Here is a 226079-nt window from a genome sequence, read left to right as displayed (position 1 = left end):
GCGGGCCGCTCCCGGCCCCGAGCAGCCGGTTCGGGACCGGACGGGTATCTCTTGCGGACCCGGTCGAAACCCCGTTTCGGACTCTGCCGAAACTCTTCGCTCCAAGCCGGTCCGGGTCGGTCCGGGTCGGTCGGGGTCGGTCACGCGGTTCGGCGTGGTGGTGGGGATCCCGGCGGGCTGTCCGTCCCGGCAGGCTCACCTCACTCCGGCACGGCCAGTTCGAACCAGACGGTCTTGCCGTCGTCCCCGGGCCAGGTGCCCCAGCTTCTGCACGAGCCGGCCACCAGCTGGAGTCCCCGGCCGCTCTCGTCCTCGGCGGCGGCGGACCGTTCGCGCGGCGGGTCCGGCAGGGGATCGGAGACCTCGACGCGAAGGGCGCGCTGCCCGTCCACGGGACGCACCAGACGGACCCCGATCGGGCCCGTCGCGTGGCGCAGCGAATTCGTCACCAGCTCGCTGACCAGCAGCACGGCGATGTCACCGACGGAGTCCAGCTCCCACGCGCGCAGTTGTCCCCGGACGGCGGCGCGGGCGGTGCGGACGGCACCCGGCTCCGCCGGAAAGGTCCACTCGGCGCAGTCGCCTTCGGTGTCGATCAAGTCGATCACTTCCCAGACCAGGAACTCACCCATGTCCGGTTTCGTGGGATTAGTGGTCACATACCCGATATCGACGCCGGTTTACCGTGCTGGGCCACCCGCTGTGGGGCGAACGGCGTACGCGCCGCGCACGAGACGTGTCACCCCCTCGGGCCGGGCCGCACTCCCCGCGCGGGCGGAGCCCCGCTCCGGCCCGCACCGCGCCCCGGCATTCCGCGGGCGGAGTCCAGCCACCCCTTCGAGGGGCCGGCCGGCCCTCCGGGCGACACCCCGTCACGTCCTACGGGTGGAGCCACGGCAGCGGTCCCGTCACCGTCCGACGGACGGAGCCACGGCAGCGGTCCCGTCACCCTCGCTCGGTACGGAGCCACGGCAGCACGTCCTTGACCGCCGGTACGTCCTGGTCCAGCCAGTCCACGTCCCAGATCTGCTCGGGGGTGAGCCAGCGCAGTTCGTCGTGGTCCTCCAGCGGACGGGGGGCGGCGGAGCCGGGCAGCAGCCCGGCGGCCCACACCACGAGGACATAGCCCGGCTTCAGCGGCCACTCCCCTGGGACGCGCTCCAGCGGTTCCGTTTCGACGCCGAGTTCCTCGCGCAGCTCGCGTACGAGGGCCAGCTCGGGGGTCTCCCCCGGCTCGACCTTGCCGCCCGGCAGTTCCCATCGCCCGGCCAGTTCGGGGGGTGCGCTGCGGCGGGCGGCGAGCAGGCGCCCTTCGTGCACCAGGGCGCCACCGACCACCACGATCCGTTCCGTCATGCGCCGGAGCCTACGGGAGCGGAGCTGGGGTGCCGGCGCGGCGGATCACCGGCTGCCGTTCTGTCCGATCCGCTCGACCCAGTAGAGCTGTTTGTGGCCGCGGGCGTCGAGGCTGTCCGCGGTCTTCTGCGCCTCCGCGCGGGTCGCGTACCTGCCGACGCGGTAGCGATTGCCGTTGTCGTCCTGCCGTATGACGAGCCAGGGAAGAGTGATCGTGCCGTCGTTCATCCAGCTCCTCCGCTTCCCGCCCCGGGCCCCCGTCCTGCCCCGCCCTCTGACGAAACCGCACTCCGCATATGCCCGAGCCTACGCCTAACCTTCACGCAGCGAATACGGCTTTTCACAAAGAGGTACGCAACCAGCCAGGAGGGGACGCCGCCCCGGGGGGCGCACGCAGCCGAACACGCCGTCACCCGCCCCCCACGTGCCCGCGAACAGGGCGAAGGTCCTTTCGCACCCGGCAGTTGAGAACGGCCAGATTCCAACCGGGGCATTCACCCGTCCACTTGGGACCGGCGGGGGTCGCGGCGGACGCCTGATCACCCGACGGCGGGGCGAAGGCATCCCCCGGCGTCCCGGGTGTCCCGAACGGAGCCTCCGGCTCACTTCACCGGCCGCCGGGGACAACCCGGGTCAAGGGCAGGTCACTTCACCGGCAGGTGGTAGGCGATGCGGTACCGGTCCGCCGGGACCACCACGTCGGCCGTCTCGATCGGACGGCCCGAGGCGTAGAAGGTCCGCTGGATGACGACGACGACATGGCCGGGGACACCGCCCAGCGCCAGGAGTTCCTCGGCGAGGCCCGGGCGGGCGCCGACCTCCTCGGTGACGTTGTCCACGATCACGTCGATGGCGGCCATGCGCTCGACGACGCCCATGCCGCCGAGCGGGCCCTCCTCGGGGAGCATCACCGGCGTACGCCCGGTGACGGCGAGCGGTTCCCAGGAGGTGGAGAGCATCATCGCCTCGCCGCCGTCCCGGTAGACGTAGTTCGTGCACATCACGCGGTCGCCGGGCCGGATGGCGAGCCGCTCGGCGATCGCGCCGCTCGTCTCGACCTGTCGGCTGTGGGACTCCCAGGTGCCGCGCGCGGCCATGTCGGCCTGCTCCTGGCGGAACGGGGTCGCGCCACTGTCCGGCCGGTATCCCGACCGGGCCACCCGGCGCGGCACCGGGCGCTCGCGCACATAGGTGCCGGAACCGGAACGGCCCTCCACGAGCCCCTCCGCCATCAGGACCTTCCTCGCCTCCAGGGCGACGGTGTCCGACACCCTGTACTCCTCGCGGATCCTGGCCTGCGAGGGGAGGCGGGTGTGCGGTGGCAGTGAACCGTCGACGATCTTCTTACGGAGATCCCCCGCGACGCGCAGGTAGGCCGGCTGTTCACCGAAAGTCACTTGGCCGCTCCCATCAGGTTGTACAGACAGCAACAGCGTGGCAACCGTGGGTTGTCCTGTGCAAGCAAAGGCCAAAGAATCACTCGATGTGATGACGTGAGCCCCCCGAGGGCTTTACGCAGGCACTTTCTCCCCGCTATAGGCGTCGTCACACCTCCATTCCGCTGCCGCCTTCACCATCGCCGCCGCGGTCGCCGCCACTGCCGCCGGGGCCGCCGCCCGCCGGCGGGGTGGTGGCGAGACCCAGAGCCTCGCGGGTGGTGACCGTCGCTTTGGCGTCGATGAGCTTCAGGCCCTTCTCGTAGTGGGCGTAGAAGGTGTCCGCGTCCGGCGCCCCGGCGGCCTTCTCCCACTCCTTCTGGGACCGGTCGAGGTTCTTCAGCAGGGCGTCGACCTTGTCGCTCGCGACCGGGTCGAAGGTGTGGCGGCGCAGCTGCCCGGTCTGCTCGACGATCGCGTCGGAGACCCTGTCCGCCCACTTCTTGTGGCCCGGCAGGTCGTCCTCGACGTACTCCTCGTCGGGTGCCGATCCCATCGCCGTGTTGAGGAGGCGTGCCGCGCTCAGGTAGGCGAACTGGTCGCCGTCGAGCGTCGTCACGTCCTTGCGCAGCGAGCCGGTCAGGGTGCCCTGTCCGTCGGTGTTCCCGAACATGCAGGTGATCTCGCGGTCCCCGACACGCCAGCTCTGCAGGGTCGGCGTGAAGTGGTAGACGTCGACGTCGTCCGGGACGGCCCAGACGTCCATCGCGTACGTGTCCGTGAGCGCGTAGCACTTGTCGTCGGCCTGGTCGGTGACCGCGGAGTCGCCGGGGAAGGAGTCGCCGGCCACGGTGACCGAGGCGAACACCTCGGCGTCGTGCTTCCCGGCGCAGGGCACCTTGTCGACGTCGTAGGCGAGGCCCTCCAGGGTGTCGCCCGGCGCGTCGAAGCACTCGCCCTTCGTCAGCGAGAAGGTGCTTCCGGCCGCCCCTTCGCTGAAGCCCTCCCAGAAGTCGTCCGCTCCCCCGGTGGCGAACATGAGCGCGACCAGCAGGGCGCCGATCGACGACATCACGATGCCGCCGATCGCCATGCCCTTGCCACGTTCCCCGCGCTTCCTGATCTGGACGAGCGACACGATCCCGAGCACCAGCCCGACGCCGGGCAGGAAGCAGAGGATGCCGAGGACGAGCGCGGCGATCGCGAGCCCGTTGACGGGCGCGGGCCGGTTGTACGGGGAGTATCCCTGGCCCCAGGTCTGGTACGGAGTCCCGTACGGAGACTGCTGGTACGGGCCCTGCTGGTAGGGACCTTGCTGGTACGGGCCCTGATAGGCGCCCTGCTGGTACGGGTCCTGGGGGTGCGGGATGTGCGGATTCGGGGGCGGACAGGGCCCGGGCGCCCCCGGCGGTGTCCCTTGCGGCGGGTGCTGACCCTCTGGTTGCTGCGGCCCGGGCGGCGGGGGTATGGCCACGAGTTCCCTTGCTCCTAGTCCACGCGCGGTGGAACCTGCGTACGGCTGCCGGATGGCTGCGCGCATCGTAAAGGGGGCGCGGGTGGGGGCGGGACGGAGGGCGGGAGTACCGACGGGGAGGGGCCGGGGGCGCGGATCGGGGAGACCGGCCGGGGGGCGCGGGGCCGGGTGGGGCGGAGACGTAACACGCCTTCGGGCGACCGACGGTGACACACCATCACCCGTCGACCGCGTCTAACCTGCGCGTATGACTGCACTGCCGGACTGCTTCTGCCCGACGGACGGCACCCGCGTCCCCTCCGGTTCGCTCGCCTGGTGCTGCCCGGTGTGCCGTGGGCCGCTCGATCTGGACTTCGCCCCGACCCCGGCCCCGCTCTCGTCGCTGACCGGCCGGGTGAACTCGCTGTGGCGGTACGCGGAGTGCCTGCCGCTGGCCTCACCCACCGTGAGCCTCGGCGAGGGCCGCACCCCGCTGGTCTCCCTCCGGGAGGGGGTCTCCGCGAAGCTCGACTTCCTGATGCCGACGTTGTCGTTCAAGGACCGCGGGGCCGTGCTGCTGGCCGAGCTGGCGCTGCGGCTGGGACCCCGGCAGGTGCTCGCGGACAGCAGTGGCAACGCGGGCACGGCGGTCGCCGCGTACTGCGCCCGGGCCGGCCTGCCCTGCACCGTGTACGTGCCCGAGGGCACCTCCCCGAAGAAGCTGGAGCAGATCGAGGCGCACGGGGCACGGCTGCGGGTGGTCGAGGGCGACCGCGAGGCGACAGCACGGGCGGCACGCGAGGCGGCCGACGAGGAGGGCGTGTTCTACGCCTCGCACGTCTTCAACCCGTACTTCCTGCACGGCACGAAGACGTACGTCCACGAACTCTGGGAGGACCTCGGCGGGCGGCTGCCGGAGGTCGTCGTGGTGCCCGTGGGCAACGGCACGCTGCTGCTCGGCGCCGCGCTCGCCGTCGCCGAACTGCACGGGGCGGGGCTGATCGACCGCAGGCCCGCCCTGTACGCCGTGCAGTCGGCGGCCGTCGCCCCGCTCGCCCACGCCTGGTCCGAGGGCGCCGAGGACCTTGTCGGCGTCACCGCGACGGCACCCACGTTCGCCGAGGGCATCGCGATCCCGAACCCGCCCAGGGCCCGCCAGATCCTGCGCGCGGTCCGTGCCTCCGGAGGTGCCTTCCTGACCGTGACGGAGGACCAGATCCGGCACGCCCAGTCGGACCTGGCGGGCCGCGGCCTGTACGTGGAGTCGACCGGGGTGGCCTGCTGGGCGGCGGTGCGGGAGGGCGCGCTCGGCGGGCGCGAGGCGGTGGTCCCGCTGTGCGGCGCGGGGGTGAAGACGGGGATGGCGCGGGAGTGAGGGCGGGGACGGGGCGCGCACGGGGGTGAGGGCGGGGCGCGCAGGCGGGGGTGGCGGCCCGGCGGTGAAGGCGGGGGCCCCGGTGAGTGCAGAGCCCGCTTGGGCCCCGGGTTCAGCCCTCGGCTTCTCCTTCGGCCCCGGGTTCGGGTTCGACTTCGGCCTCGGGTTCGGCCTCGGTCGCGAGTCTCAGCTGCTCCTCCTCGACGATCCGGCGGGCCAGCCCGCTGTCCGAGACGTCGACGGCGTCCGGGGTCGCCTCCGCCATGTCGCTGCGGCGGGCGTAGGCGTCGAAGAGCAGGGCCTTGTTCCGCAGGATGCCCAACAGCCGGTCGTCCACGCTGTCCGCGACGAGCAGCCGGTGGACCTGGACGGGACGGACCTGCCCCATGCGGTGGGCGCGGGCCACGGCCTGGTGCTCCAGGGTCGGCTTGACCTGTGGTTCGCACAGGATGACCACGGAGGCCGCCTGCAGGTTGAGGCCGATGCCGCCGGCCTCGATCTGGCAGAGCAGTACGGCGTGCCCGTCCGCCTCGGTGAACGCGTCGACCAGGCGCTGCCGGTCGGCCGCGGGCACGCTCCCCGATATCGGCCCGAACAGCCTTCTCCCCGGCGTCTCCCGGTCCAAGGGCCGCAGCGCCTGCTGGACGGTGGCGAGCACGTCACGGAAGTACGAGAACACCACCACCTTGAGATCGTTCGCGGCGGCTTCCGCGGTCAGTTCGCGCAGCCGCTGGAGCTTCGCGGACTTCTCGGGGTCGGCGTAGGCGGCCCGGCGCATCGCCATGAAGTTCCCCGCCGCGACGGCTCTGCGGTAGGCCTTCCGGTCGGCCCGGCCGAACTCCTCCCACTCGTCGACCTGGACGAGCGCGGGCAGTTCGGTCAGCACATCACGCTGGTTGCGCCGCAGGTAGGCGGGGGCGACGGCCGTACGGAAGGCGTGCGGGCCCGCGGCCGCACTGCTGTTGTGGATCGCGGGGAGCAGGTCGGGGCGCAGGTGGCGGACGAGGCTGCGGAACTCCTCGACGCGGTTCTCCATCGGCGTACCGGTGAGGAAGAGCACCCGGTCGCAGCGCGCGGTCCAGGCCGCGACCGCCTTGGTGCGGCGGGCGTCCGGGTTCTTCACGTAGTGGGCCTCGTCGACGACGAGCATGCCGGGCGGTGCCCCGCCGACGGCCGCGGGCCCGGTGCCGTCCGGTACGGGCAGGGTGCGCAGCACGTCGTACGTGGTGATCGCGACGCCCCCGCGCTCGCGCCACTCGGTGTACGCGTCCTGCCGGTGGGCTCCGTGAACGGGAAAGGCGCGCAGGGTGCTGCGGGTGCCGATCTCCCGGGTCCAGTTGATCAGGACGCTGGCCGGGCACACGACGAGGAAGTGGGTGTGCCCGTCGGCGGCGAGGTGGGCGAGCGCGGCGATGGCCTGGACGGTCTTGCCGAGGCCCATCTCGTCGCCGAGCACGACGCGACGCTGGGCGAGGGCGAACCGGGCGCCGAAGGACTGGTAGCCGCGCAGCGAGACCCTGCGGTGGGTGTCGTCCAGGCGCTGTGCGTGCACGCGCTCGGCGACCTCGGACGGCAGGAACCCCTCGGCCGCCTCGACATCCGCGGCGCCCGCGGGGTGGTCGGCGATCTCGGCGAGCTGGCTGTAGTACTCCGGGGAGCGCAGCTCGAAGTCGACCCACGCCTCGATCTCGGAGGCCGGTTCGCGCAGCAGGTCGGTGGAGGCCTGCGCGAGCAGCAGGCGTACGTCTCGGGCGGCGGCGTCGGCCGTGAGGTCGCGCAGGGCGACGATCGCGGCGAACGCGCTCTGCCGGCGGCGCCTTCCGGTGACCGCGAGCCGCAGCCAGCCGGCGGCGGGGGCCGCTTCGGGGAGCAGGGCGGCGATCCGCTCGTCGAGCCGCCGGGAGGCGTCCACGGCCCGCCGCAGTTCGGGCCCGGCCTCGACGAGCCGGCGCAGCGCGACGACGAGGGCGGTGGTCCTGGGCTCGGGGTGGTCCACGTCGATCCGTACGGAGACGGTCTCCTCGACGGCGCGGGCGATCTGCCGGGCTGCGGCGAGCGCCTGGTCGGCGGTCTGGGCGCCGACGCCCGGGATCTGCCGCAGGTCGTAGCGGCTCGCCTCGTACACGGCGCGCACCGAGGCGAGTCCGGCCGCCTCGACGGCCGCGAGCCGCAGCCGGCCCTCGGTGACGTCCTTCAGCCGGGAGACGGGGATGGACTCCAGCTCCCGGGCGACGAGTTCGTCCCTGAGCGGGGTGAGGGCGGCACGGACCGCTTCGACGGCGCGGGTGTGGTCGGCGAGCACGGCGCGCGCGGCCTCGTGCAGCCGCGCGGCCTCAGCGAGCAGAACCCGCGCCTGCCGCCCGACGGGCGGCTGCGCGACGGGCACCTGCCCGTCGGCACCCCGGCCGTTCACCGCCTCCGTACCCGCCATGACACCCCTCACGTGCCGCCCGATGCGCGCATCCTTCCACGCACCGCTGACACCGGACCCGGCCGAGCCACCGTGCCCCGCCGACCCGCCCACAGCGGTGGGACGGTCGAAGCCGTGCCCTCCGTCTGCCCGCCGCCCGAGCCGGAACACCGGCACCGGCGCCCGGCCCCGATCTCCTCGCCGTAGCACCACACCCGACCGACCCGGAGCTGACGGGAAGGTGGCAACGGTCGGACGGTCGGGGGCGTCTTCTGCCGTGGTCGTCTCTTTCTCGCCAGGTCCGAACCGGCGGAAGATCCGGTTCCGTCCTGGTCCGTTCCGGTTCGGGTGTCAACTCGCCCCGTTTCGGGCACATTTCAGGAATGGCTGCATCATGCAGACGTCTCCGCGGGTGGCAGGGGCATCCTGATCGCACCCCCACGCATCACCACTCGTACGACGTCCCCCCACTCCTGTCCGGCACCACCCGCGCGACCGCCTCCACGGTCGGCCCGACTGCGAGGAGTTCACGGTGAGCGCCTCTTTCGCCTCCACGATCGCCCGTCGCCTCGGCCGCCTCCTGTGCCTGCACCTCGCCCTCGCCATGGCGTCCACGGCCGCCTTCACCGTCCTCGGCGTGCACACCCGTCGCACGGCGCTCTGGGCACTGTGGGCGGCCCTGCCCCTCACCGGCGTCGCGTGGGCGCTCGCGCGGGCCGGCGAGAAGCGGCAGTCGCGGCGCGAGCGGGACACCAGCACCGCCGACCCCACCGACTGGACGTCCGCCGCCTGATTCCCGCCGTACGGCCGCGCGGGGTTCAGGCTCCTCGACGTGCGGCCCAGACGGTGCGTTCGGTGCGCACCTCCAGGTCGTCGCGGCGCAGGATGCCGTTCGGGCCGTCGGTGTCGAGCAGCCGGTCCAGCGCGGCGAGGTCCTCGGCCGCCAGCCCGTCCGCGACCGTGCCGCGCAGGCGCCGCAGACTCCCCAGGGCGTAGGCGCCGACCGCCGCGTCACGGGAGCCGTCGATGTTCACGGTGAGGGCGCGTTCGGCTTCGACGGCGAATCCGGCGGCGGCGAGCTTCGGACCCCAGTCGGCGCCACGGTGGGGTACGTGCTCGACGTGGTACCGCTCGCTCGCGGCGTGGCAGCGTTCCTCCAGGCCGGGCCGCTCCTCGGGGGCGTTCTCGGGCAGGAAGCGGGGGAAGCCGGCCAGTTCCAGGACCGCGAACAGCGCGCCGGGCGGCAGGGCGTCGTGGACCGCGCGCAACGCCCGGTCCGGGTCGGCCATGTGGTGCATGGAGGCCGACGCCCACACCAGGTCCGGCGCGCCGAGGTCGGGCCAGACGGCGTCGTCGAGGTCGGCCTGCACGGTGCGGACCCGCTCGTCCACTCCCCGGGCGATCGCCTTGTCCCGCAGGCGCTGGAGGTGGGCGGCGGAGGAGTCGACGGCGGTCACGTCCGCCTCGGGGAACCGGTCGAGGAGGGCGAAGGTGCCCGCCCCCGTCCCGCAGCCCAGATCCACGATCCGGCGCGGGGGCGTCGCGGTCGGCAGCCAGCGCGTGACGGCGGCGAGGTGCTCGGCGAGGACTTCGGCGTCGAGGTCGAGGATCTCCGCCTGCCCCTCGGCGGAGTCGTCGGAGTGGGCGTGGGAGTGACCGCCGTGGGGGCGATGACCGTCGGGGCTGCCGGGGCCGTCTTGTCCGGACGGGTGGGGGTGCGGGTGTGCGTGAGCCATGCCCCCACGCTAGAGAGGTCATGCGCACATGGCACGAACCCTTGCCGTTTCCGCAACAAGATGGCCGATCCGAAGGCCGCACGCGCAAGGGACCGGAAAGCGCGCTCCGCCTCAGGTGCGGGAGCTGTCACCGGGGCTGTCGTCGACGTCGGAACGCTGGTGGCCGCGGCGGGCGTCACGGTCGAAGATCCCGAGGATCTCGCAGGGGCCACCCTCGGCCCCGATGGCGTGGGGCAGCATCGTGGGGAACTCCGCGGCCTGGTTGGTCTCGACGCGCAAGCGCCGGTGGCCCAGCATCAGGATCGCCGTGCCGGACAGCACGACGAGCCATTCCCGCCCGGGATGCGCACGCATGCGGGCGGGGTTGTCCGGCGGCGGCTCGGTCATGCGCTGCCGGACGACGCTCATGCCGGGGTCACCCTTGACGGGCCAGCGCATCAGGCTGTGGGCAGCGTCGATCATCGGGCTGACGACCACGTCGTCGGAGGCCGTCTCGACCAGTTGGTCCAAGGTGGTGTCGAGCGCGCGGGCGAGCGTGACCAGGCTGTCCAGCGCCAGGCGCCGCTGACCGTTCTCGATACGGCTGAGCGTGGACTGACTGAGCCGGGCCCGTGAGGCCAGCTCCTCCAGCGACCAGCCCTGCGCCACCCGCAGAGCCCGGATCCGCTTGCGCACGAGGCTGTCCAGCTCGCCATCATTTTGCGTCATACGCAACATCGTATGCCTGTGATGCAAAGGCCGGTTAGCGTCGCCGACGGATCCCCTGAACGTCCGCCGGCCCCGCGGCGCCGGGCCCGCCCGCCCACGTCAGCCCCCGCGCCCGCACTCCCCCATTCCCCGTTTCAAGAGGAACCCGAGGCACCTATGCAGAACGAGAAGGGCATGAGGCCGCATCAGCCCGCTCGGCCGGGCACGGCAGCCGCCGGAGAGGACGGCACCCGGCCCGGCCGCGCCACCACGAAGGCCACGATCCCCGGTCGCGCTCCCACGGGCGCGAGCGCCCCATCCGCTCCGGACGCGCGCCGCCTTCGTACGATCCTGGTCACCGTCTGCGTGGCCCTGATGGCCGTCATCGCCTCCGTGTCCGGCCTGAACGTCGCCCAGTCCGACCTGGCCGTCGCGTTCGGCGCCTCGCAGACGACGATCCTGTGGATCATCAACATCTACACGCTGACCCTGGCCGCGCTGCTGCTGCCGCTCGGCGCGATCGGCGACCGGCTGGGCCGCAAGCCCATGCTGATCACCGGTCTGGCGGTCTTCGGGATCGCGAGCGCGGTCGCGGGCCTGGCCCCGTCGGCGGGGGTCATGCTCGCCGCACGCCTGCTCAGCGGCGTGGGCGCGGCGATGATCATGCCCATCACCCTCGCCGTGATCACCTCCACGTTCCCGGAGGAGGAGCGCGGCAGGGCGATCGGCGTGTGGACCGGTGTCGCCGGGGGCGGCGGCATCCTCGGCATGTTCCTCTCGGCCGCGCTCGTGGACGTGGCGAGCTGGCGGTGGCTGTTCGTCCTGCCGGTCGCGCTCGTCGTCGTGGCGCTCGTCATGGCCGTACGGTCGGTCCCCAACTCCCGTGAAGGCGCCGCGCGTTCCTTCGACACGGTCGGCGCGCTCACCTCGGTCGTGGCCGTGGTCGGGCTCATCTTCACGCTTCAGGAAGGCCCGGAGCGGGGCTGGACCACCCCCGCCACGCTGACCGCCCTGGTCGTGGGCCTCGTCTCCGCCGCCGCGTTCGTGACGTGGGAACTGCGCCGCCGGGACGCCGCGCTGCTGGACGTGCGTCTCTTCCGCGAGCGTGGCCTGGCCGGCGGCTCGATCACCTTGCTGGTGGTCTTCGGCGTGCAGGCCGGGATCTTCCTGGTCCTCTTCCCGTTCCTGCAGAGCGTGTTGGGCTGGTCGGGCCTGTTGTCGACGCTCGCGCTGATGCCGATGGCGGTCCTGATGATGGCGGCCTCGGGTCTCGCGCCCCGGCTGGCCACGCGGGTCGGGGCCCGTTCGACCATGGCCGTGGGTGTCGCCCTGGCGGGCGGCGGCCTCGCCCTCATGGCGGTCATGGTCTCCGTCGACGGCGGCTACCTCTCCGTCCTGCCCGGCATGCTCGCCATGGGCACCGGCATGGGCCTGTCGATGACGCCGTCCACCGAGGTGATCACGGGCGCGCTCCCCAGCGGCCGGCAGGGCGTGGCCTCGGCACTCAACGACGTCACCCGCGAGTTCGGCACCGCGCTCGGCGTCGCCCTGCTCGGGGCCCTGCTGTCGGCCGGCTACCGCGACGCCGTCCAGGACCGGCTCGGCGGCTTCCCCGACGACGCGGCCGACGCGGCCCGCGAGGGCGTCGCCACCGCCGTCCGGGCCGCCGACGGCGCCGGCCCGGACGGCCCGGCCCTCGCGCACGCCGCACAGCAGTCCTTCGTCGACGGCTGGCAACAGGCCATGTGGGCGGGCGTCGCGGTCATGGCCGCCCTGTTCCTCTACGTGGTGACGCGGGGCCCGAAGAAGGAACAGCCTCCTACGCGGCCGAACGCGACGGACGCCCCCGCGGACGGCGAGGCGCCCGCGGACCCCGACGGACGCCTCGCCGGACCCATGGCCACGCAGGTGGGAGACCGCACCGCCCGGTGACGTCCCGCCGCCGGCACCTGTCTCCGCCGCGCCCGGCGCCGGTACGCGAACCGGGGCTCCGTGCCCGAGTTGATCCATCCGCCGGACGGCAGGCCGCCCCGGTCGCGGCGGGTCCGCGGCGCGCCCCTGACAGGCAAGGGGTCGGCGGAGGCCGACCCCTTCACACTCACCGGCACGCCGGACGCATCACGCAGCGCCCGTCACCGAATCCGCTCACAGGTTGGGCGAACATGCAGTAAGAGTGCGACCTGCGGAAACAGGCTTCGAGAGGGTCGCGGCCGGCCACCGATCCAGCACGGCGGCCGTTCGTCCAGAGCGCCCAGCACCCGCGACCGTGACGAGGGGTCCTCCCACCGCAGCGATCAGTAGTGGTACCTGGCTGCGAGGATGACGACCTCCTTGTCCGTCACCAGGTAGACCAGGCGATGTTCGTCGTCGATCCGTCGCGACCACGCCCCCGGCAAGTGGTACTTCAGCGGCTCAGGCTTGCCGATTCCCGAGTAGGGATCACACCTGACGTCTTCGATGAGCTTGTTGATCCGAGCGAGCATCTTGCGGTCGTTCTTGAGCCAGGACGTGTAGTCCTCCCAGCCCTGATCCTCAAGGACGAGCCTCACACAGCACCCGCTCCAGCGTCTGACGGATCCGGATCGATCAGCTCACGCTCGGACACGTTGACATGGGACAGGGCATTCTCGTACGCCTTGAGCAGCCGCCGGGCGTTCGCCGGCGAGCGCAGCAGGTACGAGCCCTCGCGCAGCGCCGCATAGTCATCGGCCGAGACAAGCACGGCGTTGCCGTGCTTCGAGACGATCTCGATGGCCTCGTGGTTCTCGTTGACCTTCTTGATCAGCGGAAACAGTTCCTTGCGGGCTTCACTCGCGGTTATGGACATGCCCTGATCCTCCCATCAAGTGGTACGCAATAACGTACTACTCCTGGCATCAGCCAGGAGAAGAAACGACTGACGCGCGATCAGCCACCCAGCACCGAGCCGGCACGGGAAACGGGTGAGGGCCCACCTCCGGAGGAGTGGACCCTTTCCGACCTGCGCGTTTGACGATTTATCCAACAGGTGGCGACGAAGCGGCTACACGTTGAAGCGGAACTCCACCACATCGCCGTCCTGCATCACATACTCCTTGCCCTCCATGCGGGCCTTGCCCTTGGAGCGGGCCTCGGCGACCGAGCCCATTTCGACCAGGTCGGCGAAGGAGATGACCTCGGCCTTGATGAAGCCCTTCTGGAAGTCGGTGTGGATGACTCCGGCGGCCTCGGGGGCGGTGGCGCCCTTCTTGATGGTCCAGGCGCGGGATTCCTTGGGACCGGCCGTCAGGTAGGTCTGCAGGCCGAGGGTGTTGAAGCCGACGCGGGCCAGCGTGGCGAGGCCGGGCTCCTCGGCGCCCACCGACTCCAGGAGCTCCATGGCGTCCTCCTCGTCGAGCTCGGCGAGGTCCTGCTCCAGCTTGGCGTTGAGGAAGATCGCCTCGCCGGGGGCGACCAGGGCGCGCTGCGCGGCCTTGAAGTCCTCGTCGACCAGCTCGTCCTCGTCCACGTTGAAGACGTACAGGAACGGCTTGGTGGTGAGCAGATGCAGGTCGTGCAGCAGCTCCTCCTTGCCGGAACCCTGGACGATGCCCGCGGAGAAGAGGGTGTCGCCCTTCTCCAGGATCTCCTGGGCCGCCTCGATCGCCGCGACCTTGGGCCCGACGTCCTTCTTGATGCGCGACTCCTTCTGGAGGCGCGGCAGGACCTTCTCGATCGTCTGGAGGTCGGCGAGGATCAGCTCGGTGTTGATCGTCTCGATGTCGTCCTTGGGCGAGACCTTGCCGTCGACGTGCACGACGTTCTCGTCCTTGAAGGCACGGATGACCTGGCAGATCGCGTCCGACTCGCGGATGTTCGCGAGGAACTTGTTGCCCAGGCCCTCACCCTCGCTGGCGCCGCGCACGATGCCGGCGATGTCGACGAAGTCGACGGTCGCCGGAAGGACCCGCTGCGAGGAGAAGATCTCGGCCAACTTTGTCAGTCGGGGGTCGGGGACGCCGACCACGCCGACGTTCGGCTCGATCGTGGCGAACGGGTAGTTGGCCGCGAGCACGTCGTTCTTGGTCAGGGCGTTGAACAGGGTCGATTTGCCGACATTGGGCAGACCGACGATTCCGATCGTGAGCGACACGTTGCGACTTCCCGTACGAGAGGATGGGCGAAGGGCCCTCGGAGAGCGCGGGCCGATCCACCAGTCTACGGCGTGCCCCGGCGCCTCCCGGCGAGGTATCGAACGCATGGCCAAGGTCTTTCCATGGCCTCGCCTTCGGCCACTCTCCGGCGTGTCCGAAGAACGGTTCCACACATAAAACGACCTAAGTTGGTCCGGTGGAGCAACACAGGACGCGTCCCCCTCAGTACAGGCCGCGACGCGGCACGCCCGTTCCGGCGCAGGCCGGGAGGGCCACGGCCGACGGTGTCCGGCGGAGCGCCCCGGCGGTGCGGAGGCCCGCGGCGGCGGGTGCGCGGACGGCACGGCGGCTGCCGAACCCCCGGCTCACCGGGCTCGGCAGCGGACTGTTCTGCGGTGCCGCGATGTTCGCCCTCGCCTGCCTGGACCAGCTCCTCCTCGGAGGGTCCCAGACGGTCTACGGGGTGCTGTTCCTGCCGGTGTGCGTGCTGACCGCGCTGTGGGTGCGGCCCGGCGACCTGGTGACCGCCCCCGTGGTCGTGCCGATCGCCTTCACGTTCGGGCTGCTGCCCCTGGCAGGGGAGAGCGACGGCGGGATCAGCGGCCGCTTCATGAGCCTGGTCACCGCGCTCGCCCTCCAGGCCGGCTGGCTGTACGGCGGCACGCTGATCGCGGGCCTCGTCGTGATCGTCCGCCGGATCCGCCTCATGGCCCGCCGCGCCGCCCGGCGCAGGGCACAGGCGGCGCAGGCGGGGCAGACGGCTCCGGCAAGCGGACCGCAGGTCGGCCGACAGGCCCGCTGAGTTACTGCGCGAGCTTCGCGGCCCGCATGGCGGCGCCCACGATCCCCGCGTTGTTCTGGAGCTGCGCCGGGACGATCTCCGCGGTGATGCCCTCGATCAGCGGCAGGAACTTGTCGGCCTTGCGGCTCACGCCGCCGCCGATGATGAACAGCTCCGGGGAGAACAGCATCTCGACGTGCGCCAGGTACTTGGTCACGCGGCGCGCCCAGTGCTCCCAGGTCAGTTCGTTGTCGTCCTTGGCCTTGGTGGAGGCCCGCTTCTCGGCGTCGTGGCCGTTCAGCTCCAGGTGGCCCAACTCGGTGTTCGGGACCAGCTCGCCGTCGATGAACAGGGCGCTGCCGATACCGGTGCCGAAGGTGAGCAGGATGACCGTGCCGCTGCGGTCCTTGCCGGCGCCGAACTGCATCTCGGCGACGCCCGCCGCGTCCGCGTCGTTCAGCACGGTCACCGGCAGGCCGCCGATCCGCTCGCCGAGCAGGGCGCCCGCGTCGGTGTCGATCCAGGACTTGTCGACATTGGCGGCCGTACGGATCGTGGAGCCGCCGGTGACCACGCCCGGGAACGTGATGCCCACCGGCCCCGACCAGCCGAAGTGGTCGATGACGTCCTTGACCCCGTCGGCCACCGCGTCGGGCGTCGCCGGATGCGGGGTGAGCACCTTGAAGCGCTCCTCCGCGAGGTCTCCGCGGTCAAGGTCCACGGGGGCACCCTTGATCCCGGATCCGCCAATGTCCACACCGAAGATCTGCATGGCCCTACGTTACGTCGTAGGACTGACGGTCACTTCCCGGGCGTACCACCGGTGCGCTCCGCCACCAGGGCGGCCGCCTCGGCGCGCAGGTCGCGGCGCAGTTCCTTGGGCAGCGAGAAGGTGATGGACTCCTCGGCGGCCTTGACGATCTCCACGTCCTCGAAGCCGTGCCCGGTGAGCCGCTCCAGGACCTGCTCGACGAGGACGTCCGGGACGGAGGCGCCCGAGGTGACGCCGACCGTGGTCACGCCCTCCAGCCACGCCTCGTCGATCTCGTCGGCGAAGTCCACCAGGTAGGCCTCGCGGGCGCCGGCGAGCTTGGCGACCTCGACGAGCCGCACCGAGTTGGAGGAGTTGCGCGAGCCGACCACGATCACCAGGTCGGCCTCGGCGCCCATCTGCTTCACGGCGAGCTGACGGTTCTGCGTGGCGTAGCAGATGTCGTCGCTCGGCGGGGAGATGAGCAGCGGGAACTTCTCCTTGAGGGCGTCCACCGTCTCCATGGTCTCGTCGACCGACAGCGTGGTCTGGGAGAGCCAGACGACCTTGGAGGGGTCGCGGACCTCGACCTTGGCGACGTCCTCGGGGCCGTCGACGAGGGTGATGTGGTCGGGGGCCTCGCCGGAGGTGCCGATGACCTCCTCGTGGCCCTCGTGGCCGATGAGGAGGATGTCGAAGTCGTCGTCGGCGAAGCGGACGGCTTCCTTGTGGACCTTGGTGACCAGCGGGCAGGTCGCGTCGATGGTGGCGAGTTTGCCGGCGGCGGCCTCGTCGTGGACGGCGGGGGCGACGCCGTGCGCCGAGAACATGACGATGGAGCCCTCGGGGACCTCCGCCGTGCGCTCGACGAAGATCGCGCCCTTCTTCTCCAGGGTCTGCACGACGTACTTGTTGTGGACGATCTCGTGGCGGACATAGATCGGGGCCCCGTACTGCTCAAGGGCCTTCTCGACGGCGATCACGGCACGGTCCACGCCCGCGCAGTAGCCCCGGGGGGCGGCGAGCAGGACACGGCGGCCAGTCGAAGCAGTCATGGACCCATCGTAAGGCCGCACCCGGCGGGTCAAAGATCGCCTCCTTGGAGAGACTGGGGAAGCCGGGAGGGGTGGGGCCCTGCACGACCCTCGGGAGGCACCATGTCCGACACGCGGACCACCGACGGCGCCGGAGCCGCGGAGCACGAACTGCGGCGCAGCCTCGGCTTCCGCGACCTGGTCGTCTACGGACTGCTGTTCATCGCCCCGATGGCGCCGGTCGGCGTCTTCGGGACGCTGGACGCGAAGTCGCACGGGGCGGTCGCGCTGGTCTACGTCGTCGCGACGGTCGCGATGGCGTTCACCGCTTTCAGCTACGCGCAGATGGTGCGCGTGGTCCCCCAGGCGGGTTCGGTGTTCGCCTACGCGCGCGCGGGTCTGGGCAAGGAGGCGGGGTTCATCGCCGGGTGGATGGTGATGCTGGACTATCTGCTGATCCCGGCGGTGGCCTACCTGTTCTCCGGCATCGCGATGAACTCCCTGGTGCCGGAGGTCTCCCGGTGGGTGTGGACCGCCCTCGCCGTCGTGATCACGACGTTCCTGAACCTGTGGGGGGTGCGCACCGCGGCCCGGGTCGGCTTCCTGGTGCTCGCGCTGGAGATCGTGGTGCTTCTCGTCTTCGTCGTGTCGGCGGTCGTGATGCTCTCGCGCGACGGCGCCCACCGGGACTGGCTGTCCCCGCTGGCGGGTGACGGCACGCAGGGCGCGTTCGCGCTGTCGGCGGTCATCGGGGCCGTGTCGGTGGCCGTCCTGTCGTTCCTCGGCTTCGACGCGATCGCCAGTTTCGCGGAGGAGGTGACGGGCGGTTCGGAGAAGGTGGCCCGGGCGGTCCTGTTCTGCCTGGCGCTGGCGGGCGTGCTGTTCGTGGCGCAGACGTATCTGGTGGCGTTGCTGGAGCCGCTGTCGTCCGCTCAGCTCGCGGCGGACCCCGGCAAGCAGGGTTCGGCCTTCTACGACGCCGTGGACGCCTCCGTCGGCGCGTGGCTGCACAACCTGGTGGCGGTCAGCAAGGCGATCGGTGCGGCCTTCGCGGCGCTCGCCGGGCAGGCGGCCGCCGGGCGGCTGCTCTACGCGATGGCCCGTGACCGGCGGCTGCCGCGGGCGCTGGCCCGGACCGACTCCGGGGTGCCGCGGACCGCCCTGCTGTGCGCGGCGGTGATCACGCTGGTCGCGGCGGTGTGGGCGGCGCGCCGCGACGACGGCCTCGACAAGCTGGTCTCGGTGGTCGACGTCGGCGCGCTGACCGCGTTCACGCTGCTGCACGCGTCGGTGGTGGGCTGGTTCGCCGTACGCCGCATGAGCGGGCCGCCCGTCTGGTGGCGGCATGTCGTCGTCCCCGTCCTCGGCGCGGTGATCACCATCGCCGTGATCGTCGAGGCCTCGGGAACGGCCCAGGTGGTGGGCGCGATCTGGCTGGCGGTCGGTCTGACGGTCCTGTTCGCCCAGCACGGCCGAGCCGGCCGGGAGAGGGACGCGGACGCAGGGAACGGAGCGGGCTGAGGGCTGAGCCTGCGGGCCGTCGACCCGGTCCGCCGCGGCCACTTGAGTGACCGGACACGACCGGCCCCCCGGCGCCCGTGAGGTGCGGAACCGTGCGGGCGCCGGAGGTGCGGGGATGTCGGTGGGGGCCACTACGCTCGGGCGCATGGCTCTCAACACGTCCGCGGACGCTCCGCTGCCCGTCGGCGAGGTGTCACGGCTCATCGGGGGATGGATCGACCGGCTCGGCGCGGTCTGGGTCGAGGGGCAGATCACCCAGTTGTCGCGGCGCCCCGGCGCGGGTGTCGTCTTCCTGACGCTGCGCGACCCGTCGTTCGACATCTCGGTGAGCGTGACCTGCTACCGGCAGGTGTTCGACGCGGTCGCCGACGTGGTGAGCGAGGGCGCCCGCGTGGTGGTCCAGGCGAAGCCGGAGTGGTACGCGCCGCGGGGGCAGCTGTCCCTGCGGGCGACCGAGATCAAGCCGGTCGGCGTGGGCGAGCTGCTCGCCCGCCTGGAGCAGCTGAAGAAGTCGCTGGCCGCCGAGGGGCTGTTCGCGGCCGACCGCAAGAAGCCGCTGCCGTTCCTGCCGCAGCTGATCGGGCTGGTCTGCGGGCGTGCGTCGGCGGCCGAGCGGGACGTCCTGGAGAACGCGCGGCACCGCTGGCCCGCCGTCCGCTTCGAGGTGCGCAACGTCGCCGTGCAGGGCGTCCACGCCGTGCCGCAGGTCGTGCAGGCCGTGAAGGACCTGGACGCGCGCGACGACGTCGACGTGATCGTCGTGGCGCGCGGCGGCGGCAGTGTGGAGGACCTGTTGCCGTTCTCCGACGAGCAGCTCGTCCGGGCGGTGGCGGCCTGCCGTACGCCGGTGGTGTCGGCCATCGGCCACGAGCCGGACAACCCGCTGCTGGACCACGTGGCCGACCTGCGGGCGTCCACCCCGACCGACGCCGCCAAGAAGGTCGTTCCGGACGTGGGCGAGGAGTACGAGCGGGTGCGGTTCCTGCGGGACCGGGCGCGCCGCAGCGTGCAGTCGTTCGTCGACCGCGAGGAGCGAGGCCTCGCGCACACGCTGGCCAGGCCCTCGATAGAGGACCCGCACCGGATGATCGACGAGCGCGCCGACCAGGTGGCGGCGCTGCTCGACCGGGGCCGGCGCACGCTCGGGCATCTCCTGGACCGGGCGGACTCGGAGCTGACGCACACGCACGCGCGCGTGGTGGCCCTCTCCCCCGCGGCGACCCTCCGGCGCGGATACGCGGTGCTGCAGAAGGCCGACGGGCACGTGGTCCGCGACCCGGCGGAGGTCACGGCGGACGAGACCCTGCGGGCGCGGGTCGCCGAGGGTGAATTCACGGTTCGAGTCGATGCATAGGGTGGGCGCATGACCAGCAAGGTGGACGAGGCGCTCGGGTACGAGCAGGCACGGGACGAGCTGATCGAGGTCGTACGCCGCCTGGAGGCGGGCGGCACGACCCTGGAGGAGTCCCTGGCGCTCTGGGAGCGCGGCGAGGAGCTGGCCAAGGTGTGCCGGCGCTGGCTGGAGGGCGCGCGGGCCAGGCTGGACGCGGCCCTGGCCGAGGAGGAGTCCCAGGAGGGCGAGGACGCCGCCGGCGAGCCCGGGGACGCGGGCTCCCGGTAGGCAGGCGATCGTCCACGGCGGGGCGGCCCCAACAGGAGCCGCCCCGCCGTGGCGCCGCGCACCGCCGCCCGGTCGTGGGTGCGCGGCCGCGCCGTACGCAGCCGGTCGCGAGTCCGCCGCCGCGCCTCACCCACCCTGTTCCGAGTCCGCCGCCGCGTCCGGCACCCGCTGCCGCCGCCCCCGCGCGGCGCCAGGCCCACCGTCGGACCCCGCGACTGCCTCGCGCCGTTCATCCCGCGCCCCGCGCTGTGCGGCATCGGCGCGCCGCAGTCGCCGCCCCGCTGTGAAGCGGATCACCCCGCTCCACCTTTGGTTGAAGTTTCAACCTATTCGCCGTACTGTCTGTGGTGCCAACAGATCCCCCACGGATCCACCGCACGCACCGAGAAGGTTTCTTTCATGTCTCTCGTCCTTGACCCCACCGCCCAGGACCTGCTGTTCCGCGAGGCCCGCACCGCGAACACCTTCACCGACGAGCCGGTGACCGACGCGCAGGTCCAGGCGATCTACGACCTGGTCAAGTTCGGCCCGACCGCCTTCAACCAGTCGCCGCTGCGCATCACGCTGGTCCGCTCCCCCGAGGCCCGCGAGCGCCTCGTGCGGCACCTCGCCGAGGGCAACCAGGCGAAGACCGCCGCCGCCCCGCTGGTCGCGGTCCTCTCCGCGGACAACGAGTTCCACGAGGAGCTGCCGGCCCTGCTGCCGCACTTCCCCGCCGCCAAGGACATGTTCTTCTCCGAGCGCCCGGCCCGTGAGAGCGCCGCCCTGCTGAACGCCGCCCTCCAGGCCGCGTACTTCATCATCGGCGTCCGTGCCGCGGGCCTCGCCGCCGGACCGATGACCGGTGCCGACTTCGCCGGCATCCAGAAGGAGTTCCTGGACGACGACCACACCCCGCTGATGGTCGTCAACATCGGCAAGCCGGGCGAGGACGCCTGGTTCCCGCGCTCCCCGCGTCTGAGCCTCGACGAGGTCATCACGACCGTCTGACGGACGACGCCGCCGGCCGGTCCCGGCAACACCCGTACGAGAAGGGCCCCCAGCACACCGCCGGGGGCCCTTCTCGTGCGTACGCGCGCGTGGCCGGGACGCCGTGCGGCGTCCGCGAGGGCTAGGAGGTCTTGAGGGACTGCGCCATCTTCGTCAGCGCGCCGAACGACGCGGTGCCGGTCACCACGGTCGTGGCGCCGTCTCCCTTGAGGACGAGGGCGTCGTAGTGGTCGCCCTCGTAGCGCTGCCATGTCCGGTCGCCGATGCGCTGGGTCACCTTGGTCGCCCGCGCGCCCTGACTGGCCGAGTCGATGAACACGGGCGCACGCTGAGTGGACTGCTCGACCGCCACGTACTGACCGTCGGGGTCCTGGAAGCCGAGGTGCCAGACATCGAACTCGCTGCCGTCGTACCGCACCGAGGTCGGCTTCCACGCCGTCGGCAGCCCGTCGGGCGCCGCCACGGGGTAGCTCGCCGCACGGCGCGCGGTCAGCAGCTCGACCCGGTAGTCGACCCGCTTGAGATCGGGTGCGGAGTCGTCATGCGGGATGAAGATGTAGATGACGCCTGCCATGAGCCCGATGAGGCCCAGGGAGAGCATCATGCCCCGGACCGACTGCTTGCCTTTCGTACCTGCCACGCACCTATCGTCGCAGGTGCCCAGGCCTGCTCATCCGTGGGCCCCCCTGCTCATTTTGTCAGCCTGGCGATAGAGTCGGGGGTACCACCCTCATCCGGCCGTCGTCGTATCAGAAAGGTGCGTCTCGATGACCGAGCATCATCTGCCGTCCGAACTCGAAGTACCGTCGGAAGCCCCCGATCGCAACCTCGCCCTCGAACTCGTCCGCGTCACCGAGGCCGCCGCAATGGCCGCGGGCCGCTGGGTGGGCCGGGGCGACAAGAACGGCGCCGACGGCGCCGCCGTGCGCGCCATGCGGACCCTCGTCTCCACCGTCTCGATGAACGGCGTCGTCGTCATCGGTGAAGGGGAGAAGGACGAGGCCCCGATGCTCTTCAACGGGGAGCGCGTGGGCGACGGGTCCGGCCCCGAGTGCGACATCGCCGTCGACCCGATCGACGGGACGACGCTCACCGCCAAGGGCATGACCAACGCGATCGCCGTCCTGGCCGCCGCCGACCGCGGCACCATGTTCGACCCGTCCGCGGTCTTCTACATGGACAAGCTGGTCACCGGCCCGGAGGCCGCCGACTTCGTCGACATCAACGCGCCGGTGTCGGTCAACATCCGCCGTGTCGCGAAGGCCAAGCGCGTCACCCCCGAGGACGTCACCGTCGTGATCCTCGACCGGCCGCGCCACGACGGGATCATCAAGGAGATCCGGGAGACCGGCGCGCGCATCAAGCTGATCTCCGACGGCGACGTCGCGGGCTCGATCCTGGCGCTGCGCGAGGGCACCGGCATCGACCTGCTGCTCGGCATCGGCGGCACGCCCGAGGGCATCATCTCGGCCTGTGCGGTCAAGTGCCTCGGCGGCACCATCCAGGGCAAGCTGTGGCCCAAGGACGACGAGGAGCGGCAGCGGGCGGTCGACGCCGGTCACGACCTCGACCGCGTCCTCGGCACGAGCGACCTGGTGTCCGGCGAGAACGTCTTCTTCGTCGCCACCGGCATCACCGACGGCGAGCTGCTGCGCGGGGTGCGCTACCGCCCCGAGACCGCGACGACCGAGTCGATCGTGATGCGGTCCAAGTCCGGGACGGTCCGCCAGATCACCTCGGAGCACCGGCTGAGCAAGCTGCGTGCGTACAGCGCGATCGACTTCGACCGCGCCAAGTAGCACCACCGGCCGGCGACACCGGCCGGGCGCCGTGAAGGCGCGGAAGGGGCGCCCCTTGTGCGGAGGGGCGCCCCTTTTCCGTGCGTGGTCCCGGTGGGAGGCGGTACGGGATTCCCGTACGCGGCCGTCCCGGGCCGAACGGTCAGCCGGCCGCGGCTATCGGCCCGCGCGCGGTCTTCTGGAGCTCCACGTCGCGGCGGCGGCGCCGGGCGAGCACGACCCGGCGCTCGGCGGCGGTCAGGCCGCCCCAGACTCCGTACGGCTCGGGTTGCAGGAGCGCGTGTTCGCGGCACTCGACCATCACCGGACAGCGGGCGCAGACGCGCTTGGCGGCCTCCTCACGGGAGAGGCGGGCCGCGGTGGGCTCCTTGGAGGGGGCGAAGAACAGGCCGGCTTCGTCGCGACGGCACACCGCCTCCGTGTGCCATGGCGCTTCCTGATCCCTGTCCCGCACTGGCGCCCGCTGGGCCGGAACGGCAGCTACCTGCAGGGACTGATGCGGCGGTTGCAGCACGGTCTACTCCTGACGACGGCTTCGCGAGCGTGCCGGGCACCGGGGGAGGTTCCACAGCGCCCTCCAAGGGACGATGCAGCAAGGCCTACCCGCTGTGCGCGCGCCTATGCACTGCGTTCCCAAGCCCGGGCGTTCTCCCGCGTGATCGATCGTCCGTCGCTGAACCAACTACCCGTGCGCCGCCCGCGCGTTCACGAGCGTCAACGGTCCAGGTGCTTGCGCAGACCCCGGTCCACGCGGTCGGCGACCCGGTCGTTCAGCCGGCCCGTGACCCGGTCGAGGATGTCCGCGACGAGCTTGCCGCGCTTGGGCCGCGCCTCCACGTTGCCGAGGACGGCGAGGCCGTCGACGTACACCACGGGGGCGTCCGGGTCGCCCGAATCCATCGTGTGCACCTCGAAGTTGCCCAGCACGCCACCGCCGTTGCCGCGCAGCGAGACGTTCTCCGGGACGCGGATCTCGATGTTGCCGAACACGGAGACCGTCTTGATCACGACCTGCTGGTACTCGAAGATCGCCTCGCTCAGGTCGATGTCGACGCTGCCGAACACCGCGTACGCGTGGATGCGGCGGCCCGCGCGCCAGCGGCCCTTGCGGACGGCGGCACTGAATACCGCCACCACGCTCTCGTCGGCGTCGACCGGGATGGCGCCCGCCGTGGGGCGGTTGGGTGCCGAGGCGTACGCGGGTGCGGCGCGGCCGGTGTGCGCGGCGGGCAGGTCCCGCACGAAGCGGTCGAGCTCACCCACCGTCTTGGTGGCCAGCACCCCCTCCACGCGCTCGGAGTGCTCCTCCGGCGTGAGGCGGCCCTCGGCGAGGGCGTCACGCAGGATGTCGGTGATCCGGTCGCGGTCGGCGTCGGAGGCGCGCAGCTCGACCGGGGGCGCAGCCGGGGCCGGGGTCGCGTCGGAGCTCTTCTGAAGGTCCACGACAGCAGCGTACCCAAACGCGATAGATCGCGACTACCCCTTCCGGGCCCCCTGTGGAGAACCGGGTGTCCGTCCGGTGTCCGAACTGAGCCTTACCTCACAGAGTCGGCACCCTCGCCAGGTCCTACGCTGGTGGACGCTGCCAATGGAGGCACGCCGCTGTCTGTCGAGTGAGGAATGGGCGAGATGCCTGAGTTCGCGTACACCGATCTGCTCCCCCAGGGAGAGGACACCACCCCCTACCGGCTGGTGACCTCCGAGGGTGTCTCCACCTTCGAGGCCGACGGGCGGACGTTCCTCAAGGTGCAGCCGGAGGCGCTGCGCAAGCTCGCCGAGGAGGCCATCCACGACATCCAGCACTACCTGCGGCCCGCGCACCTCGCCCAGCTGCGCCGCATCATCGACGACCCCGAGGCGTCGGGCAACGACAAGTTCGTCGCGCTGGACCTGCTGAAGAACGCGAACATCGCGGCCGCGGGCGTCCTGCCGATGTGCCAGGACACGGGCACCGCGATCGTCATGGGCAAGCGCGGGCAGAACGTGCTCACGGAGGGCGGCGACGAGGCGGCCCTCTCGCGCGGCATTTACGAGGCGTACAAGAACCTGAACCTGCGCTACTCGCAGATGGCCCCGCTGACCATGTGGGACGAGAAGAACACCGGCTCGAACCTTCCGGCGCAGATCGAGCTGTACGCGACCGACGGCGGCGCCTACAAGTTCCTGTTCATGGCCAAGGGCGGCGGCTCCGCCAACAAGTCGTTCCTCTACCAGGAGACGAAGGCGGTCCTCAACGAGGGCTCCATGATGAAGTTCCTGGAGGAGAAGATCCGCTCCCTGGGGACGGCCGCCTGCCCGCCGTACCACCTGGCGATCGTCGTCGGCGGCACCAGCGCCGAGTACGCCCTGAAGACGGCCAAGTACGCCTCCGCGCACTACCTGGACGAGATCCCGGCCGAGGGCTCCGAGCTGGGCCACGGCTTCCGGGACAAGGACCTGGAGCAGAAGGTCTTCGAGCTGACGCAGAAGATCGGCATCGGCGCGCAGTTCGGCGGCAAGTACTTCTGCCACGACGTGCGCGTGGTGCGACTGCCCCGGCACGGCGCGTCCTGCCCGGTGGCGATCGCCGTCTCCTGCTCGGCCGACCGCCAGGCCGTCGCGAAGATCACCGCCGAAGGCGTCTTCCTGGAGCAGCTGGAGACCGACCCCGCGCACTTCCTGCCGGAGACGACGGACGAGCATCTCGACGAGGCCGGCGACGTCGTGAAGATCGACCTGAACCAGCCGATGGACGACATCCTCGCCGCGCTGACCAAGCACCCGGTCAAGACCCGGCTCTCGCTCACCGGCCCGCTCGTCGTGGCGCGCGACATCGCGCACGCCAAGATCAAGGAGCGGCTGGACGCGGGCGAGGAGATGCCGCAGTACCTGAAGGACCACCCGGTGTACTACGCGGGCCCGGCCAAGACGCCCGAGGGGTACGCGTCCGGCTCGTTCGGCCCGACGACGGCCGGCCGCATGGACTCCTACGTCGAGCAGTTCCAGGCGGCGGGCGGCTCCAAGGTGATGCTGGCCAAGGGCAACCGCAGCAAGCAGGTCACCGACGCCTGCGACACGCACGGCGGCTTCTACCTCGGCTCCATCGGCGGCCCGGCCGCCCGTCTCGCCCAGGACTGCATCAAGAAGGTCGAGGTCGTCGAGTACGAGGAACTCGGCATGGAGGCCGTCTGGAGGATCGAGGTCGAGGACTTCCCGGCGTTCGTCGTCGTCGACGACAAGGGCAACGACTTCTTCCAGGACCCGGCTCCCGCGCCCACGTTCACGTCCATCCCGGTGCGGGGCCCCGGCCTCGGCTAGGGCGGTGCGCGCGGCGTCACGGATGACGCCGTGGACGCCCGCCCCGGGGACGTCCTACGAGCCGTACGAACGGCCGCCGAGCAGGCGGCCGTTCGTCGTGTCCGGGGCAGGCGCCGGGGCGGGGGTTCCGCGGGCCTGCGCGTGCCCGGGCGGGAACACCCGTCGCCTCCTGGATGCTGTCCCTCATGGAGGTGTCACCAATGGCAGATGGCCAGGGCGAAGGCGCGTATCGGATCGAGCACGACTCCATGGGTGAGGTGCGGGTGCCCGTGGACGCGAAATGGCGGGCGCAGACCCAGCGTGCCGTGGAGAACTTCCCGATCTCGGGGCAGCACATCGAGCGCGCGCACATCGAGGCCCTCGCACGGATCAAGGCCGCCGCCGCGAAGGTGAACGGCGAGCTCGGCGTGATCGACAAGGACGTCGCCGAGGCGATCCAGGAGGCGGCGGCGGAGGTCGCCGAGGGACGCTGGGACACGCAGTTCCCGGTGGACGTGTTCCAGACGGGGTCCGGGACGTCCTCCAACATGAACACCAACGAGGTCATCGCCACGCTCGCGACCGAGCGCCTGGGCCGGGACGTGCACCCGAACGACCACGTGAACGCCTCCCAGTCGAGCAACGACGTGTTCCCGTCCTCGATCCACATCGCCGCGACCGCCGCGGTGACCCGCGACCTGGTACCGGCGTTGGAGCACCTCGCCGCCGCCCTCGGCCGCAAGGCGGAGGAGTTCGCCGACGTGGTGAAGTCGGGGCGCACCCACCTGATGGACGCCACGCCCGTGACGCTCGGCCAGGAGTTCGGCGGCTACGCGGCGCAGGTGCGCTACGGGGTCGAGCGGCTGCTGGCCTCGCTGCCGCGGCTGGCGGAACTGCCGCTGGGCGGGACGGCCGTGGGCACCGGCATCAACACGCCGCCCGGGTTCTCCGCCGCGGTGATCGCGGAGGTGGCCGGGGCGACCGGGCTGCCGCTGACGGAGGCCCGCGACCACTTCGAGGCGCAGGGCGCGCGCGACGGGATCGTGGAGACGAGCGGGCAGCTGCGGACCATCGCCGTCGGCCTGACCAAGATCGCGAATGATCTGCGGTGGATGGCGTCGGGGCCGCGCACCGGACTGTCCGAGATCAGCCTGCCGGATCTCCAGCCGGGGTCGTCGATCATGCCGGGCAAGGTGAACCCGGTGATTCCCGAGGCGGTGCTGATGGTCGCCGCGCAGGTGACGGGCAACGACGCGACGGTGGCCGTCGCGGGCGCGGCCGGGAACTTCGAGCTGAACGTCATGCTGCCGGTGATCGGCAAGAACGTCCTGGAGTCGGTGCGGCTCCTCGCGAACGTCTCGCGGCTGCTCGCCGACCGGACGGTGGACGGGATCGTCGCGCACCGGGAACGGGCCCGGGAGTACGCGGAGTCCTCGCCGTCCGTGGTGACGCCGCTGAACAAGTACATCGGGTACGAGGAGGCCGCGAAGGTGGCGAAGAAGTCGCTGGCGGACCGGAAGACCATCCGCGAGGTGGTGCTGGAGTCGGGCTACGTGGAGCGCGGTGACCTGACGGAGCGGCAGCTGGACGAGGCGCTGGATGTCCTGCGGATGACGCGTCCGTAACGGCCCGCCGCCGGGGAGAAACACCTGATGACGCCTCCGTAACAGGTCCCCGGCGACGGCGGGAACCGTGATGCGTCCCGCAGCGTCGCATGCCCGGGGCACCTAATATCTGTTCATGGCAGACGGTGGAGCGGTGAGACGAGCGGAAGCGGGCGGGGCGGCGGCGTTCTGGGAGCCCGGGCACCAGATCCTGTGGCGGTACCGGGAGAACGCCGGTGAGGGCGTCCACATCTGCCGTCCCGTGACGGTGGTACGGGACGACGCGGAGCTGCTCGCGGTGTGGATGGCGCCGGGCACCGAGTGTGTGAAACCGGTGCTCGCCGACGGGTCGCCGGTGCACGGGGAGCCGCTGGATTCGCGCTACACCAAGCCGCGGACGGTGCGGCGCGACCGGTGGTTCGGGACCGGGGTGCTGAAGCTGGCGCGGCCGGGCGATCCCTGGTCGGTGTGGCTTTTCTGGGAGCCGGGCTGGCGTTTCAAGAACTGGTACGTGAATCTGGAGGCTCCGCTCGCGCGTTGGGCGGGCGGGGTGGACTCCGAGGATCACTTCCTCGACATCTCGGTGCACCCGGACCGGAGTTGGCACTGGCTGGACGAGGACGAGTTCGCGATGGCGCAGCGGGCCGGTCTGATGGATGCTCAACTGGCCGCGCGGGTAAGGGAGGCCGGGTGGTCGGCGGTGGAGGTGATCCGCGCGTGGGGGTCACCTTTCTCGGACGGATGGCAGCTCTGGAGGCCCGATCCGGCCTGGCCGGTTCCCGTCCTGCCGGATGACTGGGACCGTACGCCCGCGCACGTGTCCTCATGAGACCCTTGATGCGCCCCCGTGGTACAACCGTAGGATCGTCTTCCGCAAGGGCGCACGGCAGCAACAACTCCCGCATGATGAGCCGGGCTTGACCACATGTCACCGAGGGGCGGCAGGACGTGAGCGAGGGGTACGAGGGGTACGGCGACGTGGCCGGCCGAGGTCCGGACGCCCCGCGCGGTGGCGCCACGACGGTCAAAAGTGCGGGGGCTCCGGTCCCGACGCCACGATCGGCGTGGCCCGTTTCCGGCCGTCCGCGGGCCGTTCCGGGCCCTGCGCCGACGGTCCCCGCCACCGGTTCCGCACCTGACGACACGCAGAATCCGTTCCTGGGGCACACATTCCGGGTATCGGGGCTGCGGGACGAACTGCGCGCACGGCGCGCAGCCCCGGACGGATGGACTCGACACGCGTGACGGAGCACCCCACCTCGCACGAGCGCCGGCAGAGCGCCGCCGGCCGGCCGGCCGCCCCCGCGGACCCTCGCGGGGCACTCCTGCGTACCTCGGACCAGCCGTCCCCGCAGCCGGGGTCCGGCGCCTTACCTGTTCAGGCCCGCGCGGGTGACGCGTCGCGCGGCCCCGGCACCGCCACGCCCTGCGGCAAGCAGGGTGCGGCCGGCGGGCAGGCGCCCGCCGGCGCCGGCCTGTCCGGGTCCTCCTCCGGCACGGGCTCCGGGACGGACGCGCCGTCGCCCGCCGCGCCCGGTGCGGGCGCGGAGCACTCCCAGCCCTCGGCCGCCGAGCCGGATCCGCACCGGCCGCGTCCCGCGCCGGAGAGCATCCCGGTGCAGCCGGACGCGGAGCAGGACCGTCCCGCGCGTACCCAGAGCGGCAAGGAGCGCCGTACCGGGCAGAGCCGGCCGCAGGGCGGCCCGATGCCGATGCGGCGGGACGGGGACCGGCTGCGGTTCGTGGGCGCCGCGACCCGGCGGATCGCCCGGGGCATCGACCTCGACGAGATCGTGATGGGGCTGTGCCGGGCGACCGTGCCGACGTTCTCGGACGCGATCCTCGTCTACCTGCGGGATCCCCTGCCGGTCGGCGACGAGCGGCCGACGGGACCTCTGGTGCTGCGGCTGCGCCGGACCGACCGGATTCCCGAGGAGCGGGACACCGAGGGCGGCTTCCTGCCCCTGGCGCGTCCCGAGCCCGATGAGCTGTCGGCGATGACGGCCGAGCTGTGCGAGGTGCGCCAGGGCGGCGCCCTGGCCGAGGTGCTGCGCGGGGTGCGGCCGGTGTTCGCCGACGCCCCCGCCGCCCGCGCCGCGCTGCCGGAGCTGCTCGGCGACGATCTGGCGGTCCCGAGCGGGCAGCGCGCGATCCTCGCGCCGCTGCGCGGCCGGCGCCGGGTGATCGGCGCGGCCCTGTTCCTGCGACGGCCGGAACGGATCGCGTTCGAGGCGGACGATCTGCTGGTCGCCGCCCAGCTGGCGACGCACAGCGCCCTGGGGATCGACAAGGCGGTGCTGTACGGCCGCGAGGCGTACATCGCCGACGAGCTGCAGCGCACGATGCTGCCGGAGACGCTGCCGCGGCCCACGGGCGTGCGGCTGGCGTCCCGCTACCTGCCGGCCGCGGAGACCGCGCGGGTCGGCGGCGACTGGTACGACGCGATCCCGCTGCCGGGCAGCCGGGTCGCCCTGGTCGTCGGTGACGTCATGGGTCACTCGATGACGTCGGCGGCGATCATGGGCCAGCTGCGGACCACGGCGCAGACCCTCGCGGGGCTCGATCTGCCGCCGCAGGAGGTCCTGCACCACCTGGACGAGCAGGCGCAGCGGCTCGGCACCGACCGCATGGCGACCTGCCTGTACGCCGTGTATGACCCGGTGTCGCACCGGATCACCATCGCCAACGCGGGCCACCCGCCGCCGGTGCTGCTGCACCTGGGCGGGCGGGCCGAGGTGCTGCGGGTGCCGCCGGGTGCCCCGATCGGGGTCGGCGGGGTCGATTTCGAGGCCGTGGAGCTGGACGCGCCCGCGGGGGCGACGCTGCTGCTGTACACGGACGGTCTGGTGGAGTCGCGGCTGCGGGACGTCTGGACCGGGATAGAGCAGCTGCGCGAGAAGCTCGCCGCCACGGCCGCGCTGACCGGGCCGGATCATCCGCCGCCGCTGGAGGCGCTCTGCGACGAGGTGCTCGACATGCTCGGCCCGGGCGACCGGGACGACGACATCGCCCTGCTCGCGGCACGCTTCGACGGGATCGCGCCGAGCGACGTCGCGTACTGGTTCCTGGAGCCGGAGGACGAGGCGCCCGGCCGGGCCCGGCGCCTGGCCCGCCGGGCGCTCGCCCGGTGGGGCATGGAGGACATGACCGACTCGGTGGAGCTGCTGGTCAGCGAGGTCGTGACGAACGCGGTGCGCTACGCGTCGCGGCCCGTGACGCTGCGGCTGCTGCGGACGGACGTGCTGCGCTGCGAGGTCGGCGACGACGTGCCGCAGCTCCCGCGGCTGCGGCAGGCGCGGGCCACGGACGAGGGCGGCCGCGGGCTGTACCTGGTGAACAAGCTGGCCCGGCGGTGGGGTGCGACCCGGCTGAGCACGGGGAAGGTCGTCTGGTTCGAGTTGGGCCGGGGCTGAAGTCCGGGTTCGGTCGGACCCGGACCTGAGGGGTACGCGGCCGGCCTCGCCTCCAGGGAGGTCCGAGGGGCGTGGGCGCGCGGCAGCGCGGGAGATGTTGCCGACATGCTGTCGGCAGCGTTGACTGCTGGGTGGGCGAAGCGACCCGACGGCCCTCATCCCCGACGGGAGGACGCGCTCGTGACGCAACCCTCGGAGAAGGTCCCGTACACGACGAACAGCGCCGGGATTCCGGTGGTGAGCGACGAACACTCGCTCACCGTCGGGCCCGACGGACCGATCCTGCTCCAGGACCACTACCTCATCGAGAAGATGGCGCAGTTCAACCGGGAGCGGGTCCCCGAGCGGGTGGTGCACGCCAAGGGAAGCGGCGCGTACGGGTTCTTCGAAGTGATCAACGACGTCAGCCAGTTCACCAGGGCCGACCTCTTCCAGCCGGGCAGGCGGACCGAGATGCTGGCGCGCTTCTCCACCGTCGCCGGTGAGCAGGGCTCGCCCGACACCTGGCGCGACCCGCGCGGTTTCGCCCTGAAGTTCTACACCGAGCACGGCAATTACGACATGGTGGGCAACAACACCCCGGTCTTCTTCGTCCGGGACACGATCAAGTTCCAGGACTTCATCCGCTCGCAGAAGCGTCACCCGGCGACGGGGCTGCGGGACAACGACATGCAGTGGGACTTCTGGACGCTCTCGCCGGAGTCGGCACACCAGGTGACCTGGCTGATGGGCGACCGGGGCATCCCGAAGACGTACCGCCACATGAACGGCTACAGCTCCCACACCTACATGTGGGTCAGCGGCGCGGGTGAGCGGTTCTGGGTGAAGTACCACTTCACGACCGACCAGGGCATCGAGTTCCTGGAGCAGGCCGAGGCCGACGAGCTGGCCGGGTCGGACGCCGACAGGCACCGCAGGGACCTGTACGAGTCGATCGAGTCCGGGAACGCGCCCAGCTGGACCCTGAAGGTCCAGATCATGCCGTTCGAGGACGCGGCGGACTACCGGTTCAACCCGTTCGACCTGACGAAGGTCTGGCCGCACGCCGACTACCCGCTGATCGACGTCGGCCGGATGACGCTGAACCGGAACCCCGAGGACTACTTCATCCACATCGAGCAGGCCGCCTTCGAGCCCTCGAACCTGGTCCCGGGCATCGGCCCGTCGCCGGACAAGATGCTGCTGGGCCGGCTGTTCTCCTATCCGGACACCCACCGGTACCGGATCGGCCCGAACTACACCCAGCTGCCGCCCAACCGGCCGCGCTCCCCCGTGAACTCGTACGCCAAGGACGGCCCGATGCGGTACGAGGCGTCGAAGGCCGCCCGCCCGTACGCGCCGAACTCCTACGGCGGACCCGTGGCGGACTACGAGGCCCGGTTCGGTGACCCGGCGAGCTGGCAGGCCGCCGGTGAGCTGGTGCGTGAGGCGTACAGGCTGCACCGCGAGGACGACGACTGGGGTCAGGCGGGCACGATGGTCCGCCGGGTCCTCGACGACGCGGCCCGCGACCGGCTGGTGACGAACGTCAGCGGTCACCTGAAGGCCGGCGTGACCCGTCCGGTCCTGGACCGCGCCATCCAGTACTGGCGCAATGTCGACAAGGCGATCGGCGACCGGATCGCGCGGAGCGTGAACGGCGGCTGACCTCCCCGGAGCGGCCGGCCTCCCGCGGATCGGCGGGGCCTCCCGTGGAGGGGGCGGCCGCCGTGACGGAGGCGGAGACGCGGAAGAGGGGCACCCGGAGATCCGGGTGCCCCTCTCGCGTACCGCGTGCCGTCGGCGGTTACTGCCCCTGGCTCTGGTCGTCCTGGCCGAACGGGTTGTCCGGGAGCTGGCCGGTCGGCGTCTGCGTCGGTGTGGACGGGGGCGGCGACGACGGCGGGGTCGTCGACGGCTTGTCCGAGGGCGTCGGCGGACTGCTGCTGGAGGGCGGCTCCGACGACGGTTCCTCGGTCGTCGGCGTCGACGACGGCGTGTCGGACGGCGACTGGCTGATGGTCGGCGTGTCGGTCGGCTCGACCGCCGCACCCGAGGTGGTGTTCAGGTCGAACTTGCTGACCTTGCCGTTCATCGCGCCGAAGGTGTACGCCGCCCATATCTGGGCCGGGTAACCACCGCCGTTGACGCGGCCGCCCTCGACGAAGAGGCCGGTGGCGCCCTTCATGGAGACCTGGTGGTGGTTCTTCGCGTCCTCGCCGAACAGGCCGACCGAGGTGACGAGGTTCGGCGTGTAGCCGGTGAACCAGGCCGACTTGTTGTTGTCGGACGTACCGGTCTTGCCGGCGACCTGCTGGCCGTCACGGGACGGGTTGTCCCGCACCGAGACGCGGGCCGTACCGTCGTCGACCACGCCGGTCAGCACCGAGGTGACCGTGTCGGCGGCCTCCTCGCTGATGACCTGCTCGCCGATGGGGTCGGGCATGTCGACCGAGAGGTCCTTGTGCTCGGCCGAGGCGAGGATCGAGGGGGTGACCTTCTTGCCGTGGTTGTCGAGCGTCGCGTACACGCCCGCCATCTCCAGCGGGCTCGCGCCCATGGAGCCGAGGGTCTGGGCGGGCACCGCCTGGAGCCCCTTGGTGTTCATGCCGAGCTTGCCCGCGACCTTCAGCACCTCGTCCATGCCGACGTCCACGCCCATCTGGGCGAAGACGGCGTTGATGGACTTGTTCATCGCGGTCTGCACGGTGACGTCGCCGTAGCTGTGCTCGTCCTCGTTCGGCGGCGCGAAGGCGATGTCGCTGCCCACGACCGGACGGCGGTTGGTGCCGTCGTAGACCGTGTCCGCCGTGATCGGCCTGCCGGAGCGGGTCTTGGCCTCCTCGGCAAGGGCCGCGGCGAAGATCAGCGGCTTGAACGTGGAGGCCGCCTGGTAGTCCCGACGCGTCGCGTTGTTGATGTAGTGCTTGAAGTAGTCCTGGCCGCCGTACATCGCGAGGACCTTGCCGGTCTTGGGATCGACCGACGCGGCACCGGCCTGGAGGTTGGCGTCGACCTTGCGCTTCTTCGGGTCCAGCTTGCCGGTGAGCTGCTTCTTGACCGTCGTCTCGAGCAGCGCCTGCTTCTTCTTGTCGATGTTCAGCTTGATCGTCCAGCCGCCCGCATCGACCAGAGCCTTGGCGTCGTCGAGGTCGGCCGCCTTGCCCTGGGCGACGAGTTGCTGGGCCAGCTCGTTCTGCGCCTCGGTCACCAGGTAGCCGGTCTGACCCTGCATGCCCGCCGCGCCCTGGGGGTCCTTGGGTTTGGGGAACTTCATGCCCTGCCGCTCGCCCGAGTCGAGCCAGCCCTGCTCGACCATGTTGTCGAGGGTGTAGTTCCAGCGGGCCTGCACCAGCCGCTTGCCGGTGTCCGTGGCGACGGCCCAGTCGTACTGGCTGGGCGCCTGGAGCAGCGAGGCGAGGTACGCGCCCTGCCGGACGTTGAGCTCGCTCGCGTCGACGCGGTAGTAGGCCTGCGCGGCGGCCTGGATGCCGTACGCGTTGCGGCCGTAGTAGCTGGTGTTGATGTAGCCCGCGAGGATGTCGTCCTTGGACTTCTTGCGGTCCACCTTCAGCGAGATGACCATTTCCTTCAGCTTGCGCGAAACGGTCTGGTCCTGGCTGAGGTAGTAGTTCTTGACGTACTGCTGGGTGATCGTCGAGCCACCCTGCTTGCCCTTGCCGGAGAGGGTGTTGAGCAGACCGCGGGCCGTGCCCTTCAGGTCGACGCCGGAGTCCTTGTAGAAGGACTTGTTCTCGGCGGCGACGAACGTCTTCTGCACGGCCTTGGGCACCTTGGACAGGTCGACGATCTCGCGGTTCACCTTGCCGGTGCGCGCGAGGGTCTTGCCGTCGCCGTACTCGTAGACGTTGCTCTGCAGCCGCGCGGCCGCGTTGCCCTCGGGCACGGAGACGACCATGTAGAGCACGAGGAAGGCGCCCATACCGAGCAGGCAGACGCCGAGGAACGTGCCGAGGATCGTCTTCCAGTTCACGAACCTGCGTATGCCGGTGCGGCGGGGCTTCCCGCCCGCCTTCTCTCCGGTACCGGGGCCCGCCGACTCGTGTCCGGACGAGCGCTTGGGCGCCGCGCGGCGGCCCTGCGCCTGCCGCGCTCGTCTCTCTTCCGCTCGTCCCATGGGTCGATCCGCTCCGCTTCACTCTCGTGTGGCACACACGTTCGTCGCTCAGGTCAGCTCAGCAAGCTAACACCGCGCGCTATGACAAAGGGCCGCCGATCCGGTCTTTTCCGGACGTGACAATCAGCACGCCCTCCGCAGGCGCCCCAACAAAACCGACGACCGGGAGGCACGGAAGGTTGCGATACGGGGTAAAGTGATATCACTTAGCTAGACCGAAGCTATGCCGTACGAGACGGGGGACCCACCATGTCGTCACACGCTTCCCACGAGTCCTCGCCCACCCCGGGCGCACCGGACCCCGCGACACCGGCCGACCTACCAGAGATGCCGGCGCCGCACGTGCGGGAGTTCACCGCGCGCAGCATCGGCGGGGGGCTCGCGCTGCTCCTCGGCCTGCTCGGCCTGCTTCTCGGCGCCGCCCTGTGCGCCGTCGGCGGCGGGGTCGTCCGGTCCGGCGGCGCGCAGGCGGCACTGATCATCCTGGGCGTCGCGGTCGCCGTCGCAGCGTTCTTCGCGATGTGCGGGCTGAACACCGTCGCGCCGGGCGAGGCCCGCGTGGTCCAGCTCTTCGGGCGCTACCGCGGCACGATCCGCCAGGACGGACTGCGCTGGGTGAACCCGCTCACGTCCCGGACCAAGATCTCGACCCGCGTCCGCAACCACGAGACCGCCGTCCTCAAGGTCAACGACGCCTACGGCAACCCGATCGAGCTCGCCGCGGTCGTCGTCTGGAACGTGCAGGACACCGCCCAGGCCACCTTCGAGGTGGACGACTTCCTGGAGTTCGTGTCCACGCAGACCGAGGCGGCGGTCCGGCACATCGCCATCGAGTACCCCTACGACGCCCACGACGAGGACGGCCTGTCGCTGCGCGGCAACGCCGAGGAGATCACCGAGAAGCTCGCCATCGAACTGCACGCGCGCGTGGCCGCCGCCGGCGTGCGGATCATCGAGTCGCGCTTCACGCATCTCGCGTACGCTCCCGAGATCGCCTCCGCGATGCTCCAGCGCCAGCAGGCCGGAGCGGTCGTCGCGGCGCGGCGGCAGATCGTGGACGGCGCGGTCGGCATGGTCGAGGCGGCGATCGCCCGGATCACCGAGCGCGACATCGTGGAGCTGGACTCCGAGCGGAAGGCGGCGATGGTGTCGAACCTGATGGTGGTGCTGTGCGGTGACCGCGCGGCGCAGCCCGTCCTGAACACGGGGTCCCTCTACCAGTGACGTCTCCCACGGAGGGATCTCCGCCGCGTCGGCCGCAGCAGCAGCGCAAGCAGGTGCTGCTGCGGCTCGATCCGCTGGTGTACGAGGCGCTGGCCCGCTGGGCCGGCGACGAACTGCGGTCCGCCAACGCCCAGATCGAGTTCCTGCTGCGCCGCGCTCTCGGCGAGGCCGGGCGCCTGCCCGGCGGCGCGGGTCCGATCCCACGCCGGGGGCGGCCACCGGTCTCCGGGGAGCCGGAGAGCTGAGAGGGCCTCGGCCCGCCAGGGCACCGGCGGACCGGGGGATCACCTCGCCCCTTGGTCTCGTGCGGGCCGGGAGCCCGGCGATCCGGGGGCGCCGCGGCCTGATTCGAAACCGTGACAATCGCTCCTGACCAGGAGACCTGTCCCCCGCCTTACCCCGCCGTCGGCACTCCGTCAGGGAGTGTGCACAGCGGGTATACACGGCATGTATACGCACTGTGTAGAGTGCTCCGCATGTCCATCGGTCACACCCTCCTGGGGCTCCTGGAGTCCGGCCCGCGCCACGGTTACGACCTGAAGCGGGCCTTCGACGAGAAGTTCGGTCACGACCGGCCGCTGCACTACGGCCAGGTCTACTCGACGATGTCGCGGCTGCTGAAGAACGGCCTCGTCGAGGTCGACGGCATAGAGGCGGGCGGCGGTCCCGAGCGCAAGCGGTACGCCATCACCGACGCCGGGATCACCGACGTCCAGCAGTGGCTCGCCACGCCCGAGAAGCCCGAGCCCTACCTCCAGTCGACCCTCTACACGAAGATCGTCCTCGCCCTGCTGACACACCGCGACGCGAGCGAGATCCTCGACACCCAGCGCTCGGAACACCTGCGCATGATGCGCATGCTGACCGAACGCAAGCGCAAGGGCGACCTGGCCGACCAGCTGATCTGCGACCACGCCCTCTTCCACCTCGAAGCCGATCTGCGCTGGCTGGAACTGACCGCCGCGCGGCTCGACAAGCTCGCCGAGGCGGTGACGACCCGATGACCTCGGCCACCCCTCCCCCGGGCTCCCTGCTGACCGCGTCGGAGCTGCGCAAGGCCTACGGCCCGACCCCCGCTCTGGACGGGGCCGAGTTCTCCATCCACCCGGGCGAGGTCGTCGCCGTGATGGGCCCCTCCGGTTCCGGCAAGTCGACCCTGCTGCACTGCCTCGCCGGCATCGTCACCCCGGACTCGGGATCGATCACGTACAACGGCCGCGAGATGGCGACGATGAACGACGCCCAGCGCAGTGCGCTGCGGCGCTCCGAGTTCGGCTTCGTCTTCCAGTTCGGCCAGCTCGTCCCGGAGCTGAGCTGTGTCGAGAACGTGGCGCTGCCGCTGCGGCTGAACGGCAGCGGCCGCAAGGAGGCCGAGCGCGCCGCCCTCACGTGGATGGAGCGTCTGGAGGTCGACGACGTCAAGGGCAAGCGGCCCGGTGAGGTCTCCGGCGGCCAGGGACAGCGCGTCGCCGTGGCCCGTTCCCTGGTCACCAGCCCGCGGGTGCTGTTCGCCGACGAGCCGACCGGCGCTCTCGACTCCCTCAACGGCGAGCGCGTGATGCAGCTGCTGACCGAGGCCGCCCGCTCGACCAACGCCGCCGTCGTCCTCGTCACGCACGAGGCACGCGTGGCCGCCTACTCCGACCGCGAGATCGTCGTACGCGACGGGAAGTCCCGGGACATGGAGCGGATCGTATGAGTGACCGCCCGTCCCCCGCCGCCGCCCCGACCGGGGTGGCCCGCACCGCCCCGAGGCTTCCGCAGTGGTCCCGCGACCTCGGGATGGGCGCCAGGTTCGCGCTGACCGGCGGCCGTGAGGCCTGGGTGCGCGTGCTGCTCACGGCCGTCGGGGTCGGCCTCGGGGTGGCGCTGCTGCTGCTCACGACGGCGATCCCGAGCGCGCTGTCCACCCGGCACGGCCGGGAGCGCGACCGCAACGACATGACCTTCAGCTCGACGGTCATGAAGAAGTCGGACCGCACCCTCCTCGTCGGCACCACCGAGACCACGTACCGGTCCGCCGACGTACGCGGGCGGCTGCTCCAGCGCGAGGGGGCGCGTGCCCCGCTGCCGCCGGGCCTGCGGGCGTTCCCCCACACCGGGGAGATGGTCGTCTCGCCCGCCCTCGACCGGCTGCTGAAGTCCGCCGACGGAGCGCTGCTGCGCGACCGCCTGCCCTATCGCGTCAGCGGGACGATCGCGAACTCCGGGCTGATCGGACCGCACGAACTCGCCTACTACGCGGGCAGCGACCGCCTGTCCGTGGGGGGCAAGCCGGACCTGCGGGTCACGCGCATCGACTCGTTCGGCTCGAAGGACCGCTCCGAGTCGCTGGACCCGGTCCTGCTCCTGCTCGTCCTGATCGTCTTCGTCGTGCTGCTCATGCCCGTCGGGGTCTTCATCGCCGCGGCCGTACGGTTCGGCGGCGAGCGGCGCGACCGCAGACTGGCGGCGCTGCGGCTGGTCGGCGCGGACGGGCGGATGACCCGCCGGGTCGCGGCGGGCGAGGCCATGGCCGGAGCCCTGTTCGGCCTCGTCCTCGGCGCCGGGTTCTTCCTGCTCGGCCGACAACTCGCGGGGCTGATCGACCTGTTCGAGATCAGCGTCTTCCCGAGCGACCTCAGTCCCACACCGGCCCTGGTCGCCCTGATCGCTGTCTCGGTCCCGGCGGCGGCCGTCGGCGTGACCCTCTTCGCACTGCGCGGGGTCGTCATCGAACCGCTCGGCGTGGTGCGCACCGCACGGCCGCCTCGGCGTCGCCTGTGGTGGCGGTTGCTGCTGCCGCTGGGCGGACTGGGCCTGCTCTACCCGATGATCGGGCAGGGGCGGAGCAACGGGAACTTCAACGAGTCCATGGTGATCGGCGGTGTCATCCTGCTGCTGGTCGGCGTGACGGCCCTGCTGCCCTGGGTCGTCGAGGCGGTCGTCTCCCGGCTGAACGCGGGCGGGGTGGCCTGGCAACTGGCGATCCGCAGGCTCCAGTTGAGCAGCGGCAGCGCGGCCCGCATGGTCAACGGCATCGCCGTGGCGGTGGCCGGCGCGATCGCCCTGCAGATGCTGTTCGCAGGTGTGGAGGGCGACTACACGAAGCCCTCGCCCCAGGACCTGTCACGCGCCCAGATGTCGGTCGCCGTGCCGGGCCAGGTGCCGCTCGACGAGGCCGCGGGAAAGCTCGCGCGCACCGAGGGCGTCCGGAAGATCATCCCGTTGTCGTTCTCCTACGCGGGCGAACGGGCCGAGGAGGCCCAGCTCTCGGGAGCCGTGACGGTCGGCGACTGCACCGCCCTGCGCGAGGTGGCCGAGCTGCCGTCCTGCAAGGACGGTGACGTGTTCGCGGTCCAGGAGGCGAAGTACGACAAGGACACCCCGAAGCTGGCGCGGCCGGGCCGGACGATCTACATCGACCCGAGCTACAACGGCGGCGTGGCGCACAAGGCCCCGTTCACCATGCCGAGCAACGTCCTCAAGGCGGAAGGCCGCGACGGCCCGACCGGTTACGACCGCGGGGGCATCCTGATCACCCGGGGCGCGCTGCCGGCCGTCGCCGCGCACGCCCTGAACGGGGAGGTCTACCTCAAGCTGGACATGTCGGTGCCCGACGTGCGCGACCGCGTACGGAACACCGCCGCTGCGATCGACCCGCTCGCGGAGGCGATGACCTGGACGGCCAGCGAGCAGTCCCGGCGCTTCACCTCGATCCGCACCGGACTGTTCGTCGGCGCGACCTGTGTGCTCTTCCTGATCGGCGCGAGCCTGCTCGTCTCGCAGTTGGAGCAGTTGCGGGAGCGCAGGAAGCTGCTGTCGTCGCTGGTCGCCTTCGGCACCCGGCGCCGCACGCTGAGCCTGTCGGTGCTGTGGCAGACCGCGATCCCGATCGCTCTCGGGCTCGCCCTCGCGTCGGTGGTGGGGCTCACCCTCGGCACGGTGCTGCTGAAGATGACGAGCACGCCGGTGCGCGTGGACTGGCCGAGCATGCTGGCGATGACGGGGATCGGCGCGGGAGTCGTGCTGCTGGTGACGTTGCTCAGCATGCCGCCGCTGATCCGCCTGATGCGGCCGGACGGTCTGCGTACGGAGTAGCCGCACCCCCTCGCACGTGCGGGTGGCCCTCCCGATCGGGAGGGCCACCCGCACGTGGTTCAGATGCTGTACTCCCGCACCACGCGGCGGACCTGGGCGAAGAGCATGCCCACGTTCACCGCCTTGCGGCAGACGACCACGGCGACCACGTCCTGCTGATCGTTCATGCGCACGAACAGATGGGTGAGGTTGTCGCTGTTGACGAGGATCTCCTGGAAGAAGTGCTGGTCGCTCTCGACGCCGCGGCGTTCCTTGAAGACGTCCTCGATCATCTGGACGGTGCGCCCCTGGAACAGGTCGAGGGTCGCGCCCGCGAGCAGGTCCAGCACCTCCGGCGGGTGGTTGTCGACGGTCTCGTAGGAGAGCAGCATGCCCGTCGACATGTCGACGGCACCCGAGGCGAGGCAGTCCGGGGCGTCGGTGCGCAGTGCTTTGACCAGGCCCATGATCTGGTCGGAGAACCCCGGTCGCATTTGCTTGGTGGCCATGTCGTCATACCCCTTCTGTTGCGGTCGCGGTCGCGGTCGCGGTTGCGGTTGCGGTCTCGGTCACGGCTCCGGCGAACGGGCCGGAGGTGTACGGGGTTCCGGCGGCCGGCTCCGGGTCGTCGCCCGCGAGGATCGACCCGATGCGTCCGAGGACGGGGCGGGTCTGCTCGTGGAGCCGTTCGAGGTCGATGCCCTCGTCGCCGAGGACGATCATCAGTGCGGTGTCGCCGACCGCGTAGAAGGCGGCGCAGCCCTGACTGCCGTAGGTCACGGTCTGCCGGAAGGTGCCCCGGCCGGTCGCGGCGGCCGCGCGGCGCGCGATGCCGAGTCCGGCGGCGGCGATCGCGGCCAGGCTCTCGGCCTCGATGGTGTCGGCGGTGTCCGCCGCGATGAGCATTCCGTCGGCGGCGGCCACCGCCGTGTCGGTGATTCCGGTCACCCGTTCCCGGAGGCCTCTCATCTCGTTGGCCAGTGCCTCGTGATTCATGAGTGAACTCCCTGGTATTGGGCTGCGTTTGGTCAAGAAAAGGCGGTGCGGGTCAGGTGCCGGAATCCGGCGTCCAGATCCGGTGCCGCAGACGGAAGAACCCTTTCCAGCTCACCGCGGCCCTTTCGGGGGCGAGCGTCTCGGTGATTCCGCTCGCTCCGGGTTCACGCCGGGGCAGGGAGGGGGCGTCCGGACCGGGAAGTACGAAGGCGGCCGACCGAAGCGCGGGGGCGGGGCCCAAGGCGTCGGGCTGGGCGGGCCCTTGACCGTCGGGGACGTCCGCGGGGCCGCCGTCGCCGGCCGCTTCGGGGGTGTCCGTGCGGGCCGTCCCGTCGCCCTCGGTGACGGCCGCCCCGGCACCCTGCCCCGCGGGGGACGTGTCGGCGGGCTCCGCGCCGGAATCCGTGTCGTCCGTTCCGGCGGTCAGCGCCGCGGCCAGTGCGGAGAGCAGCTCCGGATCGGGGCCCGGCACGGTGGACGGCGAACGCTTCCTGAGGGACTCGGTGGGCGGGATGCGTACGGTGACCGGGGACGCTGACGCGGGCACTTCGGGCAGTTCCAGCAGGCCATCGCCGAGCAGGCGGGCCATCCCGACGGTGGCGGTGTAGACGCCGAGTCCGGTCACGAAGGCGATGTCACGGGCGGTCCGCCGGCCGTCCGCTTGAAGGAACAATTCGCGCTGCTGAGGCGGCAGTCGGTCCCGTAACTCGTCCGCCACGGCTCCCTGTACGGGACGTTCGCGATCCGGGCGTACGGGACGGGGCAGCGCGGCGACGGCCGCCAGCTTGCGCGCCGCGTCCTGCAACAGACGCCCCGGCATCTCCCCCTGGTCGACGGGCGCGTACGGCTCGAAGGCGGCGTCCAGCGGGTCGCACGCCTCGACGTCCCCCGCGACGACGGCGAACGCCGCGTCCTGCATGGCCATCATGCAGACCACCCTGAGCTGTGCGGCGCCCGCGTAACCGTGCGCGATCAGCCCGGCCTGCGGCCACCGGGTGCCGCCTGCCTCCCGGAGCAGTTCGGCCCACTGCTCGCCGCTGACACGGCCGGAGCGCAGCAGGCGCGCCTCGGGTCCAGGAGCGCCCGGGCTCTCGACGGCGACGACGCAGCCGTCGTGCAGGTGGAAGACGCCACCGGGCCTTCCGGACACCCGTAGCTTTCCTGTCGCCCGCGCCTGTCGGCATTCGCTCAGCGCGCTCGACAGCAGGTCGAATCCGACCCGGGCGAGGGAATCCCGAATGCCCGACATCACTCCCCTTGGACCTTCCGGCATTTCGCACAGACGCCTGACGCGTCACACTGAGGGGGTATGTGTATCAGCCGGGGCGCAAGGATTCGCGGGAGTCGCATCACCTGACGGAAGTTGAGAATTCCCGCCTTTCGAAAGCCTTCATAGGTCGCACAAATGACCGCCTGTGCACGGCAGTTCAGTCCGTGGGGCCCAACACCCGGACGGGCAGCGGGCGCAGCGCGTCGCGCAGGGCCGCCGCCAGTTCCTGGTACTCGGTGCCGCGGGCGGCGCCCGCGCGCATGGCGAGTGCGATGCGCCGGGTGGGTGCCGGATCCGCGAAGTACCCGGTGAGGAGTTGGTTGCTGCGGGTCGTCTCCACCTTGACGGCGGTGCGCGGCAGAAGGGTCACGCCGAGGCCGCCGGCGACCAGTTGGACGAGGGTGGACAGTCCCGCGGCCGTGGTGGTGACGGGGGCGTCGGCGCGCCCGGCCTCGCGGCAGATGTCCAGCGCCTGGTCGCGCAGGCAGTGCCCCTCGTCGAGCAGCAGGAGACGCAGCTCGCGCAGCGCCTCGCGCGGGATGCCCTCCCGGCCGCCGAGCCAGTGGTCGAGGGGGGTCACCAGCACGAAGTCCTCGTCGAACAGCGGGAGTTCGGTGACGCCGGGCACTCCGAGCGGCACGGCGAGGAGCAGCAGGTCGAGCCGTCCGACCGCGAGCCCCTCCAGCAGACTGGCCGTCTGCTCCTCGTGCACCTGGAGGTCGAGGTCGGGGTAACGCTCGTGGACGAGCCGCAGGACGGTGGGCAGGAGGTAGGGCGCGACGGTCGGGATGACGCCGAGGCGCAGGGCTCCGGTGAACGGCGCGCGGACGGCCTCCGCCTCCTCCATCAGCGCGCCGACCTCCTCCAGCACCGCCTTGGCCCGTACGGCGAGACGCTCGCCGGCCGGCGACAGGAGCACCTTGCGGGTCGTACGCTCCAGCAGGGTCACGCCGAGGGTGTCCTCCAGGGCGGAGACGGCTCCGGACAGCGCGGGCTGGCTCATGCCGATCGCGGCGGCGGCGTCGCGGAAGTGCAGATGCTCGGCGACGGCGGCGAAGGCGCGGAGCTGGGCGAGACTGGGCTGACGACGCCTGTTGGCCTTGGCGCCGGTGCGGCCGATGTTCGCACCCCGGCTGAGGGGGATCGCCCGGCCGGCGGGGAGGCTCCCGCCCACGGCCGCCATGCCGCCCACGGGATCGGCCTCGCGGCTGGGGCTCGTCACGGCCGCACCTCTCTCCGGATCGCTTCACCGACGGTCACTGATAGACGCAACCGATCAACTCGACCGAGTGTAGCTATTTCCCGAATCAATGCAGCCTGTGCCAACATCACGTTCGTCCAACCCAAGGGAAACGCCCTCAAAAGGGACGGCTCCCCGCTGCAAGGAGAATGCGTGCTCACTGTCGGTGACAAGTTCCCCGAGTTCGACCTGACCGCCTGCGTCTCGCTGGAGACGGGCCAGGAGTTCGAGGAGATCAACCACAAGACCTACGAAGGCAAGTGGAAGATCGTCTTCGCGTGGCCCAAGGACTTCACCTTCGTGTGCCCGACCGAGATCGCCGCCTTCGGCAAGCTGAACGACGAGTTCGCCGACCGCGACGCCCAGGTCCTCGGCTTCTCCGGCGACTCCGAGTTCGTGCACCACGCCTGGCGCAAGGACCACGCCGACCTGCGTGACCTGCCCTTCCCGATGATGGCCGACTCGAAGCACGAGCTCATGCGTGACCTCGGCATCGAGGGCGAGGACGGTTTCGCCAAGCGTGCCGTCTTCATCGTCGACCAGAACAACGAGATCCAGTTCTCCATGGTGACCGCCGGCTCCGTCGGCCGTAACCCCAAGGAGGTCCTGCGGGTCCTGGACGCGCTGCAGACGGACGAGCTCTGCCCGTGCAACTGGACCAAGGGCGAGACGACCCTTGACCCGGTCGCGCTGCTGGCCGGTGAGTGATCTTCCATGGCCCTCGACGAACTGAAGTCCGCCGTACCGGACTACGCCAAGGACCTGCGCCTGAACCTCGGTTCGGTGATCGGCAACAGCGACCTCCCGCAGCAGCGACTGTGGGGCACGGTGCTGGCCTGCGCGATCGCTTCGCGTTCACCGCGCGTACTGCGTGAGCTGGAGCCCGAGGCGAAGGCCCAGTTGTCGCCCGAGGCGTACACGGCCGCCAAGTCGGCCGCCGCGATCATGGCGATGAACAACGTCTTCTACCGCACGCGCCACCTGCTCTCCGACCCCGAGTACGGGACGCTGCGCGCCGGTCTGCGGATGAACGTCATCGGCAACCCGGGCGTGGACAAGGTCGACTTCGAGCTGTGGTCGCTCGCCGTCTCCGCCGTCAACGGCTGCGGACAGTGCCTCGACTCGCACGAGCAGATGCTCCGCAAGGCGGGCGTCGACCGGGAGACGATCCAGGAGGCGTTCAAGATCGCAGCCGTCCTCCAGGCCGTCGGCGCCACGTTGGACGCCGAGGCCGTACTCGCCGAGTAGTCCTCGCTTCGCACGACACTCAGGGCCCCGCTCACCGTCGTGGTGAGCGGGGCCCTGAGTGTCGTGCGGTCCGCCTCCCGGTCGTCGGGGCGGCACGGGTCCGTCTACGGCGTGAGGCGGTTCACCGACGACGCGTCGAGCGCCGTGGCGCCCCGGGGCTCGGGAGCGTGCCGCAGACCCGCCTCATGGGCGTACGAACGCAGGTACGTGACAACGGTGTTGGTGACCGCGACCAGCGGGACCGCGACGACGGCTCCGCCGATGCCGGCGACCATGCCGCCCGCCGCGACGGACAGGACCACCGCGAGCGGATGGACGCGCACCGCGCGGCCGAGGATGAACGGCTGCAGGACATGGCCCTCGATCTGCTGGACCGCGAGGACCACCGCGAGGGTCATGAGGGCGGTGAACACGCCCTGGGTGACGAGGGCGACGACGATCGCCAGGGCTCCGGAGATCACCGCGCCCACGAGCGGGATGAACGCGCCGAGGAAGATGAAGACGGCGAGCGGGACGGCCATGGGGACGTCGAGGAAGTAGATGCCCAGGCCGATGAAGATGGCGTCGATCATGGCGACTATCACCGTGCCGCGCACGTACGCCGTCAGGGTGCGCCAGGCGCGCGGGCCGGCGCCCGCGACTCCGGGGCGGGCGGCCGCCGGGACGAGCTTGAGCGACCACTCCCAGATCCGCTTGCCGTCGTAGAGCAGGAAGAGCGTCGAGAACATCGTCAGGAGGATGCCGGTGAGCGCCTCGACGATCACGGTGACGCCCTGCAGTCCCGCCGAGGTGATCTGGTCGGTGTTCGCGCCGACCGCCTCGCGGAGGTTCTTCGCTATCTCGTTGATCTGCTTGTCCGTCACGTGGAACGGGCCCTTGAGGAGCCACTTGCGCAGCTCGTCGATGCCGTCCTGGATCTGGCCGGAGAGGTTGTCGATGTTCTCCTGGACCTGCCAGACCACGAACCAGCCGACCAGCCCCATGATGACGAAGCCGAGGATCGCGGTGAGCGCGGTGGCAAGGCCGCGCGGCACCCGGTGATGCGTGAGCCGGGCCACCGTCGGCTGGAGCAGCGCGGTGATGAGGAGCGCGGCCACGAAGGCCAGCACCACCAGTTGCACGGCACTGATGACGCGCATCAGCACCCAGACGGTGCCGGCCAGGATGAGCAGCCGCCAGCCGGCCTCGGCGGCGACGCGCACTCCCCACGGCACCGCGAGCGCGGGGTCGGGACGGGGCGTCAGCACGTACGCGGTCGGCGCGGACGTCTTCTCCGCGGCGGGGCGGCGGGCCGGCAGCGCGGACGGTTCGGTTTCCGCCGACGGGAGTTCGGGGGTGTCGCGGTCGTCCGGGGTCTCAGGCGTTTCCGGCGTTTCGACGACGGCGTCGTCCTGCTCCTCGACGGGATCACGCCCCACGGACGTGTCCTTCCTGTCGAGGGAGCCCTGCGACTCCTTCTCCACCTCGGCCCGGCGTTCGTCCAACCGCTCTCCCAGCTCGGTGAGTCCTGCGCCGAGCCTGCCGAGCCACCCTGGTACTCGCGACATGATGCGTCCTTTTCCCCCGTTGCTCCCCACCACTCCCCCCTGGAGTCGTCGGGATCCGACCGTACATGGCTGAAGCCCCTCCCCTGAGGACGGGGAGAGGCTTCGAAAGGTTGAGCGCCCGACGTGCGGGCTGCGGCTCAGTACCAGCTGTTCGCCTGCCAGAACGACCACGCCTCACAGGGGCTGCCGTACCGGCCGTTCATGTAGTTGAGGCCCCACTTGATCTGTGTGGCCGGGTTCGTCTGCCAGTCGGAACCGACGGACGACATCTTGGAACCGGGCAGAGCCTGGAAGAGACCGTAGGCACCGGAGGAGGCGTTGACCGCCTTGTAGTTCCAGCTTGACTCGTGGTTCACGATGTTGCTGAAGCACTGGAACTGCCCGCTCGGCACCATCTGGCGAGCCATCGCCTGGATCTGCGCGGTGGAGTACGAGGACTGGACGCTGAAGGTGGTCGCCTCACGCGTCGCGGAACGGCTGGCCGCTTCCGCGGCTTCCTTGCGCTCCTTGGCCTCCTTCTCGGCCTTCTCCGCAGCCTTCTGCTTCGCCACCGCGTCGTCGGCCGCCTGCTTGCGGGCGGCTTCCTCCGCGTCCTTCTTGGCGCTCACGTCCGCGGCGATGGCCTGCGCGTCGGCCTGCTGCGTCAGGGACGCGGTCTGCACCTGGGCCTGCTGACCCGTGGGGATGTCCGCGAGGAGGGTCGAGTCGCTAGCCGTCGCCTCGGCGTCGATCGAGGGCTGAGCGGTGCTGCCCGAGGCAACTCCGACGACGCTTCCAACGGCGGTGACCGCGGTGGCCGAAGCCACTGCGAATCCCCGGACCGAAATCCGGCTCACACGGTTTCCTTCCAGCATCGCCCGCTTAGGTGACCCTCGCGGACGCAATCGTGCCCCTCGGCGCTGGCCTCCCAACTGCGGGGTCACGGGAGGCGCGGGCCCGGTGGGCAACTCCCGCTCGGGGAGCGCCGCGTGGTACACGGGCGGCATACGACGGCTTTATGGAGTTCTGAGGTTCCGGTGGTGCCATACCGCTGGGGGTACAGATGTGTCGTATGCGGGGCCTGACAGGAGTGAGACTCTAGCCGTATCCAGACGCCGCAAGGCAATTCCCCGTTGCGTGTGAAAGCTCACACCTCGTTTGCGGCCGATGTTTTCAGGAAACGGGCGCGCAGCAGGACGCCGCCCGGCTAGGCTCCTTCGCCTTTGCCGGACGGCGCCAACCAGCGTGTATCCACCACCCTTTGACCAGGTGGGGACAGTCGGGATCAGATCTGCCCGTCCTCCAGCATTTCGGTCACGAGTGCCGCAATCTGGGACCTCTCCGAACGATTCAGCGTGACGTGCGCGAAGAGCGGATGACCCTTCAACTTCTCGACGACGGCGACCACTCCGTCGTACCGCCCGACCCGCAGATTGTCCCTTTGCGCCACATCATGGGTCAGAATGACCCGGGAGTTGGCGCCGATCCGGGACAGCACCGTCAGCAGGACGTTGCGTTCCAGGGACTGGGCCTCGTCCACGATCACGAACGCGTCGTGCAGGGAGCGTCCGCGGATGTGCGTGAGCGGCAGGACCTCCAGCATGCCGCGCGCCGTGACCTCCTCGATGACCTCGCGGCTGGTGACCGCCGAGAGCGTGTCGAACACCGCCTGGGCCCAGGGGCCCATCTTCTCGGACTCGGAGCCGGGCAGATAGCCGAGCTCCTGCCCGCCCACCGCGTACAGCGGCCGGAAGACCATCACCTTCTGGTGCTGGCGGCGTTCGAGGACGGCCTCCAGGCCCGCGCAGAGCGCGAGCGCGGACTTGCCGGTGCCGGCCCGGCCGCCCATCGACAGGATCCCGATGTCCGGGTCGAGCAGCAGATCCAGCGCGATGCGCTGCTCCGCGCTGCGGCCCTTGATGCCGAACGCCTCGCGGTCGCCGCGCACCAGCCGGACGTTGCCGTCGGGGGTGACGCGGCCGAGGGCCTTGCCCCGCTCCGACTGGATCGTCAGGCCCGTGTGCACGGGCAGGTCGGCCGCTTCGGGGACGTAGACGTGCCCCTCCTCGAAGAGGATGTCCACCTGCTCGCCCGGCAGGGTCAGTTCGGACATTCCGGTCCAGCCGGAGGAGCCCGTGATGGCCAGCTCCGCGCGGTACTCCTCGGCGAGGAGACCCACGGAGGAGGCCTTGATCCTGAGCGGCAGGTCCTTCGAGACGACGGTGACGTCGAATCCCTCGGCCTGGAGATTGCGGGCGACGGCGAGGATGCGGGAGTCGTTGTCCCCCAGGCGATACCCGCTGGGCAGGACGCTGGGGTCCGAGTGGTTGAGCTCGACGCGTACGGTCCCGCCGAGCTCCCCGACCGGAATCGGGGAGTCGAGGCGGCCGTGCCGGACCCGGAACTCGTCGAGCAGGCGCAGTGCCTGCCGGGCGAAGTAGCCCAGTTCGGGATGGTGCCGCTTGGCCTCCAACTCCGTGACCACGACGATCGGGAGCACCACTTCATGCTCGTCGAATCGGCTCAGGGCGTTGGGATCGGCCAGCAGGACGCTGGTGTCGAGAACATAGGTGCGCCGGTCAGGCGTGCGGCGCTTTGTGCTGGTCACCACGGAAGGACGTACCCCCTCGGATGAGGTCGGGGAGCGACGGAGGAGATCTGGACCGGTCTCGGGCACCGATGCACGGGCCGAAAACCGGCCCTCCGCTTCGTCCGTACTGACCGCACGGTCGGGCTGGTGCAAAGGGCCTCCCGGGCGGACGGCCCCGTGCCGTCCGCTGAGATACGACACCCGTGGTTCGGGCGTCGACCTGCAAGCGTTATGCCCTCGAACGCGCCAAGCCATGCAGCCGGGCCGGACGGCGCGTGCGTTAACTCCTGATGACGTACGCCCCCCGGGGCCCCCACGACCTCATCGCGGGACCCCGGTGATCAGCCGCCGTAGCGGCGGTGTCGCGCCGCGTAGTCGCGCAGCGCGCGCAGGAAGTCGACCTTGCGGAAGGCCGGCCAGAAGACTTCACAGAAGTAGTACTCGGAGTGGGCCGTCTGCCAGAGCATGAATCCGGACAGGCGCTGCTCCCCGCTGGTGCGGATCACCAGGTCGGGGTCGGGCTGGGCACCGGTGTAGAGGTGCTTGCCGATCAGGTCGACATCGACCGCCTCGGCCAGTTCCTCCATCGAGGTGCCCTTGTCGTCGGCGTCGAGGATCATCGCGCGGACGGCGTCCGCGATCTCCTGACGTCCGCCGTAGCCGATGGCGACGTTGACGACTATTCCGTCGACGTGAGCAGTGGTCTCCTCGGCCTCCTTGAGGGCCGACTGCATCTGCGAGGGCAGGATGTCCGGCGTGCCGACGTGGTGCACCCGCCAGCGGCCGTCGGCCGCGAGGGTGCGCACGACGCCCTCGATGATGCCGAGCAGCGGAACGAGTTCCTCCTGCGGGCGGTCGAAGTTGTCGGTGGACAGCAGCCACAGGGTGACGACCTCGACGTCCGTCTCGGAGCACCAGCCGAGGAACTCCTCGATCTTGTCGGCTCCGGCACGGTGGCCCTGGGCGGTGGTGGAACCCGCCGCCTTCGCCCAGCGCCGGTTGCCGTCCATGATGAGCCCGATGTGCTTGGGCACCTGGTCGTGGTCGAGGTGGCCTTCCACCCTGCGTGCATAGAACCTGACCAGCAGACGGCGCAGGTTGTCGCGCAAGGTCACGTGTTGTCAGCCCCTCCGTGCGGATGGGACAGGCGCGCCCGAGCACAGTCCCTGTCCAAATGGCGGTCCCCCGGGGCGAAGCCTACCCCCGTGAAACACGGGGTCCACCAAGGGGTGTCAGAGACCTGACAGTGCGGCGAGGGAGCGGACCGGTGCGCTCCGGTTGCCGCACCGGGGGCCTCGGGGGGAGTTCGGGCGCCACCCCGGGGCCGTGCCGGGAGGTTCGGGGCGTCGGCTGCCGGGACCGGATTCCACCGACCGGGGGACGCCGGACCGAGCGAGGGGACGGTCGTCCGCGCAGGGGGGGCAGGTCGGGGACGGGACCTCCGCACAGGGCGGCGCTGCGTCACCGGATTCCCCGGCTTCCACCGGCGCCCCGCCCCGGGGGCGCACGGGGGCGCCCGCGGGGCGGGCCGTCGTGGGCACAAAAAACGGGCCGGTCCGTGGGGGGGAGACGGACCGGCCCGAGGGGGGGTTTCCACCATAACCCTTCGTAAGTGATGCTGCGTGCATCCGCGTGCCACAACTACTCTCCGGAGTCGCCCGGCGACGCCACGATGAGCGTGGAACCATCGATTCCGGGCGTGATCATGGCTGGATCCCAGCTGATTCAAAGGGAATCGCGGAGGATCGGTGGAGATCCAATGGGTTTGGAGCCGGTTGAGGGGGAGCACCCCGATGCGCGGCGGCGTACTCCGGGCGGGTGACGGGTGTGGCGTACCTCCCTTGACGCCATCACTACCTTCGCAGCCATGACGACCTTCACGACGGAGCGAACCTCCGAGCCGGTGCCGCTGGAACGGGCCGCGACGGCGCGTGCCCGGCGGCGCGGACTGCTCGGGCGCGACGGGATCGAGGGTGCGCTGCTGCTGACTCCGGCGAACTCGGTGCACACACTGGGGATGCGGTTCCCGATCGATGTCGCCTATCTGGACCGCACGTCACGCGTCCTGGCGGTGCGCACGATGCGTCCGGGACGGGTGGGGCTGCCGCGACCGCGGGCCCGGGCGGTCCTGGAGGCGGAGGCCGGGGCGATGGAGCGGTGGGGCGTGCGGCGCGGCGAGCGGGTCGTGGTCCAGGACGGCTGACGTCACGTCACTCCACGAAGGCAGCACCGCGCAACCCCCTCCGCTGCGCGGTGCCACACGCGCAGCTTTGCTCACGCGAATTACCTTGGTCTGAACTTACGTCAGGTGAACAGCCCAGACGAGCCACTCTCGATAACGATGTGGAAACCCTGTGCAGATCCGCCGGCCGACGCCCGGCGCCCACCCCGTGCCTCGTCCGTCATCCGGACGGGCATCTCATGCCGAGTACCCCTCATTGGGGTGTTTTCGGTCAATCCTCGCGTGCGGGCCGCGATCCCCCCTTCTCACGCGGGCGCGGGGAGATCGCTCGGCTAGGACGTGCCCGCGTCCACCGGTCCGGCGGCCTCGTCCGGCTTGCGTGCCTCGATCAGGAAACGGCTGCTGTGGGCGACGAACGGACCCTGCGTCTCGATCTGTTCGTGCAGGGCGCGCAGCCGGGGCCGGTAGGCCCCGACCGTGAACCCGGGGACCATCCAGATCACCTTGCGCAGGAAGTGGACGACGGCGCCGATGTCGCGGAACTCGATGCGCAGCCGCTCCGAGCGCAGGTCGACGACATCGAGCCCGGCGGCTTCGGCGGCGAGGCGGGCCGCCTCCGGGTCCCGGCTGCCGCGGACCTCCTCCGGCAGCGGGCCGAGGAAGTACTCGACGAGTTCGAAGACACTGGCCGGTCCGACCTGCTGGGAGAAGTAGGTGCCGCCGGGGCACAGCACACGGGCGACCTCGTCCCAGTAGGCCGCCACCGGGTGCCGGCTCGTCACGAGATCGAACGCATCGTCCGCGAACGGCAGCGGCGCCTCCTCGGGGGACGCGACGACCACCACACCGCGAGGGCGGAGCAGCGCGGTCGCCTTGCTGACGTTGGGCGGCCAGCCCTCGGTCGCGGCGGTGAGCGGAGGCAGCTTCGGGGCGGAGTTCAGCACCTCGCCGCCACCCGTCTGGATGTCGAGGGCGGCCCGGGCACGGCCCAGCCGCTCCCCCATCGCCCGCGCGTACCCCCACGAGGGCCGCTCCTCGGTGGCCCGCCCCTCGAACCAGGAGAAGTCCCAGCCGTCGACGGAGACGGCCTCGGCCTCGGCGACGAGGTCCTCGAAGGTGCGTGTGGTGCTCATGGGCGCATTGTCGCAACGGGCGGGACGCGCGGCGACGGGTTTTCGCTGCCCGCTCAGGGGACCAGGGGGCGTACCTGCTCGGCGGCGAAGCGGACGAAGCCCTCGGGGTCCGGTTCGTCGGCGGTGGGCTGGAGAACCACGGTGTCGGCGCCGGCGTCCACGACCCGCCGTACGGCCTCGGCCATGGCGTCCGCGTCACCCGCGACGCCGTGCCCCGGCACGGGGTTCTCGCCGTTGGCGGCCATCTCGACGCGCAGGCGGGCGGTCGCGTCGGGCCCGGTCGCGGCGTGGAGGTAGACGATCACCCGATGCCGTCCGGCCGTCCGTCCGGCCGCCTTCCGTCCCTCCTCGATGAGACCTCGTGCCCGCCGTACCCCGTCGAGGGTGGTCGAGGCGGTGAGGACGGTGCCGTCGGCGGCCTCCCCGGCGAGCCGGAGGGTCCGGGGGCCGGTGGCGCCGGTGAGGACCTCGGGTGCCGAGACGGGCGGCCAGTCGAGGGCGACCTCGTCCAGCTTCACGTAGCGCCCGTCCCTGGACACGCGTTCGCCGCGCAGCAGGGCGCGGAGCGCGTCGAGATGTTCGCGCAGCAGGGTCAGGGGCGACTCTGCGCGGGCTCCGACCTGTTCCATCCAGTCCTGGACGCCGTGGCCGACGGCGACCGCCGCGCGTCCCGGGAACAGCCGGTGCAGGGTGGCGGCTTCCATCGCGGTCACGGCGACGTTCCGCAGCGGGACCGGGAGCAGGCCGACGCCGACCTTCAGGCGCTCGGTCCAGGCGAGGGCGGCCGCCGCGGAGGAGACGCCCCCTTCGAGGAAGCAGTCCTCCCACAGCCACAGTTCGTCGAGCCCCACTTCATCCGCCGCACGCGCCACGGCACGCAGCCGCTCGGGGGGCAGTTGCGGCCGGAAGACAACACCGAGTGACGTCATCCCGCCTTCCTACCGACCCCGCGCTCCACCCACAAGCGTTTCAGGACTTGTCGCCGGCCGAGCCCCTCGGGAAGGACACCTCGACGCGCCGGTTCTTGCGGCGGCCCTGTTCCGAGGTGTTGTCGGCGATCGGATAGTCCTCGCTGTAGCCCCGCACCTCGAACGTGATGTCCGTGTCCGACGAGCCGAGCGCGGCGGCCAGCCGGTCGTGGACCTGCTCCGCGCGGTTCTTGGACAGCGTCAGGCCGTGCGCGTACGAGCCGAGGCTGTCGGTGAAGCCGAAGACGCGGACGGTTGTGGCGTTCTGGGCCTTGATCTCGTCCGCGATCGCCTGGATACGGGACTGGGCGTCCGGGTTCAGCTTCGAGCTGTCCTTCGGGAAGAGGACCTCTGCCTGGAGCGCGAACGTCACGTCCGCGTTGGTGTCCTCCCGGCGCTCCTCGCCTCCCAGATCCTCCACGACCGACTTGATGTCCAGCACCTTGGCGCCCGCGAGCGTGGCACCGTCGGCGAGCTTGAGCCCGGGGCTGTTGGCATCGACGTCGGGGGGTGGGGAGGTGGTGACGCTGCCGGGTGGGGCGCTGGGGTCGTCGTCGGCGTACGCGGGACCCGGAAGGCCGAGGGTGATCAGTACGGCGAGGGCCGTGAACGTCGTCGCGGCGGCACGGGGCGCGAGGGCCATGGCTCAGCCCTCGGAGATCTCGATGGAGGCGGGAGGCATGGAGCCCACCTGGAAGTCGACGGCGGTGGTGTCGGCGGGGGGTGCGGGGAACTGGGCGAACCAGTCCGCCGACTTCCCGACGTCCACGCCGCCGCCGTCGAACTTGGTGCAAAGGCAACGGCCTTGGGTGTCTCGCAGGACCAGGTACTTCTTCTTGCCCTTGCTGTCGACCAGCGCCGCCCCGGCAAGGGAGGCGCCGTTCCTACTCAACTCACGTTCGTCACCGCGCCAGTTCGAGGCGATCCAGAACTGGGTCCCGTTGTTGGTCACCTTGCCGCTCACCGTCACGAATCCGCCCTCGTCCCGCACGGCCGAGGCGATCGTGAGCGTCACATCGTCGCCCTTGACCTCGGCCAGTACCTGGTCAGGGCTCGCAGACGGCGACTCCTGCTTCCCGTCGTCGCCTCCCCCCTGATCCGATGAGGAGGAGGACGCGGTCGCCGTCGGCTTGTCGTCGCCGTCTCCCCCGCCGCACCCGGACACCGTGAGGAGCAGCCCAGTAGTGATCGCCACCGCGGCCATAGTCCTGCGGCCCTTCATGGTGTGCCGGAGATCCATCGGTACGGCTTCCTCTCACTCGGCCAGATGCACAGAGAACAGCACGGACGCGTCGGGAAGGTCGTCCGAATCGAAGTCTTCGGGATCGATGTCCACGAGATCGCCGTCGCAGTCCAACTGCACGAGCTTCGTGGGATCCGCGTCTGCGGCGAAGGTGCAGCGCGGTTCGATGATCGCCGTCGCCTGGGCTTTCGCGTGGCGGTTCTCCGTGCCCGGGATGATCGAGTCTCCGACCGTGTAACGGGTCTCTATGGCCACGTGATAGCCGGGGAATCCGTTGACGACCGTGCGCTGGGCACCGCCTTGCACCGTCGAGTCGTTCTCGGCGGCGAGGCGGGCCGCCGCAGCTGAGGCTCCCGCCCCCTCGAACTGGTCGCCGTCGAGCCAGTCCAGCCAGTGATCGTCCGTGCCGACGGCAGCGGTGAGCCCGTCGACCAACTCGTCCCGGGCGGCCTGGGCGGCCGCCAACGCCGCAGCATCCGCCGCGGATTGTGCTCCATTGCGGGCGGACGCTGCTTGAGCGAAGGCGAAGAAGGCGAACGCGGCGAAGAGAAGGATTCCCGTCAGCCAGATGTAGATGGGGAGGGTTTGCCCCCTGTCACCGCGAAGTGACCGGCTCAGCCGCCGGTGACCGAGGTGACCGCCGTCCTGATCGCACCCGAGATCAGCCCGTCCAGGCCGATCTGGTCGATCAACGTGAAGATCCCCGCGATGATGATCATCAACCCCGCGTACTCCACGAACCCCGCTCCCGCGTCCCGGTTCGTGTCCCGCATGCGGGAGATCACGGTTCGTGTCCACATGGCGAACCTGCTCATCAGCACTGCCCTCCCACCCGACGCCACTAACGACCCGTGCACCGTACGTGAGAAGGCCCTTACTCCGGGTGGGCCCAGGGGCCCAACTTCCGGGCCGGGGCGTCATCGGCCCCACCCCTCGTGGGCCGTGCCCAGCCAGCGGGCGATCGCTTCGCTGCGCGAAGAACTGTGCAGCTTCGCGAAGATGCGGTTGATGTGATTCTTGACGGTCTTCTCGGTGATGAAGCAGGTGGCGGCGATCTGGCGGTTGTTCATGCCGGCGGCGATGAGGTCCATCACCTCCACCTCCCTTGAACTCAGGCCGAAATCCGGATGGTTGGGAGCACGACGGTGAAGTCCCGCCGCCATTGCGGGCCGAGCTTCCGACGACTGTGCCACAAATGGTTGCAGGTGCGAAGGGAATGGCTCTGGTTGGTAGGAAACTCCGAGTGAATCCGGGACAGCGGAGCGGCCGTTGCGGACATCCCGTACGGCGGAGATCAGTTCGGCCGCCGTGAACTCGCCATGAACGAGGTAACCGGCCGCGCCCTTGCGCAGGGCCTCCGCCACCACCTCGGGTTCACGGCTGTAGGTGAGCATCATGACCGGCGCGATCCTGGTCAGTTCGGGCAGGGCGGTGAGGCCGTCGGTGCCCGGCATGCGGACGTCGAGGAGGACCACGTCGGGGGTGAGGCGGACGGCGCAGGCCAGCGCCTCCTCGCCGTCACGGGCCGCCGCGACGACCACCGTGTCGGGGTGCGCCTCCAGCAGCGCGGTCAGTCCGGCCCGTACGACCGGATTGTCGTCGGCCACGAGGACGCGCAGCGGCGGGCCGGGAAGTGCCTGGTCAGGCATGTGCGGCCTCCTCTTGGGTGGTGGGGGGAGCGAGGCGTGCGGCCTCGCGGAGAGGGACGGTGAGACGGATCTCGGCGCCGCCCTGCGGGGCCCGGTCCAGCGCGAGCCGGCCCCCGACGCAGGCGGCCCGTTCCGTCATGCCGAGCAGGCCGAAATGGCCGGATCTCGTCCAGGTGGCGAGCAGGGCCGGGGTGGCGGCCTCCGGGAGGCCCGCTCCGTCGTCCTGGACACGCACCGAGAACTCGCGGTCGGCGACGGCCAGTTCGACGGCGGCCCGGGTCGCGCCGGCGTGGCGGTGGGTGTTCTCCAGGGCCTCGGACACGATCGCGAGGACGTGGTGGGCCGCAGCGCAGGGCAGGACCGGGGTCCCACCCCGGTGGCGTACGGGCGTGGGGATACGGGTCCGGGTCTGGAAGTCGGCTGCCAGGGCGCGGAGTTCGGGCAGGAGGTCGGTGTCCGGGGCCGTGAGGTCGGTGTGGCGGCGAAGGTCCGACAGGAGGGTGCGGGACTCGGTGGCGGCGCGGCGCGCGGCTCCGGCCACGACGGTCGCCTGACGTCGCAGCGTCTCAGGGTCGGCGGCGTCCGCGGAGGTGGCGAGGGCGTCCGCGGCGAGGGCGAGCCCGTGCAGGGTCTTGGCCACCGAGTCGTGCATCTCGCGTGCCAACCTGGCCCGTTCGGACTCGACGGCCTCGGCGACGGCGAGCCTGCTGGTCGCCTCCGACAGTGCCTGACTGGCGGTGCCGAAGCGGAACATCAGGTTGCGCAGGGTGACGCCGATGATGCCGGCGCCGACGCAGAAGCCCGCGATGAGCAGGGTGTTGGCGCCGGCTCCGGGCCGGTGTTCCCAGGCCCGGAACACCGTGAGGAGCACGATGAACTGGAGGCCGGTGAAGACGCCCGCGCCGCGCCAGCCGTAGAGGAGGCCGGAGAGGAGCGGGGTGCAGACCGTGGCGTAGGCGAGGGGGGAGGCCGGGGACGCGGTGAGGAGCAGGATCGCCCCGAAACTGAGGTCCAGGGCCATCAGGCTCGGGTGGGCGAGGAGGCGGGGGCCGAAGCGGTCCCAGTCCCGGAGCATGGCGTAGGAGCCCATGACGCCGAGGACGGCCGCGGCGAGGACGGCATAGCGGGCGAGGCCGTCCGTCGCGTTCGTCATCGCGAAGGGCGCGCCGACGGCGATGGCGGCGAGGCGGACGCCGAAGGCCTGGCGGCACAGTGCCTGGAGCGCGTTGAGCTGGAGGCGGATGCCGCCGGGCGCGGGGACGTCGTCGGCGAGGTAGCCGGTGCCCCCCGCGCGGTTCCGTCCGGTGCGGGAGAACGAGCGGAGCCCGAGCGGGCCGGCGGTGTTCGCGAGGCGGCGCAGGATGCCGTCCATCAGCGCCCCAGGATCGAGCCGAAGTTCGTTCCCGAGCCCAGGAACATGCCGGTGGCGATGAGGATCATCGTCGCGGGGAGCATGAAGACGAGGGTGACCATCGTCGCCTTGGGGATGGTCTTGGCCGCCCGGCGGCGGGCGTTCTGGGCGTCGGTGCGGCGCATGTCGGTGGCGAGCTGGATGAGGGTCTCGGCGATCGGCGAGCCGAGTTCCTCGCCCTGCTGGAGGGCCGAGACGAACTGGGCGACCTGCTCGGAGGAGTTGCGCCTGCGGAGCTCGTCGAAGGCCTGGCGGCGGCTGACGCCCATGTCCATCTGGCGCAGGGTGATGCGCAGTTCGTCGGCCCAGGGTCCCTCGTACTTCTCGGCGACCCGGTCGAGGGCCTGGCGGAAGCCGAGGCCCGCGGAGACGACGACGGCGAGGACGTCCAGGAAGTCCGGCAGGGTGCGGTCGATGACGTCCTTGCGTTCGCGGACCGCCTGCCAGATCAGGGCGTCGGCGGCGACCAGGCCGAAGGCCAGGGTGAGCACGGCGAACAGGAGCTGGCCGTTGGAGAGGAAGACCAGCCCGAGGACGACGCCGAAGATGCCGTACACGGCGCGGCGGGCCGCGTAGCGGTTGAGCGTGAGGCCGCCGGGGTTGCCCGCCATGTCGATGCGGCGGCGCTTGGCGTCCACACGGCGCGGGCCCATCAGGCGCAGCACGGTCGGCGCGAAGCGCATGCCGAGGCGGTCGACGGCCGAGTCCGCGGTGGAGACGCGGGTGCCCCCGACCTCCAGGGCGAGCTGGAGGTCGCTGGGGAGCTTGGCGTCGGCGCGGATCATCCGGACGCCCAGGAGGACGCCGGCGACGGCCGCGCCCATCACGACGGCGAGCAGCAGCGGCAGCATGCTGACCCCTCCCTCACACTTCGATCTTGCCGAGCCGACGGATGACGAAGAAGCCCACGGTGTAGAGGCCGAGGGCCAGCAGGACGAGACCCTGGCCGAGCGGGGAGCCGGTGACGCGGGCGAGAGCCCCCTCGTTCGAGGAGTTGATCAGGACCAGGGAGCCGATGCCGAGGAACGGGACGGTGAAGGCGGTCGCGTTGACCTCGGAGAGCATGGTGCGGACCTCGCGCCGGGTCTCCTTGCGGTCCTCCAGGGTCTGGGTGAGGTTGCGCAGGGAGTTGACCACGGAACCGCCCGCCTTGTTGGCGAGGACGAGTGTGGTGACGAGGACGATCAGCTCGCGGGACGGCAGCCGCTCGGACAGCTCACCGAGCGCGTCGTCGATGGTCCGGCCCAGCATCAATTGGTCTGCCACGTGGGCGAGTTCCTCACCGGCGGGTGCTTCCAGCTCCTCGGCCGCCATGGCGAGCGCCGTGCGCAGGGCGAGGCCGGCCGCCGTGGCGTTCGCCAGCAGGCGTGCCACGTCGGGGAGTTGGTTGATGAAGGCCTCGATGCGTTTCTGTCGCTGCCAGTTGAGGAAGATGGCCGCGCTCCACACGCCGAGGACGGCGGCGATCGGGCCGAAGAAGGGGGCGAGGGTGGCGGCGGCGATCAGCCAGAGGCCGACGACGACGACGGCGACGTAGGTGAAGAACTCCCCCGCCGTGATGTCGAGTCCGGTGGCCGAGAGGCGGAGGTGGATCGTCCGGCCGAGCCGGGTGCGGCGCAGTCTGCGGTCGACGCCCGCGAAGCGGCGCACCCGCCCGCCGGCGGTGCGCAGCGGGCTGCCGGAGAGGCGGTCGACGAGCGCCTGGCGCTGGGCTCGGCCCGAGGCGTACGTGTGCACGCCCGCGACGGCGAGGGTGCCACCGAGGAGGGTCCCGCCGAGGGCGAGGAGGGCGGGGTCGTTCATGGCAGCCTCCCTTCGGAGGTGGGCGGGGTCATCCGATGGCCTGCCGGGTCGTGAGGACGTCGATGGCCTCGGTGACGCCGAAGGCGGGCGGCAGCGGCTCGTTGGCGACGTACAGCTTCTCGGCGACCGAGCGCGGCAGCGGGAGGTGCTCGAAGTGGCCCCGGACGACGCGGTCGGGTCCGACGGGGCGGGGCACGAACCGGGTGACGGGGCTGACGCGGAACTGTTCGCGGCCGTGCGAGACGAGCAGGGCGATCTCGGTGACCTTGCGGGAGCCGTCGGCGTGCCGGGAGAGCTGGACGACCACCTCGACGGCGGAGTTGATCTGGTCCTTCAGCGCCTCGAAGGGGATCTGGACCTCGGACATGGAGCCGAGGGTCTGCAGGCGCATGAGGGCGTCCTCGGCGGAGTTCGCGTGGACGGTGGCGAGCGAGCCGTCGTGGCCGGTCGACATGGCCTGGAGCATGTCGAGGGTCTCGCCGCCGCGGACCTCGCCGACGATGATGCGGTCGGGGCGCATGCGCAGGGAGTTGCGGACGAGGTCGCGGATGGTGATCTGGCCCTTGCCCTCCACGTTCGGGGGCCGCGATTCGAGGCGGATGACGTGCTCCTGCTGGAGCTGGAGCTCGGCGGAGTCCTCGATGGTGATGATGCGCTCGTGGGACGGGATCAGTCCGGAGAGAGCGTTCAGCAGGGTGGTCTTGCCGCTGCCGGTGCCGCCGCTGACGATGACGTTGAAGCGGGCCCGGACGAAGGCCGCGAGGAGCATGAGCATCTGCTCGTCGAGGGAGCCGAGGCCGATCAGTTCGGGGAGGGTGTAGGCGCGGGGGAAGCGGCGGATGGTGAGGGTGGGGCCGGTCAGGGCGAGCGGCGGGATGATGACGTTGACGCGCTCGCCGGTGGGCAGACGGGCGTCCACCATCGGGTTGGACTCGTCGACGCGGCGGTTGACCGTCGAGACGATGCGTTCGATGGTCTGCATGAGCTGCTCGTTGGACGCGAAGCGCAGCGGCAGCTGTTCGACGCGGCCGGCCCGCTCGACGAAGATCGAGTCGGGGCCGTTGACCATGATCTCGGTGATCGAGGCGTCGGCGAGGAGCGGTTCGAGGACGCCGAGTCCGAGGGCCTCGTCGACGACCCGGCGGATCAGCTGGGAGCGTTCGGCGGTGGAGAGGACCGGGCCCTCGCGGCTGATGATGTGGCCGAGGACGCGTTCGAGGCGCACGCGGCGTTCGGCCGCGGCCAGGCTGGACATCTCCGCGAGGTCGATCTCCTCCAGGAGTTTCGCGCGGTAGACGGCGACGAGGTGTCCGTCCTCACGGGCGGGTCCCCCCTCGTCGGGGGTCGCGATGCGGGAACGCAGGCTCATGGTGTCGGCTCCTCCCGGTCAGTCGTCGGTGGGCATGGTGGCCGTGCGGGACAGGTCGTAGCCGCCGAACAGCGGGATGACGCCGGGGACGTGGACCGTGACCGTCGCGGTGGTGAGGTCGGCCCCCTGGGCGGGCGCCACCTGCGGGTCGAGCCAGCCGCTGACGGCGGCCTGTCCGGCCGCGCCGCCGTCGCCGCCCTGGGAGGCGACGCGCGCGGCGGCCCGCGCCCCGGAGCCGGCCTGGTTGGCGCCGTACCCGATGAGACCGAGCTGGATCGTCGCCATCCCGATGAGCAGCAGGATGGGCAGGAATCCGGTGAACTCCAGGATGGAGACGCCCCGGTCGTCACGCAGGCGGCGGGTGCGACGGTCACAGTCCGGGGCCGGGGGCGTGTTCACGGCCGGGGTCCGGCGGGTGGCGCGGGACGCCGGGGCGGCGTTCCCGTCCGGGCACGCTCCGGCGCCACGGGGGCCTCGCGCGGAGCGACGGTCGCCCGCGGGGCGGCCGCTCCCGGCCCGGCGTCGGCCGGTACCGCACGGCGCGCAGGTCGTGCCGTGAGCGCCCGGCGCGCGCTGTCCGAACCGGAGGTCTCGGAGGTAGAGCCGGAGCCGTGGTCGTCGTCGCTGGAACGTCCTCATCCGTCGTCCCCTTCCAGTGCCGCGCCCGCCGTGCCCTTCACGTGGAAGCCCGCGTCGAAGCCGGGGAAGAACAGCGGCACGTCGACGTCGACGGTGGCCTTCATGACCGAACCGGCCGGGGCGCAGCCGATGCCCGCGTCCTTCCAGGAGCCCGGGAGGTGCTTGCTGCCCGCCGCCGCGCAGGCGCCGCCGACGTCGCCGTTCACCGCGTACGCGGCGGTCGCGGCCCGTGCCGCCTCGTCGGCGGCGTTCCCGGCGAGGGAGTACGAGTAGCCGTACAGCACGCACTGCCACAGGATCGTCATGACGACGAGCAGCAGCGGGAACATCCCGGCGAACTCCAGGGTGACGGCTCCCCGGTCGCCGCCCCGGCGGCGCAGGCTGAGCGCGCCCCGGTCGGACACCGGTGCCTTGCGCCGTCGGCCGCCGGCCCCGCCCTCCTGGGGGACCACGAGGCCCAGTTCGCCGGCCAGCGTCCACAGGGCCTGCTTGACGGTCGAGCGGGCGTCCAGGTCCTGGAGCCGGCCCGCGTCGACGACGGCCTGGAGTTCCTTGAAGGCGGCGGGGACGGAGGCGCGGGCGACCTTGGTGCCGGTGACGCGTTCGACGAGGGACGGCTGGATCTCCGTACCGCGGGCGAAACGGTTGACGACCGTGGTGGTCTCCTCCGCCTTGCGGATCTGGAGGCGGTCCCACATGCGGACCATGCGCTTGGCGGCACGGACGGCGACGACGTCGGGGGTGACCAGGAGCAGCGCGATGTCGGCCAGTTCGACGGCGGCCGCGGTGGCCGAGTTCATCTGGGAGCCGCAGTCGACGACGACCACGTCGTGGCGGGAGCGGAGCGCGCCGAGGACCTGGCGGGTCACCCGGTCGGTCACCTCCTCGCCGCGTTCGCCCTCGGCGGGGGCGAGCAGCAGGGCCACGCCGCTGTCGTGGGTGTAGACGGCGTCCTGGAGGACGCGCGGGTTGATGTCGGTGATGGCGGCGAGGTCGGCCACGGAGCGGCGGAACTGCACGTCGAGGTAGGAGGCCACGTCGCCGGACTGCAGGTCCAGGTCGAGCAGCGCGACGTTGCGGCCGGACGCCTGTGCCGCGAGGGCGAGTTGGACGGCGGTGACGGTCGCGCCGACGCCGCCCTTGGCGCCGGTCACGGTCACGACGGTGCCGCCGGGGCCCGTGTACAGGGCGGGTGCGCCGCTGTGCAGGTGGCGGCGCATGCCCGCGGACCAGGAGGCGGCGGCCTGGACGCGTTCGGCGAGGGCGTCGTAGCCGAGGGGCAGGCCGATGATGCCGCGGGCGCCGGAGTCCATGGCGGCGGTCAGGACGCCGGTGCTGGTGTCGGCGGTGATGAGGACGACGCCGACGGCGGGGAAGCGCATCACCAGGTCGCGGATCAGGTCCAACGCCGGTACGGGTCCGATGCGTTCGTGGACGAGGACGACTTCGGGCAGTTCGTCCAGGGACTCGGCGGCCAGGCGCGCCAGCGTGTCGAGCAGGGCCGTGGAGTCGGGTACGGGCGGGGCGGGTTCGGCGTCGGCGAGCTGGCTCAGCAGGGTGGTGAGGGCGCGGGCCGAGTCGATGTCGCCGACGGCGGAGAGGATGCGGACGGTCATCGGCCCAGCTCCTCGTCGACGCGCGGCACTCCGGGCCGCCGGGCGTTTGCGGCGCGCGTCCGCGGCGCCGGCCTCGGGTCCCGGAACGTACGCGTGGGCCTCGGGCGGGGACTCGGGCAGCGCCCCGTGGGCATGGACCTCATGCGCGGCCTCCTACTTGTCCTCGTCGAGGGTGTACGTACGGTCCCCGGGCGCGACGGCCGCGTCGGAGCCTCCCGCGACCAGGGCGAGCCGGACGTGTTCGGCGAACGACTCGGCGTAGGCGACGCGTTGGGCGTCCGCGGTGCCGAGCGCGAAGGTGATGGGGACGGCCTGGTTGGCGTTGTTGCGCCGGTCGGAGCTGGACTGGCCGGGGTCGAGCGCGGTGAGTTTGCCGACGTCGATGACGCGCGCGTTCTCGACGATCACCTTGGACTGGTCGACGCCCTTGTCGTTCTCGGCCTTGAAGGTGGCGTAGATGTTGACCCGCGAGCCGGGGTTGATCTTGCCCGCGACGCCGGTCGCGGCGTCGATCAGGATGGCGATCTCCTGCTGTCCGGCGGCCAGTCGGGGCCGTTCGACGATCATGTCGGCCTGGAGCAGGGAGCCCTTCTCCAGCTGGGTGACGGCGATCTTGCCGCGGATCTGGGAGAGGCTGGTGACGGCGGTGGACGACAGCCACCGCTCCGGCATCGAGATCTTCTCGAACTGGTCGGCCGACAGCTCCTTGTAGGGCGCGATGTCGTCCTTCAGGCGGTACGCCGTGACCTCCGGGCCGACCTTGGAGTTCACGTCGCGGATCACCGAGAGGACTCCGGCGAAGGCGCCGAGGGCGCACAGGACCGAGAGGACCAGCAGGATGACGCCGCGGCGCTGGCGCGAGTTCACTGAATCTCACCTCGTGGAGCGGGGCCGGGGACGGGACCGAGCTGTCTGTTCTGCCAAGGTGCCGGGGGGTGTGCCCCGGGGTGGTACAGCATGCTCCGGACAACCTCGATCTGCGGGGGACGGCGGGGTCGTGCGCTGGTGCCTGGTGCTGTTCGGATGTGCCCGGTGGTACGGAGGGGCCTAGGTGGCGCCCCGGGGCAGGGCGCGTACCGAGGAGGATGCCCGGACGACGGTGGCCGGAAGCTCCTGCGCGGAGGGAGGTGGCAGGGGCGCGGCGCAGAACCCGCAGCGGTCACCGATGAGTTCGAGGCCGCACCAGTGGCACTGCTCGCGCCGGACGGACGAGACGAGTTGGTAGAGCACGGAGACGTCGTGCAGTCCGGCGGCGAACTCGACGAGGCGTGACGTCCCCCACCAGCGGGCGGATTCGGCGGGCAGCGGGACGGTCGCGGCGCCCTGGACGCGCCAGGCGGGGGCCAAGGTCTCGGTGACCCAGTCGGAGGGCGCCTGCCCCGCCGCCGAGAGCAGCCGGGTTCCGAACTCCGGTCCGGGCAACTCTTGTTGGCCGACCCTGACGATCTCGGGGCGCGGGTTGGCGAGGACCGCGAACTGGGCGCCCGGTACCCACGACTTGGCGTGCGAGCCGAGCGTGACGGGCACGCGGTCGAGCTTGGCGACCGACCCGAGCAGGGCGCCCGCGTAGATGTAGTGCGCGAGCAGCCGGGCGGCGGAGGCCAGGACGCCGGGACTGAAGTCGCAGACGGACAGCTGACGCAACTGCTGGGCGAGCAGGGCGATTCCGAGCGGCGGGAGGTCGAGTCCGAGAAGCGCGATGCGGTCGCTCTCCAGGACGGAGCGGACCGTGCGCAGCCGCTGGGTGACGGCGCCCTCGGCGGAGGACGGGTACAGGGCGATGACGTATCCGTGCTGCTCGATGAGGGCGTGCATCCCGGTGAGGGAGTCCTCCAGGGTGTCCAGGGGCTGGACGACCGCGGGCGGGGTCTGCCGGTCGTGCGGTGGGAGCACCAGGTCGGGACTGGTGACGGCTATCGCGGTCGGCACGCTGCACACACCCCGTTCGCTGGGGCGGGGTGGTCAACCACCGCCTCAGATCGCCCCTTTATCGCCATGGAGCATCACGGACGACCTCGAACGGCCTCAGATCGTCACGGTGACGTCCTCTTGCATCAGCACCATATCCACGGCATGGCCCGCTCAACACCGAATCAACGAGATCATCTCACCGAAGGTGCGGGAGTGATCAACGGAGAGTAAGACGCGCGTGGGACAACTCAAGCCCCTGACTGGGGTGTTGGGCGCTCCAGAGGTCTTGACAACCGGATTGGTCTGGACCAACTTGTATCCACCGGCGGTGGCCACCGTTCCGATCCCCCTCCCCCACCTCTCCCCCGGAGGACCCAGTGGACCGCGTCACCAGAATGCCCAGGCGGAGATGGGCGGGAATCCTCGCCGCCGCCGTCACCGCATCCGTCCTCTCCCTCACCGGTCTGGCCGGCCAGGCCCAGGCCGCGGACGTCAACAACGCCAAGAACGGCGGCTACGAGTCCGGCCTCGGCAACTGGACCTGTTCGGCGGGCAGCGGCACGACCGTCTCCTCGCCCGTGCACGGCGGCTCGGCCGCGCTGAAGGCCACGCCCGCGGGCCAGGACAACGCGCAGTGCACCCAGTCCGTCGCCGTCAAGCCCAACTCGACCTACACGCTGAGCGCGTGGGTGCAGGGCGGCTACTCCTACCTGGGCGCCACGGGCACGGGCACCACGGACGTCTCGACGTGGACGCCGGACTCCTCGTCCTGGACGCAGCTGAAGACCACCTTCACCACGGGTGCCTCGACGACGTCGGTGACCGTCTACACGCACGGCTGGTACGGGCAGGCCGCCTACTTCGCGGACGACCTCTCGGTACTCGGCCCCGACGGCGGCGGTGGCGGTGACCCGGCACCGACGGTTCCGGCGGCCCCCGGCGGTCTCGGCGTGTCCTCCACCACCTCCTCGTCCGTCTCCCTCGCCTGGAGCACGGTGTCGGGCGCGACCGGCTACAACGTCTACCGGGCCGGCTCCAAGGTCCAGTCGGTGACGGGGACCTCCGCGACCGTCTCCGGGCTCGCCGCGTCGACGGCGTACTCGTTCCAGGTCACGGCCACCAACGCGGCCGGTGAGTCGGCGAAGTCGTCGGCGGTCACCGGGACGACCACCGCGTCCTCGGGTGGCGGTGGCGGCGGGGGCAGCGTGCCCGCGCACGCCGTGACCGGCTACTGGCAGAACTTCAACAACGGCGCGACCGTCCAGAAGATCTCCGCCGTGCAGTCGCAGTACGACATCATCGCGGTCGCCTTCGCCGACGCCACCTCGACGCCCGGCGCGGTGAGCTTCACCCTCGACTCGGCCGGCCTCGGCGGTTACACCGTCGACCAGTTCAAGGCCGACATCAAGGCGAAGCAGGCCGCGGGCAAGAAGGTCATCATCTCCATCGGCGGCCAGAACGGCACGATCTCGGTGAGCGACTCCGCGTCGGCCACCAACTTCGCCAACTCGGTCTACTCGCTGATGCAGACGTACGGCTTCGACGGCGTCGACATCGACCTGGAGAACGGCCTCAACGCGACCTACATGTCGCAGGCGCTGCGGTCGCTGTCCGCGAAGGCCGGCTCGTCCCTGGTCATCACCATGGCGCCGCAGACCATCGACATGCAGTCCACGTCGAACGGCTACTTCCAGACCGCCCTGAACATCAAGGACATCCTGACCGTCGTCAACATGCAGTACTACAACAGCGGTTCGATGCTCGGCTGCGACGGCAAGGTCTACTCGCAGGGTTCGGTCGACTTCCTGACGGCGCTCGCCTGCATCCAGCTCGAAGGCGGCCTCGCCCCCTCGCAGGTGGGCCTCGGCCTCCCCGCCTCCACCAGCGGCGCCGGCAGCGGCTACGTGTCCCCGACCATCGTGAACAACGCCCTCGACTGCCTGGCCAAGGGCACCAACTGCGGTTCGTTCAAGCCCTCCAAGACCTACCCGGGGCTGCGCGGCGCGATGACCTGGTCCACCAACTGGGACGCGTCGGCGGGCAGCGCCTGGTCCAACGCGGTCGGCCCCCACGTCCACGCGATGTAACTCCACCCCCACCGCCCGACACCCCTGACGCACCACCCCTTCCCCTTCACCCCGCTCCCCGCTTCCGTGGGGAGCGGGGTGAAACATTTCCGGGGCCCGGCGCATCGAGTAAGTGACGGCGTCGAGTTCACAGTCACCCGGGGGAGTCGGATGAGGAAGGTTCAGGTGGACGGGTACGCGGAGTTCGCCGGCGCTCAGGCCGGGCATCTGTACCGGTCCGCCTGTCTGCTGACCGGTGGGGACGTCCACCTGGCCGAGGATCTCGTACAGGAGGCGCTCGGACGGATGTACGTCAGCTGGGGGCGGGTGTCCCGCAGCGACAACCCGGCGGCGTACGCGCAGACCGTGCTGACCCGTACGTTCCTCGCGCACCGGCGGTTACGCAGCAGTTCGGAACGCGCGACGGACGTGTTCCCCGACCTTCCCGACCCGGCCGGCGACGGCGGCGACACACCACTGCGGCTCACCCTCGTCGAGGCGTTGCACCGGCTGCCGCCGAAGGACCGGGCGGTGGTCGTCCTGCGCTACTGGGAGGACCGCAGCGTCGCGGAGACGGCCGAGGTGATGCGCACCAGCTCGGCAGCCGTCCGCACCCGCAGCGTCCGGGCGCTGGCCCGGCTCCGCACGGTCCTGGGCGGCAGTCTCAGCGAACACGTGGCTCCCTGAGCGGGCCGTCCCCCACCCCTCCGCCCTCCCCACCTCCTCAGGTCCTCAGGTCCTCACCTCCTCACCTCCTCACCTCCTCACCTTCACCAGAAAGGGTGGTTCCCCATGCCCATCGACGACTCTGCCGCCGGCGACCTCTTCGAGGAACGGCTCGGTGATGCCCTGCACCGGGCCGGCAACGGGTTCGACGCCGACCGGCGGGCGCTGGCCGCGGGGGGCGAGGCGCGGGGGCGACGGTCGCGGTCGCGGCGCCGCATCGCGGTGACCGGGAGTGTGGCCGGGCTCGCGCTCGTCGGGGTCGGCGGGGCGCTGCTGGTGCCCCGTACGGACCTCGGGCGGGCACCGGCGGACACGGGCACCTCGAAGGTGCGCACGGAGAAGCACGGTCACGTGATGTCGGCCGCCGACATGATCGAGGCTCTCGAAAAGACGCTCCCCGCAGGCCGGTTCAGCGGCGAGACGGGCCGCCCGGGCGATCATCCGCTGGGCCCTTCCGCCCTCGTCGTCCATGACGACGGGCACGGCAAGGCGGCCGTCTCCGTCGGGGTGAACCTGGTGGATCCCGCGAGCCCGGCGGCCGGGGAGGGCGTCACCTGCCCGGACAGGAGCCTGACGACGTACGACACCTGCGGCACGAGCACGCTGCCGGACGGCTCACGCCTGATGATCTTCCAGGGCTACGAGTACCCGGACCGGCGCGCCGACACGAAGTACTGGTACGCCCAGCTCCTCACCCCGACGGGCCGACAGGTCAACGTCTCCGAGTGGAACGCCGCCGCCGAGAAGGGGAGCCCCGTGACCCGGCCCGAACCGCCCCTGTCCCCGGCCGGGTTGAAGCGTGTCGCGACGGCCGCCGTGTGGCGCAGGGCGGCCGACGGGTTGCCGAAGCCGCGCGAGACGAGCGACCCGACGACGACGTGGCGCACCCCGGCCGACGGGAAGGCCGTCCTGGACACACTGGTCTCGCTGCTGCCCGAGGACGTCACCGTGGCGTCGCGGGGAGCCGACGACCAGGAGTACGCGTGGGTGATCGTCGACGACGGCGAGGGCCGCAGCCTCGTGCAGATCAACGTGCAGGCGGGCATGGGCGACGTGGAGGGCCAGTTGTTCGGCGGCGCAGAGACCCTGCCCGACGGCACGAAGGTCGTCACGAAGAAGGCCCCCGCCGAGAAGGGCGGCTCCGGCGCCTCGATGTGGACCGCCGACACGATCCGCCCGGACGGGCTGCGCGTGGTGGTCTCCGCGTTCAACGCCGACCGGCAGGGCGCGGCGGCCACCCGCCCGGCCCCCGCCCTGACCATGTCCGAGCTCAGGGCGATCGCGACCAGCGCGAAGTGGCGGAGCCTCTCCTAGCGGTTCCTCTGGATGAACTCCGCCCAGGGCTGGTCCCAGACCTGCTTGACGCACAGCACCAGGAACAGGACGCCCGCGATCACGAGCATGGAGTTGCTCAGCGGCCCGTTGCGCCATTCACGCGGCGTGCGGGAGGAGTTGAGGAGGCGGAGCAGGGTCAGCGCGAGGAAGGGCAGGAAGGCCGCGCCCAGCACCCCGTACAGGATGACCAGGCGGAACGGCTGGCCCTGGAACAGGAGGACGATCGGCGGGAAGGTCAGCCACAGGAGGTACCCGCGGAACGCCCAGGACCGGTCGTGCCGGCCCGCCGCGACCTCCTCGCCCCCTTCCCTGCCGCCGGCGCGGTAGTGCGCGACGAAGTCCGCGAACATCAGGCTCACGCCGTGCCACACCCCGATCAGCGAGGTGAACGAGGTGGCGAAGAACCCGATGAGGAAGAACTTCGCGGTCGCCGTGCCGTATTCGGCCGCCAGGATGTCGCCGAGCTGGATCAGCCCCTTGTCGCCGCTCGCGATGGCCACATGGGAGGAGTGGAGCATCTCCGCGCCGACGAAGAGCATCGCGATCACGAAGATGCCGGTGGTGGCGTAGGCCACCCGGTTGTCGAGCCGCATGACCTTCATCCAGCCGCTGTCGGTCCAGCCCTTGGCGTTGACCCAGTAGCCGTAGGCGGCCAACGTGATGGTGCCGCCCACACCTCCGATCAGGCCGAGGGTGTTGAGGACGGAGTCCTTCTCGTCGGGCAGGACGGGGAGCAGGCCCGCGAAGGCGTCCGGCAGGTTCGGCGTGACCCGGACCGCCAGGTACACCGTCACCACGAACATGACGCCCACCAGGACGGTCATGACCTTCTCGAAGACCGCGTACTTGTTGAACCAGACGAAGACGAGGCCGACCAGCCCACAGGCGACGCCCCACCACTGGAGGTCCATGACGTGGGGGAACAGGGCCTGGAGGGGCAGCGCGCTCGACGACATCGCTGCGGCACCGTAGACGAAGCCCCAGACGACCACGTAGACGACGAAGAAGTACGTGGTCCAGCGGCCGAGGCTCGCCCAGCCGTCGAAGAGGGTGCGGCCGGTGGACAGGTGCCAGCGGCCCGCCGCCTCCGCCAGCGAGATCTTGACCAGGCAGCCGATGACGGCGGCCCACAGCAGGGTGTAGCCGAAGCTGCTGCCCGCGATCAGCGTCGCGACGAGGTCGCCCGCCCCGACGCCCGTCGCCGCGACGACGATGCCGGGCCCGATGTACCTCCAACTGGACCTGCGAGGGCGGGAGACGGCCGTGCCGGTCTCCCCTGGCGCTGACGTGCCGGTGGTCTCCGTCATGCGGTTCAAGAAAGCGCAAAGGCGGGGGCGGGCACAAGGGCGCGTAGGCCGATCGCCACGCGATGTGCACAGCGCGGTACCAGAGCCCGCACCTCGGTCGGGGCGCCCGGATCACCCTCCGGCCGGTCCGCGCCCGCGGCCGGTTCCGGTCACGCACCCACGGGCAGCTCTTGACCTGCTCATGCCACAGCCGCACGATGAGCCCCACATCCGCACCGGCACGTCGCCATGGACCACCCCCCGCTCCACTCCACCATTCCGGAGAGACACCGGAATTCCAGGAGAATCCAGGAGATTTCATGCGACTTCGCACACGCGGCCGCGGCAGCCCCCACGGCACGCGAAGAGGCGGGCGGCGCACTGCCGCACTCGCCGTCCTCGCGGCCCTCGCCCTCGCGGCCCCCCTCACCGCCACCGCCACCGACGCCACCGCGGGCGGCGCGCGGACCCCCGCGTCCTCACCCGACGACATCCGCCAGTACGAGATCCACCAGGCCTCGACCCCGGTGTCCCGTACGGCGATCCAGCGTTCCGGCGTCACCGTGGACGAGTCCGACGAGGAGACCGTCGTCGTCTCGGGCCGCGCCGACCAGATCACCGCGCTGCGCCGCCAGGGATACACCGTCTCCCCGCTCGGCGCGGCACCCGACCGCGCCGCCGGAACCGGTGGCACCCGGCTCTTCGACTTCCCGACGGCCGACGCGAAGTACCACAACTACGCCGAGGCGAACGCCGAGATCGACCAGCGGCTGGCGGCCTACCCGAACATCATGAGCAAGCGGGTGATCGGCAAGTCCTACCAGGGCCGCGACATCATCGCCGTCAAGGTCAGCGACAACGTCGGCACGGACGAGAACGAGCCCGAGGTCCTCCTCACCTTCCACCAGCACGCCCGTGAGCACCTCACGGTGGAGATGGCCCTGTATCTGCTGCGCGAACTCGGAGCCGGCTACGGCGGCGACACGCGCGTGACGAACATGGTGAACAACCGCGAGATCTGGATCGTCCCGGACCTCAACCCGGACGGCGGCGAGTACGACATCGCGTCCGGCTCCTACCGCTCGTGGCGCAAGAACCGCCAGCCCAACGCCGGTTCCTCGTACGTCGGTACGGACCTGAACCGCAACTGGAACTACAAGTGGGGCTGCTGCGGCGGCTCTTCGGGCACCAAGTCCTCCGAGACCTACCGGGGCGCGTCCGCCGAGTCGGCGCCCGAGGTGAAGGTCGTCGCCGACTTCGTCCGCGGCCGGGTCGTCGGCGGCAAGCAGCAGATCACCGCCGGGATCGACTTCCACACGTACAGCGAACTGGTGCTGTGGCCGTTCGGGTACACCTACTCGGACACCGCGACAGGCATGACGGCTGACGATCAGAACGCCTTCAGGACCGTCGGACAGAAGATGGCCGCGAGCAATGGCTACACGGCCGAGCAGTCCAGTGACCTGTACATCACGGACGGCTCGATCGACGACTACCTGTGGGGCACCCAGAAGATCTTCGACTTCACCTTCGAGATGTACCCCACGTCCAGCTCGGGCGGCGGCTTCTACCCGCCCGACGAGGTCATCGAGCGCGAGACCTCCCGCAACCGGGACGCGGTGCTCCAACTCCTGGAGAACGCGGACTGCATGTACCGGTCGATCGGCAAGGCGGCGCAGTACTGCGCCTAGGGCACGGACCGGCCGGTGGCCGGGGATCCGCGCGGCCGGACGGGCCGGGCGCGCGGATTCCCGTACCGGCTAACGGTTTTCGGCCTCGTCCGCGGGCTTCCGGTCCGCGGACTTCTCGGCCGTGGCGGCGGCCGCGGACGGCTCGTCCGCCGACTCCTCGGACTCCTCGGACTCCCCGGGCTCCTCGGACACCCCCGTCGCGTCGGCCGCCTCGGTCTCGGAGTCCGGCAACTCCTCGTCGGACGACTCCGGTTCGGCTTCGGCGCCGTCCTCGAAGTACGTGTCCAGGACGGCGTCGAGCTGCTCCTCCCACTCCGTGAAGCGGGAACGGGCCGCGGCCTCGATCTCGATGGGGTACCAGCGGGCGTCCGGCGTGTGCACCGTGACCGTGAACCGCTTGCCGAAGCGGGGCGACTCCGTCTCGACGGCGCCGATCTCGTCCCAGCGGAACTCCGCCTCCTGATCGTCCAGACGCAGGCGGACCCCGTCGTGGTCGGCCCTGATCGAGGCCCGCCGGTCGGAGGCCTCGAAGACGGGGCCGTCAGGATCGGCGTCCCCCTCCTCGTCGGCCGCGGCGTCGGGCTCCGCTCCGGAGCCGGACTCCACTTCGGACCGGGCGTCCTCGGGGCCCGCGTCGGCGGGCGCCTCGTCGGACACCGCGTCGCCGGAGGTCACCGGGTCGGTGGCGGCCGCGGAGGGGGTCTCCTCCGCGGCCGCCTCCCCGGTCTCCTCGACCGCGTCCTTCGGTTCCGCGGGCACGGGTGACGTAAGCCCGGGGATGTACGCCGGGTTCACCGCGGCGGCGTCCAGGGGCTGGCTCTTCGAACCTATGCGCTGCTCCACAGCGCGAAGTATGGTCGAAGATCCTGTGCCAGACACAGCCAGCCCCCACTTAGCTATGCCTCTGTTACACGGGAACGCCCGTCCCCGCTACACGAACAGGCTGACCACGGCGGCCACCGCGAACCCCGCGACGGACAGCACCGACTCCAGAACGGTCCAGGTCCTGAGGGTGTCGCGCTCGCTGATGCCGAAGTACTTGGCGACCATCCAGAAGCCGCCGTCGTTGACGTGCGAGGCGAAGATGGAGCCCGCCGAGATCGCCATGATGACGAGCGCGACGAAGGCCTGGGAGTGGTCCCCTTCGGTGAGCAGCGGCGCCACGATGCCGGCCGTGGTGACGATAGCGACCGTCGCCGAGCCCTGTGCGACCCGCAGCACCAGCGAGATCAGATAGGCCAGGACGATGATCGGCAGGCCGACGTCGTGGAAGGTGTCCGAGAGGGCCTGGGCGACTCCGCTCGCCTTCAGCACGGCGCCGAAGATGCCGCCCGCGCCGACCACCAGCACGATGTTGCCGACCGGCTTGAGGGACGAAGTCGACACGGTCTCCAGGGACTTGCGCGACCAGCCGCGCCGGATGCCGAGGAGGTAGTAGGCGAGCAGCAGGGCGATCGTGAGGGCCACGAACGGGCTGCCGAAGAACTCGATGACCGACCGCGGGGTGGACGGGTCGAGGACGATCGAGGAGAAGGTGGCGGCGAGGATCAGCACGAGCGGCGTACCGATGATGCCGATGACCGTGCCGAGCGGGACGGGCTCCTCGCGCGGGTCGATGCCCTGCGCGCGCTGCTCCTCGACGACGGCCTGCTTGGCCTCCTCGGCCGCCTCGACCATGTCCTGCGGTACGGGGACGAAGATGCGCCGGCCGATCCAGGCGGCGTAGACCCAGGCCGCGAGGACGGAGGGGATGCCGCAGACGATGCCCATGAGCAGGACCCAGCCGAGCTGCACGTGCAGCAGTCCGGCGGCGGCGACCGGGCCGGGGTGCGGCGGCAGGAACGCGTGGGTCATCGACAGGCCCGCCAGCAGCGGCAGGCAGTAGAGCAGGATCGACTTGCCGGAGCGCTTGGCGGAGGCGTAGACGAGCGGCGCGAGGACGAAGATGCCGACGTCGAAGAAGACCGGGATGCCGAAGATGAGGCCGGTCAGGCCCATCGCGAGCGGGGCGCGCTTCTCGCCGAAGAGGTTGAGCAGGCGGGAGGCGAGAACCTCGGCGCCGCCGCTGACTTCGAGGATGGCGCCGAGCATGGTGCCGAGGCCGATGATGATCGCGACGTGGCCGAGGATGCCGCCCATGCCGGACTCGATGACCGAGACCGCGTCGGACTTCTGGACCGTGCCGAACAGTTCCGTGACGGACAGTCCGGCGGCGAGGCCGACGGCTATGGAGACGGCGAGCAGGGCGACGAACGGCTGGAGTCTGACCTTGATGATCAGGAAGAGGAGGAGCGCGATACCGAGGGCGGCGACCGTGAGCAGTCCGGTCGTGCCGTCGAGGAGGGTCAGGAGGCCGCCGGTGTGCGGTGGCGTCTCGGGGGCTGTCGCGGCGAGCGGATACGACGACATGGGTGGAGGGCCTCGATTTCGTAAGTCCATCGTGCTTTCGGGCAGGGGGGATCGCGGCGCGGCGCCTCCTGGATCGGGAGCGCCGCACCGTGATGACGTACGGGTGCGGGAGTTGAACGGGCGTGAGCCCGCGAGAGCAGGCGTCAGCCGAGGACGGCGAGGACGTCGATCTCGACGAGGAGTCCGGCCGGCAGACCGACGTAGACCGTCGTGCGGGCGGCGGGGGGCGCGGTGAGTCCCTGCTCCTCGAAGTACTGGTTGTAGATCTGGTTCATCTCGGCGAAGTGGTCGACGTCGGTGAGGTAGACGCGGATCATCATCGCGTCGTCCCAGCCGGAGCCGCCCTCTTCGAGGATCGCCTTGACGTTGGCGAGGGTCTGGAGGGTCTGCTCGCGCAGGGTGGGCCCGGCGGGCGTCGGGGGCTTGCCGTCCTCGGCGGGCAGGAAGCCGACCTGGCCGGCGACCTGGAGGATGTTCCCCTTCTTCACGCCGTGCGAGAACTTTGCGGGCGGGGTGGTGTGGGTCGAGGGGGTGAGAGCGGTCTTGTCGGTCATGCGGTGATCATTCCTTCGTGGGGGCTTTGCCGGAGTAGTCGCGGCTGATCGCGTCCGCCGTACGGCGCACCAGCGGGAGAAGGGTGAGGAGTTCGTCGGCGGTGACGACGACGTTGGGCGCGGAGACCGACATGGCGGCGGCGACCCGTCCGTCGGCGCCGCGGATGGGCGCGCCGACGCAGTTGATGGACTCCTCGTGGCCACCGAGGTCGGTGGCCCAGCCCTGTTCGCGCACCGTCGCCAGCTCCTTCATGAAGGCGGGGGCGCTGGGGGTCGAACGGGCCGTGTACATGGGGTAGTCGAGCCTGTCGGCGACGGTGCGTCGCTCGGCCTCGGGCAGGTCGGCGAGGAGCAGCTTGGCGACGGCCGCGACGGTGATGGCGACGGGCTTGCCGATCCGCGAGTACATGCGCACCGGGTAGCGGCTCTCCACCTTGTCGATGTAGAGGACCTCGTTCTCCTCGTACACGGCGAGGTGGACGGTGTGGCCGCACTGCTCGTTGAGACGGACGAGGTGGGGGTGGGCGATCTCGCGGACGTCCAGGTTCTCGACGGCCTCCTGGGCGAGGGCGAAGAGCCGGGCGCCGAGGCGGTAGCGCTGGTCGGACTGGCGGTGGACCAGGCCGTGTTCGTGGAGGGTGCGCAGCAGGCGGAGCGCGGTGGACTTGTGGACGCCGAGGCGGTCGGCGACCTGTCCGAGGTCGGCGGGGCCCTCGGCGAGCAGCGGCAGGATGCTCAGCGCTCGGTCGACGGTCTGGCTCATGGCGTACGTACCTCCTCGGCGGCCCGTGCGTCGGCTTCGGTCCAGCCGGGGCCGAGACGAAGTGTCTCCCACGCCCGGTCGTCGAGGGCGGCCAGCCGGTCGGCGTGCCCGCGGGCGGGCGGCTGCGCGAGGTCGCCGGGGACGGTGAGGGCGGCGGCGGCCATCAGGTGGCCGTGCCGGATGCGGTCGCGGACGGACAGGCCGCGCAGGGTGGCGGAGAGGAATCCGGCGGCGAAGGCGTCCCCGGCACCGACGGCCGCGACCACGTCGACGTGCAGGGAGGGGACGAAGGTGCCGCCGGCCGGCGCGGTCCCCTCGGGGGCTCGCTTGTCGAAGACGACGGCTCCGTCCTTGCCGTGCTTGACGACCAGGACGTCCGGTTCGGGCAGGGCGTCGCGGACGGCCCCCGCTCCGTGCAGGTCCCAGGCCTCGCTCGCCTCGTCGTCGCCGACGAAGACGAGGTCGGCGCCGCGCGCGAGGTCGAGCAGGACGCGCGGGCCTTCGGGGTGGTCGCGCCAGAGTCCCGGGCGGTGGTTGACGTCGAAGGAGACGAGGGGGCGGCCGGGACGCGGGGCGGTCAGCTCGCGCATCAGGGCCAGGCAGTCGGCGGACAGGGCGGCGGTGATGCCGGACAGGTGCAGGACGCGCGCGGACCGGATGGCGGCCAGGTCGGTGTTCTCGGCGGTCATCGCGGAGGCGGCGGACCCGGCTCGGTAGTAGGCGACTTCGTGGGCGTCGGTGGCCCGGTCGCCCGCGGTGCGGAAGTAGATGCCGGTCGGGCGGTCGGGGTCGCGGCGGACGGCGGAGGTGTCGACGCCGTACGCGGCGACGGTCTCCACCAGATGGTCGCCGAACCCGTCGGCGCCGACCCTGGAGACCCAGCGCGCGGAGTGTCCGGCGGAGGCGAGGACGCACGCCACGTTGGACTCGGCGCCGCCGATGCCCCGCTCGAAGGACGGCACGTCGGCGAGGCGCCCGGCCCGGGTGGGCAGGAAGGTGACCATGGACTCGCCGAGCGCCACCACGTCAACGGCGTCGGTGCCGCTGCCGGTGTCGGCGCCGTCGGGGGACGCGGCGCCTGCGGGTCCGTTGCTGGTCACGATGGTCGGGGCTCCTCGCTGTAGCGGCCGACGGCGGCGAACGGCACCGTTGACCCTGCGTTGGCTGGGATGTTAGACAGCAGTAAGCGCCATACGCAATGAGCGTTGCATACCTTGCAATGCAGCCAGGGCGCAGCACACCGAGTACCCGGGACACACACCAAGGAGGCCCCATGAGCGCCGACACCGCCGCCGCACCGCTGGCCGCTCTCGCGGCGGACCGCGTCGACCACCGCTTCAAGGGCCTCCCCCCGGACGCGTACGGCCTGACCGTGGGCGAGCTGGCCGCCCGGCGCCGGAACCTCTTCACGGACGGCTTCACCACCCCGGTGCTCGCCCTCTCCGCCGAGCGTCTGGCCCACAACCTCGAACTGATGGAGACGTACGCCACCCGGCACGGGCTCGCCTTCGCCCCGCACGGCAAGACGTCCATGGCCCCGCAGCTCTTCCGGAAGCAGATCGAGCACGGCGCCTGGGGCATCACGCTCGCCGTCCCCCACCAGGTGCGCGTGGCGCGCGCGTTCGGCATCGACCGGATCTTCCTGGCGAACGAACTCGTCGACGCGGCCGCGCTGCGCTGGATCGCCGGGGAGCTGGCCGGAGACCCGGACTTCCGCTTCGTCTGTTACGTCGACTCGGTGCGCGGCGTGGAACTGATGGACGCCGCCCTGGACGGCAGCGCCCACCCGGTGGACGTGGTCGTCGAGCTGGCCGCCGGCGAGGGCGCCCGTACCGGCGTCCGGACGCAGGCGGAGTGCGCGGCGGTCGCGGACGCGGTGGCGGCCACCTCGACGCTGCGGCTGGTGGGCGTCGCGGGCTACGAGGGCGAGGTGCCGGACGCGGACCCGGAGCGCGTGCACGCCTGGCTGCGCCGGCTCACCGCGCTCGCGGTGGCCTTCGACGGCGCCGGGCGGTTCAAGGGCCTCGACGAGGTCGTGGTGAGCGCGGGCGGCAGCGCCTGGTTCGACGCGGTCGCCGACGTCTTCGCGGAGATCCCCGAACTCTCCATGCCCGTACTGAAGTTGCTCCGGTCGGGCGCGTACGTCTCGCACGACGACGGTCACTACCGGAAGCTGACGCCCTTCACCCGGGTCCCGGAGGAGGGTGCGCTGCACCCGGCGTTCCGGCTCTGGGCGCAGGTCGTCTCCCGCCCCTCCGACGGGCAGGCCTTCGCGAACGCCGGCAAGCGGGACGCGGCGTACGACCTCGATCTTCCCCTCGCCCAGGTGGTGCGCCGGGACGGCGTCGAGCGCCCGGCGGACGGCGTCGAGGTCACCGGGCTCTCCGACCAGCACGCGTGGCTGCGGACGGGGCCCGGGGCGGATCTGGAGGTCGGCGACTGGCTCGGCATGGGTCTGTCGCATCCGTGCACGTCCTTCGACAAGTGGCAGCTGATCCCGCTCGTCGAGGCGGACGGCACGGTCGTCGACTACATCCGCACGTTCTTCTAGAAGAGTGGGTCGTTCCATGGATCACGCCGATCTCGTCATCCGGGACGCGGACGTCGCCGACGGCAGCGGCGCTCCCTCCTACCGCGCCGACGTGGCCGTCCGCGGCGGCCGGATCGTCGGCATCGTCAAGGAGGCGGCGGCCGCGGGCTGTCTGCGGCCGCGCGGGACGCGTGAGGTGGACGCGGAGGGGCTCGTGCTCGCCCCCGGCTTCATCGACATGCACGCGCACAGCGACCTCGCGCTGCTGCGGGACCCGGACCACAGCGCGAAGGCCGCCCAGGGCGTGACCCTCGAAGTCATCGGCCAGGACGGTCTGTCGTACGCCCCGGTGGACGACCGGACGCTAGCCGAGGTCCGCCGGGCGATCACCGGGTGGAACGGCTACGGCGAGGACATCGACTTCACCTGGCGCTCCGTCGGCGAGTACCTCGACCGCCTCGACCACGGCTTCGACGGCGAGGGCATCGCGGTGAACGCCGCGTACCTGATCCCCCAGGGCACCGTCCGCATGCTCGCGGTCGGCTGGGACGACCGCGAGGCCACCCCCCAGGAGCTGGACCGGATGCGGCGGCTGGTCGCGGACGGGCTGCGCGAGGGCGCGGTCGGCATGTCCTCCGGGCTGACGTACACCCCCGGGATGTACGCCAAGAACGCCGAACTCACCGCCCTGTGCCGGGTGGTGGCGGAGCACGGCGGCTACTACTGCCCGCACCACCGCTCCTACGGGGCGGGCGCCCTGGAGGCGTACGAGGAGATGGTGGCCCTCACCCGCGAGGCCGGCTGCCCGCTGCATCTCGCCCACGCCACCATGAACTTCGGCGTGAACGAGGGCAAGGCACCCGACCTGCTCGCCCTGCTGGACGGGGCGCTCGCGGACGGCGCGGACATCACCCTCGACACGTATCCGTACACGCCCGGCTGCACCACGCTCGTGGCGATGCTGCCGAGCTGGGCGAGTGAGGGCGGACCGGAGGCGATCCTCGCCCGGCTGCGCGACGACACGACCGCCGAACGCATCCGGCACCACATGGAGGTCGTGGGCGCCGACGGCTGCCACGGGGTCCCCATCGAGTGGCACACCATCGAGATCTCGGGGGTGAGCGACCCGGACCTCGGCGAGTACGTCGGCCGGTCCGTCCAGCACTCCGCCGACCTGCGCGGCGAGGCGCCCTGGGTCACCGCGCGCCGGCTGCTCGTCGAGGACGGGCTCGGCCCGACGATCCTCCAGCACGTCGGCCACGAGGAGAACGTCCGGGCGATCATGCGGCACCCGGTGCACACCGGCGGTTCCGACGGGATCCTGCGCGGCGACAAGCCGCACCCGCGCGCCTACGGCACCTTCCCGCACTATCTCGGCCGGTACGTCAGGGAGTTGGGCATCCTGTCCCTGGAGGAGTGCGTCGCCCACCTCACCGGCCGGCCCGCCGCGCGGCTGCGGCTGCCCGACCGCGGGCTCGTCCGCGAGGGCTACCGCGCCGACCTGGTCCTCTTCGACCCGGCGACGGTGGCGGCGGGGTCGACCTTCGAGGCGCCGCGCACGCTGCCGACCGGCATCCCGCACGTCCTGATCGACGGCCGGTTCGTCGTCGAGGACGGCCGCAGGACGGACGTCCTCGCGGGACGGGCGGTCCGCCGCACGGCGTGACCGCCCGCCACCGCCGCCCTACGGCTTGGGCAGGACGCAGCCGCTCGCGGCCAGGTTGAGCTTGTTGCCGGTCGTGAAGCACGCCGGGATCTGGTACGTCTCCTCGGCGTAGTTGATGCCCTGGCGGACGGTGACGTTGCCGCCCGCGTCGACCTCGCACGGGTTGTTCACCGTGCAGCGCTCGCCGTCCTCGTTGCCGGTGTTGTTGACGGCGACGACCTTGCCGGTGGCCTGGTCGACGACCGGGGAGCCCGAGGTGCCGCCGATGGTGTTGCAGGCGGAGGTGTAACGGAGCGAGTCCTTCCAGGTCCAGTCACCCTCCTTGAGCCGGTACGCGAAGCCGTCGACGTTGCAGTTGTAGAGCCGCTTCCAGTAGCCGGAGGCCACGGTGATGGCCGTACCGGCGGTCGGGTGCGTGTTCTGCACGGTCAGCGCGCTGATGCCGTACGAGTTCTTGATGGTCGCGTAGGTGCTGGTGAGCTGGTAGATCGTGATGTCCGTGTCGGTCATCGTGGAGTACACGACCTTGGCGGCCCGCAGCGTGGCGACCTTCGTGCCGGCCGAGTTGAGCAGGCCGAAGGTCCGGCTGGAGGTCTGGCCGACGATCACCTCACCGGGCTCCGGGAAGCCGGTCTCCAGGCAGTGGCCGTTGGAGAGCACGAGCGCCGGGTCGGTGTCGGCCGAGTTGGGGAAGCGGACGACGGATCCGGAGCAGTTGCTGAGCGCGACGGTCCCGGCGAGGCTGACGGCCTGCAGGGTCGGCGCCGCCTTGGTGTCCGCCGTGACGGCGGAGGCCGAGGTGTGCGCGGGAGCCGACTCGGGCGCGGGTGCCGCGACCGCGGGTGCCGCGCCCGCCCCGGTGATCACCAGGGCGAAGAGTGCGGCGACGAGAGGCTTTCTCATGTGGGGGTCCCCTCTTGCGACGTGGGGCGACCGGAGGTCTTCCAGCCACCTTCTGTTTGTCATGCGCATTGTGAGGGGGGTGGGGCAAGTGAACAAGAAGCGGTTTCCGGCCGGGGATGTCCCGAACAACGCCCTTTACAGAACGGCCTGTTCGTATGCCTCCTCGACGAACCGGAGGAGCAGCTCCGCGCTCGTGGCGACCCGTGCGCCGAGCGCCCGCGCCCGAGTCTCGCGGTTCGGGGTGACCCGGCTGGTGAAGAACACGGCGGGTCCCGGGTACCGCCCGCTCTCCCGCCAGCGGGCCAGATCGGTGAGCCCCGCCGCGCGGTCCGACCCGCGCTGCACGTCGGAGACGAGCAGGTCGATCCGGTCGGCCGCGAAGGCCCGCTCGGCGCCGTCCCGGTCGGTGGCCACCCGCACACGGGCACCCCGCTGCTCCAGCACGTCGACGAACCGGGTGTTGCGCTCGGGGTGGTCGTCGACCCAGAGGACCTCCATCCCGGCGTACGGCCGCCGCGCGGTCCCGGTGCGCGCGGGCTCCGGATCGCCGTCCGGACGGGCCGACGCGAGCTGCGGAACACCCTGCTGCAATCGCCCCACCAGGTCGTCCGCCTCGGCCAGCGCCATCAGCTCCTCGATGAGCCGCCCGAAGTTCGCGTCGAGCGCCAGCTCCGGGAACCCCGTGGGCAGCTGCTCCTCCAGGCCGGCGAGCAGTTCGCTCCAGTCCCCGGCCCCGTCCCGCTCCGGCGCGACCAGGTCGTACGCGCGCAGACAGCTCACCGCGACCGCCCAGTCGCCCTCGACGGGCCGGCCGAACGGCCGGCCGAGCACCCGGCGGGTCGCCCGGTAGCGGAGGAACTCGCGGGCCGCGTGCACATCGGCGCCGTCGCGGGCGAGCAGCACCCGGTAGAAGTCGGGATACAGCTGCTGGAGGAGCAGGACGCGGATCACGGCCTCGGCGCTGAAGGCCTGCCAGACGGGGTTGAGCGCGGACTCCAGGCCGAAGCCGTTGATGAGGCGCTTGATCCGGCGCGGATTGCGGGCGGAGCGCTGGGCGATCAGCTCGGCGAGGTGGTCGCCCAGCAGGTCCTGGATGCCGGAGCGCCGGGCGCAGGCGTCCACGTACGCGCGGACCTCGGACACCGCCGGGACCGGCACCCGGTAGCTGGTCTGGAAGACCTTCTCCATGAAGGCCGATCCGGCCGGGGACAGGTCCCGCAGGAGGCCGCTCGGTCCGAGAGCGGAGCGGTCGCAGCCGATCACGAAGGCGAGCCCCGGCACGTCGAGGTACACCTTCACCGCCTCGCAGACCGCGAGCACGGTCTCCTCGGAGCAGCGGTCGAGGTCGTCGATGAAGACGACGAGCAGGCGCCGGGTGTCGTGGGGCGCGGACGCGGTCCACTCCGCGGTCAGCTCGCGCAGCGCGTCGCGCATGGCGTTGCGCGAGCGGGCGTCGACGGACAGGTCCTGCCAGAGCCGGTCGACTAGGGCAGCGGCCCCGAGCGGCCCGGACAGGACGGTGAGCGCCGCCCGGAACACGCCGACGAGCGCGCGCCGCTCGGAGACGCGCTGCAGGGCGCGGCGCAGCACCCGGCGGTCGAACCGCACGAGGACGGACTTGATCAGCCCTTCCAGCGCGTCGGCGCCGGTGGAGGTCCAGGCGTTGTACCAGACGGTGTGGACGCCCTGCCTGGCCCGCAGCTCCGCGTCCACCAGCCGCATGAGGCTGCTCTTGCCCATGCCCCACCCGGCGTCCACGGCGAGGGTGAAGGGGGTGGCGGCACGCGAGTCGTGCAGCAGCCGGGCGAGTTCGCGGGCGGCCCGGCCTGCGCCCAGCAGATCGTCCCCCGGCCCGGTCACCGGCTCGTCGTTCAACAGCGAGAACTCCATGGCCTGCCTCCCCCGTGCGGCAGGGTCAACCTACTGGGAGGAACGGCCGGCCGGTGTCCTCCCGTCGCCCCGAGGGAGGAACCTCCCCGGCCGGACTTCGCGGCCCCGCGGACCCGGGCGCCCGATGGTGCGACGCGGCGGTCACCAGGGCTTACGGAGCGTCGGGCGGACAAAGCTGTCCGAACCGTCACGTCTCACGTGGTGAAAAACACCCCCCGGTCCTCGTTACGCGGCCGTAAGCTCACGGACATGCAGGTGATCCAGTCCACGAAGCTCGCCAACGTCTGCTACGAGATCCGGGGTCCGGTTCTTGAGGAGGCGATGCGGCTGGAAGCGGCCGGTCACCGCATCCTCAAGCTCAACACGGGCAACCCGGCAGCCTTCGGGTTCGAGTGTCCGCCGGAGATCCTGGAGGACATCCTCCGCAACGTCTCGTCGGCGCACGGCTACGGCGACGCCAAGGGCCTGCTCGCCGCCCGGCGCGCGGTGGTCATGCACAACCAGACCCTCGGCATCGAGACGGACGTCGAGCACGTCTTCATCGGCAACGGCGTCTCCGAGCTGATCGTGATGGCGATGCAGGGCCTGCTGGACGACGGCGACGAGGTCCTCGTACCGGCGCCGGACTACCCGCTGTGGACGGCCGCCGTCTCACTGTCCGGCGGTACGGCCGTGCACTACCGCTGCGACGAGCAGTCCGACTGGATGCCCGACCTCGCGGACGTGGAGCGGAAGGTCACCGACCGCACCAAGGCGATCGTCATCATCAACCCGAACAATCCGACCGGCGCCGTGTACGACGACGCGATGCTGCGGGGGCTCACCGACATCGCCCGCCGCCACAACCTGCTGGTCTGCTCGGACGAGATCTACGACAAGATCCTCTACGACGGCGCCACGCACACCGCGACCGCCAAGATCGCCCCCGACCTCCTCACCCTCACCTTCAACGGCATGTCGAAGGCGTACCGGGTGGCGGGCTACCGCGTCGGCTGGATGTCGATCTCGGGGCCGCGCGGGCACGCGGACTCCTACATCGAGGGCCTGACGATCCTCGCGAACATGCGACTGTGCGCGAACATGCCGGGCCAGCACGGTGTGGTCGCGGCGCTCAGCGGGCGGCAGACGATCAACGAACTGGTGCTGCCGGGCGGACGCCTGAAGGAGCAGCGGGACGTCGCGCACGAACTGCTGACCCAGATCCCGGGCGTGACCTGCGTGAAGCCGAAGGGGGCGCTGTACCTCTTCCCGCGCCTCGACCCCAAGGTGTTCAAGGTCAAGGACGACCGGCAGATGGTCCTCGACCTGCTGCAGCGCGAGAAGATCATGGTGGTTCAGGGGACGGGCTTCAACTGGCCCGAGCCGGACCACTTCCGGGTGGTCACGCTCCCGTCGGTCGGGGACCTGACGGACGCCGTCACGCGGATCGGCAGCTTCCTGGACGGCTACAGCCAGCCGTGACGGAGGGCGGCGGGACGGGCACGGCGTTCACCCTCCGTGCGTGACCCGTCCAGTTCCGCGAACCGGCTCAACTTTAGACGAGATCCAAGCTAGGATGGTTTCCTGTCAGGCACAGGAGGCCATCCCATGTACGAACCGATCCGCACGAAGTCGGTCCACACGGTGGCCGGCACCCCCTCCTCCGACTTTCCCCACCGGTCGCGCGAGGAGGAGCTGGACATCCAGCTCGCCGGTCACCTCGCGGCGCTGCTCGCCGTGACGGACGAGATCCGCACGGTGGCGCCGTCCGCGGATCTCGACACCGCCGCCGAGCGACTGGCCGGTCAGGTGACCCGCCTGCGCGGCGGCTCCACGCCGGTCCGCGCCCCGGCCGGCGCCGTCGGCGAGGCCCGGCTCGTGACCCTGCACCGGCGTGCCCACGACCTCGCGGGCCGCGCCCTCGTCGTGGCGGCCTCCCGCGCCGACACGTCCGCGGCGATCCTGTCCGCGGAGCGCATGGACGCGCACGCCGCGGCCACCGGGGCCCGCGAGCTCGCCGCCCGCTGAGCCCCGCGCCACCGGGCCCGGGGCCCCTTGATCGGCCTCGGTCCGCGCGCTCCCGCAGCGACGCGCGGACCGGGTGCCATGAATATCGCGCCCCGTGAGACGGCACGCGTCACGCGTCCACCGTCCGCCCGCCACGGCACCCCGCGCACCCCAGGAGCGGCAGCTTCCCCTCCGGTTGCGTACCGGGACCCGGTCGTCACCCCGCGTTCACCCTCCGAGACGGGGAACGTTGGATTCCGAGGTGCACTCTCCAGGCGTGAGACGTATCGCAGGCATCGTCCTGGCGGTCCTGTTGATCGGCGGAGTGGCAGCAGCCGTCGTCGCGGGCCGCAATGGTCAGGACAAGGGCACGGCAACGAAGACCGTGCAAGGTGTGATCGGTTCGGAGAAGGCGGAGTTCTTCGCCGACCCCGACGTGGTGAAGGCCCTCGCTGCCAAGGGCTACACCGTGAAGACGGAGACCTCCGGGTCCTGGGCCATGGAAGGCCTGGACCTGAAGGGGTACGACTTCGCCTTCCCCTCCAGCCAGGCGCCGGCCGACGAGCTCGCGGACAAGTACCACGTCCGCCAGCCGCTCCCCCGGCCCTTCTACTCGCCCCTCGTCGTGGTGGCACACCGCAGCGCGGCCCAGGTCCTCGCCGCCAACGGACTGGCCACCCTCGACAAGAACACCGGCACGCTGAAGCTGGCCGCCTATCTGGACGCGGCCCGGCACGACCGGACCTGGCAGCAGCTCAAGGGCACCTCGGCGCACGGTGAACTGACCGGCACGTTGTTCATCGCCAGCACCGACCCGGAGACCTCCAACTCCGGCGCCCTCTACCTCGCCGCCGCGTCCTATGTCGCCAACGGCGGGAACGTCGTCGCCGACGACGCCGCGGTCGGCCGGACCGCACCCCTGATGCACCGGCTCATCAGCGTCCAGGGCGCCCAGCAGTCCAGCACCGACGCCGAGTTCCGGGACTTCGTCAGCGGCGTCGGCAACCCCCTCGTCCTGGTCTACGAATCCCAGGTCGCGGCCCTGCTCGCCGAGGGCCAGGACACGGGCGACCTCACCGTGCTCTACCCGGACACCACCGCCAACAGCGACCACACGGTCGTACCGCTCACGCCCGAGGGCCGGGCACTCGGTGAACTCCTCGGCACGGACCCGACGTTGCGCCGGCTCGCCGTGCGGCACGGCTTCCGGCCGCAGGGCGCGACCGCCGAGTTCACGGCGGCGACCGCCGCCCGCACCACCTATCTCAACCAGAAGCTGACCGGCGTCCGGCAGGCGCCCGTGCCCGCCTCCAAGGTGCTGCACGAGATGGCGCGCCGCGCCGGAAACTAGGGGGAAGCACATGACCACCGAAGACACGTTCACGCTCACGCCGCCCGAGGCCGTGACGGCCGTGCCGCGCGAGAAGGCCGGCGGGCTCGTGCCCGTCGAGGCCGCCGTGCGGGACGAGATGGCCCGGCGCGCCGCGGAGTACATCGACGGACTCGCCCTCCTGGACGCCCGCTCGCCCGAGTTCGCCGGCAAGGTCGGCGAGATCGCGGGCCTGGGCACCAGCGAGATGCGCGGCGCCGCCGCCCAGTCCAACCGCATGCTGGAGCGGACCATCCGCAGCCTGCCCTCCCAGGGCGAGGACGCCCAGTCGCACGTGGCGGGCTCGCTCGTCGAACTCCGCCGCGTGGTCGAGGACCTGGACCCGCGCGACCTGTCCGCGAGCAAGGGCCGCAAGTTCCTCTCCAGGCTCCCCGGCGGCAACCGGCTGCGCGACCATGTCGCCAAGTACGCCTCCGCCCAGGGAACGTTGAACAAGATCGTGGGTTCGCTGCGCGGCGGCCAGGACGAACTGCGCAGGGACAACGCGGCACTTCAGACCGAGCGCGTCCGGCTCTGGGAGACGATGGGCAAACTCCAGGAGTACGTCGTGCTCGCCCAGGCCTTGGACGGCGCGGTCGAGGAGCACATCGCGGGCGTCGACACCACCGACCCGGCGCAGGCCGACACCCTCCGCTCCGACATCCTCTTCCCCGCCCGGCAGAAGCAGCAGGACCTGCTCACCCAGCTCGCCGTCTGCGCGCAGGGCTATCTCGCGATGGACGTGGTCCGGCGCAACAACGAGGAACTCATCAAGGGCGTCGACCGCGCGGCCACCACCACCGTCTCCGCGCTGCGCATCTCGGTGATGCTCGCCTCCGCGCTGGACAACCAGCGCAAGGTCGTCGACCAGGTCAACGCCCTGCGCGGCACCACCGAGGACCTGATCCGCGGCAACGCCGAGATGCTCTCCACCCAGAGCGGCGAGATCCAGCGCATCGCCGCCGACCCGGCCGTCGGCGCGGAGACCCTGCGCAACGCCTTCCAGCAGATCTACCGCACCCTCGACGCCATCGACACGTACAAGGTCCAGGCGACCGAGACGATGGCCGCGACGGTGGAGTCCCTCACCTCCGAACTCCAGCACGCCGGCCACTACCTGGAGCGCAGCCGCACCCAGGGTGCGCTGGAGGGCGGGCTCGGATGAGACGCCTGCGACAGGCGGCCTGCGCGGCCGTGGCGCTGCTCGCCGTCAGCGCGTGCACGGCCCGGGCAGAGGGGAAGTCCGGGGACGACAGCGCCACCGAGCCCGGCACCCTGCGGATCCTCACCTCCAGCGAACTCAGCGACATGAAGCCGGTCCTCGACCGGATCAGGCAGGACACCGGCATCACGGTCAAGCCCACCTACATGGGCACGCTCGCCGCCGTGGACCTGCTCGCACGCGGCACGGCGGACGACGCGTACGACGCCCTGTGGCTCTCCTCCGACGACTATCTGCACCTGCGCCCGGAGGCCGCGAAGAAGGTCGTCTCCGAGACGCCGGTCATGTCGAGCCCGGTGGCGATCGGGGTCGAGCCGGCCACCCTGAGCGCGCTCGGCTGGAAGGCCGACGACGTGACCTGGTCCCAGGTGGAGAAGGCCGTGGCGGAGGGGAGGCTGACGTACGGCATGACCGATCCGGCACGCTCCAACTCGGGCTTCTCCACGCTGATCTCGGTGGCCTCCGGACTCTCCGGCGCCCAGTCTGCCCTCACCGACGCCGACGTGGACAAGGCGACGCCCCGGCTGCGGGAGTTCTTCAAGGGACAGAAGCTGACGTCGGGTTCGTCCGGCTGGCTGGCCACCGCCTACGAGCGCCGCGGCACGGTGGACGCGCTGCTCAACTACGAGTCCGTCCTCAAGGGCGTGAAGGGCCTGACGGTCATCCGCCCGCGGGACGGAGTGGTGACCGCCGACTACCCGCTCTCCTCCCTCGCCGCGTCCTCCAAGGACACCCGCGAGACCGTCCGGCGTCTCGCCGAAGCGCTGCGCGCACCGGACAGCCAGCGACGGATCACCGAGACGACCCACCGCCGCCCGGTCGTCGCCTCCGTCGCCCCGGCCGCGGGACTCGACACCGGACGCCGGCGCGAACTCCCCTTCCCCGGCAGCCGGTCCGTCGCCGACAAGCTCCTCGACGCCTACGAGAACAAGCTCCGGCGGCCGTCCAGGACCGTATACGTCCTGGACACCTCGGGCTCCATGGACGGCGACCGGCTCGACCGGCTGAAGGAGGCGCTCGGCGATCTGACCGGCGACTTCCGCGACCGCGAGGAGGTGACGCTGATGCCGTTCGGATCGGACGTCAAGAGCGTCCGCACGCACCTCGTGCGGCCCGAGGACCCGAAGGCCGGACTCGACGCCATCCGCGCGGACACGCGCTCGCTGAACGCCGACGGCGACACCGCGATCTACACGTCGCTGGAGAAGGCGTACGAGCATCTCGGCGCCGACGACGACACGTTCACCTCGGTCGTGCTGATGACGGACGGCGAGAACACCCGGGGCGCGAGCCCGTCCGACTTCGACGCCTTCTACGACCGGCTGCCGGACGGACAGCGGCAGATCCCCGTCTTCCCGATCCTCTTCGGCGACTCCGACCGCGGCGAGCTCCAGCACATCGCCGACCTGACCGGCGGCCGTCTCTTCGACGCCCGGAAGGGCTCGCTCGACGGCGCCTTCGAGGAGATCCGTGGCTACCAATAGGCTCGTCGGCTTCCTGGAGTCCCGCAAGAACCTCACCGGCAGCGCGTGCGGGATCGCCGGGGTCGCCCTGACCTTCGCCGGGATCGCCGGTCCGTACTGGCCGGTGGTCGTCGCGGGCCTGTACGGCGCGGGCGCGCTGATCGCTCCGCCGGAGCGCCCGGCCATCCCCGACTTCCCCGATCCCTCCGCTCAACTGGAGGCGCTGAGAGGCGATTTCGGCACGCTGCGGGAGTATCTCGACGGGGTGGAGCTGCCGCCCGCGGCGGCCGGCCGGCTCACGGAGCTGACCGAGGTGCTCACCGCGCTGCTCGACCCCGGCTGGGTCGCCGAGGTCCTCGCGCAGGACCCGGAGGGTGTGCACGCCCTGTCGCGCGCCGTGCGGCAGGACATCCCCGAGGCGGTCGACACCTTCGTCCGCACCCGGTGGTGGACCCGGCTGGCCCCCGGCACCGAGCCGCCGGAGCGCCACCTGGAGCGCCAGCTCACCGCCTTGCAGGAGGAGGCCGACCGGCTCGCGGCGGCGCTGCGCGAGACCGAGGCCCGGCGCCAGGAGTCGCACACCCGCTATCTGGAGGAGCGCGGCCGCTCGCAGTGACGCCGTTCCGCTCGACCGCCCCCGGGTGAGCACCGCCCGTGACCCGCCGCCGGTGCTCACGGGCCCGGCGCGTCAGGCGTTCGCCGCGATGACCACCAGGATCAGGACCACCGCGATCAGCAGCGCCACCTTGAGTGCCTTGGCCCACGGTTCGCCCGGTGTCGGCGGCCGGGACGGCGGATCCGGCACCGGGGCCGGAACCGGCGCGGGGACGTTGAACACGTCGTGCCGGGTCAGCGCCGCCCGCGCGCACCACGGGCACGAGGTCAGATGCGAGCCGTACGCGTGCAGCGGACGGTGCGGGCAGCGGCGTACGAGGGCGCGCTCCTTGTCCAGCGCGCGCAGCCAGGCCTCCGCCGGGGGCCGCGCGGCGGGCTCGTGGACCCCCGGGCCGAAGGCGGCGAGGGCCAGGGTGAGGAGTTCGGGCGGCAGCACGGAGGGGTCGATGGTGCCGCGCGGGATGACGACCCGCTCCGGCCGGACGACGTAGGAGCAGCTGGCGGCGATGTTGTCCTTGACGGTCGACTCGGAGGCGCTCTCGTGCGGGACGCCGCCGAAGGGATGGTTGCCCGCGGTCAGCAGCTGGTAGACGAGGACGGCGAGGGCGAAGTCGTCGGTGGCGCGGGTCGCGGGGCCGCCGGCCTGCCGTTCCGGTGACGAGTAGTCGGCGGTGTGCATCAGGCAGGGGAAGAGCTCCCCGGTCACCGGGTCGTTGAAGGCGATGGAGTCGCAGTCGAGGAAGGTGACGAAGCCGTTGGCGTCGACGACGACGTTGCTGCTGGAGAAGTCGCCGATGACGAGGTTGTCGTAGTGCATGCGGGCGGTCATGAAGGCGAGGTTCCAGGCGACGCCGAGCAGGAACCGCCAGTCCGCCCGGTCGGTGAACAGCTTGAGGCGCTGGGCGCGGGTGAACAGGCCGATGAGCTGGACGTGCCCCGGTTCGCCGAAGCGGTGCATGGCGTAGCCGAGGAACTCGCCCTGCGGACCGCGGGCGAGGGCGGTCGGCCAGGCCAGTTCGGGGGGCTGCGAGGCGTCGGTGGGGCGCGCCGCGAGCGGGGACATGGTCAGCATCCGGGTCAGGCGCCGTTCCTGCTCGGGGCCCGGGGGTTCCCGGTACAGCTTGACGACGGTGGTGTCGTCGCCGACGACGGGGTAGACGGCCGCCTGGCCGCCGCCCTTGAGGGGCAGTTCGGCGAGGAGGACGGGCTCGCCGTCGAGGTACACGGTGAGGCCGCTCACGGCCGCGCCTTGAGGACGGCCCGCAGCAGGGTCTTGTCGTCGGCGTTCAGGGCGGTGAGCCGGTCGGAGCGGAGCAGGGTCGCGAGGCCCTCGTGGGCGCTGTCGGTGACGTCTCCGGGCACGTCGAGGGAGCGGAGGACGGCCTCGGCGAACGAGGGGTTCGGGGACGGCGCGCCGCTCGCCGAGCGGTTGAGCGCGGCCTGCGCGAGACCGTCGGTGGAGAGCAGCACGCCGTCGATGCCCTCGTCGGACACGCAGTCGGTGTGCACCCAGCGGGCGGCGTCCGGCGAGGTGAGGAAGACCGTCTCGTTGCTGTACTCGCCGGCCGGTGGCGGCTGGGGCAGCAGGTGGAACTGCCGCTCCCCGTCCTCCGTACCGGCCCGCAGGACGACGAATCCGTCGCCCACGCTCAGATGGCCGAGCCAGCCCCGGGCGAGGACGACCACGGTGAGCGTGGTCGCGAAGTCCGCCGCGGCGGCGCCCGTCCGGTCCAGGAACACCTTGCTGACGTCGTAAAAGGCCTCCTCCAGGAGGGCGTGCACGGCCTCGCCGGGGCGGCGGTCGGCGGCGGCCCCCGCCCTGCGCGCGAAGTGTTCGGCGGCCAGCTCGACGGCGAGCCGCGAGCCCTCCTCCGAACGCGGTCTGCTGCCCGCTCCGTCCGCGACCGCGAGGACGGCGACGGACGCGGTCACCGCGGACGTGCAGGCGTCCTGGCAGGGCAGTCCCTGGCGGCGGTGGCGGTAGCCCTCGACGCTCATGCCGTGGATCCGCCACGGCGTCTCGTGCTCGTCGGCTCCGGTCATCGGTCAGGTGTCCCGTCCGGTCATCGTCACGACTCCCAGGCCGGGCGCTGTGTCTTGAACTGGCTGAAGATCTTCTCGAAGACCTCGTCGCCCGCGCCCTTCTGCTCGGCGCCCGCACTCGCGGACATCATCTGGAGCAGTTCGCGGAACGGGAACCCCTGGAGGCGGGCGTTGAACTTCGGCGCGAACGCCTGGAGCACCTGCTCGCCGCGGTCGGTGATCCCGCCGACGCCGATCGCGTACAGCCGGAAGCGGCGGGCGCGCTGTTCCTCGGCGAGGACCGGGATCAACCGGTGCCAGGAGTCGGAGAGATGACCCGTGGCGTCGGTCGGCAGCCCGTCGGTGACGAGGCAGATCTGCGGCCGGTAGTACTGGAGTCCCGAGGCGCGCAACTCGGCCTTGCGGGCGGCGACGATGTGCATGGACAGGTCGAGCGCCTCGGTCATCAGGGTGACGCCGGCGGCGACGAGCTGCGGCGGCTGGAACATGTGGGCGGCCACGAAGGGGCTCACCGGGACGCCCGGTGCGAGGAGTTGGGGACCGCGCCAGGCCGCGACGCCCTGGCCGCCGAAGGTGACGACGGCGACCTCGACGCTGTAGCTGAGGCTGACGTCGTCGTGCAGTTCACGGGTCCACTCCATGAGCGCGTTGTTGAGCGTCTGGATGGGCCGGCCCGCCATGGAGCTGGACGTGTCGAGGCACAGGACGAGCGGCAGCCGCTGCGCGTTGTTCTCGAACTCGATGTCGGCGTACTCCGCCGGCAGGGTGGGCGGGTATTCGCTGTGCATGGAGGTCTCTCCTGGTCTCAGGGCCGGGCGGCCCGGGCGTGCCGTCCGGTGGTGGGCGGGAACGCGTACAGGACGTCGGAGTCCTGCTCCCGCGCGTCGGTGACGTCGACGAGCGCGCCGGGAGCGGGGGGCGGGCGGCCTGGTTCGGCCCACACCGCCCGGTACAGCACGTGGTCGAGCTCGACATAGCCCTGCGGGTGCAGTTCGGTGCGGACGACGGCGGAGCGGGCGGGGCCCGGTACGTTGCCGACCCGCCGGTAGCGGTGGGCGGGCGCGCCGACCCGCAGGCGGGTGGTGCTCTCGTCCCGGGCCCGGCCGCGGGTGGTGCGCACGTCCGGGGTCCGGATGCGGGTGGTGCTCTCGTCGGCGGCCAAGGGAGGGGGCGACGCGGCGGCGGCCGGTACGGCTCCGAGGCCGGGGGTGGCGAGCGCGCGCCGGGACAGGGTGCCGACCGCGTGGGAGGAGCGGCGCACCAGGAAGAGGAGGGCGCCGAGGAGGACGACGAGCACGGCGCACAGGACGGCGAGGATCCGGGTGGTGGTGTCGGAGCCGGAACCGCCCCCGGAACCGGAGCCGCCGCCGTTCCTGCCGTTCTGCGCGCCCTGCTTGCCCTTGGCCGTCCCGGTGGTGCGGGACGGGGTGGCGCCCGGCGGCTCGGTGGAGTCCGCGACGGCGTACGTGTGGCGGGTCAGGTCGGCGGCCTGGTCCTGGGCGATGAACGCGGCGCCGCTCAGGGAGCCCTTGGCGAGCAGGGCACACGGGTCCTTGGCGTTCTCGGGGTGGCAGGCCCGCAGGTCGGCCAGTTCGGCCACGGCGCCGGGGGTGAGCCGGTCGATCGTGGCGTCCTTCGCGACGAGACGGGTCCTCCGGTCGGCCAGCAGGAGGAGCGCGGTTCCGCCCGGTCCGGTGCGGCCGCCCGCCGGGACCTCGACGACGAGGTTCTCCCGGCCGTCCCACAGCGTGCGTTCGACGTCCTTGCGGTCATCCGCGCTGCCGTCGAAGGCAACGGCCCGGTCGAGGGTGACGTGGACCGTCCCCTCGTCGATCCACCGGGACCAGCACCGCAGTCGTTGGCCGAGATCCGTGCCGCACGTCGCTCCGGCCGCCGACACCGCCGGAGCGAGAACGGCCAGCAGTCCGGAGAGCGCGATGACCGAGAAAGAACGCCGCATGGGCAACCCCCCGTGGCCTAAAGGCACACCCCCGTGGCCCTGAAAGGCACGTGCTCATAGTGGCGGTAACCGGCCGTCGGCCGAAAGGGTTTGGGGAATCCGGCGGAATTCACTTCTACAACGCGAACACCTGGTGGCACCGGGTGAACATCTGCCTCGCCCGTTCCACCCAGTCATTGGCCAGAGCATCGAAATCCGCTTGCGTCATCCGGCAGGTCAGCGGAAGGTCGCACACTCCCGCGAGGCACGGGCGGGGTCCGCGGACGTCCCACACGGACAGCATGGGATTCAGTTGTTCGGTGTTCCAGGCATTCGACGCGGCGGCGGCGACGGCGAGTTGGTCCTGGCGCAGATAATGCCCGTCGGTCGCGAAAGCGACCAGAAGTCTCTTGGTCGTCATGAAGCGCACGGTCACCATTCGGCCCGTCTCCGACAGATCGAACCGCATGGACACGGAATCGGGATCGGCCACGGTGTGGAATTTCCTCCCGGCCACCCAGTTCCGCGTCAACTGCCGCCAGTGCGTGCCGATTTCCAGGACCTCCTGGCCGCTGCCGGAAAGGGAGTCAGGCGCCGGCACGGCCCACCGCCCCGGCGACCATCGCGTCGGTCAGACCGGCGTCCAGCAGCGCCTGGGCGTGCAGCAGCAGGCAGGAGGGCACGGACGCCGTGCCGCTCTCCTGACGGCGCTTCGCGAGGTCCCTGGTACGCACCTTGATGCTGTGGGCCACCGCGGGCGGCGGCCAGGCGGCCGGCCGGTGTTCCGGTTCGAGCAGTCCGGCGAGCAGGCCGTCGAGAGGGATCCGGTCCTCGGGCCGCTTGGCCAGGCATCGCGCGATCAGGTCCCGCAACGCCGCCGGGACGCCGTCCAGTTCGGGTTCGGCGAGGGCGACCCGGTAGCGCACCGCCTCGCCGCTGCCGTGCGGGGGCCGGCCGGTGAGGGCGTACACGAGGACCCCGCCGAGGGAGAAGACGTCGCTCGGCGGGCCGACCGGGGCCCCCTTGATCTGTTCCGGCGACATGAAGGGCGGGGTGCCGACGACGACGCCGACCTGGGTGAGTCCGGGGGCGCCGTCCACCCGGGAGATCCCGAAGTCGATGACGCGCGGGCCGTCGGAGGCGAGGAGCACGTTGGCCGGTTTCAGGTCACGGTGCACGACGTGGGCCGCGTGGATCGCCTGAAGGGCCTCGACCAGCCCCGCGCCGAGGCGTCGTACCTGCGGTTCGGGCAGCGGTCCGTCGGCGCGGACGGCCTCGTCGAGCGAGGGCCCGGGCACGTACAGCGTGGCGAGCCAGGGCAGTTCGGCCTCGGTGTCGGCGTCGACGACGGCGGCGGTGTAGGCGCCGCTGACCACGCGTGCCGCCGCGACCTCGCGGGCGAACCGCTCCCGGAACTCGCGCTCGGCGGCGAACTCGGGCCGCACCACCTTGACGGCGACCTCGCGCCCCGCGGGCGAACGGCCGAGATACACCCATCCCATGCCGCCGGAGCCGAGCCGCCCCACGATGCGGTACGGGCCGATCCTCAGGGGGTCACTGACCGGTGTGCGCACCCCGCCCACCTCATTTCGGGGTTCACTGCTCGATGTCAGGAGTGTCCCCCGAAATCCGCGCTTTTTCAGCCGATCCGGCACGGGCGGGGCGCCGGGGACGAAAGAGGCCGGGGCCCCGCACAGTGGTGTGCGGGGCCCCGGCGAGGTGCTGTCACCGCGGCCGGTCCGGACGCCGTCGCGGGTCGGGGCGACGGGACCGGGCGCGGAGCGGCGGACGGGCGTCAGCCCAGGCGCTGCACCAGCGCGCGGTACTCGTCCCACAGCTCTGTCGGAGTGTGCTCGCCGAAGGTGTTGAGGTGCTCGGGGACCAGCGCGGCCTCCTCGCGCCAGACCTCCTTGTCGACCGTGAGCAGGAAGTCGAGGTCGGAGTCGGCCAGTCCGAGCCCGTCCGTGTCGAGGGACTCCCGGGTCGGCAGGACGCCGATCGGGGTCTCGACGCCCTCGGCCTTGCCGTCGAGACGCTCGACGATCCATTTCAGGACACGGCTGTTCTCGCCGAAGCCGGGCCACACGAACTTGCCCGCGTCGTTCTTGCGGAACCAGTTCACGTAGTAGATCTTCGGGAGCTTCGCCGGGTCCTTGTCCTTGGCGACATCGACCCAGTGGCCCATGTAGTCGCCCATGTTGTAGCCGCAGAACGGCAGCATGGCGAACGGGTCGCGGCGCAGCTCGCCGACCTTGCCCTCGGCGGCGGCGGTCTTCTCGGAGGCGACGTTCGCGCCGAGGAAGACACCGTGGTTCCAGTCGAAGGACTCCGTCACCAGCGGCACTGCCGTGGCGCGGCGGCCGCCGAAGAGGATCGCCGAGATCGGCACGCCCTTCGGGTCCTCCCACTCGGGTGCGATGATCGGGCACTGCGAGGCGGGCACCGTGAAGCGGGCGTTGGGGTGTGCGGCGGGCGAACCGGACTCGGGTGTCCAGTCGTTGCCCTTCCAGTCGGTCAGGTGGGCCGGAGTCTCCTCCGTCATGCCCTCCCACCAGATGTCGTCGTCGTCGGTGAGCGCCACGTTGGTGAAGACGGAGTTGCCCCACAGGGTCTTCATCGCGTTGGCGTTGGTGTGCTCACCGGTGCCGGGCGCGACGCCGAAGAAGCCGGCCTCGGGGTTGATGGCGTACAGCAGGCCGTCCTCGCCGAAGCGCATCCAGGCGATGTCGTCACCGATGGTCTCGACGGTCCAGCCCGAGACGGTGGGCTCCAGCATCGCGAGGTTCGTCTTGCCGCAGGCGCTCGGGAAGGCGGCGGCGACGTACTTCGACTCGCCCTGCGGGGGCGTCAGTTTGAGGATGAGCATGTGCTCGGCGAGCCAGCCCTCGTCACGCGCCATCACGGACGCGATGCGCAGGGCGTAGCACTTCTTGCCGAGCAGGGCGTTGCCGCCGTAGCCCGATCCGTACGACCAGATCTCGCGGGTCTCGGGGAAGTGCGAGATGTACTTCGTGGAGTTGCACGGCCACGGCACGTCCGCCTCGCCCTCGGCGAGCGGCGCTCCGAGCGTGTGCACAGCACGCACGAAGAAGCCGTCGGTACCGAGTTCGTCCAGGACGGGCTGTCCCATGCGGGTCATGGTGCGCATGGAGACGGCGACGTAGGCGGAGTCGGTGATCTCCACGCCGATCGCGGAGAGGTCCGAGCCGAGGGGACCCATGCAGAACGGGACGACGTACATCGTCCGGCCCTTCATGGAGCCGCGGAAGATGCCCTGGTCTCCCGCGGAACCGCTTCCTTCCCCGGTGAAGACGGCCCGCATCTCGGCGGGGGCCTTCCAGTGGTTCGTCGGGCCCGCGTCCTGCTCCTTCTCGGAACAGATGAAGGTCCTGTCCTCGACCCGGGCGACATCGGTCGGGTCGGAGGCCGCGTAGTACGAGTTGGGGCGCTTGATCGGGTCGAGCTTCTTGAAGGTGCCCTTGCGGACGAGCTCCTCGCTCAGTCGCTCGTACTCGGCCTCGGATCCGTCGCACCAGACCACGTTGTCCGGCTGGGTCAGTTCGGCGATCTCGTTGACCCACGAGATCAGTTCTTTGTGGTTGGTCGGGACGGGAGCCGCGATGTCGCGCGCCACGATTGCTCCTAAATGAGGGTTTTTGTTGTTGTGCCCCGTGGGGGCTGCGACCCGGATGCTTCACGGTGGTTGACCCTTTGGCGCTCATCCGGTGCCGACCGCACTCATTTGATCATCCGACTGAACCGCCCATATGTCCAGAGGGCCTCACACCTGAGCGGAGTGAGCATCGCCACTCGCCGGAGGGTTTCCCCCCGCTTGCTTCGGGTTCACCGCGAGTACCCCCGCGCCGTCCGGCCAGCCGCGTGAGACCATGGCCACTGTCGGGTGGTTCCTTATGCCGGACTGACGCGTAACTTACGGTTCCGTAGGTACGATTCGGACCATGACTGCGTCCGTCCCCGAAGCGCCCACGGACTCACCGGCCGCCGGCCCCGCGTCTGTCGCGCACACCCTGTCGGAAGAGATCAAGCCCAAGCTCCGCGGCTGGCTGCACCTCGGCATGTTTCCGGCCGCCCTCATCGCCGGACTGATCCTCACCGCGCTGGCGGACTCACCTCGCGGCCGCGTCGCGTGCGGGATCTTCGCCCTGACGGCCTGCCTGCTGTTCGGCGTGAGCGCCCTCTACCACCGCGGCGACTGGAGCCCGCGCATGGACGGCGTCCTGCGCAGACTCGACCACGCGAACATCTTCCTGATCATCGCGGGCACCTACACCCCGCTCACCATGCTGCTGCTCCCGGACGCCAAGGGGAAGTGGCTCCTGTGGAGCATCTGGGCCGCCGCGGCGGCCGGCATCGCCTTCCGGGTGTTCTGGGTCGGCGCCCCGCGCTGGCTCTACACCCCCTGCTACATCGCGATGGGCTGGGCGGCCGTCTTCTTCCTCCCGGACTTCATGCGCACCGGCGGCATCGCCGTCCTCGTCCTGGTCGTCGTGGGCGGCCTGCTCTACAGCGCGGGCGGGGTCATCTACGGGATCAAGCGCCCCAACCCGTCACCGCGCTACTTCGGGTTCCACGAGGTCTTCCACTCGCTGACCCTCGCGGCGTTCGTCGTGCACTACGTCGGCATCTCCCTGGTGGCCTACCAGCACGGATGACCCCTCCCGGGCGTCGCCGGCACCCCCGGACCCCCTTCACCTCCAGTGGCCGCGGCTTTCGAGCCGCGGCCACTGCGCGTTCTCCGGACGGACGGCGAGCCCCGATCGGCCGGGGCGCAATGGATTGACAGTCACCACCTTTTAAAAGTCACTTTCATTAGACGGTGGCGATCAGCGATCACAGGCGACGGCACCCCCCGGCGCGACCACGCCGCTGACGGCCCCAGGCGCCCGGCGCCCTGGTCGCGGGCACGCTCGTGCGAGGACACCACCACGGCTCCGACCCCGGCGGATGCCGGACAATGAGGACCATGGCCGCCACCGCACCGAGTTCCACTCCCGCCGCGGAGCCCCAGCCGGGGCTCCGCGAACGGAAGAAGATCAAGACCCGCATCGCGATCCGCGAGGCGACGTACCGGCTCATCGAGGCGCAGGGGTACGACGCGACGACCATCGAGCAGATCGCGGAAGCGGCCGAGGTCTCCCCCTCCACCGTGTTCCGGTACTTCCCCACCAAGGAGGACATCGTCCTCACCGAGGAGTACGACCCCCTGCTGGAACAGGAACTGCGGGAGCGCCCGGCCGACGAACCCTGGTTCGACTCCCTGCGCCACGTGCTCGGCAAGGCCATCGGCCTCGGTGCGTCGGAGGATCCCGAGGTCTCCCGGCTGCGGACACGGCTGATGGCCGAGGTCCCCGCGGTGCGGTCCCGGATGATGGAGAGCGCCTCGGTCACCGGGCGACTGCTCAGCCGCGCCGTCGCGGAACGCGTCGGCCGGGACCCGGACAGCCTGGAGGTCCGCGTCTTCGCCATGTCACTGATCGGCGGACTGATGGAGACCTCCCTGTACTGGGCCGAGACCGGCCACCGGGAGGACTTCGCCGGCCTCGTCGACCGGACCGTCAGCGTCCTGGAGCACGGCCTGCCGCCGGGAAACCCGGAGGCCCCGGGCGCGCCCCGCATGTCATCCTGACCGCGTGAACGGACCGGAGATCCACATCGAATTCGCCCCCGAACTGGGGCTGTTCGTCCCGCACGCCCGCCGCACGGGAGCCACCCCCGCCGCCACCGACGGCTCCTCCACCCTCGGCCACGTCGTCGAGTCGCTCGGCGTCCCGCTCACCGAGGTCGGCAGCCTGGTCGTGAACGGCAGGGACGTGCCGTTCTCGCACATCCCGGCAACCGGCGAGTCGGTACGGGTGTGCCCGGTCGAGCGACCGCAGCACGTCCCCGGGGCGCCGCTGCGCTTCCTCCTCGACGTCCACCTCGGGACCCTGGCCCGCCGGCTGCGGCTCCTCGGCGTCGACGCGGCCTACGAGTCCACCGACATCGGAGACCCCGCCCTCGCCGCACGGTCGGCGGCCGAACGACGCGTCCTGCTCAGCCGCGACCGCGGACTGCTGCGCCGCCGAGAACTGTGGGCGGGCGGCTTCGTCTACAGCACCCAGCCCGACGACCAACTCCGCGACGTACTGGGCCGGTTCGCGCCCGAGCTGAAACCGTGGACCCGCTGCACCGCGTGCAACGGCCCGCTCGCACGAGCCACCAAGGAACAGGTCGCCGAACAACTTCGGAGCGGCACCGAGCGGTCCTACGACGTGTTCGCCCAGTGCGGGGAGTGCGGGCGCGCCTACTGGAAGGGCGCGCACCACGACCGGCTGGAGACCGTCGTGGAACGCGCCCTCGCGGAGTTCGGCAACTGACACCCCCGACGTCGGCCCCTCGGCGGACCGCGCCGACAGCGCGAGTCCGGGAACCGACGGCCCGCACCCCGGCTCCTCGGCAGACCGTGCCGGTGCGGGGTTCGAGGCCCGCCCCTCAGGCGTTCGGGCTGATCAGGGTCGCGCGCAGTTCCTCGGGGTCGGTCGTCGGGGCGTCGCACACGAAGTGACGGCAGACGTACGCGGCGGGCCTGCCGTCCACCAGGGGCCGCCCGGCGAGCAGCGGCAGTTCGTCGCTCTCCGGTGCCCCGGTCGCCACCACCGCACCCGGCGCGGTACCCAGGAGTGCCGTACGGCGCAGCGCCGTCGTGGCGGGATCGCCGGCCTCACCGACGACCGCGACCTCCCGGGGACCGTCGAGCAGCGCCTCGGCGACCGCGAGACCCCAGCCGATGAAGCGGGGCGCCCGCGGACCCAGCGCCTTCACCACGCCCAACGCCCGCTCGGCCGCCGCGCGATGGGGCTCGGCGCCGGTCTGCGCGGCGTACGACAGCAGTGCGCCGGCCGCCGCGCTCCACCCGGAGGGCGTCGCGTTGTCGGTGGGGTCCTGCGGGCGGCGGATCAACTGCTCGGCGTCCGCCGCCGTGTCGTACAGGGCGCCCGACTCCGCGTCCGTGAACTGTGCGAGGACGTGGTCGAGCAGGAATCCGGCGAACTCCAGCCAGACTCCCTCCCCGGTCACGGACGCCAGCGCGAGGAAGCCCTCGGCCACGTCCGCGTAGTCCTCCAGCACCCCGGCGTTCGAACCGACCCGACCGTCCTTGCTGGTCCGGGCGAGCCGCGCGTGGTCGTCCATGTGGAGGCGTACGAGGAGGTCGGCGGCGCCGATCGCGGCCTCCACCAGGTCGGGGCGGTCGAAGTAGGCGCCGGTCTCGGCGAGGGCGGCCACCGCGAGGCCGTTCCAGGCCGCGACCACCTTGTCGTCCCGCCCCGGAGCCGGCCGCCCGGCCCGCGCGGCGAGCAGCCGCTCCCGCAGCGAGGTCACCTTCTCCGCGTCGACGACGCCTTCCCGCTGAGGCAGTTGGAGAACCGAGGCGCCTTCCTCGAAGGTGCCCTCCTCGGTGACTCCGAAGTGCCGGGCGGCGAGTTCGGCGTCCGCGTCCCCGAGCACCTCGCGCAGTTGCGCGGGCGTCCACACGTAGTACGCGCCCTCGACGTGCCGCCCACTGCCGTCGTCACTGTCGGCGTCCAGCGCCGAGGCGAACCCGCCCTCTCCGGTGCGCAGTTCACGCACCAGGAAGTCAGCGGTCTCCAGGGCGACCCGCCGGGCGAGTTCCGACCCGGTGGCCCGCCAGAGGTGGGCGTAGACGCGGCAGAGGAGCGCGTTGTCGTAGAGCATCTTCTCGAAGTGTGGGACCACCCAGTCACGGTCGACGGAGTAGCGGGCGAAACCACCGCCGAGCTGGTCGTAGAGGCCGCCGCGGGCCATCCGTTCGCACGTGTCGACGGCCATCTGGAGCGCCCCCTCGGAGCCGGTCCGCGCGTTGTGGCGCAGCAGGAACTCGATCACCATGGACGGCGGGAACTTGGGCGCCCCGCCGAAGCCGCCGCGCGTGGCGTCGTACTCCCGGGTGAGGCCGAGCAGCGCGCCGGCCAGGTCCTCCTCGCCGGGCACACTGCTGTCGCCGAAGTTCATCTCCCGCTCGGCGAGATCGCGGGTGATCTTCCCGGCGACCTCCGCGACCTCGTCGCGCCGCTCGGCCCAGGCGCCGGACACGCCCTCGAGGACCTGCCGGAAGGAGGCCATGCCGTGGCGGGGCTCGGGCGGGAAATAGGTGCCGAAGTAGAACGGCTCGGCGTCCGGGGTGAGGAAGACCGTCATGGGCCAGCCGCCCTGCCCGGTCGCCGCCTGCACGGCCTCCATGTAGACGGCGTCGACGTCGGGCCGCTCCTCCCGGTCGACCTTGACGCTCACGAAGTGCTCGTTCAGGTAGGCGGCGGTCGCCTCGTCCTCGAAGGACTCGTGGGCCATGACGTGGCACCAGTGACAACTGCTGTACCCGACGCTCAGCAGGACGGGCCGGCTGGTCCGGCGTGCCTCCTCGAAGGCCTCGGCCGACCAGGGCCACCAGTCGACGGGGTTGTCGGCGTGCTGGAGCAGGTAGGGGGACGTCTCATGGGCCAGTCGGTTCGGCATGCTTCCATCCTGCCTGACCCGTCCCCGCCCGTCGCGGGACCGCCTGCGGTCCCCACCCGGCCGCGCCACCCGAACCGCCCGACGCCGGTCGGCCGGGGCCACGTCCGCCGAGCGGTGATCGTCGGCCCTCTCGCGCTCAGGTCGCTCCCGAAGGACACTCATAGGCCAAGGAGTTGCTGCCGGAGGGGGACGTGACATGCGGGAGAGCCACCGGGCGGAGGCCGAGCGCCTGTTGGCCAGGGCCGTCGAGGAGGAGGTGCGCCGCTCGGGAGGGCGTGTCGACGGCGGGGTGCTGCTGTCGCGGGCGCGGGCCGCGCTCGACACGATGGCGGAGACGGCCGCGGAGGAGTACGAGACGTACACACGGGCCCTGGACGAGGCGGCGGCGGGACAGCAGACGTTCGGGCAGCGTTACGCCCGCGAGGGATCCGGAACTCCACTGCTGGTGGCCGCCGTTGGCGCGGTGGCGGCAGTCGTCGCCGACCTGGCGCTCGGTACCGGCGCGGGCACGGCCGTCGGCACCGGGGCGACGGTGGCGGTGGCGGGCGCGGCCGCGACCGTCCTCAAGGTGACGGCCACGCACGTGCCGGCCGCGAGCCGCCGGGCCGGGGCGCTGGGCCAGCCCGGCGGCCCCGCACAGCTGCGGCTCCAGTGGCTGACCGCCCTGGAGGTACGGGGTATCCGGCCGTTCCTCGACCAGCAGCGGGTGCTCAACGCGTCGACCGGAGCGAAGAAGGGCGCACCCCAGTTGCGGCGCACCGACAAGAGCGCCGCGGCCCGCAGACGCAGCGTCCTGGAGCAGTCGTTCGGTCAACTCCCCGAGTCGGAGGGCCCGTTCGCCGGGCGCCGGACCGAGCTGTCCCGGGTCACGCAGTGGGTGCAGGCGGCCCGGGCGAGCACGGAGACGAAGCCGACGGTCGTCGTGCTGCACGGCGCGCCCGGCTCCGGGCGCAGCACGCTCGCGATCCGTGCGGCGCACACCCTCAAGGACCAGTTCCGCGGCGCGTGCGTGGTGGACCTGCGGGGCGACAGCCCGGACGACCCGCCACTCACCACCCGCGACGCGCTGCTCCACCTGCTGAACCGGCTGGGCGCGCCGCGCGAACAGCTTCTGTTCCGTGAGCGTTCCTCGCAGGACCAGCAGGTCAGGCGGCTGAGCGAGCTGTACCACCAGCATCTGACGGGTCTGCCGGTGACGATCGTGCTGGACGACGCGAGCGACGCCGAGCAGGTGCGCACCCTCGTGCCGGAGCGTTCGGAGAGTCTCGTCCTGGTCACCGCGCGCAAGCCGCTCGACCTGCCCGCCGACCTTCCCGCCTGGGTGCACCAGCTGCCCGTCGAGGCCCTGGACGCGGCGGGCGCGGAGGAACTGCTCACCGCGTCGGCGCAGGACAGGTCCGGCCCGTACGACGCCGAATCGACAGACGAGGTACGGGAGTTGTGCGGTGGGCTGCCGCTGGCGCTACGCGTGGCGGGATCGTCGCTCGGTCCGCGTACCGCTCGCCGGCTCGCCACCGATCTGGCGGCGTACGGGCCGGTGGAGCCCGTGGAGCGAGTGCTGTGGCTGCGGTACACGGACCAGTCGGACATGGGCCGTCGGCTGCTGCGCCGGCTGGCGCTGGCCGGCCGGGCCTCGCTCGGTGCCGCGGCGGCGGCCTCGCTCCTCGCGACCGACGAACCCGAGGCGACCCGGCATCTGACCGCCCTGTCGCAGGCGGGTCTGATCGACCACGTGCGGGGCAGCCGCTACCGCCTGCACGACCTCGTCCGGGCCTTCGCCGCCGCGCGCCTCCACGACGAGGAGGAGGCGGCGGAGCGCACGGCGGCGCAGGAGCGCCTGATCGTGAACTACGCGGAGCTGGCCGACTCGGTGATCCGCCTGGTCGACGGGAAGACGTCGACGCGCGCCGACCAGTTCGGGCCGCACGGCTTCACCTCGCTGGACGCCGCGCTGCGCTGGCTGGACGACGAGTCGAGCTTCATCACGGCGGCCCTGCGGCACGCGGAGGGCGTGAACCAGGCCGCGGTCCTGAATCTGCTGGGCGCCCTGTGCGACTACTGCCTGCTGCGCGGCGACCTGTACCGCCTCGGCGAGATCAGCGAGCTGACGCAGGCCGTCGACCAGGGGCTGCTGGTGAGGTCGGTGCAGTGGCGCACCGGTATCGCGGCCCGTCAGCTGGGTGAGCTGGACAAGGCGCGGACCACGCTGGCGTCGGTGGTGGACCTGTACTTCGAGGCGCACCACGACGCGGGTGCGGCGCGGGCGTTGTGCTCCCTCGGCATCACGCTGCACCACCAGGGCAATCTGACCGAGGCGGCGGCCAAGCTCCAGGAGGCCATGGACCTGCAGGCGTCCCCCGAGCTGGCGGCCGACCGGGCCTGGACGATGCACGCGCTGGCGGCGGTGGAGCGCGACAGGTCCCGGCTCGCCCAGGCGCTGGACCTGCTCACCGAGGCGCTGGTGCTGCACCGGGCGAGCGGTTCGGTGCACGGCGAGGCGTGGGCGCACTTCCAGCTGGGGCAGCTCGGGCTGCGCATGGGCGATGTGCCGCGCGCCGACCGGGAGCTGCGTGAGGCGCTCGATCTGTACGGTCGTACGCGCGATGCCCGTGGTGAGGCCTGGGCGCTGACCCAGCTGGCCCGGGCCCGGCTCGTGGAGGGCGATCCGTCGTCCGCGGTCGACGGGTTGCGCCAGGCGGCGTCCCGGCACCGGGAGAACGAGGACGCGCGCGGCGAGGCGTGGACGGTCTACTACCTGGGCCAGGCTCTGGAGGAGACCGGCAATCTCGACCAGGCGGTTCGCGAGCTGGAGCGTTCGCGGACGATGTTCTCCCGGATGCGGGATGTGTACGGGCTGGCGTGCGCCCGTCACCATTCGGCCCGGGTGACCCGCGACCAGCGGGCCGCGCAGACGGGTTCGCTGCGCAACTCCGGCTTCGCCCGCCAGCTCCTGGTGGACGCCCGGGCGGACTTCCAGCGCATCGGGGTGGCGCACGGCGAGGCCTGGACGTGTCTGGAGCTCGCCGTCGTCGACGCGGGAAACGGCCGTGCCCAGCAGGCCATGGCGCTGTGCGACGAGGCCGTCGGCCTGTTCGCTTCGTACGGCGACCACCGCGGCGAGGACTGGGCGCGCTTCCTGCGCAGCACCCTGCTCCCGTATGCGGCGCCGGGTGGTTACGAGGTGGGGGCGGCGGTGGCCCAGGAGGAGCTGGCGCAGCTTTCGCGGACCGGGCATTCGACGCGGGACGGGAAGCTGGACGACTGCATCGAGGCCTACCAGCTCCTGCTGGAGCGGGGTGTGGATCTGGACGCCGGCTGGCAGGCGTGGCGTCTGGGCATGGTTCCGGGCCGCCATGCCCGGGACGTGATGGGCGTGGCGATGGGGGCGGGCCGGGGCTGAGGAGGTGCCGCGCCGGGCGGACCGCTCATGCCAGCAGGCCGCTCATGTCGGCAGGCCGCCCGGGCCCCGCTGTGCGGGACCCGGGGAAGCCGTGTTCAGCCCTTGGCGGGTGCGGCTCCGCCGGAGCCGGAGCCCGCGGTGCCGGTGCCGGTGGCCGCCGGGGCGGAGGCGTTCCGGTCGGCGGTGCCGGAGTCCGCCGTGCTGTCGGCGTCCTCGGGGAAGGTGACCTTGCCCATGTGGCGGTTCATGGACTTCATCAGGCCCCAGACGGCCAGGGCCATCACCGCGAAGACGATGAAGCCGAGGACGCCGGGGGTGACCTTGTTCTCGTCGACCTCCTTGGCGAGGGGGACGAGGTGCGTCAGTGCCAGGCTTGCGCTCATGTCAGGCATTGTCGCGGATGCCCGCAAAGAGATCGTCCTCGGGGAGGGATGTATCGACGAGGGACTTCGCCAGCTCGTACTCCTCGGTCGGCCAGACCTCCCGCTGGAGGTCCATGGGGACCTTGAACCAGCCGCCGTCCGGGTCGATCTGGGTGGCGTGCGCGATGAGCGCCTTGTCCCGGATCTCGAAGAAGTCCGCGCAGGGAACGTGCGTGGTCAGCGTGCGCTCGGTGCGCTCGAACTCGCTCCAGCGCTTCAGCCAGTCCCCGTACGGCGACTCCATGCCCCGGTCGAGGAGCGCGTGGTGCAGGGCCTCGGTGCGGGGGCGGTTGAAGCCCTGGTTGTAGTAGAGCTTCTGCGGCCGGAAGGCCGGGCCGAACTCCGTCTCGGGGTACTTCTCGGTGTCCGCCGCGCCCTCGAACGCCACCATCGTGATCTTGTGGGTCATGATGTGGTCGGGGTGCGGGTACCCGCCGTTCTCGTCGTAGGTGGTGATCACCTGCGGGCGGAACGAGCGGATCTGCCGGACGAGCTCGCCGGCCGCCTTGTCGACGTCCTCCAGGGCGAAGCAGCCCTCGGGGAGCGGCGGCAGCGGGTCGCCCTCGGGCAGGCCCGAGTCGACGAAGCCGAGCCACTCCTGCTTGACGCCGAGGATCTCGCGGGCCTCGTCCATCTCCTTCTTGCGTACCTCGTGGATGTGCTCCTCGATGTACGCGTCACCCTGCAGCTTGGGGTTGAGGATGGAGCCGCGCTCCCCGCCCGTGCAGGTCACGACCAGCACGTCCACCCCCTCGGACACGTACTTCGCCATGGTGGCCGCGCCCTTGCTCGACTCGTCGTCGGGGTGGGCGTGCACGGCCATCAGTCGCAGCTGGTCAGTCAAGACTCAATCCTCGGTCGGTCGGCTGTCGCCTGGGTACGTCGGCTGTCGGCGCCCGGCGTGAATCAGCGCGATGGGCGGCTTCTATAGTGACGGAATCGGGGGGCGAATAATTCCGGGGCCCCCGTTCGGGGGCCCGGCCGAGAGGACGATCATGACCACGGCGAGCACGCGGCTGCCCGAGGGCCGGTACGGCCGCTCCGCGGACGAGCGCGCGGACCGCAGGCTCAAGGCCGTCGGGGGTGTCCTCGGTGTCGTCCTGATCGCTCTGATCGGCTGGTTCGGCTACGACTACATCGGCGGCACCAGGATCAGCGCCCAGGTGATCGCCTTCAAGGCCGTCTCGGACACCGCGGTCGAGGCGCACCTGGAGGTGCACAAGGACGCCGGTACGAGCGGCTACTGCACCGTGCGGTCGCAGGACGCCGACGGGGTCGAGGTGGGCCGCGCGGACTTCCGTTTCGACCGGGCCGCGTCCCGCGTCGACAAGGTCGTCACACTGCGTACGACGGGCCGGGGCACCACGGCGGAGCTCCTCGGCTGCCACAGCGGCTGAGCGGTCCCCGCCCGCGGGGCGGGGGCGGCACGTGCGCGCCCCGCTATCACTGTCGGTATCCGACGCTGACCTGCGTTGACGTAATTCTGATGTCTTATGTCCTCCCCTCCGAGCCACTGAATTGTTAGGCTCGTGGTTTCGCCCACCCGTGAAAGCACATTCTTCTGGGTAGGGCGATGCTTTGTATCCCAGTACCTACGAGGAGCACCAGTGACCCAGACCAGCGAGAACGTCACCTGGCTGACCCAGGAGGCGTACAACCAGCTGAAGGCCGAGCTGGATCACCTGTCTGGTCCCGCGCGCACGGAGATCGCCGGCAAGATCGCGGCCGCGCGCGAGGAGGGCGACCTGCGCGAGAACGGCGGGTACCACGCGGCCAAGGAAGAGCAGGGCAAGCAGGAGCTCCGTGTGCGCCAGCTGACCCAGCTCCTGGAGAACGCCAAGGTCGGCGAGGCTCCCGCGGCGGACGGCGCGGTCGCACCGGGCATGGTCGTCACCATCGCCTTCGACGGCGACGAGGACGACACCCTGGACTTCCTGCTCGCCTCCCGCGAGTACGCGAGCTCCGACATCGAGACCTTCTCCCCGCAGTCCCCGCTGGGCTCCGGCGTGAGTGGCAAGAAGGTCGGCGAGAACGCCCAGTACGAGCTGCCGAACGGCAAGCTCGCCAAGGTGAAGATCCTCAAGGCCGTGCCGTACCAGGGCTGAGCCCCAGGACCAGCGACGACAGCGATGCCCCCGGCCGGAAGCCGGGGGCATCGCCGTGTCCGGACCCGCTCACATCCGGCGGGTCACCGGGTACGGCTCACGCCGTGGCCGAGCGGTACTTGCGGACCGCGAGGGTCCGGAAGATCAGCACGATGAGGACCGAGTAGATGACCGAGGCCCACACCGAGTGCTGCATGGGCCAGGCGTCGGACGTCGACTGCCCGGGGTTGGCGAACAGGACGCGGCAGGCCTGCACGGTGGCGCTGAACGGGTTCCAGTCCGCGATGTGCCGCAGCCAGGGGGTCATGTTGCTGGTGTCCACGAACGCGTTCGAGATGAAGGTGACCGGGAAGAGCCAGATCAGCCCGCCGGAGGTGGCCGCCTCGGGCGTCCGCACGGACAGACCGATCAGCGCCCCGATCCAGGTGAACGCGTACCCCAGCAGGAGCAGCAGCCCGAAGGCCCCGGCGACCCGGAACGCGTTGGTGCTGCCGAACGAGCCGACGCGCCAGCCGACCAGCAGGGCGACCCCCGCGAGGACGAGCAGGGTCAGCGCGGTCTGCACGAGGTCGGCCAGGGTGCGGCCGGTCAGCACAGCGCCGCGCGCCATGGGGAGCGAGCGGAAGCGGTCGACGAGGCCCTTGTGCATGTCGTCGGCGATGCCCGCACCGGCGCCCGCCGTGGCGAACGTGACGGTCTGCGCGAAGATGCCGGCCATCAGGAAGTTGGTGTAGGCGGAGGAACTGGTGCTGCCGCCGATCTTCATGGAGCCGCCGAACACGTAGGTGAACAGCACCACGAACATGATCGGCTGGATCAGCCCGAAGATCACCACCTCCGGGATCCGGGACATCCTGATCAGGTTCCGCCTGGCCATGACGAGGGAGTCCCTGACGGACTGGCCGATGGCGTTCCCCCGTGGCATGACCTGCACGGTGTCGGTGGCGGCGGTCATTTCGCGGTCTCCTTGCTGCGCCGGTCGGCGCCGGCTTCCGGGTCGCCCTCCGCGGACTCCTGCTCGGCGGCGTGGCCGGTGAGGGAGAGGAAGACGTCGTCGAGGGTGGGGCGGCGCAGGCCGATGTCGTCGATCTCGATGCCGCGCGCGTCCAGTTCGCGGATGACCTCCGCGAGGAGCTTGGCGCCGCCGCTGACCGGCACCGTGAGCTTGCGGGTGTGCTGCTCGACCGTGGTCTCGCCCTTGCCGAAGCCGCGGAGCACCTCGGATGCGGTCTCGATGCGGTCGCGCTCGTGCACCACGACCTCGACGCGCTCGCCGCCGGTCTGTGCCTTGAGCTCGTCGGCGGTGCCGCGGGCGATGACACGGCCGTGGTCGACCACGCAGATGTCGTGTGCCAGGTGGTCGGCCTCTTCCAGGTACTGCGTGGTCAGCAGCAGGGTCGTGCCCCCGGAGACCAGTTGCTTGATGACCTCCCACAGCTGCTGGCGGTTGCGGGGGTCCAGGCCTGTCGTCGGCTCGTCCATGAACATGACCGGCGGCGACACCACGAGGGCGGCAGCCAGGTCGAGCCGGCGGCGCATACCGCCGGAGTAGGTCTTGGCGGTGCGGTCGGCCGCGTCCGCGAGGTGGAACTGCTCCAGCAGCTCGGTCGCCCGGACCTTCGCGGCCTTCGCCCTCATCTGGTAGAGCTGGCCGACCATCTGGAGGTTCTCCCGGCCGGTCAGATACTCGTCGACCGCGGCGAACTGTCCGGAGAGGCCGATGCTGCGGCGGACCGCGTCGGGGTTCTTGAGCACGTCGATGCCCGCGACCACGGCCTTGCCGCTGTCCGGGCGCAGCAGGGTGGTGAGACAGCGGACGGCGGTCGTCTTGCCCGCGCCGTTCGGCCCGAGGAGGCCGAGGACGGTGCCTTCCGGGACATCGAGGTCGACGCCGTCCAGAGCCCTTACGTCACCGAAGGTCTTCACCAGGCCTTCGGCATAGATGGCGCCTGGCATAAGAGTTCTCCACGTCTTTGGGGATTTCTCGGATTTTTACCCAATGAGCATAGTTTTCTCGGTTCGACCCCACCCGGCGTCGAGCCGATCCGCCACACACACCATAACGCGATGTATCGCGTCTCTCAATGGATTTCTCCACGAAGGGCGACCGGACGGTGACAGCGGCGTCGACCTCAGTCGATGACCGTGTAACCCGCCTCGCGCAGCGCCAGATTGACCTCGGCGCAGTGCTCGGGCCCCTTCGTCTCCAGCTGGAGCTCGACCTCCACCTCCGTGAGCCCGAGCCGCGGATCGGTCCGTACGTGACTCACATCGAGAACATTGGCATCCGCCACTGACAACACCCCGAGAAGCGTGGCCAGAGCGCCGGGCCGGTCCGTCAGCCGCAGCGTGACGGCGAGGTAGCGGCCGCCCGCCGCCATGCCGTGCCGCAGGATCCGCTGCATCAGCAGCGGATCCACGTTCCCGCCCGACAGCAGCGCCACCACCGGGCCCTCGAAGGCCTCCGGATCGGCCAGCAGCGCCGCGACGGGGCTCGCGCCGGCCGGCTCGACGACCAGCTTGGCGCGCTCCAGGCACAGCAGGAGCGCGCTGGACAGGTTGTTCTCGGAGACGGTGCGGACCTCGTCGACCAGGTCCTCGACGAGCCGGAAGGGCACCTCGCCGGGGCGCCCCACCTTGATGCCGTCGGCCATCGTCGCCGGACGCTCGATCGACACCGGCCGCCCGGCAGCCAGCGAGGGCGGGTACGCCGCCGCACCCTCGGCCTGCACCCCGATGACCCGTACGTCCGGGCGCAGCGCCTTCACCGCGACCGCGACACCCGCCGCGAGCCCGCCGCCGCCGATGCCCACGACGATCGTGCGCACCTCGGGGCACTGCTCCAGGATCTCCAGGCCGACGGTGCCCTGCCCCGCGATGATGTCGGGGTGGTCGAAGGGATGGATGAAAACGGCCCCCGTACGCGCCGCGTACTCCTGCGCGGCGGCCAGCGTCTCGTCGACCACCTGACCGTGCAGCCTCACCTCGGCGCCGTAGTGCCGGGTGGCCGCCACCTTCGGCAGCGGGGCGCCGGTCGGCATGAAGACCGTGGACCGCACCCCGAGCAACGAGGACGCGAGCGCGACACCCTGCGCGTGGTTTCCCGCGCTCGCCGCGACGACACCCGCGGCGCGCTCCTCCGGGAGCAGGCCCGCGATGCGCACGTAGGCACCGCGCAGCTTGAAGGAACCCGTCCGCTGGAGGTTCTCGCATTTGAGGTGCACCGGCGCCCCCACCAGCCGCGTCAGGTACCGGCTGCCCTCCATCGCGGTCGTCCGCGCCACCCCGGTGAGCATCTTCTGCGCGCCGCGCACGTCATCGAGAGTCACACTGGGAAAGGAGTCAGCCGTGCCGTAGCTCATGACCCCCAGTCTCGCAGTTCACGCGGGCGCGCTCCCGTCGTGACCACCCTCCGAGACCGGGTTTGCGCAGCCCCGGTACGGCCCGCTCCCCAGCCGCGTACCCTGTCCCCCAACCCAGCTCCCCACGCATGAATTGAGCCCCCGGCCATGCCCACAACACCAGAGATGTCGATGGACATGACGACCGTCGGTGACACCGGTCTCCTCGAAACCCTCCAGCACGAGGTGGCGGTCTTCGCGCGCCGTGCGGAACAGACCCGGCTCGGCGGGGTGGGGCAGGTGCGCAACTCCATGGACCGCGCCGCGTACCTGCTGCTCAACCGCCTCGACAAGGAAGGCCCGATGGGCGTCAAGGCGCTCGCCGCGAGCATGGGGATCGACTCCTCGACGGTCACCCGGCAGGTCGCCCCGCTCGTCGACACCGGACTCGTCAAGCGCACCTCGCACCCCGAGGACGGGCGCGCCGTGGTGCTCCAGCTGTCGCCGCGCGGCCAGTCCCGGCTCGACGAAGTGCGCACCTCCCGGCGCCAGTTGATGGCCGAACTGACCACCGGCTGGGAGCCCGAGGAGCGCGAGGCGTTCTGCTCCCTCCTCACCCGCTTCAACACCGCGCTCTCCGCCCGCCAGGCCTCCCAGGGCGTACCGGCGGCGGACTCCGAACCGTCCTCCTGAGCCTCGCGGGCGCCGTGCGCCGTGCCGGGCGTCCCCGGCCTCCGTGCATCTGCACGCGCGCGTACGTACGCGCGCGGCCCGCGCGCGCGGGCCGCGGTTCACCTGCGCGTGTACGCGGGACCCTTGACCGGAAGGCCGCGGCTGCCCTCATATGAGACCGGGTCCTCGTCGCACGCGGTGCGGCGGGCCGCACGCGGTCGCGGACCCGCTTCCACAGTCGCCCTCAGGGGGAGGCATGGTGCGAGAACGGCATGCGTCCCAAGGCGTTCGCCGGGCACGGGAGTTCGAGGCGTTCGTCGCGGGCGCGGCAGGACGGCTGCTGCACACCGCCACCCTCCTCACGGCGGAGACCGGGGACGCCAACCCGCGCGCGCGGCGCCTGCTCACCCTGTCCCTCGCCCACACGTACGCCACCTGGGACCGGCTGCACGGCGAGGACCCCTACGACAGCACCCGCCAGCAGCTCGCCGTGCGCTTCCAGCGGGCCGCCTGGCACCAGTACGGCGGCCTCGGGCGGCTGCGCCCCTCCCCGGCCCCGGACAGCGTCCTGGCCCGGCTCACGCCCCACGAACGGCTGATCCTCGTCCTCAGGCTGTACGAGGGCGTCGCCGAGGAACAGACGGCGGCCCTGCTCGGCCTCCCCGTGGAGCGCGTGCGGGTGATCTGCGCGCGGGCGATGGCGACGCTGCTCCATCCGCCGCGCGGCCCGGCGCCCGCCCGGATGGAGGTGGCTCCGTCATGAACCTGCCGGAGCGTGAGGCGGCCGTGCGCCGCATGCTGGAGCTGACCCCGCCCTCGGTCCCGCCCGACCTGTACGGCGAGGTCGTCCGCCGTGGCGGGCGCATGCTGCGCCGCCGGAGGGCGGCGCGGCGGGCCATGTGGGTGCTGCTGTGCGCGGCGGCCGTGGTCTTCGTGATCTGGGCCGTGACGGTTCACCCGTGGGTGGAGCCGCCGTCGGAGACGACTCCACCCCTGTCGAACTGGTGATGACGCCGACCGTTATCCGAGGGCCTGCTGCAGGTCCTGGAGCAGGTCGTCGATGTTCTCGATGCCCACGGAGATGCGGACGAGGTCACCGGGGACCTCCAGGGCGGAACCGGCCACCGACGCGTGCGTCATACGTCCCGGGTGCTCGATCAGCGACTCCACGCCGCCCAGCGACTCACCGAGCGTGAACACCTTGGCGCGGTTGCAGACCTCGACGGCCGCCTCCTCGCCGCCCGCGACCTGGAAGGACACCATGCCGCCGAACGCCCGCATCTGCTTCGCGGCGATCTCGTGGCCGGGGTGCTCCGGGAGGCCCGGGTAGAGGACGCGCGTCACGCGCGCGTGCCGGCTGAGCATGTCCGCGACGCGGCCCGCGTTCTCGCTGTGCCGGTCCATGCGCACCGACAGCGTCTTGGTGCCGCGCAGCACCAGCCAGGAGTCGAAGGGCCCGGCGACCGCGCCCATCGCGTTCTGGTGATACGCCAGCTCCTCGCCGAGTTCCTGGTCCCCGGTGATCAGGGCGCCGCCGACGACGTCCGAGTGACCGCCCATGTACTTGGTCAGGGAGTGCACGACGACGTCCGCGCCGAGCGCGAGCGGCTGCTGGAGGTACGGCGTGGCGAAGGTGTTGTCGACGACGAGCCGGGCGCCCGCGTCCCGCGCGACCTGCGCGACCGCGGCGATGTCCGTGATGCCGAGGAGCGGGTTGGAGGGCGTCTCGACCCAGATGACCTTCGTCTTCGGGGTGATGGCCGCGCGCACCGACTCCAGGTCGCTGGTGTCGGCGACGGACCACTCCACGCCCCAGCGGGAGACGACCTTCGCGAAGAGGCGGAACGTGCCACCGTACGCGTCGTTCGGGATGACCACGTGATCGCCCGGGCTCAGCAGCGTACGCAACAGGCAGTCCTCGGCCGCCAGTCCGGACGCGAACGCGAGGCCGCGGCGACCGCCCTCCAGGGCGGCGAGGTTCTCTTCCAGGGCGGTCCTGGTGGGGTTGGCGCTGCGGCTGTACTCGTATCCGCCGCGCAGCCCGCCGACGCCGTCCTGCTTGTAGGTCGAGACCTGGTAGATCGGCGGGACGACCGCGCCGGTCAGGGGATCGGCGGTGTTGCCCGCGTGGATCGCGAGGGTCTCGAAATGCTGACTGATGTGCCTGTCGCTCATGGGTCCCGAGCGTAGTGCTCCCGCGGGGGTGGTGACGGCTGACGCGGTGACGGGGGCGGGGCGGGGTGGCCGCGGGCGGGCTGCGGGCGGGCCGCGGGCCCGGCGGGAGGCGTCCGCAGGGGTCCGTGCGCCCGGTCCGGGAACCGGCAGGCCGGTGCGCTGTGGAACCGGGTTCGCCAATTGTCGGACCCGTCTGGTTCGCTTGTGGCATGGAGATTCTCTGGGTCCTGATGGCGCTGGCCATGTTCAGCCTGGTTCTGCTGCCGGTGCTGCGGCGCAGGCGTGCCGGTGTGCAGCTGGTGTCGCCGGGGGACCCGGACGCCGCGGACCCGGCGAACTACGGGTTCCTGCGGCAGGAGCAGCTGGACATCCGCATGCCGGGTCCGGACGCGGACCTGCTGGACGTCCTGGACGTCGTGCAGCGCGGCCAGGACCATCGCGCGGCCTCGCAGCTGCTGGCCGGCACGCAGATCGAGGGCGAGACGCGCTGGCAGCGGGTGCAGGCCTTCGCGGGCGCCGCGTCCCTGGAGCTCCAGCAGCGGCCCGGCGGGGTCAGCGAGACGCCGGGCGGGCAGTGGCTGCGGGTCTGGCGCGCCGAGGCCCCCAAGGACGCGGGCGGCGCGGCGGTGCACGCCGAGTTCCTGGTGCAGCAGGCGTGGCGTACGTCGACGCCGGGCACGGACGACTTCCGGATCATCATGGAGGAGGCGCGGGCCGCGAGCGGCGAGGCGGCGCTGCTGTCCCCCGGTGACCCGATCCCGTACATCATCGAGCTGTCGGTGGCGCGCGGACTGGCCTACTCCCAGCCGGAGTTCGAGAAGGTCTGGCTGAAGATCCTGGACCGCGCCCCCTCCCACATGGGCGCGCATCTGGCGGCCCTGCACTACTGGTGCGAGAAGTGGCACGGCTCGCGTGAGGTCGCGTACTCCTTCGCGGAGGCCGCTGCGGCCCGCGCCCCGCAGGGCTCGCTCCTCGCGGCGATGCCCCTCTTCGCGGTCTTCGAGCACCTCCCCGAGGTGAACCTGGTCCGCGCCTTCTACCAGAGCGAGGTCGTGACGAAGGCCGTCCACGGCGCGCTCTACGCCGTCCACGCCGCCCGCCCCGACGACCCGATGCTCGCCCACGTCCGCCACCTGCTGGTCTTCTTCCTGGTCCGCGGTGAGCGCTGGTCCGAGGCGATGGACCAGCTGGTCCACGTGGACGGCCACGTCGGCGCCCTGCCCTGGACCCTGACCCGGGACCCCGCCGGGGACTACGCGATATACCGCGCCATGGCGGTGGCGGGCTACGAGGCGAACGGCGGCAGCCCGGCGACGCTGTCGCACTGAGGCGACGCCGCTCCGAGGGAGTCACGCTCTACAGGGGTAACGCTTCCCCGCGCTCCACAGGGGGAGGCTCCACGCGGGTGTCGGGACCCCGGAATGCCGTACCGGACCGGGGCGTTGGACGCGACACGCCGCCTTGTCGCCGCACCCACCCTCTTGCCCCCGTCCCCCTTCCCTCTGGAGAGCGCATGTTCCCGTACAGCACCAGCGACAGCCACTCGCCGCGTCTCCCGACCGCCGAGCAGGCGCTGCGGGGCCGTCCCGAGCCGTTCTTCACGATCCCCGAGCGGCACACCGTCCTCGGCACCCCGCTCCGCGGCCCCCACCCCGAGGGCCTGGAGATCGCCGACTTCGGCATGGGCTGCTTCTGGGGCGCCGAGCGCATGTTCTGGCAACTCCCGGCGGGCGTGCACACGACCCTGGTCGGCTACCAGGGCGGCTACACGGAGAACCCCGCGTACGAGGAGGTCTGCTCCGGCCTGACCGGCCACGCCGAGGTGGTCCGCGTCGTCCACGACCCCAGGGTGCTCCCGTACGACCGCCTCCTCCAGGTCTTCTGGGAGTCGCACAACCCGACGCAGGGCTTTCGCCAGGGCAACGACGTGGGCACGCAGTACCGCTCCACCCTGCACACCCACACGCCGGCCCAGGAAGCGTCCGCGAAGGCGTCCCGCGAGGCCTACCAGAAGGTCCTCACCGCCTCCGGCCACCGCACGATCACCACAGAGATCCTCCCGGCGACAACCCGCCCCTTCTACCCGGCGGAGGCCCACCACCAGCAGTACCTGGCCAGCAACCCGGCGGGGTACTGCGGGGTGGAGGGGACGGGGGTGCTGCTGAGGACCTCGTTCGCAACGAACTGGGGAGCGTCGTGCCCGACGGGTATCGCCCCGGCGCCTTTGCCGGCAGACCAGTAGCCCCCGATCCAACGGGCTGCGTCCCCGACGCCGGTCATTGCGGCAGCGCAGCTGGTCCGCCTTTCGTCCTGACGACCTGAATCGCCAGGATGACCGGCATGGCGACTTCGGGGGCGAAGAGCAGTCTGCTGGGCGTTCTGGGCCAATGGCGGGGTGTTGGGCGCCGGGGGGGGCCGACTGTTACCGGTCGGGCCGGCCGCCGCGTTCGGCGGCGATGGTGCGCACCGCGCGTTCGCACGCAGCCCACCGTGCACCGTCCCGGGTGCGTACGACCTTGACGGGCGGTTCGTCGCAGGTCGTGCCGTGCCACGTGCAGCGGGCCTCCCGGAAGGACACGCTTCCGGGATCGAGCCCTTGCGGGGAGTCGGGCCACTCGTCGACCGAGTTCATCCCATGACGGTAGTGAGCCCCGCCGACCCGCGCAGCCGATTCGGGAGTGAGGGCTGGGCTACGCGGGTGAGGCCGAACCCTCGGCGGTATCGCGCGCAGGGCTGACCGGTACGACGAGGTACCGGAACTCTCCTCCTGGTCCCCCCAGTTGGGAGTACGACTCCCAGCGGAGGGGATATCGGCCCTGCAATGTGCACGTGTTCGGCTCGTAGGTGCCCTCCGCCCAGAGCAGCTTGCCGGCCAGCTCACGTCCCTGGTGGATCCTGAACTCCCGGTCCCGACTCCGCTCGCGGCCACTTCCCGGCGGGTTCCACAGGGACGCTTCATTGGTGAGCATGATGGCGAGGCCGTTCTGGTCCGACCGGCGGCAGAACCGTTCCAACCTGGCTATGTCCCGGACGAAGTGAAGACGGGCGAGGTCGGTGGCGGCATGTGCCTTGAGGTCGTAGTCCTCGGCGGGCGTACCTGCGGCGCCCGTCCACCTCCGGGTGAAGTACTTGAACTCGATCGCGGTACTCGCCGACGGACCGATGCACAGGAGGTCCAGATACTCGGCCCTGCCTTCCGCCCGCTGCGGCACTTCGAGCCGGGAACGCACATCCGGCGCCCGTCCCCACAGTGTCTGTGCGAACGCATGCTGGAGATCGGCCTCGGAATGGAAGATCGGTCTGCACTCGGCCAGTTGGGCCATGACGTCGCCGAGCGGGACGCGTCCGGCGACAATCCCGCCGTCATCCTTCACTGCTTTGGTCACGACGCCATTCAAGTGGCTCGACGCCGGAGGCTTCAAGGAAACGGCGGCAGGTGTGATCATGAGGCCGATGAAGTCGACGAAGAAGGCAGCTCCGGTCGGCCAGTCGGAGTGCGAAGAGGAGCTCTCCCCGTACCAGCAGGCCATGCGGAACCGGCTTCTCGCGGCCGCTGTGATGCCTGCGCCCGAGCCTTGGCGGCATGTTGGCCTCGCCCCGGTCGGTGGGCTTCTGGGGATCGGCTTCGCGCCGCATCCCGAGACCGGCCGCGATCTGGTCATGGTCGTCTCACGCGACGGGCACGGTCTTTTCGACGCGGTCACGGGAGAGAAGATCGCGCGTGACCGCGATCCCGACCTCGAGGACAGCACTCCCGACGCGGTTCCTGATCTGTCGTGTCCTGGATTGGGGCCGATTTCGGGAAGCAGAGTGCACATCGCCGGGCTCTTCGGAGGCGGACTGCACACCACCACCGCGGACGGCTGGACCTTGGAGGTCGTCGTCCCTGCCTGGCCCCACGAACGTGTCCTGCTCTCCAGCGACGGCGGCCTCCCGCATCGCGGCGCGTACGGAGAGCAGTGGTGGCACATCTTCCACTCCAACTACTCGGAACTCCGGGCAGCCGGCTTCTCGCCCTCCGGGCGGACCATCGCTGTCGCGACCAGCAGTGACGTGTCTCTGTGGACACGGGGGACGGACCGCCGGCGCGCCGCCGCTGACGCCTGGCCGAAAGTGCCGCGCTCCTGACAGCCCTCGCTCCGGACAGACAGGAACAGTGCGCCGGTCAGCGGCGAGGGCGTGCCGTGCTCCCGTGGATGCGGGGGATGCAGTCCCTGAAGCAGCTCAGCCGCGTGCCCACGTCCACGGGATGCAAGGTCAGTCCCAGATCCATCAGGGGACCGATGGCCTCCGCGTTCCTGCTTCCGTCGAGGTCGGGCCCCCGTACGGCCGCCCACGCCTCGAACAGCGCCCTGACATCGTCCCAGCCCGGCCCGGGCGCTAAAAGGCACAGGAACATCGGCTGGTCGACCCCGTACTGGCGAAGCTCACCGACACGGGCCTCGCCGCGCATGCGCCACCACGTGCTGGGCATCGCACCCCCCGCCGTGCTCCGCCCCGGAACGGCCGAGAGGTCTGCGAGCGGGGCATGACGCGCATCGCCGGGCCTCGTTTCCCAGACTCGACGCGCCACGCCGGATAACGGACGCGAGGTTCATCTAGTCAACTTCTATGCCGAAATCCTGCACGAGTTCCTCCAACCCGCCCAGGTAGCCCTTACCGCCCAGGACGAAGTCCCAGTCCCCGTTCGGCCTGCGGCGGAAGGAACCGAGGACCAAGGCCGTCTCGCGGGCTCGGCCGTCGGAAACCTCGAGTTGTCCCAGCTCGTTCAGCTCTGGGTCGAGGAGACGGATGCGGGCGTTCGTGAATCCGGAGAGATCGGCGTCCGGGTTGACCTCTGGGTCGATCGCGGCCACGAGGACGAACCGGTCGGCCTCCCCTGGCAACCCGTCGAAAGAGACGCAGACAGCTGCCTTGTCAGGGGCGGTGGCAGCCAGAGAGCGCACCGAACCATCCGCAGTCTGGGGGTTGTTGAAGAAGACGAAGTGATCGTCGCTGAGGACTCGGTTGCCGTGGCAGACGAGAGCGCACACGTCCAGAGCGACGCCGCCCGTCCACGACATGCCGAGGATGTTGTACGCGTCGGGCAGTCGGGTCTCAGGGCCTGATGGTGCCGGCCGTCCCGCAGCCTGACGGCCGCCCTCGCCCAGGCGCCCACGCAGTCCATGCCGATGCAGAAGGTCGACAAGCTCCGCGCCCGAGATCAACTCCAGCGGCTTGCCGTTGGCGAAGGTGTGTGAGCCCGGGCCGAATCCCGAAGTCGTCACGAGAACACCCTTGTTGGCGCCGGCGTCCTGCACTGTTCCATACAAGTCACGGACAGCGGTGGGTGGCACCGTGTTGCGGTAGCGCTTCACCTGGACGACGATCTTCCCGCCTCGGATCGGCGCCGGATCCAGCGCGTCGACGTCCACGCCGCCGTCGTTGGAGCGCTGGGTCGTGACCGCCTGCATGCCCATGGCCCGGAAGAGATCGGCGACAAGATTCTCGAAGGCGATCGGATCCATCTCGTACAGGTCGGGTTCCTCATCGCTGCCATGCGCGACAACGCGGTTCCCGACCTCCTGCGGACGGCGACTCGGCCGTACCGGCGTGAGTTGGTCGGGGCGGGCCGAGAGCTGTCCGCGTAGTGCGTCGGCCAGGCAACTGCCTGCGTCCACCTGCGCCAGGTGCAGGCCACGGAACGTCGAGGCGGAAGCCATCACGGTCGCCAAGTGGATCTGGCCCGGTCGGCCAGTCGTCGGATCATGCCCGTCCACGAACCCGTTCAACGTCACCGACTCAAGTGCGCCCAGCTCGTCCGCGGCGAAGAGCTCGTGGAGAACGAGGAGCACGCACTGGGCGAGCACCTCCCGGTAAAGGGCGCGACGCTGGCCCACGGGACGGGCGGTTTCCCTGTCCTGGTCGGTCCCGGACACGTACCGGACGGACTTGACGTCAGGAACGATGCCGTAGGCGGGAAGCTCCCAGTCCATCACCAACTGTCGCGCTGCCGCGTCATAGGCTGCCGTCACCTGTCGGGGAAAGCCCTCCGGCCATGCGGCCGAGGCGTAGAGAGCGGCAGAGAAGTACTCCACGACCGAGTCAGGATCACGGCGTCGCACTCCATCGGTCACCTGGACGATGCCGGCGTTGTGCCGTCGCACATCGGCCGACTGGGTATCGACCCACCGCTGGTGCTCCCGTTGATACGACGCCAACTGATGTTGCCGCTGAGCCTCCGCCGCCTGGGCCGCGTGCCAGTCCCGCTCGAAGCGAGCCCGCGCTTCGGCCTGCGCCTGGGCCCGGCGGTTGGAAGTCCACCCCGCCTGCGTCTGGTACTGGCTGAAGTCGGGCATGGCCACAGGCTGCGCCAACGGTCCCGGAGCGAAGGGCTGGACCTGTTCACGCCGCAGGAGCGAGGAAGCCCTGAATGCCGGGGCCTGACAACCCGAGGCGAGAAGGCATTGCAGCGACGCAACCTCCGCGTCCAACTCCTCCGTCCGACGGAGCGCTTCCGCCTGCCTGTACTCGCGGTGCCCTTGAGCGGCCCGTCGCTGATAGGCACGTGCTTGCTGAGCTTCTTGTCTCCGCCGTCTGGCTTCGGCTTCCAGCTGGCGTTGCTGCTGCCGTTGCATCTCTGCCCAGACGCCGACGACGCCGGTTGAGCGACGACTCATATGTTGCAGGCCCTCCCCGATGTGCTCTGGCTGTCCCCACAACCAGGTGTGACGGAACGACTCTAACCAGCAATGGTCGTCCCGCACATCCCCTTGCCGAAGGCGGCCGGATCGCAGAATTCTCGCAGGTCAATGCGCTGAGAGGTGACGGAGTGGCGACGTCGGGCCCACCACCCGAACCGCCGTGGTCCGCATCCCTCAGAAAGCCCCAGCCACCCCCACCACTCCCCCCGCCAACACGCTGACGAGTGTGGTGGTCGCGAGGGTGCCGATGATGAGGCGCAAGGGTCGGGGCGTTCGGCGGGTGCCGTGCTTGTTGCGGGCGGCCAGGAGTGCCAGGAGCAGGGTCAGCAGGCCGAGTTGAGTGAGGGCCAGCCAGCCGCAGGAGGCGGGGAGACCCGGTTGCTCGTACGTGCCGGGGGAGGTTCGTTGCAACGTGACCGTGCTGCCGACGCGCAGCTTCGTGTCGATCGTGGCGCCCGGGTCCACGACCGCTCCGCCCGTGGAGCGGAACGTGCCGTGGCAGTGCGGATACCGGTGGCCACCGGCACGGCTCCACGAGCACGATGCGACCCGGAGGTGTCCGGGCTTCCCCGCCAGGCCTGCCGCGTAGCCGAAGTGCGTGGCGGCGAACCAGGTCAGGATCGTGCCCGCCACCAGCAGACCGGCACTCACGAGCAACGAGCGGCGGTCGACGCGCTCTCCCGGCCGGAGCCGGGGTCTGGCCCTGCGGTTCATCCGTCCCCCGACCCCACGAGCGATTCCGACGGGACGTCAGCCGCAGTCCCGCGCAGCGTCGCTCATGGCGCGGCAAAGATCGCGGGAGACCGGACGGGCCACCTGAAATCCCGCGGCCCGTACGAGTCCGCCGGCCCCACCCTGTATCCATGGAAGAACCCCGGCACCACGTCCGCGCCCTCCACACGGCGGACTCGATCACCGTCTACCAGGCGTATCCCCCGGAGATCGGCGGCCCCGCCGTGCGGGAGGGGCGGTTCCCCGTGTCGCGGAAGCGGGACCGGACGACCTGGATCATCAAGCAGCGTTCGCAGGCCTTTGCCGCCGTGTGGCCCGTGGGTGGTGTCGGCGGTTGTGCCCGGGTTGCCGGTCAGGGACGCAGGTGGGCCAGGAGCTCTGCGCCGGCGGGGTACTCCTGCTCCTGGGGGAGCCGTCGGGCGGCCGAGTCCAGTTCGCCGTCCCTGACGAGTGCGTGGATCTCGTGGGCGAGCGGGGTCACGTCGCTGATGGACACGATCCACTCGTCCGCGTATCGCGACGACGCCTCCCCCGAGAGCCCCAGTTGCAGCGAGCGGTGTGGCAGGGGACGCAGCTGCAGATCGCGTTCGGGATCCCACTGGACGCGGGCCGGTGCGCGCTTGAGGTCACGCTGCCAGACGTCGCGGTCGGGGTGCAGTCCGCGGACGTAATGCGACGGGCAGGCGTGACGCAGCGCCCAGTCGAAGCCGTCGCGCGTGATCTCGACGGCGAGGACGGTCTCTTGACCCTCCTTCGTGCCCCAGCCGGAGCGGTACATCATCCACAGGAAACTGGGTTTGATCCACGTCATGCGGTCAGGTTTCCACGCGGCGGGGAAACGGCCCTTACGGGCGGCGGGTCCGCCGATCTCCGGGCAGTACGCCTGGTAGACGGTGATCGTGGACGCCGTGTGGAGGGCGCGGATCCTGCGGTGCGGTTCTTCCATGGCGTACAGCGTGGTCTCGGCCGGCTCGAGCAACCACCGATTTTCGACCCGCTGCTCGATCCGACGGAGCACAGGAGCCGCAGACAGTCACCGGGGCGAGCCCCATCGCGTCCGGCGCATGGAGCGACAGCTCGGCAATGCCGCACGCGAGGCACCGACATGACCGCAAGGCGGCGGACGCCAGAGAGCCGGGCATCGCAGACCCTCACACTGCCGAAGCCGACAGGGCGGCCCGGCAGAACCAGATTGCAGCACATTTTTGGCCCGCGTGAGGGTGGGTCACATGGGTAACTCGCGGGCGCGATCCCGTCTTCCGCACCGGCGATGCCGTCGAGGCATGGACGCAGGGTTTGCGCCTGAAAGCTCTGCTGGAGGAGCACGACGACGAGGTGATCCTGATGCCGACATGCTGACTGTCGAGGACACGCGACGGATTGGGGCGGTGCTTCCCGATGCCGAGTTCTGCTACGCCCACCCTCGGAGGGACCCCGTGACACATGACTACACGGAGTTCGACCTGGCGATCTCCACCGCGGAGGAGGGGCGGGGCCGTCACTGCGGTCCTCCGTCAGCCAGTCGGCTGTTCGCGGTGGGCCACGATCGTGGAAGTCGTGGAGGCCACAGGTGGTCAGGAGGCCGGCACGGGTGGTCAGGAGGACAGCGGACGCTGCTCCGTTCGCCTTCAGCTCGGCGGCCGGCAGACTGACCAGGTCGCCCGGTCGGACCACCACCTCGTCCCGTTCCGGGTCGAGGCCGGCCGGCGTGCGCGCGGGACCCGCGACGAGGACTGCCAGGAGTGGTTCCTGGTCGGTGCGGCCGTCGAACCCCACGGTCTCGGGTCGCAGACCGACGACCAGTACGCCGGGTTCGTGGGCAAGCGGACCCACCCGAGTCGCGGCCCTCCACCTCGCGTGCGAGCCTGCATTCATGATCACGCGATCGCCTTGCTGCTTGCCCGTTTAGGGGGGCACCTACGGGGTGGCCGCCGGGCGAGGACGCTCCAAAGGAGTTGGCCACATGATTCCTGTCACCGCGTCACCTGTGCGTATCGAGGCGTATCTCGATCCTCGGCTGTCCAGGTGGCTGTGGCTGGTGAAGTGGTTCCTCGCCATCCCGCACTACATCGTGCTGTTCTTCCTGTGGATCGCGTTCGTCTTCGTGACCGTCGTCGCGTTCTTCGCCATCCTGTTCACCGGCCGCTACCCGCGATCCCTCTTCGACTTCAATGTCGGCGTACTGCGCTGGAACTGGCGTGTCAGCTACTACGCCCACACCGCGCTCGGCACCGACCGGTACCCGCCGTTCACCCTCGCGGACGCGCCCGACTACCCGGCGCGTTTCGACGTCGCCTATCCCGAGCGTCTCTCCCGCGGTCTGGTCCTGGTGAAGTGGTGGCTGCTGGCGATCCCGCAGTGCATCGTCGTCGGGATGTTCGTCGGTGGCTGGGGCTGGGGGGAAGACGGCAGTTGGCGTGGCGTCGGCCTGATCCCCTTCCTCTCCTTCGTCGCCGTGATCATCCTGGCGTTCACGGCCCGCTACCCGGTTCACCTTTTCGATTTCCTGCTCGGGCTGGCCCGCTGGGTCGCACGGGTGGGTGCTTATGTCGCGCTGATGACCGATGAGTACCCGCCGTTCCGCCTCGACCTGGGCGGGCAGGACTCCCCTCTGGCGAAGACCCCGGCGAGCAGTTCCGATCGGTAGTGCGAGCGGGCACGGGACTGTGGACGCGGCTTGACGTGGAGGATCGTCGAACAGCGTCCACCGACCGTCCACCGACTCCAGGAGCATGCCTGGATCCGCCCGGGCGCCTCGTGCCGACAGGCGTCACCCAGGCTCCCGACGCCGAACAGCGGCAATGTGCGTAAGGCAGCGGTGACGATCACTCGATGCCCAGCGGTCCGATGCCCAGGTCCTCACGCATGAGGTGACGCATCCGTGCCATGGCCGCGCGCCGGCGCGCTATCAGGGGCGCTTCCTCGGCTGAGCCGACAGCCACCCCACGGGCGTACGCGTCGCGCAGTGCGCGCAGACCGTGGAACGCTTCGTTTCCCGCTGTCACGAGCTGCGGCGGTCCCACGAGCCAGAGGCGTTCGCTCGCTGTATAGACGCCGGTGCCGCGGACGGCCTCGCGCACGGCCGCGTCACGTGCCGACGCGGACATGTGATCGCCCAGGGCGACGGCCCGTATCTCCTCACCCGCGGTTTTGAGGGCGGAAACGAACACGGTGTACACCTCGCGCCGTATCTCCAGCGCGTGCCTGGCTTCCTCCCGCCGCCATCGGTTGCGATCGGCGAGCAGAGTCGCCGCGATGCCGATGGCGGCGCCGACCAGTGTGGAGAGCAGGGGCATCCAGTCCATGCGCCGCAGCCTGTCCGAAACGGCCCGCCCGCACCAGTGGGTCTCGCTGCGCACACCGGCAGCCCGGGGCATGCCGGACCGCGGCGCTGCTCACCGTACTCACCGTGTCGCGCCGCGGCGGCTCTGCGCGGTCAGTCGAAAGCCACGACCAGGCGGACGCCGTCGCCTCCGAAGCGTCCTGCCAGGGCCTTCATCACGGCGAAGACGTGGGGCCAGTGCGTCTCATGGCCCAGTACCGCACCGACCGTCAACGGCTCGTATCGGTGGGACAGTTCGTCGGTGATCCACTCCACGCACCTGGGTCAGCTGGGCGGAACTCGCCGCGATCGACCTCACGACTTCGGCCGATGACTTCATCGGCCGACTGACCTGGCGCACCAAATCGGGGCCGTCGATCATGAATCAACCATTCGTGTCCGACGCGAAGGCCGCGTAGTCCGTCTCGTCGTACAGCGGCCAGAGATCCATGGCCGCCACCCACGGCTCTCCGTCGTAGTGGTCGGTACCGGCGCCGGGATGGCGGAACTCGATACCGCCGTGGATGTCCGTACTCACAGCGCCGCACCCTAGCCAACCCCGACACGCCAATGCCCGTTCGTTTCGGGCTGGTTCGAAAGGAAGGGCGATCGGGGGCTCTTCGTTCTACGATCCGTCGCATGCTGATTCGCCGGACATTACGGATGATCCTCGTGCTCGCGGTGGCCCTCGCCGGTGCGATCGGGGGTGGGGTGGGGACGGCGCAGGCCGAGGGGGGCCGGTCGGCGCACGATCGGCAGTTGCTGTTCTTCAACCACACCTACGGCGTCCTCGACCGGGAGACCGCCGACGCCATCGAACACTCCGACTATCTGCGGGACTTCGCCAACTTCCAGGTCCGCACCACGACCGGTGCCGACGGACAGACCTGGACCGGCCGCTATCTGATGGGCCGTGAGACCTACCTGGAGCTGTTCGGAGTCGGTGACGTCGCCGGCCAGGACGGCACCCTCGGCTCCGCCGGGACGGGCCTGTCGACCGAGCGGGCCGGAGACATCGCCACGGTCACGGAGCGGCTGAAGGACGCGGGGGTCACCGACCCCGTCGAGTTCCTGCAGACGCGTGACTTCGGTGACGGCGTCCCCGTTCCCTGGTTCGACGCCGTCCTCACCACCACCGAGTACGACGCCTACGGAGCCTGGGCGATGGAGTACCGGCCGGAGTACTTCGCCGACCCGCGCGGCAACACCGAACCGGCGGCCTTCCCCGGTGACGTGGGCCGGGAGCGCTACCTGTCCGACGACTACAGCGCCCATCTGATGCGTGACGTGTCCTCCGTGCGGATCGCCGTCACCGAAGGGGACCTCGCCGACACGGTCCCGCTGCTGCGCGCCGGCGGGTTCGCCGTCCGGACCGTGCCGAACGGTGGCGTCGTCGCGGAGGGCGGCGGCACCTCCATCCGGTTCGACGCCGTCCCGCGTGACGAGGCGGGCCTGCGGCGGATCGAACTGTCGCTGAACCGGTCGGTGAAGGGCCGTCACGTGGAACGGATCGGGAACTCGACGCTCGTCGTCGGCCCCGGCGACCACGCCGTGTGGACGTTCGCGGACAACGGCACCGAGTAGACGACCGAGCAGACCGGGAACCCTGGGGTGCGCCGTCGACGAGGGCGCACCCCTCACCGCCGCCTCCGGGAAGACCGAGGCGCCGTCTCAGTACCGCGCCGCGTCGGCCAGCAGCGGCGGGTACACCTGGCTCGGCCGGCCGTCGACCGTCGCGCCCGCGTACTTGAGCATCGCGCCGACCTGGTGGTTGAGGGCGTACGGGAAGTTCAGGGCCGGGGCCGACACCTCGTCGAGTACGGCCGTCTGTTCCGGGGTGAGCCGGAGGTCGAGGCCCGCCAGGTTCGCTTCGAGGTGGTCCAGGGTGCGCGGGCCGATCAGCGTCGAGCTGATGCCCGGGCGACCCTGCACCCACGCCAGCGCGACGGCCGCCGACGTCGCGCCGGCCTCCTCCGCCACCGCCGCGAGGGTGTCGATCACCTCGAACTGGTCGTCGGTGGGGCCGCCGAGGACCGCCGAACGCCTGGTGTCGGCCGGGGTGCGCCGGTCCCGGGTGTACTTCCCGGACAGGAAGCCGCTCTTGAGCGGGCTCCACGGCAGCACGCCCATCCCCGCGTCCTCCGCCAGCGGAATCAGCTCGCCCTCGATGGTGCGTTCCAGCAGGGAGTACTCCATCTGCAGCGCGGTGACCGGGGTCCAGCCGCGCAGGAGCGCGGTGGTGTGGGCCTTGGCCGTGAACCAGGCCGGGGTGTCCGAGAAGCCGACGTAGCGGATCTTGCCGGCGGTGACGAGGTCGTCCAGGGTGCGCAGGGTCTCCTCGACCGGGGTGGACCAGTCGTGGTTGTGCAGCCAGTACAGGTCGACGTGGTCGGTGCGCAGCCGGCGCAGGGAGTCCTCCAGCTGGCCGATGATCGCCTTGCGTCCCGCGCCGCCGCCGTTGGGGTCGCCGAGGTGGAGGTTGCCGAAGAACTTGGTGGCCAGCACCAGCCGGTCGCGCAGGCCGGGGCGGCCGGCGAGGAAGTCGCCGAGGATCGCCTCGGAGTGACCGTTCGTATAGAAGTTGGCGGTGTCGACGAAGTTGCCGCCGCGGTCGAGGTAGCCCTGGAGGATCTTCTCGGACTCCTCGACCCCGCAGCCGAAGCCGCCGTCCTCGCCGAAGTTCATCGCGCCGAGGCAGAAGGGGCTCACCTTGAGGCCGGATCGGCCGAGGCTGACGTACGAGTCGAGTGCCATGGAATGCTCCCTGGAAGAGTGGGTGGGAATCCGGCTCTTCGAGCAAACCACCGTGAGCTGCGCGATCGTTAGGGCGATCCGACCGGCCTCTTGCACGATCCTGCCCGATCGGCCGGAATCAGCGTTGCCGCCCGCCCACTCGGGTGTTTGGATCGAACGTGTACCCCGACGAACCCCTCCGGACGCTCGCCCTGCCCGGCAGCCGTCCCGCTCCCCCGGACAGCCTGCGGACGCTGCGGGACCTCGTCCTGCGGCACGTCGACCGGGACGGCACCGCGCCGCACGGGATCATGCTGTCCCGCGTGGATGGCCCCTCCGCCCCGACGTCGAGCATCGCCGACCCGGTGCTCGCCGTGGTGGCGCAGGGCGCGAAGCGGCTGACGCTCGGTGACCGGATCCACGACTACGGCGCGGGCCAGTATCTGGTCGTCTCGGTGGACCTGCCGGTCACCGGCCACTACACGCGCGCCTCCCCCGAGGAGCCGTTCCTCGCCTTCGGGCTCACCCTCAGGCCCCCGGACATCGCCTCACTCCTCCTCGCCGAAGCCGGGGCGGGTGCAGGCGCGGGGACAGAGACGGGGACAGGGACGGGAGCCGCGACGCGAGCCGGTGCGCGAGCCGATGCGACGGCCGCGCGGACGGCGGGGGCGGGGCGCACCGGCAGCCGTCCCCCGTCCTCCCGCACCGCTCCGCCCGGCCTCGCCGTCAGTGACGCCTCACCCGACCTCCTGGACGCGGTGGTGCGTCTGGTCCGGCTGCTGGACCGGCCCTCCGACCTGCCGATCCTCGCGCCCATGATCGAGCGGGAGATCCTGTGGCGGCTGATCACCGGCGAGCAGGGTGCGCTGGTCCGCCAGATCGGGCTGGCCGACAGCCGGCTGCGGCACATCAGCCGGGCGATCCGCTGGATCCGGGACCACCACGCGCGGACGCTGCGGGTGGAGGAGCTGGCCAGGCTGGCCGGGATGAGCGCCTCGCCGTTCCACCGGCACTTCCGCGCGGTGACCGCGATGACGCCGATCCAGTTCCAGAAGCGGATCCGGTTGCAGGAGGCCCGGCTGAGGCTGATGAGCAGTACGGACGACGTGGCGGGCGTCGGGTTCGCGGTCGGCTACGACAGCGCGTCCCAGTTCAGCCGCGAGTACCGCCGCCAGTTCGGCAGCCCGCCGGGCCAGGACGCCGCCCGCCTCCGCGGAGAGGCCGCCGCCCGCACCGGGCAGCCCGAGCGACGCGGCGCAGTGCCGTCCCCGTCCCTCTAGACCGCGGACCGGGTACCCGCCGCCGCGGCCCGAGGTGGTACCGCCGCGCGTAGGCAGCGCAAGGGCGCCGATCCAGTCGTACGACGGGATCGGCGCCCAGGCTCACGGGGTCAGGACGGCGGCGGGCTCTACCGGGGGCCGCCGGCCCCCGGGGACGCGGCTAGATGGTGGCCGTGTCGATCACGAAGCGGTAGCGGACGTCGCTCGCCAGCACCCGCTCGTACGCCTCGTTGATCTCGGACGCGGCGATCAGTTCGATCTCCGCGCCGAGGCCGTGCTCGGCGCAGAAGTCCAGCATCTCCTGCGTCTCCTGGATGCCGCCGATGCCGGAGCCCGCGAGGGTCTTGCGGCCGCCGATCACGGAGAACAGGTTGAGCCGGACCGGCTCCTCGGGCGCGCCCACGTTCACGAAGGCGCCGTCCGTCCGCAGCAGGGAGAGGTAGGCGTCCAGGTCCAGCGGCGCGGAGACGGTGGAGAGGATCACGTCGAAGGTGCCGCGCAGCTCCTCGAAGGTCTTCGGGTCGCTGGTCGCGTAGTAGTGGTCGGCGCCCAGTTTCAGGCCGTCGTCCTTCTTGCGCAGCGACTGGGAGAGCACCGTGACCTCGGCGCCGAGCGCGTGCGCGATCTTGACGCCCATGTGGCCGAGACCGCCCATGCCGAGGACGGCGACCTTCTTGCCGGGGCCCGCGTTCCAGTGCTTGAGCGGGGAGTACGTGGTGATGCCGGCGCAGAGCAGCGGCGCGGCCACGTCGAGGGAGATGCCCTCGGGGATGTGCAGGGTGTACTTCTCGTCGACGACGATCTTCTCGGAGTAGCCGCCGTAGGTGGGCGTGCCGTCCTTGCCGACGGCGTTGTACGTGCCGACGTTGCCCTTGAGGCAGTACTGCTCCAGGCCTGCCTGGCAGTTCTCGCACTCGCGGCAGGAGTCGACCATGCAGCCGACGCCGACCCGGTCGCCGACCTTGAACCTGGTCACGCCGGAGCCGGTCTCGGAGACGACGCCGGCGATCTCGTGGCCGGGGACCATCGGGAAGATGGCCTCGCCCCAGCCCTCTCGGGCCTGGTGGATGTCGGAGTGGCAGATGCCGGCGAACTTGATGTCGATCAGGACGTCGTGCTCGCCCACCTCGCGACGCTCGATGGTGGTGCGCTCCAGCGGAGCCTTGGCGGCGGGAGCGGCGTACGCAGCGACTGTGGTCATGCCGGGGTTCTCCTCGGGAGTGGTCTGTACGGTGCCCGGCTGTCAGGTCTCTTGCATCGGGCACGGCTTCAAGCCTGCCCGAACTCTCGGGATCCACCCAGGTCACGGCTCTGCGTACGTTCGCTGGTCCTACTACTGACGGGGTCAGGCTCCTCGGCGTACGACCGGGAATACTGGACGTATGGATGAACAGCCCTCTGCGGGGTCCGCCGGTGAGGCGGGCCTGCCGCTGGACCGACGTGCCGAACTCAGCGAGTTCCTGCGCACCCGCCGGGCCCGGCTCAAGCCCCAGGACGTCGGGATGCCGGACTTCGGACGGCACCGCCGGGTGCCCGGACTGCGCCGCGAGGAGCTGGCGCAGCTCGCGGGGGTGTCCGTGGCGTACTACACGCGCCTGGAGCAGGGCAACGGACGGAACGTGTCGGCGGAGGTGCTGGACGCGATCGCGCGGGCGCTGCGCCTGTCGGACGCCGAGCACAACCACCTGACGCACCTCGCGAAGCCCAAGCAGCACAAGAAGAAGCAGACCGCGCGTCCGCAGCAGGTGCGGGGTGCGCTGCGGCAGCTGCTGGACACGATGGACGGCGTTCCCGCGTACATCACCGGTCGGCGTTCGGACCTGCTCGGCTGGAACCGGATGGCCGCCGCCGTCTTCGGCGACTGGTCGGAGCTGCCGCCGCAGGAGCGGAACTGGGCGCGGATGGTTTTCCTGCGGCCCGAATACCGCGATCTGTACGTGGAGTGGGAGCAGAAGGCGATCGACATCGTCTGCCATCTGCGGATGGACGCGGGCTGCCATCCCGACGACCCGCGGCTGTCGGCGCTGGTGGGCGAGCTGTCGGTGAAGAGCGAGGACTTCCGCCGGCTGTGGGCGACGCACGACGTGAAGGAGAAGAGCCACGGGGTGAAGCTGCTGCGGCATCCGCTGGTGGGCGATCTCGCTCTGCAGTACGAGTCGTTCCGGCTGGTGGACGACGCCGAGCTGGCGCTCGTCACCTATCACGCGGAGCCGGGGTCCCCGTCGGCCGAGGCGCTGCGGCTGCTGGCCTCCTGGGGCACGGACGCGACCCGGGCGGGCGCCTCCTCACCCCAGTAGGCCGTCGGCTCGGCAGGCCACCACCCCGGCCCTCGAGCGGTCACGGCTGGTACGGCGGTGCGGCACCCCACGTCCACTTCGGTACGGGCTGTTCCGCGGGCGCGCTCGCGTCCGGGGCGGAGAAGAGGACGGCCAGCCGCGTTCCCCACTCCACGTAGGCGAGGAAGGCGGAGCGGAACTCGGCGTCGGTGGGCAGCCCGGCGTCGTCGGCCGCGTCCTGGATGAGGTTGACCCAGCGGCGCCGCTGGACCTCGGTGATGCCCTTGCCCATGTGCTTGGCGACCATGTGGCCGTGCCCGCCCTGGGTGTCGGAGTAGTTCGTGGGGCCGCCGAAGACCTCGCCGAGCCAGGCGGCGACATGGGCGGCGTGCTCGGGCGCGAGGTCGGCGAAGAGGGGTGCGAGGAGGTCGTCCTTGAGGACCTTGTCGTAGAACGCCTCGGTGAGGCGGGTGAACGCCTCGGTGCCGCCCGCCCAGGCGTACAGCGTGGGAACCGCGGCGCCCCGGCCGCGTACGGCCGTCGGCTTGTAATGGCGCATCTCCTCGATGTCGCCGACGTAGGGCCCGATCTCGGCGAGGAAGTCCTGGAAGCGATCGGACTGGCGGAAGCCCTCCAGGTGGGCCTCGGTCGACGTCCAGGTGATCCGCAGGATGAAGTTCTCGAAGTTGTCCTCGCAGCGGGCGAGTTCGTAGTCCACGCACTCGGGGGCGGCGGCGAGCTGGGCCGCGGCGCGGGTGTAAGCGGCCAGGAACGGGCCCGACTGGTCCTCGGAGATCCGGTAGCGGATGTATTCGACTGTCGAAACGGTCATACCCCACACAAACACGAACGGCCGCCGGAAGCCTCGCTTCCGGCGGCCCGTTCGCTGCCGGCACAGTCCTACGCCTTCGCGTTCTCCTTGACGGTGATCCTCCCCTTGCGGATCGTCGCGACGCGCGGGGCCTTCTTCGCGATCGAGGAGTCGTGCGTGACCATGATGAACGTCAGCCCGTGCTCCTTCCACATGGCTTCGAGCACGTCCATGATCTCGTCGCGCATGGACTCGTCGAGGTTGCCGGTGGGTTCGTCGGCGAGCAGCACCTTGGGCTGCTTGACGAGGGCGCGGGCGATCGCCACCCGCTGCTGCTGGCCGCCCGACAGCTCGGCGGGCAGGTGGCCGAGCCGCTCGGCGAGCCCCACCGACTCCAGGGCGGCGGCGGCGCGTTCACGCCGGTCCTTCGTCTTCACGCCGAGCGGTACGAGCGCGGTCTCGACGTTCTCCTGAGCGGTGAGCGTGGGGATCAGGTTGAAGCTCTGGAAGACGAACCCGATGTTCTCGCTGCGCACCCGGGTGAGCTTGGCCTCGGACAGCTTCGCCATGTCCGTGCCGTCGAGTTCTATGCTCCCGGCGGTGGGACGGTCGAGTCCGCCGAGCATCTGGAGGAGGGTGGACTTCCCGCCGCCGGTGGGGCCCTGGATGACGAGCCGGTCGCCGTCCCCGATCGTCAGGTCGATTCCGTCGAGCGCGTCGATGGTCTCCTTGCCCCGCGTATAGCGCTTGGTGACGCCTCTGAGTTCGTACATGGTGCAACTCCTGGGATACGTGAGTACGGCGGGGCTTATTCGACGCGGCGCAGGGCGTCCGCGGGGCGCAGCCGGGAGGCGCGCCAGCCGCCGAAGGCGCCGGCGATCAGACCGCCGGCGACGGCCAGGGCGACCGCGACGACGATCGTGTTGACGCTGACGGGCGCGGTGAGCGCGACATCGAGGGCCTTGGACGCGGTCTGCCGGCCCGGACCGCCGAAGCCACCGCCGCCGCCCCCACCGGCGCCGCCGAAGCCGCCGCCGCCCGAGCTGCCCAGCTGTGCCTGGAGGTTGGGGCTGATCTCGGTGACGACGTAGGCGCCCGCGAGACCGAGAGCGATACCGAGGACGCCGCCGACGAGGCCGTTGACGACGGCTTCTCCGACGACCTGGCGGGTGACGCGGCTGGACTTCCAGCCGAGTGCCTTGAGGGTGCCGAACTCGCGGACGCGGCGGGAGACCGCGGAGGAGGTGAGCAGTCCCGCGACCAGGAACGCGGCCACGAGCACCGCGATCGAGAGCCACTTGCCGACGTTCGAGGCGAGGTCGGAGGCCGTGGACAGGGAGCCGGAGACGGTGTCCGCGAGGTCGGCGGAGGTGGTGACCGTGGTGCCCGAGATGTTCTTCTGGATGGTGCTCTTGACGCTGGAGATCTGCTGCGAGTCCGAGGCCTTGACGTAGATCGTCGTGACCTTGTTCTTGGAGTCGCTGAGCGTCTGGGCCTGCTGGAGCGGCATGTAGAGGTTGGCGGCCGCGTCACCGCTGTCCGGTGTCGCGATGCCGATGATCGTGTACTTGACGCTCTTGACGGTGACGGTCCCGCCGACCTTGAGCTTCTTCTCCTTGGCGTAGGAGGTGTCCGCGACGACGACCTTGGCGTTCGTCTCGGAGGTCTTGAACGTACGGCCGCTGGTGATCTTCGACGACGTCAGCGGGCCCAGGGCGGGCTTGGTGACGTCGGTGCCGTAGACCGAGTAGTTGTTGACGTCGAAGTCGGCTCCGCCGCCCTTGACGGTGCCCTGCGGCGAGGGCTGGGCGCCACCGCGCCGGTTGCCGCCCTGCTGGCCCGGAGCCTGCTGGAACTGACCGCGCGTGAACTGGCCGTTGACCCGGATGACTTGGAGACTCAGTCCGCCGACGGCGTCCGCCACACCCTGCTGGGTGTCGACCTTGCCGACGGTCGAGGAGGCGAGGGTCTGGAAGCCCTGGACCATGACGCGGTCGCTGCTCTGCTTCGTGTCCGAGCCGTTGTCGTTCGCGTCGAAGTTGAAGCGAGGGCGCTGGCTGGTGCTGGTGGCCGGTTCGGCCGCCTTGGTGACCGTCATGTCGGTCCCCAGCCCGTACAGGGACTGGAGGACCTTGCCCTGGGCCTTCTCCATGCCCGAGGAGACGGAACTGACCACGATGACCAGGGCGATACCCAGCGCGAGCCCGGAGGCGACGACGAGGGCCGCCTTTCTGCGGCGGCGCAGTTCGCGCCTCAGGTAGGTGAAGAACATGGCCGCAAGCTAGGTACGGCGCGTGATGAAGGGATAAGGCCGAAATAAGAGAACGATGAGAAGGCTGTGGCCGGGCCCAGAAATCTTTGAGAACGCCGCATGCGTACGCTCTGCGGGCCTCGCCCGGGGACCCTGCGGGCTCACCCGGAACGCGGAACGCCGATGCGGCGGCGACCCCCGTGGGGCCACCGCCGCATCGGCGTGTGCAGGGTGAGCGGGATCAGACGGCCGAACCGGCCTTCCAGGCCGCCCAGTCCAGGTTCCAGCCGTTGAGGCCGTTGTCCGGGGCCACCGTCTTGTCGCCGGTGTTCTTGACGACGACGACGTCACCGATCAGCGAGTTGTTGTAGAACCACGCGGCGGGCGTGTTGGGGTCGCCGGCGCCCTTCGTGTCGGACATGCCGACACAGCCGTGGCTGGTGTTGGCGGAGCCGAAGATGGACTTCGCACCCCAGTAGTTGCCGTGGATGAAGGTGCCGGAGTTCGACAGACGCATCGCGTGCGGCACGTCCTTGATGTCGTACTCGCCCTTGCCGTCGTCGTTCTTGAAGCCGACGGTCGAGCCGTCCATCCGGGTCTCCTTGAACTTCTCGGAGATCACCATCTGGCCCTGGTACGTCTTGTTCTCGGGCGAACCGGCCGAGATCGGGATGGTCTTGATCGTCTTGCCGTCGTGCATGACCTTCATCGTCTTGGTCTGGGCGTCGACGACGGAGACCTGGTTGCGGCCGATCTTGAACGTGACCGTCTTCTGCTGCACGCCGTACACGCCGTTCGCACCCTGGACACCGTCGAGGTTCAGCTTCAGGGTGACGGTGGACCCGCCGGTCCAGTAGTCCTGGGGACGGAAGTCCAGGCGGTTGGCGTTGAACCAGTGACCGACGACCTCCTGGCCGCTGCTGGAGGAGACGGAGATCCCCTTCTGCACCGCGGCCTTGTTGGTGATCGCCTTGTCGAAGTTGATCGAGACCGGCATGCCGACACCGACGGTGGAGCCGTCCTCCGGCGTGAAGTTGCCGATGAAGCTGTTCGCCGGGGAGACGGTGGCGAACGACGCGTTCTCGTGGGCGACGCGGCCCGAGGAGTCGGCGGCCTCGGCGGCGATCTTGTACGTCGTCGCGCGGCTCAGCTGCGAGGTGGGCTTCCAGCTCTTCTTGTCCGCGGATATCTGACCGGCGACGGCGGTGCCGGTCGCGGTCTGCATCGTGACGGACGTGAGCGAGCCCTTGCTGACCGTGACCGCCGTGCCGTTGTTGATCGACGCGTTGTCCGAGCCGTCCTTGGGCGTGATCCTGATCTGGGCCTCGGAGGTCTTCTTGGCAGCGGCCTCGTCGACCTTGGCCTGCGACGAAGCTCCGTCGCCGCCGTCCGACGCGCCGGCCTTGTCGTCGCCTCCGCTGCACGCAGAGAGCACCAGCACCCCGCCGAGCAGTGCGGACGCGGCCATCAGGCCCTTGCGCCGCTTACTGTCCGTCATCACACGCTTCTCCATCGTTGCCGAATCCCGAAAAGACACGAGAGCCCCGTAAGGACTGTCAACGCTACGACCGGTTCGTCCCGTTCCATTTCCCGCGGAAGTGTGGGGCACGCCACGTCCAGGCATGCGGACGGAGCGGTACGCAGGTGGCCCGTGCGTCTGCGGAGACGAAGAAACCCCGGGCGGCGGTTGCCGCCCGGGGCCGGTAATCGCCCGAACCGCGTCAGCCGCGCACGTCTTCCTCGTCGTCCTCGTCCGCATCATCCTCGTCGAGGTCCCACTCAGGCGAATCGGGGTCGTAGTCGATGGGCTCGCTGCTCCACGACGCCTGGGCCAGTTCCGTCCCCGGCACCTCGCTGACCAGGTCGAACGGATCGACGAGATACGCGAGGGCCTCCGCCGTGTCTTCCGTCACCGCGCTCTCGGCCTGCGCCCGCTCGTCGGCCGGCATGGCCGCGTCCTCGGCGATCCGGGCGAGTGCGGCCTTCGCGACAGCGTCGGCGTCACCGATCTCCAGCACCAGTTCGACACGAAGCCGGACAAACTGTGATGTCTCAGGGGTACTCATGGGAGGGAGCGTACGGCCCGTGGGTTACGCGACTTTCCCACGACCCGCGCCTTTCATTAGCATCGCCCCACACGGCCAATTCGCCAGCGCCACAAGGGGATCGATATTTCGTGTCCGCCGCACGTCGATCGTTGCTGACCGCCACCGCAGCAGGGACCCTCCTGGGTGCCCTCTGGTTCGTCCCGTCCGCCAACGCGACCCCGGACGTGCCGTCCCCGAGCGGGTCGGCACCGGCATCCGCCCCGGCCGACACCACGACCACCGGGGCCTCCACGGGGCCGGAGACCATGTCCGACACCGCGCAGGACACGTCCTCCAGCGATGCCGGGCCCCAACTCGCCGACACCGGCGCCGTGAACACGACGCCGTACGTCGTCGGCGGCACGGTGTTCCTCGGCCTCGGGGCCGGATTCGTGGCCTACTCCGTGCGCCGCGAGCGCACGTTGGCCCACTGACGGCACGACGGCCGACCGAGCAAGCCCACCGCGTTCCGGACAACCCACGGGGAAGCCATGCGAGAGCTGAGCGAGCTGACCGACGTCGAGGAACCGGCCTGGCCGCTGCTGGCCAAGGCACTCGACGCCAGCGGTGTGTCCATGGAGGTCCTGCCCGTGGACCCCGCGCTGGGCCGCGCCGGCCTGCTCCAGCTGCAGGTCACCGCCCGGTCCTGGCTGGGCGGGATGGTGCTCAACTGCGGCGGGGTGGTGCTGGACAGCGGCTGGGTGCGGATCTACGGCAGTCCGGCCGAGGACGCGTCGGCGGGGCTGCCGGGAGGGTCCACGGACCTGCCCTCGCTCGCCGAGGTCAACGGCTTCCCCGAGCGGTTCGATCCGGCCTGGCGCCCCCAGGACGGCGGGCTCGTCGTGGGCCATGACGTACTGGGCGGGGTGTTCGTCCTGAACGGCGCCGACCCGGAGTCGGTGGGGCGTCCGGGGCATCCCGGCGAGATCGTGTACTTCGCGCCCGACTCCCTGAAGTGGGAGGCACTCGAGGTCGGCCACGGGGCATGGCTCCAGTGGCTCCTCACCGAGGGCACGGACCAGTTCTACGACACGTTGCGGTGGCCCGGCTGGCGGGCGGAGTCCGGCGCGCTCACCGGCACCCAGGGGCTGTCCGTCGTACCGTTCCTGTGGTCGGCGGAGGCCCGCCGCGACCTCATGTCCACCAGCCGCCGCGCGGTCCCGCTCGCCGAACTCCTCGACCTGCACCGGGAGTTCGGCCTGAAACTGGACAAGATCGACCCCGGCTTCCTCGGCGACCTCTGAGCCCACCGGAGGCGGCCCGTTCCCGTACCGGGAGAGGGGGTCACGCCGGACGCTCCGGCTTCCGCCGCAAGCGGGGTCCCCCTCGGCTCCCGTCGCGGCCCGGACACGGCGGCGGGGGGGGGCCCCCCCCCCCCCCGCGCCGGGGGGGGGGGCCCCCCGGGGGGGGGGGGGGGGGCCGGCCCCCCCCCCCCGCCCGCCCGCGGCCCGGCCGCGCCGGCGGCCCCCCCGCGCCCCCCCGCCGCCCCCCCCCCCGGGCGCCCCCCCCCCCCCCCCGGGGGGGGGGGGGGCCCCGCCGCCGTACTGCGTGGGTCCGGTCAGGCCGCCCTACGGCCGCCGCCGGTCTGGCCGCCGCCGCGCTGCGGGGAGCGCCCGCGGCCGGTGCCGGTGCCGCCGGAACGGCCGGTGCCCGTGCCGCCCTCGGAGCGACGCGGCGCCGCGCCACCCTCGGCGCGACGGCCACCCGCTCCGGCGCCGCCTTCGGCGCGCCGGGGTGCGGCTCCGCCGCCGCTCGTGCGACGGCCGCCACCCGCGGCGCCCGTGGCCGGGCGGCCACCGCCGCCGCGCTGCTGACGCGGCTGGCCGTCCGAGCCGGTGCCCGCGGTGGACGGACGCCTGGCGCCGCCGCCGGTGGCGCGCCGTGCCTTGGGCCGCTGCTTGGGCTGCTCGGCCTGCTGCGGGACCTCGATGACGACCGGGACGCCGGAGGGCTCGCGGGCACCGGTGATGCGGGCGAGTTCCTCGTCGCTGGACTTGACGCGGGCGGTGTTCGGCGTGATGCCGGCGTCCGCCATCAGCCGGGTCATCTCACGCTTCTGCTCAGGGAGCACGAGGGTGACGACGCTGCCGGACTCTCCGGCGCGGGCGGTACGGCCGCCGCGGTGGAGGTAGTCCTTGTGGTCGGTCGGCGGGTCGACGTTGACCACGAGGTCGAGGTCGTCGATGTGGATGCCGCGGGCCGCCACGTTCGTGGCGACGAGCGCGGTGACCTGACCGTTCTTGAACTGGTCGAGGGTGCGGTTGCGCTGCGGCTGGCTGCGCCCGCCGTGCAGGGCGGAGGCCCGGACACCGCTGGCGAGCAGCCGCTTGGTGAAGCGGTCGGCGCCGCGCTTGGTGTCGACGAAGAGGATGACCCGGCCGTCACGGGCGGCGATGCGCGTGGCGACGGCCTTCTTGTCGGTCTCGTCGGCGACGTGCAGCACGTGGTGCTCCATGGTGGTCACCGCGCCCGCGGACGGGTCGACGGAGTGCACCACGGGGTCGGTGAGGAACATCCGGACGAGCCGGTCGATGTTCTTGTCGAGCGTGGCCGAGAAGAGCAGGCGCTGGCCGCCGGGCTCGACCTGGTTGAGCAGAGCGACGACCTGCGGCATGAAGCCCATGTCGGCCATCTGGTCGGCCTCGTCGAGGACGGTGATCGCGACCTGGCCGAGCGCGCAGTCGCCGCGCTCGATGAGGTCCTTGAGCCGCCCGGGGGTGGCCACGAGGACCTCGGCGCCGCGGCGCAGCGTGCCGGCCTGACGGCCGATCGACATCCCGCCGACGGCGGTGGCCACGCGCAGGTTGACCGCGGTGGCGTACGGCGTCAGCGCGTCGTTGACCTGCTGCGCGAGTTCGCGCGTGGGGACGAGGACGAGCGCGAGGGGCTGCCTCGGCTCGGCGCGGCGGCCGGCCGTGCGGGCGAGCAGGGCGAGCCCGAAGGCGAGCGTCTTGCCGGAGCCGGTGCGTCCGCGGCCGAGCACGTCGCGCCCGGCGAGGGAGTTCGGCAGGGTGGCGCCCTGGATCGGGAAGGGCTCGACGACGCCCTGGGCCGTGAGGGTCTTCGTCAGGGCGGCGGGCATGTCCAGAGCGTCGAAGGACTCGACGGCGGGCAGCGCCGGGGTGATGGTCTCGGGGAGCGAGAACTCCTGAGGCGGCGTCACCTTGCGGACGGGGCCGCGGCCCGCGCCCCGGCCGGCGCTCTTCGCGGAGCCGCCGGACTGTGCGGCGCGTGCGTTTGCCGGCCGCTTACGGACGGGACGTTCGGATCGAGTCATGCTGGATCTGGATTTCCTTCCTGGGCCCCACGGACTGCACACACAAGCGCTCACCACCTGCATGAGCTGTCACAGCGCGAGCCGGGACCCGCACCCGAAGGCGCGGGACCCGGCTCTGGAAAAGCGCGTCGCGAACTAGGCGGGGATGATGTTCTCCGCCTGCAGGCCCTTCTGGCCCTGCGCTACGTCGAAGGAGACCTTCTGGCCCTCGAGGAGCTCGCGGAAGCCGGAGCTCGCGATGTTCGAGTAGTGCGCGAAGACGTCGGGGCCGCCGCCGTCCTGCTCGATGAAGCCGAAGCCCTTTTCCGAGTTGAACCACTTCACGGTGCCGGTAGCCATGTTGTTCTCCTGAACAGGTAGTGGGCCCCCATCCGGAGCATGCACCGGGTAATGCCGGAGATGCCGGTAAAACAAAACGCGCCTGCGGAGGATTCCGATCAGGCGCACAAAGTAAATGGGTACCAAAAACGTATCAATGAGACAGTAGCACACACTGATACGCGGGTGCGAGGCGGGGTGTGTGGGCCGGGAACCGCCCGGCCCACACACCGGCTGCCCCGAGGGGCAGCGGCTAGGCGAGTGGCCCGGTCACCGGCTCGACCGCGGTCACGACACCGCCGGCACGTACGAACACGTCCGCCGCCGCCAGGTCGGGGGCGAGGAAGCGGTCGGGGCCCGGGCCCTGGACGCCGGCGGCACGGACGGCGGCGATGACCGCCTGCGACGCCGGGGCCGGGGTCAGGCCCGCACGGAGTTCGATGGCGCGGGTGGCGGCGTACAGCTCGATCGCCACGATGCGGGCCAGGTTGTTCACCGCGGTCCGCAGCTTGCGCGCGGCCGACCAACCCATGGAGACGTGGTCCTCCTGCATGGCGGAGGAGGGGATGGAGTCGGCGGACGCCGGTACGGCGAGCCGCTTCATCTCGCTGACCAGCGCGGCCTGCGTGTACTGGGCGATCATCAGGCCCGAGTCGACGCCGGCGTCGTCCGCGAGGAAGGGCGGCAGCCCGTGCGAGCGGTTCTTGTCGAGCAGCCGGTCGGTGCGGCGCTCGGCGATCGAGCCGAGGTCCGCCGCCGCGATGGCGAGGAAGTCGAGGACGTAGGCGACGGGGGCGCCGTGGAAGTTGCCGTTCGACTCGACGCGCCCGTCGGGCAGCACGACCGGGTTGTCCACGGCCGAGGCCAGCTCGCGCTCGGCGACCGTACGGGCGTGCGCGAGGGTGTCCCGGCCGGCGCCGGCGACCTGCGGGGCACAGCGCACGGAGTAGGCGTCCTGGACGCGCGGGGCGCCGTCCTGGTGGTGGCCGGTGAGCTCCGAACCCTTCAGCACGGCCAGCATGTTGGCGGCGCTGGCACCCTGGCCGGGGTGCGGGCGGATGGCGTGCAGCTCGGGGGCGAGGACCTTGTCCGTGCCGAGCAGCGCTTCGAGGGAGAGCGCGGCGGTGACGTCGGCCGACTTGTAGAGCGTCTCCAGGTCGGCGAGGGCCATGACCAGCATGCCGAGCATGCCGTCGGTGCCGTTGAGGAGGGCGAGGCCCTCCTTCTCGCGCAGTTCGACGGGAGCGATGCCGTGGGCGGCGAGGAGTTCGCCGGCCGGCCGGACGACACCGTCGGGGCCTTCGGCGTCGCCCTCGCCCATCAGGGTCAGCGCACAGTGGGAGAGCGGCGCGAGGTCGCCGGAGCAGCCGAGCGAGCCGTACTCGTGGACGACCGGGGTGATGCCCGCGTTGAGGATGTCGGCCATGGTCTGCGCGACCTCGGGCCGTACGCCGGTGTGGCCGGAGCAGACCGTCTTGAGCCGCAGGAACATCAGCGCGCGGACGACCTCGCGCTCGACGTGCGGGCCCATGCCGGCGGCGTGCGAGCGGACGATGTTGCGCTGCAGCTGCGCGCGCAGTTCCGGGCTGATGTGCCGGGAGGCCAGGGCGCCGAAGCCGGTGGAGACGCCGTAGACGGGCTCCGGCTTGGCCGCCAGCGCTTCGACGATCTCACGGGCCGCGGCGAGGGCCGCCACCGCTTCGCCGGAGAGTTCGATCCGGGCGCCGTCGCGCGCCACGGCGAGTACGTCGGACGCGGTCACCCCGGACGTCCCCACCACCACAGTGTGCATATCCATATTCAGGAGCGTACGCAGTGAATTCGATGATGTCACTAGTGGACGGCGGGTTGACCCCTTACTCCGGCGTACGTCACAACTGCCTCCCCGTGGACCCTCAGGAGCGGGGCGGGTCGTGCCGTCCCCGGAACCTGCGGCGCTCGCCCGCCGGGGGTGCGGGGGTGTCCGCGAGGCGGACGACGGGATCGTCGGGGCCCTCGCGCCCCGCGACCACCGGCTTCGCCGCCCGGACGGCCTTCGCCCGGTACTGGGCCGCGTCCGCCAGCCGGAACAGCCGGCGCGCCGACCGTACGGGCCCGATCGGGTCCTCGGTCGAGGCCACCCCGCACGCCACCCCCTCCCCCAGCTCCAACTCGGCTGCGCGGCGGCAGAGTTCGTCGGCGATCCGGACCACCTCGTCCGCGGCGGGGCCGATCGCGAGGAGGCAGAACTCGTCGCCGCCGAGCCGCGCGGCGAGGGTGCCCGGCAGCATGGCCCCGCAGAGCGAGAGCACGGACCCGAACCGTTCGAGGAGCCGGTCGCCGACGGCGTGGCCGCGGGTGTCGTTCACGCGCTTGAGCCCGTTGAGGTCGCAGACGACGAGGCTGACCACGGTCCCCTCGCTCCGGTGCCGCTCGACGGCCTCGTCGAGGCGCACGTCCACGGCGCGGCGGTTGGCGAGCCCGGTCAGGGCGTCGGTGTAGGCCAGCCGCCGGGCCTCCTCCAGGCGCTCGGTCTGGGCGATCCCGGCGGCGACGACGGAGGCGAGGACGGTCGCGAAGTCGGCGTCGGAGCGGGCGAAGACGGGGGCGCCGGCCCGCCGGGCCACGTAGAGCTCGCCCCACGCCCGCCCGTGCAGCACGATCGGCGCGACGACGCAGCAGCCGCGCCCGCGCCTGCGCAGTGCGGCGACCCGCTGGTGGCAGTACCCGGCGGGGCCGGCCGCCGGGCCTTCGGCGGTCTCCACCCAGGCGTTGGGCTCACCGCCGCCCGCCCACCGCTCGTGCAGGAACTCGGTGATCTCGGGGAACTGGTGCACGGGGTAGGCCTCCCCGTCGGGGAACTCCGCCTCGTCCGGCGCGCGGTCGCCGACGTTGACGAGGACCCGCAGCCGGCCGAGCTCGCGCTCCCAGACGGAGAGCGCGGCGAAGCTGCCGGTCAGCGCGTGACACGCTCCGAGCGCCGCGGCCCGCCACGACTCACGCGGCGTGTGCGCCGCGGCCATCCCCTGCGCCAGCGTCACCACGGCACTCAGCCGCCTGTCCTCTCCCATCGCTCCAGGTTAGGGACATTTACTTACATTCGGGACATTGGTGGGGCGAACAGGGGGCCGGACTACTCCCCCGGCCAGTCCGGTGTGCGCTTCTCGTTGAAGGCGGCGACACCCTCCGCGCGGTCGCCGGAGAAGGCGACGGAGCGCCAGGCCGCGTCCTCCACCTCCAGGCCGGCCCGCAGGTCGAGCCCGTGCCCGAGGCGCAGGGCACGCTTGGCGGCGCGCAGCCCGACCGGCGAGTTCGCCGCGATCCGGGCGGCCAGGGCGAGCGCCTCCGTACGGTCCTGTCCCGGTTCCACCAGCTCGTCCACCAGCCCCAACTCCCGCGCCTCGGCCGCCTCCAGACGTCGGGCCGAGAAGATCAGCTCCGCGGCGCGGGCGGCACCGACCCGGCGCGGCAGCAGTTGCGTGCCGCCACCGCCGGGGATCACCCCGACGGACACCTCGGGCAGCCCCACGACCGCCGTGCGGTCGGCCACGATCAGGTCGCAGGACAGCGCCAGCTCGAACCCGCCGCCCAGCGCGAACCCGTGCACCGCGGCCACGGTCGGCATCGGCAGCTCCAGGACGCCGGTGTAGGCGGCCCGGGCGACGGGCCGCTGCCGCACCAGCTGGGCGTCCGTGAAGGAGTTGCGCTCCTTCAGGTCGGCACCGACGCAGAAGGCGCGCTCATGGGTGGAGGCCAGCACGACCACGCGGACGTCCCGGTCGGCGGCCAGCGCGTCGCAGGCCCCCGCGATCGACCGGGCCATCTCGGTGGACACCGCGTTCATGGCCTTGGGCCGGTCGAGGACGAGCTCGGCGACGTGCCCGTGCCGCCGTACGGCGACGAACTCGCCGAACCGCCGCTCGCCCTGCTCCCCGCCCTGGTCCGCGGGTCGCTCCGCCCCTTGCTCCGCCATGACACCCTCCCGGTTAACGCGGGTTAACAGTCGACGCCCCGATCATCGCAGCCGACGCCGTCCGGCGAAACCCACCCCTTCGTCGCGCACCTCCTCGTTCGGGTGACATCGGACCCAACTCCCGTACCCCCGAACCGTGCCCGTGCTTAACCTGCGCACCGCCACAGCGCATGCGGGGCATCGGCACACCGGGGAGGGACGGCCATGACAGACCGCGAGACGCCGCAGGCCGGCGACGCCCGCCCGGGCCCGAGGGCGGTACGCCGGACACCGTCCGGAGCGGCTCCGGCCGCACCGGTCCTGCCCGCGCCGAAGGCCGGCAGGACCGCCGGGCCGACGCGCGCCCGCTGGGTGCGGGCGACCTCCCTCGGGGTCGCGACGAGCGCCCCCACGTCGTTCGCCGCGGGCGCGATCGACCCCGTCGGGGCGGGCACGGTACGGGCTCCCGTGAGGACCGCCGCGGCGGCACGGCCGGCCGCCGGAGCTGCGGACGGGGCGGACTCCCGCGCCGTCCGGGACGAGCGGGGCAGGGCGGCCAAGGTGTGGGCCACGCCGCCCGTGACCGTGGTGCCGCGGCCCGCGCCCTCCGTCGCGGCCCGGGAAGCCGGGACCGGCGCGATTCCGGCACCGAGGACCGCGGGAGCGGCCGGTCCGACGGGCACGGCCTCCCCGGCGGGCGGCGGTGCGGGCGGTGTCCCGGCGTCTCGGTCCGCGGGCACGGGCGGGTCCACAACCGCACGACCGCCGAGGAATGGCGCGAAGCCCGGGGGACCGGTCGCTCCGGACGCCGTTCCGGCGACGGGAGGCCGGGCCCAGGAAGTCTCCAGGAACGTTTCCGCCCCGGAGGGAACCGAGCAGCTCGGGCGCCCCGATGGGCGGGCCGGCCTCCGGCCGGCGGGAGGCGGATCCGCCGGGGAGCGGGCCGGGGCCGTACTGGCGCCGAGGACCGTACCGATGCCCGCGGGCAGGTCGGACGAGGCTCCGCGGGCCCCCGGCGTGATGGCCGCGGCCGGGACCGACGCGGATGTCGGTGTCGACCCGCTTCCCCCGGGTTCCGGACGGGGACGGCATCGCAGGCCCCGGCGACGGCGCGTGCTGTTCGCCGCGGGGGGACTCGCACTGGCGGCGGGGGTGCTGAGCCTCGCGCGGATGGCGCCGGAGTCGATGACCGGGATCGGCGGAGGCGGCGGGCCCGGGGACGCGGAGCCACGGGGCGGGACGCCCACGGCCGCGGACACGGACCCGGCGGACGACGCCGTCACCACCGTGGAGGCCGTACAGCCGCCCGCGCGTCCCGGCGTCGCCACGGCGACCGCCGTGATGGGCGGCGCGAGCCCGACCCCCGCCCCGGGAGTCAGTCTGATCCCCGGTCCGACCCCGGCGGCATCGGGCGGCGCCACGCCGGCGGGCCACGCCGACGGCCCGGACACCGGCGGACCGGGCGCCACCGGCATCCCCACGGACACCTACACGACCCTGCCCCCGCAGGCGCCGGACCCCGCTCCCACGGCCACGGCTCCGCGCCACACTCCGACGCAGGCCCCGAGCACCCGGGCACCGGCGCCGACGCACAGGCCGGGTGTGTGCGTACCGGTCGTCGGGATCTGCGTGGACGGACTGCTGTCACCCGGGCAACGAGGGTGACCCCGTGACCGGGCGGAGGGGCGGACGGGAAGGGCTACGCGTCGGTGTCCCGGCGAGCCAGCAGCCAGGGTTCGATGACACCGAGCCCACGGACCGGCCGCTGCCACATGGGCTGCAGCGCGAAGCGGTACGAGGGGGGTTCCTCGCCCTCCTTCTCCGCGGCGGCCGCCGCTTCCGCGGCCTCGGCCTCGGAGGCGGGGGCGTCACCGGTGCGGGTCAGCTCCTCCGCGAAGGCGCCGTCGACGAGGACGGCGTCGCGCGGCGCTATCGACGTGAGGCGGCTCGCCAGGTTCACGGTCGTGCCGAACACGTCGCCCATCCGGGTGGTGACCGTGCCAAAGGCGATGCCGACACGCAGCTCCGGCATCGTCTCGTCGTTCGCCATCGTCTCGATGAGCCGCAGCGCGATCTCGGCGGCCACACCGGCGTCGTCGGCGGAGTAGAGGACCTCGTCGCCGAGCGTCTTGATGAGCCGGCCGCCGTGGGCGGCGACCAGGTCCGCCGCGGTGGTCTCGAAGGCCTCGACGAGTTCGCCGAGCTCCTCCTCCTCCATGCGGCGCGTCAGCCGGGTGAACCCGACCAGGTCGGCGAAACCGACGGCGAGACGGCGGTCGACCATCTCCTCGTCGTCGGCGGCCTGCACGACGCGGCCGGTGGCCGCGGCGAGCTGGCGGCGCCAGACATAGACGAGGAACTCCTCCAGCTCGGGCAGGAGCAGCTCCATCAGGGGGTACGTGACCTCGGTGCGGGTCATCCCCGGTTCCGGGGGCTCGGTCAGCCCCTCCAGGAAGGAATCGATCTGCCACTCGGCCAGACGGGCGGTGGTCTGCCCGGTGGAGCGGGCGACCTGGACGGCCATGGCCTCGCTCAGCAGGCCCGCCTCGACGAGGCCGGCGAGCCGGCGCAGGGCGAGGACGTCCGCCTCCGTGAGCGCCTTGGCCTGGCCGATGTCGGCGAAGCCCATCGCCCGCCAGAATCGGGACGCCAGCTCCATGGAGACGCCCGCGCTGCGGGCCGCCTGGAACGGGGTGTAGCGCCGCTCGGCGCCCAGGATGAGCCCCTCCAGGCGCAGTGCGAGGGGATCCTCGTCGGAGTCCGGGTCGGTCGGCGCGTCCACCCGGCCGTTCGCCTCGTGCCGCGCGTCGGACCGGATCTCGGGCCGTCCGTCGGGCCGGGGTTCCGCGCGCGTGTCGGTCGCGTCGCCCTCGCGGACTCCGCTCACCTCGCCGCGGTGGCCGTCCCCACGGGGGCCGGGATCTGCGTCCGTACGGTCGTCCGGCCGGACCTCCTGCCCGGTCTCGCCGCTCGCGGCGGCCCGTGCGGAGCTCGCGTCCGTGACCGGCCCGGCGGTACGGCCCGGCTCGCCGTCGGGGGCAGGGTGAGCACCCGTGCCGGAGCCGGTGTCGTCGACGGTCACGCCTGCTGCCCTTCCGATCTGCCGAGGTCAGGTATCGACCGCGCTCAACTCTACGGCAGGTGTGCGCTGGCTCACTCCCGATGGCGCGACCTGGCGGGAGACGGTGTCCGGAGGGGCTGCGCGGGGGCCTTTCCGGGCATTTTCCCCCGCCCGCCACGGGACCCGCACACCCGCCGTACGGCACCGGTGACCCCTCGTGCCCGCGGGCCCGGCCGCGCCCGCACCGACCGCCCCGTCCCCGGGGCCGCCCCCGCAGCGCGAGCGCGACGGCGGGAGCCCTTGGCACCCCGCGTCACACCGCCCACGGACGGACCGTCCACGGACAGACCGCCCGTGGGCAGACCGTCAGCGGACGGCTCGCCCACCGGCTCGTCGTCGGGCCCGCCCGCCGGCCCTTCGTCCGAGGGCGGGCCGGGCGTCGGCAGGACGCTCGTCGGCCCGGCCCCCATGGACGGGCCGGACGCCCCTCTCTCCGGCGCCTCTCAGACGGCCCGAAGGTGGACCACGTCGCCCGCGCCCACCGGCTCCTGCACGCCGTCCTCCGTGGCGATGACGATGCGGCCGTCGCCGTCGACGGCCACCGCCTCGCCGACGATCGAGCGGCCGCCTGGCAGCTCGGCGCGGACCACACGGCCGAGGGTCGCGCAGCCGGCCGTGTACGCCTCCTGGAGGCCGGAGGCGACGGGATCACCGGACGCGTCGCGCCAGCGCTTGTACCACTCCTCGAGTGAGCGCAGCACCGCCCGCAGCACGGTGTCCCGGTCGGTGGTCGTCGCGCCCGCCAGGGCCAGTGATCCGGCGCCCGGCACGGGCAACTCCTCCGCGCGGAGGCTGACGTTGATGCCGATGCCGACCACGACCGCGTCGGCGCCCGCGCGCTCGGCGAGGATGCCGCCTGCCTTGCGCTCCTCGCCGTCGACGGGGACCAGCAGGTCGTTGGGCCACTTCAGAACGGTGTCGACACCGGCGGTGCGCGCGAGCGCGGCGGCGACGGCGACTCCGGTGAGCAGCGGCAGCCAGCCCCACCGTTCGACGGGGACGCCGGTGGGCTTGAGCACCACGGAGAAGAAGAGTCCGGAGCGGGCGGGCGCCGTCCAGCGGCGGTCCAGCCGGCCGCGCCCGGCGTTCTGCTCCTCGGCGACGAGGACCGCGCCCTCGTCGGCGTTCTCCTTGGTGACGAGGCCGGCCAGGTCGGTGTTGGTCGACCCGGTGCGCTGCACGACCTCGACGTCGGCCCACAGGCCGTCGTCGCGGACCAGTGCCCGCCGCAGGGCGGCGCCGTTGAGCGGCGGTCGGCCCAGGTCGGACCAGCGGTTGTCGTGCGCGTCTGAACCATCTCGCGGCGTCATGCAACCCAGCCTAGGTGTGGTAAACGCCGCACTGCCGAACGGTAGCCACAGCACTACGCTACGGATGAGTAGCAAGTCCCCCTTCTGAGCACCGCCCTCAGTCCCCTTAGAGCAGGCAGGGAGCCGCATCCCGATGTCCGAGCCGGAAGAGCTGCACCACCCCGACATCCACACCACCGCGGGCAAACTCGCGGACCTGCAGCGCCGCATTCAGGAGGCGACGCACGCCGGCTCGGAGCGCGCCGTCGAAAAGCAGCACGCCAAGGGCAAACTGACGGCCCGTGAGCGCATCGATCTGCTGATGGACGAAGACTCCTTCGTCGAGTTCGACGAGTTCACCCGGCATCGCTCCACCGACTTCGGTCTGGAGCAGAACCGTCCGTACGGCGACGGCGTCGTCACCGGCTACGGCACGGTCGACGGCCGCCCCGCCGCCGTGTTCTCGCAGGACTTCACCGTCTTCGGCGGCGCCCTCGGCGAGGTCTACGGGCAGAAGATCATGAAGGTGATGGACTTCGCCCTGAAGACCGGCTGTCCGGTCATCGGCATCAACGACTCGGGCGGCGCGCGGATCCAGGAAGGCGTCAGCGCGCTGGGCATGTACGGCGAGATCTTCCGCCGGAACACCCATGCGTCGGGCGTCATTCCGCAGATCAGCCTGGTCGTCGGTCCCTGCGCCGGCGGCGCGGTGTACTCCCCCGCCATCACCGACTTCACGGTCATGGTCGACCAGACCTCGCACATGTTCATCACGGGTCCCGACGTGATCAAGACGGTGACGGGCGAGGACGTCGGCTTCGAGGAGCTGGGCGGCGCCCGCACCCACAACGCCGTGTCGGGCGTGGCCCATCACATGGCGGGTGACGAGAAGGACGCCATCGAGTACGTCAAGCAGCTGCTGTCGTACCTGCCGTCCAACAACCTCAGCGAGGCGCCGGCGTTCCCGGAGGAGGCGGACCTCACCCTCACGGACGAGGACCGCGAGCTGGACACGATCGTGCCGGACAGCGCGAACCAGCCGTACGACATGCACACGGTGATCGAACACGTCCTGGACGACGCCGAGTTCTTCGAGACGCAGCCGCTGTTCGCGCCGAACATCCTGACCGGCTTCGGCCGGGTCGAGGGCCGTCCGGTGGGCATCGTCGCGAACCAGCCGATGCAGTTCGCCGGCTGCCTGGACATCGACGCGAGCGAGAAGGCGGCGCGGTTCGTCCGCACGTGCGACGCGTTCAACGTGCCCGTCCTCACGTTCGTGGACGTGCCCGGCTTCCTCCCGGGTGTCGACCAGGAGCACACGGGCATCATCCGGCGCGGCGCCAAGCTGATCTACGCCTACGCGGAGGCGACCGTCCCGCTGATCACGGTCATCACCCGCAAGGCCTTCGGCGGCGCGTACGACGTCATGGGCTCCAAGCACCTGGGCGCCGACCTCAACCTGGCCTGGCCGACCGCGCAGATCGCCGTGATGGGCGCGCAGGGCGCGGTGAACATCCTGCACCGCCGCACGATCGCCTCCGCCGAGGACCAGGAGGGCACCCGTGCCCGGCTGATCCAGGAGTACGAGGACGCGCTGCTGAACCCGTACACGGCGGCCGAGCGCGGCTACATCGACGGCGTGATCATGCCGTCGCAGACTCGCGCGCACGTCGTCCGCGGCCTGCGTCAGCTGCGGACGAAGCGGGCATCACTTCCGCCGAAGAAGCACGGCAACATCCCGCTCTAGAACGCCGCAGGCCCCGACCCCTGGGAGCAGACATGACGATCAAGGTCGTACGGGGCAATCCGACCCCGGAGGAGCTGGCGGCCGCCCTGGCGGTGGTCCGCGTGCGCGCCGCGGCGGCTGCCGCCGAGCCGTCGGGCGCGCCCCGGCCGCGGGACTCCTGGTCCGACCCGGCCCGGGTCGCCGCGCACCGGCTCCCGCAGCCGGGCTCGACGGCCTGGGGACGTACGTACTGGCCCGGCTAGGACCGGCCCGCTAGAGGACCTTCGCGACGGCCTCGGCCATCACCGCGTATCCGGCGTCGCCCGGGTGCAGGTGGTCGCCGATGTCGTACGCGGGGTGCAGCCGGTCCGGGTCCGCCGGATCGGCCAGGGCGCGGTTCAGGTCGACCACCGCGTCCCACTCGCCGTGCGCCGGGTCGCGCATCCACGCGTTCACCTCGTGGGCGACCTTCGCCGCGTGCTCGCCCCAGTGGTCGGAGCCACCGAAGGGCAGCAGGGTCGCGCCGATCACCCGGAGTCCGCGGGCGCGGGCCCGTTCGATCAACCTGCGGTGTCCCGCGACGAGTTCGTCGGTCTCGACGACCGGGGCGGGCCGGTAGGTCGGCTGGTCGTCCGTCTCGCTGAAGCCGATGTCGTTGACGCCCTGGAGGACGACGAGGGTGTCCACTCCCGGGTGGCCGAGGACGTCCCGGTCGAGCCGGTGGACGCCCTTCTCGCCGTACCAGGCCGAGTCGTTGAGCAGCAGGTTGCCGCCGATACCGGCGTTGAGGACGGGCCGGCCGGTGCGTTCGGCGAGCCGGTCGGACCAGCGCCGGTTCGTGCCCGGCGTGGAGCCGAAGCCGTCCACGATGGAGTCCCCGAAGAGCGCGACCCCGTCCGCGCGTCCGCCCGCGTCGACCTCGACGGCGGACAGGAAGTACCAGGACTCGGTGACCTCCGTGAAGCCGTGTCCGCCGACGTCGTGGAGACGGTCCCCGGTACCCCGGTGACTGGTCGCGAAGGCCTGAGCGTGGAAGGTGGCGGGCCCGGTCACGGCGTCGAGGTGCAGGGTGACGGTCACCGACTCCAGCCGCTCCAGGGGCAGTTCGACGGGATCGCTGACGAGGCCGCCGCGGGCCGGGATCTCGGCGTCGGCGGTCCCCGCGAAGGTGAGCCGGCGCACCGAGTCCGGCTCGACGGCGGCCCCGCCGGCGGTCCGGGCGACGGTGGCGCCCGCTATCCGCAGGGGTGAGGTGCCGTACGCGTTGGAGAGCCGGACGCGCAGTCGGTCGCCGCCCGCGGTGAGCCGGACGGCCTGGCGCAGCGACTGGCGCCAGAAGCCCTCCCGCGACCAGTTCGGGGTGAAGCCTTCCGCGGGGAGCTGGGGTGATGCGGTCCAGGCGGTGGTGAACATGACGGTTCCCTCTCCCGAGACACCTTAAGGGGACTGAAGTTCCTTTAGCTACGGGCCTGACAGTAGCAGCATCATCGACGTTAAGGGAACTGGAGACCCGTTTAAGCGGGAGGCGTACGGAGGCGGGTGCGAGCAGGGCGGGCGCAACTTGAGTACGCGTACTCAGGCGCCCGGCCGCACGGGCGTCGCACGATCGAGGACATGCTGTGGTCCGACCCGGAGAACGAGCCGCCCAAGGAGCTCCGCGACATGCAGACCATGTTGCGGCGCCTGGGCGTTCTCATGGCGCTGGCCATGGTGGTCGCGATGATCGTGCTGGGGGTGCGCTGAACGCTCCGGAGCGGATGGACGACGGCCGACGCACCGGCCGATCGGCGCCGATACCCTGAACGGCATGACCGATCAGCCGCGCCGCCGTCTCGTGCTCGCTTCGCAGTCCCCCGCCCGGCTCAACCTGCTGCGGCAGGCCGGACTCGCCCCCGAGGTGATCGTGAGCGGGGTCGACGAGGAGGCCGTCACCGCGCCCACCCCCGCCGAACTCGCCCTCGCCCTGGCCGAGGCGAAGGCCTCCGTCGTGGCGGCCCGCCCGGAGGTCCAGGGCGCGCTGGTGATCGGCTGCGACTCGGTGCTGGACCTGGACGGCGAGGCGCTCGGCAAGCCCGCCGACGCCGAGGAGGCGACGGCCCGCTGGAAGGCGATGCGCGGCCGTGCGGGCACGCTCCAGACGGGACACTGCGTCTGGGACACGGCGAGCAAACGCTGGGTGTCGGCCACGGCGTCCACCGTCGTCCACTTCGGCGAGCCGACGGACGCCGAAGTCGCCGCGTACGTCGCCTCGGGCGAACCCCTCTACGTGGCGGGCGCGTTCACGCTCGACGGCCGGTCGGCCCCGTTCATCGAGGGCATCGACGGCAACCACGGCAACGTGATCGGCATCTCGCTGCCGCTGGTGCGCAAGCTGCTCGCCGAACTGGGCGTGGGCATCACGGAGTTGTGGGCGCCCCGGGACAAGTAGGGCTCCCCGTGCGGCCGGCGGCCGGTCAGGAGGCCGAGGGGGCGGGTGGCGGGGTGACCGCGGGTCCCCCGTCGGCGCCCTTCCCCAGGTCGACGGCCCCTGCCCGGTCGGCGCCCTGCCCGGCACCGCTCCCGTGATGAAGGCCCTCGCCGCCGCCTGCGCCACCCGGCGCCGCGGCGTCGACCGGGGCCGCCTCCCGGCGGTCGTACGCCAGCAGGGTGAACACGATCAGCCCGAGCCCGACCATCATGAAGGCGAAGGCGCCCCAGCCGACCAGACCCACCGTGAAGGCGCCCAGCAGGGCGTGCACCACCGCGGCGCTGATCAGCAGGACACGCCCGACGAGACCGGGCGCGCGGTCGCGCACGCCGACCAGCAGCGCGGACACGGCGCACGCGGCGAAGTACAGGCCGAAGACCAGGCCGCCGATCTTCGACGACACCGCCATCGTGTCGGAGTCGAGCCCCGCCAGGGACATGTCCTGGCGGTCCACGACCACGCCGAGGAACCAGTTGAGGAGCGCGATGCCGATCGCCTCCGCGAAGAGCACGAGCGCCGTCACCCATGCCACCGGTCTGCGCACCACCGGTCCCACCCACTTCCGCGTGCTGTTACCCCAAGTACGTTCGAGACATCCCGAACGCTACTAACCGGTAAACCGCGGGACAAGGGTTCTGCCGAGGGCAAAGAATCGTTGGGCCATTCGTAGGGACTCCACAAAGAATCACTGTGGGCCGCAGCACGGAGCCACAGAGACCTTGGCCACATCAGAGGGCTAGGGTTCAGCCAAGGACTCCCGCGTGCTGCGGTGCGACAAGGGATTTCGCGGGTCGGGCGAGCCTCGTATCACGCTCCGTGTGGGCAAGCTCACCACTGGGGACGGGTCGAAACGTCGTGTTGGCTGTCCCTAAACTCGGCTTGTTTCAAGGAGGGAGCCATCGTGCGCAAGGTGCTCATCGCCAACCGTGGCGAAATCGCTGTCCGCGTGGCCCGGGCGTGCCGGGATGCCGGGATCGCGAGCGTTGCCGTGTATGCGGAACCGGACCGGGACGCTCTGCATGTCCGTGCGGCGGACGAGGCGTTCGCGTTGGGCGGTGACACCCCGGCCACCAGTTACCTGGACATCGCCAAGGTGCTGCAGGCCGCCAAGGACTCGGGTGCGGACGCCATCCACCCCGGATACGGATTTCTCTCCGAGAACGCCGAGTTCGCGCAGGCCGTTCTCGACGCGGGCCTGATCTGGATCGGTCCGCCGCCGCAGGCCATCCGCGACCTCGGTGACAAGGTCGCCGCCCGGCACATCGCGCAGCGCGCCGGCGCCCCGCTGGTGGCCGGCACCCCGGACCCGGTGTCGGGCGCCGAGGAGGTCGTCGCGTTCGCCGAGCAGCACGGTCTGCCGATCGCCATCAAGGCCGCCTTCGGTGGTGGCGGGCGCGGCCTGAAGGTCGCCCGCACCCTCGAAGAGGTCCCCGAGCTCTACGAGTCGGCCGTCCGCGAGGCCGTCGCGGCGTTCGGCCGGGGCGAGTGCTTCGTCGAGCGCTACCTCGACAAGCCGCGGCACGTGGAGACGCAGTGCCTGGCCGACACCCACGGCAACGTGGTCGTCGTGTCGACGCGTGACTGCTCCCTCCAGCGGCGCCACCAGAAGCTGGTCGAGGAGGCCCCGGCCCCCTTCCTCTCGGACGCCCAGGTGCAGGAGCTGTACGACTCCTCGAAGGCGATCCTGAAGGAGGCCGGCTACGTCGGCGCGGGCACCGTCGAGTTCCTCGTCGGCACGGACGGCACGATCTCCTTCCTGGAGGTCAACACCCGTCTCCAGGTGGAGCACCCGGTCACCGAGGAGGTCGCCGGCATCGACCTCGTCCGCGAGATGTTCCGTATCGCCGACGGCGAGGCACTCGGTTACGGCGACCCCGAACTGCGCGGTCACTCTTTCGAGTTCCGTATCAACGGCGAGGACCCGGGCCGCAACTTCCTGCCGGCCCCCGGTACGGTCACGACCTTCGCGCCGCCGTCGGGCCCCGGTGTCCGGCTGGACGCGGGCGTCGAGTCCGGCTCGGTCATCGGCCCGGCCTGGGACTCCCTGCTCGCCAAGCTGATCGTCACCGGCGCCACGCGCGAGCAGGCGCTCCAGCGGGCCTCGCGCGCGCTCGCCGAGTTCGACATCGAGGGCATGGCGACGGCGATCCCGTTCCACCGCGCTGTCGTCACGGACCCGGCGTTCGCTCCCGAACTCACCGGCTCCAGCGACCCGTTCACGATCCACACCCGCTGGATCGAGACCGAGTTCGCCAACGAGATCAAGCCGTTCACCGCTCCGGCCGACGCCGAGACCGACGACGAGCCGGGCCGCGAGACGGTCGTCGTCGAGGTCGGCGGCAAGCGCCTGGAGGTCTCGCTGCCGGTCTCGCTCGGCATGTCCCTGGCCCGTACGGGTCTTGCCGCGGGCGCCAAGCCCAAGCGCCGGGCCGCGAAGAAGTCCGGCCCGGCCGCCTCCGGCGACACGCTCGCCTCTCCGATGCAGGGCACCATCGTCAAGGTGGCCGTCGAGGAGGGCCAGGAGGTCAAGGAGGGCGACCTCGTCGTCGTCCTTGAGGCCATGAAGATGGAGCAGCCGCTGAACGCGCACCGCTCCGGCACCATCAAGGGCCTGCTCGCGGAGGTCGGCTCGTCCGTCACCTCCGGTGCCGCGATCTGCGAGATCAAGGACTGAACAAAACGAACCGGGTGACCACCCGGCTCACCCCCGGCGCCCGGCGAACCGCACCCGCGACCCGCCGGGCGCCACCCGTTCCCGCGCGGGGAACTGCGCCACCAACCCCCACCGCCGGACGGCAAACCGATAACCGGCAGCAGGGACGGGGGCGAAGCCCCCAAAGCCGCCGGGGAGCATCCAGGGGCGCGGGGAACTGCGCGACCAGCCCCCACCGACCGGCGGCAGAACGACGACCGGGAACTGGGGGCAGGGGCGAAGCCCCGGAGATAGCCGCGTGCCGCACACGCGGCCGTCGAGGTCCGGCCGACGACGGGCCGGTGGCATGCTGGGGACGGCCGGACGACGGGAGTCGGTTCCGGCGGGAGAGGTCAGGTGGAAGCGATGGTCGGCGCTGCCGCACGGGAGCGGGCCGGTACGTGCGATACGTCCGGGCCCCCCGGAGAGACGGGCGCGGCTCCACGCGTCATGCGAGCGGACGCCCGTCGCAACTACGCACGTCTGGTGGCCGAGGCACGGTCCGCCTTCGCCGAACACGGCACGGACGCGTCTCTGGAGGACGTGGCCCGACGCGCGGGCGTCGGGATCGGCACGCTCTACCGCCACTTCCCGAACCGGCACGCGCTGCTGAGCGCGGTCTTCGAGGAGGCCGTGAGCGACCTGCTGAGCCGCTCACGCGAACTGCTGGACGCCCCGCAGCCGTGCACCGCCCTGGTGGACTGGCTGCGCGCGATCGTCACGCACGCGAGTGAGTACCGCGGGCTCGCACGCGCCCTCATGTCGGCGGCGCGGGACGACGGTTCACATCTGGCCCGGTGCAGCGGCCCGATGCGGGAGGCGGGCAGCGCCCTGCTGCTCCGCGCCCAGGAGTCGGGGGCCGTACGCGCCGACGTGTCGATCGGTGACCTCCTCCAGCTGACCAACGCGATCGCGCTGGCGGCGGAGGAAACCCCGGACGACTCCGGACTGGCCGACCGTCTGCTGAACCTGACACTGCGTGGTCTGAAGCCATGAACCGGACGGGGCGGGAAACCTGCCCCGCTGTCCGTTCCACTGACCACCGGCACCGCTCAGCGGCGTCGAAGGTCGGCCACCCGTGCCCTTTCGGCCGGGGGCTGGTCCCCCATCACCGTCGCGCTGCGTAGTTGTGGTCCCGAACCCGGTCCGACCTGTCCGCGGCGCGGGCCCGGGAGGGGTACGTCCCGGCGTTGCTGGCGCCCCGCCGGCAGAGGGTCCCCTCCCGCACCGCCCGATGCCGATGACCCCGCCACCGCGATCTGTACGCCCTGATCGGCCAGGGCCTGCAGTTCGGTGGCCGCGCGGTCGTCGTGCGCGGGCGGCTCGTCCGTGACCAGACGGGTGATCAGGTCGGTCGGCACCGTCTGGAACATGGTGTCCGCGCCGAGCTTCGTATGGTCGGCGAGGACCACCACCTCCGCGGCCGCCTGGACCAGAGCGCGGTCCACGGACGCCGAGAGCATGTTGGACGTGGAGAGCCCGCGCTCGGCGGTCAGACCGCTCCCGGAGAGGAACGCCCGGGAGACGCGCAGCCCTTGGAGGGACTGCTCGGCACCCGATCCGACCAGGGCGTAGTTGGAACCGCGCAGCGTGCCGCCGGTCATCACGACCTCGACACGGTTGGCATGGGCCAACGCCTGGGCCACCAGCAGGGAGTTGGTGACGACGGTCAGGCCGGGGATCCGTGCGAGCCGGCGGGCCAGCTCCTGTGTGGTGGTGCCCGCCCCCACCACGATGGCCTCGCCCTCTTCGACGAGACCCGCGGCAAGATCGGCGATGGCCGTCTTCTCGGCGGTCGCGAGATGTGATTTCTGCGGAAAGCCGGACTCTCGCGTGAACCCGCCCGGCAATACCGCACCGCCGTGCCGGCGGTCGAGGAGTCCTTCTGCCTCCAGTGCGCGCACGTCCCGCCGTACGGTCACTTCGGAGGTCTGGACGACACGGGCGAGCTCACGGAGCGACACGGCCCCATTCGCTCGCACCATTTCGAGGATCAATTGGCGACGTTCTGCAGCGAACACGAAACTGACAGTAACCCCAACGACCGTCTGCTTTCAGCAGTTTGCGCCGAATAACAGAAGTTGTTCGCATGGCAAGGCACGAAGTGGTATACGCGCCTAATCGGTCCGCCTATGCCGCCGGAATGGGCCCCGACTCCCTGTGACCAGCGAAGAGTCGCCGGACGGGTCAGCCCTCGCCCGCGGTCTTGCGGGTGTGCAACTGCCGGGCGACCTCGGCGATCGAGCCCGACAGGGACGGATACACGGTGAAGGCGTTCGCGATCTGTTCGACCGTCAGATTGTTGTCGACCGCGATCGAGATGGGGTGGATCAGTTCCGAGGCCCGCGGGGCGACCACCACACCGCCGACCACGATGCCGGTGCCGGGGCGGCAGAAGATCTTGACGAAGCCGTCGCGGATGCCCTGCATCTTGGCGCGCGGGTTGCGCAGCAGCGGCAGCTTGACGCCCCGGGCGTCGATCTTGCCCGCGTCGACGTCCGCCTGCGAGTAGCCGACCGTGGCGATCTCGGGGTCGGTGAAGACGTTCGACGACACCGTCTTCAGGTTCAGCGGGGCCACCGCGTCGCCGAGGAAGTGGTACATCGCGATCCGGCCCTGCATGGCGGCGACGGACGCGAGGGCGAAGACGCCGGTCACGTCGCCGGCCGCGTACACGCCGGGGGCGGTGGTGCGGGAGACCTTGTCGGTCCAGATGTGCCCGGAGTCGCGGACCTTGACGCCGGCCTCCTCCAGGCCCATCCCGCTGCTGTTCGGGATGGCGCCGACCGCCATCAGGCAGTGCGTGCCGCTGATCACGCGGCCGTCGGCGAGGGTGACCTCGACGCGGTCGCCGACCCGCTTGGCGGACTCGGCGCGGGAGCGGGCCATCACGTTCATGCCGCGGCGGCGGAAGACGTCCTCCAGGACGGCGGCGGCGTCCGGGTCCTCGCCCGGCAGCACGCGGTCCCGGCTGGAGACGAGGGTGACGCGGGAGCCGAGCGCCTGGTAGGCGCCGGCGAACTCGGCACCGGTGACACCGGAACCGACCACGATGAGCTCCTCGGGCAGCTCGTCGAGGTCGTAGACCTGCGTCCAGTTCAGGATGCGCTCGCCGTCGGGCTGCGCGTCGGGCAGCTCGCGGGGGTGACCGCCGGTGGCGATGAGAACGGCGTCGGCGGTGAGGGTCTCCTCGTTGCCGTCCGCGGCGCGCACGACGACCTTGCGGGAGCCGTCCAGGGACTGCATGCCCTCCAGCCGTCCGCGGCCGCGCAGCACGCGGGCGCCGGCCCGGGTCACCGAGGCCGTGATGTCGTGCGACTGGGCGAGCGCGAGGCGCTTCACACGGCGGTTGACCTTGCCGAGGTCCACGCCGACCACCCGGGCCGCCTGCTCCTCGGGCGGGGTGTCGTCGGCGACGATGATGCCCAGCTCCTCGTACGAGGAGTCGAAGGTCGTCATCACCTCGGCCGTGGCGATCAGAGTCTTCGACGGCACGCAGTCGGTGAGCACCGACGCCCCGCCCAGACCGTCGCAGTCGACGACGGTCACCTCCGCGCCGAGTTGGGCTGCCACCAGCGCAGCTTCATATCCGCCGGGTCCGCCACCGATGATCACGATCCGAGTCACGTACTCCATTGTCCCGCACGCTTCAAGGTGCTTCCGCCCAGGGGGTCCCGGCGCGGGCATCCGGGTCACTTTGTTACGCGAGAGGCGTACGTTTCGCTGCCGTACCCTCGACCCCATGTCGCTCTACGCCGCGTACGCCGGCAATCTCGACCCGCGGCTCATGACGCGCCGCGCCCCGCACTCGCCGCTGCGCGCCACGGGCTGGCTGAACGGCTGGCGGCTGACGTTCGGCGGCGAGCACATGGGCTGGGAGGGCGCGCTCGCGACGATCGTCGAGGCTCCGCGGTCCCAGGTCTTCGTGGCGCTGTACGACGTCGCGCCGCTGGACGAGGACTCCATGGACCGCTGGGAGGGCGTCGGCCTGGACGTCTACCGGCGGATGCGCGTACGGGTGCACACGCTGGACGGCGAGGAGCCCGCCTGGGTGTACGTACTGAACGGGTACGAGGGGGGACTTCCCTCGGCGCGGTATCTGGGGGAACTCGCGGACGCCGCGGAGTCCGCGGGAGCGCCGCACGACTACGTCATGGAACTCCGCAAGCGCCCCTGCTGAGCGCGGCCCTCTGCCCGGCGCCCCTCCGACACCGGGCGCCCCCGCAGAGGCTCCCCTCGCGCGTTTTCGTCGGAAACGACAAGACAACGATCGCAAGACCGTGAGCTCTGTCATCTACGCGCGTAGGCCCGGACCGGCTACCCTCATGCGCGTGAACGCATCTCTTCTTCCGGACGACATCCAGGGCGACCCTCATGCCGCCGCTGACGCCGCCGCCACGCGCCTGCGCGAGCTGACCGGCGCCGACACCCATGACGTCGCCCTCGTGATGGGCTCCGGCTGGGCTCCGGCCGCGGACGCCCTCGGCACCCCCGAGGCCGAGTTCCAGGTCACCGAGCTGCCCGGCTTCCCGGCCCCGGCCGTCGAGGGTCACGGCGGCAAGGTCCGCTCGTACCTGATCGGTGACAAGCGCGCCCTGGTCTTCCTGGGCCGCACCCACTTCTACGAGGGCCGGGGGGTCGCCGCCGTCGCGCACGGCGTCCGTACCGCCGTCGCCGCCGGCTGCAAGACCATCGTGCTGACCAACGGCTGCGGCGGGCTGCGCGAGGGCATGCGCCCCGGCCAGCCGGTGCTGATCAGCGACCACATCAACCTGACGGCCACCTCGCCGATCATCGGCGCGAACTTCGTCGACCTCACCGACCTGTACTCGCCGCGGCTGCGCGCGCTGTGCAAGGAGGTCGACTCCTCGCTGGAGGAGGGCGTCTACGCCCAGTTCCCCGGCCCGCACTACGAGACGCCGGCCGAGATCCGGATGGCCCGGGTCATCGGCGCGGACCTGGTGGGCATGTCGACCACCCTCGAAGCCATCGCCGCGCGCGAGGCGGGCGCCGAGGTCCTCGGCATCTCGCTCGTCACCAACCTCGCCGCCGGTATGACGGGTGAACCCCTCAACCACGAGGAGGTCCTCCAGGCGGGCCGCGACTCGGCCGTGCGCATGGGGGAACTCCTGACCAAGGTGCTGGACCGCCTGTAGGCGGCGGGAGGTCCGTCCCCGGTTCCGGGGGCGGAACGACCGGGCAGACGGAACCGTACGACCGAAGAGAGGTGCACCCGAGGTGCAGGACGAACTCATCGCGCGGGCCACGGCGTGGCTGGCCGAGGACCCCGACGCGGAGACCCGTGAGGAACTCGCCAAGCTCGTCGACGCCGAGGACGTCACCGAGCTCGCCGCCCGCTTCGCCGGGACCCTCCAGTTCGGCACCGCGGGCCTGCGCGGTGAACTCGGCGCCGGGCCGATGCGGATGAACCGCTCCGTGGTCATCAGGGCCGCGGCGGGACTCGCCGCGTACCTGAAGGCCAAGGGCGAGACCGGCGGACTCGTCGTGATCGGCTACGACGCCCGTCACAAGTCCGCCGACTTCGCCCGGGACACCGCGGCCGTGATGACGGGCGCCGGCCTGCGCGCCGCCGTCCTGCCCCGGCCGCTTCCCACCCCCGTCCTCGCCTACGCCATACGCCACCTCGGCGCGGTCGCGGGCGTGGAGGTCACCGCCAGCCACAACCCGCCCCGGGACAACGGCTACAAGGTGTACCTGGGCGACGGTTCGCAGATCGTGCCGCCGGCCGACGCGGAGATCGCCGCCGAGATCGACGCGGTCCGGGCGCTCGCCGACGTGCCGCGCCCCGAGTCCGGCTGGGAGATCCTCGACGAGGGTGTCCTGGACGCCTATCTGGCCCGTACGGACGCCGTGCTGGCCGCGGGTTCGCCGCGCACCGCGCGCACCGTCTACACGCCGATGCACGGCGTCGGCAAGGAGGTGCTCCTCGCTGCATTCGCGCGGGCCGGCTTCCCCGAGCCGGTGCTCGTGGCGGAGCAGGCCGAGCCCGACCCGGACTTCCCCACGGTCGCCTTCCCCAACCCGGAGGAGCCGGGCGCGATGGACCTGGCCTTCGCGCAGGCCCGCGCGAGCGGCCCGGACATCATCGTCGCCAACGACCCCGACGCCGACCGCTGCGCCGTGGCCGTCCCGGCCGGCGGGGACTGGCGGATGCTGCGGGGCGACGAGGTCGGCGCGCTGCTCGCCGAGCACCTGGTCCGGCGCGGCGCGCGCGGCACGTTCGCCGAGTCGATCGTCTCGTCCTCGCTGCTCGGCCGGATCGCCGAGGGCGCGGGCCTGCCGTACGAGGAGACCCTCACCGGCTTCAAGTGGATCGCCCGCGTCGACGGTCTGCGCTACGGCTACGAGGAGGCGCTCGGCTACTGCGTCGACCCCGAGGGCGTGCGCGACAAGGACGGCATCACGGCAGCCCTGCTCATCACCGAGCTGGCCTCCGAGCTGAAGGAGCAGGGCAGGACGCTGCTCGACCTGCTCGACGACCTGGCCGTCGCCCACGGACTGCACGCCACCGACCAGCTGTCGGTGCGCGTGGAGGACCTGTCGGTCATCGCGGACGCCATGCGCCGGCTGCGCGAGCAGCCGCCCGCCGAGCTGGCGGGCCTCGCGATCACGAAGGCCGAGGACCTGGCCGAGGGCACGGAGCTGCTGCCGCCCACGGACGGGCTGCGCTACACGCTGGACGCCGCCCGGGTCATCGTCCGCCCGAGCGGCACGGAGCCCAAGCTGAAGTGCTACCTGGAGGTCGTGGTGCCCGTAGACGGCCACGCCGGCCTCCCGGCGGGCCACGCGAAGGCCGCCGAGCTGCTCGCCGCGATCAAGCGGGACCTGTCGGCGGCGGCCGGCATCTGACGACCGGACTCCGGCCCGGTGCCGGGGTCCGTACGCCTAAGGGGGCGCCGCGTTCCAGGACGCGGCGCCCCCTTCGTGCTGCCCGAGGGCGCGCCGGGGCGGGGCCGAGGCTCAAGCCCCGCGGACGAGGGGGCTGGTGTCGGCCGAGGGCCCAAGGCCAAGGTGACGAGGCCGGGCCAAGACGTGACGGGCCGGTCACTGGGGACGCCGGTCACGGCGCGCCCTCCCGTACACGCGACGGATCGTGTCCACTCGTGCGAGGAGCCCGGGCATGGCGCACGGGCCGGGCGCGGCGAGGGTCCGTCGTCCAGCCTTCCCCGGGTCGGGCGGCGGCCGGCGGTCGGAAGGGACCCGGGACGCTGAGCAGCCCCGGCGGACGAACCGGCGGGAACGCTGGTCGTGGAGCGGCCACCGACCGCGAGGCGGACGGGGCACCGGAGCGCAGGACGGCACCCTGCGACGGCAGGACAGGCCCACGGCGGAACGCGGAGCAACCCCGGTCGGCGGACAGACAGAGCACACAACGCGGAGCAGGCCCCGGGCCGAAGGCCGGACCAGGTACCCGAGCGCGGGCCGTCACCTGGCGATGGCCGGAGGGGGCGCCGGGCGCGGAGCCGCCCCGGGCCGTCGACGAGCGGGACGCTGGGCGACCCCCGGCCAAGGCGGACGGGAGGCCGGGCGCGGAGAGGCCCCGAGCGAAAGCGGACGGGAGACCGGGCGCGGAGAGGCTGCGGCCCGTCGACGAGCGGGACCCTGGGCGGCCCCCCGCCTGCGGACGGGCGGGAGAGCGGCCCGGCGCCGGGTGGGCTCAGCCCGTGGCGATCAGGATGGCCAGTACGACCGCGCCCGCGATCGCGGGGCCGAGCACCTCGTACGCCCAGCGCACCACGACCTCGCCCTGCGCCTCGGACTCGTGCGCCCGTGCCTCGGCGAGCCCGCGCAGGTCGTCCATGACCTGGTCGGTCTGCGAGCGGGTCGGCGCGTCGGCGACGGCACCGCGGCCGAAGGGCGACCGGCCCATCGAGGCCATGCGCCCCTCGACGCCACGGCTCCCGGTGGCGGCCTGCCCCTGGTGCTTGGCGACCTTCTTGCGGGCGCGCAGCGACACCGGCACGGCCCAGAGCTGGTACTTGGCGCCGTCGGTGTCGACGACCTCGTTCGAGTAGGACGAGCGCAGCGAGGCGACCTTGCTCCACGGCAGCACGACCACGCGGAGCGGGTTGCGGATGCGCAGCCGGTCCTCGTTCGCGTAGACCGCGGGGCGCAGGGTGAAGGCGGCCACCAGCGGGACGACCAGGATCAGCGCGGCGAGGGCCAGCCAGGGGGTGCGGCCGGTTCCGGAGACCAGGGCGTCGATGCCGAGCCAGCCCGCGATGAACAGCAGCAGGGCGCCGCCCGTGATCCCGGCGGGCGACCGGTAGATCCGGTCCTTGGCCTCGGGTCGCGAGGCGTCCGGAAAGGGTGACTGGTGGTCCGGGGTGCTCATGGCCCCGATTGTGCCCGACGACCGCGGTGCGCTTGGGCTCGGTGGGGTCTCACTATGGTCGCGAACTCTTCTCTCCCGCGGACCGCGCCGGATGGGTCCACCGCCCGCCCCACCTCGGCCCGGAGACACCTCGGCCATGTCCGGAGGGCCGGACTCGTCAGCGTGCGGAGCCGGTCCGGGCGTGTCCGACGTCACGGCCATGAGGTACGCGTGGCGCCCGGCGACGGCAGCGGCGAGGCGGTGCCGTCCTTCAGGATCGCGGCGTCTTCCTCCGGGGGACCACAGGAGCGGGGCCCGTGCCGGCGGCGCCCCGCAGGATGCGCCGGAACGTGGGGCACTCCAGGTGACTCGGGGCCGGGCAGACGGCGGCGTGTCGCAGGGAGTCGCTGAGGACGCCGAGCTCGCGGATCGTCCGGTCCAGCTCGTCGGCCTTGTCGGCGAGCATCCGGCGGTCGATGCGCGGCTGCCCGTCGGGGGCGAACATCCGGGCGATCTCGTCCAGCGAGAACCCGGCGGAGCGCCCGAGCGCGATCAGTGCCAGCCGCTCCAGCACGCCGGGGTCGAACTGCCGGCGCAGGCCGCGCCGGCCCGTCGAGACGATCAGCCCCTTCTCCTCGTAGTAGCGCAGGGTGGAGGCGGGCACGGCGGCGCGGCGCGCCACTTCGGCGATGTCCAGGTCCGGCATCCTCTTGACCTCAAGTCGGCTTGAAGTAGGACGGTGTCATCTCCCTGCCGTGGGGGCAAACACAGGAGGCGGTCATGGAAGCAGCCAAGGGCAAGCCGGACGACGAGCAGGCGGCGCGCTGGAACGGCCCGTCGGGCAACGCCTGGGTCGAGGCCCAGGACGTGGTGGACGCGTTGTACCGGCCGCTGCAGGACCTGCTCGTCGAGGCGGTCCCGGAGGGGCGCGGGGGCAGGGTGCTCGACGTCGGCTGCGGTACGGGCGGGACGACGGTGGCCGTCGCGCGGCGGCTGGGGCCCGAGGGGCGCTGTGTGGGCGTGGACATCTCGGGGCCGATGCTGGACGCGGCCCGGGTACGGGCCGAGCGGGAGGACGTACCGGTCTCGTTCGTCCGTGGCGACGCGCAGGACCACGCCTTCGAGGCCGGCGTCTTCGACACGGTCGTCTCGCGCTTCGGGGTGATGTTCTTCGACGACTCGGTACGGGCCTTCGCGAACCTGCGCCGGGCCGCGCGGGCCGGGGCGGGACTGCGGTTCATCGCCTGGCGCGACGTGGAGGAGAACCCGTTCATGACGACGGCCGAACGGGCCGCGGGGCCGCTCCTGCCCGACCTCCCGGAGCGGCAGCCCGACGCGCCGGGGCAGTTCGCCCTCGCCGACGCGGGCCGGGTCCGCCGCCTGCTGGAGGAGAGCGGCTGGGAGGACATCGACATCCGGCCCGTCGACGCGACCTGCGTGCTCCCCGCCGACAAGCTGGTCTGGTGGTTCACCCGTTTCGGTCCGGTCGGCACGGCTCTGCGCGCCGCGGACGGGCCGACCCGCGATCGGGTCGTCGAAACGGTCCGACCGGCCTTCGCCCCGTTCATCCATGCCGACGAGATCCGCTTCACGGCCGCCTGCTGGCAGATCGACGCGAGGGCCCCGGGCACGACCCCGGGCACACGGCCGGCCGTCTGACCTCCCGGAACCCGGGCGGCCCCGCGACCCGCCCCGACGACATCGGGGGCGCCCCCGTCCACGGACCCGCTCGGGGGCGCCCCCGAGCGGGTCCGTGGACGGCATCGGCTTGCCCTGAAGGCGACCCCACCAGCCGCCGCCACGAGGAACACCCGGGCCCCCGGCTCCGGAGGGGCGCCCCCGCCCCTCCCCGGTCCGGGGCCCACCGGCCGCCCGGGTGACCGGCCCGCCCCGGACCCGTCCTCGGGGCTGTACAGCCGCTACGCGCGTAGATATGCTCGTCTGGTGACCATGCCCACCTCTGCACCCGCTGCCCTCGCCGACGTGACCGCGTCCGACAGCACGCTGCGCCGCTTCCTCCACGGGCTGCCCGGCGTAGACGCGGTCGGCCTGGAGGCGCGCGCCGCCTCGCTCGGCACCCGTTCCATCAAGACCACCGCGAAGGCGTACGCGATCGACCTCGCCATCTCGATGGTCGACCTGACGACGCTGGAAGGCGCGGACACCCCGGGCAAGGTCCGGGCGCTCGGCGCCAAGGCGGTGCTCCCGGACCCGACGGACCGCACCGCGCCCACCACCGCCGCGGTCTGTGTCTACCCCGACATGGTGGCCGTCGCGAAGGAGGCCGTCGCCGGTTCCGGCGTGCTGGTCGCCTCCGTCGCCACCGCGTTCCCGGCGGGCCGTGCCGCGCTCGACGTGAAGCTGGCCGACGTGCGTGACGCGGTCGCCGCGGGCGCCGACGAGATCGACATGGTCATCGACCGCGGGGCGTTCCTCGCGGGCGACTACATGAAGGTGTACGACGAGATCGTCGCCGTGAAGGAGGCCTCGGGCGCCGCCCGGCTGAAGGTCATCTTCGAGACCGGCGAGCTGTCGACGTACGACAACATCCGCCGTGCGAGCTGGCTCGGCATGCTGGCCGGGGCCGACTTCATCAAGACGTCCACCGGCAAGGTCGCGGTGAACGCGACACCCTCGAACACGCTGCTCATGCTGGAGGCCGTCCGCGACTTCCGCGCCCAGACGGGGGTGCAGGTCGGTGTGAAGCCGGCCGGCGGGATCCGCACCACCAAGGACGCGATCAAGTTCCTCGTCCTGGTGAACGAGACGGCGGGCGAGGACTGGCTGGACAACCACTGGTTCCGCTTCGGCGCGTCATCCCTCCTCAACGACCTGCTGATGCAGCGTCAGAAGCTGGCCACCGGCCGCTACTCCGGCCCCGACTACGTGACGGTGGACTGATCCATCATGGCTTCCGCATTCGAATACGCCCCGGCGCCCGAGTCCCGCTCCGTCGTCGACATCGCCCCGTCCTACGGCCTGTTCATCGACGGTGAGTTCACCGAGGCCGCCGAGGGCAAGGTCTTCAAGACCGTCTCCCCCGCCTCCGAGGAGGTCCTCTCCGAGATCGCCCAGGCGGGCGAGGCGGACGTGGACCGCGCGGTGAAGGCGGCCCGCAAGGCGTTCGTGAAGTGGTCGGCGCTGCCGGGCTCCGAGCGCGCCAAGTACCTGTTCCGCATCGCCCGGATCATCCAGGAGCGCAGCCGCGAGCTGGCCGTCCTGGAGACGCTGGACAACGGAAAGCCGATCAAGGAGACCCGCGACGCGGACCTCCCCCTGGTCGCCGCGCACTTCTTCTACTACGCCGGCTGGGCCGACAAGCTCGACCACGCCGGTCTCGGCGCGAACCCGCGCCCGCTGGGCGTCGCCGGCCAGGTCATCCCGTGGAACTTCCCGCTGCTGATGCTGGCGTGGAAGATCGCCCCGGCGCTGGCGGCCGGCAACACGGTGGTGCTGAAGCCCGCCGAGACCACGCCGCTGTCGGCGCTGTTCTTCGCGGACATCTGCCGCCAGGCCGGCCTGCCCAGGGGCGTCGTCAACATCCTTACCGGGTACGGCGACGCGGGCGCGGCCCTCGTCGCGCACCCGGACGTGGACAAGGTGGCGTTCACCGGTTCCACCGCCGTCGGCAAGGCGATCGCCCGGCAGGTCGCGGGCTCGCACAAGAAGGTCACGCTCGAACTGGGCGGCAAGGGGGCGAACATCGTCTTCGACGACGCCCCGATCGACCAGGCCGTCGAGGGCATCGTCACCGGCATCTTCTTCAACCAGGGCCAGGTCTGCTGCGCGGGCTCGCGGCTGCTGGTCCAGGAGTCGATCCACGACGAGCTGCTCGACTCGCTCAAGCGCCGGCTGTCGACGCTGCGCCTGGGCGACCCGCTCGACAAGAACACCGACATCGGCGCGATCAACTCCGCCGAGCAGCTCGCGCGGATCACCTCGCTCGTCGAGCAGGGCGAGGCCGAGGGCGCGGAGCGCTGGTCCCCGGCCTGCGAACTCCCCGCGTCCGGCTACTGGTTCGCCCCGACGCTCTTCACGAACGTCACGCAGGCGCACACCGTCGCCCGCGACGAGATCTTCGGCCCGGTGCTGTCCGTCCTCACGTTCCGCACCCCGGACGAGGCGGTCGCCAAGGCCAACAACTCGCAGTACGGCCTGTCGGCGGGCATCTGGACCGAGAAGGGCTCCCGCATCCTCGCCGTCGCGAGCAAGCTGCGCGCGGGTGTGATCTGGGCCAACACGTTCAACAAGTTCGACCCCACCTCGCCGTTCGGCGGATACAAGGAGTCGGGCTACGGCCGCGAGGGCGGCCGGCACGGCCTGGAGGCGTACCTCGCCCCGTCGAGCCAGGAGGGCGAGCGTTAAATGAGCGCAGTCGAGAAGTCCGAGCAGCAGCGTCTGAGCGTGTTCAAGACCTACAAGCTGTACGTGGGTGGCAAGTTCCCGCGTTCCGAGAGCGGCCGGGTGTACGAGGTGACCGACTCGAAGGGCACGTGGCTGGCCAACGCGCCGCAGTCCTCGCGCAAGGATGCCCGGGACGCGGTCGTCGCCGCGCGCAAGGCGTTCGGCGGCTGGTCCGGTGCCACGGCGTACAACCGCGGCCAGGTCCTCTACCGCGTCGCGGAGATGCTGGAGGGCCGCCGGGAGCAGTTCGCCCGTGAGGTGGCGGAGGCCGAGGGCCTGTCGAAGTCGAAGGCGGCCGCGGTCGTCGACGCGGCGATCGACCGGTGGGTCTGGTACGCGGGCTGGACGGACAAGATCGCCCAGGTCGTGGGCGGCGGGAACCCGGTGGCGGGCCCGTTCTTCAACCTGTCGTCCCCGGAGCCGACCGGTGTCGTCACGGTGCTGGCCCCGCAGGAGTCGTCGTTCCTCGGTCTGGTCTCGGTGATCGCCCCGGTGATCGCCACCGGCAACACGGTGATCGTGATCGCGAGCGAGAAGTCCCCGCTCCCGGCGCTGTCCCTGGGCGAGGTGCTGGCCACGTCCGACGTGCCCGGCGGTGTCGTGAACATCCTGTCCGGCAGGACCGCGGAGATCGCGGCCCCGCTGGCCGCGCACCAGGACGTCAACGCGATCGACCTGGCCGGAGCGGACGAGGAACTGGCCAAGGAGCTGGAGATCGCCGCCGCGGACAACCTGAAGCGGGTCGTCCGTCCACAGGCTGTGGATTACGCGCGCACTCCCGGAACCGAGCGCCTGACGGCCTTCCTGGAGACGAAGACGGTCTGGCACCCGACGGGCGCGCTGGGCGTCTCGGGTTCCTCGTACTGAACCGTGGCCGCCCGCACGGCCACGGGATGACGCCATGAGCTGACGCCCGCGCCGCCGGGGCCCCGATCCGTGTCCCTGGGGCTCCGGGCAACGGAGAGCCGCGCTCCCCCTCCGTCCGGGGGGAGCGCGGCTCTCTCCTGTCCGGGCCGCCGGGACACTGCCCGGGCGGCCTCAGGTCAGTGCAGCAGCCCGGTCACCTGGCCGAGCACCGGGATGCTGCCGATCGACGGGGCCTGCGCCAACGGTCCCGTCAGGGTCTTCGACGACAGCGGCTTGAAGTCGGCGAGCTGGGTGCCCACACCGTTGTCGAGGGGGTCGACGCCCGTGCCCGCCAGCGGGTTGGGCTTGAGTCCCTCGACGGGGCCCGTGACATAGCCCACCGTTCCGGTGAGCGCCTGCAGTCCGGCCTGCGGGTCGATGTTGCCGAGCGAGGTGGGCCGGGTGCGCAGGGCGTCCACGACGGGGGCCGAGTCCGCGACGGCCGGGGAGGCGGCGGCGGCACCGGCAGCGACCACGCCGACCGCTGCGGCGATCCGCGCGGTCGTGCGGGCCAGGGTGGTCGGCTGGGCTGCGTGTCGCACCATCAGGGTTTCCTCTTTGACTAGCGGAGAGCGGGACTTCCCTGGCGGAGAGCAACGGAAGTGACACGCAGAGTAGTTGAAGGTGCTCCCCTCGCGGGCGGTCCGGGGGGGCGGATTCGCCCCTGCGGGTCAACAGGCATATCTACGCCAGTCGGTCGCCGTACCCCGGAACCCGTCGGCCCTGCCGCCGGCGCCGGGGATAATGTCCGGGAGCCGCGCCGTCGCGCGGCGCCGCCGGACCTGTCACAGAAGGTGCAGAGAATTGGGTTCCCACCCCCCGATATCCACCCGCGTGGTGCTGCTCTGCGGTCCCTCCGGCTCCGGGAAGTCCCTTCTCGCAGCCGACTCCGGCCTCCCGGTGCTGCGTCTCGACGACTTCTACAAGGAAGCCACGGACCCGACGCTGCCCCAGGTCGAGGGCAGCGAGGACATCGACTGGGACCACCCGCTGTCCTGGGACGCCGACACCGCGGTCGCCGCCATCGAGGAACTGTGCCGCACGGGACGTACGGACATCCCCGTGTACGACATCTCGCTGAGCGCCCGGACCGGCACCGAGACCCTGCGCATGGAGCGGACCCCGCTGTTCATCGCGGAGGGGATCTTCGCCGCCGAGATCGTCGAGCGTTGCCGCGAACTCGGCGTCCTGGCCGACGCGCTGTGCCTGTCGCGGGGCGCGGTGACCACGTTCCGGCGGCGCTTCGCGCGGGACCTCAGGGAGGGCCGCAAGTCGGTGCCGTTCCTGCTGCGCCGGGGCTGGCGGCTGATGCGCACGGAGCGTTCCATCGTGGCCCGCCAGGCGGCTCTGGGCGCGCATCCCTGCGACAAGGCCGAAGCACTCGGCCGGCTGACCGCCGCCGCGGCCGGGCGCCGGGCGCCCTCGCACCGCACCGCGGCGTAGTCACCGCGGCCAGGAACGAAAAGAGGTCCAGGCGGACCCCCCGTCCGCCTGGACCTTCTTCGTTTTCCCCCGTGGTCCCCCGTGACCCCGTTGGATCCCCCCACGACCGTCGTCGGCTCCCCCCGGAACCGACTCCCCCGGTCTGTTACCGCTCCCCCCAGACCTTCAGGCGACAAGCTCGCCGAAGGACTCCTCCTCGTCACGGCCGAAGCTGAGGACCTCGTCCTCACGCATCCGGCGCAGCGAGCGCCAGATGCTGGACTTCACCGTGCCGACACTGATGTCGAGGATCTCCGCGATCTCCGGGTCGGTGCGGCCCTCGTAGTAACGGAGGACCAGCATCGTGCGCTGGAGTTCGGGCAGCCGGGCCAGCGCCTGCCACAGGACGGCGCGCAGTTCGGTGCCGCGCATCGCGTCCGTGTCGCCGGGCGTCTCCGGCAGTTCCTCGGTCGGGTACTCGTTCAGCTTGCGGCGGCGCCACGCGCTGATGTGCAGGTTCGTCATGGTGCGGCGGAGGTAGCCCCCGACCGCGGCCTTGTCGGTGATCCGGTCCCAGGCCCGGTACGTCGAGAACAGCGCGCTCTGCAGCAGGTCCTCGGCCTCGAAGCGGTCACCGGTCAGGTGGTAGGCGGTTGCGTACAGGGAGGCGCGGCGCTCCTGGACGTAAGCGGTGAACTCCGCTTCCGACAGCGAGTGACGCTCCCCCGAGACCTCCCCGTACGCGGCTCCCCCGTGAGCCTTCCCCCCGGTCGTGCCCACGGCGGTGGCCGCCGTGGTGTTCTCCCCCGTGCGGGCGTCAACCACCTTCATGTGCACGGTGTGCTGACGCCCGGCGCCGCGATCGCACCCCCGCCCGATCACGGCGCCGGACTTCTCCGCGGCCCGGTTGACGTCGTGGAGCCGCGTGACAACCGCGCCAGTAATGGTGCTGTGCAGTGTGTTCATCTCGCGCCCCCCGTCGTGGAGTACCGGTGCTTCGGTCGTTCTGTGGTGCGTCCTGCCTTGTGTCGAAAAGCTTGCCCGGGCCACTTCATGGCCGTGTCCGCCGACTGTCACAGACCTGTCACAGGGGTCCCGCGCAGGCACACCACAGGCCGGTCACAGAGAAGAGCGGTACGACTACGCAGACGGATCCGTGGTGCCGTCGGCCCGGCCGTCGGAGGGCAGGTATCGGGGAGGAGAGGAGTGGGAGCGCTCCAACGGTCGATACCCGGCCATGACATGGGCCAGAATGACGTCCGTGCCTTCCCTGTTGCTGATCGAGGACGACGACGCCATCCGTACGGCCCTGGAGCTCTCTTTGACGCGCCAGGGACACCGTGTGGCCACCGCTGCCACCGGCGAGGACGGTCTGAAGCTGTTGCGTGAGCAGCGGCCGGACCTGATCGTGCTGGATGTGATGCTGCCCGGCATCGACGGGTTCGAGGTGTGCCGGCGCATCCGGCGCACCGACCAGCTGCCGATCATCCTGCTGACCGCGCGCAGCGACGACATCGACGTCGTGGTCGGACTGGAGTCCGGCGCCGACGACTACGTGGTCAAACCGGTGCAGGGACGGGTGCTCGACGCCCGGATCCGTGCCGTGCTGCGCCGTGGCGAGCGGGAGGCGAACGACTCGGCGTCGTTCGGCTCGCTGGTCATCGACCGTGCCGCGATGACGGTCACGAAGAACGGTGAGGACCTGCAACTGACGCCCACCGAGCTGCGGTTGCTCCTGGAGCTGAGCCGCAGGCCCGGACAGGCGCTGTCCCGCCAGCAGTTGCTGCGGCTGGTGTGGGAGCACGACTATCTGGGCGACTCGCGGCTGGTCGACGCCTGTGTGCAGCGGCTGCGCGCCAAGGTGGAGGACGTGCCCTCGTCGCCCACCCTGATCCGTACCGTGCGGGGCGTCGGCTACCGGCTGGACAATCCTCAGTGACGAAACCGCACGACAAGCTCCGCGGCTGGGCCGCGGCTCGCAGGGCACTCCTGTCCGGCCTGCGCTTCACCAGTCTGCGGCTGCGCCTGGTCGTGGTGTTCGGGCTCGTGGCGCTCACCGCCGCGGTCTCGGCGTCCGGTATCGCGTACTGGCTGAACCGCGAGGCCGTCCTGACGCGTACGCAGGACGCCGTGCTGCGTGACTTCCAGCAGGAGATGCGCAACCACGCGAGCATGCTGCCCGTGCACCCCGCGCCGGACGAACTCCAGCGCACGGCCGTGCAGATGGCGAACAGCAGCCAGCGGTTCAGTGTGCTGCTGGTCGCCGAGGACGAGACCGGGAAGACGATCGTCGGCAACTCCGAGCTGGACACCTTCACCCTGGAGGACGTACCCGCGTCCCTCCAGAAGGCGGTGGACAAGAAGCAGTCGCTCTCCTCGAACAACAAGTCGGCGTACCACCTGTACTGGCAGCGGATCACGGACCACGACAAGCCGTACCTGGTCGGCGGCGCGCGGGTGATCGGCGGCACCACGACCGGCTACATGCTCAAGTCGCTGGAGCCGGAGGCGAAGGACCTCAACTCGCTGGCCTGGTCGCTGGGGATCGCGACGGGGCTGGCCCTGATCGGCTCGGCGCTGCTCGCCCAGGCCGCCGCGACCACGGTCCTCAAGCCGGTGCACCGGCTGGGCATCGCGGCCCGCCGGCTCGGCGAGGGCAAGCTGGACACCAGGCTGCGGGTCTCCGGAACGGACGAACTCGCCGATCTGTCACGGACGTTCAACCACACGGCGGAAGCGCTGGAGAAACGCGTGGCGGACATGAGCGCGCGCGACGAGGCGTCCCGGCGCTTCGTCGCCGACATGTCCCACGAACTGCGGACCCCGCTCACGGCGATCACCGCCGTGACGGAGATCCTCGAAGAGGAACTGGACGCGGAGACCGGCAGCGTGGACCCGATGATCGAGCCGGCCGTCCGGCTGGTCGTCAGCGAGACCCGGCGCCTCGGCGACCTCGTGGAGAACCTCATGGAGGTGACCCGCTTCGACGCGGGCACCGCCCGGCTCGTCCTGGACTACGTGGACATCGCCGACCAGATCACCGCGTGCATCGACGCGCGGGCCTGGCTGGACGCCGTCGAACTGGACGCCGAGCGCGGCATCATGGCCCGGGTCGACCCGCGCCGCCTCGACGTGATCCTCGCGAACCTGATCGGCAACGCGCTCAAGCACGGCGGCTCACCGGTCCGGGTCGCGGTACGGGTGGAGGGCGAACACCTGGTCATCGCGGTGCGGGACCACGGCCCGGGCATCCCCGAGGACGTCCTGCCGCATGTCTTCGACCGGTTCTACAAGGCCAGCGCGTCCCGGCCGCGTTCCGAGGGCAGCGGGCTCGGTCTGTCCATCGCGCTGGAGAACGCGCACATCCACGGCGGTGGGATCACCGCCGCGAACTCCCCCGAGGGCGGGGCCGTTTTCACGCTGCGGCTGCCCCACGACACGTCGCAGCTCCTCGAGGACGGCCCGGACGAGTCCAAGGACCCCGCGCCCGGCAACGGCACGGAAGGTACCTCCGGATGACCCCCGCCCCCGCCTCCGCGCCCCTCCACGGCCACGCCCGGCGCCCCGCACGGCGGACGCTGTCGGGGCGGGTGCGGCCATGGCTGGCGCTGCCGCTGCTGGCCGCGCTGCTCACGGGGTGCGGAATCCGGTCCACGCAGGTCCCCACCGACTTCGGACCCGCTCCCTCCCGCGTTCCCTGCGCGCTGTCCGGCCAGGACGCGGCCACCCAGTCCTCGGACGGGGTGCCCGTCCAGGTCTTCCTGCTCTGTTCGGCGCAACTGGTCACCGTGGAACGGTCGGTGCGCATCCCCGGCGGCACGGCGGAGGCGGCGCGGCGCGTCCTGGTGGCCCAGGGCCTGCTCGACGAACTCGCCGAGACACCGTCGACGCCGGAACAGCAGGCGCGGTACTCGACGGACGTACGCGGCGGCATGACGGTCGGCGGGCCGCGCGGCCGGGATCCCGAGGACACACTGCGGCTGAGCACCTCTCCCGCGGACCTCACCCCGACGGCCCTCGCGCAGATCGTCTGCACGTTCTCCGACTCGGCCGCGGCGCGGGACGACGGCACCGTCGTCCTGGGCGGTCCGGCACCCGGCGCGCTACGCACGTACACCTGCACGCCCGAGGTGCGTTCCTCGCCGGGCACCGCGTCCCCGGGGTCGATTGCGGTCGAGGGCTCGTGAGGCGGGCCGGGGTGAAAATCCCGGCTCCGGAACCGATCGTGCCGGACCCCGCGTCTTGGGGGGCGTGCAGCGTCTTGGTTCAGACGGCGGAAATGCCGTCACCCGCGTCCGTGTGGCAGGAGGTGTCCTCCTCGTCGCACACCTCGCCCTCGTCGCCTGGATCACTCTGCGCCCGCTGGACGTCCCCTGGGTGAGTGCCGCCAATCTGCGGCCGTTCGCGGGTATCAGAGCCGACCTCTCACTGGACCCGGAGACGGCGGTGCGCCGGATCGCCGCGGGGCTCGGACTGCTCGCCCCGCTGGGGGTGCTGCTTCCGCTGACGGGCGGCAGGCTCGCGGTCTCCACGCTGGGTTCGCTGCTGCGGACGATCGCCGCGGGCACCTTGCTGTCGCTGGGCATAGAGCTGCTGCAGACCGGGGTCCCCGGCCAGGTCGTCGACATCGACTCGATCCTGCTGAACACCCTCGGGGTGGCCCTCGCGCACCTCGCGGTCGTACCCGCCGTGCGCGCCGGGATCCGTCGCCGGGCGGAGACGCGGCACCGGTCGACCGTCCTCCGGGAGGACCCCGCTCAGGGTCTGACCCCGACGATTCCCAGGGTCGGCATCGCTCCGTAGAGCGACGCTTCGCCCCCCTTCGTCCCCGTACCGTGGAAGTCGTCGGTGAACGCGCCGATGACGACGGAGCCCGGCCCGCCGGGACTCCACGACGGTTCGCGAAGGAGCCACCATGACCGCCCTCGCCCGCCCCACGAACGGCCGCATGATCGGCGGAGTCTGTGCTGCGCTGGCACGGCGCTTCGGCACCTCCGCGACCACGATGCGCGTCATCTTCGTGGTGTCCTGCCTGCTCCCCGGCCCGCAGTTCCTGCTCTACATCGCGCTGTGGATCCTCTTCCCCTCCGAGGACAAGGCCTCCCGCACCGCCTGGTGACCCGGCCGACACCCGGCCCGCGTACGGCGAACGCCGGTGGGGCGCACCCTCGTCGGGTGCGCCCCACCGGCGTTCGCGCAGCAGAAAGACCCCGGGTCGGCGGGGAAGGGGGTCTGATCTGCCGGGGGGCGTCAGCCCAGCGGAATCCCGTTCACCGGCAGGCCGTGCGTGGGCAGGCCCTGCACCGGCAGGCCACCGAGCAGTCCGGCCACGGGCGCGGCGGGCCCGTCGGCGAGCAGTCGCGCGGCGGCGGGCTGCGCGGCGGCGACACCCGCGCCGAGCGCGTTCTGACCCTGGGCGAGCGCCTCACCGGCACCGGGCAGCGCCTTGGCGACGTTCTCGGCGGGCAGCGTCCGGGTGACGGTGTCCAGCGCCGAGGAGGCGTCCGGCACGGCCGGGGCGGCATTCGCGGCACCCGCGCCGGCGGCGGCGAATGCGGCACCGAGAGCGGCGACACCGAGGGTCTTGGCAGCAGACTGCTTCATGTTGGATGCGTCCTTGGAGACGGGGATGTGAGCGGTCCAGAACCGTAAACACGCAAACCCGCCGTCCGCAAACATCGAAAAGCGGCCGAGTCATGGAGAAGAAGTGAAGACCCGGCCGCTTTCCATCCGCTCCGATCAGGCCTGATCTCCGAGAGAACCGCTGGTCGAGGCGGTCTGCTGGAACAGCCATTCGGACTTGAGTTCTGCATATCCGGGCTTGATCACGTCATTGATCATGGCAAGTCGTTCATCGAAAGGAATGAATGCTGACTTCATAGCATTGACCGAGAACCACTGCATGTCATCGAGCGAATAACCGAACGCTTCGACAAGGTGCTCGAATTCCCGGCTCATGCTCGTCCCGGACATCAGCCTGTTGTCCGTGTTGACGGTGGCCCGGAAGTGCAGCCGCCGCAGCAGCCCGATCGGGTGCTCGGCGTACGAGTCGGCGGCGCCGGTCTGGAGGTTGGAGCTCGGGCAGAGCTCCAACGGGATGCGCTTGTCCCGGACGTAGGAGGCGAGACGCCCGAGTTCCACGGAGCCGTCCTCGCGCACCTTGATGTCGTCGATGATGCGCACGCCGTGGCCGAGCCGGTCGGCGCCGCACCACTGGAGTGCCTGCCAGATGGACGGCAGCCCGAACGCCTCACCGGCGTGGATCGTGAAGTGGTTGTTCTCGCGCTTGAGGTACTCGAAGGCGTCCAGGTGCCGGGTGGGCGGGAACCCGGCCTCGGCGCCCGCGATGTCGAAGCCGACGACGCCCAGATCGCGGTAGCGGTTGGCGAGTTCGGCGATCTCCAGGGCGCGGGCCGCGTGCCGCATCGCGGTGAGCAGCGCGCCGACCCTGATGCGGCGGCCGTTCTCCCGGGCCAGCCGCTCCCCTTCCCGGAAGCCCTCGTTGACCGCCTCGACGACCTCTTCGAGGCTGAGCCCGCCCTCCAGGTGCTGCTCGGGCGCATACCGCACCTCGGCGTACACGACGCCGTCCTCGGCGAGGTCCTCGGCGCACTCGCGGGCCACGCGCACCAGCGCGTCGCGGGTCTGCATGACGGCGCAGGTGTGGGCGAAGGTCTCCAGGTACCGCTCCAGCGAACCGGAGTCGGCGGCCTCGCGGAACCAGAGGCCGAGCTTGTCGGCATCGGTCTCGGGAAGGTTCGAGTAGCCCGATTCCTGGGCGAGTTCGACGATCGTCCCGGGGCGCAGGCCCCCGTCGAGATGATCGTGCAGCAGGACCTTGGGCGCCCGGCGGATCTGTTCCGAGCTCGGGGTGTTCCGGATCTGGCTCGTCATTTTCGCACTGTAGCCCCTACGCGCGTAGAACTCCTGTCGCACAGATCCGTCGATACGTAACGGTGACCGTGCGGACGGGTGGCGTACACCGATGCTTCTGACACTGTTCTGTCATGGCACAGCAAGCGACGCCGGTTCGCATGGCCCGGCTGGGGAGGGCGCTCGGCCCGGAGCCGACGGCGGTCAGCGGAGTTGTTCTGCTGCTGCCGGGCGGCGAGGAGACCTCGGCCCGCAGACCCTCCCCCATGATGGCGGCCGCCTCCGTCCGTGCGCTGGGCCGCAGGCTGGCCCGCTCCGGACGGACGGAAGGCCTGGTCACGCACGTGGTGCACTACCGGCTCCGCGGCTGGAACGGCAGCGAGGCCCATCTGGCGGGCGACGCGTCCTGGGCCGCGGACGAGGTCGTCCGCCGCTACGGGGACGTCCCCGTATGCCTGGCCGGCATCGACATGGGCGCCCGGGCCGCTCTGCGCGCGGGCGGGCACACCGCCGTCAACTCCGTGCTGGCACTGGCCCCCTGGCTGCCCGAGGAGGATGTCGCCGCACCACCCGAACCGGTGAAACAACTGGTCGGCCGCCGGGTGCTGATCGTGCACGGCACCAACGACGAGCGCACCGACCCGGAGTTGTCCTTCCGGCTCGCGGCGCGCGCGAAGAAGGCCAACCGCGACATCTGCCGCTTCGAGGTCCACTCGGACGGGCACGCGCTGCACCAGCACCGGCACGAAGTCCTCTCCCTGGCCGAGGACTTCGTGCTGGGGTCGCTGTTCGGCCACTCGTTCTCACGGCCCGTCGAGGACGCGTTCGCCGCGCCGCCGCCGCTGGGCCTGCGAATGCCGCTCGCGGCCGGCTTCGGACAGTCGCTGCGCCGCTAGGGCAGGGTCAGTCGGGCAGCAGGCGGCCCCGGCGGGACAGCAGGAACTTCTTGAACGCGGCCACCGGCGGGGTGTCCGGGTGCCCGTCGAGCCAGGCGACGCCGATCTCGCGGACGGCCCGCGGGGCGGTGACCGTGAGTTCGACAACTCCCGGGCGGGCGACGGCCGGTGGCGGCAGCAGGGCGACACCGAGGCCGGCGGCGACGAGGCCGCGGAGCGTCTCCGCCTCCTCCCCCTCGAAGGCGATGCGCGGCCGGAACCCGGCCTCCTGGCAGAGGTCGTCGGTGATCCGGCGCATCCCGTAGCCGGGTTCCAGGGTCACGAAGCTCTCATCGGCGGCCTCGGCGAGGCGGACGCGCTTGCGGGCGGCGAGCGGATGGTCGGCCGGTACGACGAGCCGCAGCTTCTGCTCGTCGAGACGGCGGCCCACCAGGTCGGGCGCGTCCGGCACCGGCGAGGTGAGGCAGAGGTCCAGTTCGCCGGAGCGCAGCCGCTCCAGCATCGCCTCCCCGTAGTTCTGCACGAGGCTGAAGCGCACCCGCGGATGGTCGGCGCGGAAGGCCCGGATCAGGCCGGGGACGGTCTCGGAGCCCATGGTGTGCAGGAAACCGAAGGCGACCTTGCCGGTCGCCGGGTCGGCGTCCGCGCGGACCTCGTCGGCGGCGCGTTCGATCTCCGCGAGGGCGCGCTCCACGGAGGACAGGAAGGTGCGGCCCGCGGGGGTCAGCGACAGCGTCCGGCCGCGGCGCGCGAACAGGTCGACACCCAGGTCCTGTTCGAGCCGGACCAGCGACCGGGAGAGCGTGGACTGGGGGACCTGCATCTCCTGCGCGGCGCGGGTGACGTGCTCGGTGCGGGCGACGCCGGCGAAATGCGCGAGCCGCGGGGCGAGCACGGCGGCCATGCTTCCGATGTCTTCTGTGTCACTGAACGGTGACAGGTGAGCCTCTGACCTCTGCTGATGCGCCATGGGAACGATTATGACGATTCCATGCATTGGACGGATGAACGACGGGTCCTTAGGTTCGAGGCATGCCTTCCGCCAGTACCGGGGCGTCCACCACGGTGGCCGCCACCTCGCCCGCCCCCGACACCACCGACTCCCGTATGGCCCCCGGCGGGCCCGGCTACCGCCGGATGAGCCTCGCGCTCTTCCTCGCGGGTGTCGCGACCTTCGCGCTCCTCTACTCCACGCAGGCCCTCCTCCCGCTCGTCTCCGCGGACTTCGCGGTGAGCGCGAGCGAGGCGAGCTGGACGGTGTCGGCGGCGACCGGCGGACTGGCCCTGTTCGTCCTCCCGATGAGCGCCCTGTCGGAGCGCTTCGGACGACGTACGTTGATGACGGCGTCCCTGGCGGTGGCGGTGACCGTCGGTCTCCTCGTGCCCTTCGCACCGTCGATCGGCGCGCTGGTGGCGCTGCGGGCCGTGCAGGGCGCGGCCCTCGCTGGTCTCCCGGCGTCGGCGACGGCGTATCTCGCGGAGGAGGTCCGCCCCAAGGCACTGATCACCGCGATCGGCCTGTTCGTCGCGGGCAACAGCGTCGGCGGCATGAGCGGCCGGGTGATCACCGGCTGGGTCGCCCAGGAGTGGGGCTGGCGGGTGGCCGTCGGCGTGATCGGGCTGATCGCCGTGGCCTGCGCGGTCGCCTTCCGGATGCTGCTGCCCGCGCCCCGGCACTTCGCGCAGGGTTCGCTGCGGCCCCGGGTGCTGGCCCGCACCGTGCGCGACCACCTCGCGAACCCGCTGCTGCGCCGGCTGTACGCGATCGGCGCGCTGTTCATGACGGTGTTCGGCGGGGTCTACACGGTCATCGGCTACCGCCTGAGCGAGGCACCCTTCTCGCTCCCCCAGGGCATCGTCGGTTCGATCTTCCTGGTGTACCTGGTCGGCACGGTGTCCGCGTCGACGGCGGGCCGCCTGGTCGGCCGGGTCGGCCGCCGCGGCTCCCTGTACCTGGCGGGCGGGACCACGACGGCCGGGCTGCTGCTCTCCCTCGGGGACTCGCTGGTCCTGGTCCTGCTGGGCCTCGTGCTGATCACGGCGGGCTTCTTCGCGGGCCACGCGGTCGCCTCCTCGTCGGTGAGCCACACCGCGCAGCACGGTCGGGCGCAGGCGTCGGCCCTCTACCAGTCCGCCTACTACATCGGCTCCAGCGCGGGCAGCACGCTCGGCGCGATCGCCTTCCACGCAGGGGGCTGGGCGGGCACGGTCGTCATGGGGCTGCTCGCGGTGTCCGGGGTCGTCTCGATCACCCTGGCCGGCTCGCACGCGGCACGCGCCGCGGGCCGCCGGGCGCCCGCGCTCGCCCACTGAGGGCACGCCGCGCTCCGGCTCCCGCGCACCGATGGCCCGCCGCGCGCCGTTTCGCGCTCGCCGACGCCGGAAATCGGTCTCCGGCACCACCCCTTCGAGCTGCGGGTTTCCCCGCTCCGCACGCCATTGTCAGTGGGCTGCGGTAGCTTCCGAAGTGCCGGCGCAACGACGCGCGGGACGGGAAACAGGCCACAGGGGTGGGTTGGCTATGAGCGAGGGCACGGCGACGACGGCAGACCTGGACGTCCGGCTGGAGAAGCACCGGGTCGAACTGACCGGATACTGCTACCGGATGCTCGGCTCCTCCTTCGAGGCCGAGGACGCGGTGCAGGACACGATGGTCCGCGCCTGGCGCAGTTACGACAAGTTCGAGGGCCGCTCCTCGATGCGGTCCTGGCTGTACCGCATCGCGACGAACGTCTGCCTGGACATGCTCAACGCGGGCAACCGCAGAGCGCGCCCGATGGATCTCACGGCCCCGTCACCGCTCGCCCAGGCGGCGCTCACCCCCCGCCCGGACAACACCTGGCTGGAGCCGATGCCCGACGCCCGTGTGCTGCCCACGACCGGTGACCCGGCGGAGGCCGCGGTCGCCAAGGAGTCGGTGCGCCTCGCCTTCATGGCGGCGCTCCAGCAGCTCCCGCCCAAGCAGCGGGCCGTGCTCATCCTGCGCGAGGTCCTCGCGTGGAGGGCGAGCGAGGTCGCAGAGCTGCTCGGCACGACGGTCGCGTCGGTCAACAGCGCGCTCCAGCGGGCCCGCGCCACCCTTGCCGAGAGCGAGGGGGAGGGCGCGGACGCCGTCACCTCCGACCCGCTCGACGAGGAGCAGCAGAAGCTCCTGGAGCGCTATGTGGCGGCGTTCGAGGGCTATGACATGACGGCGCTGACGGCGCTCCTCCACGAGGACGCGATCATGACGATGCCGCCGTTCGACCTGTGGCTGCGCGGCACGTCGGACATCACCGGCTTCATGACGACGCTCGGCGCCGCCTGCGCGAACTCGCGGCTGATCCCGGTCGAGGTGAACGGCCTGCCGGGCTTCGCCCACTACAAGCCGGACGAGGAAGCCGGCGGCTACGTCCCCTGGGCGGTGCAGGCGCTGGAGATCTCAAAGGGCCGCATCACCGGGTTCCACTGCTTCCTCGACACCGCGCGCTGGTTCCCGCTGTTCGGGCTCCCCCCTCACCTGGACGGACCCGAGGAGGTCGCGGCACTCGCGGCCTCCGGAGTGCGGGGTCGCGCCGGTGGAGGTGTCGAAGCGGAGGCCGACCAGGTCGAGTAGGGCGCGCAGGGCGGGGTCGGGGTCCTTCAGCCGTATCCGGCCCCCGGCCCGCCGGGCCGTGAGTTCCAGCCGGGCCAGCGCGTCGACGGCGGCGAGGCCCGGCGGTCCGAGGCCGGCGACATCGCAGACCACGACGCCGCCCCCGGCCGCCTCCAGGCGGGCGCGGACGTCGTCGCAGAGCCGGGGCACCTCGTCGCGGGTGACGAGTCCTGGCAGCACGAGTACGGCGGGTGTCGCGGAATCCACAGTCAGTAGACCGTCCGGGGGCTCGGAACTCATCGCGGGCGGGACGGCGCGTCCCGGCGCCCCGCGGCGACCGCACTCCGGTGCGCCCCGCGCAGATCACATTGACCTGCGCTCAGCCTTCCCCATTGGGTTGGGTGTATGTCCCACGAACCGGTGCCTCCCGCGATACCCGACGGCCTCCTCCCCGCAGAGGAGGCGCCGTGCAGGGGGTGTTGACGGGCTTCGCCGTGATCGCCGTGGTCATCGGCGTCGGGTACGTGATCGGGCGGCGCGGTTATCTCGGGGACAACGGCCGGGAGGTGCTGACGAAGCTCGCCTTCCATGTGGCCTCGCCCGCGCTGCTGTTCACGACGCTCGCGCAGGCCGACCTGTCGGTCGTCTTCTCCGGCCGGCTGCTGGTGACGGCGATGAGCACCGTCGCGGCGGCCGGGGTGTTCGTCGCGGTGGGGGTCGTACGCCGTTGGGGCCTCGGCCGGACGACGATCGGCGCGCTCTGCTCCAGCTACGTCAACTCCGGCAATCTCGGTATCCCGATCGCCGTGTACGTGCTGGGCGACGTCTCGCTGGTGGCGCCCGTGCTGCTGTTCCAGCAGATCATGGTGACGCCGATCGCGCTGACCGTGCTCGACCTGTCCGGGGAGGGCGACAAGGGGCCGCTGTGGCGGAGGTTGATCACTCCGCTGCGCAACCCCATCGCGGTCGGCTCGCTGAGCGGTGTCGTGGTGTCGGCGACCGGCCTGCGGGTGCCTGGGCCGGTTCTCGATCCGTTGCAGCTGATCGGCGGGATGTCGGTGCCCGCCGTGCTGCTGGCGTTCGGGATCTCGCTGTGCGGCAGCAGCCTGCCGGGCCGTGGCGCCGACCGGTCCCCCGTGCTGCTGTCCGTGGCGCTGAAGGCGGTGGGCCAGCCGCTGGCCGCGTGGGCGCTGGCCGTCGGCGTGTTCGGGCTGCGCGGCGCCCCGCTGCTCGACGTGGTGGTCACCTCGGCACTGCCCGCCGCGCAGAACCTGTTCACGTACGCCTCGCGCTACCGGGTCGGCGAGACTCTGGCCCGCGAGTCGGTACTGCTCTCCACGGTCGCGGCCGTGCCGGTGCTCGTGGTGGTGGCGGCGTTGCTGGGGTGAGCGTCACCGGCTGCGGCATGCCGAACGGGACCGGCGGAGGTCCGCAGGTCCCGTTCGACAGCAAGAGGAAACCGCAGGTCAGGCGATACGTTCCAGCACGACGGGGGACGCCTTGAACTCGGTGCCCGCCGGTGCGACGTCGTAGGAGCCCTCGGTCGCCTGGAGCGCGTAGTCGAAGCGGTCCGGGGTGTCCGTGTGCAGGGTGAACAGCGGCTGGCCCGCGGTCACCGTGTCGCCCGGCTTGGCGTGCAGCTCGACGCCGGCGCCGGCCTGCACCGGGTCCTCCTTGCGGGCGCGTCCGGCACCGAGGCGCCAGGCGGCGATGCCGATGTCGTACGCGTCCAGGCGGGTCAGCACACCGGAGGCCGAGGCGGTCACGACGTGCTGCTCGCGGGCCACGGGCAGCGTGGCGTCCGGGTCGCCTCCCTGCGCGGCGATCATGCGGCGCCACACGTCCATCGCGGAGCCGTCGGCGAGCGCCTTCGCCGGGTCGGCGCCCTTCACGCCGGCCGCGTCGAGCATCTCGCGCGCCAGGGCGATGGTGAGCTCGACGACGTCGGCGGGGCCGCCGCCGGCGAGGACCTCGACCGACTCGCGGACCTCGAGGGCGTTGCCCGCGGTGAGGCCGAGCGGCGTGGACATGTCGGTGAGGAGAGCGACGGTCCTCACGCCGTGGTCGGTGCCGAGACCGACCATCGTGGAGGCGAGTTCGCGGGCGTCCTCGATGGTCTTCATGAAGGCGCCGGAGCCGACCTTCACGTCGAGGACCAGCGAGCCGGTGCCCTCGGCGATCTTCTTGGACATGATCGAGGACGCGATCAGCGGGATCGCCTCGACGGTGCCGGTGACGTCCCGCAGCGCGTAGAGCTTCTTGTCGGCCGGGGCGAGTCCGTCACCGGCGGCGCAGATGACCGCTCCGGTGGTGTCGAGAACGTGCAGCATCTCCTCGTTGGAGAGCAGGGCGCGCCAGCCCGGGATCGACTCCAGCTTGTCCAGGGTGCCGCCGGTGTGGCCGAGGCCGCGCCCGGACAGCTGCGGCACGGCCGCGCCGCACGCGGCGACGAGCGGGGCCAGCGGGAGGGTGATCTTGTCGCCGACGCCGCCCGTGGAGTGCTTGTCGGCGGTCGGGCGGGACAGGGACGAGAAGTCCATGCGCTCGCCCGAGGCGATCATCGCGGCCGTCCAGCGGGCGATCTCACGGCGGTTCATGCCGTTGAGCAGGATCGCCATGTTGAGGGCGGCCATCTGGTAGTCGGCGACATCGCCGCGGGTGTACGCGTCGATGACCCAGTCGATCTGCCCGTCGCTGAGTTCGGCACGGTCCCGCTTGGTGCGGATGACGGAGACGGCATCCGTGGAGATGGCGGACATGGCTTTCCTTCCGAAAGATGAGCGGCCCCGCCCCGTGACCGTTCGGTCGCGATCGGGGCGGGGCCGCACGGCGTCACTGGGTGAGATGACCCGGCCCGAAGGCCTGCGGCAGCATCTCGGAGAGGGGCAGGAGTCCGGCCGGCGTCTCCAGCACGAGCTCGGGCCCGCCGAACTCGAACAGCAGCTGGCGGCAGCGTCCGCAGGGGACGAGGACCTCGCCCCGCCCGTCGACACACGTGAAGTGCGTCAGCCGGCCGCCGCCGGTGTTGCGCAGCTCGGAGACCAGACCGCACTCGGCGCACAGCGAGAGGCCGTAGGAGGCGTTCTCGACGTTGCAGCCGGAGACGGTGCGGCCGTCGTCGACACGGGCGGCGGCGCCGACCGGGTAGCCCGAGTAGGGGGCGTACGCGCGGTTCATCGCCGCGCGGGCCACCTCCCGCAGCTGCTCCCAGTCGACGTCCGCGGAGTCCGCTCCGGCGGTGGTCACTTGCCCTGCCCCTTGCGGTACGGCAGGCCGTCCGCCTTCGGCATGCGCAGGCGCTGGGCCGAGAGTGAGAGGACGAGCAGCGTGATGACGTACGGCGTGGCGGAGACGATCTGGTTCGGCACCTCGTTGGTGAGGGCGTACCAGAGGAACACGAGCACGCCGACGACCAGGGTGACGACCGCGGAGACGTACTTCTTCTTCACGGCCAGCCAGATCGCGCCGATGAGGAGCAGGATCGCGCCGAGCAGCAGCAGGGCGTGGACGTTCTCCGAGCCGCCGCGCAGGTTGAGGCTGTCGGTGTAGCCGAACAGGCCCGCGCCGAGGGCAAGGCCGCCGGGCATCCAGTTGCCGAAGATCATCGCGGCGAGACCGATGTAGCCGCGTCCGCTGGTCTGGCCCTCCAGGTAGAAGGGGTTGGCGACGATGGAGAGGAAGACGCCGCCGAGGCCGGCCAGACCGCCGGAGATGATCACGGCGAGGTACTTGTACTTGTAGACGTTCACGCCGAGCGACTCGGCCGCGACCGGGTTCTCGCCGCAGGACCGCAGGCGCAGGCCGAACGAGGTGCGCCACAGGATCCACCAGGTGCCGGGGATCAGCGCGATGGCGATCAGGGTCAGCCAGGACACGTTGGTGACGAGGCCGCCGAGCAGACCCGCGATGTCCGAGATGAAGAACCAGCCCTTGGAGTTCAGGGTGGTCAGCCAGTCGGAGAGCCCTGGCACGGTGAAGTGGCCGAGGGAGTCGACCGGCGGGGACTGCTTGGCCGAACCGCCCTGGACGCCCTCGAAGGCGAGCGGGGAGAGGTAGCGGGTGGCGCCGAGCGCCAGGATGTTGATGGCCACACCGGAGACGATGTGGTTGACGTTGAAGGTGACCGTGATGATCGCGTGCAGCAGGCCGCCGATGCAGCCGCCGATGATGCCGACCAGGACACCGGTCCAGGGACCCCACTGGTAGCCGGCCCAGGCGCCGAACCAGGTGCCGAGGATCATCATGCCTTCGAGGCCGATGTTGACGACGCCGGAGCGCTCGGCCCACAGCCCGCCGAGACCGGCGAGGCCGATCGGGACGGCCAGCTGCAGGGCGGTCGACATCTGGCTGACGTTGGTGATGCCGTCGGCGCCGGTGATGATGCGGACGATCGAGGTCAGCGCCAGGCCGCCCGCGATGACCAGCAGGAGGACGGGAAGCGACATCCGGCGGCCGGTGGGAGCCGCGGGCTGCAGCGTGGGCTGGTTGACGTCGGTTGCGGTGGTCATCGGCCAGCCACCTCCTTCTGGGTGTTGTCGGTGGCGAGGGCGTGGCCCGCGGCGAGTTCCGCGCCGACGCGGCGCTGCTGGCGGCGCAGACCCCACTCGCGCACGGACTCGTAGGAGACGACGACGGCGATCACGATCAGGCCCTGCATGATGACCGCGATCTCCTTGTCGTACCCGTGGAAGTCGAGTTCGGGAGACGCCTTGTCGAGCCAGGCCCACAGCAGGGCCGCGAAGGCGATGCCGACGGGGCTGTTGCGGCCGAGCAGCGCGATGCCGATACCGAGGAAGCCGATACCGGTCGGGAAGTTGAGGCTGTACGTGTGGGTGTCGCCGAGGAGGATCGGCAGGCCCGCGAGTCCGGCGATGCCGCCCGAGACGAGCATGGCGGTGAGCACCATGCGCTTGGGGTCGACACCGCTGGCCGCGGCGGCGGACTCGGAGGCGCCGGAGGCGCGCAGGTCGAATCCGAAGCGGGTGCGGTTGAGGACGATCCAGTAGCCGATGCCGAGGACGGCGGCGAGGATGACGAGACCGTAGATCTCGCCCGACTCGCCCATGTCGAACCCGGGGACCCAGCCGGACTTGTGCATCTCGCCGGTGGTGTTGTTGTTGCCGAGCTTGACGCCGAAGACGTCGGGCAGCCACAGGTAGGCGATGACGGAGGTCGCGATCGCGTTGAGCATGATCGTCGCGACGACCTCGCTGACCCCGCGGGTCACCTTGAGGACACCGGCGATGCCGGCCCAGAAGGCGCCGGTGCAGACGGCGGTCAGGATCAGCAGCGGCACCTGGAGCGCGGCAGGCAGCGCGACGTGCGCGCCGACGATCGCGGCCATCATCGCGGCGAGCTGGTACTGGCCGTCGACACCGATGTTGAAGAGGTTCATCCGGAAGCCGATGGCCACCGCCAGCGCCGCGATGTAGTACAGCGACGCCTGGTTGATGATCAGGACCTGGATGTCGGAGAACGTCGCCTGCTGGAACATGATCGAGTACGGCTCGAACGGGCTCTTGCCCGAGGCGAGCAGCACGACCGAGGTCAGCGCCACGGCGACGACGAGCGCGATGACCGGTCCGGCCACCCCGAGGAGCAGGCGCTCCTTGTCGAACTTCTTCATCAGCGGGCCTCGTCTTCCGGGGCGTCTGCCGGAGTGTCGGTGTGCTCGTCGAGCTCGGCCGCTTCGGCGAGCTCCTCGTTCTCCAGATGGCCGGAGGCGGCGCCGGTCATGGCCGAGCCGAGCTCCTCCGGGGTGATGGTGGCCGGGTCGGCGTCGGCGACCAGCTTGCCGTTGTAGATCACCCGGAGAGTGTCGGACAGGCCGATCAGCTCGTCCAGGTCGGCGGAGATCAGCAGGACGGCGAGTCCCTCGCGGCGAGCCGCGCGGATCTGGTCCCAGATCTGCGCCTGCGCGCCGACGTCCACACCGCGGGTGGGGTGGGCGGCGATCAGGAACTTCGGCTTGTGGCTCATCTCGCGGCCGACGATCAGCTTCTGCTGGTTGCCGCCGGACAGCGAGGCCGCGGTGACGTCGATGCCGGGCGTGCGCACGTCGTACTGCTCGACGATGCGGCGGGTGTCGTTCTGGGCGCCCTTGATGTCGAGCCACATGCCCTTGGCGTTGGGCTTCTCGGTGACGTGCCCGAGGATGCGGTTCTCCCACAGCGGCGCTTCCAGGAGGAGACCGTGGCGGTGGCGGTCCTCGGGGATGTAGCCGACGCCGCCCTCACGGCGCTTGCGCGTCGACCAGGAGGTGATGTCGTCGCCCGTGAAGCGGATGACACCGGTGTCGGCGGCCTTGAGGCCGATCAGCGCGTCGATGAGCTCGGTCTGGCCGTTGCCCTCGACACCGGCGATGCCCATCACCTCACCGGCGTGGATGGTGAAGGAGACGTGGTCGAGGACGAGACGGACGGTGCCGCGCTCCACCTCGTCCATCAGCAGGCTCGCCGAGCCCTTGCCGAGCGACACCGAGCCCTTGGCGAGGACGGTCAGGTCCTCGACCTCGATCACGGCCTGGTCGGTGACCGTCGACTCGGACGTCTCGGGGGTGGGCAGCTCGCTGCCGACCATCAGTTCGGCGAGCTGACGGGGGCTCGTCTCGGAGGGCACGGCGGTGCCGACCGTCGTACCGCGCCGGATGACCGTGATGTCGTCGGCGACGGAGAGGACCTCGCCCAGCTTGTGCGAGATGAAGATGACCGACAGGCCCTCGGACTTGAGCTCGCGGAGGTTGTCGAAGAGCGCGTCGACCTCCTGCGGCACGAGGACCGCGGTCGGCTCGTCCAGGATGAGGATGCGGGCACCGCGGTAGAGGACCTTGAGGATCTCGACGCGCTGACGGTCGGCGACGCCGAGTTCCTCGACGAGGACATCGGGGCGGACTCCGAGGCCGTAGCGCTCGGAGAGCTCCACGATCTTGCGGCGGGCCTTGCCGCCGATGCCGTACAGCTTCTCGCTGCCGAGCACGACGTTCTCGAGGACCGTGAGGTTGTCGGCCAGCATGAAGTGCTGGTGGACCATGCCGATGCCGCGGACGATGGCGTCGGCGGGCGAGGAGAAGGTGACCTGCTCACCGTCGACGGCGATGGTTCCCTCGTCCGGCTTCTGCATGCCGTAGAGGATCTTCATCAGCGTCGACTTGCCGGCGCCGTTCTCCCCGACCAGGGCGTGCACGGTGCCCTTGCGGACGCTGAGGTGGATGTCGTGGTTGGCCACGACGCCCGGGAACCGCTTGGTGATCCCGGCGAGTTCGACGGCGGTCGCCTGACCGTCGACCGCGTCGGCCGGAGGGCTGCTGGACGCGTTGATGGCGCACTCTCCTGAGGGAAAGGGGGTCGTCTACGCGCGTAGCGCCCCTACGGCAACGAAAGGGGCCACGCGCCGCGAGAACGGGATACGGGGAGCCAGACTCCTCGTATCCCGTTGAGCGGACGTAACCCCACGGTTACCAAGCGGGTCCGGGGCGGTACGGGCGCCGTCGCGTGTCTGGCGACACGCGGGCGTACCCGCACCTTCCCGGGACCGCATTGGCTGCTCCTGAGGTCTTGCTCGTCAGCTGGTCTTGACCTTGATCTCGCCGCTGATGATCTTCTCCTGGGCCGCCTTGACGGCGTCCTGGATCGCGGTGTTGTTCCTGAACTCCGGGTTGGAGTCGGCAAGACCGACCTCACCCGACTTCAGATCGCCCCGTACGATACCGCTCTCCGGCTTGCCGTCCTCGACCGACTTGGCCACGCTGTAGACCGCCTTGGCGACGTCCTTGGTGGCGGAGGTCAGGATCGAGCCCTTGTACTTGGCGAGCGCTTCCTGCGCGTACTGGTCGGAGTCGACACCGATCGCCCAGACCTTCTTGGCGGAGGCGGCCTCGATGACACCCTGACCGGACAGACCGGCCGCCGCGTAGACGACGTCGGCCTTCTTCTCTATCTGGCCCTCTGCGGCCGTCTTGCCCTTGTCGGGGCTGGAGAAGCCACCCTCCTGGGCGGTCTGGGTCAGGTACTGCGAGAGGACCTTCACGCTCGGCTTGGTGTCCTTGACGCCCTGCTCGAAGCCGGCCTCGAACTTGTGGATCAGCGGAACGTCCACGCCGCCCACGAAGCCCACGGTGTCGGTCTTGGTGGCCTTGGCGGCCGCGACACCGGCGAGGTAGGAGGCCTCCTGCTCGGAGAAGACCAGGTCCGCGACGTTCTTCGCCGTGACGGTGGAGTCGTCGACGATGCCGAAGGTGGTCTTCGGGTACTTCGCGGCGGCGGCCTTGACGGCCGGGCCGTAGGCGTAGCCGATGCCGACGACCGGGTTGTAGCCCTGCTTGGCCAGCGAGACGAGGCGCTGCTCCTTGTCCGCGTCCGTCTCACCGTCGGTGGGCTCGACGTCGGCGGTCTTGTACTTGAACTCGGCCTTCGCCTGCTTCAGACCCTCGAACGCGGCGTCGTTGAAGGACTGGTCGCCCTTGCCGCCGACGTCGTACGCGATGGCAAGACCCTTGTCGCCCTTGCTGTCCGAGGACGAGCTGGAGGTCGAGGTGCCGCCACAGGCGGAGAGGGCGAGGGCGAGAGAGGCGGTCGCAGTACCTGCGAGCGCGATGCGGGTAACCCGGCGCATTCGTTGTGCTCCTGTCGTACAAGCGCCTGACGGTTCAGCTTCGGCGCTGGCTTCGCCGCAGATTAACGCGCGTAGACCAACTAGAAAACCCCTTCTGTCCACCTTGTTATGCGGCTGTGCCCCACGGCACCCGCCGAGGGGCCCCGGGCTTGCCTACCGCAAAGACGCGGTGGCTATGGGTGACCCCGGGAACGCACGACGGAGCGGGCGGGCACCTGGGGTGCCCGCCCGCTCCGTGACGTCGTCCGTTTCCCGGTACCGGGCGCGAGCGGCGGGTCCAATCCGCCGCGACGCGTCCGACGCCCGGGACGACTACTCGGTCTTGACCTTGATGGTGCCGTCGACGATGCCCGCCTTGGCCTTGGCCACGGCGTCGGTGAGACCGGCGATCTCCGCCATCTTCGGGTTGCTGTCGGCGAGGCCGACACCGTTCACCTTGAGGTCGAAGGTCTGCGTGCCGGTCAGCGGCTTGCCGTCGTGGACCGACTTGGCCAGCGTGTACACGGCGCCGCCGACGTCCTTGAGCGCGGAGGTCAGGATGGCGTCCTTGTACTTGGCGAGCGCCTCCTGCTTGTACTGGTCGGAGTCGACGCCGATCGCCCACTTCTTGTCCTTGGACGCGGCCTCGATGACGCCCTGCCCGGAGAGACCGGCCGCGGCGTAGACGACGTCCGCACCCTTCTCCAGCTGGCCCTCGGCGGCGGCCTTGCCCTTGTCGGGGCTGGAGAAGCCACCCTCCTGGGCGGTCTGGGTCAGGTACTGCGAGAGGACCTTCACGCTCGGCTTGGTGTCCTTGACGCCCTGCGTGTAGCCGGCCTCGAACTTGTGGATCAGGGGAACGTCCACGCCGCCCACGAAGCCCACGGTGTCGGTCTTGGTGGCCTTGGCGGCCGCGACACCGGCGAGGTAGGAGGCCTCCTGCTCGGCGAAGACCAGCGAGGCGACGTTCTTGCCCTCGACGACGGAGTCGACGATGCCGAAGGTGGTCTTCGGGTACTTCTTCGCGACGGCCTCCAGCGCGGGACCGTAGGCGAAGCCGATGCCGATCACCGGGTTGTAGCCCTGCTTGGCCAGCGAGGACAGTCGCTGCTCCTTGTCGGCGTCCGTCTCACCGTCGGTGGGCTCGATGTCGGCCGTCTTGTAGCCGAACTCCTTCTGAGCCTTCTCCAGGCCGGAGAACGCGGCGTCGTTGAAGGACTGGTCGCCCTTGCCGCCGACGTCGTACGCGATGGCGAGGCCCTTGGCGTCCTTGCTGCTGTCGCTGCTGCTGTCGTTGTCGTTGCTCGTGCCGCCGCAGGCCGTGGCGGCGAGTGCGAGCGACGCGACCCCCACCGCGACGCGGGTCAGGCTGGCTATCCGACGCATCTGAAGCTCCCCATTCTCCAAAGCCCCGCAGTGGGTGCTGAGTTCGGCGCACATTAACGCGCGTAGACCATCCAGGGAACGGGGTTCCGCGTGGCCGTTATCCATTCGTGCCGATGGCCGGTTACGTCCTTGTGAACCACGGGACCGAAAGGTGCGTTTGGGGACGCAGCGCCCACCAGGACCGTCACGCAGCGCACCCGGAGAGGAGAGCCCGCGTGACGGAGCGGGTGGTTCCGCTCCACGACGTGACCGTTGGCATGTGACCGGCCGCCACGCGCTGTCACGTGGCGGGACACCACGTTACGGCGGGGGGTCGAAGGGCGCGACCGGAGCCGCCGGCCGCGCCCGCCGGCCTCAGATCAGCTCGTCCAGGAGGGCCGCCGCGGTGAACATCTCGACGCCGACCGTGATCGCGTGCTCGTCCGCGTCGAAGTCGCCCCGGTGCAGGTCGCGGGTGGTGCGGTCGCCCGGCGTACGGACCCCGAGGCGGGCCATCGCGCCCGGCACGTGCTCCAGGTACCAGGAGAAGTCCTCGCCGCCGAGGCTCTGCTCGGTGTCCTCGATGGACTGCGCGCCGCGCCGCGCGGCCATCGCGTCGCGGAGCAGGTCGGTGACGGCCGGGTCGTTCACCACCGGCGGGACGCCCCGGATGTAGTTGATCTCGGACTTGGCCCGGTAGAGGTTGGCGATCTCGTCGATGGCCGCGTGCACGAGGTCGGGCGCGACGCGCCAGGCGTCGAGATCCAGGCAGCGCACGGTTCCGGACAGCTCGGCGTGCTGCGGGATCACGTTGCAGGCGTGGCCCGACTCGATGCGTCCCCAGGTCACCGCGAGCCCGCTGCGGGCGTCCACGCGCTTGCCGACGAGCGCCGGCACGTCGGTGACCACGCGGGCGGCGGCGGTGACGAGGTCCGTGGTCAGGTGGGGGCGCGCGGTGTGGCCGCCCGCTCCGTCCAGGGACACTTCGAGCCGGTCGCACGCCGAGGTGATGGCGCCGTGCCGCAGCCCGATGCGCCCCGCGTCGACCTTCGGGTCGCAGTGCACTCCGACGATCCGGCCGACGCCGTCGAGGACCCCCGAGTCGATCGCGTCCGGGGCGCCGCCGGGCAGCACCTCCTCCGCGGGCTGGAAGATCAGCCGCACGGGACGGGGCAGCAGGCCCTGGGCGTGCAGGTCGGCGAGGACGAGGCCGGCGCCGAGCACGACCGTGGTGTGGACGTCGTGACCGCAGGCGTGGGCGCGGTCGGGGACCGTGGAGCGGTACGCGCAGTCACTCTTCGTGTCCGGAATGGGGAGCGCGTCGATGTCGGCGCGCAGCGCCAGCCGGGGGCGCACGTCGTCCGGGTCTCCGATGTCACAGATGAGGCCGGTCCCGATGGCGAGGACGCGCGGCGCGAGGCCCGCCTGCTCCAGGCGCGCCTTGATCGCCGCGGTGGTGCGGAACTCCTGGTTGCCGAGCTCGGGGTGCATGTGCAAGTCGCGTCGGAACGCCACGAGTTCGGCGCGCAGTGCCTCGGGCAGCGCGCCGGGGAGCAACGGTTCCCCGGGGAGATCGGCCTCGGACTCTCGGGACATCAGTTGGTTCACCCTTTGAAGGGTAGGGCGATCGGGCGGCCAACTAACCCACGATCAACAAAAGTTCAGCCCGTTAGGGGAAGAAAAACTGGCCGCGCGGCGCATGGCTGTCTACGGGGATGGGTAAACTCGCCCGGCTTTTCGGGCGTTTGGATCTTGGACGGGGCTGGTGACCGGCTGTGATCCGACTCGGCCGGGGGTCGCCCGCCGATCCGTACGGAGAACACCCGGCGCGCCCGGGCCCGCTCCCGTACCTGTTCTCCACGGTCTCACACGCGCGCGATCGATTTCCGGAGGCGTGGTCGAGGCACGGTCGCGCCGTCACCCTGTGTCACTTCTCCGGCACGGGAGGGTGACGGACGCGAGGAGCCCGGCGCGCAGGGCGCCGGGCTCGTGGTGTCGTGCTGCGCGGGACCGGGCCCGCTCCGGAGGGCTATACGGCGGACACCGCCGAGAGACGGTGGACGTCGCGGGCCGTTCCCGTGACCCCCGAGAGGAAGCCCTGGGCGCGGGGCGAGGCGTTCTCCGTGAGCCAGCTCGGATCGATGTCGCAGACCGCGACCCGCACGTCGGTACCGACGAGGGCCAGCGGCAGCGTGTGCACGACCGTCGAGGGGAAGCTCAGGATGGTCCGCCCTATGGGACCGCGGCGGGCGATCAATTCCAGCGGCAGGTCGGGACGGACGATCTCCAGGTTCGTCTCCACCGCCAGCCGGTGCAGTTTGTCGGTGCTCTCGCGGCGGTGCGCGAAGTAGCGGGTGGCGCCGTGCGCCTTGGCGAGCCCGCGGACCGCCTCCAGGTAGCGGTCCGGGTCGACGACGCCCGTCTCGACGAGCGAGGTGCCCACGAGGTCCGCGCCCTTGGTGATGCGCGGCGGCCCGAACCGGGCCCGGGTCCAGGAGAAGTCGTTGGCGGTGATCCGGACGCCGTCCGGTGCCGAGGTGATCGGCATCGAGGAGAAGACCTCGACCTTACGACGGTCGCTGGGGGTCAGCCGACGGCGGGCCGCTCCGGACACGGGGGCGAAGAGCACGTCCCGCGGTCCGGGCCGGCCACCGCGCCGGTGCCAGCGCACCAGCCGTTCCCCGCCCGCGAGTTGGGCGACGAACTCCATCGTCGCGGTGCCGTCGTCGACCACGACCAGGTCCTGTGCCCTGGTGATGGTCAGCAACAGCTGCACGTACCGGGAGAACGGGTCCCCCATGACGATCCGCCGGGCCCGGCGCAGCATGGGCGCCAGTCCCCCGATGGTGTGGAAGGGGGCCGTGGTGCCGCCGCGCGCCTCCTCCCAGCGGACCGTGTGACCCTCGTCGCGGGCCAGCTCGGCCATGCGGCGGAGCTGACCGCGGGTCATCGGGTCGTTGGGAGAGAGGACGACGAGGGTGAACCCCGCGCCGGGTGCCGCGGCGTCGTGGGCCTGGGTGTGCGCCCACTCCAGCACGTTCAGGAGCTGTACCGGGCTCTCGACGAAGGCGAGAGTGTGGGAGCCGATGGATCCGGCGCGGGGGCTCATCGTCGTACGACCGTCCCGTCGTAAGGAGTTCAGGGCGTTCAGACCGAGACGGGCTCGCCGGCGGCCGCGGCGATCTCGGCCTCGGCGACGACGCCCGGGACACGGCGCAGCTTCTTCATCGGGCCGAGCTCCGACTCGTAGACCTTCTTGACGCCGTCACCGAGGGAGGCCTCGATGGTGCGGATGTCGCGGACGAGGCGGGTGAGGCCCTGCGGCTCGACGGAGGCGGCCTGGTCGGAGCCCCACATCGCGCGGTCGAGGGTGATGTGGCGCTCGACGAAGGTGGCGCCGAGGGCGACCGCGGCGAGCGTGGTCTGCAGGCCCGTCTCGTGACCGGAGTAGCCGATCGGGACGTTCGGGAACTCGGCCTGGAGGGTGTTGATGACCCGGAGGTTGAGCTCCTCGGCCTGCGCCGGGTAGGTCGACGTGGCGTGGCACATCAGGATGTTGTCGCTGCCGAGGACCTCGACCGCGTGACGGATCTGCTTCGGCGTCGACATGCCGGTGGAGAGGATGACCGTGCGGCCGGTGCCGCGCAGGGCGCGGAGCAGCTCGTCGTCGGTCAGCGAGGCGGAGGCGACCTTGTGGGCCGGGACGTCGAACTTCTCCAGGAAGGCGACGGCCTCGGTGTCCCACGGGGAGGCGAACCAGTCGATGTGCTTGCTCTTGGCGTACTCGTCGATCTGGCGGTACTCGTCCTCACCGAACTCCACGCGGTGGCGGTAGTCGATGTAGGTCATGCGGCCCCAGGGGGTGTCGCGCTCGATGTCCCACTGGTCGCGCGGGGTGCAGATCTCCGGGGTGCGCTTCTGGAACTTGACGGCGTCACAGCCGGCCTCGGCGGCCGCGTCGATGAGCTTGAAGGCGTTCTCCAGCTCACCGTTGTGGTTGATGCCGATCTCACCCACGACGTAGACGGGGTGGCCCGGGCCGGCGGTCTTCGAACCGAAGTTGCGCAGACGGGAGTTGCTCATGGTGAAACGTTCCTTACTTGTCGAGGGAGTCGAGAGAGGGGCCGAGGATCCAGCTGGCGATCTCTCGGATCGCGCCGTCGCCACCAGGGACGGTGGTGACCGCGCGTGCGGCGCCGCGCACGACGTCATGGGCGCTCGCGACCGCCACCGGCCAGCCCACGAGGGCGAAGCAGGGAAGGTCGTTGACGTCGTTGCCGACGTAGAGCACGCGCTCCGGCGCGATGCCCTGCTCCTCGCACCACTGCTTCAGTGCGAGGTCTTTCCGGTCGATGCCGTGCAGGACCGGGATCTTGAGCTTCCGGGCCCGGGCGGCGACGACCGGGTTCTGTTCCGTGGACAGGATCAGCATCGTCAGTCCGCTCTTGCGGAGGGCGGCGATACCGAGTCCGTCCCCGCGGTGCACGGAGACGAACTCCCGTCCGTCGGAGTCGATCAGCACCCTGTCGTCGGTCTGGGTGCCGTCGAAGTCGAGGACGACCGCGTCGATGTCGGCGGCGGTCGGGAGCGAGCCGGGCCGGTTCGCGTCGAAGAGCGGCGCGAGGGCCCGGGCGCGGGCGAGGTCGTGCGGGTCGTCGATCTCCAGCACGCGGGCCGGGTCGGTCCGCACGAGTTCGGTGCGGCCGAAGAAGCGGTGCCTGGCCACGCGGAAGCCGGTGGCCTCCATGGCGTAGACGGCACCGGTCTCCAGCAGGTCCTGGGGGCGGTCCTGGCGGCGCGGCCGGAAGGACTTGTCGTGGTTGATGCCGTAGCCGCCGCTGGTGACGGTGTCGGCGACGAGGGTGTCCGTGCCGCCCCCGACGGCCGTGCGGCCGCTGTCGGTGGTCACCGGGGCCGCGGGCTCGTCGTCGGCGTCCCGCCACACGAAGCCGTGGAAGGGCGCGACGGTCAGGGCGGTGTCCGCGCCGTCCGAGAGGATCGCGTCGACGACGCCGTCCACGTCCTCGCGGATGATGAACGGGCTGGTGCACTGGACGAGCAGCACCACGTCGACCGGCGAGCCGTGCAGCGCCTCGTGGGCGTCCATGGCGTGCAGGACGGCGGCCTCGGAGGTGGCGGTGTCGCCGGCGATGGCGGCGGGCCGCAGTACGACCTCGGCGCCGGCCTGCCGGGCGGCGGCCGCGATGGCCTGGTCGTCGGTGGAGACCACGACGTCCGTCACGAGGCGGGCGGCACGGCACTCGCGCACCGCGCGGGCCACCAGCGGTACGCCGCCGACCGGGAGGAGATTCTTCGCGGGCACGCCCTTGGAGCCGCCGCGCGCGGGGATCACCGCGAGCACGCGGCGCACCGGCGCGGGGTGGCCCGCTTCCGAGTTGATCATGCGCTGTTCTCCTTGACGGGGGAGGCGAGAGAGGCGTGGGGGGCGGGGCGCCGGGCGCCGCCGGGTTCCGGAACGGTCACAGGTCGCCCATCCGCCGGATCACCGGGGCGACGCGCTGGACGCCGTGGCGGTAGGCGCCGCGGGCGGCCCGGCGCACGATCTGCCGTACGGGGCTGGGCTCCCGGTCCGCCGCGGGGGCTCCGGGCAGCGGGCTGCCGTCCGGGCCGAGGTGGTGGCGGGCGAGGATGCCGGGCAGGTAGCCGGGTGCGGTGACGGGCGTGTAGTAGGGGGCGAGCGGCGGCAGCTTGTCCGCCTCCACCAGCTGGGTGATGCGCGTCCGGGCGGCGTCGAAGGCGGTCTCGTACGAGCCCTCGGCCGCGACGCCCTGCCGGGCGACCCAGGCGGCGTCGGGCACCGGGCGGTACCCCTCGTCGAGCTGGTCCCAGGAGGCGAGGCAGCCGGAGCCCACGAAGTGGTGGTTGCCGAGCGCCTCGCGCACCCCGAGGTCGCTGAGGACGACGGTGGGGATGCGGCGGTGCAGGGATTCCAGGGCGGCCGTCGAGCTGATGGTGACCAGCAGGTCGGTGCGGTCGAGGACCTCGCCCATGTGCCCGTACACCAGGCGGAAGTTGGCCGGCGGGTCGGCCTTCTGCACCAGCTTCTGGTAGGGCAGTTCCTCGATGTGCGTGGTGTGTTCGCCCGGCTTGGAACGCAGCTTGAGCAGGACCTCGCGGTCCGGGTGGAGCCGTGCGTGCCCGATCAGCCGGTCGAGCAGGTACGTACGGTCCTTGCGGTTCTCCGGTACGGAGGGCTGGGCGGCGAAGACGACCGTGTACGGGTCGTTCTCCGCGTAGTCGGCCCCGCCGAGGAAGGGCAGCGCGACCTCGGTCACCGACCCGGCGTCGGCGCCGACCCCTTCGTACACGTCCCGGAAACGGTCCGCGTCCTGGCGGGAGTTGGAGAGGACCAGGTCGGCGCCGTGCCGCAGCAGCAGTCCGTCGGCGAGCTTCTCGTAGACGACGCCGACGTAGCCGGTGACGACCACCGGCCGCTTCGTCCGTCCGTCCCACGCGCGGGCCAGGCCGTGCAGCACCGCCTGGACGGCACCGCCGACCAGGGCGAGGACGACCACGTCGTAGGCGCGGTCCTCCTTGCCCAGCTCCCGCAGGAACTCGACGGCGGTGACCTCGCGGAGGGAGTCCGCGCGGACGCCGACTTCTTCGAGCTGGCGGGCGGTCGGGGTGGCACGGCCGCGCAGGAGGAATCCGTCGAGGCGGACGTCCGACTCGGCCGGGGCGATGCGGGTCGCGGTGAGCGAACCCCATTTCCACCGGGTGTCGGAATCCGCGAGGACGGCCACCCGCAGGGACTTCGTGGTACTTGCTGGCACGTCCTAGACGTTAGGAAGCCATTTCGAGGAGCGGCCCAACCCGAATGCAACAAACGGTTAACAGCACACCGACGAATGGCGAATCAGCCCGCGAACGACCCGGAAAACGACGTGGTTCACGATTCCGCCACGCGTCGTTCACCTCGTATCTCACCAACGGTCAAGACGAATGCCGGGCCGCCCCCTAACGTCACAGGGGTGGTCAAGCTCTCCGTCATCGTGCCGTTCTACAACGTGCAGCAATACGCGCCAGACACTCTGAAGAGCCTGCGTGCGAACGCACGACAGGACTTCGAATTCATTCTCGTCGACGACTGCTCGCGCGACGAGACACCGGACATTCTCGCGCGCGCGGAGCGCGAGCTCCCGGGCGCGGTGTATGTCAGACACGAGAAGAACGGAGGACTGGCCACCGCGCGCAACACAGGGATCGACAGAGCGCGTGGCGAGTACCTCACGTTCCTCGACGGGGACGACTGGCTCGCCCCCGGTTACTACGAACAACTCCTGTCCTCCATCGAGGACCTGGGCTGCGACTTCGTGCGGACGGACCATGTCCAGTGCACGGCTCGGGCCCGCACGGTCCACCGTGTCCCGCACGGCCGCCGCGGAGTCGTCCTGAACCCGCGCGACGCCATTCTCCCCGCCGACCGGTCCACCTCCGTCGACTACGCCTACGCCTGGGCGGGCATCTACCATCGCCGGCTCGTCGACCGCGGGCTGCTCCACTTCACCGACGGGCTGCGCACGGCCGAGGACCGGCCGTGGATCTGGAAGCTGCACCGGGAGGCCGAATCCTTCGCCACCGTCGGGCTGCTGGGCGTGTTCTACCGGCGTGGCGTCGCCTCCTCCCTCACCCAGATCGGTGACGTACGCCAGCTCGATTTCATTCGCGCGTTCGACCAGGTGGTGGCCGAAACCGCCGAGGACCGGGACGCCGACAAACTCCTGCCGAAAGCCGTGCGCACCTATTGCGCGATCATTTCCCATCACCTGGGATCCATCGAAAGGTTCGAGCCAGCGGTGGCACGGAAATTGAAGTCCATGAGTGCCGTCGCGCTGCGGCGTATGCCGCAGGACGTGCTCGACGAGGCTCTCGACTCCATGGACGTCCAGCGCGCCACGCGACTGCGCCGACTGCGCCGACGGCCCGCGCCCGCCGCGGGGGTGGCCGCGTGACCACCCAGATCTTCATGGCGTCCACGCTGTACGGAACGGCCACGCTCGCCGCGGCCCTCGACACCGACAGCTTCGGGCCCGCGGACCGGCGCATCCTGCTCGTCTCCAACAACGCGGCGACGCCCGAGACGACGCCCGGCGTGGACGAGATGCCCGGTTTCGAGCAGCTGCGCGGCCGCTTCGACGACGTCATCTCCTGGAACGAGACCATCTCCCCGTTCCACCCCGGCGGCTGGGCCCCGCGCCCGGACGACGTACCTCTGTGGGAACGGCACCTGCGGCTCGCCTGGAACCTCGGCGACGACGACGTCGAGCTGGCCGTGGAGTCGATCCAGGTCAACCCCGCGCTCGGCATCTCCCAGATCTTCATGGGAGCGCCCGTCACCGTCTACGCCGACGGCCTCATGAGCTACGGACCCACCCGCAACAAGATCGACCCGCTGGTCGGCACCCGGGTGACCCGGCTGCTCCACCTGGATCTGGTCCCCGGCCTCACGCCGCTGCTGCTCACCGAGTTCGGCGTCGCACCGGAGATCGTGCCCACGGACGCGTTCGTGAAGGTGCTCGCCCAGCTCGTGGACACCGGCGACGCGCTGCCCGCGCTGGACGAACCGGCGCTGCTGCTCGGCCAGTACCTCTCCGCCCTCGGCATCCTCACCTCCGAGGAGGAGGAGGACCTCCACGTACGGATGCTGAAGGGCGCGATCGCCCTCGGCCACACCCGCGTGGTGTTCAAGCCGCACCCGACGGCGCCGGCCCGCTGGTCGCGCCTTCTGGAGCGCGAGGCGGAACGGCTCGGCGCGGACCTCACGGTTCTCGACACCCCGGTCCTCGCCGAGGTCCTCTACCAGCGCATGCGGCCCGCCCTGGTCGTCGGCTGCTTCTCGACGGCGCTGCTCACGGCGTCCGCGCTGTACGGCCTGCCGGTCGCCCGGGTGGGCACCGGCTCGCTGCTGGACCGCCTCACCCCGTACGAGAACAGCAACCGTGTCCCCGTGACCATCGTCGACGCGCTGCTGCCCGAACTGTCGGACCGGGCGGGCGTGACGGGGCAGCCCCCCGGCATGGACGTCGCGGACCTGACCAAGCTCCTGCGGGCCGTGGGCTTCGCGATGCAGCCCAAGATCTACCCCGATCTGCGCCCAGCGGCCGAGAGCTACCTGACGCGGCATCTGGACCAGCACACCTGGCGCTACTTCAAGCGCAAGCGCCTCACGTCGCTGGCCCTGCCGGGCGCGGTCCCGGCGCAGCTCGCGTTCATCCCGCGCAACGCGACGGTCCGCCGGGTGGCACGGCGGGCGCGCTCGCTGAAGCGGGCCGTGGGGCGCTGAGCCGGGCCGCGGGGCCCGGGGAGCGCCCGCCCGGCACACGGGACGGGGCGCCGCCCCGGAGGCCCGTGGCGGCCCGGGGGCGGCCAGGCGGGCGTCGCGGGCCGGCGACGGAGGAGCGGGGAGGGAGGGAGCGGTCGGATGCGACCGGGCCCCGCTCCCCGCTCCCCTGTCTCGCGGGCCCTTTTTCCGCTCCCCTGTCCCACTCTCCTGCGCCGCTCCCCGGTCTTCCGGGAGCCGCGTTGCGGAGCACCACCCCTCCCCCGACACATGTTCGTCGGCACTCCTGCACGAGGGGGCGATTTGTGATGATTCGGAAGAGTTGTCAACGCCGGGGTATCGCACAGGTGAACGCCTGTGGGCGGGACGACGAACCGGCCTCGCCACGGCGCAAGCATCCCCGACTATCGGACTAACGTGCTGTGGGCCAGCTGAGTCCCATCGAGGGGAACCTTGTGATCGACACGCCCGAGGAGGCCCGCGGGACGTCAACCGGCACCGCGGTCCGCACGGTGCTGCCTCCTGCCGAGACGTCTCCCGCGCCCAAGCCCGCGGCCCGCCGGGAGAACCGGCTGCGCGCCCTGGACGGGCTGCGGCTGATCGCGGCCCTGATGGTGGCGTGCTATCACTACGGCGGCCGGGACGGCGAGGTCACGCAGGCCTGGGGCACCTCACCGAAGCACCAGTTCCCCACCCTGCACCAGCTGTTCGCCTACGGCTGCCTCGGTGTGCAGGTCTTCTTCGTGATCAGCGGCTTCGTCATCTGCATGAGCGGCTGGGGGCGGCCCCTGCGGTCCTTCTTCGCCTCGCGCGCCTCCCGGCTGCTGCCCGCGTACTGGGCGGCCATCATCATCGTGACCGCGGTGTTCGCCCTGCCCGCCGTCGCGTACAAGGCGGTCTCGCCGAGCGACGCGCTGCTCAACCTGACGATGCTCCAGCAGCCGCTCGGCGTCGACAGGGTCCTGGGCGTCTGCTGGACGCTGTGGGCGGAGGTCCGCTTCTACGCCCTCTTCGCGCTGTGCATCGTCCTGCCCGGGGCGAACCGGCAGCGCGTGATCCTGTTCTGCGCGGGCTGGACCCTGGCGGCGGCCGTCGCGCAGGGCGTGAACGAACCGCTCCTCAACATGGTCCTGATGCCGGAGTACGCCCCGTACTTCATCGGCGGCGTCGGCCTCTACCTCGTCCACCGCGACCGCCGCGACGCGTACGCCTGGGGCATCGTCGGGGTGAGCTGGCTGATCGGCCAGCACTACGCCGTGCAGCGGCTGTGGCACGCCCCGAACCCGCAGTTCTTCTCGGACCGTTCGGCCCTCGGCATCATCCTCGTCGTCACCTTCGGCTACATCGCCGTCGCCGCGATCGCGCTGGGCTGGCTGAACTGGGCCAACTGGCGCTGGCTGACGGTCGCGGGCGCGCTGACGTACCCGTTCTACCTCGTGCACGAGCACCTGGGCTGGGTCGTCATCGAGGCCTACCACCGCACCCTGCACCTGCCGTCCTACGCCACGTTCCTGGCGACGGTCGCCACGATGCTGCTCCTGGCCTGGCTGCTGAACCGCGTCGTCGAGAACCGGCTCACCCCGAAGCTGCGCTCCGCCCTGGCGAAACCACGGTTGTAGCCGGCGGGCGCCTGCCGGACCGCCGCCGCCGGCCCCGCCTCAGGCGATCCCGTAGAGCGCGTCGATGCCGGCCACGACGAGCCGCAGGCCCTCCTCGAAATGCCGTTCGTAGTTCTCGAAGATCTCCGCGCCCGCCGCCGCCGACAGGGGGAACTCGGCCATGCGGCGGGCGCGTTCCGCCACGTCGTAGCCCTCGCGCCGCTCGCCCGGTACGGGCTGGACGCCCTGTTCCTCGGTGACGTAGCCGAGCGTGTAGAGGTACGCGGTGGTGGTCGCGCGGACCGCCTGGTCGAGGGTGAAGCCCGCGTCGGTGAAGAGCCTCAGCGTGCGCTCCATCTCGACCGCGTGCACCGTGCCGTTGAACCGTGATCCGCTGAAGACCTTCGCGCCGTCGCGGTAGCTCAGCAGGGCCGCGCGCAGTCCGCGGTTGGCGGCGAGCAGCCGCTCCCGCCAGCCGCCCTCCGGGTCCTCCCCCACGTCCGCGACCATCCGGCGGTACATCTCCGTGGCCATCTCGTCGAGCAGTTCCTGCTTGTTCTTGAAGTGCCAGTAGAGCGCGGGCGCCTGCACGTCCAGCTCCTTGGCGATCGCCCGCAGGGTCAGGCCGTCGAGGCCCGTCGTGTTGAGCAGCCGCAGGGCGGTCTCCACGACCTGCTTCTGGTCCAGCTTGGGGGTGCGCTGGGTCTTCTGGGTTCTCTGAGTGGCCACGCTTGACAGTTTAACGCCGTTAAGGGCATGCTCCGGAGCATGGAACTTAACGACGTTAAGGAGATGGTGGACGTGGACACCGTGGACGTACTCGTCATCGGCGCGGGCCCGACCGGTCTCGCCCTCGGCGCGGATCTCGCCCGGCGCGGGGTGGACGCCCTCGTCGTCGAGCGGGCCGGCGCGCTGTTCCCCGGTTCACGCGGCAAGGGGATCCAGCCGCGCACGATGGAGGTCTTCGACGACCTCGGCGTGCTCGACGCGATCCGCGCGGCGGGCGGCGAGTACCCGGTGGGGATGGTCTGGCAGGACGGCCGGCGAACCGGCGAGCACCAGATGTTCGACCCCGCCGACACGACCGACGACTCGCCGTACTCGACACCGTGGATGGTGCCGCAGTGGCGTACGCAGGAGATCCTCTTCGCGCGCCTGGAGGAACTCGGCGGGCGGGTCGCCTTCGGCCGCGAAGTCGTCGGGGTCGACGAGGCCGGTTCCGGCGTGACCGTGGAGTTCACCTCCGGGGCGCCGGTCCGTGCCCGGTACGTCGTCGCCGCGGACGGGGGCCGCTCCGTCGTGCGCCGCGCGCTCGGGATCGCCATGACCGGGGAGACCGTCGACCCGAACCCCATGCTCGTCGCGGACGTCCGGATCAGCGGCCTCGACCGCGACAACTGGCACGTCTTCCCGCCGAGCGCGGACACCGGCGGTTTCCTGGCGATCTGCCCGCTGGCCGGTACGGAGGACTTCCAGGTCGTGGCGCAGTTCCCGGAGGGCACGGACGTCGACCTGTCCTTGGAGGGCATCCGCAAGACCGTCGCCGCGCGCTCCCACCTCGCTCCCGAGGACGTGACCGAGGTGCGCTGGGCCTCGGACTTCCGGCCGCGGGCCGCTCTCGCGGACCGCTTCCGGACGGGCCGGGTCTTCCTCGCCGGGGACGCCGCCCACGTCCACTCGCCGGCCGGCGGGCAGGGGCTCAACACCAGCGTCCAGGACGCGTACAACCTGGGCTGGAAGCTGGGCGCGGTACTGAGCGGCGCGGCACCGGCCGCCCTTCTCGACACCTACGAGACGGAACGGCGGCCCGTCGCCGCCGACATGCTCGGTCTGTCGACCCGGGTGCACCGCGGCGAGACCCGGCGCGGGGCGGCGACCCGTCAGCTCGGCCTCGGCTACCGCGGCTCCCCCCTCGCGGTGGAGACCCGCACCGAGCTGCCGGACGAGGCGCTGCGCGCCGGGGACCGCGCCCCCGACGCGACGGTCGGCGGCGTCCGCCTCTTCGACGTGTTCAGGGGACCGCACTGGACGCTGCTGACGGTCGGCACGGACGAGGAACCGCGGGCGCTGCCGGGCGTCCGCACGGCACGCGTCGACGCGTACGAGAGGTACGGCACCGGTGTCTTCCTCGTCCGCCCCGACGGCTACGTCGGCTGGGCGGGCAGCACGGCGACGACCCTGCCGGAGTACGCGGCCGCGGTGGGCCTGACCTCCAACTGACGGCCGGGCCTCAGGCGCTGGCGAGCGTGAGCTTGACCGCGAAGCCGAGGAAGAGGGCGCCGGCCGCGGTGGTGGCGCCGGCGGAGAGGCGCCTGCGGCGGCGGAAGGCCGCCGCGAGCCGCGTACCGCTGAAGATCAGGGCGGTCAGGTAGAGGAAGCTCGCGAGCTGGGCGAAGGCGCCGAGCACGACGAAGGAGAGCGCCGGGTAGGCGTACCCGGGGTCGACGAACTGCACGAAGAAGGCGACGAAGAAGAGGATCGCCTTCGGGTTGAAGAGGCTGATCACGACCGCTCGCCGGAACGGCCGCTCTCCGGCCACCGGCTCGGTCTCCGCGCTCTGCACGGCGGGCTCCCGACGGGCCTGCCACAGAGCCCACGCGGCCCGCAGCATCCCGAACGCCAGCCACGTCAGATAACCGGCGCCCGCGTACTTCACGATCCCGAACAGCAGCTCGTTCGCCTGCAGCAGCGACGCGACGCCGGCCGCCGACAGCGTCATCAGCACGGTGTCCCCGCACCACACTCCCGCGGCGGCCCTGTACCCGGTACGGACACCCTTCCGGGCGGCGACCGACAGCACGTACAACGAGTTCGGTCCCGGCAACAGGACAATCAGCACAAGCCCCGCCAGATAGGTGGGGAGATCGATGACACCAAGCATGACAGCGAGTGTCGCACGCCCCTACGACGCCCCACAGCCCTGTCTCACGCTTGCGTCACGACCGGGGGCGCGCGGCTCGTTCCCCGTCGAGGTTCCTTTTCGGGGGTCACTCTTCATGAACGCGACCGGGGGTCCGCGGAGTCCGCCTCTACTCACCCATAGGGAGGAATCACCCAGGTCGGAACGCCTTCGACCGCATGTGCGTCCGTGGGGACAGGGGGTTCTCGTGTTCGCTGCCCCCATGCCGCCTGGTTCGTGGCCGGTCGCCCGCGGGGAGCATCTCAGGGGACGCGGGACGAGAGGGGGCCCGATGTGCACGACAGGACGGGTGGAACAGGGGTCCGGATGCGTACCAAAGGGATGAAGAGACCGCTGGCCGCGCTCGTGGCGCTGGCCGCGCTGAGCGGCTGCACGGCCCAGGGCGTGGACGCGTCGGGGAAGACCGCGGCGCCCGTACGGATCGACGGTTCGCTCGCCGCCCCCCGTAAGGGCGACGACGACAAGCCGACGACCGGCGCCAAGGGCAGGGCCGGCACACCCGCCGCCTCGAAGGGAGTCCCCGCCAAAGTCCTCTGGTCGCACGGCGACCGGGGTGACGACATCCGTTCGGCGCAGGCCCGGCTGCACCAGGTCGCCTGGCTGATCACCCCGCCGACGGGAACGTACGACGACCGTACGGTCGCGGCGGTGAAGGGGTTCCAGAGCAAGCGGGGGCTGCCGAGCACCGGGCAGTTGGACGCCGTCACCTGGCAGCGGCTGAAGAAGATGACGCACGATCCGGCCGACTGGGAGCTGTATCCGTACGGCGGGCAGCCGGCCGCGAAGCCCGATCCGCGCTGCCTGACGGGCCGGGTGCTGTGTGTCAGCAAGACCAGCCGCACCCTGCGCTGGATGGTCGACGGCAGGACCGTCTCGGAGATGGAGGTGCGGTTCGGCTCGCAGTACACGCCGACCCGCGAGGGCGTGTTCACCGTCTACTTCAAGTCACGCCACCACGTGTCGACGCTCTACCACACGTCCATGCCGTACGCGATGTTCTTCAGCGGCGGTCAAGCCGTGCACTACTCCTCGGACTTCGCCGCGCGCGGCTACTACGGGGCCTCGCACGGCTGCGTCAACGTCCGTGACGAGAGCAAGGTGTCGGCCCTGTTCGCGCAGGTCCGGACGGGCGACAAGGTCGTCGTCTACTGGTGACGGAGCGCTGCGGGGGGGGGGCGGGGAAACGTATGGGGCGCGGGCGGGACCGGGGGAACGTGTCCCGCCCGCGCCAGGTGCACGGAGCCATGGGTACGGGGGGAACCCCGGCTCCGTGCGACGGCCGATGACCAGTCGGCTCACCCATTACTGCGTCACGGCGGCCGAAAACGTCACACCCGGCCGGAGAAAAAGTTCAAGGAAAAACGAAACTGCAGGTCAGCGGCGTACCGCCCGGTCGGACGGATGCCCGACGCCGGGGAGCGGGACTCCGGGCCGCACACGGGACGCGCCCCTCGGCTCACGAAGAGATGGCAGGCAGCGGCGTCGTCGCAGGCCGGGGGACCTGGGACTTTCCGGGCCTGACCGGCAGCCGCCGCACCGGACCGGGGTGCGCGGGCAGCACGGGGGCGACGACACCACCGTTTCCCCGGGGGTCGTTGCCGCGCCCTATGTGATGGCCGTCGTCGTCACCGCCCTGGTCGCCCTGGTCCCCGCGATCGTCCCGGCCGCCCTGACCGGAACCCTGCTTGCCGTCGTCCCCGGCGCCCTCGCCGTCACCGGCGCCGGTTTGGCGGCCGAGCAGGCCCGCGCAGTACAGCTTGATCCGGTGGCCGCCTCCCGCCGCGCGCTCCAGGAGCTGCCGGCGTCCCCCGTCGAGGTCCTTGCCGTCGAGGACGTCACGGCAGTACGTCCGCGCGCGTCTCCACCACGCGGGGCTGCGGCCGGTGCTCTCGGTGGCGTCGTCGCCTGGACGCCCCGACGCGGTACCGGTGTCCGGGCGCGCGGTCGTCGGGGAGTCACCGGACGGCCCGTCCGAGGGGCCGCCGGGTGTCGGCAGTACGGACCCGACGCCTCCGGAGACGGTGGGCCCCGGTGAGCCGAGCGGCCGGTCGGGAGTCCGGATCGCCGTGACCGAGGCGGCGGGGTCCGGGTGTTGGCGGGTGAACGGAGTCGGCAGCGCTCCGGTTGTGGCCGCGACGGCGACCCCGCCGACCATCCCGGCGGCCAGCACGGCGGCGAGCCCGATCCGGGTGGGCCGCCCCCATCGCGTACGCCGTCCGTGGGCGGCCGCGCGCCCGATCCGCACGAGACCGGCGTCGGCCGCATGGGCTCGGGAGCACGCGAGATCGCGGTGGCCGAGTGGCGCGGCGGCCCCCTCGCCGCTCTCGCGCACCTTCCGGAAAGCGGCCAACGCGGCTGCCTCGCCGGGGAGTTCGTCGCTGTTCGGTGCGGGTTCGGCGATCAGCGCGTCGAGCACCCCGGCGAGCCGCTCCACCTGCTCGCGCGTGCCCGCGTCGACGGCTTCCAGCGGCTCTCCGCGCAGCAGACGCTCCGCGGCGTCGGCGTCCAGCCACCTGTACTGCTCGTCGGCCATCACATGTCCTTCTGCGTCCGCGAACGCGTATGCGTCACACCGGCGGACGTCACCGCGCGGGTGCGCGATCCTCTTTGCTGGGGAACGGCGTCGAGCGCGCCGGACGATTCCGCATCCGCGCCGATCAGCTCCGCGAGCCGCTTCAGACCGCGGTGCGCCGCCGTGCGGACGGCGCCCGGGCGCTTGCCCAGCGTCTCGGCCGCGGTCTTGGCGTCGAGGCCGACCACGACCCGCAGGACGACGGCTTCCGCCTGGTCCTGGGGGAGCTGGGCGATGAGCGAGAGCGTGCTGTCGGTGGCCAGCGACTCGATGGCCTCGTTCGCGGTGTCGGACTCGGCGGGGCGGCCGGCCAGTTCGGTCTCGTCGCCGGCCGTCGCGGGACGGCGTCCGCGCATCCGTATGTGGTCCAGGGCCCGGTTGCGGGCTATGCGCGCCGCCCAGCCGCGGAACCGGTCCGCGTCGCCGCTGAACCGCTCCAGGTCACGGGCGATCTGGAGCCAGGCCTCGGACGTGACGTCCTCCGCGTCCGGCTCCCCGACCAGCGTCCGTACGTAGCCGAGCAGCCGTGGGTGCACGGCGCGGTACACAGTCCGGAACGCGGTCTCGTCCCCGTCCTGCGCAGCACGCACCGCGGCGGTCAGCTCCGCGTCGTCCCCCAGCACCCCCGCGCCCCTCTTTGCGCCCCGTCCGGTGCCGCTCTCGCGGACCGGTTTCTCGCCGTCGTGGTTCCTCGATGAATGGTTGCGGTCCCGGGTTCCACGTGGTTCTGGTCACAGGTCCCACGCGGCCCGCGGTCTCGGGTCCTCGTGGTCACGGTTCCGTCGGTCCTCGGCACCCGGCGCGAATGGAACGTTACGGCCTGAAACAGCTCCCCGTCCATGTTCGTACAACGTGCAACTATCTGGTGACAGAGCGAGGTGTGACACAAAACGCAGTCGCGGCGCTGTACTGAGTACGGGCCGCCGCGCGGCCCGTGCCGCGCGACGGTCGGGGCCTCTCCTGTGGGGGGTGGCGGCTCCGGCCGTTGCCATCGGCACCACCCCTCGGCACATGCACCGGCTCCGCCCGGCCCGCCCATGGCTCAATCCGTGCGCGGCCCGGCCTGCCGCGGAACCCCGGCCGCCCCTGCCGCTCCGGTTCCCTCCGTCGTCACCACCGCCGCTTCCACCGCGACCGGTTCCGTGTCCGGCACCCCGCAGTCCGCCGCGGCCACCGTGCCCCCCGGCCGTCCGGCGTTCCCCCCAATCCCGGTCGCGCCCGCGCTCCTGCGGTGACGCCAGTCGTCCCGCCGACGCGTGGGTGCCGTGTGCGCGCCGCCGTCCCGGGCGGCGCGGAAGGCGGCGACGGCGTGCGCCTCCGCCTCGCCGTCGTCCGAGAGGCCCCGCATCGCGGCGGCGAGCAGCGACCCGACGACGGCCCGTACGCCGAGGGCGACACCACGGCCTCCTCCACCGCCCGCGACGGCGCTACGATCGCCGACATCGCCACCGGTACCTGCCGCGCCGGCCGCCCGGTGGCCGGGGGATCCGCCGCCACCGTGCCGTTCACTGATACCGGGCCCCACGGGTTCCACAACTTCCCCGGGTTCCCCAGGCACTCCGTCCGGTCCCATGCCGGTTCCCTCTCAGCCCGCCGCTCCGAGGTTCATCCCGAATCCCCCAGCGTCGGGGGCGCCTCGTCCGTCACACCCTCGGCCGCGAGCAGGCGCGCGAGCCGTCTCAGACCCCGGTGGGCCGAGGTGCGCACCGCGCCCGGGCGTTTGCCGAGCACCCGCGCCGCGGCCGGTCCGTCGAGGCCGACGACGACCCGCAGCAGCACCGCCTCGGCCTGGTCGCGCGGCAGCCCCGCAACCAGTTCCAGCGCGTACTCCGTGGACAGTGTCTCCAACACCTCGTCATGAGTGCTGTGCCTGCCGGGCAGTTCCAGCACGTCCTGCTCGATGGGCGTGCCCCGGGGCCGCGCCTTCAGCCGCCGCAGATGGTCCAGCGCCCGGTGCCGGGCGATGGTCGCGGTCCAGCCGCGGAACCCGGCGCCGTCACCGCGGAACCGCCCCAGGTCCCGGGCGATCTCCAGCCAGGCCTCGGACGCCACGTCCTCCGCGTCGTCCCCGACGATCCCGCGCAGGTATCCGAGCAGTCCGGGCTGCACCATCCGGTACGCGACGGCGAAGGCGGCCTCGTCCCCCTCCTGCGCCCGCGCGACGGCCACGCCCAGTTCTCCGTCGTACGGCTGCGCGCGGCGGGGTTCCCCTCCCTGGCCCAACACTGTCCTCGTTCACGCCGAGTTCGCCCGAGTGTGCTCTGCCGACACGACCGACCGCGCCGGCACCCTCATGGTCATCAGCGCCGGTCCCCACGGAAATGTCACAGCACGTCAGCTGCCCGGGCCCCTCCGCCGGCGGCGAGTGCGCCGGGGGGTCGGTTATCGCGTGGCCTCCCGGCACAGCAGCCGCAGGGAGCCGTCGCCCGCGTAGGCGCGGCGGGCCTCGTCGATCGGGTCCCAGAGGCGGCCGTCGGGGGTGCGCAGCCAGTGTTCGCCACCGGTCTCCCACCACTCGGCGCCCGTGCGGCGGGCGACGACCTCACCGGCGTACGCGCCGAACCCGCGCAGCACGCTCTCGACGGCGGCGTACGGTGCCCCTTCCCGGCGTATCTCCTCGATCATGCGGTCGACCCGCCACAGACTCTGCGCGGAGTAGTCGAGGCGCAGTCGGGCGCCCTCGCGCATGGTCGCGACCGAGTCGGCCGCCCAGCGAACGGGCTTCGTCGCAGCTGAAGGCCTGGTTGTCCGAGTAGCGTTCACATTCGGTAGAGCGTGGCGGCGGCCGGATTCGTCACCCGGATCGGCGAGGGTTCGCGACACCGTCCCAGGACCGCCATCTCCACCCCAGGACAGTCACAGGAACCCCCCAGGCGCACAGGTTTGACGCCCGCCCGCCGGGGCCGTCCCGGGCCGCGGGCACAGCGGACCCGGACCCGAGCCGGTCCGAGCGGCGCGGGTCCGGGACAGCCGACGCCGGGCGCCGGACCGAGGATCCGGGGTTCTCCCTGTCCGCCCCGCCGGTCAGGGGTCTCCTTGCCCGCCGGGCGGACTACGACCTTCCCCGCGCCCTGCGGGAGACCACCGCCCGCAGGATGCGCCGGGCCTCGACCGACGTGTCCAGCACGAACCGCAGTCCGCTCGTGCCGTGTTCGGCGAGGAGTTCCAGGACGGCGGTCTGGCGGCGCAGTTCGGCGGCGACGAGCGGGGACAGCCCCTCGGTGCGGCCCTCCTCGCGCACCGTCGGCCAGGACGTGGTGTCGTCCGCGTGGTCGAGACGGCGATGCGCCCGCAGCCCCGTCAGCGAGCAGGCGTCCGCCCAGGCGCGGAGCTCCCCCTCCGAGGGCTCCGAGGGAACGGTGTCGAGCATCATGCGGGTGAGGACGGCCGCGTGGTCCTCCTCGGTGACGGGCGGTTCGGGCACCCCCGCGTCCAGCTTGGCGCGCGCCTGCTCCAGACGCGTGCCCCACTCGGCCCAGGCGTCCGCCTCCGCGAGGCACGCCCACAGCGGGCGCAGGACGTCGTCGTCACCGCCCAGCAGCGGGACGCACCGATCCAAACAAGCCAGACCGCTCGCTGCCAGACTTCTCTCGTCGGCCTGAGCGATCAGTTCCACCAGACTCATCACGACTCCCTCGAAATGCCTCAACAGGGCGCCCTCGCTTTACGGAGCCCGCACTTCCCCTTACTGCGTGCAACGGTCCAGGAGTGTCACAGTGGCACCACACCGAGCCGGTCGAGGAGCTGGAAGAACAGGTTTTCGGCCATCGTCCCCGGCTCGGCCGCCCGCCCGTCCGGCCCGGCCCCCGGCTCCGCCTCCAGGACGGCGAGCAGTGCTCCGGCGGTCACCGAGTGCCCCGCCTCGGCGGCCCAGGCGACCGCCCGTCCGGCCGCGTCGGCGGGCTCCAGGAAGTAGTCGTCGACACCCAGTCCGCTCTCGCCGCCGGCGAGATGGCCGGCCATGACGTTCCGGGCCAGGCAGGTGCTCCACGCGTCGCCGGACGGCGCCGCCGCCTCGACCGCCACGCAGGCGCTGTCCATCACGTACCCGAAGAGCGCGGGCGCGCCGGTCTCGCGGGCGAGCACCCGCATGCTCCCGATCCCGGCCCCCGCGCCCGGGTACTCCCAGACCTGCCAGCCACCGGGCGCCGTCGTCCGGGACAGCAGGCCCGGCACCCCGGCCAGCGCCGCGGTCCGCGCGAGTGGCTGCTCGCTTCTGCCCACGACGAAATAGCCCCAATACCCCATACCGGTTCCCCCCGGGTGTCTCGGTTCGGCGGCTGGGGCCGAATACACCACAGGGGTGCCGGGGTTGACCAGAGAAAGGGACGAACCGGTGCCGGTCGGACGCGCGTCAGACGGCGTACGCGGCGGGACCCTGGAGCGCCTTCAGGTGCTGCATGCGGGTCAGTTTCAGCACGACGAGGATCGCGAGGGCGGCGGCCACGATGTCGACGACGTCGCTGAACATGACCTGGGCGGCGGCGTCGTGGATCTCATCGGCGGTGCCGGCCTTGCTGTACGCGCTGCTGGACGCCCGGTCGGCGAGCAGGACGAGGACCCAGAAGGTCCACCAGACGTTGACCAGGGCGTTGCCGCTCCGGGACCCGGCGGGGACGCTCGCGTCCCAGATGTCCAGCGTCACCCGGCGCGGGAACCACAGGTTCGCCACGGGGACGAACCATCCCCAGCCGGCCCACGTCCGGGACTTGCTGTGCCCGTACGGGTTGAACACCTCGGCGTTGACCCGGACCCGCAGGAACCAGATCAGGAAGACGACGACGGAGCCCACCATCGCGGCCGACTGGGCGTACCCCGACCTGGCGACCAGCGTGTCCGCGTCCGTGGCCCGCCGCTGGACGCCGTCGCCGAAGTCGCCGCCCGCGAGGGCCCCGGACACGTCGTACATCGTCCAGTCCGCCCAGACCGCGAAGAGGTCGGCGGCGATCACCAGCGCGAGCAGCGCGACGGCAGCTCTGCCGAGGCCGACCGGTGAGCGCAGCACGGCCCGCCCGTTCGGGGGTGGCAGAGGCGGCAGCGGCGGCAGCGGCCGCGCCGCGGGCATCGGCGAGACGGGCCCCGGTGGCACGGAGTGCGACGGCGGCATGGTCATGAGAACCCCCCAGGTGCACGGCACAGCGCGGTGCCGACACGACAAGCCGGGCGCGCCCCTCCCCAGGGTCACGCCCGGCACACGAATACGTATCCGGAAGATACGGTTCTGCAGAGCCGTGCGTCCAGCCCGTCACGACCGGCCCGCAAAGCGCCGCCACTTGTCCGGACCAGCGCTTTCGGCGGCCCGCGGCTCAGTCGGCCCGCCGTCGCGCGCGCCCCGGCCGGCCGCTCAGCCCAGCCGCTTCGCGAGCGCCGAGAACTCCGTCCACGAGAGTTCGGGCCTGTCCGGGTCCCACAGCTTCTGGACCGTGGCGCGCAGAGGCATGCGGATGCCGGCCGCGATCTGGTCCTGGGTCTGCGAGTTCGCGAGGTCGCACCAGACGGCGAAGGACCCGCCGAGGATCTGGGAGTCGTACTTCGCGGGGACCGCCGCCGTGCCGCGCAGGACGAGCGGCGTCCACTGCTCGTAGATGCGCTGTCCGGTCGGGTAGACGAAGGTCTGGGGCTCGCCGAGGACGTAGTAGAGGAACTCGTCGTTGTAGTTGATGACCTTGCGGCCCGCGGTCAGGTACTCGACCGGGGGCCGGGCCCCGATCTCCTTGCCGGTCCAGTACGCCACCTGGAGGTCGCCGTCCGCCTGGACGGTGCCGCCGCGGAAGAAGCCGTCGTTCCAGGCGCGCGCCGTCCGGCCGTGCCCCTGGACCACGGCGGCGCGGTCGTTCAGCCAGCCCGTCGCGAGGTCGGCGACGCTCGCGCCCGCGCCGTACTTGTTCCGCGCGGCGGTGGCGAGCTGCGGGAAGGAGGCGGCCGGGTTCGACACGGTCAGGGCCTGGTACTCGTCGCCGCCGACGTGCCAGTAGGCGCCCGGGAAGAGGTCCGCGTACTCGTTGAGCAGGTCGTCGACGATGTCCGCCGCGGCCGGCTTGGAGATGTCGACGGCGCCGCGTGTGGCCGCCCCGGACACGTTGCGCAGTTGGAGGTCGGGGTGCGCGGCGATGACCGCGCCGAGGTGTCCGGGCGAGTCGATCTCGGGGACGACGGTGATGTGTCGGCTCGCGGCGAGGGCGATGATCCGGCGGACCTCGGCCTTGCTCAGGTGTTGCTTCGACACGATCTCGGGGTGCGTGTCGGACTGGATGCGGAAGCCCTGGTCGTCGGAGAAGTGCAGGCCGAGCTGGTTGAACTTCAGGTCGCCGAGCTCGCGCACCCGGTCCTCGATCCAGCCCGCCGTGAAGTGCTTGCGGGCGATGTCGAGCATGAACCCGCGCTGCGGCTTCGCCGGCCGGTCGTTCACCACGCCCTCCGGGGCGGTGCCGCCGCCGTGCACCTCCTGCTTGAGGGTGCGCGTTCCGTAGAAGACCCCCGCCTCGGCGGGGCCCTTGATCGTGACCCGGTGGTTCCTGACGGTGAGGGTGTACGACTCGGGGCCCGCGGCGCCGTCGTTCAGGCCCAGCTCGACGTCGCCGTCCTCGGGGTCGTCCTGGCCCGCGTACGTCAGCTCGAGTTCCCCGGCGAGCAGTTTGCCCTCGTCGGCGAGAGCGGCGTCGTCCACGACGACCCGGCCACCGGAGGCGGGACGCCAGCCGGGGCCGTGGGCCGCGGTGTGCTCCCGTACGGCGGGAATGGTGCGGGGAGCCTTCGACAGGGGGTAGCTCCTGCTCGGCGAGGGACTGGCGCTGGGCGACACGCCGGCGGTCGCGGCCTTGGAGGCGTCGCCCGACCCGGCCGGTTCCCCGCTGCCGCCGCCCGGCCAGACCACGACGGCCACCGCGACGACGCCGGCGACCGCGAGACCGCCCGCGGCGATCTGGGCACGGCCCTGCCACCACGCCTTCTGCCGCGGCGCACGCCGCCTGCCTCCCGTCACGCCGCCATCCTCATTTCGTCAGCCGGGCCCCTCCCACAGGAGATCCACTCCTCCGACCAGGTGTACTCCTCCATCGGGGTGTCCACCTCTCCACTCCACCGCGAACTCTGCCCCGGCCGCCACCGCTGCCGTCCACCAGCCGCTCCGAAACTCTCCCGTCCGGGTGAAATTCGGGCATCCGTCGGACAGCTCTTGCCACATCTCGATAGCGTGAGCTGCACAGGTTTCACTTCTCCCCCTGCCGAAACACACGTATCGCGCGCACGTCACGCTCACGGGACGTCGCCTCTCTCCATCCATCGCCGAGGATCCACGCTGACGTCGCACCGTCTCCCACACCTCCCCGGCCGGGTCGCCCTGCCCGAACAGAAGAGCGCGGCGCCGTCCCCGGCCCGTCTCGACGGGTTCAACTCCGCGCCGGCCGAAGCGGTCACCCGGGCCCTGCTCACCTGCTGCCGCAGCCTGCGCTGGGCGCACCGGCTCGCCGCCCACCGGCCCTACCCGGATCTCGCCGCGCTGCTCGCCGCGTCCGACGAGGCAGCGTACGACCTGACCCCGGCCGACCTGGCCGAAGCCCTGGCCGGCGAGTCGCTGACGCTGCTCCCGGACGGCGCGTACTCCGCCGCCCACACCGCGCTGAGCGCCGCGCACGCCGCCTACGAGAGTCGATTCGGGCACGTGTTCGTCATCTGCCTGGACGGCTTCGCCCCGGGCGAGGCGCTCGACCAGGTGCTCGTGGGCATCCGGTCACGGCTGACGAACGACCCCGAGGAGGAGCGGTTCACCACCGCCGAGGAGCTGCGGCGACTGGCCCGCGGCCGGCTCTCCCGCCTCATCCTCCAGTTCGCCGCCCCGGACGGCCCGCGGCCGGGCCACGCCGACGCCGGGCGCCCGCAATAGCCCGAACGTGGCTGATTGATTGCCAGTTTGATCACATTGATAGGGCCGCTGTAAGCGTTCCGACAACACGTCGCTACGATGGCCGGGGCCGGTGGACCGTACCCGGCCGGGCCCGTCCGACACAGAAGCCGGCGCGGCCCCAATCCCCGCTCCCGGAGGGTTCTTCCGTGCCGGCTGGAACGCTGTACCGCGGCCGGGAAGGAATGTGGTCCTGGGTGGCTCATCGAGTCACCGGCGTCCTCATCTTCTTCTTCCTGTTCGTACACGTACTGGACACCGCTCTCGTCCGTGTCTCCCCCGAGGACTACGACAAGGTCGTGTCCACGTACAAGACCCCGATCGTCGCGCTGCTGGAGTACGGCCTCGTCGCCGCCATCCTGTTCCACGCGCTGAACGGCCTGCGTGTCATCGCCGTCGACTTCTGGTCGAAGGGCCCGCGCTACCAGAAGCAGATGCTCTGGTCCGTCGTCGGTATCTGGGTCGTGCTGATGGCCGGGGCGCTCTACCCCGTGCTCGGGCACGCATTCCGCGAAGTCTTCGGGAGCTGACACAGATGTCCACTACTGACACCGCCGCTTCCGGCATCGGCCCCGTCGAGGGTGCCGGAGAGTTCTCGGCGTACAGCGTCGACAACCCGGCCCCGTTCATCGAGGCCCCCCGCAAGCGCACCAAGAAGACCCCGAAGTCCACGCGTGGCAACTTCGAGATGTACGGCTGGCTCTTCATGCGCCTGTCCGGCATCGTCCTGGTCGTCCTGGTCATCGGCCACCTGCTCATCCAGCTCGTGCTGGACGGCGGCGTCTCCAAGATCGGCTTCGCCTTCGTGGCCGGCCGGTGGGCGAACCCCTGGTGGCAGGTCTGGGACCTGGCCATGCTGTGGCTCGCCATGCTGCACGGCGCCAACGGCCTGCGTACCGTCATCAACGACTACGCGGAGCGCGCGAACACGCGCCTGTGGCTGAAGGGCCTGCTCTACACCGCCACGGTGTTCACGATCCTGCTGGGCACGCTGGTGATCTTCACCTTCGACCCGAACATTCGCTAGGCACGGGGCTGAGGCAACCACTCATGAAGATCCACAAGTACGACACCGTCATCGTCGGCGCCGGCGGCGCCGGTATGCGCGCCGCCATCGAGTCGACGAAGCGCAGCCGCACCGCCGTGCTGACGAAGCTCTACCCCACCCGCTCCCACACGGGCGCCGCGCAGGGCGGCATGGCCGCCGCGCTCGCCAACGTGGAAGAGGACAACTGGGAGTGGCACACCTTCGACACGGTCAAGGGCGGTGACTACCTGGTCGACCAGGACGCCGCCGAGATCCTGGCGAAGGAGGCCATCGACTCGGTCCTCGACCTGGAGAAGATGGGCCTGCCGTTCAACCGGACGCCCGACGGGACGATCGACCAGCGCCGCTTCGGCGGTCACTCCCGCAACCACGGCGAGGCCCCGGTCCGCCGGTCCTGCTACGCCGCGGACCGCACCGGTCACATGATCCTCCAGACGCTGTACCAGAACTGCGTCAAGGAGGGCGTGGAGTTCTTCAACGAGTTCTACGTCCTCGACCAGCTCATCGTCGAGGTCGCCGGCGTCAAGCACTCGGCGGGCGTCGTCGCCTACGAGCTCGCGACCGGCGAGATCCACGTCTTCCAGGCGAAGTCCGTGATCTACGCCTCCGGCGGCACCGGCAAGTTCTTCAAGGTGACCTCCAACGCGCACACGCTGACCGGTGACGGCCAGGCCGCCGTCTACCGTCGCGGGCTGCCGCTGGAGGACATGGAGTTCTTCCAGTTCCACCCGACCGGCATCTGGCGCATGGGCATCCTGCTGACGGAGGGCGCCCGCGGTGAGGGCGGCATCCTCCGCAACAAGGACGGCGAGCGCTTCATGGAGAAGTACGCGCCGGTCATGAAGGACCTCGCGTCCCGTGACGTCGTGTCCCGCTCCATCTACACGGAGATCCGTGAGGGCCGCGGCTGCGGTCCCGAGGGCGACCACGTCTACCTCGACCTCACGCACCTCCCGCCGGAGCAGCTCGACGCCAAGCTGCCCGACATCACCGAGTTCGCGCGCACCTACCTCGGCATCGAGCCCTACACGGACCCGATCCCGATCCAGCCCACCGCGCACTACGCCATGGGCGGCATCCCGACGAACGTCCAGGGTGAGGTCCTCTCGGACAACACCACGGTCGTCCCGGGTCTGTACGCGGCCGGCGAGGTCGCCTGCGTGTCCGTGCACGGCGCCAACCGCCTCGGCACGAACTCGCTGCTGGACATCAACGTGTTCGGCAAGCGCGCCGGTATCGCCGCCGCGGAGTACTCGGCGAAGGTCGACGCCCACATCGAGCTGCCGGAGGACCCGGCCTCGAAGGTCGTGGCCCAGGTCGAGCGCCTGCGCGACTCCACGGGCACCGAGCGGGTCGCCGCGATCCGCCTGGAGCTCCAGGAGTGCATGGACGCCAACGTGATGGTGTTCCGCACCGAGCAGACGATCAAGACGGCGGTCGAGAAGATCGCGGAGCTGCGCGAGCGCTACCTGAACGTCTCGATCCAGGACAAGGGCCGGCGCTTCAACACGGACCTCCTCGAGGCCATCGAGCTGGGCAACCTGCTCGACCTCGCCGAGGTCATGGCCGTGTCCGCACTCGCCCGCAAGGAGTCCCGCGGCGGTCACTACCGCGAGGACTACCCGAGCCGCGACGACGTCAACTTCATGCGCCACACCATGGCGTACCGCGAGGTCGGCGACGACGGCACCGAGTCCATCCGACTCGACTACAAGCCGGTCGTCCAGACCCGCTACCAGCCGATGGAGCGTAAGTACTGATGGCTACTCCCACCCTGGACAAGGCGGACGCCGCCGGCGCGCCCGAGGCCGGTTTCGGCGACTCGCCGTACATCACCGCCACGTTCCGCATCCGCCGCTACAACCCGGAGATCTCGGCGGAGGCGGTCTGGGAAGACTTCCAGCTGGAGATCGACCCCAAGGAGCGTGTCCTCGACGCGCTGCACAAGATCAAGTGGGACCAGGACGGCACGCTCACGTTCCGACGGTCCTGCGCGCACGGCATCTGCGGCTCGGACGCCATGCGGATCAACGGCAAGAACCGCCTGGCCTGCAAGACGCTGATCAAGGACCTGAACCCCGAGAAGCCGATCACGGTCGAGGCCATCAAGGGCCTGACGGTGCTGAAGGACCTCGTGGTCGACATGGACCCGTTCTTCCAGGCGTACCGCGACGTGATGCCGTTCCTCATCACGAAGGACACCAACGAGCCGACGCGCGAGCGTCTGCAGTCGGCCGAGGACCGCGAGCGGTTCGACGACACCACCAAGTGCATCCTGTGCGCGGCGTGCACGTCGTCCTGCCCGGTGTTCTGGAACGACGGCCAGTACTTCGGTCCGGCCGCCATCGTGAACGCCCACCGCTTCATCTTCGACTCGCGTGACGAGGCCGGCGAGCAGCGGCTGGAGATCCTCAACGACAAGGACGGCGTGTGGCGTTGCCGCACGACGTTCAACTGCACGGACGCCTGCCCCCGAGGCATCGAGGTCACGAAGGCGATCCAGGAGGTCAAGCGCGCGCTGATCACGCGTCGCTTCTGACCGCTCCACGCACGGCCGAAGGGCCCCGCTCCCCACTCGGGAGCGGGGCCCTTCCGCATGCCGTCAGCCGCGCAGGACGCGGCCCTGCTTGTCGGTGCGGTCGTTGCTCGTGAAGAACAGGATCGCGTCGATCAGGGCCCAGATGCCGAGGCCGCCGCAGGTGAAGAGCTGGGCGATGGCGACACCGGTGGAGCCGACGTAGAAGCGGCCCGCGCCGAATCCGCCCAGGAACAGCTGGAGAACTCCGGCGATCACCTTGGACTTGTCGGAGTAGGGACGGCCCTGCGGGTCGTAGCCGTAGGGCGCGTCAGGGGTGGGGACGGTCATGAGTACTGCTCCTGGATGACTGAAGGCGGCCGGAGCGGGTCGCTCCGGTGAGCGCCCAGGAGGGGTCCCATGGCAGAGATCGCCCATGGACGGCGTGCACGTCGTCCCCCCTGTGCCGTCGGAGCGTACGGAGATTCATGCACTTAATGGGAGAGAAATTGATCAATCTTGCTCATTCCGTGATCATGATCCGCTCCTTCGTGACACCCGCTCAGGGGGCGGTCCACAGCACGGCGTCACCGCCCACCGGGGCGGGGCAACCGCGCCCCGGCTAGACGACGTTGCGGAGCACCGCCCAGGCCACCGCGGTCAGCAGCACCAACGCCTGGGTGCGCGGCTTCAGTTCGGGGCGCCAGTGGCGTCCGCGCAGGCCCTGGACCATCCAGCGCGCCAGCAGGGTGAGGGCGAACGGCGCGGCGAGGAGCAGCAGCCTGTTGTCGTACCAGGCGGCGGCGACGTGGCCGTGCATCAGGTCGTAGACCATGCGGGTACCGCCGCAGGCGGGGCAGAGCAGGCCGGTGAGACACCGGAAGGGGCACGCGGGCAGCAGATGGCCCGGCTCGTGCGGATCGGTGACGTAGAGGTAGCCGGCCCCGGCCGTCCCGGCGGCGAGCACCGCGAGAGGTGCCGCCGCCGGGTGCCGCAGCGCGACCCTGCGCGCCGCGACGGAGTCAGCCACGCAGGACCCGGCCGTCGGAGTCGGTGGCGCTGTTGCCGACGAGCAGCATGATGCCGTCGATCAGGGCCCAGACGCCCAGGCCGCCACAGGTGAGCAGCTGGGCTATGCCGATGCCGACGTTGCCCATGTAGAAGCGTCCGATGCCGAGGCTGCCCAGGGTGAGCTGGAGGACGCCGGCGACGATCTTCGACTTCTCGGAGTACGGGCGGCCGTAGGGGTCGTAGCCGTACGGGGCGTTCGGGTCGCCGGTGTAGGTGCCGGGCGGGACCGGACCGCCCGGGTAGCCGCCCGGCCCCGGGTAACCACCCGGTCCCGCGTAGCCGCCCGGCCCCGCGTAGCCGGGCCCGGGGTGGCCGTACTGGCCCGGGTTGTCGTAGGGGCCCTGCTGGGCGTACGGGCCGGGCTGTCCGGCGTCGTAGGGGCCGGTGCCGCCGGGCGGGGTCGCTCCGGCGTTCGGGTAGCCGTAGCCGGGCGGCTGGTTCGGGGGCTGCGGCGGCTGCTGCGGCTGGTCGGTCAAGGCGCTGACTCCTGGTGTGCCCGCACGGGACGGCGCGGGACTGGGATGCGAAAGGCGAAGATCGGTCAGGCCATCTTGCAGGAGGAGGCCCGGGCGGAGAAGTGGGTTCGCCCCATGGGCTCCGGCCTGGATCTTGTGCGCATGGCGCTCGCCCTTCACGTCTCGTCGACGAACGTCACCATGGCCGTGCCGACGGATCTACGAGCCAGCACTGACCACCGGCCGTGCGACCGAGCGTCGCACCGCGGCCGCCGTCCGCCCCGTCCCGTCCCGTCCCGTCCCGCCCCGCCCCGTCCCGGTGGCCCGTATCGCCTCAACGGGTGATCACATGTTCGGCCCGCGGTCCGGCCCGCGGCGACCGTCCCCGCCCCTGCCTAATCTGATGGCATGTCAGATGACGTGTCATACGAGCTGCTCGGGCTCGACAACGTGCTGTTGGTCGTCGGGAACCTCGGCGAGGCGGTCGGCTTCTACGAGCGGGCCGGCTTCCCGCTGGCCTTCCGGCTCGACGAGGCCGGGATCGCCCTGCTGAAGATCGGCAAGGAGACGCCCGGGGTGCTGCTGCGCCTGGACGACGAGCTGAGCCACCGGCCGCCGCCGTGGGCGTCGCCGCGGCTGTGGCTGGAGGTGCCGGACGCCCGGTCCGCGGCCCGCGCCCTGGCGGCGGCGGGCATCCCGCCGCTCGACGAGCCCTTCTCCGTCGCCACCGGCTGGACAGTCGAGTTCGCCGACCCCTGGGGCAACGTCATCGGCCTGACGGACTACACCAAGCGCCCGGAACTCGCGCGCAGGGCCTGAGAGTCGGGACGGCGGTCCGCGGCCGGGCTCCGGGGCAGGGGTCTGTCCGGATCCCACTTGAACATGTTCAAAAGCAGGTCTACATTCATTCCTGACAGCGTTTTGAACGCGTTCAAGAAGGGGTGGGGACATGGATCTCACAGTCGTCGCGTACGTCATCTACCTGCTCGTCAGCATCGCGCTGACGGTCTGGGTGGCCCGCACGCTGAGCACGAACGGGCGGATCTTCCTGTCGGACGTCCTGCACGGGAACGAGAAGCTCGCCGACGCGGTCAACCACCTTCTGGTGGTGGGCTTCTACCTGGTCAACCTGGGCTTCGTCGCGCTCTACCTGCACCAGAGCGACGAGATCTCCAACGCCCGCGAGATCTTCGAGGCCCTCTCGACCAAGCTGGGCGTCGTCCTGCTGGTGCTCGGCGTCATGCACCTGGGCAACGTGTACGTGCTCAACAAGATCCGCCGCCGGGGTGTCATGGAGCGCGAGCAGGTCCCGCCGGTGCGGCCGACGGACTGGGCCGCGCCCGCGGCCGGGGTGTGAGACCGGTGCCCGGCACCCAGGCCGGCCCGGACCGGGACGCCGCGCGCGTCCCGGTCCGCGGGCTCACCGTCCTCTACGACCCGCGCTGCTCGCTGTGCGCCTTCCTCAAGGACTGGCTCGCCCGGCAGGCGCAGCTGGTCCCCCTCCGGCTCGTGCCGGTCGCCTCGGAGGAGGCCCGGCGGCGCTTCCCCCGGCTCGACCACCGCGCCACGCTGAGCGAGATCACCGTCGTGGGGGACGCCGGCCAGGTCTACCAGGGAGCGGCCGCCTGGATCGTCACCCTGTGGGCGCTGCGCGAGTACCGGCCGCTGGCCCACCGGCTGAGCACTCCCACCGGGGCGAAGTTCGCCCGGGGTGCCGTCCTCGCCGCCGCCAAGTGGCGCGAGGCCCAGCGGTCCGAGCGGTGGGGCGGCGGGGCCTATCACTGGGGCGACGGGTGGAGCTACGAGCCGGCGGCGGGCTGGACGTACGCGCCGCCCTGCGACAGCGGCGGATGTTCCCCCGCTCCCACTCGTTAGGCTCGTCCCGTGCCAGCACCGACAGACAGCCCCGTCCCCAGCGAGTCCTCCGTGCCCTCCACCTCCCCGGCCCCCGCGGGCAAGGACGCGGGCAGGAGCCCCGGCAAGAGCGAGCAGACCCGGGCCCTGATCCTGGAGACGGCGATGCGGCTGTTCCAGGAGCGGGGCTACGACAAGACGACCATGCGGGCCATCGCTCAGGAGGCCGGGGTCTCGGTCGGGAACGCGTACTACTACTTCGCCGGCAAGGAGCACCTGATCCAGGGCTTCTACGACCGGATCGCGGGCGAGCACCAGGAGGCCGTCCGCGAGGTGCTGGACCGTGAGACCGACCTGGAGGCCCGGCTGGGCGGGGTGCTGAAGGCGTGGCTGGACATCGCCACGCCGTTCCACGAGTTCGCGGTGCAGTTCTTCAAGAACGCCGCGGACCCGGACAGCCCGCTCAGCCCCTTCTCCCCCGAGTCGGAGCACGCGCGCGCGGAGGCCATCAGCGTCCACAAGGAGGTGCTCGCCGGGGCGAAGACGAAGGTGCCCGAGGAACTGCGCGAGATCCTCCCCGAGCTGATGTGGCTCTCCCAGATGGGGCTCGTCCTGTACTGGGTCTTCGACCGTACGGAGGGCCGCGAGCGCAGCTACCGGCTCGCCGAGCGCGGTGCGCGGCTGACCGCGCGCGGTGTCTCACTGGCCCGGTTCCGCCTGCTGCGTCCCCTCGTCCACGAGGTGCACGAGCTGTTCACGGACTTCCTGCCGGGGATGACGAAGGCGCTGTCCGACCCTGCGAAGAAGCAGGGCAAGAAGGAGACCTGAGGGGCGGCCGGAGGCTGACCCGAGAGGCCGCCGGGGGAAAGGCGTAAGGGGCGCCCGTCCATGGCGGGAACCCCTTACACACTCGGTTCGCGGCTGCCCGCGGCCTCAGTTGACCGCGTCGGCGTCCACCTCGCCCGCCGTCAGCTCCACGTCGTGCACCAGCGGCTCGTCGGCCACCACGACGTGCCGGGCCCGCGCCCCGTACGAACGGGACGTCGCCGAGAGCAGGTACGTGCCGGGCGAAGGGACCGAGACGATGTACGAGCCGTCGGCCAGCGAGGTCACGCGGTCGAGCTGACGGCCGCCCTTGGACAGCAGGGTGAGGACCGCGCCGTCGACGGGCACACCCTCCGCGTCGCGGACCAGGCCGTGGACGACGTTCGCGCCGCCCCCGACGGGGGCGGGCTCCTCGGCGGGCGGCGCCTCGGCCGCTTCGACCGCCAGGTGCGGCAGCCGCTTCTCCAGCCCCGCGGGCAGCCACCAGTTGGAGTTGCCGAGCAGGTGCATCGCGGCCGGCACCAGGGCCGTACGAAGGATGAAGGCGTCCAGCGCGACCGCGGCGGCGAGCCCGACACCCGCCATCGCGGCTCCCGAGTCGCCGCTCAGGACGAAGGCCAGGAAGACGCAGACCATGATCAGCGCGGCGGAGTTGATGACCCGGCTGGTCTCTGCCAGACCGACTCGCACCGCCCGCGCGTTGTCCTTGGTGTGCACCCATTCCTCGTGCATGCGGCTCACCAGGAACACCTGGTAGTCCATGGAGAGTCCGAAGAGGAGCGAGAGCATGATGACGGGCAGGAACGCGTTGATCGGGCCCTCCTTGCCGAGGCCGAGGAGCTCCAGGCCCCAGCCCCACTGGAAGACCGCGGTGAGGACGCCGAAGGACGCGGCGGCGGCGATCAGGTTCATCAGCGCGGCCGTCAGCGGGACCACCAGCGAGCGGAAGGCGACCAGCAGGAGCAGGAAGCCGAGGCCGATGATCGTGGCGACGAAGTACGGCAGCCGGTCGCCGGTGATCGTGGCGAAGTCCTTCGACACGGCGGTGACACCGCCGACGTGCGCCGTCGCGCCCGCGTCGGGGATCACCCGGTCCCGCAGGGTGTCGATGAGCTCGTCGGTCCGCTGCGACTGCGGTGACGTCGTCGGCACGACCTGGATGACCGTCACGCCGTGCGCGGGCGGCAGCGCGGCGACCCGGGCCACGCCGTCCGTGCCGTCGATGCCCTTCACCAGGGCGTCCGTGTCACCGGCGGTCACCACCACCTGCAGGGGCCCGTTGAAGCCGGGCCCGAAGCCTTCGGCGAGCAGGTCGTAGGCCTTCCTGGTGGTGGTCGTGGCGTCGTCGTTGCCCTGGTCGGTGGCGCCGAGGCGCAGCGACAGGACGGGGATCGCGAGGATCGCCATGACGACCACGGCGACGGCGGCGATCGTCCGGGGGCGGCGCTGAACGGTCGAGGACCAGCGGGCCGCGGCGCCGCTCGTCCGCTCCTGCTCGGGGCCCCGCTCGGCGAGCCGGCGCCGCTGGCGGCGGCTGAGCACCCGTACGCCGAGCAGGCCCAGCAGCGCCGGCAGCAGGGTGGTGGCCGCGAGAACGCTGAACACGACGGTGAGGGACGTCCCGATGACCACGCCGTCCAGGAAGCGCAGGTTCGTCACGAGCATGCCGGCGAGCGCGATGCACACCGTGCCGCCCGCGAACAGCACGGCCCGGCCGGAGGTGTTGAGGGCGGTGACCGCCGACTCCTCCGGCTCCATGCCGCGCAGGATGCCCCGTCGGTGCCGGGTGACGATGAACAGCGCGTAGTCGATGCCGACGCCGAGGCCGATCAGGGTCGCCAACAGCGGTGCCAGGTCCGGGATGTCGGTGCTGTGGCTGAGCAACTGCGTCGAGAACAGGCCCGTACCGACACCGAAGACGGCGATGCCGATGGGCAGCAGCATCGCGAAGAGCGAGCCGAACGCGAGGAAGAGGACCAGGGCCGCGGCCAGGATGCCGACCATCTCGGCGAGCCCGGTGGGCGGTTCCTGCACCCGCTGGATCGCCTGACCGCCCAACTCGACCCGC

General features: G+C 71.4%; 212 protein-coding genes and 2 pseudogenes (1 of these 214 only partly in view). 91 read left to right on the top strand and 123 right to left on the bottom strand.

What is annotated here, in order from left to right; all coding sequences use genetic code 11:
- Positions 1–200: 200 nt before the first annotated feature.
- The 5 genes from ACIRQH_RS28685 to ACIRQH_RS28665 form a co-directional block, all read right to left on the bottom strand.
- Positions 201–632, bottom strand: coding sequence for an ATP-binding protein (locus ACIRQH_RS28685; protein ID WP_355865178.1), 432 nt, complete (start codon positions 630–632; stop codon positions 201–203).
- A gap of 313 nt (positions 633–945) precedes the next feature.
- Complete coding sequence (locus ACIRQH_RS28680; RefSeq protein ID WP_358822077.1) at positions 946–1356, bottom strand: (deoxy)nucleoside triphosphate pyrophosphohydrolase; 411 nt, start codon at positions 1354–1356, stop codon at positions 946–948.
- A gap of 45 nt (positions 1357–1401) precedes the next feature.
- A complete protein-coding gene (locus tag ACIRQH_RS28675) occupies positions 1402–1584 on the bottom strand; it encodes an SPOR domain-containing protein (RefSeq protein ID WP_358822076.1) in 183 nt (60 codons plus the stop codon).
- 416 nt (positions 1585–2000) lie between these two features.
- Positions 2001–2753, bottom strand: coding sequence for a GntR family transcriptional regulator (locus ACIRQH_RS28670; protein WP_404227494.1), 753 nt, complete (start codon positions 2751–2753; stop codon positions 2001–2003).
- 148 nt (positions 2754–2901) lie between these two features.
- Entirely contained in the window at positions 2902–4206 is a 1305-nt protein-coding gene (locus tag ACIRQH_RS28665; RefSeq protein ID WP_404227491.1) for a DUF4190 domain-containing protein, read from the bottom strand.
- A gap of 247 nt (positions 4207–4453) precedes the next feature.
- Here ACIRQH_RS28665 and ACIRQH_RS28660 point away from each other — a divergent pair, with 247 nt between their 5' ends.
- Positions 4454–5560, top strand: coding sequence for a threonine synthase (locus ACIRQH_RS28660; RefSeq protein ID WP_358822073.1), 1107 nt, complete (start codon positions 4454–4456; stop codon positions 5558–5560).
- 112 nt (positions 5561–5672) lie between these two features.
- Here the strand turns inward: ACIRQH_RS28660 and ACIRQH_RS28655 are convergent, their stop codons facing one another.
- Positions 5673–7991 carry a DEAD/DEAH box helicase gene (locus ACIRQH_RS28655; protein ID WP_388867035.1) on the bottom strand — a complete coding sequence of 773 codons (2319 nt, stop codon included), beginning with the start codon at positions 7989–7991 and terminating at the stop codon, positions 5673–5675.
- A gap of 511 nt (positions 7992–8502) precedes the next feature.
- Here ACIRQH_RS28655 and ACIRQH_RS28650 point away from each other — a divergent pair.
- Positions 8503–8763 (top strand): hypothetical protein, encoded by a 261-nt coding sequence (locus ACIRQH_RS28650; protein WP_358822071.1) that lies wholly within the window; start codon positions 8503–8505, stop codon positions 8761–8763.
- Between the two features lie 25 nt (positions 8764–8788).
- On the opposite strand, the gene ACIRQH_RS28645 is transcribed toward ACIRQH_RS28650, so the two are convergent.
- Both ACIRQH_RS28645 and ACIRQH_RS28640 read right to left on the bottom strand, forming a co-directional pair.
- Complete coding sequence (locus tag ACIRQH_RS28645) at positions 8789–9706, bottom strand: class I SAM-dependent methyltransferase (RefSeq protein ID WP_404227487.1); 918 nt, start codon at positions 9704–9706, stop codon at positions 8789–8791.
- Positions 9707–9817: 111 nt separating this feature from the next.
- Entirely contained in the window at positions 9818–10423 is a 606-nt protein-coding gene (locus tag ACIRQH_RS28640; protein ID WP_388929653.1) for a helix-turn-helix domain-containing protein, read from the bottom strand.
- Positions 10424–10768: 345 nt separating this feature from the next.
- On the opposite strand from ACIRQH_RS28640, the gene ACIRQH_RS28635 reads away from it, so the two are divergent.
- Positions 10769–12325 carry an MFS transporter gene (locus ACIRQH_RS28635; protein WP_404227593.1) on the top strand — a complete coding sequence of 519 codons (1557 nt, stop codon included), beginning with the start codon at positions 10769–10771 and terminating at the stop codon, positions 12323–12325.
- A gap of 362 nt (positions 12326–12687) precedes the next feature.
- Here the strand turns inward: ACIRQH_RS28635 and ACIRQH_RS28630 are convergent, their stop codons facing one another.
- From ACIRQH_RS28630 to ychF, 3 genes are all read right to left on the bottom strand, one after another.
- Positions 12688–12942, bottom strand: a complete 255-nt coding sequence (locus ACIRQH_RS28630; RefSeq protein WP_388867046.1) for a Txe/YoeB family addiction module toxin — start codon at positions 12940–12942, stop codon at positions 12688–12690.
- Positions 12939–13220 (bottom strand): type II toxin-antitoxin system Phd/YefM family antitoxin, encoded by a 282-nt coding sequence (locus ACIRQH_RS28625; protein WP_388867049.1) that lies wholly within the window; start codon positions 13218–13220, stop codon positions 12939–12941. The genes ACIRQH_RS28630 and ACIRQH_RS28625 overlap by 4 nt, the downstream gene beginning before the upstream one ends.
- Positions 13221–13415: 195 nt before the next feature.
- Entirely contained in the window at positions 13416–14504 is a 1089-nt protein-coding gene (ychF, locus tag ACIRQH_RS28620) for a redox-regulated ATPase YchF (RefSeq protein WP_358822068.1), read from the bottom strand.
- A 197-nt stretch (positions 14505–14701) separates the two neighbouring features.
- Between ychF and ACIRQH_RS28615 the strand changes: the two genes are divergently transcribed.
- Positions 14702–15307 (top strand): DUF6542 domain-containing protein, encoded by a 606-nt coding sequence (locus ACIRQH_RS28615; RefSeq protein ID WP_404227482.1) that lies wholly within the window; start codon positions 14702–14704, stop codon positions 15305–15307.
- A gap of 1 nt (position 15308) precedes the next feature.
- Here ACIRQH_RS28615 and ppgK read toward each other — a convergent pair whose 3' ends face one another.
- Complete coding sequence (gene ppgK / locus ACIRQH_RS28610) at positions 15309–16058, bottom strand: polyphosphate--glucose phosphotransferase (protein ID WP_358822066.1); 750 nt, start codon at positions 16056–16058, stop codon at positions 15309–15311.
- Positions 16059–16087: 29 nt separating this feature from the next.
- Positions 16088–17092: a 4-hydroxy-3-methylbut-2-enyl diphosphate reductase gene (locus ACIRQH_RS28605; RefSeq protein ID WP_358822065.1), complete on the bottom strand. Its 1005-nt coding sequence runs from the start codon at positions 17090–17092 to the stop codon at positions 16088–16090.
- A 102-nt stretch (positions 17093–17194) separates the two neighbouring features.
- On the opposite strand from ACIRQH_RS28605, the gene ACIRQH_RS28600 reads away from it, so the two are divergent.
- The 4 genes from ACIRQH_RS28600 to ACIRQH_RS28585 all read left to right on the top strand — a co-directional run bounded on the left by ACIRQH_RS28600 (position 17195) and on the right by ACIRQH_RS28585 (position 21203).
- Entirely contained in the window at positions 17195–18592 is a 1398-nt protein-coding gene (locus ACIRQH_RS28600; RefSeq protein ID WP_358822064.1) for an APC family permease, read from the top strand.
- A gap of 145 nt (positions 18593–18737) precedes the next feature.
- Positions 18738–19946, top strand: coding sequence for an exodeoxyribonuclease VII large subunit (gene xseA, locus ACIRQH_RS28595; protein ID WP_358822063.1), 1209 nt, complete (start codon positions 18738–18740; stop codon positions 19944–19946).
- 9 nt (positions 19947–19955) lie between these two features.
- Positions 19956–20213, top strand: a complete 258-nt coding sequence (locus tag ACIRQH_RS28590) for an exodeoxyribonuclease VII small subunit (protein WP_388929652.1) — start codon at positions 19956–19958, stop codon at positions 20211–20213.
- A gap of 399 nt (positions 20214–20612) precedes the next feature.
- Positions 20613–21203 (top strand): malonic semialdehyde reductase, encoded by a 591-nt coding sequence (locus ACIRQH_RS28585; protein ID WP_358822334.1) that lies wholly within the window; start codon positions 20613–20615, stop codon positions 21201–21203.
- Between the two features lie 121 nt (positions 21204–21324).
- Here ACIRQH_RS28585 and ACIRQH_RS28580 read toward each other — a convergent pair whose 3' ends face one another.
- Positions 21325–21843: a DUF4245 domain-containing protein gene (locus ACIRQH_RS28580; RefSeq protein WP_358822333.1), complete on the bottom strand. Its 519-nt coding sequence runs from the start codon at positions 21841–21843 to the stop codon at positions 21325–21327.
- A gap of 127 nt (positions 21844–21970) precedes the next feature.
- On the opposite strand from ACIRQH_RS28580, the gene glpX reads away from it, so the two are divergent.
- On the top strand, positions 21971–23002 hold the full coding sequence (gene glpX / locus ACIRQH_RS28575; protein WP_355865246.1) for a class II fructose-bisphosphatase: 1032 nt from the start codon (positions 21971–21973) through the stop codon (positions 23000–23002).
- A gap of 142 nt (positions 23003–23144) precedes the next feature.
- Here glpX and ACIRQH_RS28570 read toward each other — a convergent pair whose 3' ends face one another.
- A complete protein-coding gene (locus ACIRQH_RS28570) occupies positions 23145–23516 on the bottom strand; it encodes a WhiB family transcriptional regulator (protein WP_355865249.1) in 372 nt (123 codons plus the stop codon).
- 200 nt (positions 23517–23716) lie between these two features.
- Complete coding sequence (locus ACIRQH_RS28565) at positions 23717–24445, bottom strand: DUF1707 domain-containing protein (RefSeq protein ID WP_358822332.1); 729 nt, start codon at positions 24443–24445, stop codon at positions 23717–23719.
- A 186-nt stretch (positions 24446–24631) separates the two neighbouring features.
- Here ACIRQH_RS28565 and ACIRQH_RS28560 point away from each other — a divergent pair, with 186 nt between their 5' ends.
- The 5 genes from ACIRQH_RS28560 to ACIRQH_RS28540 all read left to right on the top strand — a co-directional run bounded on the left by ACIRQH_RS28560 (position 24632) and on the right by ACIRQH_RS28540 (position 32942).
- Positions 24632–26299, top strand: coding sequence for a fumarate hydratase (locus ACIRQH_RS28560; protein WP_358822331.1), 1668 nt, complete (start codon positions 24632–24634; stop codon positions 26297–26299).
- A gap of 200 nt (positions 26300–26499) precedes the next feature.
- The gene (locus ACIRQH_RS28555) at positions 26500–27903 is read left to right on the top strand and encodes a class II fumarate hydratase (RefSeq protein ID WP_358822330.1); all 1404 of its coding nucleotides are present in this window, start codon (positions 26500–26502) and stop codon (positions 27901–27903) included.
- Between the two features lie 115 nt (positions 27904–28018).
- Positions 28019–28711 carry a DUF402 domain-containing protein gene (locus ACIRQH_RS28550; RefSeq protein WP_388869627.1) on the top strand — a complete coding sequence of 231 codons (693 nt, stop codon included), beginning with the start codon at positions 28019–28021 and terminating at the stop codon, positions 28709–28711.
- Between the two features lie 397 nt (positions 28712–29108).
- A complete protein-coding gene (locus tag ACIRQH_RS28545) occupies positions 29109–31295 on the top strand; it encodes a SpoIIE family protein phosphatase (RefSeq protein ID WP_388929649.1) in 2187 nt (728 codons plus the stop codon).
- Positions 31296–31475: 180 nt separating this feature from the next.
- Entirely contained in the window at positions 31476–32942 is a 1467-nt protein-coding gene (locus ACIRQH_RS28540) for a catalase (RefSeq protein WP_404227472.1), read from the top strand.
- A gap of 139 nt (positions 32943–33081) precedes the next feature.
- On the opposite strand, the gene ACIRQH_RS28535 is transcribed toward ACIRQH_RS28540, so the two are convergent.
- Entirely contained in the window at positions 33082–35412 is a 2331-nt protein-coding gene (locus tag ACIRQH_RS28535) for a transglycosylase domain-containing protein (RefSeq protein ID WP_404227469.1), read from the bottom strand.
- A 249-nt stretch (positions 35413–35661) separates the two neighbouring features.
- Here ACIRQH_RS28535 and ACIRQH_RS28530 point away from each other — a divergent pair, with 249 nt between their 5' ends.
- The 5 genes from ACIRQH_RS28530 to ACIRQH_RS28510 all read left to right on the top strand — a co-directional run bounded on the left by ACIRQH_RS28530 (position 35662) and on the right by ACIRQH_RS28510 (position 40716).
- Positions 35662–36636, top strand: coding sequence for an SPFH domain-containing protein (locus tag ACIRQH_RS28530; RefSeq protein ID WP_388869616.1), 975 nt, complete (start codon positions 35662–35664; stop codon positions 36634–36636).
- On the top strand, positions 36633–36881 hold the full coding sequence (locus ACIRQH_RS28525; RefSeq protein ID WP_388869612.1) for a hypothetical protein: 249 nt from the start codon (positions 36633–36635) through the stop codon (positions 36879–36881). The genes ACIRQH_RS28530 and ACIRQH_RS28525 overlap by 4 nt, the downstream gene beginning before the upstream one ends.
- Before the next feature lie 231 nt (positions 36882–37112).
- Positions 37113–37640 (top strand): PadR family transcriptional regulator, encoded by a 528-nt coding sequence (locus tag ACIRQH_RS28520; protein WP_081221784.1) that lies wholly within the window; start codon positions 37113–37115, stop codon positions 37638–37640.
- A complete protein-coding gene (locus ACIRQH_RS28515) occupies positions 37637–38335 on the top strand; it encodes an ABC transporter ATP-binding protein (RefSeq protein ID WP_358822324.1) in 699 nt (232 codons plus the stop codon). Before ACIRQH_RS28520 ends, ACIRQH_RS28515 begins: the two co-directional genes overlap by 4 nt.
- Positions 38336–38418: 83 nt before the next feature.
- Positions 38419–40716, top strand: a complete 2298-nt coding sequence (locus ACIRQH_RS28510; protein WP_404227591.1) for an FtsX-like permease family protein — start codon at positions 38419–38421, stop codon at positions 40714–40716.
- A gap of 59 nt (positions 40717–40775) precedes the next feature.
- Here ACIRQH_RS28510 and ACIRQH_RS28505 read toward each other — a convergent pair whose 3' ends face one another.
- The 4 genes from ACIRQH_RS28505 to ACIRQH_RS28490 all read right to left on the bottom strand — a co-directional run bounded on the left by ACIRQH_RS28505 (position 40776) and on the right by ACIRQH_RS28490 (position 44183).
- The gene (locus ACIRQH_RS28505) at positions 40776–41204 is read right to left on the bottom strand and encodes a hypothetical protein (protein ID WP_358822735.1); all 429 of its coding nucleotides are present in this window, start codon (positions 41202–41204) and stop codon (positions 40776–40778) included.
- Positions 41205–41208: 4 nt separating this feature from the next.
- On the bottom strand, positions 41209–41691 hold the full coding sequence (locus tag ACIRQH_RS28500; RefSeq protein ID WP_404227463.1) for a roadblock/LC7 domain-containing protein: 483 nt from the start codon (positions 41689–41691) through the stop codon (positions 41209–41211).
- 52 nt (positions 41692–41743) lie between these two features.
- Positions 41744–42841, bottom strand: coding sequence for a MarR family transcriptional regulator (locus ACIRQH_RS28495; RefSeq protein ID WP_388929646.1), 1098 nt, complete (start codon positions 42839–42841; stop codon positions 41744–41746).
- Positions 42842–43118: 277 nt separating this feature from the next.
- Entirely contained in the window at positions 43119–44183 is a 1065-nt protein-coding gene (locus tag ACIRQH_RS28490) for a LysR substrate-binding domain-containing protein (RefSeq protein ID WP_388929645.1), read from the bottom strand.
- 171 nt (positions 44184–44354) lie between these two features.
- On the opposite strand from ACIRQH_RS28490, the gene ACIRQH_RS28485 reads away from it, so the two are divergent.
- Positions 44355–44909 carry a peroxiredoxin gene (locus ACIRQH_RS28485; protein ID WP_358822737.1) on the top strand — a complete coding sequence of 185 codons (555 nt, stop codon included), beginning with the start codon at positions 44355–44357 and terminating at the stop codon, positions 44907–44909.
- A gap of 6 nt (positions 44910–44915) precedes the next feature.
- Positions 44916–45449 (top strand): alkyl hydroperoxide reductase, encoded by a 534-nt coding sequence (locus tag ACIRQH_RS28480; RefSeq protein WP_404227459.1) that lies wholly within the window; start codon positions 44916–44918, stop codon positions 45447–45449.
- A gap of 104 nt (positions 45450–45553) precedes the next feature.
- Here ACIRQH_RS28480 and ACIRQH_RS28475 read toward each other — a convergent pair whose 3' ends face one another.
- The 4 genes from ACIRQH_RS28475 to ACIRQH_RS28460 all read right to left on the bottom strand — a co-directional run bounded on the left by ACIRQH_RS28475 (position 45554) and on the right by ACIRQH_RS28460 (position 50680).
- A complete protein-coding gene (locus ACIRQH_RS28475; RefSeq protein ID WP_388929644.1) occupies positions 45554–46996 on the bottom strand; it encodes an AI-2E family transporter in 1443 nt (480 codons plus the stop codon).
- Between the two features lie 137 nt (positions 46997–47133).
- Positions 47134–47832 carry a transglycosylase SLT domain-containing protein gene (locus ACIRQH_RS28470; protein WP_358816649.1) on the bottom strand — a complete coding sequence of 233 codons (699 nt, stop codon included), beginning with the start codon at positions 47830–47832 and terminating at the stop codon, positions 47134–47136.
- Between the two features lie 428 nt (positions 47833–48260).
- Positions 48261–49586, bottom strand: coding sequence for a PhoH family protein (locus tag ACIRQH_RS28465; protein WP_358816648.1), 1326 nt, complete (start codon positions 49584–49586; stop codon positions 48261–48263).
- Positions 49587–49906: 320 nt separating this feature from the next.
- A complete protein-coding gene (locus tag ACIRQH_RS28460) occupies positions 49907–50680 on the bottom strand; it encodes an isoprenyl transferase (protein ID WP_355865305.1) in 774 nt (257 codons plus the stop codon).
- Between the two features lie 752 nt (positions 50681–51432).
- On the opposite strand from ACIRQH_RS28460, the gene ACIRQH_RS28455 reads away from it, so the two are divergent.
- Positions 51433–51768, top strand: coding sequence for a DUF192 domain-containing protein (locus tag ACIRQH_RS28455; RefSeq protein WP_388869593.1), 336 nt, complete (start codon positions 51433–51435; stop codon positions 51766–51768).
- Positions 51769–52079: 311 nt separating this feature from the next.
- On the opposite strand, the gene ACIRQH_RS28450 is transcribed toward ACIRQH_RS28455, so the two are convergent.
- The 15 genes from ACIRQH_RS28450 to ACIRQH_RS28380 form a co-directional block, all read right to left on the bottom strand.
- A complete protein-coding gene (locus tag ACIRQH_RS28450) occupies positions 52080–52880 on the bottom strand; it encodes a class I SAM-dependent methyltransferase (RefSeq protein ID WP_404227453.1) in 801 nt (266 codons plus the stop codon).
- Between the two features lie 53 nt (positions 52881–52933).
- Positions 52934–53809, bottom strand: coding sequence for an LLM class flavin-dependent oxidoreductase (locus tag ACIRQH_RS28445; protein ID WP_404227450.1), 876 nt, complete (start codon positions 53807–53809; stop codon positions 52934–52936).
- A gap of 40 nt (positions 53810–53849) precedes the next feature.
- Positions 53850–54491, bottom strand: a complete 642-nt coding sequence (locus ACIRQH_RS28440; protein ID WP_358816644.1) for an OmpA family protein — start codon at positions 54489–54491, stop codon at positions 53850–53852.
- Positions 54492–54494: 3 nt separating this feature from the next.
- Entirely contained in the window at positions 54495–55088 is a 594-nt protein-coding gene (locus ACIRQH_RS28435) for a hypothetical protein (protein ID WP_388869585.1), read from the bottom strand.
- Between the two features lie 15 nt (positions 55089–55103).
- Complete coding sequence (locus ACIRQH_RS28430; RefSeq protein WP_404227589.1) at positions 55104–55709, bottom strand: pilus assembly protein TadG-related protein; 606 nt, start codon at positions 55707–55709, stop codon at positions 55104–55106.
- Positions 55706–55906 carry a hypothetical protein gene (locus ACIRQH_RS28425; RefSeq protein WP_081221780.1) on the bottom strand — a complete coding sequence of 67 codons (201 nt, stop codon included), beginning with the start codon at positions 55904–55906 and terminating at the stop codon, positions 55706–55708. Before ACIRQH_RS28425 ends, ACIRQH_RS28430 begins: the two co-directional genes overlap by 4 nt.
- A 102-nt stretch (positions 55907–56008) precedes the next feature.
- Positions 56009–56740: a response regulator gene (locus tag ACIRQH_RS28420; protein ID WP_388929641.1), complete on the bottom strand. Its 732-nt coding sequence runs from the start codon at positions 56738–56740 to the stop codon at positions 56009–56011.
- On the bottom strand, positions 56733–58112 hold the full coding sequence (locus tag ACIRQH_RS28415; RefSeq protein ID WP_388929640.1) for a sensor histidine kinase: 1380 nt from the start codon (positions 58110–58112) through the stop codon (positions 56733–56735). The genes ACIRQH_RS28420 and ACIRQH_RS28415 overlap by 8 nt, the downstream gene beginning before the upstream one ends.
- The gene (locus ACIRQH_RS28410) at positions 58112–59002 is read right to left on the bottom strand and encodes a DUF5936 domain-containing protein (protein WP_358816639.1); all 891 of its coding nucleotides are present in this window, start codon (positions 59000–59002) and stop codon (positions 58112–58114) included. Before ACIRQH_RS28410 ends, ACIRQH_RS28415 begins: the two co-directional genes overlap by 1 nt.
- 13 nt (positions 59003–59015) lie before the next feature.
- Positions 59016–59954 carry a type II secretion system F family protein gene (locus ACIRQH_RS28405; RefSeq protein WP_358816638.1) on the bottom strand — a complete coding sequence of 313 codons (939 nt, stop codon included), beginning with the start codon at positions 59952–59954 and terminating at the stop codon, positions 59016–59018.
- Positions 59955–59982: 28 nt separating this feature from the next.
- Positions 59983–61323 carry a CpaF family protein gene (locus tag ACIRQH_RS28400; protein WP_358816637.1) on the bottom strand — a complete coding sequence of 447 codons (1341 nt, stop codon included), beginning with the start codon at positions 61321–61323 and terminating at the stop codon, positions 59983–59985.
- A gap of 18 nt (positions 61324–61341) precedes the next feature.
- A complete protein-coding gene (locus ACIRQH_RS28395; protein ID WP_358816636.1) occupies positions 61342–61722 on the bottom strand; it encodes a TadE/TadG family type IV pilus assembly protein in 381 nt (126 codons plus the stop codon).
- A 236-nt stretch (positions 61723–61958) separates the two neighbouring features.
- Complete coding sequence (locus tag ACIRQH_RS28390) at positions 61959–63578, bottom strand: AAA family ATPase (protein ID WP_358816635.1); 1620 nt, start codon at positions 63576–63578, stop codon at positions 61959–61961.
- A 153-nt stretch (positions 63579–63731) separates the two neighbouring features.
- Positions 63732–64445, bottom strand: a complete 714-nt coding sequence (gene cpaB, locus ACIRQH_RS28385) for a Flp pilus assembly protein CpaB (RefSeq protein WP_358816634.1) — start codon at positions 64443–64445, stop codon at positions 63732–63734.
- Positions 64446–64625: 180 nt separating this feature from the next.
- Complete coding sequence (locus tag ACIRQH_RS28380) at positions 64626–65507, bottom strand: hypothetical protein (RefSeq protein WP_388869574.1); 882 nt, start codon at positions 65505–65507, stop codon at positions 64626–64628.
- A gap of 377 nt (positions 65508–65884) precedes the next feature.
- On the opposite strand from ACIRQH_RS28380, the gene ACIRQH_RS28375 reads away from it, so the two are divergent.
- The 3 genes from ACIRQH_RS28375 (at position 65885) to ACIRQH_RS28365 (ending at position 69595) form a co-directional block, all read left to right on the top strand.
- Complete coding sequence (locus ACIRQH_RS28375; RefSeq protein WP_388869571.1) at positions 65885–67576, top strand: chitinase; 1692 nt, start codon at positions 65885–65887, stop codon at positions 67574–67576.
- Between the two features lie 150 nt (positions 67577–67726).
- On the top strand, positions 67727–68242 hold the full coding sequence (locus tag ACIRQH_RS28370; RefSeq protein ID WP_404227441.1) for a SigE family RNA polymerase sigma factor: 516 nt from the start codon (positions 67727–67729) through the stop codon (positions 68240–68242).
- 105 nt (positions 68243–68347) lie between these two features.
- Positions 68348–69595, top strand: a complete 1248-nt coding sequence (locus ACIRQH_RS28365) for a hypothetical protein (RefSeq protein WP_388869566.1) — start codon at positions 68348–68350, stop codon at positions 69593–69595.
- Here ACIRQH_RS28365 and ACIRQH_RS28360 read toward each other — a convergent pair.
- Entirely contained in the window at positions 69592–70923 is a 1332-nt protein-coding gene (locus tag ACIRQH_RS28360) for an Nramp family divalent metal transporter (protein WP_404227437.1), read from the bottom strand. The genes ACIRQH_RS28365 and ACIRQH_RS28360 overlap by 4 nt on opposite strands.
- Before the next feature lie 299 nt (positions 70924–71222).
- Here ACIRQH_RS28360 and ACIRQH_RS28355 point away from each other — a divergent pair, with 299 nt between their 5' ends.
- The gene (locus ACIRQH_RS28355) at positions 71223–72593 is read left to right on the top strand and encodes a M14 family metallopeptidase (RefSeq protein ID WP_388869560.1); all 1371 of its coding nucleotides are present in this window, start codon (positions 71223–71225) and stop codon (positions 72591–72593) included.
- A 69-nt stretch (positions 72594–72662) separates the two neighbouring features.
- Here the strand turns inward: ACIRQH_RS28355 and ACIRQH_RS28350 are convergent, their stop codons facing one another.
- From ACIRQH_RS28350 to ACIRQH_RS28330, 5 genes are all read right to left on the bottom strand, one after another.
- Positions 72663–73436, bottom strand: a complete 774-nt coding sequence (locus ACIRQH_RS28350) for a hypothetical protein (protein ID WP_404227434.1) — start codon at positions 73434–73436, stop codon at positions 72663–72665.
- Positions 73437–73523: 87 nt separating this feature from the next.
- Positions 73524–75002 (bottom strand): gluconate:H+ symporter, encoded by a 1479-nt coding sequence (locus tag ACIRQH_RS28345; protein ID WP_358816626.1) that lies wholly within the window; start codon positions 75000–75002, stop codon positions 73524–73526.
- Positions 75003–75145: 143 nt separating this feature from the next.
- Positions 75146–75556, bottom strand: a complete 411-nt coding sequence (locus ACIRQH_RS28340; RefSeq protein ID WP_388929634.1) for a RidA family protein — start codon at positions 75554–75556, stop codon at positions 75146–75148.
- Positions 75557–75563: 7 nt separating this feature from the next.
- Complete coding sequence (locus tag ACIRQH_RS28335; RefSeq protein ID WP_358816624.1) at positions 75564–76319, bottom strand: IclR family transcriptional regulator; 756 nt, start codon at positions 76317–76319, stop codon at positions 75564–75566.
- Entirely contained in the window at positions 76316–77419 is a 1104-nt protein-coding gene (locus tag ACIRQH_RS28330; RefSeq protein ID WP_404227429.1) for a sugar kinase, read from the bottom strand. Before ACIRQH_RS28330 ends, ACIRQH_RS28335 begins: the two co-directional genes overlap by 4 nt.
- Positions 77420–77592: 173 nt before the next feature.
- Between ACIRQH_RS28330 and ACIRQH_RS28325 the strand changes: the two genes are divergently transcribed.
- A complete protein-coding gene (locus ACIRQH_RS28325) occupies positions 77593–78870 on the top strand; it encodes an amino acid deaminase (protein WP_404227426.1) in 1278 nt (425 codons plus the stop codon).
- A gap of 16 nt (positions 78871–78886) precedes the next feature.
- A complete protein-coding gene (locus tag ACIRQH_RS28320) occupies positions 78887–80515 on the top strand; it encodes an amidohydrolase family protein (protein WP_388869544.1) in 1629 nt (542 codons plus the stop codon).
- 18 nt (positions 80516–80533) lie between these two features.
- Here ACIRQH_RS28320 and ACIRQH_RS28315 read toward each other — a convergent pair whose 3' ends face one another.
- Complete coding sequence (locus ACIRQH_RS28315; protein WP_388869541.1) at positions 80534–81418, bottom strand: serine protease; 885 nt, start codon at positions 81416–81418, stop codon at positions 80534–80536.
- A gap of 135 nt (positions 81419–81553) precedes the next feature.
- Complete coding sequence (locus ACIRQH_RS28310) at positions 81554–83308, bottom strand: P-loop NTPase fold protein (protein WP_388869538.1); 1755 nt, start codon at positions 83306–83308, stop codon at positions 81554–81556.
- Positions 83309–83557: 249 nt separating this feature from the next.
- Between ACIRQH_RS28310 and ACIRQH_RS28305 the strand changes: the two genes are divergently transcribed.
- The 6 genes from ACIRQH_RS28305 to ACIRQH_RS28280 all read left to right on the top strand — a co-directional run bounded on the left by ACIRQH_RS28305 (position 83558) and on the right by ACIRQH_RS28280 (position 89964).
- Complete coding sequence (locus ACIRQH_RS28305) at positions 83558–84769, top strand: pyridoxal phosphate-dependent aminotransferase (RefSeq protein ID WP_358816619.1); 1212 nt, start codon at positions 83558–83560, stop codon at positions 84767–84769.
- A gap of 126 nt (positions 84770–84895) precedes the next feature.
- Positions 84896–85315 (top strand): hypothetical protein, encoded by a 420-nt coding sequence (locus ACIRQH_RS28300; protein ID WP_358816618.1) that lies wholly within the window; start codon positions 84896–84898, stop codon positions 85313–85315.
- 256 nt (positions 85316–85571) lie between these two features.
- A complete protein-coding gene (locus tag ACIRQH_RS28295; RefSeq protein ID WP_404227421.1) occupies positions 85572–86645 on the top strand; it encodes a hypothetical protein in 1074 nt (357 codons plus the stop codon).
- 10 nt (positions 86646–86655) lie between these two features.
- Positions 86656–87828 carry a toxic anion resistance protein gene (locus ACIRQH_RS28290; protein WP_404227418.1) on the top strand — a complete coding sequence of 391 codons (1173 nt, stop codon included), beginning with the start codon at positions 86656–86658 and terminating at the stop codon, positions 87826–87828.
- Positions 87825–89369, top strand: coding sequence for a substrate-binding domain-containing protein (locus ACIRQH_RS28285; RefSeq protein WP_404227416.1), 1545 nt, complete (start codon positions 87825–87827; stop codon positions 89367–89369). The genes ACIRQH_RS28290 and ACIRQH_RS28285 overlap by 4 nt, the downstream gene beginning before the upstream one ends.
- Positions 89356–89964 (top strand): hypothetical protein, encoded by a 609-nt coding sequence (locus ACIRQH_RS28280; RefSeq protein ID WP_404227413.1) that lies wholly within the window; start codon positions 89356–89358, stop codon positions 89962–89964. The genes ACIRQH_RS28285 and ACIRQH_RS28280 overlap by 14 nt, the downstream gene beginning before the upstream one ends.
- 72 nt (positions 89965–90036) lie before the next feature.
- Here ACIRQH_RS28280 and ACIRQH_RS28275 read toward each other — a convergent pair whose 3' ends face one another.
- From ACIRQH_RS28275 to ACIRQH_RS28245, 7 genes are all read right to left on the bottom strand, one after another.
- Positions 90037–91203, bottom strand: coding sequence for a hypothetical protein (locus ACIRQH_RS28275; protein ID WP_358816613.1), 1167 nt, complete (start codon positions 91201–91203; stop codon positions 90037–90039).
- Positions 91200–92006, bottom strand: coding sequence for a PP2C family serine/threonine-protein phosphatase (locus tag ACIRQH_RS28270; protein ID WP_404227410.1), 807 nt, complete (start codon positions 92004–92006; stop codon positions 91200–91202). Before ACIRQH_RS28270 ends, ACIRQH_RS28275 begins: the two co-directional genes overlap by 4 nt.
- Before the next feature lie 26 nt (positions 92007–92032).
- Positions 92033–92794 carry a hypothetical protein gene (locus ACIRQH_RS28265; protein ID WP_355865405.1) on the bottom strand — a complete coding sequence of 254 codons (762 nt, stop codon included), beginning with the start codon at positions 92792–92794 and terminating at the stop codon, positions 92033–92035.
- A gap of 17 nt (positions 92795–92811) precedes the next feature.
- The gene (locus tag ACIRQH_RS28260) at positions 92812–93966 is read right to left on the bottom strand and encodes a hypothetical protein (RefSeq protein ID WP_404227407.1); all 1155 of its coding nucleotides are present in this window, start codon (positions 93964–93966) and stop codon (positions 92812–92814) included.
- 115 nt (positions 93967–94081) lie between these two features.
- Entirely contained in the window at positions 94082–94546 is a 465-nt protein-coding gene (locus tag ACIRQH_RS28255) for a hypothetical protein (protein WP_358816610.1), read from the bottom strand.
- Positions 94533–95519: a serine/threonine-protein kinase gene (locus ACIRQH_RS28250; protein WP_388869519.1), complete on the bottom strand. Its 987-nt coding sequence runs from the start codon at positions 95517–95519 to the stop codon at positions 94533–94535. Before ACIRQH_RS28250 ends, ACIRQH_RS28255 begins: the two co-directional genes overlap by 14 nt.
- Before the next feature lie 221 nt (positions 95520–95740).
- Entirely contained in the window at positions 95741–97579 is a 1839-nt protein-coding gene (locus ACIRQH_RS28245; RefSeq protein ID WP_358816608.1) for a phosphoenolpyruvate carboxykinase (GTP), read from the bottom strand.
- A 325-nt stretch (positions 97580–97904) separates the two neighbouring features.
- Here ACIRQH_RS28245 and ACIRQH_RS28240 point away from each other — a divergent pair, with 325 nt between their 5' ends.
- The 3 genes from ACIRQH_RS28240 (at position 97905) to ACIRQH_RS28230 (ending at position 100322) form a co-directional block, all read left to right on the top strand.
- Positions 97905–98618 (top strand): hemolysin III family protein, encoded by a 714-nt coding sequence (locus ACIRQH_RS28240; protein WP_388869515.1) that lies wholly within the window; start codon positions 97905–97907, stop codon positions 98616–98618.
- Between the two features lie 302 nt (positions 98619–98920).
- On the top strand, positions 98921–99592 hold the full coding sequence (locus tag ACIRQH_RS28235) for a TetR/AcrR family transcriptional regulator (protein ID WP_388869512.1): 672 nt from the start codon (positions 98921–98923) through the stop codon (positions 99590–99592).
- A 4-nt stretch (positions 99593–99596) separates the two neighbouring features.
- On the top strand, positions 99597–100322 hold the full coding sequence (locus ACIRQH_RS28230) for a Mut7-C RNAse domain-containing protein (RefSeq protein WP_388869509.1): 726 nt from the start codon (positions 99597–99599) through the stop codon (positions 100320–100322).
- 115 nt (positions 100323–100437) lie between these two features.
- On the opposite strand, the gene ACIRQH_RS28225 is transcribed toward ACIRQH_RS28230, so the two are convergent.
- Entirely contained in the window at positions 100438–102477 is a 2040-nt protein-coding gene (locus ACIRQH_RS28225) for a thioredoxin domain-containing protein (protein WP_388869506.1), read from the bottom strand.
- A gap of 196 nt (positions 102478–102673) precedes the next feature.
- On the opposite strand from ACIRQH_RS28225, the gene ACIRQH_RS28220 reads away from it, so the two are divergent.
- Positions 102674–105877 carry a tetratricopeptide repeat protein gene (locus ACIRQH_RS28220; protein WP_388869503.1) on the top strand — a complete coding sequence of 1068 codons (3204 nt, stop codon included), beginning with the start codon at positions 102674–102676 and terminating at the stop codon, positions 105875–105877.
- 95 nt (positions 105878–105972) lie between these two features.
- Here the strand turns inward: ACIRQH_RS28220 and ACIRQH_RS28215 are convergent, their stop codons facing one another.
- Both ACIRQH_RS28215 and mca read right to left on the bottom strand, forming a co-directional pair.
- Positions 105973–106260 (bottom strand): hypothetical protein, encoded by a 288-nt coding sequence (locus ACIRQH_RS28215; protein WP_388869501.1) that lies wholly within the window; start codon positions 106258–106260, stop codon positions 105973–105975.
- A gap of 1 nt (position 106261) precedes the next feature.
- Entirely contained in the window at positions 106262–107143 is an 882-nt protein-coding gene (mca, locus tag ACIRQH_RS28210) for a mycothiol conjugate amidase Mca (RefSeq protein WP_388929625.1), read from the bottom strand.
- Positions 107144–107294: 151 nt separating this feature from the next.
- Between mca and ACIRQH_RS28205 the strand changes: the two genes are divergently transcribed.
- A complete protein-coding gene (locus ACIRQH_RS28205; protein WP_358816600.1) occupies positions 107295–107696 on the top strand; it encodes a DUF4307 domain-containing protein in 402 nt (133 codons plus the stop codon).
- A gap of 210 nt (positions 107697–107906) precedes the next feature.
- Positions 107907–108404: a transcription elongation factor GreA gene (gene greA / locus ACIRQH_RS28200; RefSeq protein WP_358816599.1), complete on the top strand. Its 498-nt coding sequence runs from the start codon at positions 107907–107909 to the stop codon at positions 108402–108404.
- Between the two features lie 97 nt (positions 108405–108501).
- On the opposite strand, the gene ACIRQH_RS28195 is transcribed toward greA, so the two are convergent.
- The 3 genes from ACIRQH_RS28195 to ilvA form a co-directional block, all read right to left on the bottom strand.
- Positions 108502–109359, bottom strand: a complete 858-nt coding sequence (locus ACIRQH_RS28195) for an ABC transporter permease (RefSeq protein ID WP_358816598.1) — start codon at positions 109357–109359, stop codon at positions 108502–108504.
- A complete protein-coding gene (locus ACIRQH_RS28190; protein ID WP_358816597.1) occupies positions 109356–110360 on the bottom strand; it encodes an ATP-binding cassette domain-containing protein in 1005 nt (334 codons plus the stop codon). Before ACIRQH_RS28190 ends, ACIRQH_RS28195 begins: the two co-directional genes overlap by 4 nt.
- A 176-nt stretch (positions 110361–110536) precedes the next feature.
- Complete coding sequence (ilvA, locus tag ACIRQH_RS28185; protein ID WP_358816596.1) at positions 110537–111766, bottom strand: threonine ammonia-lyase; 1230 nt, start codon at positions 111764–111766, stop codon at positions 110537–110539.
- A gap of 165 nt (positions 111767–111931) precedes the next feature.
- Between ilvA and ACIRQH_RS28180 the strand changes: the two genes are divergently transcribed.
- The 3 genes from ACIRQH_RS28180 to ACIRQH_RS28170 all read left to right on the top strand — a co-directional run bounded on the left by ACIRQH_RS28180 (position 111932) and on the right by ACIRQH_RS28170 (position 113425).
- Positions 111932–112438 (top strand): MarR family transcriptional regulator, encoded by a 507-nt coding sequence (locus tag ACIRQH_RS28180; protein ID WP_355865455.1) that lies wholly within the window; start codon positions 111932–111934, stop codon positions 112436–112438.
- A gap of 238 nt (positions 112439–112676) precedes the next feature.
- Positions 112677–113180 (top strand): sigma factor-like helix-turn-helix DNA-binding protein, encoded by a 504-nt coding sequence (locus ACIRQH_RS28175; RefSeq protein WP_388869678.1) that lies wholly within the window; start codon positions 112677–112679, stop codon positions 113178–113180.
- Positions 113177–113425, top strand: coding sequence for a hypothetical protein (locus tag ACIRQH_RS28170; RefSeq protein ID WP_388869487.1), 249 nt, complete (start codon positions 113177–113179; stop codon positions 113423–113425). The genes ACIRQH_RS28175 and ACIRQH_RS28170 overlap by 4 nt, the downstream gene beginning before the upstream one ends.
- Positions 113426–113437: 12 nt before the next feature.
- On the opposite strand, the gene ACIRQH_RS28165 is transcribed toward ACIRQH_RS28170, so the two are convergent.
- Complete coding sequence (locus ACIRQH_RS28165; RefSeq protein WP_356166406.1) at positions 113438–114592, bottom strand: cystathionine gamma-synthase; 1155 nt, start codon at positions 114590–114592, stop codon at positions 113438–113440.
- Between the two features lie 209 nt (positions 114593–114801).
- Between ACIRQH_RS28165 and ACIRQH_RS28160 the strand changes: the two genes are divergently transcribed.
- Entirely contained in the window at positions 114802–115920 is a 1119-nt protein-coding gene (locus ACIRQH_RS28160) for a hypothetical protein (RefSeq protein WP_358816594.1), read from the top strand.
- 185 nt (positions 115921–116105) lie between these two features.
- Entirely contained in the window at positions 116106–116834 is a 729-nt protein-coding gene (msrA, locus tag ACIRQH_RS28155; RefSeq protein ID WP_388869482.1) for a peptide-methionine (S)-S-oxide reductase MsrA, read from the top strand.
- Positions 116835–117014: 180 nt separating this feature from the next.
- Here msrA and ACIRQH_RS28150 read toward each other — a convergent pair whose 3' ends face one another.
- Together ACIRQH_RS28150 and ACIRQH_RS28145 are read right to left on the bottom strand one after the other, a co-directional pair.
- The gene (locus ACIRQH_RS28150; protein ID WP_404227396.1) at positions 117015–117224 is read right to left on the bottom strand and encodes a hypothetical protein; all 210 of its coding nucleotides are present in this window, start codon (positions 117222–117224) and stop codon (positions 117015–117017) included.
- 58 nt (positions 117225–117282) lie between these two features.
- Positions 117283–117978, bottom strand: a complete 696-nt coding sequence (locus ACIRQH_RS28145) for a hypothetical protein (RefSeq protein WP_388869473.1) — start codon at positions 117976–117978, stop codon at positions 117283–117285.
- A 67-nt stretch (positions 117979–118045) separates the two neighbouring features.
- On the opposite strand from ACIRQH_RS28145, the gene ACIRQH_RS28140 reads away from it, so the two are divergent.
- Positions 118046–118720, top strand: coding sequence for a hypothetical protein (locus tag ACIRQH_RS28140; protein ID WP_404227393.1), 675 nt, complete (start codon positions 118046–118048; stop codon positions 118718–118720).
- A 470-nt stretch (positions 118721–119190) separates the two neighbouring features.
- Here ACIRQH_RS28140 and ACIRQH_RS28135 read toward each other — a convergent pair whose 3' ends face one another.
- Positions 119191–121251 (bottom strand): restriction endonuclease, encoded by a 2061-nt coding sequence (locus ACIRQH_RS28135; protein WP_404227390.1) that lies wholly within the window; start codon positions 121249–121251, stop codon positions 119191–119193.
- Between the two features lie 198 nt (positions 121252–121449).
- Positions 121450–121926, bottom strand: a complete 477-nt coding sequence (locus tag ACIRQH_RS28130) for a hypothetical protein (RefSeq protein ID WP_404227387.1) — start codon at positions 121924–121926, stop codon at positions 121450–121452.
- On the opposite strand from ACIRQH_RS28130, the pseudogene ACIRQH_RS28125 reads away from it, so the two are divergent.
- A pseudogene (locus ACIRQH_RS28125) lies at positions 121818–122225 on the top strand (hypothetical protein); the annotation flags it as partial. The gene ACIRQH_RS28130 and the pseudogene ACIRQH_RS28125 overlap by 109 nt on opposite strands.
- A 134-nt stretch (positions 122226–122359) precedes the next feature.
- On the opposite strand, the gene ACIRQH_RS28120 reads toward ACIRQH_RS28125, so the two are convergent.
- On the bottom strand, positions 122360–122953 hold the full coding sequence (locus ACIRQH_RS28120; protein ID WP_404227587.1) for a DUF4291 domain-containing protein: 594 nt from the start codon (positions 122951–122953) through the stop codon (positions 122360–122362).
- 1017 nt (positions 122954–123970) lie between these two features.
- Here ACIRQH_RS28120 and ACIRQH_RS28115 point away from each other — a divergent pair.
- Positions 123971–124654 carry a DUF4389 domain-containing protein gene (locus tag ACIRQH_RS28115; protein ID WP_358816586.1) on the top strand — a complete coding sequence of 228 codons (684 nt, stop codon included), beginning with the start codon at positions 123971–123973 and terminating at the stop codon, positions 124652–124654.
- A 178-nt stretch (positions 124655–124832) separates the two neighbouring features.
- On the opposite strand, the gene ACIRQH_RS28110 is transcribed toward ACIRQH_RS28115, so the two are convergent.
- From ACIRQH_RS28110 to ACIRQH_RS28100, 3 genes are all read right to left on the bottom strand, one after another.
- Complete coding sequence (locus ACIRQH_RS28110) at positions 124833–125312, bottom strand: hypothetical protein (protein WP_358816585.1); 480 nt, start codon at positions 125310–125312, stop codon at positions 124833–124835.
- 131 nt (positions 125313–125443) lie between these two features.
- Positions 125444–125605 carry a hypothetical protein gene (locus tag ACIRQH_RS28105; RefSeq protein ID WP_404227384.1) on the bottom strand — a complete coding sequence of 54 codons (162 nt, stop codon included), beginning with the start codon at positions 125603–125605 and terminating at the stop codon, positions 125444–125446.
- Positions 125606–125714: 109 nt separating this feature from the next.
- Complete coding sequence (locus ACIRQH_RS28100; RefSeq protein ID WP_404227382.1) at positions 125715–125867, bottom strand: hypothetical protein; 153 nt, start codon at positions 125865–125867, stop codon at positions 125715–125717.
- Between the two features lie 125 nt (positions 125868–125992).
- Between ACIRQH_RS28100 and ACIRQH_RS28095 the strand changes: the two genes are divergently transcribed.
- Complete coding sequence (locus ACIRQH_RS28095; protein WP_404227584.1) at positions 125993–126913, top strand: DUF5829 family protein; 921 nt, start codon at positions 125993–125995, stop codon at positions 126911–126913.
- A gap of 87 nt (positions 126914–127000) precedes the next feature.
- On the opposite strand, the gene ACIRQH_RS28090 is transcribed toward ACIRQH_RS28095, so the two are convergent.
- Positions 127001–128083 carry an aldo/keto reductase gene (locus ACIRQH_RS28090; protein ID WP_358816582.1) on the bottom strand — a complete coding sequence of 361 codons (1083 nt, stop codon included), beginning with the start codon at positions 128081–128083 and terminating at the stop codon, positions 127001–127003.
- A 191-nt stretch (positions 128084–128274) separates the two neighbouring features.
- On the opposite strand from ACIRQH_RS28090, the gene ACIRQH_RS28085 reads away from it, so the two are divergent.
- A complete protein-coding gene (locus ACIRQH_RS28085) occupies positions 128275–129342 on the top strand; it encodes an AraC family transcriptional regulator N-terminal domain-containing protein (RefSeq protein WP_404227581.1) in 1068 nt (355 codons plus the stop codon).
- Positions 129343–129502: 160 nt separating this feature from the next.
- Here ACIRQH_RS28085 and ACIRQH_RS28080 read toward each other — a convergent pair whose 3' ends face one another.
- The gene (locus ACIRQH_RS28080; protein ID WP_388869451.1) at positions 129503–130543 is read right to left on the bottom strand and encodes an NAD(P)-dependent alcohol dehydrogenase; all 1041 of its coding nucleotides are present in this window, start codon (positions 130541–130543) and stop codon (positions 129503–129505) included.
- Between the two features lie 181 nt (positions 130544–130724).
- Here ACIRQH_RS28080 and ACIRQH_RS28075 point away from each other — a divergent pair, with 181 nt between their 5' ends.
- Positions 130725–131639, top strand: coding sequence for a helix-turn-helix transcriptional regulator (locus ACIRQH_RS28075; protein WP_358816579.1), 915 nt, complete (start codon positions 130725–130727; stop codon positions 131637–131639).
- A gap of 40 nt (positions 131640–131679) precedes the next feature.
- On the opposite strand, the gene ACIRQH_RS28070 is transcribed toward ACIRQH_RS28075, so the two are convergent.
- The 5 genes from ACIRQH_RS28070 to ACIRQH_RS28050 all read right to left on the bottom strand — a co-directional run bounded on the left by ACIRQH_RS28070 (position 131680) and on the right by ACIRQH_RS28050 (position 136746).
- Complete coding sequence (locus ACIRQH_RS28070; protein ID WP_404227379.1) at positions 131680–132450, bottom strand: group II truncated hemoglobin; 771 nt, start codon at positions 132448–132450, stop codon at positions 131680–131682.
- 68 nt (positions 132451–132518) lie between these two features.
- A complete protein-coding gene (locus ACIRQH_RS28065; protein WP_388869448.1) occupies positions 132519–133202 on the bottom strand; it encodes an ABC transporter ATP-binding protein in 684 nt (227 codons plus the stop codon).
- A gap of 35 nt (positions 133203–133237) precedes the next feature.
- On the bottom strand, positions 133238–134701 hold the full coding sequence (locus ACIRQH_RS28060) for an ABC transporter permease (protein WP_388869445.1): 1464 nt from the start codon (positions 134699–134701) through the stop codon (positions 133238–133240).
- A gap of 220 nt (positions 134702–134921) precedes the next feature.
- Entirely contained in the window at positions 134922–136178 is a 1257-nt protein-coding gene (locus ACIRQH_RS28055; RefSeq protein ID WP_388869442.1) for an Ig-like domain-containing protein, read from the bottom strand.
- A 223-nt stretch (positions 136179–136401) separates the two neighbouring features.
- Entirely contained in the window at positions 136402–136746 is a 345-nt protein-coding gene (locus ACIRQH_RS28050; protein ID WP_388869439.1) for a hypothetical protein, read from the bottom strand.
- 110 nt (positions 136747–136856) lie between these two features.
- On the opposite strand from ACIRQH_RS28050, the gene ACIRQH_RS28045 reads away from it, so the two are divergent.
- Together ACIRQH_RS28045 and ACIRQH_RS28040 are read left to right on the top strand one after the other, a co-directional pair.
- Positions 136857–137201, top strand: coding sequence for a hypothetical protein (locus tag ACIRQH_RS28045; RefSeq protein WP_358816574.1), 345 nt, complete (start codon positions 136857–136859; stop codon positions 137199–137201).
- 57 nt (positions 137202–137258) lie between these two features.
- A complete protein-coding gene (locus ACIRQH_RS28040) occupies positions 137259–138011 on the top strand; it encodes a DUF2625 family protein (protein ID WP_358816573.1) in 753 nt (250 codons plus the stop codon).
- Between the two features lie 314 nt (positions 138012–138325).
- On the opposite strand, the gene ACIRQH_RS28035 is transcribed toward ACIRQH_RS28040, so the two are convergent.
- The 5 genes from ACIRQH_RS28035 to ACIRQH_RS28015 form a co-directional block, all read right to left on the bottom strand.
- Positions 138326–140044: a DEAD/DEAH box helicase gene (locus tag ACIRQH_RS28035; protein ID WP_388869433.1), complete on the bottom strand. Its 1719-nt coding sequence runs from the start codon at positions 140042–140044 to the stop codon at positions 138326–138328.
- Positions 140045–140179: 135 nt separating this feature from the next.
- Positions 140180–140383 (bottom strand): cold-shock protein, encoded by a 204-nt coding sequence (locus ACIRQH_RS28030; protein WP_028803001.1) that lies wholly within the window; start codon positions 140381–140383, stop codon positions 140180–140182.
- A gap of 232 nt (positions 140384–140615) precedes the next feature.
- Positions 140616–142154 carry a histidine ammonia-lyase gene (gene hutH / locus ACIRQH_RS28025; protein WP_404227579.1) on the bottom strand — a complete coding sequence of 513 codons (1539 nt, stop codon included), beginning with the start codon at positions 142152–142154 and terminating at the stop codon, positions 140616–140618.
- Between the two features lie 103 nt (positions 142155–142257).
- Complete coding sequence (locus tag ACIRQH_RS28020; RefSeq protein ID WP_358816571.1) at positions 142258–143412, bottom strand: sensor domain-containing diguanylate cyclase; 1155 nt, start codon at positions 143410–143412, stop codon at positions 142258–142260.
- Positions 143413–143474: 62 nt separating this feature from the next.
- A complete protein-coding gene (locus ACIRQH_RS28015; RefSeq protein WP_388869429.1) occupies positions 143475–144314 on the bottom strand; it encodes an enoyl-CoA hydratase/isomerase family protein in 840 nt (279 codons plus the stop codon).
- 954 nt (positions 144315–145268) lie between these two features.
- Here ACIRQH_RS28015 and ACIRQH_RS28010 point away from each other — a divergent pair.
- A complete protein-coding gene (locus tag ACIRQH_RS28010; protein WP_388869426.1) occupies positions 145269–145958 on the top strand; it encodes a hypothetical protein in 690 nt (229 codons plus the stop codon).
- Between the two features lie 34 nt (positions 145959–145992).
- On the opposite strand, the gene ACIRQH_RS28005 is transcribed toward ACIRQH_RS28010, so the two are convergent.
- On the bottom strand, positions 145993–147375 hold the full coding sequence (locus ACIRQH_RS28005; RefSeq protein WP_388929613.1) for an adenylate/guanylate cyclase domain-containing protein: 1383 nt from the start codon (positions 147373–147375) through the stop codon (positions 145993–145995).
- A 482-nt stretch (positions 147376–147857) separates the two neighbouring features.
- Positions 147858–148724, bottom strand: coding sequence for a biotin--[acetyl-CoA-carboxylase] ligase (locus ACIRQH_RS28000; protein ID WP_404227371.1), 867 nt, complete (start codon positions 148722–148724; stop codon positions 147858–147860).
- Positions 148725–148857: 133 nt separating this feature from the next.
- On the opposite strand from ACIRQH_RS28000, the gene ACIRQH_RS27995 reads away from it, so the two are divergent.
- Positions 148858–150450 (top strand): acyl-CoA carboxylase subunit beta, encoded by a 1593-nt coding sequence (locus ACIRQH_RS27995; protein WP_388869418.1) that lies wholly within the window; start codon positions 148858–148860, stop codon positions 150448–150450.
- Between the two features lie 32 nt (positions 150451–150482).
- Positions 150483–150692, top strand: coding sequence for an acyl-CoA carboxylase epsilon subunit (locus ACIRQH_RS27990; RefSeq protein WP_358816564.1), 210 nt, complete (start codon positions 150483–150485; stop codon positions 150690–150692).
- A 10-nt stretch (positions 150693–150702) separates the two neighbouring features.
- Here the strand turns inward: ACIRQH_RS27990 and ACIRQH_RS27985 are convergent, their stop codons facing one another.
- Entirely contained in the window at positions 150703–151842 is a 1140-nt protein-coding gene (locus ACIRQH_RS27985; RefSeq protein WP_388929611.1) for an SGNH/GDSL hydrolase family protein, read from the bottom strand.
- A gap of 201 nt (positions 151843–152043) precedes the next feature.
- Here ACIRQH_RS27985 and mmpB point away from each other — a divergent pair, with 201 nt between their 5' ends.
- Positions 152044–152172, top strand: a complete 129-nt coding sequence (gene mmpB / locus ACIRQH_RS27980; RefSeq protein WP_266616068.1) for a morphogenic membrane protein MmpB — start codon at positions 152044–152046, stop codon at positions 152170–152172.
- A 64-nt stretch (positions 152173–152236) separates the two neighbouring features.
- Entirely contained in the window at positions 152237–152857 is a 621-nt protein-coding gene (locus ACIRQH_RS27975) for a nucleoside triphosphate pyrophosphatase (RefSeq protein WP_358816562.1), read from the top strand.
- A 25-nt stretch (positions 152858–152882) separates the two neighbouring features.
- Here the strand turns inward: ACIRQH_RS27975 and ACIRQH_RS27970 are convergent, their stop codons facing one another.
- Positions 152883–153428: a hypothetical protein gene (locus ACIRQH_RS27970; RefSeq protein WP_358816561.1), complete on the bottom strand. Its 546-nt coding sequence runs from the start codon at positions 153426–153428 to the stop codon at positions 152883–152885.
- A gap of 369 nt (positions 153429–153797) precedes the next feature.
- Here ACIRQH_RS27970 and ACIRQH_RS27965 point away from each other — a divergent pair, with 369 nt between their 5' ends.
- Positions 153798–155570 carry a biotin carboxylase N-terminal domain-containing protein gene (locus ACIRQH_RS27965; protein WP_358816560.1) on the top strand — a complete coding sequence of 591 codons (1773 nt, stop codon included), beginning with the start codon at positions 153798–153800 and terminating at the stop codon, positions 155568–155570.
- Positions 155571–156038: 468 nt separating this feature from the next.
- Positions 156039–156584 carry a helix-turn-helix domain-containing protein gene (locus ACIRQH_RS27960; protein ID WP_358816559.1) on the top strand — a complete coding sequence of 182 codons (546 nt, stop codon included), beginning with the start codon at positions 156039–156041 and terminating at the stop codon, positions 156582–156584.
- A 56-nt stretch (positions 156585–156640) separates the two neighbouring features.
- Here the strand turns inward: ACIRQH_RS27960 and ACIRQH_RS27955 are convergent, their stop codons facing one another.
- The gene (locus ACIRQH_RS27955; RefSeq protein ID WP_388869408.1) at positions 156641–157573 is read right to left on the bottom strand and encodes a DeoR/GlpR family DNA-binding transcription regulator; all 933 of its coding nucleotides are present in this window, start codon (positions 157571–157573) and stop codon (positions 156641–156643) included.
- A gap of 202 nt (positions 157574–157775) precedes the next feature.
- Positions 157776–159224, bottom strand: coding sequence for an NAD(P)H-quinone dehydrogenase (locus ACIRQH_RS27950; protein WP_358816557.1), 1449 nt, complete (start codon positions 159222–159224; stop codon positions 157776–157778).
- Between the two features lie 106 nt (positions 159225–159330).
- Between ACIRQH_RS27950 and ACIRQH_RS27945 the strand changes: the two genes are divergently transcribed.
- The 3 genes from ACIRQH_RS27945 to ACIRQH_RS27935 all read left to right on the top strand — a co-directional run bounded on the left by ACIRQH_RS27945 (position 159331) and on the right by ACIRQH_RS27935 (position 162458).
- Entirely contained in the window at positions 159331–159768 is a 438-nt protein-coding gene (locus ACIRQH_RS27945; RefSeq protein ID WP_358816556.1) for a gamma-glutamylcyclotransferase, read from the top strand.
- A 151-nt stretch (positions 159769–159919) separates the two neighbouring features.
- Complete coding sequence (locus tag ACIRQH_RS27940; RefSeq protein WP_358816555.1) at positions 159920–160744, top strand: purine-nucleoside phosphorylase; 825 nt, start codon at positions 159920–159922, stop codon at positions 160742–160744.
- Between the two features lie 82 nt (positions 160745–160826).
- On the top strand, positions 160827–162458 hold the full coding sequence (locus ACIRQH_RS27935; RefSeq protein ID WP_404227363.1) for a phospho-sugar mutase: 1632 nt from the start codon (positions 160827–160829) through the stop codon (positions 162456–162458).
- 808 nt (positions 162459–163266) lie between these two features.
- Here the strand turns inward: ACIRQH_RS27935 and ACIRQH_RS27930 are convergent.
- Together ACIRQH_RS27930 and ACIRQH_RS27925 are read right to left on the bottom strand one after the other, a co-directional pair.
- Complete coding sequence (locus tag ACIRQH_RS27930) at positions 163267–163944, bottom strand: PH domain-containing protein (protein ID WP_358816553.1); 678 nt, start codon at positions 163942–163944, stop codon at positions 163267–163269.
- 250 nt (positions 163945–164194) lie between these two features.
- Complete coding sequence (locus ACIRQH_RS27925; RefSeq protein ID WP_404227359.1) at positions 164195–164629, bottom strand: helix-turn-helix domain-containing protein; 435 nt, start codon at positions 164627–164629, stop codon at positions 164195–164197.
- Positions 164630–164703: 74 nt separating this feature from the next.
- Between ACIRQH_RS27925 and ACIRQH_RS27920 the strand changes: the two genes are divergently transcribed.
- The 4 genes from ACIRQH_RS27920 to ACIRQH_RS27905 all read left to right on the top strand — a co-directional run bounded on the left by ACIRQH_RS27920 (position 164704) and on the right by ACIRQH_RS27905 (position 169194).
- Positions 164704–165582 carry a class I SAM-dependent methyltransferase gene (locus ACIRQH_RS27920; RefSeq protein ID WP_404227356.1) on the top strand — a complete coding sequence of 293 codons (879 nt, stop codon included), beginning with the start codon at positions 164704–164706 and terminating at the stop codon, positions 165580–165582.
- Positions 165583–165873: 291 nt separating this feature from the next.
- On the top strand, positions 165874–166824 hold the full coding sequence (gene deoC / locus ACIRQH_RS27915; protein WP_358816658.1) for a deoxyribose-phosphate aldolase: 951 nt from the start codon (positions 165874–165876) through the stop codon (positions 166822–166824).
- 6 nt (positions 166825–166830) lie between these two features.
- The gene (locus tag ACIRQH_RS27910) at positions 166831–168288 is read left to right on the top strand and encodes an aldehyde dehydrogenase family protein (protein ID WP_358816550.1); all 1458 of its coding nucleotides are present in this window, start codon (positions 166831–166833) and stop codon (positions 168286–168288) included.
- Positions 168289–169194: an aldehyde dehydrogenase family protein gene (locus ACIRQH_RS27905; RefSeq protein WP_358816549.1), complete on the top strand. Its 906-nt coding sequence runs from the start codon at positions 168289–168291 to the stop codon at positions 169192–169194.
- Between the two features lie 176 nt (positions 169195–169370).
- Here ACIRQH_RS27905 and ACIRQH_RS27900 read toward each other — a convergent pair whose 3' ends face one another.
- Positions 169371–169778: a hypothetical protein gene (locus ACIRQH_RS27900; RefSeq protein WP_358816548.1), complete on the bottom strand. Its 408-nt coding sequence runs from the start codon at positions 169776–169778 to the stop codon at positions 169371–169373.
- A gap of 259 nt (positions 169779–170037) precedes the next feature.
- Between ACIRQH_RS27900 and ACIRQH_RS27895 the strand changes: the two genes are divergently transcribed.
- Positions 170038–170676, top strand: coding sequence for a uridine kinase (locus ACIRQH_RS27895; RefSeq protein WP_388869395.1), 639 nt, complete (start codon positions 170038–170040; stop codon positions 170674–170676).
- Positions 170677–170841: 165 nt separating this feature from the next.
- Here the strand turns inward: ACIRQH_RS27895 and ACIRQH_RS27890 are convergent, their stop codons facing one another.
- Positions 170842–171621, bottom strand: coding sequence for a SigE family RNA polymerase sigma factor (locus ACIRQH_RS27890; protein ID WP_164369416.1), 780 nt, complete (start codon positions 171619–171621; stop codon positions 170842–170844).
- 295 nt (positions 171622–171916) lie between these two features.
- Between ACIRQH_RS27890 and afsQ1 the strand changes: the two genes are divergently transcribed.
- From afsQ1 to ACIRQH_RS27865, 5 genes are all read left to right on the top strand, one after another.
- The gene (afsQ1, locus tag ACIRQH_RS27885; protein ID WP_037625670.1) at positions 171917–172594 is read left to right on the top strand and encodes a two-component system response regulator AfsQ1; all 678 of its coding nucleotides are present in this window, start codon (positions 171917–171919) and stop codon (positions 172592–172594) included.
- Positions 172591–174174: an ATP-binding protein gene (locus ACIRQH_RS27880; RefSeq protein WP_388869391.1), complete on the top strand. Its 1584-nt coding sequence runs from the start codon at positions 172591–172593 to the stop codon at positions 174172–174174. Before afsQ1 ends, ACIRQH_RS27880 begins: the two co-directional genes overlap by 4 nt.
- Positions 174171–174842, top strand: a complete 672-nt coding sequence (locus ACIRQH_RS27875) for a hypothetical protein (protein ID WP_358816545.1) — start codon at positions 174171–174173, stop codon at positions 174840–174842. Before ACIRQH_RS27880 ends, ACIRQH_RS27875 begins: the two co-directional genes overlap by 4 nt.
- Before the next feature lie 64 nt (positions 174843–174906).
- Positions 174907–175458, top strand: a complete 552-nt coding sequence (locus ACIRQH_RS27870) for a VanZ family protein (protein ID WP_358816544.1) — start codon at positions 174907–174909, stop codon at positions 175456–175458.
- A gap of 112 nt (positions 175459–175570) precedes the next feature.
- Positions 175571–175774, top strand: coding sequence for a PspC domain-containing protein (locus ACIRQH_RS27865; RefSeq protein ID WP_081219053.1), 204 nt, complete (start codon positions 175571–175573; stop codon positions 175772–175774).
- A 131-nt stretch (positions 175775–175905) separates the two neighbouring features.
- Here ACIRQH_RS27865 and ACIRQH_RS27860 read toward each other — a convergent pair whose 3' ends face one another.
- Both ACIRQH_RS27860 and ACIRQH_RS27855 read right to left on the bottom strand, forming a co-directional pair.
- On the bottom strand, positions 175906–176259 hold the full coding sequence (locus ACIRQH_RS27860; protein ID WP_164369414.1) for an ATP-binding protein: 354 nt from the start codon (positions 176257–176259) through the stop codon (positions 175906–175908).
- 135 nt (positions 176260–176394) lie between these two features.
- Positions 176395–177549 (bottom strand): adenosine deaminase, encoded by a 1155-nt coding sequence (locus tag ACIRQH_RS27855; RefSeq protein WP_358816543.1) that lies wholly within the window; start codon positions 177547–177549, stop codon positions 176395–176397.
- Positions 177550–177662: 113 nt separating this feature from the next.
- On the opposite strand from ACIRQH_RS27855, the gene ACIRQH_RS27850 reads away from it, so the two are divergent.
- A complete protein-coding gene (locus tag ACIRQH_RS27850) occupies positions 177663–178424 on the top strand; it encodes an alpha/beta hydrolase (RefSeq protein ID WP_358816542.1) in 762 nt (253 codons plus the stop codon).
- Positions 178425–178431: 7 nt separating this feature from the next.
- Here the strand turns inward: ACIRQH_RS27850 and ACIRQH_RS27845 are convergent, their stop codons facing one another.
- Complete coding sequence (locus tag ACIRQH_RS27845; protein ID WP_358816541.1) at positions 178432–179394, bottom strand: LysR substrate-binding domain-containing protein; 963 nt, start codon at positions 179392–179394, stop codon at positions 178432–178434.
- A 62-nt stretch (positions 179395–179456) separates the two neighbouring features.
- On the opposite strand from ACIRQH_RS27845, the gene ACIRQH_RS27840 reads away from it, so the two are divergent.
- Together ACIRQH_RS27840 and ACIRQH_RS27835 are read left to right on the top strand one after the other, a co-directional pair.
- A complete protein-coding gene (locus tag ACIRQH_RS27840; protein WP_388869388.1) occupies positions 179457–180737 on the top strand; it encodes an MFS transporter in 1281 nt (426 codons plus the stop codon).
- Between the two features lie 208 nt (positions 180738–180945).
- Positions 180946–182019 (top strand): sigma-70 family RNA polymerase sigma factor, encoded by a 1074-nt coding sequence (locus ACIRQH_RS27835; RefSeq protein ID WP_388869386.1) that lies wholly within the window; start codon positions 180946–180948, stop codon positions 182017–182019.
- Between the two features lie 39 nt (positions 182020–182058).
- Here the strand turns inward: ACIRQH_RS27835 and ACIRQH_RS27830 are convergent.
- Positions 182059–182298 (bottom strand): annotated as a pseudogene (locus ACIRQH_RS27830) (STAS domain-containing protein); the annotation flags it as partial.
- Positions 182299–182465: 167 nt separating this feature from the next.
- Here ACIRQH_RS27830 and ACIRQH_RS27825 point away from each other — a divergent pair.
- Positions 182466–183386, top strand: coding sequence for an AEC family transporter (locus tag ACIRQH_RS27825; protein WP_404227349.1), 921 nt, complete (start codon positions 182466–182468; stop codon positions 183384–183386).
- 78 nt (positions 183387–183464) lie between these two features.
- Here the strand turns inward: ACIRQH_RS27825 and ACIRQH_RS27820 are convergent, their stop codons facing one another.
- From ACIRQH_RS27820 to ACIRQH_RS27765, 12 genes are all read right to left on the bottom strand, one after another.
- Positions 183465–184748, bottom strand: a complete 1284-nt coding sequence (locus tag ACIRQH_RS27820; protein WP_404227576.1) for a thymidine phosphorylase — start codon at positions 184746–184748, stop codon at positions 183465–183467.
- Between the two features lie 82 nt (positions 184749–184830).
- Positions 184831–185244 (bottom strand): cytidine deaminase, encoded by a 414-nt coding sequence (locus ACIRQH_RS27815; protein WP_358816537.1) that lies wholly within the window; start codon positions 185242–185244, stop codon positions 184831–184833.
- Positions 185241–186506 carry an ABC transporter permease gene (locus ACIRQH_RS27810; RefSeq protein WP_358816536.1) on the bottom strand — a complete coding sequence of 422 codons (1266 nt, stop codon included), beginning with the start codon at positions 186504–186506 and terminating at the stop codon, positions 185241–185243. The genes ACIRQH_RS27815 and ACIRQH_RS27810 overlap by 4 nt, the downstream gene beginning before the upstream one ends.
- Positions 186503–187624, bottom strand: a complete 1122-nt coding sequence (locus ACIRQH_RS27805; protein WP_358816535.1) for an ABC transporter permease — start codon at positions 187622–187624, stop codon at positions 186503–186505. The genes ACIRQH_RS27810 and ACIRQH_RS27805 overlap by 4 nt, the downstream gene beginning before the upstream one ends.
- On the bottom strand, positions 187624–189315 hold the full coding sequence (locus ACIRQH_RS27800) for an ABC transporter ATP-binding protein (RefSeq protein WP_358816656.1): 1692 nt from the start codon (positions 189313–189315) through the stop codon (positions 187624–187626). Before ACIRQH_RS27800 ends, ACIRQH_RS27805 begins: the two co-directional genes overlap by 1 nt.
- A gap of 243 nt (positions 189316–189558) precedes the next feature.
- A complete protein-coding gene (locus ACIRQH_RS27795; protein ID WP_404227345.1) occupies positions 189559–190608 on the bottom strand; it encodes a BMP family protein in 1050 nt (349 codons plus the stop codon).
- Positions 190609–190920: 312 nt separating this feature from the next.
- Positions 190921–191973, bottom strand: a complete 1053-nt coding sequence (locus ACIRQH_RS27790; RefSeq protein ID WP_358816533.1) for a BMP family ABC transporter substrate-binding protein — start codon at positions 191971–191973, stop codon at positions 190921–190923.
- Positions 191974–192327: 354 nt separating this feature from the next.
- Entirely contained in the window at positions 192328–193548 is a 1221-nt protein-coding gene (locus tag ACIRQH_RS27785; RefSeq protein WP_388869663.1) for a M20 family metallopeptidase, read from the bottom strand.
- 433 nt (positions 193549–193981) lie between these two features.
- A complete protein-coding gene (locus ACIRQH_RS27780) occupies positions 193982–195061 on the bottom strand; it encodes a hypothetical protein (RefSeq protein ID WP_388869380.1) in 1080 nt (359 codons plus the stop codon).
- A gap of 38 nt (positions 195062–195099) precedes the next feature.
- A complete protein-coding gene (locus ACIRQH_RS27775; protein ID WP_388869377.1) occupies positions 195100–196035 on the bottom strand; it encodes an N-acetylneuraminate synthase family protein in 936 nt (311 codons plus the stop codon).
- Between the two features lie 13 nt (positions 196036–196048).
- Positions 196049–197356 carry a cytidylyltransferase domain-containing protein gene (locus ACIRQH_RS27770; protein ID WP_404227340.1) on the bottom strand — a complete coding sequence of 436 codons (1308 nt, stop codon included), beginning with the start codon at positions 197354–197356 and terminating at the stop codon, positions 196049–196051.
- Positions 197357–197432: 76 nt separating this feature from the next.
- Positions 197433–198746 carry a DUF6716 putative glycosyltransferase gene (locus ACIRQH_RS27765; RefSeq protein ID WP_404227337.1) on the bottom strand — a complete coding sequence of 438 codons (1314 nt, stop codon included), beginning with the start codon at positions 198744–198746 and terminating at the stop codon, positions 197433–197435.
- Between the two features lie 198 nt (positions 198747–198944).
- Between ACIRQH_RS27765 and ACIRQH_RS27760 the strand changes: the two genes are divergently transcribed.
- The 3 genes from ACIRQH_RS27760 (at position 198945) to ACIRQH_RS27750 (ending at position 202872) form a co-directional block, all read left to right on the top strand.
- The gene (locus ACIRQH_RS27760; protein WP_358816655.1) at positions 198945–199925 is read left to right on the top strand and encodes a glycosyltransferase family 2 protein; all 981 of its coding nucleotides are present in this window, start codon (positions 198945–198947) and stop codon (positions 199923–199925) included.
- Positions 199922–201256 (top strand): alpha-2,8-polysialyltransferase family protein, encoded by a 1335-nt coding sequence (locus tag ACIRQH_RS27755; protein ID WP_388869367.1) that lies wholly within the window; start codon positions 199922–199924, stop codon positions 201254–201256. Before ACIRQH_RS27760 ends, ACIRQH_RS27755 begins: the two co-directional genes overlap by 4 nt.
- Positions 201257–201708: 452 nt before the next feature.
- Positions 201709–202872 (top strand): acyltransferase, encoded by a 1164-nt coding sequence (locus ACIRQH_RS27750; RefSeq protein WP_358816526.1) that lies wholly within the window; start codon positions 201709–201711, stop codon positions 202870–202872.
- Positions 202873–202911: 39 nt separating this feature from the next.
- On the opposite strand, the gene ACIRQH_RS27745 is transcribed toward ACIRQH_RS27750, so the two are convergent.
- Complete coding sequence (locus ACIRQH_RS27745; protein ID WP_358816525.1) at positions 202912–203580, bottom strand: TetR/AcrR family transcriptional regulator; 669 nt, start codon at positions 203578–203580, stop codon at positions 202912–202914.
- Positions 203581–203619: 39 nt separating this feature from the next.
- Between ACIRQH_RS27745 and ACIRQH_RS27740 the strand changes: the two genes are divergently transcribed.
- Positions 203620–205071 carry an FAD-dependent oxidoreductase gene (locus ACIRQH_RS27740; protein WP_404227334.1) on the top strand — a complete coding sequence of 484 codons (1452 nt, stop codon included), beginning with the start codon at positions 203620–203622 and terminating at the stop codon, positions 205069–205071.
- Between the two features lie 10 nt (positions 205072–205081).
- Here ACIRQH_RS27740 and leuE read toward each other — a convergent pair whose 3' ends face one another.
- Positions 205082–205732 carry a leucine efflux protein LeuE gene (leuE, locus tag ACIRQH_RS27735; protein ID WP_358816523.1) on the bottom strand — a complete coding sequence of 217 codons (651 nt, stop codon included), beginning with the start codon at positions 205730–205732 and terminating at the stop codon, positions 205082–205084.
- A 345-nt stretch (positions 205733–206077) separates the two neighbouring features.
- Between leuE and ACIRQH_RS27730 the strand changes: the two genes are divergently transcribed.
- Positions 206078–206926: a L,D-transpeptidase family protein gene (locus tag ACIRQH_RS27730; RefSeq protein ID WP_358816522.1), complete on the top strand. Its 849-nt coding sequence runs from the start codon at positions 206078–206080 to the stop codon at positions 206924–206926.
- Between the two features lie 301 nt (positions 206927–207227).
- On the opposite strand, the gene ACIRQH_RS27725 is transcribed toward ACIRQH_RS27730, so the two are convergent.
- The 9 genes from ACIRQH_RS27725 to ACIRQH_RS27685 form a co-directional block, all read right to left on the bottom strand.
- Positions 207228–208304, bottom strand: a complete 1077-nt coding sequence (locus tag ACIRQH_RS27725) for a hypothetical protein (RefSeq protein ID WP_388869360.1) — start codon at positions 208302–208304, stop codon at positions 207228–207230.
- A complete protein-coding gene (locus tag ACIRQH_RS27720; RefSeq protein WP_358816520.1) occupies positions 208304–208966 on the bottom strand; it encodes an RNA polymerase sigma factor in 663 nt (220 codons plus the stop codon). The genes ACIRQH_RS27725 and ACIRQH_RS27720 overlap by 1 nt, the downstream gene beginning before the upstream one ends.
- A 419-nt stretch (positions 208967–209385) precedes the next feature.
- Positions 209386–209868 carry a hypothetical protein gene (locus ACIRQH_RS27715; protein ID WP_404227329.1) on the bottom strand — a complete coding sequence of 161 codons (483 nt, stop codon included), beginning with the start codon at positions 209866–209868 and terminating at the stop codon, positions 209386–209388.
- Positions 209869–209948: 80 nt separating this feature from the next.
- Positions 209949–210566, bottom strand: coding sequence for an RNA polymerase sigma factor (locus ACIRQH_RS27710; RefSeq protein ID WP_404227327.1), 618 nt, complete (start codon positions 210564–210566; stop codon positions 209949–209951).
- A gap of 159 nt (positions 210567–210725) precedes the next feature.
- A complete protein-coding gene (locus ACIRQH_RS27705; RefSeq protein ID WP_358816517.1) occupies positions 210726–211106 on the bottom strand; it encodes a hypothetical protein in 381 nt (126 codons plus the stop codon).
- Positions 211107–211395: 289 nt separating this feature from the next.
- Entirely contained in the window at positions 211396–211968 is a 573-nt protein-coding gene (locus ACIRQH_RS27700; RefSeq protein ID WP_388869348.1) for a hypothetical protein, read from the bottom strand.
- An 86-nt stretch (positions 211969–212054) separates the two neighbouring features.
- Positions 212055–212591, bottom strand: a complete 537-nt coding sequence (locus tag ACIRQH_RS27695; RefSeq protein ID WP_404227324.1) for a hypothetical protein — start codon at positions 212589–212591, stop codon at positions 212055–212057.
- A gap of 106 nt (positions 212592–212697) precedes the next feature.
- Positions 212698–213456: a DUF4328 domain-containing protein gene (locus ACIRQH_RS27690; RefSeq protein WP_404227321.1), complete on the bottom strand. Its 759-nt coding sequence runs from the start codon at positions 213454–213456 to the stop codon at positions 212698–212700.
- A 231-nt stretch (positions 213457–213687) separates the two neighbouring features.
- Entirely contained in the window at positions 213688–215265 is a 1578-nt protein-coding gene (locus tag ACIRQH_RS27685) for a glycoside hydrolase family 20 protein (RefSeq protein WP_404227572.1), read from the bottom strand.
- Positions 215266–215619: 354 nt separating this feature from the next.
- On the opposite strand from ACIRQH_RS27685, the gene ACIRQH_RS27680 reads away from it, so the two are divergent.
- From ACIRQH_RS27680 to ACIRQH_RS27660, 5 genes are all read left to right on the top strand, one after another.
- The gene (locus ACIRQH_RS27680) at positions 215620–216225 is read left to right on the top strand and encodes a 2-oxo-4-hydroxy-4-carboxy-5-ureidoimidazoline decarboxylase (RefSeq protein WP_358816653.1); all 606 of its coding nucleotides are present in this window, start codon (positions 215620–215622) and stop codon (positions 216223–216225) included.
- Positions 216226–216392: 167 nt separating this feature from the next.
- Complete coding sequence (sdhC, locus tag ACIRQH_RS27675; RefSeq protein WP_121405616.1) at positions 216393–216773, top strand: succinate dehydrogenase, cytochrome b556 subunit; 381 nt, start codon at positions 216393–216395, stop codon at positions 216771–216773.
- A gap of 5 nt (positions 216774–216778) precedes the next feature.
- Entirely contained in the window at positions 216779–217270 is a 492-nt protein-coding gene (locus tag ACIRQH_RS27670) for a succinate dehydrogenase hydrophobic membrane anchor subunit (protein WP_081219015.1), read from the top strand.
- A 23-nt stretch (positions 217271–217293) separates the two neighbouring features.
- Positions 217294–219051: a succinate dehydrogenase flavoprotein subunit gene (gene sdhA / locus ACIRQH_RS27665; protein ID WP_404227317.1), complete on the top strand. Its 1758-nt coding sequence runs from the start codon at positions 217294–217296 to the stop codon at positions 219049–219051.
- Positions 219051–219830, top strand: a complete 780-nt coding sequence (locus tag ACIRQH_RS27660; protein WP_355880515.1) for a succinate dehydrogenase iron-sulfur subunit — start codon at positions 219051–219053, stop codon at positions 219828–219830. Before sdhA ends, ACIRQH_RS27660 begins: the two co-directional genes overlap by 1 nt.
- 63 nt (positions 219831–219893) lie before the next feature.
- Here the strand turns inward: ACIRQH_RS27660 and ACIRQH_RS27655 are convergent, their stop codons facing one another.
- The 3 genes from ACIRQH_RS27655 to ACIRQH_RS27645 all read right to left on the bottom strand — a co-directional run bounded on the left by ACIRQH_RS27655 (position 219894) and on the right by ACIRQH_RS27645 (position 221353).
- Positions 219894–220157: a TM2 domain-containing protein gene (locus ACIRQH_RS27655; RefSeq protein ID WP_355880518.1), complete on the bottom strand. Its 264-nt coding sequence runs from the start codon at positions 220155–220157 to the stop codon at positions 219894–219896.
- Positions 220158–220428: 271 nt separating this feature from the next.
- Complete coding sequence (locus ACIRQH_RS27650) at positions 220429–220836, bottom strand: DUF2752 domain-containing protein (RefSeq protein WP_358816512.1); 408 nt, start codon at positions 220834–220836, stop codon at positions 220429–220431.
- On the bottom strand, positions 220829–221353 hold the full coding sequence (locus tag ACIRQH_RS27645) for a TM2 domain-containing protein (protein ID WP_358816511.1): 525 nt from the start codon (positions 221351–221353) through the stop codon (positions 220829–220831). The genes ACIRQH_RS27650 and ACIRQH_RS27645 overlap by 8 nt, the downstream gene beginning before the upstream one ends.
- 387 nt (positions 221354–221740) lie before the next feature.
- Between ACIRQH_RS27645 and ACIRQH_RS27640 the strand changes: the two genes are divergently transcribed.
- From ACIRQH_RS27640 to ACIRQH_RS27625, 4 genes are all read left to right on the top strand, one after another.
- Positions 221741–222151, top strand: coding sequence for a VOC family protein (locus ACIRQH_RS27640; protein ID WP_358816510.1), 411 nt, complete (start codon positions 221741–221743; stop codon positions 222149–222151).
- A 130-nt stretch (positions 222152–222281) separates the two neighbouring features.
- Positions 222282–222689: a hypothetical protein gene (locus ACIRQH_RS27635; protein WP_355880529.1), complete on the top strand. Its 408-nt coding sequence runs from the start codon at positions 222282–222284 to the stop codon at positions 222687–222689.
- Between the two features lie 5 nt (positions 222690–222694).
- The gene (locus ACIRQH_RS27630; protein WP_358816509.1) at positions 222695–223207 is read left to right on the top strand and encodes a DCC1-like thiol-disulfide oxidoreductase family protein; all 513 of its coding nucleotides are present in this window, start codon (positions 222695–222697) and stop codon (positions 223205–223207) included.
- A gap of 51 nt (positions 223208–223258) precedes the next feature.
- Positions 223259–224014: a TetR/AcrR family transcriptional regulator gene (locus ACIRQH_RS27625; RefSeq protein WP_404227568.1), complete on the top strand. Its 756-nt coding sequence runs from the start codon at positions 223259–223261 to the stop codon at positions 224012–224014.
- 105 nt (positions 224015–224119) lie between these two features.
- Here the strand turns inward: ACIRQH_RS27625 and ACIRQH_RS27620 are convergent, their stop codons facing one another.
- On the bottom strand, positions 224120–226079 hold the 3' portion of the coding sequence (locus tag ACIRQH_RS27620) for an MMPL family transporter (protein ID WP_404227565.1). Its footprint extends 458 nt past the window's final position; only the last 1960 of its 2418 coding nucleotides appear in the window; its start codon lies off the right edge, out of view; the stop codon is at positions 224120–224122.

It is taken from the genome of Streptomyces sp. NPDC102279, from assembly GCF_044766365.1.
In the GTDB taxonomy this organism is placed as follows: domain Bacteria; phylum Actinomycetota; class Actinomycetes; order Streptomycetales; family Streptomycetaceae; genus Streptomyces.
The sequence above is the reverse complement of the archived record's forward strand: the minus strand, read 5'-3'. Positions and strand labels throughout refer to the sequence as shown.

Bases quoted from the DNA above. Each gene is read 5' to 3' on its own strand.
- ACIRQH_RS28685 (WP_355865178.1), bottom strand. From the start codon at position 632: ATGGGTGAGTTCCTGGTCTGGGAAGTGATCGACTTGATCGACACCGAA.
- ACIRQH_RS28680 (WP_358822077.1), bottom strand. From the start codon at position 1,356: ATGACGGAACGGATCGTGGTGGTCGGTGGCGCCCTGGTGCACGAAGGG.
- ACIRQH_RS28675 (WP_358822076.1), bottom strand. From the start codon at position 1,584: ATGAACGACGGCACGATCACTCTTCCCTGGCTCGTCATACGGCAGGAC.
- ACIRQH_RS28660 (WP_358822073.1), top strand. From the start codon at position 4,454: ATGACTGCACTGCCGGACTGCTTCTGCCCGACGGACGGCACCCGCGTC.
- ACIRQH_RS28655 (WP_388867035.1), bottom strand. From the start codon at position 7,991: ATGGCGGGTACGGAGGCGGTGAACGGCCGGGGTGCCGACGGGCAGGTG.
- ACIRQH_RS28645 (WP_404227487.1), bottom strand. From the start codon at position 9,706: ATGGCTCACGCACACCCGCACCCCCACCCGTCCGGACAAGACGGCCCC.
- ACIRQH_RS28640 (WP_388929653.1), bottom strand. From the start codon at position 10,423: ATGTTGCGTATGACGCAAAATGATGGCGAGCTGGACAGCCTCGTGCGC.
- ACIRQH_RS28635 (WP_404227593.1), top strand. From the start codon at position 10,769: ATGGCCGTCATCGCCTCCGTGTCCGGCCTGAACGTCGCCCAGTCCGAC.
- ACIRQH_RS28625 (WP_388867049.1), bottom strand. From the start codon at position 13,220: ATGTCCATAACCGCGAGTGAAGCCCGCAAGGAACTGTTTCCGCTGATC.
- ppgK (WP_358822066.1), bottom strand. From the start codon at position 16,058: ATGCAGATCTTCGGTGTGGACATTGGCGGATCCGGGATCAAGGGTGCC.
- ACIRQH_RS28605 (WP_358822065.1), bottom strand. From the start codon at position 17,092: ATGACTGCTTCGACTGGCCGCCGTGTCCTGCTCGCCGCCCCCCGGGGC.
- ACIRQH_RS28600 (WP_358822064.1), top strand. From the start codon at position 17,195: ATGTCCGACACGCGGACCACCGACGGCGCCGGAGCCGCGGAGCACGAA.
- xseA (WP_358822063.1), top strand. From the start codon at position 18,738: ATGGCTCTCAACACGTCCGCGGACGCTCCGCTGCCCGTCGGCGAGGTG.
- ACIRQH_RS28590 (WP_388929652.1), top strand. From the start codon at position 19,956: ATGACCAGCAAGGTGGACGAGGCGCTCGGGTACGAGCAGGCACGGGAC.
- ACIRQH_RS28585 (WP_358822334.1), top strand. From the start codon at position 20,613: ATGTCTCTCGTCCTTGACCCCACCGCCCAGGACCTGCTGTTCCGCGAG.
- glpX (WP_355865246.1), top strand. From the start codon at position 21,971: ATGACCGAGCATCATCTGCCGTCCGAACTCGAAGTACCGTCGGAAGCC.
- ACIRQH_RS28560 (WP_358822331.1), top strand. From the start codon at position 24,632: ATGCCTGAGTTCGCGTACACCGATCTGCTCCCCCAGGGAGAGGACACC.
- ACIRQH_RS28555 (WP_358822330.1), top strand. From the start codon at position 26,500: ATGGCAGATGGCCAGGGCGAAGGCGCGTATCGGATCGAGCACGACTCC.
- ACIRQH_RS28550 (WP_388869627.1), top strand. From the start codon at position 28,019: ATGGCAGACGGTGGAGCGGTGAGACGAGCGGAAGCGGGCGGGGCGGCG.
- ACIRQH_RS28545 (WP_388929649.1), top strand. From the start codon at position 29,109: ATGGACTCGACACGCGTGACGGAGCACCCCACCTCGCACGAGCGCCGG.
- ACIRQH_RS28535 (WP_404227469.1), bottom strand. From the start codon at position 35,412: ATGGGACGAGCGGAAGAGAGACGAGCGCGGCAGGCGCAGGGCCGCCGC.
- ACIRQH_RS28530 (WP_388869616.1), top strand. From the start codon at position 35,662: ATGTCGTCACACGCTTCCCACGAGTCCTCGCCCACCCCGGGCGCACCG.
- ACIRQH_RS28520 (WP_081221784.1), top strand. From the start codon at position 37,113: ATGTCCATCGGTCACACCCTCCTGGGGCTCCTGGAGTCCGGCCCGCGC.
- ACIRQH_RS28515 (WP_358822324.1), top strand. From the start codon at position 37,637: ATGACCTCGGCCACCCCTCCCCCGGGCTCCCTGCTGACCGCGTCGGAG.
- ACIRQH_RS28510 (WP_404227591.1), top strand. From the start codon at position 38,419: ATGGGCGCCAGGTTCGCGCTGACCGGCGGCCGTGAGGCCTGGGTGCGC.
- ACIRQH_RS28505 (WP_358822735.1), bottom strand. From the start codon at position 41,204: ATGGCCACCAAGCAAATGCGACCGGGGTTCTCCGACCAGATCATGGGC.
- ACIRQH_RS28500 (WP_404227463.1), bottom strand. From the start codon at position 41,691: ATGAATCACGAGGCACTGGCCAACGAGATGAGAGGCCTCCGGGAACGG.
- ACIRQH_RS28480 (WP_404227459.1), top strand. From the start codon at position 44,916: ATGGCCCTCGACGAACTGAAGTCCGCCGTACCGGACTACGCCAAGGAC.
- ACIRQH_RS28475 (WP_388929644.1), bottom strand. From the start codon at position 46,996: ATGTCGCGAGTACCAGGGTGGCTCGGCAGGCTCGGCGCAGGACTCACC.
- ACIRQH_RS28455 (WP_388869593.1), top strand. From the start codon at position 51,433: ATGACGACCTTCACGACGGAGCGAACCTCCGAGCCGGTGCCGCTGGAA.
- ACIRQH_RS28450 (WP_404227453.1), bottom strand. From the start codon at position 52,880: ATGAGCACCACACGCACCTTCGAGGACCTCGTCGCCGAGGCCGAGGCC.
- ACIRQH_RS28445 (WP_404227450.1), bottom strand. From the start codon at position 53,809: ATGACGTCACTCGGTGTTGTCTTCCGGCCGCAACTGCCCCCCGAGCGG.
- ACIRQH_RS28440 (WP_358816644.1), bottom strand. From the start codon at position 54,491: ATGGCCCTCGCGCCCCGTGCCGCCGCGACGACGTTCACGGCCCTCGCC.
- ACIRQH_RS28435 (WP_388869585.1), bottom strand. From the start codon at position 55,088: ATGGATCTCCGGCACACCATGAAGGGCCGCAGGACTATGGCCGCGGTG.
- ACIRQH_RS28425 (WP_081221780.1), bottom strand. From the start codon at position 55,906: ATGAGCAGGTTCGCCATGTGGACACGAACCGTGATCTCCCGCATGCGG.
- ACIRQH_RS28420 (WP_388929641.1), bottom strand. From the start codon at position 56,740: ATGCCTGACCAGGCACTTCCCGGCCCGCCGCTGCGCGTCCTCGTGGCC.
- ACIRQH_RS28415 (WP_388929640.1), bottom strand. From the start codon at position 58,112: ATGGACGGCATCCTGCGCCGCCTCGCGAACACCGCCGGCCCGCTCGGG.
- ACIRQH_RS28410 (WP_358816639.1), bottom strand. From the start codon at position 59,002: ATGCTGCCGCTGCTGCTCGCCGTCGTGATGGGCGCGGCCGTCGCCGGC.
- ACIRQH_RS28405 (WP_358816638.1), bottom strand. From the start codon at position 59,954: ATGAACGACCCCGCCCTCCTCGCCCTCGGCGGGACCCTCCTCGGTGGC.
- ACIRQH_RS28400 (WP_358816637.1), bottom strand. From the start codon at position 61,323: ATGAGCCTGCGTTCCCGCATCGCGACCCCCGACGAGGGGGGACCCGCC.
- ACIRQH_RS28390 (WP_358816635.1), bottom strand. From the start codon at position 63,578: ATGACCGTCCGCATCCTCTCCGCCGTCGGCGACATCGACTCGGCCCGC.
- ACIRQH_RS28375 (WP_388869571.1), top strand. From the start codon at position 65,885: ATGCCCAGGCGGAGATGGGCGGGAATCCTCGCCGCCGCCGTCACCGCA.
- ACIRQH_RS28370 (WP_404227441.1), top strand. From the start codon at position 67,727: ATGAGGAAGGTTCAGGTGGACGGGTACGCGGAGTTCGCCGGCGCTCAG.
- ACIRQH_RS28365 (WP_388869566.1), top strand. From the start codon at position 68,348: ATGCCCATCGACGACTCTGCCGCCGGCGACCTCTTCGAGGAACGGCTC.
- ACIRQH_RS28360 (WP_404227437.1), bottom strand. From the start codon at position 70,923: ATGACGGAGACCACCGGCACGTCAGCGCCAGGGGAGACCGGCACGGCC.
- ACIRQH_RS28355 (WP_388869560.1), top strand. From the start codon at position 71,223: ATGCGACTTCGCACACGCGGCCGCGGCAGCCCCCACGGCACGCGAAGA.
- ACIRQH_RS28345 (WP_358816626.1), bottom strand. From the start codon at position 75,002: ATGTCGTCGTATCCGCTCGCCGCGACAGCCCCCGAGACGCCACCGCAC.
- ACIRQH_RS28340 (WP_388929634.1), bottom strand. From the start codon at position 75,556: ATGACCGACAAGACCGCTCTCACCCCCTCGACCCACACCACCCCGCCC.
- ACIRQH_RS28335 (WP_358816624.1), bottom strand. From the start codon at position 76,319: ATGAGCCAGACCGTCGACCGAGCGCTGAGCATCCTGCCGCTGCTCGCC.
- ACIRQH_RS28325 (WP_404227426.1), top strand. From the start codon at position 77,593: ATGAGCGCCGACACCGCCGCCGCACCGCTGGCCGCTCTCGCGGCGGAC.
- ACIRQH_RS28320 (WP_388869544.1), top strand. From the start codon at position 78,887: ATGGATCACGCCGATCTCGTCATCCGGGACGCGGACGTCGCCGACGGC.
- ACIRQH_RS28315 (WP_388869541.1), bottom strand. From the start codon at position 81,418: ATGAGAAAGCCTCTCGTCGCCGCACTCTTCGCCCTGGTGATCACCGGG.
- ACIRQH_RS28310 (WP_388869538.1), bottom strand. From the start codon at position 83,308: ATGGAGTTCTCGCTGTTGAACGACGAGCCGGTGACCGGGCCGGGGGAC.
- ACIRQH_RS28305 (WP_358816619.1), top strand. From the start codon at position 83,558: ATGCAGGTGATCCAGTCCACGAAGCTCGCCAACGTCTGCTACGAGATC.
- ACIRQH_RS28300 (WP_358816618.1), top strand. From the start codon at position 84,896: ATGTACGAACCGATCCGCACGAAGTCGGTCCACACGGTGGCCGGCACC.
- ACIRQH_RS28290 (WP_404227418.1), top strand. From the start codon at position 86,656: ATGACCACCGAAGACACGTTCACGCTCACGCCGCCCGAGGCCGTGACG.
- ACIRQH_RS28285 (WP_404227416.1), top strand. From the start codon at position 87,825: ATGAGACGCCTGCGACAGGCGGCCTGCGCGGCCGTGGCGCTGCTCGCC.
- ACIRQH_RS28270 (WP_404227410.1), bottom strand. From the start codon at position 92,006: ATGACCGGAGCCGACGAGCACGAGACGCCGTGGCGGATCCACGGCATG.
- ACIRQH_RS28265 (WP_355865405.1), bottom strand. From the start codon at position 92,794: ATGCACAGCGAATACCCGCCCACCCTGCCGGCGGAGTACGCCGACATC.
- ACIRQH_RS28260 (WP_404227407.1), bottom strand. From the start codon at position 93,966: ATGCGGCGTTCTTTCTCGGTCATCGCGCTCTCCGGACTGCTGGCCGTT.
- ACIRQH_RS28240 (WP_388869515.1), top strand. From the start codon at position 97,905: ATGACTGCGTCCGTCCCCGAAGCGCCCACGGACTCACCGGCCGCCGGC.
- ACIRQH_RS28235 (WP_388869512.1), top strand. From the start codon at position 98,921: ATGAGGACCATGGCCGCCACCGCACCGAGTTCCACTCCCGCCGCGGAG.
- ACIRQH_RS28225 (WP_388869506.1), bottom strand. From the start codon at position 102,477: ATGCCGAACCGACTGGCCCATGAGACGTCCCCCTACCTGCTCCAGCAC.
- ACIRQH_RS28220 (WP_388869503.1), top strand. From the start codon at position 102,674: ATGCGGGAGAGCCACCGGGCGGAGGCCGAGCGCCTGTTGGCCAGGGCC.
- ACIRQH_RS28215 (WP_388869501.1), bottom strand. From the start codon at position 106,260: ATGAGCGCAAGCCTGGCACTGACGCACCTCGTCCCCCTCGCCAAGGAG.
- ACIRQH_RS28205 (WP_358816600.1), top strand. From the start codon at position 107,295: ATGACCACGGCGAGCACGCGGCTGCCCGAGGGCCGGTACGGCCGCTCC.
- ACIRQH_RS28195 (WP_358816598.1), bottom strand. From the start codon at position 109,359: ATGACCGCCGCCACCGACACCGTGCAGGTCATGCCACGGGGGAACGCC.
- ACIRQH_RS28190 (WP_358816597.1), bottom strand. From the start codon at position 110,360: ATGCCAGGCGCCATCTATGCCGAAGGCCTGGTGAAGACCTTCGGTGAC.
- ilvA (WP_358816596.1), bottom strand. From the start codon at position 111,766: ATGAGCTACGGCACGGCTGACTCCTTTCCCAGTGTGACTCTCGATGAC.
- ACIRQH_RS28180 (WP_355865455.1), top strand. From the start codon at position 111,932: ATGTCGATGGACATGACGACCGTCGGTGACACCGGTCTCCTCGAAACC.
- ACIRQH_RS28170 (WP_388869487.1), top strand. From the start codon at position 113,177: ATGAACCTGCCGGAGCGTGAGGCGGCCGTGCGCCGCATGCTGGAGCTG.
- ACIRQH_RS28165 (WP_356166406.1), bottom strand. From the start codon at position 114,592: ATGAGCGACAGGCACATCAGTCAGCATTTCGAGACCCTCGCGATCCAC.
- ACIRQH_RS28160 (WP_358816594.1), top strand. From the start codon at position 114,802: ATGGAGATTCTCTGGGTCCTGATGGCGCTGGCCATGTTCAGCCTGGTT.
- msrA (WP_388869482.1), top strand. From the start codon at position 116,106: ATGTTCCCGTACAGCACCAGCGACAGCCACTCGCCGCGTCTCCCGACC.
- ACIRQH_RS28150 (WP_404227396.1), bottom strand. From the start codon at position 117,224: ATGAACTCGGTCGACGAGTGGCCCGACTCCCCGCAAGGGCTCGATCCC.
- ACIRQH_RS28140 (WP_404227393.1), top strand. From the start codon at position 118,046: ATGAAGTCGACGAAGAAGGCAGCTCCGGTCGGCCAGTCGGAGTGCGAA.
- ACIRQH_RS28135 (WP_404227390.1), bottom strand. From the start codon at position 121,251: ATGAGTCGTCGCTCAACCGGCGTCGTCGGCGTCTGGGCAGAGATGCAA.
- ACIRQH_RS28120 (WP_404227587.1), bottom strand. From the start codon at position 122,953: ATGGAAGAACCGCACCGCAGGATCCGCGCCCTCCACACGGCGTCCACG.
- ACIRQH_RS28115 (WP_358816586.1), top strand. From the start codon at position 123,971: ATGATTCCTGTCACCGCGTCACCTGTGCGTATCGAGGCGTATCTCGAT.
- ACIRQH_RS28110 (WP_358816585.1), bottom strand. From the start codon at position 125,312: ATGGACTGGATGCCCCTGCTCTCCACACTGGTCGGCGCCGCCATCGGC.
- ACIRQH_RS28095 (WP_404227584.1), top strand. From the start codon at position 125,993: ATGATCCTCGTGCTCGCGGTGGCCCTCGCCGGTGCGATCGGGGGTGGG.
- ACIRQH_RS28090 (WP_358816582.1), bottom strand. From the start codon at position 128,083: ATGGCACTCGACTCGTACGTCAGCCTCGGCCGATCCGGCCTCAAGGTG.
- ACIRQH_RS28080 (WP_388869451.1), bottom strand. From the start codon at position 130,543: ATGACCACAGTCGCTGCGTACGCCGCTCCCGCCGCCAAGGCTCCGCTG.
- ACIRQH_RS28075 (WP_358816579.1), top strand. From the start codon at position 130,725: ATGGATGAACAGCCCTCTGCGGGGTCCGCCGGTGAGGCGGGCCTGCCG.
- ACIRQH_RS28070 (WP_404227379.1), bottom strand. From the start codon at position 132,450: ATGACCGTTTCGACAGTCGAATACATCCGCTACCGGATCTCCGAGGAC.
- ACIRQH_RS28065 (WP_388869448.1), bottom strand. From the start codon at position 133,202: ATGTACGAACTCAGAGGCGTCACCAAGCGCTATACGCGGGGCAAGGAG.
- ACIRQH_RS28060 (WP_388869445.1), bottom strand. From the start codon at position 134,701: ATGTTCTTCACCTACCTGAGGCGCGAACTGCGCCGCCGCAGAAAGGCG.
- ACIRQH_RS28055 (WP_388869442.1), bottom strand. From the start codon at position 136,178: ATGACGGACAGTAAGCGGCGCAAGGGCCTGATGGCCGCGTCCGCACTG.
- ACIRQH_RS28050 (WP_388869439.1), bottom strand. From the start codon at position 136,746: ATGAGTACCCCTGAGACATCACAGTTTGTCCGGCTTCGTGTCGAACTG.
- ACIRQH_RS28040 (WP_358816573.1), top strand. From the start codon at position 137,259: ATGCGAGAGCTGAGCGAGCTGACCGACGTCGAGGAACCGGCCTGGCCG.
- ACIRQH_RS28035 (WP_388869433.1), bottom strand. From the start codon at position 140,044: ATGACTCGATCCGAACGTCCCGTCCGTAAGCGGCCGGCAAACGCACGC.
- ACIRQH_RS28030 (WP_028803001.1), bottom strand. From the start codon at position 140,383: ATGGCTACCGGCACCGTGAAGTGGTTCAACTCGGAAAAGGGCTTCGGC.
- hutH (WP_404227579.1), bottom strand. From the start codon at position 142,154: ATGCACACTGTGGTGGTGGGGACGTCCGGGGTGACCGCGTCCGACGTA.
- ACIRQH_RS28020 (WP_358816571.1), bottom strand. From the start codon at position 143,412: ATGGGAGAGGACAGGCGGCTGAGTGCCGTGGTGACGCTGGCGCAGGGG.
- ACIRQH_RS28015 (WP_388869429.1), bottom strand. From the start codon at position 144,314: ATGGCGGAGCAAGGGGCGGAGCGACCCGCGGACCAGGGCGGGGAGCAG.
- ACIRQH_RS28010 (WP_388869426.1), top strand. From the start codon at position 145,269: ATGCCCGCGGGCAGGTCGGACGAGGCTCCGCGGGCCCCCGGCGTGATG.
- ACIRQH_RS28000 (WP_404227371.1), bottom strand. From the start codon at position 148,724: ATGACGCCGCGAGATGGTTCAGACGCGCACGACAACCGCTGGTCCGAC.
- ACIRQH_RS27995 (WP_388869418.1), top strand. From the start codon at position 148,858: ATGTCCGAGCCGGAAGAGCTGCACCACCCCGACATCCACACCACCGCG.
- ACIRQH_RS27990 (WP_358816564.1), top strand. From the start codon at position 150,483: ATGACGATCAAGGTCGTACGGGGCAATCCGACCCCGGAGGAGCTGGCG.
- ACIRQH_RS27985 (WP_388929611.1), bottom strand. From the start codon at position 151,842: ATGTTCACCACCGCCTGGACCGCATCACCCCAGCTCCCCGCGGAAGGC.
- mmpB (WP_266616068.1), top strand. From the start codon at position 152,044: ATGCTGTGGTCCGACCCGGAGAACGAGCCGCCCAAGGAGCTCCGCGAC.
- ACIRQH_RS27975 (WP_358816562.1), top strand. From the start codon at position 152,237: ATGACCGATCAGCCGCGCCGCCGTCTCGTGCTCGCTTCGCAGTCCCCC.
- ACIRQH_RS27960 (WP_358816559.1), top strand. From the start codon at position 156,039: ATGCGAGCGGACGCCCGTCGCAACTACGCACGTCTGGTGGCCGAGGCA.
- ACIRQH_RS27955 (WP_388869408.1), bottom strand. From the start codon at position 157,573: ATGGTGCGAGCGAATGGGGCCGTGTCGCTCCGTGAGCTCGCCCGTGTC.
- ACIRQH_RS27950 (WP_358816557.1), bottom strand. From the start codon at position 159,224: ATGGAGTACGTGACTCGGATCGTGATCATCGGTGGCGGACCCGGCGGA.
- ACIRQH_RS27945 (WP_358816556.1), top strand. From the start codon at position 159,331: ATGTCGCTCTACGCCGCGTACGCCGGCAATCTCGACCCGCGGCTCATG.
- ACIRQH_RS27930 (WP_358816553.1), bottom strand. From the start codon at position 163,944: ATGAGCACCCCGGACCACCAGTCACCCTTTCCGGACGCCTCGCGACCC.
- ACIRQH_RS27925 (WP_404227359.1), bottom strand. From the start codon at position 164,629: ATGCCGGACCTGGACATCGCCGAAGTGGCGCGCCGCGCCGCCGTGCCC.
- ACIRQH_RS27920 (WP_404227356.1), top strand. From the start codon at position 164,704: ATGGAAGCAGCCAAGGGCAAGCCGGACGACGAGCAGGCGGCGCGCTGG.
- deoC (WP_358816658.1), top strand. From the start codon at position 165,874: ATGCCCACCTCTGCACCCGCTGCCCTCGCCGACGTGACCGCGTCCGAC.
- ACIRQH_RS27910 (WP_358816550.1), top strand. From the start codon at position 166,831: ATGGCTTCCGCATTCGAATACGCCCCGGCGCCCGAGTCCCGCTCCGTC.
- ACIRQH_RS27905 (WP_358816549.1), top strand. From the start codon at position 168,289: ATGAGCGCAGTCGAGAAGTCCGAGCAGCAGCGTCTGAGCGTGTTCAAG.
- ACIRQH_RS27900 (WP_358816548.1), bottom strand. From the start codon at position 169,778: ATGGTGCGACACGCAGCCCAGCCGACCACCCTGGCCCGCACGACCGCG.
- ACIRQH_RS27890 (WP_164369416.1), bottom strand. From the start codon at position 171,621: ATGAACACACTGCACAGCACCATTACTGGCGCGGTTGTCACGCGGCTC.
- ACIRQH_RS27875 (WP_358816545.1), top strand. From the start codon at position 174,171: ATGACCCCCGCCCCCGCCTCCGCGCCCCTCCACGGCCACGCCCGGCGC.
- ACIRQH_RS27865 (WP_081219053.1), top strand. From the start codon at position 175,571: ATGACCGCCCTCGCCCGCCCCACGAACGGCCGCATGATCGGCGGAGTC.
- ACIRQH_RS27860 (WP_164369414.1), bottom strand. From the start codon at position 176,259: ATGAAGCAGTCTGCTGCCAAGACCCTCGGTGTCGCCGCTCTCGGTGCC.
- ACIRQH_RS27855 (WP_358816543.1), bottom strand. From the start codon at position 177,549: ATGACGAGCCAGATCCGGAACACCCCGAGCTCGGAACAGATCCGCCGG.
- ACIRQH_RS27850 (WP_358816542.1), top strand. From the start codon at position 177,663: ATGGCACAGCAAGCGACGCCGGTTCGCATGGCCCGGCTGGGGAGGGCG.
- ACIRQH_RS27845 (WP_358816541.1), bottom strand. From the start codon at position 179,394: ATGGCGCATCAGCAGAGGTCAGAGGCTCACCTGTCACCGTTCAGTGAC.
- ACIRQH_RS27840 (WP_388869388.1), top strand. From the start codon at position 179,457: ATGCCTTCCGCCAGTACCGGGGCGTCCACCACGGTGGCCGCCACCTCG.
- ACIRQH_RS27835 (WP_388869386.1), top strand. From the start codon at position 180,946: ATGAGCGAGGGCACGGCGACGACGGCAGACCTGGACGTCCGGCTGGAG.
- ACIRQH_RS27810 (WP_358816536.1), bottom strand. From the start codon at position 186,506: ATGACCACCGCAACCGACGTCAACCAGCCCACGCTGCAGCCCGCGGCT.
- ACIRQH_RS27805 (WP_358816535.1), bottom strand. From the start codon at position 187,624: ATGAAGAAGTTCGACAAGGAGCGCCTGCTCCTCGGGGTGGCCGGACCG.
- ACIRQH_RS27795 (WP_404227345.1), bottom strand. From the start codon at position 190,608: ATGCGCCGGGTTACCCGCATCGCGCTCGCAGGTACTGCGACCGCCTCT.
- ACIRQH_RS27790 (WP_358816533.1), bottom strand. From the start codon at position 191,973: ATGCGTCGGATAGCCAGCCTGACCCGCGTCGCGGTGGGGGTCGCGTCG.
- ACIRQH_RS27785 (WP_388869663.1), bottom strand. From the start codon at position 193,548: ATGTCCCGAGAGTCCGAGGCCGATCTCCCCGGGGAACCGTTGCTCCCC.
- ACIRQH_RS27780 (WP_388869380.1), bottom strand. From the start codon at position 195,061: ATGAGCCCCCGCGCCGGATCCATCGGCTCCCACACTCTCGCCTTCGTC.
- ACIRQH_RS27775 (WP_388869377.1), bottom strand. From the start codon at position 196,035: ATGAGCAACTCCCGTCTGCGCAACTTCGGTTCGAAGACCGCCGGCCCG.
- ACIRQH_RS27770 (WP_404227340.1), bottom strand. From the start codon at position 197,356: ATGATCAACTCGGAAGCGGGCCACCCCGCGCCGGTGCGCCGCGTGCTC.
- ACIRQH_RS27740 (WP_404227334.1), top strand. From the start codon at position 203,620: ATGGAACTTAACGACGTTAAGGAGATGGTGGACGTGGACACCGTGGAC.
- leuE (WP_358816523.1), bottom strand. From the start codon at position 205,732: ATGCTTGGTGTCATCGATCTCCCCACCTATCTGGCGGGGCTTGTGCTG.
- ACIRQH_RS27730 (WP_358816522.1), top strand. From the start codon at position 206,078: ATGCGTACCAAAGGGATGAAGAGACCGCTGGCCGCGCTCGTGGCGCTG.
- ACIRQH_RS27725 (WP_388869360.1), bottom strand. From the start codon at position 208,304: ATGGCCGACGAGCAGTACAGGTGGCTGGACGCCGACGCCGCGGAGCGT.
- ACIRQH_RS27700 (WP_388869348.1), bottom strand. From the start codon at position 211,968: ATGAGTCTGGTGGAACTGATCGCTCAGGCCGACGAGAGAAGTCTGGCA.
- ACIRQH_RS27695 (WP_404227324.1), bottom strand. From the start codon at position 212,591: ATGGGGTATTGGGGCTATTTCGTCGTGGGCAGAAGCGAGCAGCCACTC.
- ACIRQH_RS27690 (WP_404227321.1), bottom strand. From the start codon at position 213,456: ATGACCATGCCGCCGTCGCACTCCGTGCCACCGGGGCCCGTCTCGCCG.
- ACIRQH_RS27670 (WP_081219015.1), top strand. From the start codon at position 216,779: ATGTCCACTACTGACACCGCCGCTTCCGGCATCGGCCCCGTCGAGGGT.
- sdhA (WP_404227317.1), top strand. From the start codon at position 217,294: ATGAAGATCCACAAGTACGACACCGTCATCGTCGGCGCCGGCGGCGCC.
- ACIRQH_RS27660 (WP_355880515.1), top strand. From the start codon at position 219,051: ATGGCTACTCCCACCCTGGACAAGGCGGACGCCGCCGGCGCGCCCGAG.
- ACIRQH_RS27655 (WP_355880518.1), bottom strand. From the start codon at position 220,157: ATGACCGTCCCCACCCCTGACGCGCCCTACGGCTACGACCCGCAGGGC.
- ACIRQH_RS27640 (WP_358816510.1), top strand. From the start codon at position 221,741: ATGTCAGATGACGTGTCATACGAGCTGCTCGGGCTCGACAACGTGCTG.
- ACIRQH_RS27635 (WP_355880529.1), top strand. From the start codon at position 222,282: ATGGATCTCACAGTCGTCGCGTACGTCATCTACCTGCTCGTCAGCATC.